General features: G+C 67.7%; 228 protein-coding genes, 1 tRNA gene, 1 rRNA gene, 1 pseudogene and 1 riboswitch (1 of these 232 cut by a window edge). Of the genes and pseudogenes, 165 read left to right on the forward strand and 66 right to left on the reverse strand.

Features of this window, described 5'->3' with window-relative positions:
- The first annotated feature begins 3 nt into the window (after positions 1-3).
- The 8 genes from rrf (at position 4) to IEV96_RS13450 (ending at position 7,122) form a co-directional block, all read left to right on the forward strand.
- Positions 4-120 (forward strand): 5S ribosomal RNA (gene rrf / locus IEV96_RS13415).
- A gap of 184 nt (positions 121-304) precedes the next feature.
- A complete protein-coding gene (locus tag IEV96_RS13420; protein WP_188511281.1) occupies positions 305-2,782 on the forward strand; it encodes an ATP-dependent Clp protease ATP-binding subunit in 2,478 nt (825 codons plus the stop codon).
- 73 nt (positions 2,783-2,855) lie between these two features.
- A complete protein-coding gene (locus IEV96_RS13425) occupies positions 2,856-3,359 on the forward strand; it encodes an amino-acid N-acetyltransferase (RefSeq protein WP_188511282.1) in 504 nt (167 codons plus the stop codon).
- Between the two features lie 63 nt (positions 3,360-3,422).
- On the forward strand, positions 3,423-4,040 hold the full coding sequence (locus IEV96_RS13430; protein ID WP_188511283.1) for a hypothetical protein: 618 nt from the start codon (positions 3,423-3,425) through the stop codon (positions 4,038-4,040).
- Positions 4,041-4,043: 3 nt separating this feature from the next.
- Positions 4,044-4,448, forward strand: a complete 405-nt coding sequence (locus tag IEV96_RS13435; protein WP_188511284.1) for an SseB family protein — start codon at positions 4,044-4,046, stop codon at positions 4,446-4,448.
- 70 nt (positions 4,449-4,518) lie between these two features.
- Positions 4,519-5,295: a glycosyltransferase family 2 protein gene (locus IEV96_RS13440; RefSeq protein WP_188511285.1), complete on the forward strand. Its 777-nt coding sequence runs from the start codon at positions 4,519-4,521 to the stop codon at positions 5,293-5,295.
- A gap of 28 nt (positions 5,296-5,323) precedes the next feature.
- A complete protein-coding gene (locus IEV96_RS13445) occupies positions 5,324-5,524 on the forward strand; it encodes a hypothetical protein (RefSeq protein ID WP_188511286.1) in 201 nt (66 codons plus the stop codon).
- A 101-nt stretch (positions 5,525-5,625) separates the two neighbouring features.
- Positions 5,626-7,122 (forward strand): MFS transporter, encoded by a 1,497-nt coding sequence (locus IEV96_RS13450; protein WP_229733410.1) that lies wholly within the window; start codon positions 5,626-5,628, stop codon positions 7,120-7,122.
- Here IEV96_RS13450 and IEV96_RS13455 read toward each other — a convergent pair whose 3' ends face one another.
- On the reverse strand, positions 7,123-7,332 hold the full coding sequence (locus IEV96_RS13455) for a hypothetical protein (protein WP_188511287.1): 210 nt from the start codon (positions 7,330-7,332) through the stop codon (positions 7,123-7,125).
- A 37-nt stretch (positions 7,333-7,369) separates the two neighbouring features.
- Here IEV96_RS13455 and IEV96_RS13460 point away from each other — a divergent pair, with 37 nt between their 5' ends.
- The 7 genes from IEV96_RS13460 to IEV96_RS13490 all read left to right on the forward strand — a co-directional run bounded on the left by IEV96_RS13460 (position 7,370) and on the right by IEV96_RS13490 (position 10,869).
- A complete protein-coding gene (locus IEV96_RS13460) occupies positions 7,370-8,260 on the forward strand; it encodes an aminodeoxychorismate lyase (RefSeq protein ID WP_188511288.1) in 891 nt (296 codons plus the stop codon).
- A gap of 141 nt (positions 8,261-8,401) precedes the next feature.
- Entirely contained in the window at positions 8,402-8,794 is a 393-nt protein-coding gene (locus IEV96_RS13465; protein ID WP_229733411.1) for a TraR/DksA family transcriptional regulator, read from the forward strand.
- Positions 8,791-9,975, forward strand: coding sequence for an alcohol dehydrogenase catalytic domain-containing protein (locus IEV96_RS13470; protein WP_188511289.1), 1,185 nt, complete (start codon positions 8,791-8,793; stop codon positions 9,973-9,975). Before IEV96_RS13465 ends, IEV96_RS13470 begins: the two co-directional genes overlap by 4 nt.
- Positions 9,975-10,160: a hypothetical protein gene (locus IEV96_RS13475; protein ID WP_188511290.1), complete on the forward strand. Its 186-nt coding sequence runs from the start codon at positions 9,975-9,977 to the stop codon at positions 10,158-10,160. The genes IEV96_RS13470 and IEV96_RS13475 overlap by 1 nt, the downstream gene beginning before the upstream one ends.
- 46 nt (positions 10,161-10,206) lie before the next feature.
- Positions 10,207-10,473, forward strand: coding sequence for a hypothetical protein (locus IEV96_RS13480; RefSeq protein WP_188511291.1), 267 nt, complete (start codon positions 10,207-10,209; stop codon positions 10,471-10,473).
- On the forward strand, positions 10,470-10,628 hold the full coding sequence (locus tag IEV96_RS13485) for a hypothetical protein (protein WP_188511292.1): 159 nt from the start codon (positions 10,470-10,472) through the stop codon (positions 10,626-10,628). Before IEV96_RS13480 ends, IEV96_RS13485 begins: the two co-directional genes overlap by 4 nt.
- On the forward strand, positions 10,621-10,869 hold the full coding sequence (locus IEV96_RS13490; RefSeq protein WP_188511293.1) for a hypothetical protein: 249 nt from the start codon (positions 10,621-10,623) through the stop codon (positions 10,867-10,869). The genes IEV96_RS13485 and IEV96_RS13490 overlap by 8 nt, the downstream gene beginning before the upstream one ends.
- A 75-nt stretch (positions 10,870-10,944) precedes the next feature.
- Here the strand turns inward: IEV96_RS13490 and radA are convergent, their stop codons facing one another.
- The 5 genes from radA to IEV96_RS13515 form a co-directional block, all read right to left on the reverse strand.
- Positions 10,945-12,303 carry a DNA repair protein RadA gene (radA, locus tag IEV96_RS13495; protein ID WP_188511294.1) on the reverse strand — a complete coding sequence of 453 codons (1,359 nt, stop codon included), beginning with the start codon at positions 12,301-12,303 and terminating at the stop codon, positions 10,945-10,947.
- Positions 12,304-12,391: 88 nt separating this feature from the next.
- On the reverse strand, positions 12,392-12,880 hold the full coding sequence (locus IEV96_RS13500) for a hypothetical protein (protein ID WP_188511295.1): 489 nt from the start codon (positions 12,878-12,880) through the stop codon (positions 12,392-12,394).
- A 31-nt stretch (positions 12,881-12,911) separates the two neighbouring features.
- Complete coding sequence (locus IEV96_RS13505) at positions 12,912-14,129, reverse strand: ABC transporter permease (protein WP_188511296.1); 1,218 nt, start codon at positions 14,127-14,129, stop codon at positions 12,912-12,914.
- The gene (locus IEV96_RS13510; RefSeq protein WP_188511297.1) at positions 14,126-14,836 is read right to left on the reverse strand and encodes an ABC transporter ATP-binding protein; all 711 of its coding nucleotides are present in this window, start codon (positions 14,834-14,836) and stop codon (positions 14,126-14,128) included. Before IEV96_RS13510 ends, IEV96_RS13505 begins: the two co-directional genes overlap by 4 nt.
- Positions 14,836-16,089, reverse strand: a complete 1,254-nt coding sequence (locus IEV96_RS13515) for an efflux RND transporter periplasmic adaptor subunit (protein WP_188511298.1) — start codon at positions 16,087-16,089, stop codon at positions 14,836-14,838. Before IEV96_RS13515 ends, IEV96_RS13510 begins: the two co-directional genes overlap by 1 nt.
- A gap of 117 nt (positions 16,090-16,206) precedes the next feature.
- Between IEV96_RS13515 and IEV96_RS13520 the strand changes: the two genes are divergently transcribed.
- Positions 16,207-16,297: transfer RNA gene (locus tag IEV96_RS13520), tRNA-Ser, on the forward strand.
- A gap of 66 nt (positions 16,298-16,363) precedes the next feature.
- Here IEV96_RS13520 and IEV96_RS13525 read toward each other — a convergent pair.
- Positions 16,364-16,717 (reverse strand): hypothetical protein, encoded by a 354-nt coding sequence (locus tag IEV96_RS13525; RefSeq protein ID WP_229733412.1) that lies wholly within the window; start codon positions 16,715-16,717, stop codon positions 16,364-16,366.
- Positions 16,718-16,815: 98 nt separating this feature from the next.
- On the opposite strand from IEV96_RS13525, the gene IEV96_RS13530 reads away from it, so the two are divergent.
- On the forward strand, positions 16,816-17,454 hold the full coding sequence (locus tag IEV96_RS13530) for a ScbR family autoregulator-binding transcription factor (protein WP_188511299.1): 639 nt from the start codon (positions 16,816-16,818) through the stop codon (positions 17,452-17,454).
- A 16-nt stretch (positions 17,455-17,470) separates the two neighbouring features.
- Here IEV96_RS13530 and IEV96_RS13535 read toward each other — a convergent pair whose 3' ends face one another.
- From IEV96_RS13535 to IEV96_RS13545, 3 genes are all read right to left on the reverse strand, one after another.
- The gene (locus tag IEV96_RS13535) at positions 17,471-18,520 is read right to left on the reverse strand and encodes an SDR family NAD(P)-dependent oxidoreductase (RefSeq protein WP_188511300.1); all 1,050 of its coding nucleotides are present in this window, start codon (positions 18,518-18,520) and stop codon (positions 17,471-17,473) included.
- 184 nt (positions 18,521-18,704) lie between these two features.
- Positions 18,705-19,733, reverse strand: a complete 1,029-nt coding sequence (locus IEV96_RS13540; RefSeq protein ID WP_188511301.1) for an ABC transporter permease — start codon at positions 19,731-19,733, stop codon at positions 18,705-18,707.
- Positions 19,730-21,250: a sugar ABC transporter ATP-binding protein gene (locus IEV96_RS13545; RefSeq protein ID WP_188511302.1), complete on the reverse strand. Its 1,521-nt coding sequence runs from the start codon at positions 21,248-21,250 to the stop codon at positions 19,730-19,732. Before IEV96_RS13545 ends, IEV96_RS13540 begins: the two co-directional genes overlap by 4 nt.
- Positions 21,251-21,480: 230 nt before the next feature.
- Here IEV96_RS13545 and IEV96_RS13550 point away from each other — a divergent pair, with 230 nt between their 5' ends.
- The 4 genes from IEV96_RS13550 (at position 21,481) to IEV96_RS13565 (ending at position 26,035) form a co-directional block, all read left to right on the forward strand.
- A complete protein-coding gene (locus IEV96_RS13550) occupies positions 21,481-22,524 on the forward strand; it encodes a substrate-binding domain-containing protein (protein ID WP_188511303.1) in 1,044 nt (347 codons plus the stop codon).
- A gap of 95 nt (positions 22,525-22,619) precedes the next feature.
- Complete coding sequence (locus IEV96_RS13555; RefSeq protein ID WP_188511819.1) at positions 22,620-23,786, forward strand: Gfo/Idh/MocA family protein; 1,167 nt, start codon at positions 22,620-22,622, stop codon at positions 23,784-23,786.
- Positions 23,783-24,784, forward strand: a complete 1,002-nt coding sequence (locus IEV96_RS13560; protein ID WP_188511304.1) for a sugar phosphate isomerase/epimerase family protein — start codon at positions 23,783-23,785, stop codon at positions 24,782-24,784. The genes IEV96_RS13555 and IEV96_RS13560 overlap by 4 nt, the downstream gene beginning before the upstream one ends.
- Before the next feature lie 66 nt (positions 24,785-24,850).
- Positions 24,851-26,035 carry an ROK family transcriptional regulator gene (locus IEV96_RS13565; RefSeq protein ID WP_188511305.1) on the forward strand — a complete coding sequence of 395 codons (1,185 nt, stop codon included), beginning with the start codon at positions 24,851-24,853 and terminating at the stop codon, positions 26,033-26,035.
- A 40-nt stretch (positions 26,036-26,075) separates the two neighbouring features.
- Here the strand turns inward: IEV96_RS13565 and IEV96_RS13570 are convergent, their stop codons facing one another.
- The 3 genes from IEV96_RS13570 to IEV96_RS13580 form a co-directional block, all read right to left on the reverse strand.
- Positions 26,076-26,339: a hypothetical protein gene (locus tag IEV96_RS13570; protein ID WP_188511306.1), complete on the reverse strand. Its 264-nt coding sequence runs from the start codon at positions 26,337-26,339 to the stop codon at positions 26,076-26,078.
- 48 nt (positions 26,340-26,387) lie between these two features.
- The gene (locus IEV96_RS13575) at positions 26,388-26,990 is read right to left on the reverse strand and encodes a DNA alkylation repair protein (RefSeq protein ID WP_188511307.1); all 603 of its coding nucleotides are present in this window, start codon (positions 26,988-26,990) and stop codon (positions 26,388-26,390) included.
- A 62-nt stretch (positions 26,991-27,052) separates the two neighbouring features.
- Complete coding sequence (locus IEV96_RS13580; RefSeq protein ID WP_188511308.1) at positions 27,053-28,069, reverse strand: EamA family transporter; 1,017 nt, start codon at positions 28,067-28,069, stop codon at positions 27,053-27,055.
- A 133-nt stretch (positions 28,070-28,202) separates the two neighbouring features.
- On the opposite strand from IEV96_RS13580, the gene IEV96_RS13585 reads away from it, so the two are divergent.
- Entirely contained in the window at positions 28,203-28,718 is a 516-nt protein-coding gene (locus IEV96_RS13585) for a CGNR zinc finger domain-containing protein (RefSeq protein ID WP_229733414.1), read from the forward strand.
- On the opposite strand, the gene IEV96_RS16720 is transcribed toward IEV96_RS13585, so the two are convergent.
- From IEV96_RS16720 to IEV96_RS13595, 3 genes and pseudogenes are all read right to left on the reverse strand, one after another.
- Positions 28,715-28,906: a hypothetical protein gene (locus IEV96_RS16720; RefSeq protein WP_229733415.1), complete on the reverse strand. Its 192-nt coding sequence runs from the start codon at positions 28,904-28,906 to the stop codon at positions 28,715-28,717. The genes IEV96_RS13585 and IEV96_RS16720 overlap by 4 nt on opposite strands.
- A gap of 70 nt (positions 28,907-28,976) precedes the next feature.
- A pseudogene (locus IEV96_RS16725) lies at positions 28,977-29,315 on the reverse strand (class I SAM-dependent methyltransferase); the annotation flags it as partial.
- Between the two features lie 47 nt (positions 29,316-29,362).
- The gene (locus tag IEV96_RS13595; protein ID WP_188511310.1) at positions 29,363-30,130 is read right to left on the reverse strand and encodes a hypothetical protein; all 768 of its coding nucleotides are present in this window, start codon (positions 30,128-30,130) and stop codon (positions 29,363-29,365) included.
- A 102-nt stretch (positions 30,131-30,232) separates the two neighbouring features.
- Here IEV96_RS13595 and IEV96_RS13600 point away from each other — a divergent pair, with 102 nt between their 5' ends.
- The 3 genes from IEV96_RS13600 to IEV96_RS13605 are packed head-to-tail and all read left to right on the forward strand — an operon-like array spanning position 30,233 to position 32,729.
- Entirely contained in the window at positions 30,233-31,741 is a 1,509-nt protein-coding gene (locus tag IEV96_RS13600) for a SulP family inorganic anion transporter (RefSeq protein WP_188511311.1), read from the forward strand.
- Complete coding sequence (locus IEV96_RS16770) at positions 31,738-31,860, forward strand: hypothetical protein (protein WP_268235601.1); 123 nt, start codon at positions 31,738-31,740, stop codon at positions 31,858-31,860. Before IEV96_RS13600 ends, IEV96_RS16770 begins: the two co-directional genes overlap by 4 nt.
- A 41-nt stretch (positions 31,861-31,901) precedes the next feature.
- Complete coding sequence (locus IEV96_RS13605; protein WP_188511312.1) at positions 31,902-32,729, forward strand: siderophore-interacting protein; 828 nt, start codon at positions 31,902-31,904, stop codon at positions 32,727-32,729.
- Positions 32,730-32,757: 28 nt separating this feature from the next.
- On the opposite strand, the gene IEV96_RS13610 is transcribed toward IEV96_RS13605, so the two are convergent.
- Positions 32,758-34,041 carry an alpha-amylase family protein gene (locus IEV96_RS13610; protein ID WP_188511313.1) on the reverse strand — a complete coding sequence of 428 codons (1,284 nt, stop codon included), beginning with the start codon at positions 34,039-34,041 and terminating at the stop codon, positions 32,758-32,760.
- Between the two features lie 66 nt (positions 34,042-34,107).
- Between IEV96_RS13610 and IEV96_RS13615 the strand changes: the two genes are divergently transcribed.
- Both IEV96_RS13615 and IEV96_RS13620 read left to right on the forward strand, forming a co-directional pair.
- The gene (locus IEV96_RS13615; RefSeq protein ID WP_188511314.1) at positions 34,108-34,830 is read left to right on the forward strand and encodes a DUF72 domain-containing protein; all 723 of its coding nucleotides are present in this window, start codon (positions 34,108-34,110) and stop codon (positions 34,828-34,830) included.
- A gap of 15 nt (positions 34,831-34,845) precedes the next feature.
- Entirely contained in the window at positions 34,846-36,057 is a 1,212-nt protein-coding gene (locus IEV96_RS13620) for an MFS transporter (protein WP_188511315.1), read from the forward strand.
- 50 nt (positions 36,058-36,107) lie between these two features.
- On the opposite strand, the gene IEV96_RS13625 is transcribed toward IEV96_RS13620, so the two are convergent.
- From IEV96_RS13625 to IEV96_RS13635, 3 genes are all read right to left on the reverse strand, one after another.
- The gene (locus tag IEV96_RS13625) at positions 36,108-36,605 is read right to left on the reverse strand and encodes a GNAT family N-acetyltransferase (RefSeq protein WP_188511316.1); all 498 of its coding nucleotides are present in this window, start codon (positions 36,603-36,605) and stop codon (positions 36,108-36,110) included.
- A gap of 99 nt (positions 36,606-36,704) precedes the next feature.
- Positions 36,705-37,277, reverse strand: a complete 573-nt coding sequence (locus IEV96_RS13630) for an NADPH-dependent FMN reductase (RefSeq protein WP_188511317.1) — start codon at positions 37,275-37,277, stop codon at positions 36,705-36,707.
- A gap of 150 nt (positions 37,278-37,427) precedes the next feature.
- Positions 37,428-38,297 (reverse strand): LysR family transcriptional regulator ArgP, encoded by an 870-nt coding sequence (locus tag IEV96_RS13635; RefSeq protein WP_188511318.1) that lies wholly within the window; start codon positions 38,295-38,297, stop codon positions 37,428-37,430.
- Between the two features lie 71 nt (positions 38,298-38,368).
- Here IEV96_RS13635 and IEV96_RS13640 point away from each other — a divergent pair, with 71 nt between their 5' ends.
- Genes IEV96_RS13640 through IEV96_RS13650 form a run of 3 tightly spaced genes read left to right on the forward strand, consistent with a single transcriptional unit; the run spans position 38,369 to position 40,458 of the window.
- Positions 38,369-38,980 (forward strand): LysE/ArgO family amino acid transporter, encoded by a 612-nt coding sequence (locus IEV96_RS13640; RefSeq protein WP_188511319.1) that lies wholly within the window; start codon positions 38,369-38,371, stop codon positions 38,978-38,980.
- A 52-nt stretch (positions 38,981-39,032) separates the two neighbouring features.
- Positions 39,033-39,911 (forward strand): EamA family transporter, encoded by an 879-nt coding sequence (locus IEV96_RS13645; RefSeq protein ID WP_188511320.1) that lies wholly within the window; start codon positions 39,033-39,035, stop codon positions 39,909-39,911.
- A 58-nt stretch (positions 39,912-39,969) separates the two neighbouring features.
- A complete protein-coding gene (locus tag IEV96_RS13650; RefSeq protein WP_188511321.1) occupies positions 39,970-40,458 on the forward strand; it encodes a hypothetical protein in 489 nt (162 codons plus the stop codon).
- Here the strand turns inward: IEV96_RS13650 and IEV96_RS13655 are convergent.
- A complete protein-coding gene (locus IEV96_RS13655; RefSeq protein ID WP_188511322.1) occupies positions 40,455-41,087 on the reverse strand; it encodes an alpha/beta hydrolase in 633 nt (210 codons plus the stop codon). The genes IEV96_RS13650 and IEV96_RS13655 overlap by 4 nt on opposite strands.
- 252 nt (positions 41,088-41,339) lie before the next feature.
- Between IEV96_RS13655 and IEV96_RS13660 the strand changes: the two genes are divergently transcribed.
- On the forward strand, positions 41,340-41,831 hold the full coding sequence (locus IEV96_RS13660) for a CarD family transcriptional regulator (protein WP_188511323.1): 492 nt from the start codon (positions 41,340-41,342) through the stop codon (positions 41,829-41,831).
- Positions 41,832-41,980: 149 nt separating this feature from the next.
- Here IEV96_RS13660 and IEV96_RS13665 read toward each other — a convergent pair whose 3' ends face one another.
- Positions 41,981-42,757, reverse strand: coding sequence for an Fpg/Nei family DNA glycosylase (locus IEV96_RS13665; protein WP_188511324.1), 777 nt, complete (start codon positions 42,755-42,757; stop codon positions 41,981-41,983).
- Positions 42,750-47,363, reverse strand: a complete 4,614-nt coding sequence (locus IEV96_RS13670; protein WP_188511325.1) for an ATP-dependent helicase — start codon at positions 47,361-47,363, stop codon at positions 42,750-42,752. Before IEV96_RS13670 ends, IEV96_RS13665 begins: the two co-directional genes overlap by 8 nt.
- Positions 47,364-47,448: 85 nt before the next feature.
- On the opposite strand from IEV96_RS13670, the gene IEV96_RS13675 reads away from it, so the two are divergent.
- The gene (locus IEV96_RS13675) at positions 47,449-47,991 is read left to right on the forward strand and encodes an NUDIX hydrolase family protein (RefSeq protein WP_188511326.1); all 543 of its coding nucleotides are present in this window, start codon (positions 47,449-47,451) and stop codon (positions 47,989-47,991) included.
- On the opposite strand, the gene IEV96_RS13680 is transcribed toward IEV96_RS13675, so the two are convergent.
- From IEV96_RS13680 to IEV96_RS13700, 5 genes are all read right to left on the reverse strand, one after another.
- A complete protein-coding gene (locus tag IEV96_RS13680) occupies positions 47,988-48,467 on the reverse strand; it encodes a GNAT family N-acetyltransferase (protein ID WP_188511327.1) in 480 nt (159 codons plus the stop codon). The genes IEV96_RS13675 and IEV96_RS13680 overlap by 4 nt on opposite strands.
- A 98-nt stretch (positions 48,468-48,565) precedes the next feature.
- Positions 48,566-50,077 carry a DEAD/DEAH box helicase gene (locus tag IEV96_RS13685; RefSeq protein WP_188511328.1) on the reverse strand — a complete coding sequence of 504 codons (1,512 nt, stop codon included), beginning with the start codon at positions 50,075-50,077 and terminating at the stop codon, positions 48,566-48,568.
- 511 nt (positions 50,078-50,588) lie between these two features.
- A complete protein-coding gene (locus IEV96_RS13690) occupies positions 50,589-51,197 on the reverse strand; it encodes a DUF1684 domain-containing protein (protein ID WP_188511329.1) in 609 nt (202 codons plus the stop codon).
- A 9-nt stretch (positions 51,198-51,206) separates the two neighbouring features.
- Positions 51,207-52,046, reverse strand: coding sequence for an SDR family NAD(P)-dependent oxidoreductase (locus IEV96_RS13695; RefSeq protein ID WP_188511330.1), 840 nt, complete (start codon positions 52,044-52,046; stop codon positions 51,207-51,209).
- Positions 52,047-52,097: 51 nt separating this feature from the next.
- Positions 52,098-52,592 (reverse strand): hypothetical protein, encoded by a 495-nt coding sequence (locus IEV96_RS13700; RefSeq protein WP_188511331.1) that lies wholly within the window; start codon positions 52,590-52,592, stop codon positions 52,098-52,100.
- An 80-nt stretch (positions 52,593-52,672) separates the two neighbouring features.
- Between IEV96_RS13700 and IEV96_RS13705 the strand changes: the two genes are divergently transcribed.
- Positions 52,673-52,975, forward strand: a complete 303-nt coding sequence (locus tag IEV96_RS13705; protein WP_188511332.1) for a DUF427 domain-containing protein — start codon at positions 52,673-52,675, stop codon at positions 52,973-52,975.
- Here IEV96_RS13705 and IEV96_RS13710 read toward each other — a convergent pair.
- The gene (locus tag IEV96_RS13710) at positions 52,972-53,289 is read right to left on the reverse strand and encodes a hypothetical protein (protein ID WP_188511333.1); all 318 of its coding nucleotides are present in this window, start codon (positions 53,287-53,289) and stop codon (positions 52,972-52,974) included. The genes IEV96_RS13705 and IEV96_RS13710 overlap by 4 nt on opposite strands.
- A gap of 100 nt (positions 53,290-53,389) precedes the next feature.
- Positions 53,390-53,980, reverse strand: coding sequence for a CGNR zinc finger domain-containing protein (locus tag IEV96_RS13715; protein WP_268235602.1), 591 nt, complete (start codon positions 53,978-53,980; stop codon positions 53,390-53,392).
- Between the two features lie 21 nt (positions 53,981-54,001).
- Between IEV96_RS13715 and IEV96_RS13720 the strand changes: the two genes are divergently transcribed.
- Complete coding sequence (locus tag IEV96_RS13720) at positions 54,002-54,424, forward strand: SRPBCC family protein (protein ID WP_229733417.1); 423 nt, start codon at positions 54,002-54,004, stop codon at positions 54,422-54,424.
- On the opposite strand, the gene IEV96_RS13725 is transcribed toward IEV96_RS13720, so the two are convergent.
- The 5 genes from IEV96_RS13725 to IEV96_RS13745 form a co-directional block, all read right to left on the reverse strand.
- Positions 54,425-54,874, reverse strand: coding sequence for a SprT-like domain-containing protein (locus IEV96_RS13725; protein WP_188511335.1), 450 nt, complete (start codon positions 54,872-54,874; stop codon positions 54,425-54,427).
- 9 nt (positions 54,875-54,883) lie between these two features.
- A complete protein-coding gene (locus IEV96_RS13730) occupies positions 54,884-55,405 on the reverse strand; it encodes a YfgM family protein (RefSeq protein ID WP_188511336.1) in 522 nt (173 codons plus the stop codon).
- Positions 55,406-55,437: 32 nt separating this feature from the next.
- On the reverse strand, positions 55,438-56,568 hold the full coding sequence (locus IEV96_RS13735; protein ID WP_188511337.1) for a PQQ-dependent sugar dehydrogenase: 1,131 nt from the start codon (positions 56,566-56,568) through the stop codon (positions 55,438-55,440).
- A gap of 87 nt (positions 56,569-56,655) precedes the next feature.
- Entirely contained in the window at positions 56,656-57,513 is an 858-nt protein-coding gene (locus tag IEV96_RS13740; protein ID WP_188511338.1) for a spermidine synthase, read from the reverse strand.
- A 28-nt stretch (positions 57,514-57,541) separates the two neighbouring features.
- On the reverse strand, positions 57,542-58,210 hold the full coding sequence (locus IEV96_RS13745) for an AAA family ATPase (protein ID WP_188511339.1): 669 nt from the start codon (positions 58,208-58,210) through the stop codon (positions 57,542-57,544).
- A 252-nt stretch (positions 58,211-58,462) separates the two neighbouring features.
- On the opposite strand from IEV96_RS13745, the gene rpoB reads away from it, so the two are divergent.
- The 11 genes from rpoB (at position 58,463) to IEV96_RS13800 (ending at position 81,891) form a co-directional block, all read left to right on the forward strand.
- Complete coding sequence (rpoB, locus tag IEV96_RS13750) at positions 58,463-61,987, forward strand: DNA-directed RNA polymerase subunit beta (protein ID WP_188511340.1); 3,525 nt, start codon at positions 58,463-58,465, stop codon at positions 61,985-61,987.
- A gap of 47 nt (positions 61,988-62,034) precedes the next feature.
- A complete protein-coding gene (locus IEV96_RS13755) occupies positions 62,035-65,916 on the forward strand; it encodes a DNA-directed RNA polymerase subunit beta' (protein ID WP_188511341.1) in 3,882 nt (1,293 codons plus the stop codon).
- Positions 65,917-66,010: 94 nt separating this feature from the next.
- Positions 66,011-66,997 carry an FHA domain-containing protein gene (locus IEV96_RS13760; protein WP_188511342.1) on the forward strand — a complete coding sequence of 329 codons (987 nt, stop codon included), beginning with the start codon at positions 66,011-66,013 and terminating at the stop codon, positions 66,995-66,997.
- Between the two features lie 139 nt (positions 66,998-67,136).
- Positions 67,137-68,264, forward strand: coding sequence for a serine/threonine-protein kinase (locus tag IEV96_RS13765; protein ID WP_188511343.1), 1,128 nt, complete (start codon positions 67,137-67,139; stop codon positions 68,262-68,264).
- Position 68,265: 1 nt separating this feature from the next.
- Positions 68,266-74,337, forward strand: a complete 6,072-nt coding sequence (locus IEV96_RS13770; RefSeq protein ID WP_188511344.1) for an Ig-like domain-containing protein — start codon at positions 68,266-68,268, stop codon at positions 74,335-74,337.
- Positions 74,338-74,367: 30 nt separating this feature from the next.
- Entirely contained in the window at positions 74,368-75,333 is a 966-nt protein-coding gene (locus IEV96_RS13775) for an AAA family ATPase (protein WP_188511345.1), read from the forward strand.
- Entirely contained in the window at positions 75,330-76,694 is a 1,365-nt protein-coding gene (locus IEV96_RS13780; RefSeq protein WP_188511346.1) for a DUF58 domain-containing protein, read from the forward strand. Before IEV96_RS13775 ends, IEV96_RS13780 begins: the two co-directional genes overlap by 4 nt.
- Positions 76,691-79,180: a transglutaminase-like domain-containing protein gene (locus IEV96_RS13785; protein WP_188511347.1), complete on the forward strand. Its 2,490-nt coding sequence runs from the start codon at positions 76,691-76,693 to the stop codon at positions 79,178-79,180. The genes IEV96_RS13780 and IEV96_RS13785 overlap by 4 nt, the downstream gene beginning before the upstream one ends.
- Positions 79,177-80,439, forward strand: a complete 1,263-nt coding sequence (locus IEV96_RS13790; protein WP_188511348.1) for a DUF5684 domain-containing protein — start codon at positions 79,177-79,179, stop codon at positions 80,437-80,439. The genes IEV96_RS13785 and IEV96_RS13790 overlap by 4 nt, the downstream gene beginning before the upstream one ends.
- Positions 80,436-81,290: a PP2C family protein-serine/threonine phosphatase gene (locus IEV96_RS13795; protein WP_229733418.1), complete on the forward strand. Its 855-nt coding sequence runs from the start codon at positions 80,436-80,438 to the stop codon at positions 81,288-81,290. Before IEV96_RS13790 ends, IEV96_RS13795 begins: the two co-directional genes overlap by 4 nt.
- Positions 81,283-81,891: a hypothetical protein gene (locus tag IEV96_RS13800; RefSeq protein ID WP_188511349.1), complete on the forward strand. Its 609-nt coding sequence runs from the start codon at positions 81,283-81,285 to the stop codon at positions 81,889-81,891. The genes IEV96_RS13795 and IEV96_RS13800 overlap by 8 nt, the downstream gene beginning before the upstream one ends.
- 42 nt (positions 81,892-81,933) lie before the next feature.
- Here IEV96_RS13800 and IEV96_RS13805 read toward each other — a convergent pair whose 3' ends face one another.
- The 3 genes from IEV96_RS13805 to eccD are packed head-to-tail and all read right to left on the reverse strand — an operon-like array spanning position 81,934 to position 85,916.
- Positions 81,934-83,226, reverse strand: coding sequence for a S8 family serine peptidase (locus IEV96_RS13805; protein WP_229733419.1), 1,293 nt, complete (start codon positions 83,224-83,226; stop codon positions 81,934-81,936).
- Positions 83,226-84,572, reverse strand: coding sequence for a type VII secretion protein EccB (gene eccB / locus IEV96_RS13810; RefSeq protein ID WP_188511351.1), 1,347 nt, complete (start codon positions 84,570-84,572; stop codon positions 83,226-83,228). The genes IEV96_RS13805 and eccB overlap by 1 nt, the downstream gene beginning before the upstream one ends.
- 6 nt (positions 84,573-84,578) lie before the next feature.
- Positions 84,579-85,916, reverse strand: a complete 1,338-nt coding sequence (eccD, locus tag IEV96_RS13815) for a type VII secretion integral membrane protein EccD (RefSeq protein WP_188511352.1) — start codon at positions 85,914-85,916, stop codon at positions 84,579-84,581.
- A 527-nt stretch (positions 85,917-86,443) separates the two neighbouring features.
- Here eccD and IEV96_RS13820 point away from each other — a divergent pair.
- From IEV96_RS13820 to IEV96_RS13945, 26 genes are all read left to right on the forward strand, one after another.
- The gene (locus tag IEV96_RS13820) at positions 86,444-86,761 is read left to right on the forward strand and encodes a WXG100 family type VII secretion target (RefSeq protein ID WP_188511353.1); all 318 of its coding nucleotides are present in this window, start codon (positions 86,444-86,446) and stop codon (positions 86,759-86,761) included.
- Positions 86,762-86,798: 37 nt separating this feature from the next.
- Entirely contained in the window at positions 86,799-87,080 is a 282-nt protein-coding gene (locus tag IEV96_RS13825; protein WP_229733420.1) for a WXG100 family type VII secretion target, read from the forward strand.
- An 80-nt stretch (positions 87,081-87,160) separates the two neighbouring features.
- Positions 87,161-87,685: a hypothetical protein gene (locus IEV96_RS13830; RefSeq protein WP_188511355.1), complete on the forward strand. Its 525-nt coding sequence runs from the start codon at positions 87,161-87,163 to the stop codon at positions 87,683-87,685.
- A 50-nt stretch (positions 87,686-87,735) separates the two neighbouring features.
- On the forward strand, positions 87,736-88,062 hold the full coding sequence (locus tag IEV96_RS13835; protein WP_188511356.1) for a hypothetical protein: 327 nt from the start codon (positions 87,736-87,738) through the stop codon (positions 88,060-88,062).
- A complete protein-coding gene (locus IEV96_RS13840; protein WP_188511357.1) occupies positions 88,059-88,853 on the forward strand; it encodes a hypothetical protein in 795 nt (264 codons plus the stop codon). Before IEV96_RS13835 ends, IEV96_RS13840 begins: the two co-directional genes overlap by 4 nt.
- 14 nt (positions 88,854-88,867) lie before the next feature.
- Positions 88,868-89,584 (forward strand): hypothetical protein, encoded by a 717-nt coding sequence (locus IEV96_RS13845; RefSeq protein WP_188511358.1) that lies wholly within the window; start codon positions 88,868-88,870, stop codon positions 89,582-89,584.
- Positions 89,585-89,590: 6 nt separating this feature from the next.
- The gene (locus IEV96_RS13850; RefSeq protein WP_188511359.1) at positions 89,591-89,884 is read left to right on the forward strand and encodes a WXG100 family type VII secretion target; all 294 of its coding nucleotides are present in this window, start codon (positions 89,591-89,593) and stop codon (positions 89,882-89,884) included.
- 146 nt (positions 89,885-90,030) lie between these two features.
- Positions 90,031-90,348, forward strand: a complete 318-nt coding sequence (locus IEV96_RS13855) for a WXG100 family type VII secretion target (protein WP_188511353.1) — start codon at positions 90,031-90,033, stop codon at positions 90,346-90,348.
- Positions 90,349-90,385: 37 nt separating this feature from the next.
- Positions 90,386-90,667, forward strand: coding sequence for a WXG100 family type VII secretion target (locus IEV96_RS13860; protein WP_229733420.1), 282 nt, complete (start codon positions 90,386-90,388; stop codon positions 90,665-90,667).
- Positions 90,668-90,755: 88 nt separating this feature from the next.
- Positions 90,756-91,154, forward strand: coding sequence for a hypothetical protein (locus IEV96_RS13865; RefSeq protein WP_188511360.1), 399 nt, complete (start codon positions 90,756-90,758; stop codon positions 91,152-91,154).
- 9 nt (positions 91,155-91,163) lie between these two features.
- A complete protein-coding gene (locus tag IEV96_RS13870; RefSeq protein WP_188511361.1) occupies positions 91,164-92,471 on the forward strand; it encodes a S8 family peptidase in 1,308 nt (435 codons plus the stop codon).
- Positions 92,472-92,490: 19 nt separating this feature from the next.
- The gene (locus tag IEV96_RS13875) at positions 92,491-93,957 is read left to right on the forward strand and encodes a hypothetical protein (protein WP_188511362.1); all 1,467 of its coding nucleotides are present in this window, start codon (positions 92,491-92,493) and stop codon (positions 93,955-93,957) included.
- A gap of 56 nt (positions 93,958-94,013) precedes the next feature.
- A complete protein-coding gene (locus IEV96_RS13880; protein ID WP_188511363.1) occupies positions 94,014-95,399 on the forward strand; it encodes a hypothetical protein in 1,386 nt (461 codons plus the stop codon).
- Positions 95,396-96,628, forward strand: a complete 1,233-nt coding sequence (locus IEV96_RS13885; protein WP_188511364.1) for an RDD family protein — start codon at positions 95,396-95,398, stop codon at positions 96,626-96,628. The genes IEV96_RS13880 and IEV96_RS13885 overlap by 4 nt, the downstream gene beginning before the upstream one ends.
- Positions 96,629-96,630: 2 nt before the next feature.
- On the forward strand, positions 96,631-100,602 hold the full coding sequence (eccCa, locus tag IEV96_RS13890; protein WP_188511365.1) for a type VII secretion protein EccCa: 3,972 nt from the start codon (positions 96,631-96,633) through the stop codon (positions 100,600-100,602).
- Between the two features lie 126 nt (positions 100,603-100,728).
- Complete coding sequence (locus IEV96_RS13895) at positions 100,729-102,399, forward strand: GspE/PulE family protein (protein WP_188511366.1); 1,671 nt, start codon at positions 100,729-100,731, stop codon at positions 102,397-102,399.
- Between the two features lie 125 nt (positions 102,400-102,524).
- Positions 102,525-104,366 carry a type IV pilus twitching motility protein PilT gene (locus tag IEV96_RS16810; protein WP_308419489.1) on the forward strand — a complete coding sequence of 614 codons (1,842 nt, stop codon included), beginning with the start codon at positions 102,525-102,527 and terminating at the stop codon, positions 104,364-104,366.
- On the forward strand, positions 104,366-105,595 hold the full coding sequence (locus IEV96_RS13905; protein WP_188511367.1) for a type II secretion system F family protein: 1,230 nt from the start codon (positions 104,366-104,368) through the stop codon (positions 105,593-105,595). The genes IEV96_RS16810 and IEV96_RS13905 overlap by 1 nt, the downstream gene beginning before the upstream one ends.
- Positions 105,596-105,743: 148 nt before the next feature.
- Positions 105,744-106,169 (forward strand): type IV pilin protein, encoded by a 426-nt coding sequence (locus IEV96_RS16815; RefSeq protein ID WP_308419490.1) that lies wholly within the window; start codon positions 105,744-105,746, stop codon positions 106,167-106,169.
- 98 nt (positions 106,170-106,267) lie between these two features.
- Positions 106,268-107,593, forward strand: coding sequence for a type II secretion system protein (locus IEV96_RS13915; protein WP_188511368.1), 1,326 nt, complete (start codon positions 106,268-106,270; stop codon positions 107,591-107,593).
- A complete protein-coding gene (locus IEV96_RS13920) occupies positions 107,590-108,273 on the forward strand; it encodes a PulJ/GspJ family protein (RefSeq protein WP_229733421.1) in 684 nt (227 codons plus the stop codon). Before IEV96_RS13915 ends, IEV96_RS13920 begins: the two co-directional genes overlap by 4 nt.
- 86 nt (positions 108,274-108,359) lie before the next feature.
- Complete coding sequence (locus IEV96_RS13925; protein ID WP_229733422.1) at positions 108,360-110,060, forward strand: hypothetical protein; 1,701 nt, start codon at positions 108,360-108,362, stop codon at positions 110,058-110,060.
- 2 nt (positions 110,061-110,062) lie between these two features.
- Positions 110,063-110,902: a prepilin peptidase gene (locus IEV96_RS13930; RefSeq protein WP_188511371.1), complete on the forward strand. Its 840-nt coding sequence runs from the start codon at positions 110,063-110,065 to the stop codon at positions 110,900-110,902.
- Between the two features lie 16 nt (positions 110,903-110,918).
- The gene (gene pilM / locus IEV96_RS13935) at positions 110,919-111,968 is read left to right on the forward strand and encodes a type IV pilus assembly protein PilM (protein ID WP_188511372.1); all 1,050 of its coding nucleotides are present in this window, start codon (positions 110,919-110,921) and stop codon (positions 111,966-111,968) included.
- Positions 111,965-112,747, forward strand: coding sequence for a PilN family protein (locus IEV96_RS13940; protein WP_188511373.1), 783 nt, complete (start codon positions 111,965-111,967; stop codon positions 112,745-112,747). Before pilM ends, IEV96_RS13940 begins: the two co-directional genes overlap by 4 nt.
- Positions 112,747-113,427 (forward strand): hypothetical protein, encoded by a 681-nt coding sequence (locus tag IEV96_RS13945; RefSeq protein ID WP_188511374.1) that lies wholly within the window; start codon positions 112,747-112,749, stop codon positions 113,425-113,427. Before IEV96_RS13940 ends, IEV96_RS13945 begins: the two co-directional genes overlap by 1 nt.
- Positions 113,428-113,477: 50 nt before the next feature.
- On the opposite strand, the gene IEV96_RS13950 is transcribed toward IEV96_RS13945, so the two are convergent.
- Positions 113,478-114,452 (reverse strand): serine hydrolase domain-containing protein, encoded by a 975-nt coding sequence (locus tag IEV96_RS13950; RefSeq protein ID WP_188511375.1) that lies wholly within the window; start codon positions 114,450-114,452, stop codon positions 113,478-113,480.
- On the reverse strand, positions 114,449-114,679 hold the full coding sequence (locus tag IEV96_RS13955) for a hypothetical protein (RefSeq protein ID WP_188511376.1): 231 nt from the start codon (positions 114,677-114,679) through the stop codon (positions 114,449-114,451). Before IEV96_RS13955 ends, IEV96_RS13950 begins: the two co-directional genes overlap by 4 nt.
- Before the next feature lie 148 nt (positions 114,680-114,827).
- On the opposite strand from IEV96_RS13955, the gene IEV96_RS13960 reads away from it, so the two are divergent.
- The 40 genes from IEV96_RS13960 to glmM all read left to right on the forward strand — a co-directional run bounded on the left by IEV96_RS13960 (position 114,828) and on the right by glmM (position 142,263).
- A complete protein-coding gene (locus IEV96_RS13960; RefSeq protein WP_188511377.1) occupies positions 114,828-115,745 on the forward strand; it encodes a tripartite tricarboxylate transporter TctB family protein in 918 nt (305 codons plus the stop codon).
- A gap of 7 nt (positions 115,746-115,752) precedes the next feature.
- Positions 115,753-116,190 carry a DUF6121 family protein gene (locus IEV96_RS13965; RefSeq protein ID WP_188511378.1) on the forward strand — a complete coding sequence of 146 codons (438 nt, stop codon included), beginning with the start codon at positions 115,753-115,755 and terminating at the stop codon, positions 116,188-116,190.
- A gap of 269 nt (positions 116,191-116,459) precedes the next feature.
- The gene (rpsL, locus tag IEV96_RS13970) at positions 116,460-116,834 is read left to right on the forward strand and encodes a 30S ribosomal protein S12 (RefSeq protein WP_184232704.1); all 375 of its coding nucleotides are present in this window, start codon (positions 116,460-116,462) and stop codon (positions 116,832-116,834) included.
- The gene (gene rpsG / locus IEV96_RS13975) at positions 116,834-117,304 is read left to right on the forward strand and encodes a 30S ribosomal protein S7 (protein ID WP_130981948.1); all 471 of its coding nucleotides are present in this window, start codon (positions 116,834-116,836) and stop codon (positions 117,302-117,304) included. Before rpsL ends, rpsG begins: the two co-directional genes overlap by 1 nt.
- 87 nt (positions 117,305-117,391) lie before the next feature.
- Positions 117,392-119,509: an elongation factor G gene (gene fusA, locus IEV96_RS13980; RefSeq protein WP_188511379.1), complete on the forward strand. Its 2,118-nt coding sequence runs from the start codon at positions 117,392-117,394 to the stop codon at positions 119,507-119,509.
- Between the two features lie 153 nt (positions 119,510-119,662).
- On the forward strand, positions 119,663-120,856 hold the full coding sequence (tuf, locus tag IEV96_RS13985) for an elongation factor Tu (RefSeq protein ID WP_188511380.1): 1,194 nt from the start codon (positions 119,663-119,665) through the stop codon (positions 120,854-120,856).
- Between the two features lie 223 nt (positions 120,857-121,079).
- Positions 121,080-122,060 (forward strand): hypothetical protein, encoded by a 981-nt coding sequence (locus IEV96_RS13990; protein ID WP_188511381.1) that lies wholly within the window; start codon positions 121,080-121,082, stop codon positions 122,058-122,060.
- Positions 122,061-122,529: 469 nt separating this feature from the next.
- Positions 122,530-122,838, forward strand: coding sequence for a 30S ribosomal protein S10 (gene rpsJ, locus IEV96_RS13995; protein WP_021010896.1), 309 nt, complete (start codon positions 122,530-122,532; stop codon positions 122,836-122,838).
- 10 nt (positions 122,839-122,848) lie between these two features.
- Entirely contained in the window at positions 122,849-123,502 is a 654-nt protein-coding gene (rplC, locus tag IEV96_RS14000; protein ID WP_188511382.1) for a 50S ribosomal protein L3, read from the forward strand.
- 4 nt (positions 123,503-123,506) lie between these two features.
- Positions 123,507-124,175, forward strand: a complete 669-nt coding sequence (rplD, locus tag IEV96_RS14005) for a 50S ribosomal protein L4 (RefSeq protein ID WP_188511383.1) — start codon at positions 123,507-123,509, stop codon at positions 124,173-124,175.
- Positions 124,172-124,471, forward strand: a complete 300-nt coding sequence (gene rplW, locus IEV96_RS14010; RefSeq protein WP_184232715.1) for a 50S ribosomal protein L23 — start codon at positions 124,172-124,174, stop codon at positions 124,469-124,471. The genes rplD and rplW overlap by 4 nt, the downstream gene beginning before the upstream one ends.
- A 17-nt stretch (positions 124,472-124,488) precedes the next feature.
- Entirely contained in the window at positions 124,489-125,328 is an 840-nt protein-coding gene (gene rplB, locus IEV96_RS14015) for a 50S ribosomal protein L2 (protein ID WP_188511384.1), read from the forward strand.
- A gap of 12 nt (positions 125,329-125,340) precedes the next feature.
- Positions 125,341-125,622, forward strand: coding sequence for a 30S ribosomal protein S19 (gene rpsS / locus IEV96_RS14020; protein ID WP_188511385.1), 282 nt, complete (start codon positions 125,341-125,343; stop codon positions 125,620-125,622).
- The gene (gene rplV, locus IEV96_RS14025) at positions 125,622-125,987 is read left to right on the forward strand and encodes a 50S ribosomal protein L22 (RefSeq protein WP_188511386.1); all 366 of its coding nucleotides are present in this window, start codon (positions 125,622-125,624) and stop codon (positions 125,985-125,987) included. The genes rpsS and rplV overlap by 1 nt, the downstream gene beginning before the upstream one ends.
- Complete coding sequence (gene rpsC / locus IEV96_RS14030) at positions 125,987-126,781, forward strand: 30S ribosomal protein S3 (RefSeq protein ID WP_188511387.1); 795 nt, start codon at positions 125,987-125,989, stop codon at positions 126,779-126,781. Before rplV ends, rpsC begins: the two co-directional genes overlap by 1 nt.
- Before the next feature lie 2 nt (positions 126,782-126,783).
- Positions 126,784-127,203: a 50S ribosomal protein L16 gene (gene rplP, locus IEV96_RS14035; protein WP_188511388.1), complete on the forward strand. Its 420-nt coding sequence runs from the start codon at positions 126,784-126,786 to the stop codon at positions 127,201-127,203.
- Positions 127,203-127,535, forward strand: a complete 333-nt coding sequence (gene rpmC, locus IEV96_RS14040; RefSeq protein WP_188511389.1) for a 50S ribosomal protein L29 — start codon at positions 127,203-127,205, stop codon at positions 127,533-127,535. Before rplP ends, rpmC begins: the two co-directional genes overlap by 1 nt.
- Positions 127,536-127,537: 2 nt before the next feature.
- Positions 127,538-127,837, forward strand: coding sequence for a 30S ribosomal protein S17 (gene rpsQ, locus IEV96_RS14045; RefSeq protein WP_188511390.1), 300 nt, complete (start codon positions 127,538-127,540; stop codon positions 127,835-127,837).
- On the forward strand, positions 127,838-128,206 hold the full coding sequence (gene rplN, locus IEV96_RS14050) for a 50S ribosomal protein L14 (RefSeq protein WP_188511391.1): 369 nt from the start codon (positions 127,838-127,840) through the stop codon (positions 128,204-128,206). It begins immediately after the preceding gene.
- Between the two features lie 2 nt (positions 128,207-128,208).
- On the forward strand, positions 128,209-128,568 hold the full coding sequence (gene rplX, locus IEV96_RS14055) for a 50S ribosomal protein L24 (protein WP_188511392.1): 360 nt from the start codon (positions 128,209-128,211) through the stop codon (positions 128,566-128,568).
- A complete protein-coding gene (rplE, locus tag IEV96_RS14060; RefSeq protein ID WP_188511393.1) occupies positions 128,568-129,152 on the forward strand; it encodes a 50S ribosomal protein L5 in 585 nt (194 codons plus the stop codon). Before rplX ends, rplE begins: the two co-directional genes overlap by 1 nt.
- A gap of 156 nt (positions 129,153-129,308) precedes the next feature.
- Positions 129,309-129,707, forward strand: a complete 399-nt coding sequence (gene rpsH, locus IEV96_RS14065) for a 30S ribosomal protein S8 (protein WP_188511394.1) — start codon at positions 129,309-129,311, stop codon at positions 129,705-129,707.
- A 6-nt stretch (positions 129,708-129,713) separates the two neighbouring features.
- Positions 129,714-130,250, forward strand: a complete 537-nt coding sequence (gene rplF, locus IEV96_RS14070; RefSeq protein WP_188511395.1) for a 50S ribosomal protein L6 — start codon at positions 129,714-129,716, stop codon at positions 130,248-130,250.
- 2 nt (positions 130,251-130,252) lie between these two features.
- Positions 130,253-130,624 carry a 50S ribosomal protein L18 gene (gene rplR / locus IEV96_RS14075; RefSeq protein WP_188511396.1) on the forward strand — a complete coding sequence of 124 codons (372 nt, stop codon included), beginning with the start codon at positions 130,253-130,255 and terminating at the stop codon, positions 130,622-130,624.
- 23 nt (positions 130,625-130,647) lie between these two features.
- Positions 130,648-131,340, forward strand: a complete 693-nt coding sequence (gene rpsE, locus IEV96_RS14080; protein WP_373282444.1) for a 30S ribosomal protein S5 — start codon at positions 130,648-130,650, stop codon at positions 131,338-131,340.
- Positions 131,340-131,525, forward strand: a complete 186-nt coding sequence (rpmD, locus tag IEV96_RS14085; protein WP_188511398.1) for a 50S ribosomal protein L30 — start codon at positions 131,340-131,342, stop codon at positions 131,523-131,525. Before rpsE ends, rpmD begins: the two co-directional genes overlap by 1 nt.
- Complete coding sequence (gene rplO / locus IEV96_RS14090; RefSeq protein ID WP_188511399.1) at positions 131,525-132,292, forward strand: 50S ribosomal protein L15; 768 nt, start codon at positions 131,525-131,527, stop codon at positions 132,290-132,292. Before rpmD ends, rplO begins: the two co-directional genes overlap by 1 nt.
- A 116-nt stretch (positions 132,293-132,408) precedes the next feature.
- Positions 132,409-133,734: a preprotein translocase subunit SecY gene (secY, locus tag IEV96_RS14095; RefSeq protein ID WP_188511400.1), complete on the forward strand. Its 1,326-nt coding sequence runs from the start codon at positions 132,409-132,411 to the stop codon at positions 133,732-133,734.
- A complete protein-coding gene (locus IEV96_RS14100) occupies positions 133,731-134,336 on the forward strand; it encodes an adenylate kinase (protein ID WP_188511401.1) in 606 nt (201 codons plus the stop codon). Before secY ends, IEV96_RS14100 begins: the two co-directional genes overlap by 4 nt.
- A complete protein-coding gene (map, locus tag IEV96_RS14105; RefSeq protein WP_188511402.1) occupies positions 134,336-135,166 on the forward strand; it encodes a type I methionyl aminopeptidase in 831 nt (276 codons plus the stop codon). The genes IEV96_RS14100 and map overlap by 1 nt, the downstream gene beginning before the upstream one ends.
- 181 nt (positions 135,167-135,347) lie before the next feature.
- Positions 135,348-135,569: a translation initiation factor IF-1 gene (infA, locus tag IEV96_RS14110; protein ID WP_055811571.1), complete on the forward strand. Its 222-nt coding sequence runs from the start codon at positions 135,348-135,350 to the stop codon at positions 135,567-135,569.
- Positions 135,570-135,655: 86 nt separating this feature from the next.
- Positions 135,656-135,769 carry a 50S ribosomal protein L36 gene (gene rpmJ, locus IEV96_RS14115; RefSeq protein WP_022883251.1) on the forward strand — a complete coding sequence of 38 codons (114 nt, stop codon included), beginning with the start codon at positions 135,656-135,658 and terminating at the stop codon, positions 135,767-135,769.
- A 140-nt stretch (positions 135,770-135,909) separates the two neighbouring features.
- Positions 135,910-136,284, forward strand: a complete 375-nt coding sequence (gene rpsM / locus IEV96_RS14120; protein WP_188511403.1) for a 30S ribosomal protein S13 — start codon at positions 135,910-135,912, stop codon at positions 136,282-136,284.
- A gap of 64 nt (positions 136,285-136,348) precedes the next feature.
- Positions 136,349-136,747, forward strand: coding sequence for a 30S ribosomal protein S11 (rpsK, locus tag IEV96_RS14125; protein ID WP_188511404.1), 399 nt, complete (start codon positions 136,349-136,351; stop codon positions 136,745-136,747).
- A 172-nt stretch (positions 136,748-136,919) separates the two neighbouring features.
- Entirely contained in the window at positions 136,920-137,915 is a 996-nt protein-coding gene (locus tag IEV96_RS14130) for a DNA-directed RNA polymerase subunit alpha (protein WP_184232772.1), read from the forward strand.
- A 46-nt stretch (positions 137,916-137,961) separates the two neighbouring features.
- A complete protein-coding gene (gene rplQ, locus IEV96_RS14135; RefSeq protein ID WP_188511405.1) occupies positions 137,962-138,501 on the forward strand; it encodes a 50S ribosomal protein L17 in 540 nt (179 codons plus the stop codon).
- Between the two features lie 271 nt (positions 138,502-138,772).
- Entirely contained in the window at positions 138,773-139,783 is a 1,011-nt protein-coding gene (truA, locus tag IEV96_RS14140) for a tRNA pseudouridine(38-40) synthase TruA (protein ID WP_188511406.1), read from the forward strand.
- A gap of 144 nt (positions 139,784-139,927) precedes the next feature.
- A complete protein-coding gene (gene rplM / locus IEV96_RS14145) occupies positions 139,928-140,374 on the forward strand; it encodes a 50S ribosomal protein L13 (RefSeq protein ID WP_188511407.1) in 447 nt (148 codons plus the stop codon).
- A gap of 31 nt (positions 140,375-140,405) precedes the next feature.
- On the forward strand, positions 140,406-140,891 hold the full coding sequence (gene rpsI, locus IEV96_RS14150; protein WP_188511408.1) for a 30S ribosomal protein S9: 486 nt from the start codon (positions 140,406-140,408) through the stop codon (positions 140,889-140,891).
- Between the two features lie 10 nt (positions 140,892-140,901).
- Entirely contained in the window at positions 140,902-142,263 is a 1,362-nt protein-coding gene (gene glmM / locus IEV96_RS14155) for a phosphoglucosamine mutase (protein WP_188511409.1), read from the forward strand.
- Between the two features lie 137 nt (positions 142,264-142,400).
- Here glmM and coaA read toward each other — a convergent pair whose 3' ends face one another.
- Positions 142,401-143,348, reverse strand: a complete 948-nt coding sequence (gene coaA, locus IEV96_RS14160) for a type I pantothenate kinase (RefSeq protein WP_188511410.1) — start codon at positions 143,346-143,348, stop codon at positions 142,401-142,403.
- A gap of 142 nt (positions 143,349-143,490) precedes the next feature.
- Between coaA and glmS the strand changes: the two genes are divergently transcribed.
- The 9 genes from glmS to IEV96_RS14205 all read left to right on the forward strand — a co-directional run bounded on the left by glmS (position 143,491) and on the right by IEV96_RS14205 (position 150,407).
- Positions 143,491-145,341, forward strand: coding sequence for a glutamine--fructose-6-phosphate transaminase (isomerizing) (glmS, locus tag IEV96_RS14165; RefSeq protein WP_188511411.1), 1,851 nt, complete (start codon positions 143,491-143,493; stop codon positions 145,339-145,341).
- Between the two features lie 4 nt (positions 145,342-145,345).
- A complete protein-coding gene (locus IEV96_RS14170; RefSeq protein WP_188511412.1) occupies positions 145,346-145,714 on the forward strand; it encodes a holo-ACP synthase in 369 nt (122 codons plus the stop codon).
- Positions 145,714-146,811 (forward strand): alanine racemase, encoded by a 1,098-nt coding sequence (alr, locus tag IEV96_RS14175; protein WP_188511413.1) that lies wholly within the window; start codon positions 145,714-145,716, stop codon positions 146,809-146,811. Before IEV96_RS14170 ends, alr begins: the two co-directional genes overlap by 1 nt.
- Positions 146,811-147,290 (forward strand): tRNA (adenosine(37)-N6)-threonylcarbamoyltransferase complex ATPase subunit type 1 TsaE, encoded by a 480-nt coding sequence (gene tsaE, locus IEV96_RS14180; protein ID WP_229733423.1) that lies wholly within the window; start codon positions 146,811-146,813, stop codon positions 147,288-147,290. Before alr ends, tsaE begins: the two co-directional genes overlap by 1 nt.
- A gap of 47 nt (positions 147,291-147,337) precedes the next feature.
- Entirely contained in the window at positions 147,338-147,955 is a 618-nt protein-coding gene (tsaB, locus tag IEV96_RS14185; protein ID WP_188511414.1) for a tRNA (adenosine(37)-N6)-threonylcarbamoyltransferase complex dimerization subunit type 1 TsaB, read from the forward strand.
- Positions 147,955-148,446: a ribosomal protein S18-alanine N-acetyltransferase gene (gene rimI, locus IEV96_RS14190; RefSeq protein ID WP_188511415.1), complete on the forward strand. Its 492-nt coding sequence runs from the start codon at positions 147,955-147,957 to the stop codon at positions 148,444-148,446. The genes tsaB and rimI overlap by 1 nt, the downstream gene beginning before the upstream one ends.
- Positions 148,443-149,498, forward strand: coding sequence for a tRNA (adenosine(37)-N6)-threonylcarbamoyltransferase complex transferase subunit TsaD (gene tsaD, locus IEV96_RS14195; protein ID WP_188511416.1), 1,056 nt, complete (start codon positions 148,443-148,445; stop codon positions 149,496-149,498). The genes rimI and tsaD overlap by 4 nt, the downstream gene beginning before the upstream one ends.
- 66 nt (positions 149,499-149,564) lie before the next feature.
- The gene (locus tag IEV96_RS14200; RefSeq protein WP_188511417.1) at positions 149,565-149,906 is read left to right on the forward strand and encodes a hypothetical protein; all 342 of its coding nucleotides are present in this window, start codon (positions 149,565-149,567) and stop codon (positions 149,904-149,906) included.
- Between the two features lie 51 nt (positions 149,907-149,957).
- Complete coding sequence (locus IEV96_RS14205) at positions 149,958-150,407, forward strand: DUF4190 domain-containing protein (protein WP_188511418.1); 450 nt, start codon at positions 149,958-149,960, stop codon at positions 150,405-150,407.
- Here IEV96_RS14205 and IEV96_RS14210 read toward each other — a convergent pair.
- Positions 150,404-151,579 carry a THUMP-like domain-containing protein gene (locus IEV96_RS14210; protein WP_188511419.1) on the reverse strand — a complete coding sequence of 392 codons (1,176 nt, stop codon included), beginning with the start codon at positions 151,577-151,579 and terminating at the stop codon, positions 150,404-150,406. The genes IEV96_RS14205 and IEV96_RS14210 overlap by 4 nt on opposite strands.
- Positions 151,580-151,830: 251 nt before the next feature.
- Between IEV96_RS14210 and groES the strand changes: the two genes are divergently transcribed.
- The 3 genes from groES (at position 151,831) to IEV96_RS14225 (ending at position 154,598) form a co-directional block, all read left to right on the forward strand.
- Entirely contained in the window at positions 151,831-152,127 is a 297-nt protein-coding gene (gene groES / locus IEV96_RS14215) for a co-chaperone GroES (protein ID WP_184232811.1), read from the forward strand.
- 151 nt (positions 152,128-152,278) lie between these two features.
- On the forward strand, positions 152,279-153,175 hold the full coding sequence (gene rarD, locus IEV96_RS14220; RefSeq protein ID WP_188511824.1) for an EamA family transporter RarD: 897 nt from the start codon (positions 152,279-152,281) through the stop codon (positions 153,173-153,175).
- Between the two features lie 142 nt (positions 153,176-153,317).
- Positions 153,318-154,598, forward strand: a complete 1,281-nt coding sequence (locus IEV96_RS14225; RefSeq protein ID WP_188511420.1) for an ABC transporter substrate-binding protein — start codon at positions 153,318-153,320, stop codon at positions 154,596-154,598.
- A gap of 58 nt (positions 154,599-154,656) precedes the next feature.
- On the opposite strand, the gene IEV96_RS14230 is transcribed toward IEV96_RS14225, so the two are convergent.
- From IEV96_RS14230 to IEV96_RS14250, 5 genes are all read right to left on the reverse strand, one after another.
- Positions 154,657-155,406 (reverse strand): hypothetical protein, encoded by a 750-nt coding sequence (locus IEV96_RS14230; protein WP_188511421.1) that lies wholly within the window; start codon positions 155,404-155,406, stop codon positions 154,657-154,659.
- A 113-nt stretch (positions 155,407-155,519) separates the two neighbouring features.
- Positions 155,520-156,332: an ABC transporter ATP-binding protein gene (locus IEV96_RS14235; protein WP_188511422.1), complete on the reverse strand. Its 813-nt coding sequence runs from the start codon at positions 156,330-156,332 to the stop codon at positions 155,520-155,522.
- Positions 156,329-157,285 carry an ABC transporter ATP-binding protein gene (locus IEV96_RS14240; RefSeq protein WP_188511423.1) on the reverse strand — a complete coding sequence of 319 codons (957 nt, stop codon included), beginning with the start codon at positions 157,283-157,285 and terminating at the stop codon, positions 156,329-156,331. Before IEV96_RS14240 ends, IEV96_RS14235 begins: the two co-directional genes overlap by 4 nt.
- Positions 157,278-158,252, reverse strand: a complete 975-nt coding sequence (locus IEV96_RS14245; RefSeq protein WP_188511424.1) for a branched-chain amino acid ABC transporter permease — start codon at positions 158,250-158,252, stop codon at positions 157,278-157,280. The genes IEV96_RS14240 and IEV96_RS14245 overlap by 8 nt, the downstream gene beginning before the upstream one ends.
- Before the next feature lie 9 nt (positions 158,253-158,261).
- The gene (locus IEV96_RS14250; protein ID WP_229733424.1) at positions 158,262-159,551 is read right to left on the reverse strand and encodes a branched-chain amino acid ABC transporter permease; all 1,290 of its coding nucleotides are present in this window, start codon (positions 159,549-159,551) and stop codon (positions 158,262-158,264) included.
- A 292-nt stretch (positions 159,552-159,843) separates the two neighbouring features.
- Here IEV96_RS14250 and guaB point away from each other — a divergent pair, with 292 nt between their 5' ends.
- From guaB to guaA, 8 genes are all read left to right on the forward strand, one after another.
- Positions 159,844-161,346, forward strand: a complete 1,503-nt coding sequence (gene guaB, locus IEV96_RS14255) for an IMP dehydrogenase (RefSeq protein WP_188511425.1) — start codon at positions 159,844-159,846, stop codon at positions 161,344-161,346.
- Positions 161,347-161,554: 208 nt separating this feature from the next.
- Positions 161,555-162,676, forward strand: a complete 1,122-nt coding sequence (locus IEV96_RS14260) for a GuaB3 family IMP dehydrogenase-related protein (RefSeq protein ID WP_188511426.1) — start codon at positions 161,555-161,557, stop codon at positions 162,674-162,676.
- Positions 162,677-162,772: 96 nt separating this feature from the next.
- Positions 162,773-164,500 carry a glycerol-3-phosphate dehydrogenase/oxidase gene (locus IEV96_RS14265; RefSeq protein WP_188511427.1) on the forward strand — a complete coding sequence of 576 codons (1,728 nt, stop codon included), beginning with the start codon at positions 162,773-162,775 and terminating at the stop codon, positions 164,498-164,500.
- A gap of 89 nt (positions 164,501-164,589) precedes the next feature.
- Positions 164,590-165,117 carry a cation:proton antiporter regulatory subunit gene (locus tag IEV96_RS14270; protein WP_184232835.1) on the forward strand — a complete coding sequence of 176 codons (528 nt, stop codon included), beginning with the start codon at positions 164,590-164,592 and terminating at the stop codon, positions 165,115-165,117.
- Positions 165,118-165,119: 2 nt separating this feature from the next.
- Complete coding sequence (locus tag IEV96_RS14275) at positions 165,120-166,496, forward strand: cation:proton antiporter (protein ID WP_188511428.1); 1,377 nt, start codon at positions 165,120-165,122, stop codon at positions 166,494-166,496.
- 3 nt (positions 166,497-166,499) lie between these two features.
- A complete protein-coding gene (locus tag IEV96_RS14280) occupies positions 166,500-167,273 on the forward strand; it encodes an SURF1 family protein (protein WP_188511429.1) in 774 nt (257 codons plus the stop codon).
- Positions 167,274-167,277: 4 nt separating this feature from the next.
- The gene (locus IEV96_RS14285) at positions 167,278-167,739 is read left to right on the forward strand and encodes a DUF3817 domain-containing protein (protein ID WP_188511430.1); all 462 of its coding nucleotides are present in this window, start codon (positions 167,278-167,280) and stop codon (positions 167,737-167,739) included.
- Positions 167,727-169,325, forward strand: coding sequence for a glutamine-hydrolyzing GMP synthase (gene guaA / locus IEV96_RS14290; RefSeq protein ID WP_188511826.1), 1,599 nt, complete (start codon positions 167,727-167,729; stop codon positions 169,323-169,325). Before IEV96_RS14285 ends, guaA begins: the two co-directional genes overlap by 13 nt.
- Before the next feature lie 45 nt (positions 169,326-169,370).
- Here the strand turns inward: guaA and IEV96_RS14295 are convergent, their stop codons facing one another.
- From IEV96_RS14295 to IEV96_RS14310, 4 genes are all read right to left on the reverse strand, one after another.
- On the reverse strand, positions 169,371-169,781 hold the full coding sequence (locus tag IEV96_RS14295) for a DUF2256 and DUF3253 domain-containing protein (protein ID WP_188511431.1): 411 nt from the start codon (positions 169,779-169,781) through the stop codon (positions 169,371-169,373).
- Positions 169,782-169,842: 61 nt separating this feature from the next.
- Positions 169,843-170,073, reverse strand: a complete 231-nt coding sequence (locus tag IEV96_RS14300; protein ID WP_188511432.1) for a PLDc N-terminal domain-containing protein — start codon at positions 170,071-170,073, stop codon at positions 169,843-169,845.
- Between the two features lie 86 nt (positions 170,074-170,159).
- Positions 170,160-170,948 (reverse strand): Bax inhibitor-1/YccA family protein, encoded by a 789-nt coding sequence (locus tag IEV96_RS14305; protein ID WP_188511433.1) that lies wholly within the window; start codon positions 170,946-170,948, stop codon positions 170,160-170,162.
- Positions 170,949-171,041: 93 nt separating this feature from the next.
- Positions 171,042-171,260 (reverse strand): zinc-ribbon domain-containing protein, encoded by a 219-nt coding sequence (locus tag IEV96_RS14310; RefSeq protein WP_188511434.1) that lies wholly within the window; start codon positions 171,258-171,260, stop codon positions 171,042-171,044.
- Between the two features lie 32 nt (positions 171,261-171,292).
- On the opposite strand from IEV96_RS14310, the gene IEV96_RS14315 reads away from it, so the two are divergent.
- Positions 171,293-172,354: a glycerophosphodiester phosphodiesterase family protein gene (locus IEV96_RS14315; protein ID WP_188511435.1), complete on the forward strand. Its 1,062-nt coding sequence runs from the start codon at positions 171,293-171,295 to the stop codon at positions 172,352-172,354.
- Between the two features lie 88 nt (positions 172,355-172,442).
- On the opposite strand, the gene IEV96_RS14320 is transcribed toward IEV96_RS14315, so the two are convergent.
- Positions 172,443-173,312 carry a DUF559 domain-containing protein gene (locus tag IEV96_RS14320; RefSeq protein WP_188511436.1) on the reverse strand — a complete coding sequence of 290 codons (870 nt, stop codon included), beginning with the start codon at positions 173,310-173,312 and terminating at the stop codon, positions 172,443-172,445.
- Between the two features lie 225 nt (positions 173,313-173,537).
- Between IEV96_RS14320 and IEV96_RS14325 the strand changes: the two genes are divergently transcribed.
- On the forward strand, positions 173,538-175,964 hold the full coding sequence (locus IEV96_RS14325) for an ATP-dependent helicase (RefSeq protein WP_188511437.1): 2,427 nt from the start codon (positions 173,538-173,540) through the stop codon (positions 175,962-175,964).
- Positions 175,964-176,602: an SGNH/GDSL hydrolase family protein gene (locus tag IEV96_RS14330; protein ID WP_229733425.1), complete on the forward strand. Its 639-nt coding sequence runs from the start codon at positions 175,964-175,966 to the stop codon at positions 176,600-176,602. Before IEV96_RS14325 ends, IEV96_RS14330 begins: the two co-directional genes overlap by 1 nt.
- 4 nt (positions 176,603-176,606) lie before the next feature.
- Here IEV96_RS14330 and IEV96_RS14335 read toward each other — a convergent pair whose 3' ends face one another.
- Together IEV96_RS14335 and IEV96_RS14340 are read right to left on the reverse strand one after the other, a co-directional pair.
- Positions 176,607-177,251 (reverse strand): hypothetical protein, encoded by a 645-nt coding sequence (locus IEV96_RS14335; RefSeq protein ID WP_188511438.1) that lies wholly within the window; start codon positions 177,249-177,251, stop codon positions 176,607-176,609.
- Positions 177,248-178,042, reverse strand: a complete 795-nt coding sequence (locus tag IEV96_RS14340; protein WP_188511828.1) for an oxygenase MpaB family protein — start codon at positions 178,040-178,042, stop codon at positions 177,248-177,250. The genes IEV96_RS14335 and IEV96_RS14340 overlap by 4 nt, the downstream gene beginning before the upstream one ends.
- 190 nt (positions 178,043-178,232) lie before the next feature.
- Between IEV96_RS14340 and IEV96_RS14345 the strand changes: the two genes are divergently transcribed.
- The 3 genes from IEV96_RS14345 (at position 178,233) to sucD (ending at position 180,986) form a co-directional block, all read left to right on the forward strand.
- A complete protein-coding gene (locus IEV96_RS14345; RefSeq protein ID WP_188511439.1) occupies positions 178,233-178,808 on the forward strand; it encodes a hypothetical protein in 576 nt (191 codons plus the stop codon).
- A 109-nt stretch (positions 178,809-178,917) separates the two neighbouring features.
- On the forward strand, positions 178,918-180,081 hold the full coding sequence (gene sucC / locus IEV96_RS14350) for an ADP-forming succinate--CoA ligase subunit beta (RefSeq protein WP_188511440.1): 1,164 nt from the start codon (positions 178,918-178,920) through the stop codon (positions 180,079-180,081).
- 14 nt (positions 180,082-180,095) lie between these two features.
- Positions 180,096-180,986, forward strand: a complete 891-nt coding sequence (gene sucD / locus IEV96_RS14355) for a succinate--CoA ligase subunit alpha (protein ID WP_188511441.1) — start codon at positions 180,096-180,098, stop codon at positions 180,984-180,986.
- A 179-nt stretch (positions 180,987-181,165) separates the two neighbouring features.
- Here the strand turns inward: sucD and IEV96_RS14360 are convergent, their stop codons facing one another.
- Complete coding sequence (locus IEV96_RS14360; protein WP_229733426.1) at positions 181,166-181,771, reverse strand: DUF4166 domain-containing protein; 606 nt, start codon at positions 181,769-181,771, stop codon at positions 181,166-181,168.
- A gap of 37 nt (positions 181,772-181,808) precedes the next feature.
- Between IEV96_RS14360 and IEV96_RS14365 the strand changes: the two genes are divergently transcribed.
- The 6 genes from IEV96_RS14365 to IEV96_RS14390 all read left to right on the forward strand — a co-directional run bounded on the left by IEV96_RS14365 (position 181,809) and on the right by IEV96_RS14390 (position 191,349).
- Positions 181,809-183,344, forward strand: coding sequence for an alpha/beta hydrolase (locus IEV96_RS14365; RefSeq protein WP_188511442.1), 1,536 nt, complete (start codon positions 181,809-181,811; stop codon positions 183,342-183,344).
- A gap of 62 nt (positions 183,345-183,406) precedes the next feature.
- Entirely contained in the window at positions 183,407-184,744 is a 1,338-nt protein-coding gene (locus IEV96_RS14370; RefSeq protein ID WP_229733427.1) for a cell division protein PerM, read from the forward strand.
- Positions 184,745-184,754: 10 nt separating this feature from the next.
- A complete protein-coding gene (purN, locus tag IEV96_RS14375; protein ID WP_188511443.1) occupies positions 184,755-185,348 on the forward strand; it encodes a phosphoribosylglycinamide formyltransferase in 594 nt (197 codons plus the stop codon).
- Positions 185,345-186,970 carry a bifunctional phosphoribosylaminoimidazolecarboxamide formyltransferase/IMP cyclohydrolase gene (gene purH / locus IEV96_RS14380; protein ID WP_188511444.1) on the forward strand — a complete coding sequence of 542 codons (1,626 nt, stop codon included), beginning with the start codon at positions 185,345-185,347 and terminating at the stop codon, positions 186,968-186,970. The genes purN and purH overlap by 4 nt, the downstream gene beginning before the upstream one ends.
- 720 nt (positions 186,971-187,690) lie before the next feature.
- Positions 187,691-189,535, forward strand: a complete 1,845-nt coding sequence (locus tag IEV96_RS14385) for an ABC transporter ATP-binding protein (protein ID WP_188511445.1) — start codon at positions 187,691-187,693, stop codon at positions 189,533-189,535.
- A complete protein-coding gene (locus IEV96_RS14390; protein ID WP_188511446.1) occupies positions 189,532-191,349 on the forward strand; it encodes an ABC transporter ATP-binding protein in 1,818 nt (605 codons plus the stop codon). The genes IEV96_RS14385 and IEV96_RS14390 overlap by 4 nt, the downstream gene beginning before the upstream one ends.
- An 82-nt stretch (positions 191,350-191,431) precedes the next feature.
- On the opposite strand, the gene IEV96_RS14395 is transcribed toward IEV96_RS14390, so the two are convergent.
- Complete coding sequence (locus IEV96_RS14395) at positions 191,432-191,746, reverse strand: MGMT family protein (protein ID WP_188511447.1); 315 nt, start codon at positions 191,744-191,746, stop codon at positions 191,432-191,434.
- 16 nt (positions 191,747-191,762) lie between these two features.
- Positions 191,763-192,215 (reverse strand): GNAT family N-acetyltransferase, encoded by a 453-nt coding sequence (locus IEV96_RS14400; protein WP_188511448.1) that lies wholly within the window; start codon positions 192,213-192,215, stop codon positions 191,763-191,765.
- 56 nt (positions 192,216-192,271) lie between these two features.
- Here IEV96_RS14400 and IEV96_RS14405 point away from each other — a divergent pair, with 56 nt between their 5' ends.
- The 3 genes from IEV96_RS14405 to IEV96_RS14415 all read left to right on the forward strand — a co-directional run bounded on the left by IEV96_RS14405 (position 192,272) and on the right by IEV96_RS14415 (position 195,410).
- Positions 192,272-193,036 (forward strand): SDR family oxidoreductase, encoded by a 765-nt coding sequence (locus tag IEV96_RS14405; RefSeq protein WP_188511449.1) that lies wholly within the window; start codon positions 192,272-192,274, stop codon positions 193,034-193,036.
- 111 nt (positions 193,037-193,147) lie between these two features.
- On the forward strand, positions 193,148-194,362 hold the full coding sequence (locus tag IEV96_RS14410; protein WP_188511450.1) for an NADP-dependent isocitrate dehydrogenase: 1,215 nt from the start codon (positions 193,148-193,150) through the stop codon (positions 194,360-194,362).
- A gap of 82 nt (positions 194,363-194,444) precedes the next feature.
- A complete protein-coding gene (locus IEV96_RS14415; protein WP_188511451.1) occupies positions 194,445-195,410 on the forward strand; it encodes a malate dehydrogenase in 966 nt (321 codons plus the stop codon).
- Here IEV96_RS14415 and IEV96_RS14420 read toward each other — a convergent pair.
- Positions 195,407-196,225 (reverse strand): SDR family NAD(P)-dependent oxidoreductase, encoded by an 819-nt coding sequence (locus IEV96_RS14420; RefSeq protein WP_188511452.1) that lies wholly within the window; start codon positions 196,223-196,225, stop codon positions 195,407-195,409. The genes IEV96_RS14415 and IEV96_RS14420 overlap by 4 nt on opposite strands.
- Before the next feature lie 73 nt (positions 196,226-196,298).
- Between IEV96_RS14420 and IEV96_RS14425 the strand changes: the two genes are divergently transcribed.
- Positions 196,299-196,886, forward strand: a complete 588-nt coding sequence (locus tag IEV96_RS14425; protein ID WP_188511453.1) for a TetR/AcrR family transcriptional regulator — start codon at positions 196,299-196,301, stop codon at positions 196,884-196,886.
- On the opposite strand, the gene IEV96_RS14430 is transcribed toward IEV96_RS14425, so the two are convergent.
- Positions 196,883-197,515 carry a DUF1345 domain-containing protein gene (locus IEV96_RS14430; protein WP_188511454.1) on the reverse strand — a complete coding sequence of 211 codons (633 nt, stop codon included), beginning with the start codon at positions 197,513-197,515 and terminating at the stop codon, positions 196,883-196,885. The genes IEV96_RS14425 and IEV96_RS14430 overlap by 4 nt on opposite strands.
- A 114-nt stretch (positions 197,516-197,629) precedes the next feature.
- On the opposite strand from IEV96_RS14430, the gene IEV96_RS14435 reads away from it, so the two are divergent.
- Positions 197,630-198,322: a ribonuclease H family protein gene (locus tag IEV96_RS14435; protein WP_188511455.1), complete on the forward strand. Its 693-nt coding sequence runs from the start codon at positions 197,630-197,632 to the stop codon at positions 198,320-198,322.
- A gap of 3 nt (positions 198,323-198,325) precedes the next feature.
- On the opposite strand, the gene IEV96_RS14440 is transcribed toward IEV96_RS14435, so the two are convergent.
- The 4 genes from IEV96_RS14440 to IEV96_RS14455 all read right to left on the reverse strand — a co-directional run bounded on the left by IEV96_RS14440 (position 198,326) and on the right by IEV96_RS14455 (position 201,828).
- Positions 198,326-198,817, reverse strand: a complete 492-nt coding sequence (locus tag IEV96_RS14440; RefSeq protein WP_188511456.1) for a hypothetical protein — start codon at positions 198,815-198,817, stop codon at positions 198,326-198,328.
- A 194-nt stretch (positions 198,818-199,011) separates the two neighbouring features.
- Positions 199,012-200,478 carry an FAD-dependent oxidoreductase gene (locus IEV96_RS14445; RefSeq protein ID WP_229733486.1) on the reverse strand — a complete coding sequence of 489 codons (1,467 nt, stop codon included), beginning with the start codon at positions 200,476-200,478 and terminating at the stop codon, positions 199,012-199,014.
- A 35-nt stretch (positions 200,479-200,513) separates the two neighbouring features.
- Complete coding sequence (locus IEV96_RS14450) at positions 200,514-201,374, reverse strand: FAD:protein FMN transferase (protein WP_188511830.1); 861 nt, start codon at positions 201,372-201,374, stop codon at positions 200,514-200,516.
- A complete protein-coding gene (locus IEV96_RS14455; protein ID WP_188511458.1) occupies positions 201,364-201,828 on the reverse strand; it encodes an FMN-binding protein in 465 nt (154 codons plus the stop codon). The genes IEV96_RS14450 and IEV96_RS14455 overlap by 11 nt, the downstream gene beginning before the upstream one ends.
- Positions 201,829-202,062: 234 nt before the next feature.
- On the opposite strand from IEV96_RS14455, the gene IEV96_RS14460 reads away from it, so the two are divergent.
- The 11 genes from IEV96_RS14460 (at position 202,063) to IEV96_RS14510 (ending at position 216,547) form a co-directional block, all read left to right on the forward strand.
- Complete coding sequence (locus tag IEV96_RS14460; protein ID WP_229733428.1) at positions 202,063-205,686, forward strand: S8 family serine peptidase; 3,624 nt, start codon at positions 202,063-202,065, stop codon at positions 205,684-205,686.
- A gap of 328 nt (positions 205,687-206,014) precedes the next feature.
- A complete protein-coding gene (locus IEV96_RS14465) occupies positions 206,015-207,259 on the forward strand; it encodes an extracellular solute-binding protein (RefSeq protein WP_188511460.1) in 1,245 nt (414 codons plus the stop codon).
- Positions 207,260-207,311: 52 nt separating this feature from the next.
- Positions 207,312-208,247 carry a carbohydrate ABC transporter permease gene (locus IEV96_RS14470; RefSeq protein WP_188511461.1) on the forward strand — a complete coding sequence of 312 codons (936 nt, stop codon included), beginning with the start codon at positions 207,312-207,314 and terminating at the stop codon, positions 208,245-208,247.
- 1 nt (position 208,248) lies between these two features.
- Entirely contained in the window at positions 208,249-209,127 is an 879-nt protein-coding gene (locus IEV96_RS14475) for a carbohydrate ABC transporter permease (protein ID WP_229733429.1), read from the forward strand.
- The gene (locus tag IEV96_RS14480) at positions 209,127-210,299 is read left to right on the forward strand and encodes an ROK family transcriptional regulator (protein WP_188511462.1); all 1,173 of its coding nucleotides are present in this window, start codon (positions 209,127-209,129) and stop codon (positions 210,297-210,299) included. Before IEV96_RS14475 ends, IEV96_RS14480 begins: the two co-directional genes overlap by 1 nt.
- 52 nt (positions 210,300-210,351) lie before the next feature.
- Positions 210,352-211,641: an extracellular solute-binding protein gene (locus tag IEV96_RS14485; protein ID WP_188511463.1), complete on the forward strand. Its 1,290-nt coding sequence runs from the start codon at positions 210,352-210,354 to the stop codon at positions 211,639-211,641.
- A gap of 107 nt (positions 211,642-211,748) precedes the next feature.
- Positions 211,749-212,657, forward strand: a complete 909-nt coding sequence (locus tag IEV96_RS14490) for a carbohydrate ABC transporter permease (protein WP_188511464.1) — start codon at positions 211,749-211,751, stop codon at positions 212,655-212,657.
- Positions 212,654-213,490 carry a carbohydrate ABC transporter permease gene (locus tag IEV96_RS14495; protein WP_188511465.1) on the forward strand — a complete coding sequence of 279 codons (837 nt, stop codon included), beginning with the start codon at positions 212,654-212,656 and terminating at the stop codon, positions 213,488-213,490. Before IEV96_RS14490 ends, IEV96_RS14495 begins: the two co-directional genes overlap by 4 nt.
- A complete protein-coding gene (locus tag IEV96_RS14500) occupies positions 213,487-214,872 on the forward strand; it encodes a glycoside hydrolase family 3 protein (RefSeq protein ID WP_188511466.1) in 1,386 nt (461 codons plus the stop codon). Before IEV96_RS14495 ends, IEV96_RS14500 begins: the two co-directional genes overlap by 4 nt.
- Positions 214,869-215,783 carry an ROK family protein gene (locus tag IEV96_RS14505; RefSeq protein WP_188511467.1) on the forward strand — a complete coding sequence of 305 codons (915 nt, stop codon included), beginning with the start codon at positions 214,869-214,871 and terminating at the stop codon, positions 215,781-215,783. The genes IEV96_RS14500 and IEV96_RS14505 overlap by 4 nt, the downstream gene beginning before the upstream one ends.
- On the forward strand, positions 215,771-216,547 hold the full coding sequence (locus tag IEV96_RS14510; RefSeq protein WP_188511468.1) for a glucosamine-6-phosphate deaminase: 777 nt from the start codon (positions 215,771-215,773) through the stop codon (positions 216,545-216,547). Before IEV96_RS14505 ends, IEV96_RS14510 begins: the two co-directional genes overlap by 13 nt.
- Before the next feature lie 176 nt (positions 216,548-216,723).
- Here IEV96_RS14510 and nagA read toward each other — a convergent pair whose 3' ends face one another.
- Together nagA and purU are read right to left on the reverse strand one after the other, a co-directional pair.
- Positions 216,724-217,854, reverse strand: a complete 1,131-nt coding sequence (nagA, locus tag IEV96_RS14515; RefSeq protein ID WP_188511469.1) for an N-acetylglucosamine-6-phosphate deacetylase — start codon at positions 217,852-217,854, stop codon at positions 216,724-216,726.
- Between the two features lie 45 nt (positions 217,855-217,899).
- Entirely contained in the window at positions 217,900-218,757 is an 858-nt protein-coding gene (purU, locus tag IEV96_RS14520; RefSeq protein WP_188511470.1) for a formyltetrahydrofolate deformylase, read from the reverse strand.
- Between the two features lie 91 nt (positions 218,758-218,848).
- On the opposite strand from purU, the gene IEV96_RS14525 reads away from it, so the two are divergent.
- The gene (locus IEV96_RS14525; RefSeq protein ID WP_188511471.1) at positions 218,849-220,063 is read left to right on the forward strand and encodes an MFS transporter; all 1,215 of its coding nucleotides are present in this window, start codon (positions 218,849-218,851) and stop codon (positions 220,061-220,063) included.
- A 102-nt stretch (positions 220,064-220,165) separates the two neighbouring features.
- On the opposite strand, the gene IEV96_RS14530 is transcribed toward IEV96_RS14525, so the two are convergent.
- Complete coding sequence (locus IEV96_RS14530; RefSeq protein ID WP_188511472.1) at positions 220,166-221,617, reverse strand: MFS transporter; 1,452 nt, start codon at positions 221,615-221,617, stop codon at positions 220,166-220,168.
- A gap of 58 nt (positions 221,618-221,675) precedes the next feature.
- Between IEV96_RS14530 and IEV96_RS14535 the strand changes: the two genes are divergently transcribed.
- The 5 genes from IEV96_RS14535 to IEV96_RS14555 form a co-directional block, all read left to right on the forward strand.
- Positions 221,676-222,242, forward strand: a complete 567-nt coding sequence (locus IEV96_RS14535; RefSeq protein ID WP_188511473.1) for a TetR family transcriptional regulator — start codon at positions 221,676-221,678, stop codon at positions 222,240-222,242.
- Between the two features lie 138 nt (positions 222,243-222,380).
- Positions 222,381-223,676, forward strand: coding sequence for an LPXTG cell wall anchor domain-containing protein (locus IEV96_RS14540; protein ID WP_188511474.1), 1,296 nt, complete (start codon positions 222,381-222,383; stop codon positions 223,674-223,676).
- A gap of 67 nt (positions 223,677-223,743) precedes the next feature.
- A riboswitch (ZMP/ZTP riboswitch) is annotated at positions 223,744-223,825 on the forward strand.
- A 39-nt stretch (positions 223,826-223,864) separates the two neighbouring features.
- Positions 223,865-225,151: a serine hydroxymethyltransferase gene (gene glyA, locus IEV96_RS14545; protein WP_188511475.1), complete on the forward strand. Its 1,287-nt coding sequence runs from the start codon at positions 223,865-223,867 to the stop codon at positions 225,149-225,151.
- Between the two features lie 82 nt (positions 225,152-225,233).
- Positions 225,234-226,112, forward strand: coding sequence for a bifunctional methylenetetrahydrofolate dehydrogenase/methenyltetrahydrofolate cyclohydrolase (locus tag IEV96_RS14550; protein WP_188511476.1), 879 nt, complete (start codon positions 225,234-225,236; stop codon positions 226,110-226,112).
- Positions 226,081-226,261: the beginning of a YbaK/EbsC family protein gene (locus IEV96_RS14555; protein WP_188511477.1), read on the forward strand. The gene runs 326 nt beyond the window's last position; only the first 181 of its 507 coding nucleotides appear in the window; it begins with the start codon at positions 226,081-226,083; its stop codon lies off the right edge, out of view. The genes IEV96_RS14550 and IEV96_RS14555 overlap by 32 nt, the downstream gene beginning before the upstream one ends.

The following is a 226,261-nucleotide window of genomic DNA, read 5'->3' on the forward strand; positions in this document are numbered from 1 at the left end:
AGTTTCGGCGGCCATAGCGAGAGGGAAACGCCCGGTCACATTCCGAACCCGGAAGCTAAGACTCTCAGCGCCGATGGTACTGCAAGGGGGACCTTGTGGGAGAGTAGGACACCGCCGGACACAATTTGAAGAATAGCCAGCCCTTAGGGGCTGGCTATTCTGCTTTAACGGCCCGTTTCACGAGGCTCGCTTCTCTCTCGGCGTAGCCGTAACGCCCACGGCGAACAGACCCCTTAAACGCAGCATCCGGTGGCTAGTCTCTCTATATCGGCACCAAATCCTGCACGGTGCTTAGGGAGTAAACATGTTTGAAAGATTTACCGACCGAGCACGTCGCGTCGTCGTCCTGGCCCAAGAAGAGGCCAAGATGCTCAACCACAACTACATCGGCACGGAGCACATCCTGCTCGGCCTCATCCACGAGGGTGAAGGCGTCGCAGCGAAGGCTCTCGAGTCGCTCAACATCTCGCTCGACGCTGTGCGCGAGCAAGTCCAAGACATTATCGGCCAGGGTCAGCAGCAGCCGACCGGCCACATCCCCTTCACGCCTCGTGCGAAGAAGGTGCTCGAGCTGAGCCTGCGCGAGGCGCTGCAGCTCGGCCACAACTACATCGGTACGGAGCACATCCTGCTCGGCCTCATCCGCGAGGGTGAGGGCGTCGCAGCCCAGGTGCTCGTCAAGCTGGGTGCCGATCTCAACCGAGTTCGCCAGCAGGTGATCCAGCTTCTCTCTGGCTACCAGGGCAAGGAGGCTGTAGCTGTGGGCGCGAACGACGCCGCACCCGACAAGGGTTCGCAGGTACTCGACCAGTTCGGGCGCAACCTCACGCAGGCCGCCCGCGACGGAAAGCTCGACCCGGTCATCGGGCGCGAGAAGGAGATGGAGCGGGTCATGCAGATCCTCTCCCGCCGCTCGAAGAACAACCCCGTGCTGATCGGTGAGCCCGGCGTCGGCAAGACGGCCGTCGTGGAGGGTCTCGCCCAGGCCATCGTCAAGGGCGATGTTCCCGAGACGCTGAAGGACAAGCAGCTCTACTCGCTCGACCTCGGCTCGCTCATCGCCGGCAGCCGCTACCGCGGTGACTTCGAGGAGCGCCTCAAGAAGGTGACGAAGGAGATCCGCACCCGCGGTGACATCATCGTCTTCATCGACGAGATCCACACGCTGGTCGGTGCAGGGGCCGCGGAGGGCGCCATCGACGCCGCATCCATTCTCAAGCCGCTTCTCGCGCGCGGAGAACTGCAGACGATCGGCGCGACCACGCTCGACGAGTACCGCAAGCACTTCGAGAAGGATGCCGCGCTCGAGCGCCGTTTCCAGCCGGTGCAGGTCCACGAGCCTTCGCTGCCGCACACGATCAACATCCTCAAGGGACTGCGCGACAAGTACGAGGCGTTCCACAAGGTCTCGATCACCGACGGCGCCATCGTCGCCGCGGCGAACCTCGCCGACCGCTACGTGAGCGACCGCTTCCTGCCCGACAAGGCGATCGACCTGCTCGACGAGGCCGGCGCACGCCTGCGCCTCTCGATCCTGTCGGCGCCGCCCGAGCTGCGCGAGTTCGACGACAAGATCTCCGTCGTCCGGGGCCAGAAGGAGGGCGCGATCGAAGACCAAGACTTCGAGAAGGCCGCCTCCCTGCGCGACGAGGAGAAGAAGCTCCTCGGCGAGCGTCTGCGTCTCGAGAAGCAGTGGAAGAGCGGCGACGTCGGAGCCAGCGGAACCGTCGATGAGGGACTCATCGCCGAGGTTCTCGCCCAGGCCACGGGCATCCCGGTCTTCAAGCTGACCGAGGAAGAGTCGAGCCGGCTCATCTTCATGGAGAAGGCGCTGCACATGCGCGTCATCGGCCAGGAAGAAGCCATCTCGGTTCTGTCGAAGACTATCCGTCGCACCCGCGCCGGACTCAAGGACCCGAAGCGCCCCAGCGGCTCGTTCATCTTCGCCGGCCCCACGGGTGTCGGTAAGACCGAGCTCGCCAAGGCACTCGCCGAGTTCCTGTTCGACGACGAGAACGCACTGATCTCCCTCGACATGAGCGAGTACGGCGAGAAGCACACGGTCTCGCGACTGTTCGGTGCTCCTCCCGGATTCGTCGGCTTCGAAGAGGGCGGCCAGCTCACCGAGAAGGTGCGTCGCAAGCCGTTCTCCGTGGTGCTGTTCGACGAGATCGAGAAGGCCCACCCCGACATCTTCAACTCGCTCCTCCAGATTCTGGAAGAGGGACGTCTGACGGATGGCCAGGGTCGCGTCGTCGACTTCAAGAACACCGTGATCATCATGACCACGAACCTCGGCACGAAGGACATCACGGGAACCCCGATCGGGTTCACGTCGTCGACCGACACCGCCACCGGCTACGACCGCATGCGCGGCAAGGTCGTCGAGGAACTGAAGAAGCACTTCAAGCCCGAGTTCTTGAACCGCGTCGACGAGACGATCGTGTTCCCGCAGCTCAGCCCCGAAGAGCTGCTGCAGATCGTCGACCTCTTCCTCAAGCGTCTCAGCGAGCGTCTGCTCGACCGCGACCTCTCGGTTGAGCTGACGGTTCCCGCCAAGGAGCGCCTCATCAAGGTCGGATTCGACCCGTCGCTGGGAGCCCGGCCGCTGCGCCGCGCGGTCCAGCACGAGATCGAAGACGCCCTGAGCGAGAAGATCCTGCACGGCGAGCTCGGCGCGGGCGACCACGTCCACGTCGACTTCATCGACAACGCGTTCGTCTTCACGACCAGCCGCCAGGCCGGCCTGAACGAGGCGGAGCCGATCGCCGTCGAGGCGTAGCCAGAATGCCGAATGAGCCTGTCCCCACGGGGGCAGGCTCATTCGGCGTTTAAGGGGTCTTAGACTCGAAAGCGTGAGTTTCTCCGTGCGGCCGGCCCGAACATCCGACGTTCCCTTTATCCAGGCCCTCGTCGAACCGCTCGTGCAGCAGCGGATCCTGCTCGGCAAGGACCGCGTCGTGTTCTACGAGGCGGTGCAGGAGTTCCGCATCGCCGAGGACGAAGACGGCACACCCATCGGATGCGGCGCGCTGCATGTGATGTGGGAAGACCTGGCCGAGGTGCGCACCCTGGCGGTGGATGCAGCGTGGCTGGGCCACGGCGTCGGGCGGGCGATCCTCGAACAGCTCGAGCGCGATGCCCTCGCCCTCGGAGTGCACCGGTTGTTCTGCCTCACCTTCGAGGTGCCCTTCTTCGAGCGCAACGGATTTCAGCCGACGGGCGAGGGTGTCGTCGATCCCCACGTGTTCGCCGAACTCGCCCGATCGTCCGACGAGGGCGTGGCCGAGTTCCTCGACCTGTCGCGGGTCAAGCCGAACACGCTCGGCAACACCCGTATGCTCAAAATCCTCGCCTGACGACACGCGCACACGCCGACCAATCACCCCGGCGTAGCTCGCGACGGGGCTTACCCTTACCTCATGTCGACGTTCCGCAACCCCGTTGGACCGCAGCCCAGCACGGTCTACTGGCGTCGCCGCCTCGTGGTCGCCCTCGGGCTCGTCGCCGTCATCATCGTGATCGCGCTCATCGCGTTCCGCCCCGGCCCCGACAAGCCGGCGTCGAGCGCCGCAGAGACGAAGCCGAGCAGCTCGGCCACCGCCGACTCATCCGACGCCGCCGGACCTGACGCCGAGTGCGCCGAAGGCGTCGTCGAGGTCGTTGCAATCACCGACGCCGGCGACTACGGCCCCGAACAGCAGCCCCTTCTTTCGCTGTCGATCACCAACACCGGCACCGCCGCCTGCACCTTCAACGCCGGTTCCGACGTGCAGGAATACGTGATCACGAGCGGCGAGGAGAAGATCTGGTCGTCGAAGGACTGCCAGTCGGCGCCCGTGGCCGACCCCCGCGTGCTCGAGCCCGGCGAAGCCCTGACCACGACGCCGTTCCCTTGGGACCGCACCCGCTCGTCGGCAGACACCTGCGCTCCCGAAGCACAGCGCCCCTCGGTCACCGCGGGCGGTGCGAGCTACCACCTCGAGGTCACCATCAACGGCGTCACCTCGACCGACACGAAACAGTTCCTCCTCTCCTGATCCATGGCTAAAAAGACCACACCTCGCAATCCCGAATTCCGTTCCGAAGCACTAGAAGCCGCCCTCAAGGCACAGGATGCCGCGGCCGTCGCGTTCGCGCTGCGCAACGACAAGGTGATCGTGCCGCTGTTGCCCGTGGAGGGTCCGGCGCAGGTGCGCGTGTTCCGACGCGACGACGCCGACAAGTACATGCTGCTGCTGTTCTCCTCGGCCGAGACCTACGTGCGCATGCTGCCGAACGAGACCGACCACCGGGTGCTCGCCTACGACCGGGCGACCCTCCGCGACTTCATCGAGACCAACATAGGGGTGCTTGAAGCGATCTGGTTCGACGTCGCCGGCCCGCACGCGATGCAGGCGGCGCCCGAGGACGTGCTCGAAGCCCTCGTCCTCTCCACCGACGTCTGACCAGCAGGCCCGGCGCGGCGAGTCAAGGCTGTGCGCGCACGCGGCCGTCGCGCCTAGGGTTGGTCGAACCATGAGTGTGATCTCCGTCGTCATCCCCGTCTACAACGACTCGCAGATGCTGCGGCGCTGTCTGGCGGCCCTCGCCGCACAGTCCCGGCCGGCCGACGAGATCGTGGTGGTCGACAACGGCTCTACCGACGACTCGGCGGCCGTGGCCCGCGAGCACGGAGTCCGCATCGTCGTGGAACCGCAGCGCGGTATAGCCGCGGCATCCGCTGCCGGTTTCGACGCGGCCCTTGGCGACCTGCTCGTGCGCCTCGACGCCGACTCGGTTCCCGACCCCGGCTGGCTGCAGCACATCGAGCAACGATTCGACGCCGATGCCACTCTCGACGCCGCGACGGCCACCGCCGAGTTCAACGACACGGGCAGGTTCGCCGCCTGGGTCGGCCGGGTGGTCTACCTCGGCGGGTATTTCCGCGGCATGCAGCTGATGCTCGGCCACCCTCCGTTGTTCGGCTCGAATCTGGCGCTGCGGGCGACCGCGTGGCGGGTCATGCGCGACGGCTTCCACCGCTACAACGCGACGGTGCACGACGACCTCGACCTCAGCTTCCAGGTGCGCCCCGGCATGGTCGTGCTCTACGACGCGGGCATGCGCATGCAGATCTCCGGCCGGCCGTTCGACTCCGCGTGGCTGTTCGCCATCCGTTCGTGGCGCGGGGTCGCGACAATCGCCCTCAACTGGCCCGGGTGGATCGACCGGCGGGTCCGATTCACGCGCGTCGAGAACGCCCGCACGATCAGCGCGCCTGTGACCCGCGACTCGGCGCCATCGCTACCGTAGGCCCCACCCGACACCTCAGGAGGACACAATGACGCCACTCAGCCCGATGGGTGACGAGCCGGCCTCGGTCGACCGTGCGGAGATCGCGATCGGCCACCCGCACACCCTCGGTGTGGAATACGCCGACGACGAGACCCTCGTGCCCGACGGTACGGGAATGGACGTCGCCGATTTCGGCGAGGCACCCGACGTCGAGATGCACGACTACGAGGAGCCGCACACGCTCTGAGCACAGCGACCGTGTTCGCGACGCCTGTCGGCTATAGAGTGGAAACGCCCCCGTCCCCCGCGTGACCTTCCCCAGGCGACGGCGGCCTCGAGAGGCTTAGCGTGACCACGTCCCCACCGTCAGACAATACCGACGACCCTTCGGGTGACGGTGGCTCGCTCTCCGCGCGCGATCGCCGCCGCCTCACCCGTGTGTACAGCGACCGCACGATCGTTTCGGTTCTCGCGGGTACCGGGCTCATCGCCGCGTTTATGCAGACGCTCGTCACGCCCATCATCTCGGATCTGCCGATGCTGCTGGACAGCGTGCCGGCGGATACCTCATGGGTGCTGACGGCGACCCTGCTCGCGGCCGCCATTTCCACGCCTATCTCGGGTCGTCTCGGCGACATGTACGGCAAGCGCCGAATCGTCATCGTGTTGCTCTCGATCATGACCGCCGGCTCCGTGGTCGCGGCGCTCTCCGACGCGGTGATTCCGATGATCGTCGGCCGCTCGCTGCAGGGCATCGGCCTGGGCGTCATCGCCCTCGGTATCAGCATCCTGCGCGACGTGATCCACCCGAAGAACCTCGGCGCGGCCGTGGCGCTCGTCAGCGCGACGCTCGGCATCGGCGGCGCCGTCGGCCTGCCGGTCGCAGCGGTGATCGCGCAGAACTTCTCGTGGCACTACCTGTTCTGGCTGGCGACGGCCCTCAGCGCCGTGGCACTCGTCTTCGTCGCCCGCATCGTCCCCGTGAGCACCCTGCGCACGGCGGGGAAGTTCGACTTCGTCGGCGCGGTCGGGCTGGGGATCGGTCTCATCGGGATACTTCTCGGCGTCTCGAAGGGCACCGAATGGGGCTGGTCGAGTCCTGGCATCCTGAGTCTGCTTATCGGCGGCACCGTCGTTCTGCTGGCCTGGGGTTGGTACGAACTCCGCATCCCCCACGCGCTCATCGACCTGCGCGTGGCCGTGCGACGACCGGTGCTGCTCACCAACCTCACGTCGATCACCGTGGGCTTCTCGTTCTTCATCACCTCGGCGGCGCTGCCGGTGCTGCTGCAGGCGCCGGACACCACCGGCGTCGCGTTCGGCCTGCCGTTGCTTATCGCGAGCCTGTGTCTCATGCCGCTCGGCCTCGTGATGTTCTTCACGTCGCCGGTGGCCGCCCGGCTCTCCAACGCGCGGGGGCCGCGCACGAGCCTCATCCTCGGCGGATCGATCATCGCCGCGACCTTCAGCGCCGGCATCTTCCTCACCGACGAGATCTGGCACGTCGTGGTGATCTCGACGTTCGTGGGGCTCGGCGTCGGTTTCGCCTACGCGGCCATGCCGACCCTGATCATGAACGCGGTTCCGCCGAGCGAGACCGCGGCGGCGAACGGGCTCAACTCGGTGATGCGCACGCTCGGTTCGACCGTCGCGGCCACCATCATCGGGGTGATCCTGTCGACGCAGGTGGTGGAGTCGGGCGGCATCGCCATCCCGACGACCGCGGCGTTCCAGCTGAGTTTCGGCCTGGGTGCGGCGGTGTCGCTCGCGGGTGTCGTGGTGGCGATCTTCATTCCGAAGCGCCGGCAGAGCTACGAGCACACCGCGAGCATCCCCACCCAGTAGCTACTCGGAGACCTCGGCGAGGGTGAGGTCGAACTCGGCCGGCGAGAGCTCGATGCCCGCGTCGTGCAGGCGCTGTTCGAGCAGCACGCGGGTGTCCCCGTCGTGGTTGAGCGAGATGTCCGCCTTGACCTGGCCGATGATTCCGGCGAGGCGGTCGCTGTTGGACGCGTTGTTGCTGTCTTGCATGGGCTCGTTCTGAGTGTCGGACATGCTTTATGCTCGCACTTCTAGGGGCAGAATGGATCAAATGGCACACCACGTTCTCGCGATTCTCAACCAACCGTCAGCCGAAGCCGCGCCGCACGATGCCGATGCCGCACCGTTCGCGTTCGTCGACCCGTCGACGCCCCAGCTCAGCGTGCTCGACCTCGGCGCCACCCGTGGCGACGGTATCTTCGAAACGATCAGCGTGGGCAGCGGCCGCGCCCAGGCGCTCGAGCACCACCTGCGCAGGTTCGCGGGTTCGGCCGAGAAGCTCGAGCTGCCCGCCCCCGACCTCGATGTCTGGCGCGCTGCCATCCTCGCGGCGATCGCCGAGCTGCAGCCCGGTGCCGAGTCGTGGGTGAAGACGGTGCTGACCCGCGGCGTTGAGGGCGACGGCCGCCCGACGGGCTGGGTCTACGCAACGCACACCTCCGACTTCACCCGCGTGCGCACCGAGGGCATCCGGGTCGTGACCCTCGACCGTGGATACCGGCACGACGTCGAGTCGACCTCGCCCTGGCTCCTGGCCGGTGCGAAGACGCTGAGCTACGCCATCAACCGCGCCGTACTGCGCGAGGCGAAACGCCGCGACGCCGACGACGTGGTCTTCGTATCCAGCGACGGTTTCGTTCTCGAAGGGCCGACGTCGACGGTGATCTACCGCGTGGGCGACCGCGTGCTCACGCCCGGCACGGGCCTCGGCATCCTCGACGGGACCACCCAGGCCAACGTCTTCCGCTATGCGGAAAGCCTCGGGCTGAGCACCGGCTTCGAACTCGCCACCCCGGATCAACTGCGCGGGGCGGATGCCGCGTGGCTGGTGTCGAGCGTGCGGCTGGCCGCACCCGTGCGTCAGCTCGACGGGCAGCCGGTCGCGGTGGACGCGGAATTCACCGCTGGACTGAACGAGTATCTGTTGGGGCTGCGGGACTAAAACCCTCGGTCGCAGGCTCCCTCGGCGCTGGGGTCGCGCAAACGCTGGCGCGTTTGCCATAGCTCCACCGCGCGCGCTATCAAATTGCGCGGGGCCGCGATAGGGGTTGGTCGTGTCGGCGGTCGGGTGTGGACTGACTGCATGACTGGGATTGCAGAACAAACCTCCGTGCTCACGGCCGAACAGCAGAAGTCGATGCGCAACATGCTCGCCGCCGACCGTGACTCGACCGAATCGCTGGTAGCGCAGCTCGCGGCCGACCTCGATTCGTTCACGGGGTCGCGCACCGACAGCGCGACCGACGACGAGCACGACCCCGAGGGCCCGACGCTCGCGTTCGAGCGTTCTCAGTCCGCGGCCATCCTCGGTCAGACGCGCGAACACCTCGAGCAGATCGAGCACGCGATCGTGCGGCTCGACGAGGGCGACTTCGGTACCTGCGCCACCTGCGGCAACACGATCCCCTTCGCCAGGCTCGAGGCACGCCCCTACTCGACGCAGTGTGTCGCCTGCGCGAGCAAGGCGCGTCGATGAAGGCCGTCACCTGGCAGGGCAAGCGCAAGGTCAGCGTCGACAACGTCGCTGACCCCATCATGCTCGAACCGACCGACGCCATCATCCGGGTCACGTCCACCGCCATCTGCGGTTCCGACCTCCACCTCTACGAACTCCTCGGACCCTTCCTCGACGCCGGCGACATCCTCGGCCACGAGTCGATGGGAACGGTCGTCGAGATCGGCGACTCCGTCACCGCGTTGAAGGTGGGCGACCGCGTGGTCGTCCCGTTCAACATCGCCTGCGGCCAGTGCTTCATGTGCCAGCGCGGGCTGCAGAGCCAGTGCGAGACGACCCAGGTGCGCGAGCAGGGCTCCGGCGCCGCGCTGTTCGGCTACACCAAGCTCTACGGTCAGGTTCCCGGCGGTCAGGCCGAGTTCCTGCGCGTTCCCCTCGCCGACTACAACACCATCCCCGTCGGCACCGACCTGCCCGACGAGCGCTACCTCTTCCTCAGCGACATCCTGCCCACCGCGTGGCAGGGCGTTAAGTACGCGAACGTGCCCGAGGGCGGAACGCTCGCCGTTATGGGCCTCGGCCCCGTCGGCCAGTTCGTCTCCCGCGTCGGCCGTCACCTCGGCTACGAGGTGCTGGCCGTCGATCCCGTCCCCGAGCGCCGGGCCATGGCCGAGCGCCACGGCATCGAAACCTGGGACCTCACGGCGGATACGACGGCCGAACTGAAGGAGCGCACCATGGGCCGCGGGCCCGATGCGGTGGTCGACGCCGTGGGCATGGAGGCGCACGGCAACCCGGTGGCCGGGTTCGCGCAGGCCGCGGTGGGCTTCCTGCCCGACGCGATCGCGCGCAAGGCGATGGACGTCGCGGGCATCGACCGTCTCGCCGCGATGTATGCCTCGATCGACCTCGTGCGTCGCGGCGGCACCGTATCGCTGAGCGGCGTCTACTCGGGCGAGGCCGACGTGATGCCGATCAAGACCATGTTCGACAAGCAGGTGAGCCTGCGCATGGGCCAGTGCAACGTGAAGAACTGGATCGACGACCTGATGCCCCTGGTCGAAGACCCCGCCGACCCCCTGGGCGTGACCGACCTCGTGACGCATTCCGTGCCGATCGACCGCGCCCCCGAGATGTACGAGACGTTCCAAAAAAAGCACGACGGCTGCATCAAAGTCGTGCTCAAACCGGCAGGAGAGTAATGAGCGACACCAGCAACCCCGACCCGATCTACGAAGACGGCGGCGTACCAGCCGACGCCGACCTGAACCCTGAGGGCGGTGAGGTCACCGAGGCTCTGCCCGGCGGCTCACGCCTCAACGAGGGAGAAGACGACGGGCTCACCGAAGACGAAGTGCGGCCCGACGCCGGCTCAGCACTTCCCTGAACAGATGCTTCCCTGACGCAACTCTCCACAGAAAGGCAGAATCACAATGGCAAAAGGATGGATCATTCTCGGCTTCGCGGCCGGGTACGTAGTAGGAAGCGCCGCAGGGCGCAAACAGTTCGAGCGCATCAAGTCGACGGTGAACGACCTGTGGGAGCGCCCCGAGGTGCAGAAGACGGTCAAGAAGGTCGACGAATTCGTCGAAGACAAGGCACCCGTCGCGCATGATCTCGGCGCGGCAGCAGCCGACAGTGTCAATGCGACCTCGACCAAAGCATCATCCACCGACGAACCGACAGGATCGAACTCATGAGCGACGCAAAAGACACCGGCACCAACGACGCGGTCTACGGTGACATGGAGAATGCCACGAACACCGATCCGAACGAGACGGTAGACGTGGAAGAGACCCAATCGGACATCGTGTCCGGCGGATCTCCCGAGCCAGTAGGAGAAGACGATGAGTGACCCCGCGGACGAGCCGGCTTACGAGCAGCTCGGCGAAGACGGCAACCCGTTTGCCAAGGCCGAAAACCCCGACGCCCTGATCGAGGGCAACCGCGTGGCGACGGCCGCCGACATGGAGTCGAGCGACGAGGTCGACGCTACCGAGGGCGGCGGGTACGAGGGCGAAGCCCCCAACCTGCCCCTCGCGAGCCAGGGCCAGCGCGACGGCACCTCGGCCGAGGGTGACAACAACAACCAGTAGTACCCCGCGGGTTGAGCCTGTCGAAACCGCTCGTTCGGGTTTCGACAGGCCCAACCCGCTTAACGGCTCAACACGCTAGAACTGAGGCGCGTCGACGCGCTCGACCGTGGACCGGGTGAATGCCTGCCTCAGCGCCTCGCGGAGGTGGATCGCCTCGGAGTCGATGATCGTTGTGAAGCCAAGCCGCTTCGCTTCGGCCACCCGCTGCTTAGCCGAGGACGCCGGGCGGATCTCGCCGGCGAGGCTGATCTCGCCGATGACCGCCTGCGTGAGGGGGAACGCCTTGTCGTTGAACGCGCTCGCGATGGCTAACGCGATCGCCAGGTCGGCTCCGGGTTCGGTGACGCGGATTCCGCCCACGGTCGAGACGTAGACGTCGACCTCGGACAGCTTCAAGCCCGCCCGACGCTCGAGCACGGCGAGCAGCATCGCGACACGCGAGCCGTCGACGCCGTTGACGACGCGGCGCGGCTGCGGAGCGTTGCTCTTGACGATGAGCGCCTGCACCTCGACCGGCAGCGACCGCCGCCCCTCGACCGCGATCGTGACGCACGTGCCGCTCACCGGCTGGCGCGCGCGGGAGAGGAAGAGCCCGCTGGGATCGGCTACCTCGGCGATGCCGTCGCCCGTCATCTCGAAACAGCCGACCTCGTCGGTGGGGCCGAAACGGTTCTTGTGCGAGCGCACGAAGCGCAGCGCAGTCTGGCGGTCGCCCTCGAACTGCAGCACGACGTCGACGAGGTGTTCGAGCAGGCGGGGTCCGGCGATTGAGCCGTCTTTCGTGACATGCCCGACGAGCAGCACGGGGAGGTTGCGGTCTTTGGAGACGCGGATGAGGGTGGATGCCACCTCCCGCACCTGAGACGGACCGCCCGCTAGACCCTCCGACAGCGACGACGACACGGTCTGCACCGAGTCGACGATGACGAGTTGCGGTTCGACGGCGTCGATCTGGCCGAGGATCGTGGCGAGGTCGGTTTCGGCGGCGAGGTAGAGGGTGGGCTGCAACGCGTTCGTGCGCTGTGCGCGCAGGCGCACCTGGCTCACCGATTCTTCGGCCGAGACGTAGAGGACGCGCTGCCCGGTGGCCGCGGCGCGCGAGGCCACCTCGAGCAGCAGCGTGGACTTGCCGACGCCCGGCTCGCCGCTGAGCAGGATGGCGGCGCCCGGAACGATGCCGCCGCCCAGTACCCGGTCGAATTCGGCGATGCCGCTCGGCCAGTGCGCTACTGATTCCGCGCCGATCTCGGTGATCGGGCGGGCTCCCCGCGCATCCGAAATCTTGAGGGGCGTGACGCCACGAGGCGCGAGGCCGACGGTCTCTGCCTGGTCGACGACGGTGCCCCAGGCCTGGCACTCGCCGCAGCGGCCGACCCACTTGATGCTGGAGGCGCCGCACTCGGTGCAGCGGAAATTGGTGGTGACGCGGGCCATTCGCTCAGCCTAGGCGAGGCCACCGTCACGGGCAGACAGCGATGCGCGGGACGTCCGAAACCCGGACGCCCCGCGCATCGGGGGAGGACTAGTTCGACGAGGAGTCGGTCGGCGGGGTTCCGCCGCCCATGCCGCCGCCGAAGCCGGTGGCTCCCTCGGAGATCGACGTGGCTGCGACGCTGCCGTCGTCGTCTGCCTCGCCGACGACCGTGAGGCTGTCGCCCTCGGCGAGAGCGGAGACCGAGCTGTCCTCGGTGGTGGTGACGGTCGTGTCGTCCGTCGTCGTTACGGTGACGGTGGAGCCGTCGCTGGTTTCGATCGTGACGGTGTCGCCGTCGACCGCGATGACGGTGCCCGACGTGAAGCCGCCGCCGGCGCCGCCCGCGAAGCCGCCGGTCGGTGCCTCGCCTGTGGCGCCGTCGGGGCGCGTCATGCCGCCGGCCGCCTGCGAGCTGCTGGCGGTGTTCTGGCCGATGAGCACGCCGCCGAAGATGCCGATGCCGAGCGCGGCGACGATGACGAGGATCGGGGTGATGAAGCGGGCGGCCGACTTCTTGGCCGGGGTGGTGTTGGTCATGATGGTGTCCTTCGGTTGTGGTGGGTGGGGGTCAGACGGCCCGGAGGGCCTGGATGGGGCGCATCGCCGCGGCGCGGGCGGCGGGGTAGACGCCGAAGAACACGCCGATCGCGACCGAGACTCCGAGGGCGAGCGGGATGGAGTAGTCGAGAACGACCGGCTGGGTGCCGTAGATCTTGTAGTTCGCGCCGATGAGCGCGGCGACCACGCCCAGCAGGCCGCCGAGCAGGGTGAGCGTCGCCGCCTCGGCGAGGAACTGGCCGAGGATCGCGCCCCGGGTGGCGCCGAGCGCCTTGCGGATGCCGATCTCCTTGGTGCGCTCGGTGACGGACACGAGCATCACGTTGGTGACGCCGATGCCGCCGACGAGCAGGCTGATGGCCGCGACGACGCCGAGAAGCACGGTGAAGCTGTCGGCGCTCTCCTCCTGGGTCTCCAGAAGGGAGCTCTGGTTGCTGATCGAGTAGCTCTCGTCGTCTTCGGTCTGGCCGAGCAGTTGGTTGAGCATGATCTCGATCTCGCCCTCAGCGGCGTCTACCGAGTCGGAGTCGGTCGCCTCGACCGAGAGGGTGGAGACGGCGCCGAATCCGGTGAACGACTTCTGGATGCGCGTGATGGGCGCGATGACCACCGAGTTCGCGTCGGTCGCGCCCGTGCTGCTCTGGTTCTCGAGCACGCCCACGACGGTGAACGGGGTGCCATCGACGGTGATCGATTCGCCGAGCGCCGACCCCGAGGGGAAGAGGGTGGTGGCGAGGGTCTGGCCGATCACGGCGACCTTCGCCGAGCTGGTGACCTCCGCGTCGGTGAACGCCTCGCCGGTGCCGACGCCGGTGGTGCCCACCTCGAAGTAGTTGGTCGTGGTGCCGATGATGCTGACACTGTCGCTCGACGCGTTCGCGGACGACACCGTGAGGCTCGCGCTCACCTGGGGTGTGACGGATGACACGTGGCCGAGGTCGGCCGCGGCGAGCTGGTCTGCCACCGCCGTCGTGATCACCTTGTCGGTGCTCGCCGCGGTGGACTCCTCTCCTCCACCACCGCCCATTCCGCTCGCGCGCACCGTGATGGTGTTGGCGCCGAGGCCGGAAATAGCGTTCTTGACCTCCTGGGCCGAGCCGTTTCCCACGGCGAGCAGCAGAATGACGGAGGCCACACCGATCATGACCCCGAGGAGGGTCAGGATGGAACGCAGCTTGTTGGCCGTGACGCCGCGGAAGGCCGAGATGAGGATCTCGAAGACGCTCATGCGAGCACCGCCTTGGGGGCGTGCGCGTTGAGCCGGTCGTCGACGATGAGTCCGTCGCTGATGGTGATAACGCGGTGCGCGCGCTCGGCGACGTGGTCTTCGTGCGTGATGATCACGATGGTCTTTCCCTGGGCGGCGAGCGAGTCGAACAGGCCGAGGATGTCGTCGGTCGACTCGTTGTCGAGGTTTCCGGTCGGTTCGTCGGCGAGGATCAGCGTCGGGTTGGTGACGAGGGCGCGGGCGATCGCGACGCGTTGCTGCTGGCCGCCGGAGAGTTCCTGCGGTTCGTGGCCGGAGCGCGCCACGAGCCCGACGTTGTCGAGTGCCTCGAGCGCCCGTTGGCGGCGCTCGCCGCGGGAGACCCCGCCGTAGACGAGGGGCAGCTCCACGTTGGCGAGCGCCGACATGCGCGCGATCAGGTTGAACGACTGGAAGATGAACCCGATCTCCCTGTTGCGCACCTTGGCGAGCTCGTTCTCGGTGAGCGAGGCGACGTCGTGCCCGGCCAGGGAGTAGGTTCCGTGCGACGCGATGTCGAGACATCCGAGCAGGTTCATCAACGTGGACTTTCCCGACCCGGAGGGTCCCATGATCGCCACGTAGTCGCCCGCCTCGACGGCCAGGTCGATGCCGCGCAGGGCGTGCACGACGGCCTCGCCCGTGCCGTAGACCTGCTGCACCTCGTCGAGTTCGAGTACGAGCGTCATCAGTTGCCGCCGGGGAACGTGCCGCCGGTGGGGGGAGTGAAGCCGCCGGTTCCGCCGCCGCCCCCGCCAGGGAAGCCGCCCTGCTCGGTGGTCGTGCCGGTGTCGCTCTCGGTGGTCGCGGCCACCTCGCCGAGCACGATCGTCTGGCCCTCGGTGAGTCCCGAGGTGATCTCGGTGCCGGCGTCGCCGGCCACACCGAGCTCGACCGTGGTCGTGGTGACCTCGTCGTCGTCGCCGATCACGTCAACCGTCGACGTGCCGTCGGTCGCTGTGGTGATTGCCGCGGTGGGCACGTAGAGGGCGTCGTCGGCGGAGCTGACGGTGGTGATGGTGACCTCGGCGGTCTGCCCGAGCCGTAGTTCGGCGGGCACGGAGTCGAGGGTGATCGTCGTGGAGTAGGTGACCACGGAGTTGCTCGTGGTTCCGGTCGGGGCGATCGCGGTGACGGTCGCGGTGGCCGTGACGTCGGCGAGGGCCGGGAAGGTGACGTCGGCCGTCTGGCCGACCGCGACGAGGGCGATGTCGGCCTCGGCGATCGCGGCGGTCATGGTCATCTTCGAGGTGTCGGCGATCGTCACGAAGCCGCCGCTCGACGTGGTCGTGGTGCCCGTCTCCGCCTCGGTGGTGGAGCTGCCGGCCGCGCTCGAGCCGCTGCTGCCGCCGACCGTCCCCCCGACCGCGGTGACGATGCCGCCGAACGGTGCCACGAGCACGGCGTCGGCGCGGTTGGCATTCGCGGTGGCGAGGGCGTCCGTGGCATCCGCCACTTTGTCCTTCGCGTCGAGAACCTGCGTCTTCGCGCTCGAAAGTTCTTGAGCGGCACCCGAGGCGGTTTGCTGATCGGTGGATGACGCGTCGGCGGTAGCTGTCGCGACGGCGGCGTTCGCCGTGGCGAGGTCCGTTTTGGCCCGGGTCAGCGTGTTCGTGGCCGACGTGACCTCCTTGTCGAGGTCGGTCGGATCGAGCGAGCCGACCTGCTGCCCTTCGGACACGGCCTGGCCGAGGGCGACGTCGACCGTCGCGATCGTGCCCGAAACGGCGAAGTCGGCGGTGACCTCGCGCCACGCCGCGACCGAGCCGCTCGCGGTGATCGTGCTGCTCACGGTCCCCTGCTGCACGGTCGAGGTGAGCTGCGTCGCCTCGGTCGAGGTGGTCGCCTGGGCGGGCAGCAGGATGAGGAGACTCGCGGCTATGGCGCCAGCGATCACGATGCCTAGGGACGTGTTGATGAGCACGGGTCGGGAAATCTTCATTCCCGCAGAGTGCGGGAGCGGTCTATGCGCGTTCTAGGCCGAACCTGTGAAACGGCCGTGTGCGCTTTCCCGGCCCCGATTCTGGATGTGAGTCATCTCTGTACTAAGATCGTCCTCGGAACCGTGTCCGAGCGGCCGAAGGTGCAACTCTCGAAAAGTTGTGTGGGTGTTGAGCCCACCGTGGGTTCAAATCCCACCGGTTCCGCCAGAAACAAACCCCGTCATCCTCGTGATCACGGGGTTTTTTCTGTTTCGCGAGCTTTTCGGGGCCCAGTCAGCCGTCGGTATCCGTCCAGGACGCGATGCCTACGCCGTGGTTGTCGGGCGACGCGAGCGACCACCAGTCGGGTGCGTGCGAATCGTCGGCGAGTCTCCCTCCGGCGGCGAGGGCGGCGTCTACCCGCGCACGGGCCATGCCGATCGACTGCGCCAGCGTCGGATCGGGGGTCAGCTTCAGCTCTGCCGCTGCCTCGGACGCCTCCGCGGCGAACTCTGTGGCGGCCCTGGGGATGCCGTCGGGACTGCGGTGCGGCACGCGCACGACGACGCCCTCGGGTCGCAGGTCCTGCGGGCCCGTGCCTGTGACGCGCCAGCCGGCGCTACACAGTACTCGCAGGGCGGTGCGCACCGCGGGGGCGGGGCGCGCGCAGACGACAGCTAGGGGGTGCGCCGACCCCGGGTCATCCGTCGTTCTAAAATGAGAGTCCCTACCAGATTGGACTCGCGATGGCGCGACAGGAACGAGCGCGGATCACGCGAGACCGCCTCATCGACGCTGCCGCGAGCACCTTCTGCCGGCTCGGGTACGTGGCGACCACCACTTCGGATATCGCCAATGAGGCCGGCGCGACCCGCGGCGCGCTGTACTTCCACTTCACGTCGAAGGAGAAGATCGCGCGCGCGGTGATCGAGGAGGAGCAGCGGCGGGCAGTCGAGGCGGGCACCCACATCATGGCGCTGAATCGGTCGGCGGTCGAGACAATGCTGCTGCTGTGCACCGACCTCGCCCGGAGGCTCAGGGCGGACCCGATCGTGCAGGCGGGCATCCGGCTCGCCACCGAGAACGCGAACCTGGACCCGCCGCTGCGCTCGCCCTACCGGCAGTGGCTCGAGACCTTCTCGGCGATCGCCGCCCGGGCGGTCCGCGAGGGCGACTTCCGGGATAACGTCGACCCCGAGGCCTTCGCGCGGTTCCTGATCCCCGCCTACACCGGCGTTCAGCTGGTCTCCGACACTTTCACGGGGCGCGAAGACCTGATGCTGCGTATCCGGGAGATGTGGACGTTCCTCTTTCCCGCGGTGGTCGCGACCGATCGGGCGCAGGATATGCAGGCACTGCTCGACGAGCTCATCCCCGCCGAGTAGCGCCTGACGCGGGAGACTACGCGGCGGACCAGCCGCCGTCGGAGGGCAGCACGACGCCGTTCACATTGACGCCGTCATCGCTCAGCAGGAAGGTGATGGATGCCGCGAGCGCATCGCTCTCGGCGGCGTCGGGCATGACCGACATACCGACTCGCACGCGCTCCGCGCCGAGGGGAGACGCGAAGGTCGCCTCGATGTTGGTGATCGTGGGTCCGGGCGCGACCGCGTTGACGCGGATGCCGCTCGGCCCGTACATGAACGCGCCGCTCTTGGTGAGGCCGACGACCGCGTGCTTCGACGCCGTGTAGGCCGCGCCCGCCGCGGAGCCGCGCAGCGCCGCCTCCGACGCGGTGTTCACGATGGAACCGCTCGCCTGGGCGAGCATCGCGGGGATGACGGCGCGCATGAGCTTCATCGTGCCGTCGACGTTGATCGAGAAGACGCGCTTCCACACGGCGTCCGAGATCTCGCCGACCGGTGTCATGTCGTCCATGATGCCGGCGATGTTGGCGAGGCCGTCGATGCGGTCGCCCGCGGCAGCGACGATCGCTGCGATCGCGTCGTCGTCGGTGATGTTCGCGACGACCGCGACGATGTCGCCGCCCGGGATCGAGCCGACGAACTCGTCGAGGCGCTCCTGCGAGATGTCGACGGCGATGACGCGGCCGCCCTCGCGCGCGACGCGCGACGCGGTCGCCCGGCCGATGCCCGATCCGGCGCCGGTGACGATGATCGTCTTGCCGCTGAAACGTCCGGAGTCGATACGCTCCACCCACGGTTCGCGTTCCACCGGTGCATCCGCGGTCTCTTCGACCGCCTCGGCGGCGGCGGCGCCCTCGGGAACTTCTCCGGCCTCGACCCGCGCGACGAGCCCGTCGATCATCTCCTGGGTGAAGGCGCCCTTGCTCAGCTTGACCAGGCGCTTGATCGCGAGCATGCGCACCGGGCGCATGACCTCGGCGCTCTGGCCCGCCTGCGCGAGCATGTCGCGGATGATCGGCCCGCCGACGGGGTGGTCGAGCCAGGTGGCGATGGACGAGTCTCCGGAGAGTGTGGTGGGGGTCATGCGCGGGCTTCCTTCTTGGTAGTGGCGAACCGGACAACATTGTCCGCGCTCAGGCTACACCCCGTCGCTGACCGTCCCGCCGTGCCAAATGCAGGAGATTTCGCGTCGAGTCACACGTTCACGCGGGAGGACGGGCGTCCAGCCGAAAATCTCCTGCATTTGGTACAAAAGCGGGGTTGGCGCGCTACGACTTGCGCACGCCGCGGTTCGCGAAGCGCTGCTGGATGAGCACCGCGATCACGATGATCGCGCCCTTGGTGATCGCCTGCACCGAGGTGTTGAGGTTGTTCTGCGTGAAGATGTTCGTGAGCACGTTGAAGATCAGGATGCCGAGGACGGTTCCGACGATCGTGCCGCGACCTCCGGCGAGCAGTGTGCCGCCGACGACGACCGCGGCGATCGCGTCGAGCTCGTAGAGCGTGCCGTGCGTCGAGGTGCCCGACGTGGTGCGGCCCGTGAGCATGATGCCGGCGATGCCGGCGGTGAGACCGCTCAGTGCGTAGAGGTAGACGATGTGTCGCTTCACGTTGATGCCGGCGAGGCGCGCGGCCTCGCGGTTGCCGCCGATGGCGACGGTGCGACGGCCGAACGTCGTGCGGTTGAGCAGGATCCAGCCGGCGGCGGAGACGAGGATGAAGATCCACACGAGCGTCGGAACGCCCAGGAAGTTGCCGTCGGAGAACTCGAGGAAGCCGCGCACCTTCACGGTCTGGGTCGTGCGGTTCGAGAGGATCTCGGCGAAACCGCGCGCGGCGATGAGCATCGCGAGGGTGGCCATGAAGGCCACCACGTTTCCGTAGGCGATGATGATGCCGTTGATCACGCCCGCTGCGAGGCCGACGGCCAGGGCGACGATGATCATGAGCGGCCAGAACGACGCCGCCGAGGCCTGCACGGCGGCGAGCGTCGCCACCACCGACGACAGTCCGAGCACCGAGCCCACCGACAGGTCGATGCCGCCCGAGATGATCACGAAGGTCATGCCGATCGCGAGCACGCCGGTCACCGACGCGAGCCGCACGATCGTCAGCACGTTGCTGATGCTCGTGAATCGGTCGCCGCTCGTCACCGCCCCCACGACGATGAGCAGCAGCAACGCGATGACGAGGCCGATGTTGCGGCCGGCGGCGCTGCCGAGGAATCTGCGCAGGGTGGCGGATGCCCGATTCGAACTCGCCTGCTGTTCTTCGGGGGCTGCGGTCTGGTGGCTCATGCTGCGCTTCCTTTCATAACCAGGTCGAGAACGCCCGATTCGTCGATGTCTGTGGCCGCCACGATGTCGAGGGTCTCGCCCTCGGCGATCACGAGCACCCGGTCGGCGAGACCGAGCACCTCTTCTATCTCGCTCGAGACCACGACGATCGCGGTCTTCGCGGCGGAGAGCTGTCTGATCAGCGAGTAGATCTCGGCGCGCGCACCTACGTCGACGCCGCGCGTCGGCTCGTCGAGCAGCAGCACGGTCGTGCCGTGCACGAGCCAGCGGGCGAGCATGACCTTCTGCTGGTTGCCGCCGGAGAGCAGGCCGACAGCGCGGTCGGGGTCGGCGGGCCGCAGCTCGAGCGACTCGAGCTGGTTGCGCGCGGTCGACCGCTCGAGCTTCTCGTTGAGGAAACCGCCGCGGGCGAACCGGGCGAACGACGACAGGGTGACGTTGCGGTAGATCGGCTGCTCGAGGATGAGACCCTGGCTCTTGCGCTCCTCCGGCGACAGCCCGATGCCGTTGCCGACCGAGGCGGGCACCGAGCCGCCGCGCACGGTCTTGCCCAGCACCGATACCTCCCCGGCGGTCGGTTTGATCGCGCCGTAGATCGTTTCGAGAATCTCGGAACGGCCCGAGCCGACCAGCCCGGCGAGACCGAAGATCTCGCCGGCGCGCACGCTGAACGACACCGGTTCGAAGACGCCTTTCACCGAGAGGCCCTCGACGCGGAGTACCTCCTCCGCGTCATCCGCAATCGGAACCGCCGGAGGGAAGACGTTCTCGACGTCGCGCCCCGTCATCAGGGTGATCAGTTTCGGCGTGGGGGTGTCGGCGACGGTGAGACCGCTCGCGGTGGTGCGCCCGTCTTTGATCACGGTGATGCGGTCGCCGATCTCGCGGATCTCGGCGAGACGGTGCGAGATGTAGACGACAGCGATGCCGTCGTTCGTGAGCTCGCGCACCACTCGGAACAGGTTCTTCACCTCTTCGGAGTCGAGAACGGCGCTCGGTTCGTCCATAACGATGAGCCGGATGTCACGGGAGAGCGCCCTGGCCATGGAGACGATCTGCTTGTTGGCGGGCGAGAGGGAGCCAACCTCCCGCGACGGCGACAGGTCGCCGTGACCGAGGCGCTTCAGCAGGGCCTTCGCGCGCCGGTGGGCCTCGCGCACCTTCAGCACTCCGCCGGTCGAGAGTTCGTGGCCCAGGAAGATGTTCTCGGCGATGGTGAGGCCGTCGACGACGTCGAGCTCCTGGTACATCGTGGCGATGCCGAGATCGAGGGCGGCGGTCGGGTCGGCGATCGTCACACTCTCGCCGCGCCAGAGCAGTTCGCCCTGTTCGGGCGTGTAGACGCCGGCGAGAACCTTGATGAGGGTGGACTTTCCGGCGCCGTTCTGGCCGAGCACGCAGTGCACCTCGCCGGGGACTATCGAAAAGTCGACGCCCTTGAGCGCGGCGACCCCCGCGAAGGACTTTGTCACTCCGCGCACCTCGAGGAGGGGCGAACCATGGTCATCGTTGATCATGACCGCAGGCTAGCAGAGAACGGGTGCATCTCGGCCATAACTTGTATTGAGATTTGCAGCTTTTGTTTTTAATCGGAGAAAGCTGTTCCTTTGGCGTCAGCGCTCTGCTACGTTGCATCCATTGTCGATGTGGACAGAGTGACGCGGGTCCGGCAGAGCTGCCGACGCGGGTCGCGGGTGTTTCGCGTCGGCGCCAGAGGCATCCGCATTCACCCACACTGGAGGACCACATGCTTTCCACCCGCTCATCGCAGCGCAAAACGCTCGCGCTCGTCGGAACCACCGTCGTGATCGCCGGGCTGCTCGCCGGCTGCACGACCGGCACCACCGACACCCCCGGCTCCGCCCCCACGAACAACACCGAGAACGACGAGACCGGCGACACCATCGTCATCGGCTTCTCGGGCCCCGCCGCCGACCACGGCTGGCTCGGCGCCATCAACTCGGCGGCGATCGCCGAGGCCGCGAAGTACCCCGACATCGACCTTCGGGTCGCGGAGGGCACCAATGACGCGAGCCTGCAGATCAGCCAAGTCGAAGGTTTCATCAACGACAAGGTCGACGCGATCGTGCTGCTGCCGACCGACGGCGCGGCGCTGACCGACGTGGCCACCAAGGCGATGGAGGCCGGCATCCCGGTCATCAACGTCGACCGCGAGTTCTCGTCGACGTTCGCCGCCCGGGCCACCATCCTCGGTGACAACTACGGCATGGGCGTCAGCGCCGGAACGTACATCTGCGAGCAGGTGGGCGACAACCCCGACGCCGTGATCGCGGAGATCGCCGGCATCGACTCGCTGCCGCTCACGCAGGATCGCAGCCAGGGCTTCGCCGACGCCCTCGACGACTGCGGTCTCGAAGTGTCGAACCGGGTCGCCGCCGACTTCACCGTCGCCGGCGGCGAGGCCGTCACCTCGCAGCTGCTCTCGGCCGCTCCCCAGATCGACGCCCTCTGGAACCACGACGACGACCAGGGCCTCGGCGTGCTGGCCGCGATCGAGTCGGCCGGACGCGACGAGTTCATCATGGTCGGCGGCGCCGGCTCGAAGAACGCGATGGACCTGATCAAGTCGGGCGACAGCGTTCTCAAGGCCACGGTCATCTACCCGTCGACGCAGGCCGCCGACGGCATCCGCCTCGCCCGCCTCGTGGCACAGGGCAAGGCGCTCGGTGACCTCGTCGAGGTCGAGGTTCCCAGCCGCATCGTGCTGAACGCGCCGGTGGTCACCTCGGAGAACGTCGACAAGTACCTGCCGACCGCGTTCGAGTCCTAGAAACCACGCGTCAGGGGGGTGCGCCCGCGTCGTGAGGCGCGGGCGCACCCGTACAGAGAGGCCACGACATGTCCACATCCCCGCTGCGCGTCGCCATGGTCGGCCACGGGTTCATGGGCGCCGCCCACTCCCAAGGCTGGCGCACGGCCCCCCGGTTCTTCGACCTGCCGCTGCGCCCCGAGATGCGGGTGCTCGTCGGCCGCGACTCTACGGCGGCCCGGGCGGCGGCCGAGCGGTGGGGCTGGGCCGAATCGGCCACCGACTGGCGCGCGGTGCTCGAGCGTGACGACATCGACGTGATCGACATCGTCACCCCCGGAGACTCCCACGCCGAGATCGCGATCGCCGCGCTCGACGCAGGCAAGCACGTGCTGTGCGAAAAGCCGCTGGCCAACACCGTCGAGCAAGCGGTGTCGATGGCGGATGCCGCGGCTCGCGCCGCCCGCCGCGGGGTGTTCGCGATGGTGGGGTTCACCTACCGCAGGGTGCCGGCCGCCACCCTCGCGCGCGACCTGATCGCGGCGGGCCGCATCGGCGAGGTGCGCCAGGTGCGCGCAAGCTACCTGCAGGACTGGCTCGCCGACGCCGAGTCCCCGATGACCTGGCGGCTCGATAGTGCGCGTGCCGGCTCGGGCGCGCTCGGGGATATCGGGGCCCACGCCATCGATCTCGCACAGTTCATCACCGGCCTTCGCGTCGCATCCGTATCGGGAACGCTGCAGACCCTGGTCGGCGAACGTCCGCTGCTCGCCGAATCCGTCGGTCTCTCCGGCACCGCGTCGAGCGAGCGCGGCCGGGTCACCGTCGACGACGTGGCCCTGTTCACGGCGCGTTTCGGCGGCGGCGTGCTCGGCAGCTTCGAGGCGAGCCGCTTCGCGTCCGGGCGCAAGAACGCGCTGCGCGTGGAGGTGTCGGGCTCGACCGGCGCGATCGCGTTCGACCTCGAAGACCTCAACGCACTGCACGTCTTCGACGCGACGGCGCCGATCGAGACGCAGGGGTTCACGCGGGTGCTGGTGACCGAACCGCAGCACCCCTACGTCGCCGCCTGGTGGCCGGCCGGTCACCTGCTCGGCTACGAGCACGGCTTCTCGCACCAGGCCAAAGACTTCGTCGAGGCGATCGCCGCCGGCGAGCAGCCCACACCGTCGTTCGACGACGGGCTGCAGGTACAACGCGTGCTCGAGTCGGTGGGCGCGAGTGCGCGCTCGGGCAGCTCGTGGACCGACGTGGAACCCAACGAGAAAGAGGAACGGCCATGACCCGACCCATCACGCTCTTCACCGGCCAGTGGGCCGACCTGCCGTTCGAAGAGGTCGTCAAGCTCGCCGCCGGGTGGGGTTACGACGGGCTCGAGATCGCCTGCTGGGGCGACCACCTCGACCCGTGGCGCTGGGACGAACCCGGCTATATCGAGGGCAAGCTGGAACTGCTCGACCGCTACGGCCTGAAGGTCTGGGCGATCTCGAACCACCTCAAGGGACAGGCGGTGTGCGACGACCCGATCGACCAGCGCCACCGCGACATCCTGCCCGACATCGTCTGGGGCGACGGGGACCCGGAGGGCGTGCGCCAGCGGGCCGCCACCGAGATGCAGCACACGGCGCGGTTGGCGGCGAAGCTCGGGGTGAAGACCGTGGTGGGGTTCACGGGCTCGTCGATCTGGAAGTACGTGGCGATGTTCCCGCCCGTGTCGCAGGAGGCGATCGACGCCGGCTACCAGGACTTCGCCGACCGCTGGAACCCCATTCTCGACGTGTTCGACGAGGTGGGCGTGCGGTTCGCGCACGAGGTGCACCCGAGCGAGATCGCCTTCGACTACTGGACGACGGTGCGCACGCTCGAGGCCATCGGGCACCGCGAGGCCTTCGGGCTCAACTGGGATCCGAGCCACTTCGTCTGGCAGGACCTCGACCCGGTGAGCTTCATCTGGGATTTCAAAGACCGCATCTACCACGTCGACTGCAAAGACACGAAGAAGCGCATGGTCAACGGGCGCAACGGCCGGCTCGGTTCGCTGCTGGCCTGGGCGGATCCGCGCCGCGGCTGGGACTTCGTCTCCACCGGGCACGGCGACGTGCCGTGGGAGGACAGCTTCCGCATGCTCAACACGATCGGGTACGACGGGCCGATCTCGGTCGAGTGGGAGGACGCCGGCATGGACAGGCTGGTCGGCGCCCCCGAGGCCCTCGAGTTCGTGAAGAAGTTCGCGTTCGATGCCCCGGATGCGGCGTTCGATGCGGCTTTCAGCTCGCGCTGACTTCGGCTGAGGATCGACGAATGTCTGCGGCGAATCGTGCCAACCCCGGCGTGCCACACTTGAAACATGGTTGACATCAGTCGCGGGTCGACACTCGGGGGCTCCGGGGCGAGCGAACTGTTCCAGCTTCTGCGCGACGGTTCGCCGCGCACCCGCGCCGAACTCGCGGCGAAGACCGGGGTGGCCCGGTCCACGATCGCCCTCCGCGTCGAAGAGCTCATGAGCCTGGGGCTGGTGAGCCCGGTGGAGGACGCCCAGTCGACCGGTGGGCGACCGTCGTCGCAGTTCGCCCTCAACGCATCGGCCAAGTTCGTGCTCGCCGCCGACCTCGGCGCCACCCACGCGACCATCGCCGTCTCGAACCTCGGCGGCGCCATCGTCGGCGAGACCATGGGGTCGATCGACATCGCCGACGGTCCGCCGGTCGTGCTGAACTGGCTGATCAAGACGGCGCGCGCCCTGCTGAAGAAGCACGGGCTGCTGATGATCGATATCCTCGCGGTCGGCATCGGACTGCCCGGACCGGTTGAGCACAGCAGCGGCCGGCCGATCAACCCGCCGATCATGCCCGGCTGGGACCAGTTCGACGTCGCGGGCTTCGTGAGCGAGCAGCTCGACGTGCCGGTGCTCGTCGACAACGACGTGAACATCATGGCGCTCGGCGAGCAGGCCTTCGGATGGCCGCAGACCGAGAACCTGCTGTTCGTGAAGGTGGGGACGGGCATCGGCGCCGGCGTCATCTCGGGCGGACGTCTGTTGCGTGGGGCACAGGGCATCGCCGGCGACATCGGACACGTGCAGATCGCGCGCGGGGCCGGTGTGGCCTGCCACTGCGGCAACCGCGGCTGCCTCGAGGCGCTCGCCTCCGGCCCGGCGATCGCGCGCACCCTGAGCGCCGCCGGCCTCGACGTCGACGGCCCCGCCGCCGTGGTCGACCTCGTCAAGCACGGCAACATCGAGGCGATCCAGGCGGTGCGGCAGGCCGGACGCGACCTCGGCGAGGTGCTCACCGCGTGCGTGAGCCTGATGAACCCCTCGGTGATCGCGGTCGGCGGGTCGATGGCGGCCGTCGGCGACCACCTCATCGCCGGCGTGCGCGAGATCATCTACACGCGGTCGATGCCTCTCGCCACGAGCAAGCTCACGATCGTGCAGTCCGCCGCGGGCGTCAATGCCGCGGTTCTGGGGGCGGGCATTCTCGCGATCCATCACGCGCTGTCGCCGGAGGGCATCGACCGGATGACCGCGTAGGGCACGCCGCCCCTGGCGCAAATGAGCCGCGTAACGTCGTTCAGCGAATGCTCTGCTGCTTGCCCGCGCCGGCGCCGTGGTCGGCCTCGAAGGCGGCGAGCTTGCGGCGGGCAGGGACGAGCCGGAACACGCCGCTCACCGCGAGGACCGACCCCACGCCGCCCGCACCCAACGCACTCAGTGACTCGGACCAAATGCCGCCCGTGATCGCGAAGACGACAGACGCGACCCCGAACGCGATGAAACCGATCGCCGCATTGCGTTCACCGGCGATCTGCTGTCTCTGGCGGATAAGCGACGTCATAGTGAGCAAACCTATCGTCGGCGGCCCGCCCGTGCCACCAGCCGGCGCCTACTTCGCCAGAGCGTCGAGCACGGTGTCGATCGCCTCGCTCACGACGTCGCTTGCGTACGGTTCGGCCAGGATGGCCCGGGCCTGACGGGCGAACCGGTCGGGGTCGCCCGTTCCAGAACGCAGTGACCGCAGCGGTGCGAGGATGGCGGCGCGGCGCAACCACACGTTGTTCTCACCGATCCAACGGTCGAGCGCCACGTGCGCGCGGGTGCGGCCCGTGTCATCCAGAGCTTCGATCATCGGACCGACCACGTCCGTCGCGAGCGGATCGACGAGGGAGCGCGCGCGTCCGTCACGGATGAACCCCTCGATGCGCGTGAGGTCGGAGTTGTCGAGCAGGGACACGTTCGACTGCAGCAGCACGACCGCGGCGAGTCGGCGCTCGAAGACCGGCGCGCCCCAGAGCTCGGAGGCCAGAGCGGTGATCTCGTCGTGCGACATGCCGCGGAACTTGCGTAACGCGTCGCGCACGGTGCCGCGGACCGCACCGACGGAGGCGCCGTACGAGCGGAGGCCGGTCGAGTCGCGGTCGTCGGCGGGCGGGCTCCACGAGGTCTCGCGCTGCAACGCCGCGTCGACGAACTCCCCGGCCTCGCTCATCACCCCATTCTCGCCCAGCTTCCCCGTGCCAAATGCAGGAGAAATCGACTCGAGTCACACGCTCATGCGGATCGCGGGGGTGCCGGGCGTAAATCTCCTGCATTTGGTACCGGCGAGGCGGTGGTGGCAGCGGTGGCGGGTGGTGCCGGGGGCGCTGGCGCGACCAGCGGTGCCGGGCCGCGATCGCCGTGCACCGCCGCGATGCCGCCGAGGATGAGCGCGCCGCCCACCAGTTGCAGCGGCGAGAGCTGCTCGCCGAGCAGCACCCACGCGAACAGCGACGCGAAGACCACCTCGAGCAGGGCGACGAAGGAGGCGAGCCGAGACCCCAGGGCGGCGGCCCCGGTGATTCCGGCCACGTAGGCGAGGGCGGTGCTGATCACCGCGACGATGAGCAGGGGGACCCACCACGGCGCCGAGCTTCCGAACAACGGCAGGTCGCCGAAGGTCGCCGCGAAGGGCAGGAGACCCGTGGCGGAGACCAACGCGAGGACCAGCCCGCCCACGAGCAGCCCCGAGGCTGCGAGTGCTACCGGGGGAAGCCCGTCGCCGGGCTGGGCGGCGATCAGGAAGTACGCGGCACAGCCGATCGCCGCCGCGAAAGCGAAACCGAGGCCGACCGGGTCGACGGCCTGGATGGCGCCGGGGCCGATCACGAGCAGCAGGCCGCCGACCGCGAGGGCGCAGCCGACGAGCACCAGGGCACGGGGGGCGCGACGCGTGGTCGCCCAGGCAAAACCGACGAGCAGCAGCGGCGCGAGAAACTCGACGAGCAGCGCGGTGGAGATCGGGATGGTGCGCAGCGCGGTGAAGTAGGCGAGTTGCGTGGCGGCGACGCCGACGACGCCCATGCCGAGCACGCGCCAGCGTCCGCGCCATACGGCGTTCCACCGGCCGCGGAGGGCCACGATCGCGAGCGGGGCCAGCACGACCGACGCCGTCAGCGCGCGGGCGGCGACCGCCGCCGCCGGCGACCAGCCAGCCTCGAGGAGCGGTTTGATGAGCGCGCCCGAGGTGCCGAACGACAGGGCGGACAGGACCGCTATGCCGAGCCCGCCGAACCTCGATGAGATCGCCATGCTGTCTCCTTTTGTCGGGAAGGCCTGATTCGTCATGATCTATGCTGGCTTATGCCCCTGACATTACGACCGCCGCGCGTGAGGAGTCAACTTGCATTTTGCCCCTGACACTGAGGCCTCGCTCGAATTCGTCGTGGCACTCGCGAATACCGACGCCCGCGCGTCCCGCAGTGGCGACGACGAGCTGTCGACGCCGCAGCAGCTCACCGAGCTGGTCGACCTGCACGGCTACTCCGGTCGCGTCGACCGGGACGACGCCGAACTCGACGAGGTGCGCGGCGCGCGGGCGCTGTTGCGCACGGTGTGGACGCTTCCCCGCGACGAGGCCGTCGTCGAGGTGAACGCGATGCTGCGCAGTGCGAACGCGCTTCCCCAGCTCGTCCGCCACGACGGCTACGACTGGCACATGCACGCGACGGCCCCCGACGCGCCGCTCGCCGAGCGCATCCGCGTCGAAGCTTCGCTCGCGCTGATCGACGTCATCCGCATGAACGAGACGCCGCGTCTGCGGGTGTGTGAGGCGGACGATTGCGCGGGACTGTTCCTCGACCTGTCGCGCAACGGGTCGAAGCGCTTCTGCAGTGTGCGCTGCGGAAATCGCGTCAACATGATCGCGTTCCGCGAGCGCCGCGCGGCAGAGGCGGTCTAGACCCGGCGCGCCCGCACGACGGTGTCGATCGTGTGCGCCCCAGTCGGCGTGCGTTCGACGTCGCCCGCGACCTCGACGATCCACTCGGGAGCGGTCAGCCCCAACAGCTCGACGATCTCGTCGGCCGTCTCCATGTGCAGGTGGTCGTGGCCCGCTGCTGCTGCGGCGGCGGCCGCATGGCCGACCACGAGCAGGGTGCCCTGGTGCGACCGCGTCGGCGGCCACGCGCAGGGTATGGTTCCGCTGGGCGCGGTCGGGAAGGTGCAGGAAAAACGACGAGACCAGATCGAAGGTCTCGGTGGTGGGCGAGGCGGCGAGGTCGCGCAGCTCGAACTCGATGCTCGCGCCCGCGGCGGCGGCGTGAGTGCGCGCACGGTCGAGGGCCACATCCGAGACATCCACCCCCGTTACCGTCCATCCCTGTCCGGCCAGCCAGATCGCGTCCGCGCCCTCGCCGCAGCCCAGGTCGAGGGCGCTGCCCGGAGCCAGTCGCGCCACTTCGCGCACGAGTGCCGCGTTCGGCTTGCCGCTCCAGATCTGGTCTTTCTCGAGGTAGCGCGCGTTCCATTCGGCCTGGGTGTTGGGAGGGGTGTGCATAAATCCATCCTCGGGCGCACGCGCCCCAGGCGCCCTATTTATTGCCGTTACGGCAACGAGGTAGCGAGCGTCACCGTGCTCGACTGGAACAGCGGGCTCTCGTCGTCCGGCGCCCAGACCACGGTGAGGGCGAACGCGCCGGCGGGCACGTCGGCGACGAAGTTCGCCCCGGCGCCCGACGCGGCCTCTTTCGTCACGGGCACCTCGACGCTGTCGGCGTATCCGACGATCGTCTCTGGGGGGCCGGAGATCACGTCGGTCTCGCCGCCTTCGCCGTAGAACGTCTGGAAGAAGATCATCGGCGCGACTGTGCTGTCGTAGACGCCGTCTTTCGGGTTCTGCCAGGTGAAGGGCCGCTGGCCGGTGGGCGGGACGCCGGGATCGTCGATGCGCAGCCCGACGTCGGTGTCGCGCACGATCCACGCATCGGCGATGTCGGTCGTCTGTGCGCTGACGAGCTGGAAGCCGTTCTCCGGCCCGTCGGTCACCACGAGGGGGGCTTCGGCGAAAACTTCGGCGTCGGTCGCGGTGACCGTCTCATTGTCGAGCGAGTACTCGGCGTAGGTTTCGGCCGACGAGTCGTAGGTCGCCTGGGTCTCCGGCGAGAGCAGTTCCCACGCTCCGCCCTGGTTACCCAGCGCGATCGCGTCGAGGTACTCGGAGACGAGAGCGCTCGCCGGGTCTTGCGGGTCGGGTTCGACGGTGCCCGACTCGGTCGGAGTCGACGGTGGATAGTCGGTGCCGCACCCCGCAAGCAGGGCGATCAATGCGACCGCGGATGTCGCGGTCAGGACGTTCCTCAGCGAAGTCGTCATCCTTCCAGCCTACGTTCGCGGCCGAAGGATGGCGGTGTTTGTCAGTCAAGACTCAGCGGCATCACGGCCGCGGCCACGCCGCGCGACCGCCTACAGTAAAACGTGCCCAGAACCGCCCTCACCGCGCGCGAGCTCAACGCCCGCGGCCGCCTCCCGCTCCGCGCCGTCCTCCGCAACCCGGCGCTCATCGGCACAGAGGCGCTCGCCGGAGCCGTCACAGTGCTCGCGCTGATCCCCGAGGTGATCTCCTTCGCGATCATCGCGGGAGTCGACCCCGTGAACGCCCTCGTGGCATCCGCGGTTCTGACGATCACCATGTCGATCCTCGGCGGCCGCAGCGCGATGGTCACGGCGGCGGCCGGCTCGGTTGCCCTCGTAGTCGCGCCGCTCGTGCACTCCGAGGGCGTGGAATACCTGCTGCCGACGGTTATTCTCGCGGGCGTGATCCAGATCGTGTTCGGCGTCACGGGGCTCGCCAAGGTGATGCGCTACATCCCCCGCTCGGTCATGATCGGGTTCGTCAACGCGCTGGGCATCCTGATCTTCGTCGCCCAGGTCGCCAGCCTCATCGACGTGCCGTGGCAGGTCTACCCGCTCTTCGTGCTCACGCTGCTGATCATCTGGCTGTTCCCCAAGATCACGACGCACGTGCCGGCGCCGCTCGTGGCGATCGTCGCCGTGACAACGCTCACCGTCGCCGTGGGCATCACGGTGCCGACCGTCGGCGACGAGGGCCACGTGACCGGCGGACTGCCCGGCATCACGCCGTTCGGTGTGCCGCTCACCCTCGACACCCTGCTGCTCATCGCACCGACGGCCATCGCCGTCGCGTTCGTCGGGCTGATCGAGACGCTGCTCACCGCGAAACTGGTCGACGACATGACCGACAGCCCGTCGTCGAAGAAGCGCGAGTCGTGGGGGCTGGGCGTCGCGAATATCCTCGCCGGGTTCTGGGGCGGGGTCGCGGGCTGCGCCATGATCGGTCAGACGGTGGTCAACGTGAAGATCGGACGCGCCCGCACCCGCCTGTCGACGCTGTTCGCCGGCGTTTTCCTGCTGCTCTTCGTGGCGGTGCTGTCGAACGTGATGGCCGTCATCCCGATGGTCTCGCTCGCCGCCGTGATGATGGTGGTCGCGGTGCGCACCGTCGACTGGCGTTCGGTTCGGCCGAGCGTCGTGAGGCGGATGCCACGTTCCGAAACCATCGTGATGGTGGTCACCGTGGCGACCGTCGTTATCACGAGCAACCTCGCGATCGGCGTCGGCGTGGGCGCGGTGCTGGCCGCCCTGCTGTTGCTGCAGCGGGCGTCGCGCGCGTTCGGCGTCAGCCGCATCGTCGCGGCCGACGGCGCGAGCGTCGAGTACCTGGTGCGCGGGGCGCTGTTCTTCGCGTCGAGCAACGAGCTCGCCGACCACTTCCACTTCACCGCCGACCCGCCGCGCGTGATCATCGACTTCGCCGAGTCGCGCATTTGGGACGCCTCGAGCGTCGCCGCCCTCGACGCGATCGGGGAGAAGTACCGCGCGGAGGGCTCGACGGTCGAGGTGCGCGGCCTCGACGAACGCAGCGCGCGCCTGCACGCGAGCATGAGCGGACACCTGAACCCGTGACCACGACGATCGACTGCCGTGCCGTCCTCTTCGCGCGCGACCTGCCGCGCGTCCGCGACTACTCGCAGATCACCGCGACGGTGACGGGCGGCCGGATCACATTGACCATCGCCGGTTGAGTAGCGGAATAAACGCTCAGGTCGGGGTGATTGGCTCCAGTGTGACCACCCAGACCCCGCCGGCCCGCGCCGCCCGGCCCCAGATCGTTCTGTCCGTCGTCCGCACCGAGTGGCTCGCGCCCCGCATGGTGCGCGTCGTCGCGGGAGGACCCGGCTTCGACGACCTGTCGGCGAGCGACTTCACCGACCGGTACACGAAGCTCGTCTTCGTCAGACCCGAACTCGGGCTCGAGCCGCCGTACGACATTCCCGCGCTGCGTGACTCGCTGCCGCAAGAGCACTGGCCTGTCGTGCGCACCTACACGATCCGGTCGGTCGACTACGAGTCGCGCGAGATCGCCGTCGACTTCGTGGTGCACGGCACCGAGGGGGTCGCCGGACCGTGGGCGGCGAACGCCCGGCCCGGCGACCCGCTCGTGCTCGCGGGTGTGGGCGGCGGCTACTCGCCGAGCCCGCAGACCGGGTGGCACGTGCTCGCCGGCGACGAATCCGCGATCCCGGCGATCTCGTCGGCGATCGGCGCGCTCGCTCCAAACGCGCGCGGCATCGTGCACATCGAGGTCGAAGACGCCTCCGACGAGCACCAGCTCGAGGCGCCGGTGGGGGTGGCCGTCAACTGGATCCACCGCGGGCACGACCGCGACGCCTCGCTGCTCGCCGCCGCGATAGACGCCGCCGAGTGGCCGGATGACACGGTGCAGGTGTTCGCCCACGGGGAGCGCGAGGCGATGAAGGCCGTGCGTGCGGTGCTCGCCGAGCGGGGTGTGCCGCGCGAACGCTTCTCGCTCTCCGGCTACTGGGCCTACGGGCGCACCGAAGACCGGTTCCAGGCCGAGAAGCGCGAGCCGATCGGCAAGATCGCCGACTGACTGGCCGCGACCGGCTCGACCCGCTCGGTCAGCCGAAGACCGCCCAGCCGTGCGGAGGCACCGACGCTCCGTCGGAGTCTCCGGCCAGCAACTCCAGGTCCGCGCTCGCCTGATCGAGAGCAAGCGCCTCGTCGCCCAGGTTCAGCGCGACCACGATGCGCTCGCTGCCGTCGGTCACCTCGAACACGTAGCCGGTGTTGCTCAGGGCGATACTCGTGCTGGTCGCGGCGTGCAGCCAGGGGTGCCGCCTGCGGAGTCCGACGAGTTCCTGGTGCAGCGCGAGGACGTCGTTCCCGGTGTCGGCGAGCTCCTCGGGGGTGGCCGGATACGCGGGGCGGATCGCGTCGTCGCCGCCGACCCGCTCCTCCTTGAGGCCCTCGAGGCCGCGCTCGTCGCCGTAGTAGACCGCCGGTGTGCCGCCGAGGGTGAAGAGCAGCACAAGAGCGTGCGCCCGGTGCCGCTCGTCGGTGATCTGGGTGGCGAGGCGGGTCACGTCGTGATTGCCGACGAACGTGTACGGCACGAACGTGTCGAGGAATTCATTGTGCCGCTGCAGCGCCCAGTCGAGTTCGAAGAAGTTCGCCTCGGCGATCGAGTGCCAGACCGCCTGCCAGAGCTCGTACTGCGTCACGCTGTCGAGACCGCCGTCGCGCACGAAGCCCGCATAGTCGCCGTGCAGCACCTCGCCGAGCACGTACACGTCGGGGTGCTGCTCGCGCACCGCGGGAAGCACCGATGCCCAGAACCCGGCCGGCACCGAGTAGGCGGCGTCGAGTCGCCAGGCGTCGATGCCCCGCTCGAGCCAGTGGCGCATCACGGAGCTCACGTACTGGGCGACATCGGGGTTGCCATGGTCGAGGGCGACCAGGGCGCCGTGGCCCTCGAACACCTCCAGCTCGCCGGTGTCCGTCTGGCGGAACAGGGCCCGCTCGGGCGCGGAGGGGTCGCTCAGGGCGGCCTGCAGCGGCGCGAACTCGCGGCCGACATGGTTGAAGACGCCGTCGAGCATGACGCGGATGCCACGAGAATGGGCCGCCTCGATGAGATGTTCCAGGTCGGCGGTGGTTCCTAGGCGCGGGTCCACCTCGAAGTAGTCGATGGTGTCGTACCCGTGCGTGCTCGACCGGAACACCGGTCCGAGCGCCAGCCCGTTCGCGCCCAGCGCGAGCAGGTAGTCCAGCCACGACTCGAGCTGCAGCAGGGTGTGGGTCGGGGTGCGGTCCTGCCCGGTGGTGTCGGCGCCGACGAAGCCGAGCGGGTAGACGTGCCACCAGATGACGTGTTCGGTCCAGTCGGGTGTTGATCGTGACATGGTCTTCTTTCCAGGCGGCCGACTTCGAGCCTAACCGTGTCGACGCGAGCGCCTTACGCTGGTCGGGTGAACACCCGCATCGGCACTTCCGGCTGGAGCTACGACCACTGGGAGAACGTGCTCTACCGCCCGGGACTGGCGGCGCGGGACCGCCTTGCCGCCTATGTCGAGCGCTTCGACACCGTCGAACTCAACGCGAGTTTCTACCGCTGGCCGCGCGATACGACCTTCGCGGGGTGGCAGCGTCGGCTGCCGGCAGGTTTCCAGCTCTCGGTGAAGGCGCCGCGGGGGCTCACCCACGCGAAGAAGCTCTACGACCCCGGAGTGTGGATCGAGCGTATCGCGCGCTGCTGGCACGAACTCGGCGACAAACGCGCCGTGCTGGTCGTGCAGCTGCCGCCGAATCTGCCGCGCGACGACGCCCGACTCGACTACTTCCTGGCCGAGCTGCCCGACTGGATCCGCGTCACGGTGGAGTTCCGCCATCCGAGCTGGCACGTCGAGGAGGTCTTCGAACTGCTCGAACGCCACGGGGCCGCCTACTGCGTGATGAGCGGCGCCGGCCTGCCCTGCATCCTGCGCGCCACCGCGCCGTTCGTCTACGTGCGGTTGCACGGTCCCGACCGGGGCACCCTCTACGGGGGCTCCTACTCCGACGACGATCTGGCCTGGTGGGCCGACCGTATCCGCGAGTGGGAGAACGACGGCCGCGACGTGTTCGCGTACTTCAACAACGACGGCGGCGGCAACGCGGTGCGCAATGCCGAGACACTGCGCCGGTTGCTCTGACACCAGAATGGACGCATGAATCCTCTCCGCGTGGTGCTGGGCACCCCGAGCGCTGTCTATCTGCTGGCGAGTTCGCTGGTCGGCCGGTTGCCGAGCGCGATGGCGGCCCTCGCGATCGTGCAGCTCGTGCGCCTGCAGGGCGGCGACTACGCCCTCGCCGGAACGATGACCGCGGTCTACATCGTCGCGGGCGCGGTGGGCCAGCCGGTGCTCGGCCGCGTGGTCGACCGGACCGGGCAGACGCTCGTGCTTGTCGTGGCGGCAGTGGTCAGCTCGCTCGGATTCGTGGTGGTCGCGGCCTGTGCCGCCGAGGCTCCCGTTCTCGCCCTCCTCGGGGCCATTCTCGCCGGCCTGTTCACCCCGCCGCTCGAGCCGTCGCTGCGGTCGCTCTGGCCGCGCATCGTGCCGGAGGGGCGCCCGCTCAAGGCCGCGTTCAGCCTCGACGCCGGTGCCCAGGAACTCGTCTTCATCGTCGGGCCGCTGCTCACCGTGCTCGGCATCTCGGCCTTCGGTGCCACCGGCAACGTGCTCTTCGCGGCCGCGCTCGGCTTGGCCGGCACGGTCGCCTTCGCGCTGAATCGCGTGTCGCGCACCGCCGGAGCGTCGGAGAATCCGGATGCGCCGCGGCTGTCCCCGGTGCGGAGCGCGCGTTTCCGCCGGCTCGTCGCCTTCACCTTCGGCGTCGGCATCCCCGTCGGGGTGCTGACCATCTCGGTCACCGTGTTCGGCGAGCGTCACGGCATCGAGGGCTTCGCCGGGTGGGCTCTCGCCGCCAACGCGTTCGGGGCGCTGGTCGGAGCGACGACGCTGGCGCTGCGTCCGCTCCGGCGCGCCCCGCAGCGCCTGCTCGCCCGGTGCGGACTGCTGCTCGCCGCTTTCTACCTGCCGCTGGCGCTCGCGGAGCTGCCGCCCGCGGTCTGGCTCGCGCTCGCGGTCGTCGCCGGCTTTATGCTGCCGCCGACCCTCGCCCAGATCTTCGAGTCGGTGGCGCACGTGGCCGACCGTGGCTCGCTCACCGAAGCGAACGCCTGGGTCGTGAGTGCGATGAGCGTGGGGGTCGCGGCGGGCACACTCGGCGGCGGGCTCGTCGCCGGCCTCGAGTTCGCCGTGCCGGTCATGGTGCTCGGCGGCTCGGTCGCGACCGCGCTGCTCGCCCTGCTCGTGCTGCCGGCACGCATGACCACGCCCTCTCAGCAGCCCGCACCGGTGGGGTCGGCGGCGGGCTGAGTCCCGCGCGGGGAGCGCCCGGCACGCGGCATCCGCGGTTCGTCTGCTTCTTAGGCGGCCAGCTGCTTTTCGAAGCAGAGGGAGAACGGGATGGTCTCGATGTACGGCTCGTAGATCGGGATGGGCGTGTATCCGACCCGTTCGTAGAGCGCCACGGCGTCGGGCTGGCGGTCGCCGGTCTGCAGGATCAGGCGCCGGGCGCCGCCCGCGGTGGCGAGCCGCTCGAGGTGGGTCATCAGCGCCCGGCCGATGCCGCGGCCGCGCTGGCCGTCGACGACGATGACGCGCTTGACCTCCCAGTCGTCGCCGAGCAGCCGAAGCGCGGCGTGGGCGAGCGGCGTGCCGTCGGCGTCGATCACGAGCACCGTCGCTTTCACGAGCGTCGGGTCGACGGCGAGCGAAACGCGGCGGCGCTCGGTGATTTCCGCCGGCTCGGGTTCGGGGCGGTGGTAGCGCACCGTCATCTCGGCGTCCATCGCGTCGCGCAGTGCCACGGCGCGTGGGTCGTCCCACTCCACGGATTCGAAGGTGAAGTCGGTGTTGCTCATGCGTGCTCAATCTGCTCGGAACGGGGGAGGGCCAGATCGAGCGTAGGTGAAAAGCGCGGGTCCCGCCCGCCGTCGTCGGGCGGGCGGGGCCCTGCCGAGTCAGGCCGCGAGTACCTCGGCGCGGAGCGGCTCGAGGGCCTTCGACCACGCCACGACGCCGTCGAGGGCCTTGCCCAGGTTCTGCACCTGGTACTGCGAGGGCGTGAGCTCGGTGAAGTTCGCGAAGTCGTTCATCAGCGAGAGCGCGACCTGGTGCCGCACGGTGGCGATCTCGAGCTCGGCGGCGATGAGGCGCAGGTGCTCGACGGCACGCGAGCCGCCGACTCCGCCGTAGCCGACGAACGCGGCGGCCTTGTTGTTCCACTCCGCGAAGAGGTAGTCGATGGCGTTCTTCAGTACCGCCGACGTCGAGTGGTTGTACTCAGGCGTGACGAACACGAAGCCGTCGAGGCTCGCGATCTTCTCGCTCCACGCCGTGACCTGTTCGTTCTCCGATGGCTTCCAGGCGGGGGAGATCTCCTCGTCGAAGAAGGGCAGCGGGTAGTCGCGCAGGTCGACGAGTTCGAACTCGGCGTCGTCGCGCTGGGAGGCGGCGTCGAGAACCCACTTTGCCACGTCCTCGCTCTTGCGGCCGGGACGGGTGCTGCCGAGGATGATGCCGATGCGTGTCATTGCGGGTAGTGCTCCTTTTTCCGGGGGTGTTGTCACTACGCCCCAACAGCGCGCGGCCCCAAATAGTCCCGCCGCGTCATGGGCACTTTCGTGTTCGCTACGCACCGGACGGGAAGAAATAAACAAACTCGCGGATGCGCCAACCCGTTCTCAGCGGAGGTGTTGCGCGGCCGCGCGCCTGACCGCGTCCGCGACCTCGTCGAGCGTCGCCGACTGCAGCTGCCACTGCTGCCAGTAGAGCGGCACGTCGAATACCGCGTCGGGGTCGAAGGCGACCAGCTCGGGGGTGTCCTGCAGGTCGGGGACGTTGCCCCAGCCGAGGCCGAGTTCCACCGCCCTCACGAAGTCCGCCGACGAGGGGACGAAGTGCCGGGGCGGTGCGGGCTGGGGGAGTCCCGCGCGACGCAGGTAGGCATCCTGCAGGTCGTCTTTGCGGTCGAAGACGACGACCGGTGCCCGGTCGAGCGCGTCGCGGGTGGCGCCCCCGGCGAACCAGCTTTCGGTGAAACGGGCGCTGCAGCGCGGGCGATACCGCATTGTTCCGAGCAGGGTGGAGGTGCAGCCCTGGATCGGTTGGGCGACCGCGGTGATCGCCGCCATCGCCGCGCCAGAGCGCAGCAGCGCGGTCGTGTGCTCCTGGTCGTCGAGGTGGATGTCGAACGTCGGCGCGCTCGGCAGTGTGGCGAGGGCGGGCAGGATCCAGGTGGCGAGCGAGTCGGCGTTGACCGCGATGGGGATGTTCACCGGGCGGCCGTCGCCGGCCTCGTCACCCAGCTCGCGCTGGGCGTCGGCGGCGAGAACGTCGACCTGCCGGGCGAGGCGCAGAACCGCCTGACCGCGCTCGGTCACCCGCACCGGCTTGGTGCGCTGCAGCAGTACGGCGCCCACGGCCGACTCGAGGGCCTTGATGCGCTGGCTCACGGCGGAGGGGGTCACATGCAGCCGCCGTGCCGCCGCCTCGAGGCTGCCCTCGGCGACGGTCGCACTCAGCGCACGCAACTGGGCGAGGTCGAAGTCCATGATTAGCCATACTAATGCGGGATAAGAAACGTTAGCTGGACTGTTTCAGCGACCCGCCCTACCGTTGGCTCATGCTCCTCACCGCTCTCGCCGGCTTCGGTTTCGGCCTCTCCCTCATCGTCGCGATCGGCGCCCAGAACGCCTTCGTGCTGCGCCAGGGACTGCGCCGCGAACACGTGCTCGTCGTCGTGGTCGTCTGCGCGGTGTCGGATGCCGTGCTCATCCTCCTGGGGATCGCCGGGGCGGGCGCCGTGATCGCTGCAGCACCCGAAGTGCTCGTCATCGTGCGGTACGCCGGTGCCGCCTTCCTCCTCGGCTACGGAATCCTCGCCGCCAGGCGGGCCCTCCGCCCGGCGGCGCTCACCGCAGACGGTCCGACCGTGCGCACGAGCCTCGCCGCGACGGTCGGCACAGTGCTTGCCCTCACCTGGCTCAACCCGCACGTCTACCTCGACACGGTCGTGCTGCTGGGGTCGATCGCCAACACCCACGACGACGGCCGCTGGTGGTTCGGCGCCGGCGCGGTTCTCGGGAGCGTCGTCTGGTTCACCGCGCTCGGCTACGGCGCGAGGCTGCTGCAGCCCGTCTTCGCGAAGCCGGCGGCGTGGCGTGTGCTCGACGCGATCATCGCCGTGGTGATGGTGGCGCTCGCCGTGTCGCTGGTTGTCGGAGCGGCGCACTGACGGACCGAGGCGCCCGAACCGAGGCGTCGTCGCGAGCGCATACGGTTGCCTCATGGCAATAACGCGCTCGGCGCTCCCCCTCGGGTCGGTCGGGCTCGTCGTCGCCGGCCTCGCGCTGCAAGAGGTGGGCGCGTCGTTCGCCGTGTTGCTCTTCCCCGCCGTCGGCGCGCTGGGCGTCGTATCGCTGCGGCTGGGTTTCTCGGCGCTCATCCTGCTCGCCATAAGCCGGCCGACCGTGCGTGGCTACACCCGGGCCAGCTGGGCCACCGTCGTCGCCTTCGGCATCGCCATCGCCGCGATGAACTTTCTCTTCTACGAGGCGCTCGACCGCATCCCGCTCGGCGCGGCCGTGACGATCGAGGTGCTCGGCCCGCTCGCCGTCTCGGTCTTCACCAGCCGCAAGCGCTCCCGCTGGGTCTGGGCGGTCATCGCGCTCGCCGGAGTCGCGCTGCTCGGACAGGGCAGCTTCGGACACCTCGACCCCCTCGGCGTTGTCTTCGCCGCGGGAGCCGGTGCGACGTGGGCGGGCTACATCCTGCTCTCCGCCCGCACGGGCCAGCACTTCCCACGCTTCGACGGACTCGCCATCGCGATGAGCATCGGCGCGCTGGTCACCCTGCCGTTCGGCATCACGCTGACGGGACCGGCGCTGTTCGAGCCGCAGATCCTGCTGCTCGGTGCGGCGGTCGCGTTGCTCTCGTCGACGCTGCCGTACGCATTCGAGCTGCTCGCGCTGCGGCGGCTGCCCGCCTCGACCTTCGCGATCCTCATGTCGCTCGCGCCCGCCATCGCCACCCTCGCCGGACTCGTCATCCTCGACCAGCGCTTCACCGTGGTCGGCGCCGTGGCCATCGGGCTCGTGATCGTCGCGAGCATCGGCGCCGTGCGTTCGGCCCGCCCGCAGCCGCCCACCGAGCCATTGGCCGTCTGACGAGTCATCCGCCCGCCCTCCGGGCGATACGCTCGGAGCGAGACCCGAAGGGACGACCATGAACGCCAGATCCGACGACGACTTCGACCCCCGATTCGACCCGGCCTTCCAGCGGGGATTCGACGGGGCCAGCGCTTCGGATGCGCCCCGCGTGGTGCAGCGTGACGCCAGACGCGCGAGCCCGGTGCACCCGCCCGAGCCCAGCGCGACCCAGCCGTACGTGTCCGCTCCCGCCATCAAACTGCCGCCGACACGATCGGACGCCGCCGATTCAGAACCCGCGGATGCCGCGGCTCTCGACGACCGACCGCGCCCCAACCCGTTCCTGATCGCGCTCAGCGTGGTGAGCGTCGCGCTCGTCGCTGCGGGGGTCTGGGGCATCCAGGCGGCGCGCGCCCCGTTCCTCGCGACGGACGCGGCCTCGACCGTCGACTACGTCGGCCTGCAGATCCTGCAGTTCCTCTCGCCGGTCTCGATCGCCCTCGGCGTCGCCACCGCGATCGGAATCCTCTTCGTCTACGCGGTCGGCTGGCAGAAGCGCCGCTAGCGCCACACCGAGCGGATGAAGGCGTTCACGTCGTCGAGCTCGGGGCGCGAGATCGAGTGCGGGAGATCCTCGTAGATGCGCTCGGTCAGCGTGGAATGCTCGGGCAGCCACTGCTGCGTGTAGGCGATCAAGTCGGGCGTGATCACCTGGTCTGCGGTGCCGCGGCCCCAGAAGACCGGAGGGCTGACGCGGGCGAGCTCGGCGTCTCCGGCGTTGTCGTCGGGCACGGCGAAGCCGCTGAGGTTCACGGCGAACGCGAACCGTTCGGGCGCGTTACGCAGCAGCTGCATGGCGACGGCGGCGCCCTGCGAGAAGCCGAGCAGGCCCACCGATGTGGACTCGGTGGTGGCGAGCCATTCGAGAAGCGCGACCGCGACCTCGTCGGCCCCCTTCGCCACCGTTGCGGCATCCGCCTGCCGCGACAGCGGGGCCCAGGCGAAGCCGCCCTGTCCGGCGTCGAGCGGCGCGCGTAGTGAGGCGATCACGGGGCCGAGCGGCAGCTGGGGCGACAGGCCGAAGAGGTCGCCCTCGTGCGAGCCGAACCCGTGCAGCAGAACGAGCAGCGGTCGGCCGGCGCGTTCGCGCTCGGGGGCCGACCAGATGACGGCGGACGGGTCGATGGTAACCATGCTCACCACGCTAGCCTGTGGCTGTCGGGAGCCGGTCCGGCGCGCGAATCGGCGCCTTCGGGACCCCTTATAACGCACTCAGGTTGAGAGTGTCCCCCGAGTGGTAGAATTGTTACCCCTTCCTCAGCGAGCCAGAGGATGCGCCGCAATGTCGCCGCGCGAAAGACCCGATCTTCCAACAACGGCAACCAGCCGCCGCGCTACAGCACGGCCACGGTGACCGACAACAACAAACGATTAGAGGCAGCCCAAATGATTTTCGAAGTAGGGGAAACCGTCGTCTACCCACACCACGGAGCAGCCACCATCACCGCGGTCAAGACCCGCACAGTCAAGGGCGTCGACAAGACCTACCTCACGCTGAACGTGCACGCGAGCGACCTGATGATCGACCTTCCGCAGGAGAACGTCGAGCTGATCGGCGTGCGCGACGTCATCGACGCCGCGGGCGTCGAGGCCGTGTTCGACGTGCTGCGCAGCGAGTGGGTCGAGGAGCCGGGCAACTGGTCGCGCCGCTTCAAGGCCAACACCGAGAAGATGGGCAGCGGAAGCGTCTACAGCGTGAGCGAGGTCGTTCGCGACCTGTGGCGCCGCGACCAGGACAAGGGCGTGTCGGCCGGCGAGAAGCGCATGCTGCTCAAGGCCCGCCAGATCCTCGTGTCCGAGCTCGCGCTCGCCCGCCAGAGCACCGAAGAGGAAGCCACCGCGGCCCTCGACGAGGTGCTGGCGAGCATCCCCGCGTAACCCGTTCCACTGCGAGGGCCGTCCCGGAAGGGGCGGCCCTTTTGTGTGCGCCGCCGCCGTCCGGCCGTGTCTGCGCACTCTCGGGTCACGTGCGCGTGCGCGACGATGCGCAGACGTCCCAGGGTTGCGCAGAAGCTGGGGCCGGGCGGCTACGTCTGGCAGCGCGGGCACCAGAAGGTGTCGCGCTCGGTGAGCACGGTCGCCCCGAGTTTCCCGCGGCGGATGCGGGTGCCGCAGCGCAGGCACGGCTTGCCGCCGCGTCCGTACACCCAGGCGTTGCGGCCGGAGCGCAGGTCGCCGGTCGTGGAACGGTCTACCCGGCCTCGGTTGGCCGCCAACAGCTTGCGGGCGAGGGCGACGGTGGCCGCGACATCCGGATCTTCACCGATCGGACGCGTGGGCAGCATGCCGCGCAGGAAGCACAGCTCGTTGGCGTAGACGTTGCCGATGCCGGCCAGGTTGCGCTGGTCGAGCAGTGCGACGAACGAGGGCACCGACGGGTCGGCGCTGAGCCGGGCGATCGCCTCGGTAGCGTCGAACTCACCGAGCAGGTCGGGGCCCAGGTAGCCGACGACGCTGTCTTCGTCGGCGGTGGGCACGATCTCGGTTATGCCGAGCGAGAATCCCACGGTCACCCAGTCGGCGGTGGTGAGGATGATGCGGGCCTGGTGCGCCGGCCGACGCCACGGGGTGCCGTGCCGGTACAGGTGCCACGACCCCTCCATCTTGAGGTGCGTGTGGATCGTCATGTCGCCCACGTGGTGCAGCAGGTGCTTGCCGCGGCTCTCGACGTCGTGCACGGTCTCGCCCGTGAGATCGACGGTAGCGAACGCCGGCACGCGCACGTCGCACGCGGTGAGCACCTGGCCGCCGATCGCCTTGTTCAGGTTGTCGGCGGTGAGCCAGACGGTATCGCCCTCAGGCACGGAGCGACAATCCGCGCGGCGTCGCGCTGAAGCCGGCGTCGCCCAGCGCGATGCCGAGCGGCGTGCCGGTGATCGAGACGCCGTCGACCTGCTCGATGCGGAGCTTGCCGAGCCCGGTGCGCACGATCGAGGCGAGAGATGCGGATGCCGCGGCCAACGCCTCCTCGTCGGTGCTGAAGGTGAGCACCGTCTTGCCGCCGCGTTCCACGTAGACGGCCAGCTCGCCGTCGACGAGCACCACGAGCGAGCCGGCCTTGCGACCGGGACGGTGTCCGCGGGGCTCGTCGGCGTCGGCTGCCGGCCACGGCAGGGCGGCGCCGTAGGGCTGGGCGGGGTCGGTGGCGGCGAGCGTGATCGCGGCGGGCGGCGCAGTGGACGCGTCGTCTTTGGTGAACGCGCGCAGCCGGTCGACGGTGGCCCCGGTGGCGAACTGGGCGGCTCCGAGCCCCTCGACGAAGTAGCCGCGGCGGGCGCGGCCGATCTCCTCGAACCCGCTGAGCACCTTATACGCGAGGCTGAAGCCGCCGCGGATGCCCTCGCTCACCACGGCGCCGCGGGTGACGACACCGTGCCGCTCCAGCAGTAGCTCGGCCATCGACTTGGCGCGGATCGTGGTGTCGCCCTCGGCGAGCGGCAGCAGCGACCAGCGTCCGCCCACGTTCGGCGCGCCGGCCTGGCTCGGCAGGCTGGGCCGCGCGCGACCGCGGTAGGCCCGCGACCGCGACGGGGCCCGCTTCGGGGCGGCCTTGCCGCCGAGGTAGGAACGCAGCGGCGAGAACGTGTCGTTCGTCACGAGCCCGGCCCAGACCAGGTCCCACAGGGCGGTCGTGAGTTCTTTGTCGTCCATGCTGCCGACCGCGCCCGACAGCTGGCGGAAGAAGAACGCGCCGCCCCCGGCGAGGTTCGCGAGGATGGAACGTTGCAGCTCGGTGGTCTCGTCGCCGCTGGGCTCGGCGAGCGTGAGCGGTGCCGTCTCGGCGAGGTGCAGGCTCACCCAGCCGTCGCTGCCCGGGAGGGACCCGCGTCCCGACCAGACGACCTCGCCGGTGAGGGTCAGCTCGTCGAGCCAGGCGGGGGAGTAGTTGCGCAGACGCGCCGGCAGCACGAGGGTCTCCCACGCCGAGGCGGGCAGGGCGACGCCGGAGAGCTGGTCGATCACCTGGACGAGGCCGTCGATGCCGGTCAGGTTGCTTCCGACGTGCTGCCACGCGGGCAGGAAGCGGCCGAGGGTGGGCGCGTCGACCGGCTCGACCTCGTGCCGCAGCGCCGCGAGCGAGCGGCTGCGCAGGCGGCGCAGCACCTCGACGTCGCACCACTCGCTGCCGGTCGCGCCCGGACGGAACTCGCCCTCGATCACCCGGCGTTCGCTCGCGAGCCTGCGCAGCGTGTCGAGCACGACGGCGACGCCCAGGCCGAAGCGTGAGGCGGCGTCGGCGACGGTGAACGGGCCGTGGGTGCGGGCGAAGCGGCCGATGAGGTCGCCCAACGGGTCGGCGACGGGCTCGATGAACGCGGCCGGCACGCCGATCGGCAGGGGCACACCGAGCGAGTCGCGCAGGCGGGCGGCGTCTTCGATGCCGGCCCAGCGCTCGGTGCCGGCGATGGTCACCCGCAGCACGCGGTTGTCTCTGGCAAGTTGGTTGAGTAGCTCGCCCAGCGAGCGTATCGAAACCTCGTCCTCGGAGGGTTTCGATACGTCGCTGGCGCTCCTACTCAACCAGCTCCGCTCCCTGATCTCCTGCGTCGACAGCGGCCCGAGCAGGCGCAACACGTCGACGATGCCCTCGGCGTCTTTCGCCCGGCGGTCGGCGGCGAGGCGCTGCAACTCGAGCTCGGTCTGTTCGATGACGCCGGCGTCGAGCAGTTCGCGCAGTTCCGCACGTCCGAGCAGCTCGGCCAGCAGCGTCGAGTCCAGCGACAGCGCGGCGGCGCGTCTCTCGGCGAGGGGCGAGTCGCCCTCGTACATAAACGCGGCCACGTACCCGAACAGCAGCGACCTCGCGAACGGCGACGGAACATCCGTCTCGGTCTCGACGATTCGGATGCTGCGGCTCTCGATCTCGCCGGCGACACCCACGAGCGCCGGCAGGTCGTAGACGTCCTGCAGCACCTCGCGCACGGTCTCGAGCACGATCGGGAAACTCGGGAACTTGCGGGCCACATCGAGCAGCTGCGAGGCGCGCTGGCGCTGCTGCCAGAGCGGGCTGCGCTTGCCGGGGTTGTAGCGCGGAAGCAGCAGGGCGCGCGCCGCACACTCGCGGAAACGCGAGGCGAACAGCGCCGAGCCGCCCACCTCCTCGGTCACGATGTCTTGCAGCTCGCCGGGTTCGAAGACGAAGAGCTCGGCGCCGGGCGGCTCCGCGTCGGTGTCGGGGATGCGCACGACGACGCCGTCGTCACTCGCCATGGCCGCGCCATCCATGCCCATCCTGTCGCGCACCCGCGCACCCACAGCGAGGGCCCAGGGCGCGTGCACCTGCATGCCGAAGGGCGAGTGCAGGATGACACGCCAGTCGCCGAGCTCGTCGCGGAATCTCTCGACCACGAGCGTCTTGTCGGTGGGGACGTGCCCGGTCGACTGCTTCTGGTCGGCGACGAAGGCGATGAGGTTGTTGGCGGCGAATTCGTCGAGGCCTGCCGCCTCCATGCGCTCCTTCACGCCGTCGGTCCCCGAGGCGGTCGACACCTCCCGCGTGAACGCCCCGATGGCCCGCCCCAGTTCGGCGGGTCGACCCAGGCCGTCGCCCTTCCAGAACGGCACCTTGCCCGGCTGCCCGAACGCGGGCGAGACGAGCACGCGGTCGTGGGTGATGTCTTCGATGCGCCAACTGGTCGCGCCGAGCGCGAACACGTCGCCGACGCGCGACTCGTAGACCATCTCCTCGTCGAGCTCGCCGACGCGCGCCGCCTTCTCGCCCACCATAAAGACGCCGAACAGCCCGCGGTCGGGGATGGTGCCCCCGGATGTCACGGCCAGCCGTTGCGCGCCGGGGCGCCCGGTGATCGTGCCGCCCACGCGGTCCCAGACGATGCGGGGACGCAGCTCGGCGAACTCGTCGCTGGGGTAGAGCCCGCTCAGCAGGTCGAGCGTCGCGACGTAGGCGCTGCGGGGGAGGGTGGCGAACGGCGCGCTGCGGCGGACGGTCTCGAACCACTCCTCCACGCCGAGCGGGCCGAGCGCCACCGCGGCGACGGTCTGCTGGGCGAGGACGTCGAGCGGGTTGGCCGGAACGCTGATGGCCTCGATCTGACCCGACAGCATGCGCTTAGCGGCGACCGCGGTGTGCAGCAGGTCGGCGCGGTGCTTGGGAAAGAGGACGCCCTTCGACGTCTCGCCCACCTGGTGGCCGGCGCGGCCGATGCGCTGCAGGCCGCTCGCGACCGAGGGCGGCGATTCGACCTGCACGACCAGGTCGACGGCGCCCATGTCGATGCCGAGTTCGAGCGAACTCGTGGCGACGACGCAGCGCAGCCGACCGCTCTTGAGGTCGTCCTCGATGCCGGCGCGCTGCTCTTTGCTCACGCTGCCGTGGTGGGCGCGGGCCAGCACCGGCGCGGCTCCCGAGGTGGAGCCGGCCTGCGCCATCATCTGGGCGGGAATCGTTCGTACGGTCCCTGAGCCTGTCGAAGGGACCAGCTCCGCTTCGACAAGCTCAGCGACCGCCTCTTGAGCGACCGCTTCCCGCTCCTCGGCGATCTCGTTCAGCCGCGCCGTCAGCCGTTCTGCCAGCCGGCGGGAGTTGGCGAACACGATGGTCGACCGGTGCTCGAAGATCAGGTCGACGATCTTCTCCTCGACGTGCGGCCAGATCGAGCCCTGCGGTTGGGCGCCGGCGGCCGAGCCCTCCATCGCCGGTGCCGCCCCGAGCTCGGTCATGTCTTCGACCGGCACCACTACGGTGAGGTCGAACTTCTTGGTCGACACCGGCTGCACGATCGACACCGGGGACGTTCCGGCGAGGAACCGCGCCACCTCTTCGCGCGGGCGCACCGTCGCCGACAGCCCGATGCGTTGCGCGGGCTTCGCCAGCATGGCGTCGAGGCGCTCCAGCGAGACGGCCAGGTGGGCGCCGCGCTTGGTCGACGCGACGGCGTGGACCTCGTCGACGATGACGGTCTCGACGCCCATGAGCGTCTCCTTCGCCGCGCTCGTGAGCATGAGGTAGAGCGACTCGGGAGTGGTGATCAGGATGTCGGGGGGAGTGCGGGCGAGCACGCGGCGGTCTCCGGGGGTGGTGTCGCCCGACCGCACCCCGACGGTCACCTCGGGCGCCGCGAGGCCGAGCCGCTTGGCGGTCTGCGTCACGCCGACGAGGGGGGCGCGCAGGTTGCGTTCGACGTCGACGCCGAGCGCCTTGAGCGGCGAGATGTAGAGCACGCGGGTGCGGTGCAGCGGGTCTTCGGGCGGCGGCACGGAGGCCAGCCGGTCGATCGCCCAGAGGAACGCCGCGAGCGTCTTGCCCGATCCGGTGGGTGCCACGACGAGAGCGTGGTTTCCGCTGGAGACGGCCTCCCACGCACCGAGTTGGGCGGCCGTCGGCTCGCTGAAGGCTCCGTCGAACCACTCCCTGGTCGCCGGAGAAAATCTGCCGAGCACGTCGCTCATCCGTCCATCTTCTCCCGAGCCGCCGACATCCGCTGACTCGCACGGTTGTGAGCGACGGATGCCCCGCGATGGGTAACAATGGAGCATGAGCTCCGTAGGCACCCCAGATCCCAATTCCGGCTGGCTGTCAGAAGAGGAGCTGGCCGAGACCCGGCGCCGACTCCCGCTGCTCTACGTGGAGGCCATCCCGGTCCGCGTCGACGGACTCGGACGCGTCACCGAGGTCGGAATGCTCCTGCGCGCGTCGCTCGAAGGCGCGATCACCCGCACCCTCGTTTCCGGCCGCGTCATGTACGGCGAGACGCTGCGCGACGCGCTGTTCCGCCATCTCGAGAAGGACCTCGGACCGATGGCGTTCCCCCTGCTGCCCGCCAGCCCGGTGCCGTTCAACGTCGCCGAGTTCTTCCCCTGGCCGAGCGACAGCAAGTTCACCGACGCCCGCCAGCACGCGGTCGCCCTCGCCTACGTCGTGCCCGTGACAGGCACCTGCGAACCGCGCCAAGACGCCCTCGAGCTGACCTGGATGACCCCGGCCGAGGCCGTGTCGCCCAGCATCTCCGCCGACATGGAGGGCGGCCGGGGCGCTCTGGTGCGCGCCGCGCTCGCCTCGGTGGGCGTTCTGCCCTAGCGGCTCATCCGGATCTCGGGCAGGTCCGTGCCGAAGAGCGAACCGATGCGTCGCCGCGAGTCCGGTCCGAACTTGTTACGACGATAGAACCTGTGGGCGGCCCGGTTGCTCTCCGAGATCCAGAGATACGTGGCATCCGTCTCGGCGGCGAGCAATTCGCTCCCGATCCCCGACCTCTGGAACCCCGGCGCGACGTAGCAGAAGTACACCTCGACGACCTCGGCGTAGCCCTCGTCGCGGCCGGGGCCGAAGCCCACGAACCCGACGACGTCGCCGTCGACCTCCGCGACGTACTGGGCGTACTCCTCGCCGCGCGTCACGAACCGCTGCCACAGCTGCGCCATCACGGCCGGACTCAGCTCGGCGAGGACGTCGGGCGGCAGCACACCGGCGTACAACTCGGCCCAGCACTGCGAGTGCAGCACCCCAAGGCGGTCAGCGTCGTGGAGTGAGGCGCGGCGGACAACCGTAGTCATGAGCAAAGGTTAGTACTGCGGGCGGCGCGGGGGCACTACCAAAATGGACCCCGCTCCGACCGAAGTCGGGGCGGGGCCCATCGAGATGTCGAGAGCTATCAGCCCTGGGCGCGACGACCCTGGCGACGTGCGCCGCCGGCCTGCTCGGCGTAGCCGGAGTTGCCGCCGGTCGAGGTCGAGTAGGTGCGAGGGGCGGATGCTGCGGCTGCGGGACGTCCGCCGGTGGCGCCACCACGACGAGCGCCACCACCGGCGCGGCCGCCGGCAGCGGGTGCACCGGCTGCTGCCGGGCGTCCGTTGCGGTCACGGCGGGGAGCAGCGTCTGCGCCACCCTCGCGGTTGGTGCGCTTGCGCTGGGCGTTGGCGCCCTGGCTGCGTCCACCCTGGCTCTGTCCGCGAACGGGCTCGGCGGCGCGGGGCAGCGGCTTCACGTACTCGGCGACCTCGCCGACGAGGGCGAGGACGGCGGGCGAGTCCGCGGTCACCCGCTGCGGGGTGACGGTGATGGCCGCCTTGCGCAGCAGCTGCGCGGTGTCCTTGCGCTGCTCGGGCAGAACGAGGGTGACGACCTCGCCTTCCTTGCCGGCACGGGCGGTGCGGCCCGAGCGGTGCAGGTAGGCCTTGTGCTCGGCCGGCGGGTCGACGTGGATCACGAGTTCGATGTCGTCGACGTGCACGCCGCGGGCGGCGACGTCGGTCGCGACGAGAACGCGGCTCGTGCCGGCCGCGAAGGCCGCGAGGTTGCGGTCGCGGGCGACCTGCGAGAGGTTGCCGTGCAGGTCGACGGCCGGGATGCCGGCGTCGGTCAGCTGGCGGGCGAGCTTCTTGGCGTGGTGCTTGGTGCGCATGAACAGGATGCGACGGCCCTGGCCCGAGGCCAGCTTCTCGATGAGCAGGCGCTTGGCCTCGACCGAGTCGACCTCGAACACGTGGTGGGTCATGGCCGAGACGTGGCTGGTGGCCTCGTCGACCGAGTGCAGCACCTCGTTGTGGAGGTAGCGGCGGACCAGCTTGTCCACGCCGTTGTCGAGCGTGGCGCTGAACAGCATGCGCTGTCCGCTGGAGGGAGTCTTGTCCATGATGCGGGTCACGACGGGAAGGAAACCGAGGTCGGCCATGTGGTCGGCCTCGTCGAGGATCGAGATCTCGACCGAGTCGAGGTTGACGAAGCCCTGCTTCATGAGGTCTTCGAGGCGGCCGGGGCAGGCGACGACGATGTCGACACCGGCCTTGAGGGCCGCGACCTGGCGCTGCTGGCTGACGCCACCGAAGATGGTGGTCGACTTGAGGCCGTAGGCGTCAGCGAGCGGGGTGAGCGCGACGGTGATCTGGGTGGCGAGCTCGCGGGTCGGGGCGAGGATGAGCGCGAGTGGGCGGTTCGGGCGGCGGCTGCCACCGGCGAGCTTGCCGGCGAGACGCGCGACCATGGGGATCGAGAAGGCGAGGGTCTTGCCCGAGCCGGTCTTACCGCGGCCGAGAACGTCGCGGCCCGACAGGGTGTCGGGGAGCGTGTCGACCTGGATCGGGAACGGGGCGTCGATTCCCTGGGCGGCGAGGGCCGCGACGAGGGGAGCCGGAACGCCGAGCGCGGCGAAGGAGTTTTCTGACATGAAGGTGTTGGTGCCTTTCGGGCATCAGCCGGTTGAGTAGGGCGCTCTAGCGCCCGGATCGAAACCGGACAGAGTGGCGAAGGTGGCGATGGCCACATCCGTTCGCCGGAGAAAGTTTCTACGAGCCCTGTGCTTTTGATCGGCACGGGCGAGAAGAGGGAGCGTTCAACGACGCAGGGAGTCCGTCATGGACTCGCAAGTGCCTTAACGCTAGCACACCCCGTTTTTCGCCCGCCGGTTCCTGCCCCGCTGCCAAATGAAGGAGATTTCGATGATGAGGGCCGCGCATCCCAGCGAAGGTGTGACTCGACCCCTAGTTTTCCTTCATTTGGCAGAAGGGTGGGTCGGATGCTGCGGCTCACGTGTCGCGCCGGCCCCGTGTCATCCGCCCGCCCGTATCCCACCGCACCCCGTGCCAAATGCAGGAGATTTCTGCGAGACGGGCCGCGCATCCCCGTAAACCTGTGACTCGACGCGAAATCTCCTGCATTTGGTACGCGGGCGCGGGCGGTCAGTACGAGCCGAAGTAACGCTCGCCCACCGGGATCTCGACCGGCACGCGGTTCCCGGGTGGGGCGAGCGGGCACGCCCAGGCCGGGTCGTAGGCGCACGACGGGTTGTACGCGAAGTTGAAATCGAGCACGAGCGACGTCGTCGACGACTGCAGCAGCGCGCCCTTGATCGAGTCGACGAGGTAGCGGCCGCCGCCGTAGGTTCCGCCGTGTGTGCCCGCGAGACCGTCGCGCACGGGAACGAAGATCCCGCCGCCGTAGCTCGTCAGCCGCCAGACGTCGAGCGAGCCGACCCCCGGAACCACCGCGATGCCCAGCCGGTCGAACGGCACGACGCCGTCGGTTCCGGTCTCGAAGTCGAAGTGGGCGGGCTCGGCCTCCTCGATCTCGACCTCGAAGCGCCAGGCCGGGTCGTACGGTTCGACCGGCAGTCCGGCGAACGCGGGCAGGTCGGCCTCCATGACGGGGGTCGACGGATGCTGCGCGAAAAGCCGATCGCGCTGGGTGCGCCACAGCGTGTGGCCCTCCGCGGGATCGGGGGTGGCGCGCACCCGCTCGTAGAGGGCGAACACCTGCCGGCGCCAGTCGGCGACTTCGAGAGCGGTCATGGCGTAAGGCTAGCCCGCGACCCAGGTGCGGGTCAGCGCCTGCACCGCGGAACCGTCGAGGTCGGCGAACTTGGTGCCGACGAAGGCCCGCGCACTGTCGGAGGTCTGGGCGCGGGCGGGAGGCGCATCCGCGACCAACACCGCGACGATCGCGGCGGCGGCATCCGCCGACGACTGCGCCTTCGAGAACGACGATCCCGACGCGGCGAGGTAGCCGGCGAGGGCCGGGCCGTACGCGCCGGCCTCGGCGACCATCTTCGCCGACGACAGGCCGATGTTCGGCACGAACTCGCTCGCCACGGCGCCCGGCTCGACGACCGAGACGCGGACGCCCACGGTCGCGGCGACGGGCGCGAGCGACTCCATAAAGCCCTCCACCGCGAACTTCGCCGCGCAGTACGCCTCGCTGAACGGCTGCCCGACCGCGCCGCCGACGCTCGAGACCGTGACGACCCGGCCGCCCGACGCGCGCAGCAGCGGCATCGCGGCCTTGGTCACGGCGACGACGCCGAAGAAGTTGACCTCCATGACCTGGCGCACGTCGTCGAGCGTCTCGTTCTCGATGGTCGCGACGTGGCCCGCGCCGGCGTTGTTGACGAGGGCGTCGAGGCGACCGTGGTCGGCGATCACCGAGGCGACGCAGGCGTCGATGGAGGCGGGGTCGGTGACGTCGAGCTGGCGGATGTCGACGGTCACGCCGTTCGCGGAGGCCGCGTCACGCAGTGCGCCCGCCTTCGCGAGGTCGCGCATGGTCGCGATGACGGTGTGGCCGGCGGCAGCGGACTGCAGCGCGATTTCGAGGCCGATTCCGCTGGACGTGCCGGTGATGAGGGTGATGGGGGAGGTCATGGATTCGAGGCTACGCCCGCGCCCGGCGTCGGGTGGTGGGCGTGCGCGGCGTCACCAGTCGCGCGCGAGACGCCTGATCGCGACCGCGCGCCACTGCCAGAACCCCCAGTAGGCGAGCCAGAGCACGGGGGTGAGCGCGCCGGCGTCGAACTCGAGCTGGTCGCGGTAGAGCGTGCGGCCGTCCGATTGCGCCGACACCGCCATGCGGTGGTGCCAGTGCTTCGTCAGGGTCAGCGGCCAGCTGAGGCCGCGGCCGGTGTCGTGCACGATCCGCACCCGGGTGGGACTCTCGTGTTTGCCGTGCACGTGGTCCAGGCGCTCCTCGGTGCGGATGGCGATGATCTGCTCGCCGGCCGGCACCAGGCCGAACGCCTTGGCCGCGACCCGGTGTTCGCCCTCGCTCCACGTCTCCTGGAACCCTTCTTCGTCGAGCGAGGTGAACACCATCAACGGCGACGACACCTGTCGGAATACCGCGGGACTGCGTAGCGCCTGCCACGCCGCATCCGGCTCGCAATCCAGAACGAGCTTCAAGAGGACTCTCATGCGACCAGTCTGCCCTCGTGCCGCGGGAATTCAGGCTGCGCGCGTAGCGTTTTGATTGCTAACCCCCCTAAGGAGCACTAATGAAGGCACTACTGGGCGATCTCGTCATCGCCGAATCCCCCAAAGAAGACCTGATCTCGATCGAGGGCAACTGGTACTTCCCGCCGTCGAGCGTGAACAGCGAGTACCTCGTCGAGAGCCCCACCCCGTACCACTGCCCGTGGAAGGGCGACTGCCAGTACTTCTCGGTGAAATCGGGCGACAGCCTGCTGCAGGATCGCGCCTTCAGCTACCCGAACCCGCTGCCCGGCGCGTTCGACCGCGTCGGCAAGGACTTCTCCAACTACGTGGCCTTCTGGAAAGAGGTCAAGGTCGTCGACTAGTAGATCGACGTCGACACCTCGATGAGCCACGGGCCGTCGACGCGGCTCCAGCTCGACACGTCCTCCGACGCGTCGTAGCGGCCGCGGTCGAGTCCGAGCGCCCGCGCCCACTCGCGGCATAGCGCCACCGGCTCGCTCGAGTGCTCGGGCGGCGTGCCGAGAACGACGATTTCGCCGTTGTCGATGCGCACCCGCCACTCGAGCGCGGGAACCCCGCTGGAGTCGCCGACCGCGGCTACCGCCTCGGTGATGGAGCGCGTGAAGAGCGAGTCGAGCCATCCGGGCGAGAGCGTTTCGGCGGTGGTGGCTGACATTGTGAGGCCCCTTAGATACTCCGGCGGAAGAACCAACCGGGGTCTGGGGTTGCGTATGTCGACCAGCCTACGGCGAGTCGCGCCGGGAGTCACCCCCGGGTCAGGCTCCGTTGAGGAGGCGGTGGGTGCGCACTTTGGCGCGGTTGCCGCAGCGCTTCATCGAGCACCAGCGGCGGTTGTTCGACCGGGATTCGTCGTAGAAGACGAGGCCGCAGTCGTCTGCCGCACAGTGCCGGATGCGTTCGCGCTGCTCGGGGGTGAAGAGCTCGACCGCCTCGCGCGCCATCGCGCTCAGCGCCTGGCCCGGGCGTGCTCTGCTGCGCCCGGCCTGGCGGGATCCGCCGGCCAGCGCCGGCGGGATGTCGGGGGTGGCGGCGAACAGGTTGATGACGTCGACGTCTTCCGCCGCGGGTGCCTCGCCGCGACCGGCGGACATGGCGCTGCGGGCGATCGCCGCGCGGAGGGCGAGCGCGTCGGTCAGGTCTCGGGGCGCGGCCGGCATCAGCTGTTCGGGGAACCGGCCCTCGAGCCAGGCGGCGAGATCGTCGGCGGAGTGCAGGATCTCCCACGCCGGGTTGTCGCCCATGGCGCCGGAATAGGCGAAATCGAGGGGTAGCGCGCCCGAATCGAACCACCAGCGGTGTCCGTCACCCGAGCGAAACCACTGGCCAGTAGTTTTCGTAGACTGCACGTAACCAATATAGTGGGTTACATGAATGCCGCTCCGAACACGACTCCCGACAATACAGGCTCGAAGAAAGACGCCGGTTGGGAAGTCGGAGTGCGCGAGACGGTCGACGTTCCGCTGCCCGTCGTCTGGCAATACCTGGTCAGCGCCGGCGTCCCGGTCTGGCTCGGCAAGGGCGAGCTGCGCGGCGTCAAAGGCTTCACGTACTCGATGGCCGACGGCGTGCGGGGCGAAGTGCTGGCCTACACCGAGGGTTCGAAGATCCGCCTGTCGTGGCGCCCCGACGACTGGCCGCACGACACCGTGCTCGTCATCAGCGTGAAAGAGGTCGAGGCGGGAACGACCATCGCCATCCACCACCAGGAGCTCGCCGACCGCGACGAACGCCGCATGATGCTCGGGCATTGGAAGAACGTCGTCGGCGACCTGGCCAAGGCTCTCTCCTAGCTAGCGCTTCACCCAGTCGATCGCGTTCGCGCGGTCGAAGCTGCGCGAGCACTTGCCGCACGCCAGCAGCCGCGTCGGTTTTCGGTAGCGGTAGTGGATGTGCCCCCTCGGGCACGTGCCCACCCACGGCGCGAGTTCGTCTGCGATCGCCCCGTCGTGCAGCCGTTTGCCCTCGTAGCCCAGTTCTGCCGCCGTCGCCTTCCAGCGCGCGCCGTGCCCGGCACGCGAACCCGCCATGGCGTGGGCCACTTCGTGCAGCAGCACCTGGTGGATCTCGTCGTCTTCGTACCGGGCTGCTAGGTAGCGCGACACCGAGATGCGCTTGGTCGTGTAGTTGCACAGGCCCGCGCGCGTCTTAGCGTTGTCGAACCCGAAGCTCCACACCGCGGGGTCGAGGTGCAACGCGATGAGGGCGTCGGCCCACTGCCGTACTCGTACTAGTTCTGCCACCTGACGAAACTAGCTCCCGGCACCGTCAATGAAGGTCTCGGTGATCTGGATGGCGATCATCGCGGCGTCCACCTCGTCTGGGGAGGACTTGATGCGCACGTGCACCTTGAGCGCGTCGCTGAAGTCGCGGCGGGCGGCGTCGAAGTCTTCCAGGTCGAAGTTCACCCGGCCGCGCTGCTGCAGGGCGAACGCCTCGGTTGCCGACCAGTCGTGCGAGTGGGCTTCGTTGACGCAATCGGTGAGGTCGGCGAGGGCGGGCTCCAGCTTGCCGAGAGCCTGCTGCACCTGCGCGCGTCGGACGCGTGCCAGCGCGAGCATCTCGCGGTCGCCGCCGAATCGCGCCTGGCGGACGGCCTGGTTCGCGATGTCCCAGGCCTCGTCGAGTTTGCCGGCCAAGCGCAGCAGCCCGACCTTCTCGTCGAGGGCCGCGGCGCTGCGAAGCTGGCCGAGTTCCTCGAGACGCTCTTCGAGCGCGACGGGGTCGACCTGTTCGCGAAGGGTGGTGGGGTCGTAACCCAAAACGATTGCCACGGATGTTCCTTAGATTGACGTGCGAATCAAGGTTAACCCGCGTCGGCGGTTTCGAGGGCAACCTGCAGCAGCTTGTCGTCACCCGCCCGGGGGTCGCCGCGGCCATCGGTGTTGCTCGTGAGCATCCAGAGCGAACCGTCCGGCCCGGGCACCGCGTCACGGATGCGCCCGAAGACTCCCGCGAACCACGGTGTCGCCACCGCGCCGGTGTCGGTGGTGACCGACCACAGCCGCTCGCCCTTGAGCGCGGCCAGATAGAAGGCCCCGCGGGTGAAGGCCAGGCCGCTCGGACTCGCCTCGTCGGTCGACCACTGGTACACGGGGTTGACGAAAGCGGGGTCGGATGCCACGCCCTCGACCGTCGGCCACCCGTAGTTGCCGCCCGGGCGAATGACGTTGAGCTCGTCCCACGTGTTCTGCCCGAACTCGGCCGCCCAGAGCTGGCCGGAAGCGTCCCAGGCGATCCCCTGCGGATTGCGGTGGCCGAGCGAGTAGACGAGCGACCCGGCCGCCGGGTTGTCGGGCGGCACCTGGCCGGTGGGCGACATCCGCAGTATTTTTCCGTTCAGCGAGGCCGGATCCTGCGAGGCAGTGCGGTTGCCGGCGTCGCCCGTTGTGGCGTACAGCATGCCGTCGGGGCCGAAGCCGATGCGGCCGCCGTTGTGGTTGCCGGCCTTGGCGATGCCGGTGAGCACGTCTTCGCGGGCGCCGAGCGAGTAGGCGCCGGGCCCGCCGTCGAGCGCGAACCGCACGATGCGGTTGTCGCCGGCCGCGGTGAAGTAGGCGTAGAGCCAGGTGCCCTCCGGCGAAACCGCCAGCCCGAGCAGGCCTCCCTCGCCGCCGGGCTGCACGCCGTCGACGGTGCCGACGACGCGCACGTCTCCGGTCGCCGTCACCTCTTTGATCAGCGCGGTGTCGCGCTCGCTGACCAGACTCGAGCCGCTCGCCAGCCGCACGACCGACCACGGGGTGGTGAAGCCCTCGGCGACGACGGGCGGGTCGCCCACGGGCAGGGCGAGCGGCTCGGGCGTGGGGGAGGGCGACGGTGACGAGCTGGGCGGCGCGCTCGCCGTCGGCACCGGCTCGGGCGTGCCACCGCTCGCGCACCCCGCGAGCAAGGCGACGACGCCCGCGGTCGCGACAACGCGCATCCATCGGCTCATGCTCCCAGTCTCCCCGCCGAGGACCCGAGGGGCAACGAATCGACCCTCACGGCCGTGTTCAGCGTCGAAAGGTTGCCCCTCCGGGCGTCAGGGACGCACCTGGAAAACGCTCTTGGCGGGCGGCGGCGACTGGATGGCCGTGGCGTCGGTGACGATCGGGGCGCCCGCGATGAAGGCGCGCAGCTCTGCGCCCGCGACGACCTTGGCGGGGTGCGGCCCGCCGGCAAGGATGCGCGGCATCCACTCGAGCGGCAGCGGCGACCGGGACCCGACCAGCACGACGTTGCCGAAGCGGCGCCCCTTGAGAATCTGGGTCTCGGCGAGCAACGCCACGTCGGCGACCACCGCGGCGAGCGTCGAGGTGGCGGCCTTGGCGAAGGCGAGGCCGGGTCCGTCGGCCACGTTGACCAGCACGATACCGTCGTCGGAGAGCAGCGAGACGGCCTCGGTGTAGAACTCGAGGCTGGTCACGTGGGCCGGGGTGCGGGCCCCGCTGAAGATGTCGACCACGAGCAGGTCGACCGAGCCGCGCAGCCCCGCCGGGAACTTACCGAGCACCTCGCGGGCGTCGCCGTGCCTCACCTTGATCTGCGCGCGGGGCGACCACGGCAGCTCTTTGCGCACGAAGTCGACGAGGTCGCTCTCGAGTTCGACGACCTGCTGGCGTGAGCCGGGGCGCGTCGCCTCGATGTAGCGCGGCAGGGTGAAGGCGCCGGCACCGAGGTGCACGGCTGTGATCGGCTGGCCGGGCATGCCGATCTGGTCGATTACGTGGCCCATACGCTGGATGTACTCGAAGAACAGCTCGGCCGGGTCGTCGAGGTTCACGTGCGACTGGGGTGTGCCGTCCACGATCAGCGTGAACGAGCCGGGCACCCAGCGGTCGGTCTCGATCACCGCTCGGTAGCCGCTGTGGCTGAGCACGATCGACGGTATCTCGTTCATCTATTGACCATGCCACACCGCGGGGTCTTTAGAGCTGTGCGGCCCTCTCGGCGAGAACCTCGTCGATGAGCGTGACGCACTCGGCCAGCCGCTGCGCGCGGTTGCCGCGAACGAACTGGCCGCGCTCGCCGTGCAGTCGGAGCTCGTCGACGAACCACTGGGTCATCGTCGGCCGAAATTGCTCGCCGTCGCGGATGCCGTCCTGCGTGAACATCACGTCGCGGTGGTCGGTCAACAGGTACAGGGCGCGGGGCGGCAGCGTGGGCAGGGCATCGCGGGCGGCCGTCGACTCGTTGCCGAGGTAGCGACGCTCCCAGATCTGGGTGGCGAGGGCGTCGGTATCGCAGAACAGAACGGGCGAACCGGCGGATGCCGCCGCGTTTTCGAGGCGCTGCTGTTCGAGGGCGATCACCGCGAAGTCCTTGGAGGTCCAGTCGGCGCTGCGGAACTCGGCGTCGTCGTCGAAACTGATGCCCAGCTCGGCGATCTTGCGCACCGTGTAGTCGCGGCCGAACTCCGACACCCACAGCGTGTTCTTCCAGATGCCGCCTCGTGCGCGGTAGTGCTTCACCAGGTCCTGGGTCAGTGTGGTCTTGCCGGTCGACTCCGCGCCCACCACGACCACGCGGGCTGTGAGGTCCTCGCGGGCCGACGACGAGAGGTCGTCCCAGGCCGCGTACGGGGCGAGGTCGGTCATTGCAGCTGGGCTCCGTGGGGTCTTATAGCCGAATCCACGATTGTGGTCAAGGAATAGGTGGACACGCGGGACTGTTCTGTCCTATAGTTGTTCTTTGCGCTCCCAGACAACCATGCAGTCATATTGTGGACAGTTGGTGCGCCCCGAGTATAGCGGCGGGGTAGGCCTTTTTTAGGTCCTGGTGAGCATTTCATTACCGACAGTCGGTTTCTACCGGCATAAGGCCCGACGGGGTCCACGGAGGTTATTTCCTTGGCTGCTGCGCGCAACGCGTCCACCAAAAAGTCCACTAAGAACGGCCGCACCGCATCGCGTGTGTCGTTCGCAAAGATTACCGACACCCTGACGGTTCCCGATCTGCTCGCATTGCAGACCGAGAGCTTCGACTGGCTCGTCGGAAACGACATCTGGAAAAAGCGTGTCGAGGAAGGTCTGGCCCAGGGCCGCACCGACCTTCCGACCCGCTCTGGTCTCGATGAGATCTTCGAGGAGATTTCTCCGATCGAAGACCTCGGCGAAACCATGCAGCTGTCGTTCACCGGCCCCGAGCTCGAAGAGCCGAAGTACACGATCGACGAGTGCAAGGAGCGTGGCAAGACCTACGCTGCTCCTCTCTACGTGAACGCCGAGTTCATGAACCACCTCACGGGTGAGATCAAGACCCAGACGGTCTTCATGGGCGACTTCCCGCTCATGACCATCAAGGGAACGTTCATCATCAACGGCACCGAGCGTGTCGTCGTCTCCCAGCTGGTGCGTTCGCCCGGTGTCTACTTCGACCGCACGCCCGAGAAGCTGTCCGACAAGGACATCTACTCCGCTCGCATCATCCCGAGCCGTGGCGCATGGCTCGAGTTCGAGATCGACAAGCGTGACCAGGTCGGCGTGCGCATCGACCGCAAGCGCAAGCAGAGCGTCACCGTGTTCCTCAAGGCCCTCGGCCTCACGAGCGAGCAGATCCTCGAGGAGTTCAAGGGCTTCCCGTCGATCGAGCTCACCCTCGAGAAGGACAACATCCTCACGAAGGAAGAAGCCCTCAAGGACATCTACCGCAAGCTCCGTCCCGGCGAGCAGGTTGCCGCCGAGGCCGCGCGTGCGCTCCTCGACAACTTCTACTTCAACTCGAAGCGCTACGACCTCGCGAAGGTTGGTCGTTACAAGATCAACCGCAAGCTCGGCATCGACGCTCCGCTGTCAGACTCCGTACTGAGCCTCGAGGACATCCTCGCGACCATCAAGTACCTGGTCTCGCTGCACGACGAGTCCGCCCCCAACGTCACGGTGCACGACAACAGCCTGTCGACCGTCAAGGGTGTCCGCGATGGCAAGAAGGTCGACGTGCGTCTCGACGTCGACGACATCGACCACTTCGGCAACCGTCGCATCCGCGCGGTGGGCGAGCTCATCCAGAACCAGGTCCGCACCGGTCTCTCCCGCATGGAGCGCGTCGTCCGCGAGCGCATGACCACGCAGGACATCGAAGCGATCACCCCGCAGACCCTGATCAACGTGCGCCCCGTCGTCGCGGCGATCAAGGAGTTCTTCGGAACCAGCCAGCTCTCGCAGTTCATGGACCAGAACAACCCGCTCGCGGGTCTGACCCACAAGCGCCGCCTGTCGGCCCTTGGCCCGGGTGGTCTGTCGCGTGAGCGTGCAGGCGTCGAGGTTCGAGACGTTCACCCCTCGCACTACGGCCGCATGTGCCCGATCGAGACCCCGGAAGGCCCGAACATCGGCCTGATCGGTTCGCTCGCATCGTTCGCTCGCATCAACGCGTTCGGCTTCATCGAGACGCCGTACCGTCGAGTCGTCAATGGCAAGGTCACCACCACCATCGACTACCTGACCGCCAGCGAGGAAGACGACTACATCGTCGCCCAGGCAAACGCGCCCCTCACGGCCGACGCCCACTTCGCCGACCCTCGCGTGCTCGCACGTAAGAAGGGTGGCGAGGTAGACCTCATCCCCGTCGAGACCATCGGTTACATGGATGTCTCGCCGCGCCAGATGGTGTCCGTGGCAACGTCGCTCATCCCGTTCCTCGAGCACGACGACGCTAACCGCGCACTCATGGGTGCCAACATGCAGCGCCAGGCTGTCCCGCTGCTGCGCAGCGAGTCGCCTCTCGTGGGTACCGGTATGGAGGGCTACGCGGCTATCGACGCCGGCGACGTGCTCACCGCCGAGAAGGCCGGTGTGGTCGCCGAGGTTTCGGCCGACGTCATCACCATCCAGCTCGACGAGGGCGGCACGCAGGACTACTACCTGCGCAAGTTCGACCGCTCCAACCAGGGCACGAGCTACAACCACCGCGTCATCGTTAATGCGGGCGACCGCATCGAGGTCGGCGAGGTCCTCGCAGACGGCCCCGCCACCGAAAACGGCGAGCTGTCCCTCGGAAAGAACCTTCTCGTGGCGTTCATGCCGTGGGAGGGCTACAACTTCGAGGACGCGATGATCCTGAGCCAGAACCTGGTGAAGGACGACGTTCTCTCGTCGATCCACATCGAAGAGTACGAAGTCGATGCTCGCGACACCAAGCTGGGCAAGGAAGAGATCACTCGCGACCTGCCGAACGTCAGCCCGGAACTCCTGGCCGACCTCGACGAGCGTGGAATCATCCGCATCGGTGCCGAAGTCCGCCCCGGCGACATCCTGGTCGGAAAGGTCACGCCGAAGGGCGAGACCGAGCTTTCCGCCGAGGAACGCCTGCTGCGCGCGATCTTCAACGAGAAGAGCCGCGAAGTCCGCGACACCTCGCTGAAGGTTCCCCACGGCGAGCAGGGCACGATCATCGCCGTCAAGGAGTTCAGCGCCGACAACGACGACGAACTCGGCTCGGGCGTCAACCAGCGCGTTGTCGTCTACATCGCCCAGAAGCGCAAGATCACCGCGGGTGACAAGCTCGCTGGTCGTCACGGCAACAAGGGTGTTATCTCGCGCATTCTGCCGGTCGAGGACATGCCGTTCCTCGCCGACGGAACGCCCGTCGACATCATCCTGAACCCGCTCGGTATCCCCGGACGAATGAACTTCGGCCAGGTTCTCGAGACCCACCTCGGTTGGGTTGCGAAGCAGGGTTGGAACATCGACGGAAAGCCGAAGTGGGCCGAGGCGATTCCGGAGGAAGCACGCAGTGCCGCTCCCGGAACCAAGGTTGCCACCCCGGTATTCGACGGTGCGCTCGAAGCGGAAATCGAAGGACTGCTCGACTCGACCACGCTCACGCGTGACGGAGAGCGTCTCATCGACCACAGCGGAAAGGCGCGTCTGTTCGACGGCCGTTCCGGCGAGCCGTTCCCCCAGCCCGTCTCCGTCGGTTACATGTACATCCTCAAGCTGCACCACCTTGTCGACGACAAGATCCACGCACGCTCGACGGGTCCGTACTCGATGATCACGCAGCAGCCGCTCGGTGGAAAGGCGCAGTTCGGTGGACAGCGCTTCGGTGAGATGGAAGTGTGGGCCCTCGAGGCCTATGGAGCCGCGTACGCGCTCCAGGAACTTCTCACCATCAAGTCCGACGACATCCTCGGTCGCGTAAAGGTGTACGAGGCCATCGTCAAGGGCGAGAACATCCAGGAGCCCGGTATTCCCGAGAGCTTCAAGGTTCTTATCAAGGAGATGCAGTCGCTGTGTCTGAACGTCGAGGTTCTCTCGGCCGACGGATCCATCGTGAACCTGCGCGACACGGATGACGAAGTCTTCCGCGCCGCCGAGGAACTCGGCATCAACATCTCTACCCGGTTCGAGTCCTCGTCTATTGACGAGATCTAGACCGAACCCGACGACAACTACTTCAGTTATCTAAGAGAGAAGCTAAATTGCTCGAAGTTCACGCTTTTGACGAAATCAAGATTGGTCTCGCGACAGCAGACGACATTCGTCGCTGGTCGCACGGTGAGGTTAAGAAGCCAGAGACCATCAACTACCGCACCCTGAAGCCCGAGAAGGACGGCCTGTTCGGCGAACAGATCTTCGGACCCTCGCGCGACTGGGAGTGCTCCTGTGGCAAGTACAAGCGAGTCCGCTTCAAAGGAATCGTTTGCGAGCGTTGCGGCGTCGAGGTCACCAAGTCCTCCGTACGTCGCGAGCGCATGGGCCACATCGAGCTCGCCGCACCCGTAACCCACATCTGGTACTTCAAGGGCGTTCCGTCGCGCTTGGGCTACCTGCTCGACATGGCTCCGAAGGACCTCGAAAAGGTCATCTACTTCGCCGCCTACATGATCATCTCCGTCGACGTCGATGCACGTCACGAAGACATGCCCGGCCTTGAGAACGAGCTCCGCCTCGAGATCAAGACCCTCGAAGGCCAGCGCGATGCCCGCATCGCCGACCGCCTGGGCAAGCTCGAGGAAGACCTGGCTGCCCTCGAGGCAGAAGGCGCCAAGAGCGATCAGAAGCGTCGCGCCAAGGACGCCGCCGAGAAGGAGATGGGACAGGCCCGCAAGTCGTTCGACGAGCAGATCGCCCAGCTCGAGCGCGTCTGGGACGACTTCCGCAGCCTCAAGGTCGGCGACCTCAAGCCCGAGGATGCCGTCTTCCACGACCTGCAGGACCGTTTCGGAACCTACTTCGAGGCCTTCATGGGCGCCGAGGCAATCCAGAAGCGCCTCCAGGCCTTCGACCTCGCAACCGAGAGCGTCGACCTGCACGACCAGATCGCCAACGGCAAGGGTCAGAAGAAGATCCGCGCCATCAAGCGCCTGCGTGTGGTCAACTCGTTCCTGCAGACCGGCAACTCGCCGGCGGCCATGGTGCTCGAGGTCGTCCCGGTGATCCCGCCCGAGCTGCGCCCGATGGTTCAGCTCGACGGTGGCCGCTTCGCGACATCCGACCTCAACGACCTCTACCGTCGTGTGATCAACCGGAACAACCGTCTGCGTCGTCTGCTTGACCTCGGTGCTCCCGAGATCATCGTGAACAACGAGAAGCGCATGCTGCAGGAGGCCGTCGACGCGCTGTTCGACAACGGTCGTCGTGGACGCCCCGTCACCGGTACCGGCAACCGCGCCCTCAAGTCCCTGAGCGACATGCTCAAGGGCAAGCAGGGTCGTTTCCGCCAGAACCTGCTCGGAAAGCGCGTCGACTACTCCGGCCGTTCGGTGATCATCGTCGGACCGCAGCTCAAGCTGCACCAGTGTGGTCTGCCGAAGCAGATGGCTCTCGAGCTGTTCAAGCCGTTCGTGATCAAGCGCCTCATCGACCTGTCGCACGCTCAGAACATCAAGAGTGCCAAGCGCATGGTCGAGCGTTCGCGCCCGCAGGTCTGGGACGTGCTCGAGGAGATCATCCGCGAGCGCCCCGTGCTGCTGAACCGCGCACCTACCCTTCACCGCCTGGGCATCCAGGCCTTCGAGCCTCAGCTCGTCGAGGGTAAGGCCATCCAGCTGCACCCGCTCGTGTGTGCCGCGTTCAACGCCGACTTCGACGGTGACCAGATGGCAGTCCACCTGCCGCTGTCCGTCGAGGCGCAGGCCGAGGCGCGCGTGCTCATGCTCGCGTCGAACAACATCCTCAAGCCGTCTGACGGCCGCCCCGTGACCCTGCCCACCCAGGACATGATCATCGGTCTGCACCACATGACGACGCTCACCCCCGGTGCAACCGGCGAGGGCCGCGCGTTCTCGTCGATCGCCGAGGCTATCCTCGCGAACGACCAGAAGTCGCTCGACCTCAACGCCAAGGTGCGCATCCGTCTCGACGGCGTGCACTTCGCCGAGGGCGAGGCTCCCGAGGGCTTCGTTCAGGGCGACCGCGTTCTGCAGGAGACGACCCTCGGTCGCGCCCTGTTCAACGAGGCTCTCCCGGTCGACTACCCGTACACCGAGGCGCTTGCCGACAAGAACCAGCTGTCGGCCATCGTCAACGACCTCGCGGAGCGGTACCCGAAGGTGGAGGTCGCAGCAACACTCGACCGCATCAAGGACGCCGGATTCCACTGGGCTTCGCGCTCGGGTGTGACCGTTGCTCTCTCCGACATCCTGACGCCGCCGAACAAGCGCGACATCATCCAGGGCTACGAGAAGCAGGCCACCAAGGTCCAGGACCAGTTCGAAAAGGGTCTGACCACCGAGGCCGAGCGTCGCCAGGAGCTCATCGAGATCTGGAACAAGGCAACCGCCGAAGTCGCCAAGGCGATGGAAGACAACCTGCCGGTAGACAACAACATCTTCCGCATGGTTTCCTCCGGTGCTCGTGGTAACTGGATGCAGATCCGCCAGATCGCCGGTATGCGTGGACTGGTGTCGAACCCGAAGGGTGAGATCATCCCTCGCCCGATCGTCAACAGCTACCGTGAAGGCCTCTCCGTGGCCGAGTACTTCATCTCGACTCACGGTGCCCGTAAGGGTCTGGCTGACACCGCACTGCGCACGGCCGACTCGGGATACCTCACCCGTCGTCTCGTAGACGTTTCGCAGGATGTCATCATCCGCGAAGACGACTGCGGTACGTCGAAGGGTCTCGACATGCCGATCGCAGCACAGGACGCCAGCGGCACCTGGGTGCTCGACTCCAACGTCGAGAACTCGGTCTACGCTCGCAGCCTCGCCACGGCAGCCGTCAACGACAAGGGCGAAGTGATCGCAGAGGCCGGAGCGGACGTCGGAGACGTTCTCCTCGACACCCTGCTCGCCGCCGGCGTTCACAACATCAAGGTGCGTTCGGTGCTCACGTGTGAGTCCGCCGTCGGTGTGTGTGCCGTCTGCTACGGTCGCTCGCTCGCAACCGGCCTGCTCGTCGACATCGGAGAGGCCGTCGGCATCATCGCGGCCCAGTCGATCGGTGAGCCCGGTACCCAGCTGACCATGCGTACCTTCCACACGGGTGGTATCGCGTCTGCTGACGACATCACGCAGGGTCTGCCGCGCGTCACCGAGCTGTTCGAGGCTCGTACCCCCAAGGGTGCGTCCCCGATCGCCGAGGCCGCCGGCCGCATCACCATCGAGGACTCGGACCGCAGCCGCAAGCTGATTCTGACGCCCGACAATGGCGATGAGCCCGTTGCCTACCCGGTTCTGCGTCGCGCGACCCTCCTCGTCGAGGACGGCCAGCACGTGGAGCTCGGACAGCAGCTGCACATCGGTAACCTCGACCCGAAGGAAGTTCTCCGGGTCAAGGGTGTGCGTGCGGTTCAACTGCACCTCGTCGATGGTGTGCAGGGCGTCTACCGCTCGCAGGGTGTGCCGATTCACGACAAGCACATCGAGGTCATCGTCCGCCAGATGCTCCGCAAGGTGACCGTGGTCGACCACGGTGACACCGGACTCCTGCCCGGTGAGCTCGTCGACCGCCTCAAGTACAACGAGCTCAACCGCGCTGTACTCACCGAGGGCAAGCAGACCGCCTCGGCCCGTCAGGAAGTCCTCGGTATCACCAAGGCCTCCCTCGCGACCGAGTCGTGGCTGTCGGCCGCTTCCTTCCAGGAGACCACGCGTGTTCTCACGCAGGCCGCCATGGAGGGCAAGAGCGACCCGCTCATGGGCCTCAAGGAGAACGTCATCATCGGAAAGCTCATCCCGGCCGGCACGGGTCTCCCGCGCTATCGCGATGTGTCTGTCGAGGCGACGGAAGAAGCCAAGGCCGAGCGCTACCCGAACCGCATCTTCACGGATGACTCGGTGTTCAGCGAAGCAGACCTGAGCTTTGTCGACTTCGACACATTCTCGTCTGACGACTACACGCCCGGTACCTACAACTAAACCGAGCAGCTAGCAACTACCGGCGGGCCCCTCACTTCGGTGAGGGGCCCGCCGTGCTTTCCCCCGGCGGATTACCGCACTGTAGGGTGACGGTGTGTTCGCCTACCTGCCCGCCGTCGACGGGGCCGACTCGGGATTCGCGGTCGTCACCGACAGGTTCGTCTGCCTGCTGGGCTCGGGCACTCCGGTCGCCGCGACCCGCGAGCTCTACCGGGCGCTCGAAGCGAACCCGGCGCACATCGACGATGTGCTCGACTCGCTCGTCGCACGGCACGGGCTCGAGCACTTCGGCATCGTCGAGATGATCGACGCCGAGCAGCGCACCATCGACATCGCGGTGCGCGGTTCGGTGACGGTGAACCTCGACGGGTCGACGACGACGCGGCTGTCGGGCCCCACCGGCGCGACGTGGATCACGGGCGAGGCGCGCGGCGTCACCGCACTCACGCTCGCCCTCGAATCGGGCATTGTGGGCGAGACCAGCCTCCCGATCGGGCGCGGCGTCGTTCGCGCGCATTCGATAGTGATCGAGCAGACGGAGACCGTGGCGGTAGAGCCGGATGCCGCGGACGAAGCCACCCTGTTCACGGTGCCGGTCGACCTCGCGCGGGTCAGAGCGGCCGAGGCGACCGAGGCCCAGCCCGAGGCGCACCGTACCCCGGCGCCGAGGCAGACGCGCATCGACCTGCCCGCCGCATCCGTCGCTTCCCTGCTTTCCGCGCCTGTTCCGGCTCCCGCGCTGGCGGTGCTGCTTCCCGACGGCAATGTGATCGACGCCGCTACTCCGATCGTGGTGGGCAGACGCCCGTGGTCGGTCGGGTCGGACACGCAGTCGGCCGTGCACGTGGCTGTGCCGTCGCCGCTGCGACAGGTCTCGGCCACCCACGTCGAGGTGGCGGAGGGCGACGGCGGGCTCACCGCGCGCGACCTCGGATCGACGAACGGCACGATCGTGGTGTCGGCTGGCCGCGCCCCCCGGCTGCTCGACGCCCGGCGGAGCACCCCGCTCGTCGAGGGCGACGTGCTCGACGTCGGCGAGGGATTTTGGCTCGAGATCGTCGCCGCGCTACCGCGCCGATAAGAACGTTGCGTTATTGGTTCGACGTGCGCGTCGAAGCCGGGTTATCCTCGGGAGTGGCACTCGCGCGACGACTGTAGTCGATCGGCGTCACGGGGTAGCGGGTGTCACGTGCTCACGCACGACGGGGGAGGGGTGCGTCATGGCTAGAAGACAGTCGTCTTCGCCTCCCGTGCTGCCCGGATTCACGTACGTCCGCCCGCTCGGCTCCGGCGGTTTCGCCGACGTGTTCCTCTACGAGCAGGACATGCCCCGCCGCGTCGTGGCCATCAAGGTGCTGGTCAGCGACGCCATCAACCCCGAGGTGTTGCGCACTTTCAACGGCGAGGCCGACATCATGGCGCGCCTCAGCGCGCATCCCTCGATCGTCACGATCTACCAGGCCAGCATCTCGGCCGACGGCCGCCCGTTCCTCGCGATGGAGTACTGCCCCGACACCATGAGCGCGCGGTTCAAGAAGGCGCCGCTCAGCGTGGGCGAGGTGCTCGACGCGGGCGTGCGCATCGCGGCCGCGCTCGAGACGGCGCACCGGTCGAGCCTGCTGCACCGCGACATCAAGCCGTCGAACATCCTCATCACGTCGCTCGGCACCCCGGTGCTGGCCGACTTCGGCATCGCCGCGGCCCTCACCGCCGACGGCGAGGAGGCCGACGTGTTCGCGATGTCGGTGCCGTGGAGTGCCGCCGAAGTGCTCGCCGAGAAGACCACGGGAACGGTGGCTAGCGAGATCTGGAGCCTCGGCGCGACGCTGTACACGCTGCTCGCCGGCCGCAGCCCGTTCGAGGTCGCCGACCGCGCCAAGAACAACCGCGACCAGCTGACCGCCCGGGTGGCCAAGGCGGCCTACACGCCGATCGGCCGACACGACGTGCCCGACCAACTCGAAGAGATCCTGGCCCGAAGCATGTCGAAAGACCCGGCGAAGCGGCCCGCGTCCATGTACGCGTTCGCCGAAGACCTGCGCCGCATCCAATACGGGCTCGGCATGCCGCCGACCGCACTCGAGGTCGCCGCTGCCGAGTGGGCCGCTGCGACGCCTATCAATCTCGCCGACACGGTCGCCCGCGGACCGGTCATCACCACGGTCAACAAGGACTCCCGTCGCGCGCGCCGGGCCGGCCAGACGGCCGTGCGACGCGACGTCGACGACTCTGCCGCGCCGAAGCCGACCACGAGCGCGACGAAGGCCGGCCTGATCGGCGCGGGGGTCGCGGTCGGAGCGATCGCCGTCGTCGGCGGCATCGCGTTCGCGGTTCTGCAGGTGATCTGAGATGACCACCAGACGCGAGCGCGCCCAGAAGCAGCAGAGCGGGGCTCGTCGGCGCCTCGTGCCCGCCGTGGCGATCGGCACGACGCTGACGCTCCTCGGCGGACTCGCCGTTTTCGCCCAGGGCTACGACGCGCAAGAGGTGCTCCCGCTCGAAACGAGCGTGTGGGTCGCCCGCGATGCCGGACAGTACGCGCGCGTCAACACCGACCTCGCCGAGATCGACACGGTGCGCCAGGTCGAGGAGCCGAGCGGAGTGGCCCAGGCCGGCGCCGAGAGCGTGGTCTTCGGGCAGGGGTTCCGCCAGTTGTGGCCGGTCGACCGGGCCAACCCCGTCGACCTCGAGACGGGCAGCGCCGCTTCGGCAGAGCCCGCGGCGACGGATGACACGGCCGCCGGCGACGACGAGGCCGAGTCAGGCCCGCAGAACACGCCGCTCGGCACCCGTCAGGTCGTGTCGTCGGGCGAATACCTGGCCTACCTCACCGACACCGGTTCGGTCTTCGTGAGCGGGTTCACCGCGTCGGACGGCGGCGCCCCCGTGGCATTCCCGGTGAACCCCTTCGCCACCGTCGTGGCCGAGGAAGGCGAAGAGCCGCCGGCCTACTCGGCCTCGGCGGTCGCCGTGTCGCCGGAGGGCGTCGTCGTGAGTTACTCGCCCGACGAGTCATCCGTGCGCCGCTTCGACGCGGTTACGTCGGACTTCGTCGGCGACGCGACCGAGCTGCGCGACACCCCCGACGACGACGCCCAACTCGAGATGGCGATCGTGGGCGACACCTGGGTGCTCAGCGACGCCGCGAACGGTCTGCTCTGGGTCGAGGGAGTCGACGGGCGCATCGAGACCGGCTTGAGCGGGGATGCCCGGCTGCAGTCGAGCAGCTCAGGTGGCACGGAGGTCTACCTCGCCGACGCCGAGTCTCTCGTGTCGGTCGACCTGCGCTCGGGCGAGCCGACGGTGCGCGGCGCGGGCGGCGGTGTGCCCGCCGCACCGCTCGTCGTGGGGGACGTCGCCTACGCGGCGTGGCTCTCCACCGCCGGCGGCACACTCTGGTCGAGCGACGGCGACGAAACGGTCGACCTCGAGCTCGACGGTACGGCGCTCGACGAGGTGCAGGCTATTGCCCCCGTGCTTCAGGGCAACGGCCAGCGCGCCGTGCTCGTCGAGAGGGCGTCGGGGATGCTGTGGACGGTGCCCGACGGCCGTCTCGTTCCCCTCAGCCAATGGGACATCTCCGAGGACGACGAGAAGGCCGGTACCATCCAGGTCGACGATGTCGCCCAGCAGGAGCCGCCCGTGGCCGTCGCCGACAGTTTCGGAGTGCGCGCCGGGCAGCTCGTGTCCCTCCCGCTGTTGCTCAACGACCACGATCCCAATAAGAAAGACGTGCTGACGGCCGTGCCCGGCTCGCTCGGCGCCGGACTCGCGGACACGTCGTTCGGAGACCTCGGTCTCGTGGCCAACAATCAGGCGGCCGCCGTGCGCGTGCGCGCCACGTCCGGCTCGACCACCTTCAGCTACGCGGTGACCGACGGCTCAGCCGAGTCGTCGCCGGTAAGCGTCACCCTCACCGTGGTCGACGACGCGTCGAACAGCGCTCCCGTGTGGTGCGGTGTGGAGGCGTGCCAGCAGGACTGGCCGGCGCCGCAACTCTCGCCGGGCGGCACCGTGACGATCCCTGTGCTGTCGGCCTGGGTCGACCCCGAGGGCGACACCGTCGTGCTGTCGGATGCCCGGAAGAACGACGTCGATGCGCCGGTGTCGGTCGTGCCCACGGCGGACGGCAGGGTCGCCATCCGTCACAACGACCCGAATGCGGCCGACACGACCATCGCCATCACCGTCGTCGTCTCCGACTCACGCGGCGCGACCGCGGAGAAGGAGCTGCTCGTGACGGTGAGTTCATCACCGGTGCTCGTCGCGGCACCCGTCGCGCTCACCGCCGGACTGGGTGAGAAGGCCACGATGGCTGTCGCCGAGCACGTCACCGGCGGGTCCGGCTCGTACAAGGTGGTCGATGCCGTCGAGACCGCCTCGACGGCCGATGGACTCTCCGTTGTGCCTAATGCCGCGGCCGGCACCATCGAGCTGTCTGCCTCAGCGGTTGGCGAGTACCTCGTCAACTACACGGTGCAGGACTCGACGACCCTCGCCGAGCAGTCGGCCGTGCTCCGCCTCACCGCCGTGGCCCCAGACGCCCCGCTCGCGGTGCCGCCACTCACCGCCGTCGTGCGCGCCAACGAGGACACGACCGTCGACGTGCTCGGCGCGGTGCAGAACAGCACCGGTCGGGTACTCATGATCACCGGTGCGTCGAGCTCGACTCCCGCGCTCAGCGTCAGCGTGGTCGGGCAGTCGCGCGTGCGCGTGAGCGGTACGACCGACTCGGGTGAGCCCGGGCCGATCGGCACTGCCACGATCACCATCAGCGACGGCAACAACGTGGTCATCGAGGGTCAGGTGACGGTCTTCCTCGTGCCCGCCACGACGGCCACCAACCCGATCGCGGTCGCCGACACCGTGTCCGTTCGTGCCGGGGCGCAGGTCGACATCCCCGTGTTGGACAACGATCTCAGCCCCCGCGGCGAACGCCTGCTCATGCATCCCGAGGTCGAGGGCTCAGGCACCACCGGGGAGCTCGCGTTCGCGGGCGAGACCGACGTGCGTTACCTCGCGCCCGCCGAACCCGGCGTCTACACCCTGCGGTATACGACGTACCTCGAGGGCCAGCCCGACCGCATCGACAGCGCGCCGATAACGGTCACCGTGCTCGACGACGGCGCCAACCGCGCCCCGCAACCGCGGGTGCTCAGCGCGCGGGCCATCGCGGGGCAGACCGTCGAGATCCCTGTCGACATGTACGGCATCGATCCGGATGGCGACGGCGTCGCGCTCGCCGACGTGGAGCTGCCCGCGGCCGGATTCGGCGTGTCATCCGTCTCTGCCGACGGACAATCGGTGATGTACACGGCACCGGCCGGCGGCGTCTCCGGCGGACAGGTCAGCTTCGCTTACACGGTGCGCGACGCGAAGGGCGAGAAGGGAACCGGCGTCGTGCGTGTGGGCGTCGTCCCCGCCGAGTTCGCGGACGCCACCCCGATCACCTACAGCGACTACATCAGGGTGCAACGCGGCGCATCGACGCCCGTGAGCGTGCAGCCTATGCTCGACGACCGTGACCCGACGCAGGGCACACTCGAGCTGGTCTCGGTCGTGCCGAACGCGCCGACCGCCGGCAACACCGAATACGCGCGCCTGCTCGGGCTTGTCAACTCGTCTACCGACCTGCCGAAGGGCGTCGTGATGCTCGACGCGGGTGACGTCGTCGGCACCCAGTCGTACATCTACACCGTGCGCTCGACGAAGTCGACGAGCACGAGCCAGGGCCTGATCGTCGTGGACGTGACCGACGGCCAGGCTCCCGACGCGCCCGTTGTCGACGACACGGTGATCACGGCCAAAGACCGCTCGAGGCTCGCGAAAGGCATCGACGTCGTCTCCGGCAAGGTGCAGTGGGCCACCGGAGCGGTCGCCGACCTCGAACTCTCGGTGTGGGGCAGCGCGGCCGAGCGATTCTCCGTGTCCGGTTCGAGCATCTCGGGCGAGGCGCCCGCGGACGGCGCGCTCGTACCCTTCACCCTCACGGGAGAGGACGCGAACGGGGAGGCCGTCGAGGCCCACGGCTTCCTACGCATTCCCGCCTTCGACGACATGCGCATCCAGGTGCGCGGCTCGGTCGACGCCGTGCAGGTCGACGAGGACCAGACCGTCGAGTTCGAGGTGCGTGACCTGCTCGATCTCGATGCCGCGACGATCGTCGAAATCCGCAGCGACTCGGGGTTCGTAGTTCAGCGCGGCAACGCGAGTTGCGCGGCGGCGTCGCAGGGCAAGGCTCTGTACAAGGCCGGTCGTGAGGCGCCGTGGACCGATACGTGCACGGTGCCCGTGCGCCTCGACGGGCAGTCCACCTGGACCCTGATCTCCGTGCCGGTCGAGATCATCCCCAAGAACCCGCTGCCGATTCTCGGCTCGATCAGCCGCACCATCGCGCCCGGCACCACGGAGAGTCTCGACCTCTACGCGAACGCCACCACCTGGGAGGGTGGACGTGAGGGCGACCGCTCGAAGCTCGACTACCGAACGGCGTTCGCCGGCTCGGCCTTCATCGTCACGCAGTCCGGCGCGTCGGTGACCATCGAGGCCAGGGCGGATGCGCGCTCCGGCACCCGCGAGACCGTCGACGTCACCATCTCCAGCTTCGGAGGTCTCGCCTCGACCGTCACGCTCATCGTGGGAGCGGCGCCCCTCGATGCCCCGCGGGGTGCCACCTTCACCCAGCAGTGCGACGCCAGCCGCAGCGCGAGCTGCGCCATCACGGTCGTCGGCCTGCCCGGCGAGTACGACCCCTTCGCCGGCAAGCCCGGTGCAGGCCTCAGCCTCGCGAAGGTGGGCGGCAGCGCGACGGTCTCGTGCGCCGTAGCCACCGTCGCCATTTCCAGCGCCACCCAGGTTGTCGCGAGCTGGCCGGGTGGAGCGCGACCCGCCGGAGGGCTGTGCCCGGTTCCGTTCACCGTGCAGGACGCGCAGGGCCGCACGGGAACCGGGCTGTTGACGATCGACGTGCTGAGCGTGCCGCAGGCGCCGCTGAGCGTGACGACGGCCGCGTACACCGGCACGAGTGTCACTCTCACGGTGCCGCTCGGCGAGGCGGCCCAGGCCCATCCCGCGGTCAGCGGGGTGACACTGTTCGAGGGCGGCGCGCCCGCACCGTCGTCGAGCTGCTCGCCCGGCGGCCCGGCGAGCTACACGTGCGTCGTCTCCGGCCTGGTCAACGGCGAACGCCACCAGTACACCGCCCGCTCGGTCAACGCCGTGGGCCAGTCCACCGACACCACGCCGGTCGAGACCTGGGCGTACCGCGCACCCGTGGTTACGACCCTGACCGCGACATCCGTCTACGATCCGGCACGCACGACGTCCAACGCCGGCGTCGTGAACGTCGCGATCGGGGCGGCCAACGACACCGTACTGTTCCGGGTGCTCGCCACGGGCCAGACCTACCCCCGCACGGGTGACGTCACGGAGATCTCCTTCGTGCTCCCGCCCGGGACGCATCCCATCGACGTCATCCCGGTGAGCCAGTTCCAGCCGCCGATCGGCGCGCCGACCAGCGAGGGGGCCCTACGTTCGGTCAGCGTCACTGCGGTCGGCTCGCCCTCCTACCCGGGCAGCGGTTCCGCGTCAGGGTCGCCCAATTCGGTCACGCTCAGCGACTCGGTCTTCGAGCGCAACAGCTCACCGGTCGCCGACGAGAAGTTCGTCGCCTGGAACGTGAGGGACGGCGCGCCCTCGTGTGTCATGTCCGGCAACTCCGTCGTCGTCAACGGCGGCATCGTCTCGACCGGCCGCACCATCTCGGTGCCGAGCGAGGAGACCTACTACGTCAAGGCGTGCGGCACCAACGGTTACGGCGTCGCTGAGTCGGAGCCACGCTTCGCCGACACCTTCCCGACGCCGACCGCGCCGAACGGGGACCTCAGCTACACCGTCAGCACGACCCCCTCGGTGGCCACCGGCACCGTGCGCGAGTATGTGCTGCAGAAGGCCCCCGCGCCGGAAGCGAAGAACAAGTACGAGGTGCGCTACACGCGCGGCAACCAGACCACGACCGACTTCTGGAACAACTTCCTGACCCTCGACTCGGCTCCGACGATCTCCGCCGCCTACTGCCGCGATCGCTTCGTCATCGGCTACACCTGCGAGCTGTCGACGGCGGTGAATCCGACGACCGCGCCTACGATCGTGCGGGTGGAGTTCCCGACGTGCGTACCGTACGCGGAGGCGATCACCGGGTACGGCAGCAACGGATGGGTTAGCCCGGCCGCTCGAGGCAACTCGACCGTCACGGGAGTCATTACCGGCGAGACGATCGTCTACACGGTCACCTTCAACGGCAACTACCGCAGCCTTCAGCCGGCCGTGAGCGAACCGGTCTGCATGACGGGCATCACGCCCCCGCCCCCCGGCACGGAAACGCCGCCCGGCACGGAAACGCCGCCCGGCGGAATCGGCTAACCCCATGACCCACCCCCGAGAGGAAACAGCATGACGATCGCCCCCGAGCAGGCCGCCTGGTTCGCCGAGACGTTCAGCCTGCTCGCCGACAACATCGAGCAGGCGATCATCGGCAAGCGCCACGTGGTCGAACTCGTGCTGGCGACGGCGATCAGCGAGGGCCACGTGCTGCTCGAAGACTTTCCCGGAACGGGCAAGACCGCCCTCGCGCGCACGCTGAGCCAGACCGTCACCGGCACCAGCTCGCGCATCCAGTTCACGCCCGACCTGCTGCCTGGCGATGTGACGGGCATTACCGTCTATGACCAGAAGAAGGGCGAGTTCGAGTTTCACGCCGGGCCGATCTTCGCCAACATCGTGCTCGCCGACGAGATCAACCGCGCCAGCCCGAAGACCCAGAGCGCGCTGCTCGAGGTGATGGAGGAGGGCAACGTCACGGTCGACGGCGTCACCCGTCCGGTCGGCAACCCGTTCCTCGTCATCGCCACCCAGAACCCCGTGGAGCAGGCGGGCACGTACCGCCTGCCCGAGGCGCAGCTCGACAGGTTCATGATCAAGACGTCGATCGGGTATCCGGATGACGCGGCCACGATGCGAATCCTGCAGGGTGTGGTCTCGGCGAAAGGCCCCGTCAGCGGGATCGTCGACCCCGGCACCATCGTCACCATGACCGAGCTGGCGCGCGGAACCTATGTCAACCCGCTCGTCTTCGACTACATCATGCGAATCGTCAATGCCACGAGGCGGGCATCGGAGGTGCGTCTCGGCGTCAGCGTCCGCGGCGCCCTCGCACTCTCGCGCCTGGCCATGACCTGGGCCGCGTCGCAGGGTCGCACCTACGTCACCCCCGACGACGTGCGCAGCCTCGCGTCGGCCGCCTTCTCGCACCGCCTGATCCTGCACCCCGAGGCCGAGTTCGACGGCGTGACCGCCACCGACGTCATCGGCCAGGTGCTGCTCGACGTCGCCCCGCCCGCCGAGAACGGCGCTGCATGAAGGATGACACCGAGTCACGACTGAGTCGCACGGCGACCAGCACCCGCACCCGCAGCGAGACCGTCACCCGTTACACGAGCACACGCAGGGGCGTCGTCGGCGGCAGCGTCTTCTGGGGGCGCAGCGCCGTGCGTTCCGTCGGAGGTGCTCTGCGTCGAGCGGCGACCTGGTCGGGCGAGACGGTGCTGCCGGCGGGGTGGCTGCTCGTCGTAGTGCTCGTGTTCGGTGTTGCCACGGGTGTCGGCATGGGCTGGGTGGAGGCGTGGGTCGCGGCCGCTATCGCGGCGATCCTGTTGCTCGCCAGCATCCCCTTCCTCATGGGCGGCCACGACTACACGGTAGAGCTCGAACTCGACCGCGACCGCGTCGTGGCGGGCTCCGACGTGAGCGGGCGGCTGTCGATCCGCAACCGCTCGGCGCGCATCTCGCTGCCCGGGCTCATCGACGTGCCCGTCGGCGAGGGACTCGTGGAAGCGCACGTGCCGCTTCTGCTCGGCGGTGCTTCCCACACCGAGGAGATCACGATCGGCGCGCACAAGCGCGGCGTGATCGACGTCGGTCCCATGACGATCGCCCGCGGCGACCCGGTGGGCATCCTCCGCCGCGAGGTGGCCTGGCCGCAGGTCGAGCGCATCTACGTGCACCCCGTGACGGTGCCGATCCCGAGCACGAGCGCCGGGCTCATCAAAGACCTCGAGGGCACGCCAACGCGCGACATCGTCGACACCGACCTCTCGTTCCACGCCATCCGCGAGTATGCGGCGGGCGACTCTCAACGCCACATCCACTGGAAGTCCACCGCGAAGACGGGCGTGCTCATGGTGCGCCAGTACGAGGAGACGCGCCGCGCGAGCCTCGCCATCATCCTCGACCTCAACTCCGAGGAATACCGCTCCGACGATGAGTTCGAGATGGCCGTCAGCGCTGCCGCCTCGATCAGCGTGCAGGGCGTGCGGGATGGCCGCGAGGTGATCGTGAGCGGAAGCGGCGAGATCCCGGAACTCGCGCGCAATTCCGTGCAGTCCATCCGCACCCTGCCGACGATCACGGGCAAGGCGTTGCTCGACGCGATGGCCGAGGTGGAGGAGAGCGACCGCGCCATGCGTCTCGACGCCGTCACGACGCTGACCGTCCAGTCGTTCCCCGAGCTGTCCATAGCCTTCCTCGTCACGGGCGCGGAGATGACGCTCACCCGCATCCGCGCCGCCGCCATGGCGCTGCCGCAGAATGTCACCGCCGTCGCGGTGCGCTGCGAGCCCGGTGCCGAACCCACGCTCAAGGCGATCGGCGGCCTCAGCATCATGACTATCGGCGCCCTGCACGACCTCAAGTACATGATCGCTCGCGGAGCCCTCGCGTGAGGCTCGACCGCGACGCCCTGCTCCGGCTCGCGTGGGACCTCTCCTACATCGTGGCCGGGGTGGCCATCGCGACCGCGCTCGCCTGGCCCATCTACGAGTCACCCCGGGTGGTGCTCGTCGGCGTGGTGGCGACCGTACTCGGCATCGGGCTCGTGCTGCTCCGTGCCCGGCTGAAGCGTCCGGTCTGGACGCTCGCTCTCGCGGTTGTCGCCGGCTACCTCGTGGTGGTGGTGCCGCTCGCCATCCCCTCGGCGCTCGGCTCGCCGCTGCGCGTCCTGCGCGGGCTCGGCGACGGCGTCGTCGGAGTCGTCGTGGGTTGGAAGCAGGTGCTCACCCTTACGCTGCCCCTCGGCGAGTACCAGGCGGTGCTCGTGCCGTTCCTGGTGGTCATACTGCTCGGCACCGTTCTCGCCACGTCGTTCGTCGTGCGCGGCACCCGGCTGGCGGTCGCCGCCGTGCCGGTCGTGATGCTCATGAGCGTCTTCGGTCTCGTCTTCGGGTCGAGCGACACGGGACAGCCGTTGCGCGTCGGCGCCGCGGTTATCCCGGCTCCGCGCGAGGTGCTGCTGGCCATCCTGCTGGTCGTGGTCTCCCTCGTCTGGTTGGTGGGCCGCGCACGGATGGCGCGCGCTCGGGCCCTGCGCATCGTGCAGGCCAGCACGAGCGGCGTGCGTCAGGGCAGCCACTCGCGCTGGGTCGCCGCCCGTCGGCAGGCCCTCGGCGTCGTGCTCGTCGTCGGTGCCGTGCTCGGCGGACTCGCCATCGCGCCCGCGGCGTCGGGCTGGGTGTCGCGCGAGGCGCTGCGCGAGGCCATCGACCCGCTGCTCATCGTGCAGAAGCAGGCCAGCCCGCTCGCCGGCTATCGCGCCTGGTTCGAAGCCGACAACTACGACCGCACCCTGTTCACCGTCGAGGGTGACACGACGGGAATCGACCGGGTTCGCATCGCCACCCTGGGCGACTACGACGGTGAGGTCTTCCGGGCCGGCGGCCAGGACGCGGATCCCCTTTTCACCCGGCTCGCCGGAGGCGGCTCCGGGGAGGGCACGCCGCTCACCGTGACGATCGGCGACGGTTTCGCCGGCGTGTGGGTTCCCGTGCCGGGGACGATCGACGCTGCCCCCGTGTTCAGTGGCGAACGGGCCGAGGATCTCACCGACGCCTTCTACGTGAGCCGGGGGGATGCCGCGGCGGTGGACGTGGCGGAGCGGACCGGCGGCGGCAATGGTCTCGAGGTGGGCGACACCTACCGAGTGCTCGCCCAGCCCGACGCCGAGGTCGAGCTCGGACCGGACCGGGGCGGCGAACCGCTCGTCTCCGAGAACGACTATGCCGAGATGGCCGACTGGGTGGAGGCGCAGGAGGTGCCCCGCACCGGCGACGGCCTCGCCGAGCTCTTCAGCCGGCTCCGCGACCGCGGCTATCTCAGTCACTCGCTCAGCGAGGGGGAGACCGCGGCGCCCTGGATCGCCGATCTGCAGAGCAGCAGCGGGTACGCCTTCCAATCGTCGTACGCGGGCCATTCGGTGGCGCGTATCGAGCAGATCTTCGCCGACCTCGCCGACCAGCAGCGCATCGCAGGGGCGAGCGATGACGAGGCGCTACTCGTGGCCGCCGTCGGCGACGACGAGCAGTTCGCCACGGCCGCGGCGGTGCTGGCGCGGTACCTGGGCTTCGAGTCCCGCGTCGTCGTCGGCACCCGCCTCGCGAGCGACGACGAGGCGCCGTCCGTAGCCCCCTGTGCCGACGGGGTGTGCACGGGAGCCAACGTAACCGCCTGGGTCGAGGTGCGGGCGGCAGATGGAGCGTGGGCGACCTTCGACGTGAGCCCGCAATTCGCGGTCACGCCCATCGATGTCACCGAGGGCGAGCAGCTGCCCGAGAACCCCACGGTGCCCGAGCAGTCGCGCACCGACGTGCTCGACCCTCCGCCCGCGCAGCGCGACGACTCCGAGGGGTCGACCGTCGACGACGAGGTCGCCTCCGATTGGTTCGCCGCAATCCTGCCGGTGCTGCTCGCGGTGGGTACCGGCCTCCTCGCAGTCTTCCTCCTCCTGCTGCCCCTGCTCTTCCTCTTCGTGATCAAGGGCGCTCGTCGTCGCCGCCGCCGCGACGAGCCGGTGCCGGAGGTGCGTGTCGTCGGGGCGTGGGACGAGCTCGTCGACACCTACCTCGACCACGGGTTCAGCGTGCCCGCCGGCGCGACCCGGAAGTCCGTCGCCGAGGCGGTCGGACGCGCCCCGGCGCTCGCGCTCGCGGCGACCGTCGACGCGGCGGTCTTCGCCGAACATCCACCCACCCGCGGCGCCTCTGACGCCGCCTGGACGATCGTCGACGACGAGCGCTCGAGACTCATCGAGTCGAGCACCCTGCGCGACCGAGTCCGCGCGTCTGTCAGCCTCGCGTCGTTCCTACGCCACGTCACGCCGCGCGCCGTGCTCGAAGCCGCACGGTCACTGTTCCGCCAGAAGGAGAGCCCCCGATGACCTCAACGGATGCGGAGGCCGTCGCCGGCCTCACGATCACCATAATGCTGCTGGGCGGTCTCGTCGGAGCCGCCGTGTACATCTGGTACGGCCTCGCGCTCTCCAAGCTCTTCACCAAGCTGGGTGCGGAGTCGTGGCGCGGCTGGGTGCCGATCGTCAACGAGATGGAGATCCTCGCGCGAGGCGGGGTGCCATCGTGGTCGGTGGTCTACTACTTTATCCCCGTCGTCAACCTCTACGGGCTGTACCTGAAGGCCACCGCGGTGCACCGCATCAACGAGCAGCTCGGCCGAGGCGTCGGCTCCACGGTGCTCGGCATCCTGGTCCCCCCGGTCTGGGCGAGCATCCTGGCGTGGGGCGCGACCGCCCCGGTCGCCGGCGTCGATGCAAAGAAGGTCGAGGCGACGCGGGGTGGCGGCACCGCACCGGCGCCGTCGATCGCGACCGGCCCCCTCGGGGGAGAGCCAACGCCGTCGGCCCCGCGCGCGCCGTTCAGTCCCCTGGTATCCGACCCGTCCGGCTACGCCCTCCCGGTCGTGCAGCCGGCGGCGCCTCGGCCCGCCCCCGCCTTCGCGCCGCCCGTCGCCGCGCCGCAGGAGGCGGCCGCTGTTCGGCCGGCCCCGGAGGTCCCGGGGGCCGCGTCCGACAGCGCGTCACCCGCGGCCGTCATAGTCAACCCGTGGGCGCAGCAGTCGAGCACGCCCGCCGCGGCGCCCCGCATCTCGGCACCGCCGACGATCGCCACGCCGCCCGAGCTGGCGCCTGAGCTGGATTTTGAGCCCGACCCTGTCGTCGACCTCGGTGAGACGCGGGTCACCGCGGCCCCACCGGTGCCCGAACCCGCGCCGGATCACGCGCAGTCCACGCTCGGAAGCGGCGATGACGACGACGAGCTCGACCGCACCGTCGTGGTAGACCGTCGGCCGGTGGTGCGCTGGCGGCTGAGCACCGACGACGGATTCGAGGTGGATCTCACCGCTTCGAAGATCGTGCTGGGACGCAATCCGTCGACGGGTGAGCTCGACGTCGAAGCGGTCGCAATCCCCGATACCACCCGGACCCTCTCGAAGACACATGCCCGCCTCGACTTCCTCGACGGCGCGTGGACGGTGACCGACCTTGGCTCGACCAACGGCGTGCTCGTGGTCGACGCGGACGGCGCGGAGGAGCTCATCCCGGTCAACGAGGCGACACCGCTGCTCGCACGGTTCGTGCTCGGCAAGGTCGGTATGGCTCTGAGCTTCGAGCAGCGGTCGTGAGCGCGGCGATCGCCGTCGCCGCGGGGACCGTGCGGCTCTCTGTGGCGCACGCCACCGACACGGGACGCAGACGCGAGGTCAACGAGGACTCCGTGCTGGTCTCCTCGCCGGTTTTCCTCGTCGCCGACGGCATGGGCGGGTACGAGGCCGGTGACCGCGCGAGCGCCGCGGTCGTCGACGCCTTCCGGGCGATGGCGGGTGACGGGTTCGGCACCCTCGAGGCCATTCGCGACGCTCTGGTCGCGGCCGATTCGGCGGTCGGTGCTGTCGCAGACTCCACCAAGCGCGGCGCGGGCAGCACCGTAGCCGGCGCCGTGCTCATCGAACGCGACGGCGAGCCGCACTGGCTGGTGTTCAACGTCGGCGATTCCCGCGTCTACCGGCACTACGGCAGCGACCTCGAGCAGCTGACCATCGATCACTCCCTCGGCCAGGAACTCGTCGACAGCGGTGAGCTGCGCCGCGAAGACCTCGCCACGTACAAGGACCGGAACGTGATCACTCGCGCGATCGGCGCGGCCGACAGCACCGCGGACAGCTGGCTGGTGCCGGTGACCAACGGCGAGCGGTTGCTGATCTGTTCCGACGGCCTCAGCTCGGAACTCGACGATGAGAGCATCCGGGCGAGCCTCACGATGGGCGGGCGCCCCGAGTCGGTCGTCGATGTTCTCGTGCAGCGCGCCAACCGCAACGGTGGCCGCGATAACATCTCGGTCGTGGTCATCGACGTGATCGCCGGGGGAAGCGAACCCGACAGCGAGTACACGACCGGCGCGGGTGGTCTGCACGGCCTCAGCGACGTGGGCCTCGACGACACGACCATCCAGTTGGGAGGGCGGGACCGTGGCTGATCTCCCGATGCCACAGTCGGACGACGACGACCGCACGACGGTGGTCGACCGCTCGGTTGTGGATGACTCGGACGAGCGAACCACGGTCGTCGACCGCTCCGTTCCCGACGACCGCACGACCGTCGTCGAGAGGGCCGCACCCCCGGCTGCTGCCGCCGCGCCCGACGACGAGCACGACGGCACCGTTGTGGTCGCCCGGCCAGCGCCGGCGGAGCCCGAGGACGACGGCACCGTCGTCGTGAGACGCGCGCCGAACGCGCGGCCGGCGTCGAAGACGGCTCAGCCGACACCGCTGCCGAGCCGGCGTGGGCGTCGGCGCATCACCCTCCCGCCGGTCGAACCCGGATTCGGCGCCGATCCCGTCGAAGCCGTCGGGCCCGGCGCCGTCTCGACCTATTCGCCGCGCCGCATCCAGCCGCCACCCGCAGCAGCCGCGGAGGTGCCCCTCGGTCCGGATGCGACACGCGCCCCCGCGCCGTCGATGCCGTCGGTCGGCCGCCGGTCGAAGGCTTTCGGCATGATAGGCGTCGCCGGGTTCGGTCTGGCGACCGTCGTCTCGGTCGTCGGACTCGTGGCGATAGTCCTCTCGCTGGTCGACTGACGACCCCGGGAGGCTGCTGACGAAAGACCTCGTGGCCCCGGATCAGCTGCCGAGCAGACCGTGCCTGGCAGGCTCGCCCTCGGTCGTGGGTACCGTACCGCGGCGGCGTCGTAACACGATGATGACGGCGATCGTTCCGAACAGCGTCAGCGCGACCACGATCACGATCAACGTCATCGCCTGGGTAACGATGAAGGGCGACTCGGTGTGGTCGGGCGACACCGTGGCGACGGCCGGCACGAGAACCCCGGCGCCGGACGTGCCCGCTGGGCTCACCGGGCCCCGGGTATCGGCACCCGGCACGAGGTTGATCGCGTTGTAGGGCTGCACGACTCCCCAGCCTGACAGGTCGTCTCTCGCGTCAGGATTGCTGCGGATGCCGGTCGCCATGAGGCGGTACTGCCACTGGGCGGGCGTCTCGTCGGGATGCGCCGCCGCCACGAGCGCCGCGGCCGCACTGACGTAGGCGGTGGCGAAGCTCGACGAGGGCGCTTCCTGCGCGTAGACGCAGTCGCCGGCGCCGGTGGCCACCGTGAGGATCTGCGAACCGGGTGCGGCCACCTCGACGTGCGAACCGTGGATCGAGTCATCCGTCACCAGGCCGCGCGCGTCGGTGGCGCTCACCGCGAGAGCGCCCGCGTAGGCAGCCGGATAGCGCGGCGAATCGGAGACGTCTTCCGTGGTGCCACGGTTGCCGGCGCTCGCGACGACGAGGCTACCGAGCGATTCGGCGTAGGCGACGGCCGCTTCGAGATCGGGGGAGGCTGCGAAGTCGCTCATCGACACGTTGATCACCACGGCGTGCGAGTCGGCCGCGAAGCGGATGCCTTCCGACATGCGGGCCGTCGTGGGTCCGAATCCAGCGTCGACCGACTGGCTGTCGGTGCCGCGGAACACCCGCACCGACAGCAGGTCTACCGAGGGCGCGAGGCCGACGACGCCCGACTGCGGTATTTCGCGCGCCGCGATCTGTCCGGCGATCGCGGTTCCGTGGCCGTTCACGTCGGTCATGCCGCGCGGGTCTTCGCCGTCGAAGACGAAGTCCCTCCCGCCGACGACCGCGCCCTGCAGGTGCGGGTTGGTGGCGTCGATTCCCGAGTCGACGACGGCCACGAGCACGCCGCCGCCGGTGCCCCGGCTCCAGGCCTTCTGCGACTGCAGCACGCCGAGTGCCGACGGGGTCTCGGGGGTGAACTGCGGGTTGCCCGGCGCGCAGTCTTCGCCCGCCGCGAACGACGGCGGTGCGGCGACTGGCAGCACGCTCAACGCGCCCGCCGCGAGGAGCGCCGTCACGGCGCTGGCCAGGATTCTGGGAGCGAATGCGCGGCGGCCCACTACTGTCCCGCCGCGGCCACGGGCTGCGGCGCGGATCCCGCCGCCGCCTCGGTGAGTTCGGGTCCGGCTGCGAGGAACTGCAGCCAAGAACCGGGCAGCAGGGCGATGTCGTCGACGTCGTACCCGAGGCGTCCGACGATATCGGCGTCCGCACCCGGCACTGCGTAGGCCGTTCCCGATTCGTCGATCAGGTAGACCATTCCGGAATCGCTGGCGGTGGAACCGCCCACCCGCACGAGTGCGCCTCCACCCGCGCTTACCGAGACGCCGGCCTCGCCGAGGTCGTTCTGGTCGTCGAGGGTGGCGAACAAGGTCTGCGGCTCGCCGGTCTCGTCGTGGCCGAGCACGGCGCACGGGGCCTCGTCGCGCGCGAGAGAGGTGAGTGGCTCGGCCGGCCAGTCGAGTCCGCCGGCCGGGTTGGCGGCGTTGGGGAGGCCGCGGACGTCGGCGGGGCTCACATCCACGCCCGCGCCGAGGAAAGCGCCGGAGCCGAGCAGGTAGAGCTGGTAGGCGAGGGGACTGAGTCTCGCCAACTCGCCCGCCTCGGAGACGAGATAGCGCACGTCGTCGGCGTCGCCCTCCTGGTGGATGACACCTCCGACCACGAGTCCCGAGCCGGCGAGTGTGTCGCCGGCGTTCGACACCACGAGCGGCGCGAGCGGCGTACCCTCCTCGAACAGGTTGAGCCAGCGGGCATCGACCGGAACGGCCGACCCGGCGCTGAGGCCCACCGAGCGCAGAACCGCGTCGGAGTCGCTCGCGGCGACCTCGTAACGGATGCCTGCCGCGATGACATAGAGGATGCCGTCGAGCTCGACCACCGACGCATCATCCACGGCGCTGACCAGTCGCGACCTCGGCAGGGTGACCGCCGTCTCGGCGTCGTCGGTGACGCACGCCGCCCAGCCGTCGTTGATCAGTGAGCCGGGGGCGGGAATGTCGTCGGGCGCGCCGAGGATGCCGACGGTCGGACCGATATCGATGCCGTCGAGGGTGTCGCGGTCCGTTGTGATCACCGAGAACTTGCCTGAGGGCATCAGCATGCGGGCGCTCGCGGTGTTTATCACCGGGTAGAGCACACTGTCGATGGTGATATACCTGGCACCGCTGTCTTTCACCAGCACGAGGGTGTTGTTCTCCCACCCGGTCGGCAGGCCCGGGCGGATAAGGCCGTAGAAAACCCCGGCCAGGATGATCATCGCCGACAGCACCACGCCGGCCGCGACCGCCCGCAGGGGAGCCGCGGGCTCGAGCTCCTTACCGCCAGGCGCGCCGCTGGTGAACGCCGAGAGCAGGCGCCGACGGCTGAAGCCCTGGGCTTCGATCAGATCTTTCTTGGTTGCCACCGGCGGTCACACGAGCCCTGCCGTGGCGATGCCGAGCGGCAACAGGAAAGCGAGAATCAGCACTTCGACGGTGTCTGCCGTGCGCGCCAGCCGCAGGCGGGCCCGAGGGCTGAGCAGGGTGAGAGTCACGAGGATAGCGGTGGTCACCAGCAGGATGGTGAGCAGCAGCGCGCGCAGGTCGGGGTTGGCCGCGGAGACGCTCAGCCCGGTGAGGGCGAGGCCGGTGGCGCCCAGCACCATCACGACAAGCACGCCGAGGCGCGCGTAGGCCTGACGCGACTGGAACATCATGCCCGCGAAAGCGAGGGTGCAGAGGATGGCGCCGGTGGGCCCCGACGCGGCGACGAGCGGGGTGGCCAACAGCGACGCCAGTCCGAGGGCGATGCGGAGCGAGACCAGCACGCGCTGTCCCGCGGCGGCGCGGCGGCGGATGTCGTCGGCGTCGATCGGGACCGGTGCGGCGAACATCTCGGCGTCGCTCTGCGGCGAGATGACGGAGATGCGGGTCGACGTGAGGGCGAGCCACGGGAGGCCGTTCGACAGCGTGGCGATGATCGCGATCATGATCGCGTAGGAGGCCGCTTCGCCAGGGGCGAAGAGAGCAGCGACCGTCGACGTGATGCCGACGACGAGTCCGAACGCGATCGGGATGAGGTGCACCTCGGGCCCGTTCTTGGTGAGCGCGAGGGCGACACCGCCGACGACGACCGCGCCGAGGCCCGCGGCGGCGAGCGGCCAGCCCCAGATCGGTTCGATGTCGACGGCGAGGTAGCCGGTAATCGCACCGAACAGAGCGGCGGCGAGTCCCAGCGCGTGCCCGGCTTCCGGCTGGCCGATGCGCGTGAGTACCGCGGCCGTCGCGATCAGCAGCACGACGCCGCTGCCCGCGATGATGGCGCCGATACCCAGGCTCGAGCCCGCGGACACGAGCAGCACGGCGCAGAGCGCGAGAAAACTGAGGCTGATAGCGAGTGCGGTGCGCGCGCCGTCCTTCGGTGTCCACTCGCTGTGCTGGTCGGATGTCGCGTCGATGACGGCTTCGACGACGTCGTCGTACACCCGTGGTTCGGCGATGAGGCCGCCGCGCACCAGGGTGAGCAGCTCTCCGTCGTGGATTCCCTGGCTGCCCAGGCTGCGGCTCACGTCGAGCACGACCCCCTCGGCGCGATGCAGGGCGTAGCCGCCGTGGGACAGCGTGGGATCGAGCACACCGAGGCTGCGGGCGAACCCGGGCATGAGTTCGATGAGTGGCACCTGGGCAGGCACTCCCACGTCGAGGCGCCGTCCTTCGCTGACAATGGAGACGCGAACCAGGGATCCGGTCATGACGACGGCATCGCTCATCGCAGTTCCTCACGATCGGGCGCTGTGATGCACGCATGAGATTGACAGATATTCAGAGCATACCAAGCGTTGCTCGATCCGCGATGCCCCAAGTTCGTGGGGCGAGCTCGGGTTTCCGACCTCACACCGCCGACCGTCACGCCGCGGGCCCGACGAACGAGGCTGTCACGATCGCGGTGCTAGATAGCCCGGTCGATATGAAGCTCCCCACTCTGGCAGACGCCGACGGCTACCTGTCCAAGAGTTCGAAGCCGACGGAGAGTTCATCGACTGCCTCGATAAGCAGAGGAACGAATCTGGGCGACGGGGTGAAGAGGGCGGTCGCGTCGCAAGCGACCGACGGCCTCGGCCCGACAGCGCAACATCCGCTCACCCGCCGGCCGATTGGCGCGATCCGTTGCAAATCGAGACAACGTGCCATAACCTCAAAAAACGCGGTTCTACCGTGTGTGTTCTCACCGGGGGGTTCGGGGGCGACTTCGTCTGCTCGGGTGTGCCGGGATTGATGATTTCGAAGGAGTGAGTACATGGCAGATGTAATCTCCGCTGAAGAGGGTGCGCTCAAGCGCGGTGCCCAGGCGGTTAACGAGGCCAAGGCCAGCATTGACCAGCAGGTCAAGAAGGTGCGTGGCGAGATCGAGCAGCTTCGTGGTTTCTGGCAGGGTGGCGCCGCGACGTCGTTCACGGGTCTTATGACGTCGTGGGACGAGCAGGCCCGCAAGCTCAACGAGGTCCTCGTTGTTCTCGAGGCTGCGCTGGCTGGTACCGAGAAGGACCAGGCCGCGACCGAAGAAGAGCACACGTCGACGATCTCGGGCCTCGGTTCGATGATGTCGAGCATCTAGCAGCCCCGGCTTCAGAAAGGTTTTGAACATGCAGTCAATGTCAGTAAACCCGGCGCAGGTCACGGCTCTCGCCGGACAGATCCGCCAGGGTTCGACGGGTATCAAGTCCGCTCTCGACAACCTCGAGTCCGAGGTCGGCAAGCTCCGTGCGTCGTGGGGTGGTGAGGCGCAGGTCTCCTACGACACCGCGCAGCGCAAGTGGAGCCAGACGCTCGGCGAGATGCAGGCGCTGCTCACGCAGATCGCCGGCAAGACCGAGGAGATCTCGGGCACCTACGTGCAGAGCGACTCGTCGTCCGCACAACGGTTCTCCATCTAGTTACCTGAATCGGGCTGGCTCCTCCTGGCGGGAGGAGCCCGCCCGGCTTCGTCACGACGAGAGATCCGAAGAGGACAACCATGGACAACAGAGAGTGGCTCGCCAGCATGGAGCAACTCCAAGAGCGCGGTGAACGCCTCCAACAGCAGGCCGTGACCGCGCAGGCCGAGATCGACGCCATACTCGCCGCGAACGCGCCGGCGAACGTCGGCATCGTGGTCGAACTGGATGCGGCCGGCATTGTGGAAGCGATCGAGCTCCCGCCCGGCATCCGCACGACGCACACCGCCGAAGAGCTGGGACGGCAGGTGACCCGGGCAATATCCGTCGCTGTCGACGCGCGCCGTTCGGCCCTCGCCGGCCAAACAGAACTGCCCGTGTCGGGCGCCGACTTCGACAACCTGATGGCATCGATCTTCGGCGGCGTGGCCGTCGAACCCGAGCGCATCGTCAACGACTTCAAGACACTCACGATCGAGGTCTTCCGTGGCGAGATCGTGGGCGTGGAACCGGACGCCCGATGGGTCGCCTCGACGAAGGAATCGTCGATCGCCGAGGAGATCGTGCGAATGGCACGCATCGCCGCCGACGCGTCGAGCCGCTGAAGACTCCAAGCAAGTGACTGATATCAGCAGGGCGATGAGGAGAGCAAGGCATGAGCACTGACACAATCGTCGAGGTAGAAGTCCTCGGCACCGACGCCTCGAAGTACTGGGGGCCGTGGAGCGAGCGCCTGTCGACCATGAAAGGCAAGGTCGACACCTCGCTCTCGAGCCAGGACTTCTCGTTCATCCCGGGTGCGGGCGACGTCTACACGGCGTTCGTTGCCGCCCAGGCCCGCCTGGAGGACTACATCGGCGGTGGAGTCACCGCGTTCCAGGCTTTCCGCGATCTCCTGATGGAGACGAGCGTCGAGTACCTGGAAGAAGAAGGGGCCACGGCCGCCGAGGTCGCCGCGTTCCGAGCGAGGTACCCGCTGTGAGCGACGTCGATGTCATCCGCAACTCCATCCTGACGGCCTGCGAGCGGGCCAGCCAGGCGATCGACGAGATGGAAGCCAACGGTCCTGGCATCATCCGGCAGGGTGCTGAGTGGATCGTGAAGCGTGCGGGAATCCCGCCGATCCTCGACAAGATCGCCGAAGACCAGATCGTGCGCATATTCACCGAGCAGCTGCAGAACTTCGTCAGCTTCGCCCGTAACACGGTGATGGTCATGCGGTTTGTCGCCGACAACATGGGAAGCCCCGACGCCCTGCGCGCCGCGGCGACCACCCTCGGCGGGATCGGCACGAACGCATCAACGCTCAACGAGGAAGTATCCAAGGAGTATCTTCTGGCCGCCGACCCGTCGAACTGGTCGGAGAACTACCAGTACTCCGTGGCGATCGACAAGCAACCCGACGCGGTCGCGCGGGTGGCGACCTACACCGACGGCATGTCGGGTGCCCTCGACGCGATGGCGAATGCGATCGAAAGCTTTTACGGGGAGGCCGCGGGCATCATCCTCGGCGGTGCCGGCGCGTACATCGGACTCGTCGGCGCTGTGGTCGGTGTCGCCCTGTGCTTCACGGGAGCGGGTGCGATCGTGGGTCTTCCCATGGCGATCGTCAGCGCCCTCGGCGCTCTGGTTTCGGCAGCCGGAGCGATGGTCTCCGTGTACAACATGATCACGGGCACGATGCAGAACATCAACGAGCAGATCGGCGCCCTCGAAGGTTCGGTTATCGACGACAGCGGCGCAGACTCCTGGCACCAGCCGGTCCTCGGCTAATGGCGGATCGGCGGATGGCAAAGGGCCTCGTGATCGGGGGCGCGGCTTTCGTTGTGGTGATCGTGGTGATCATCGTCGTCGCGGTCGTGCTCGTCTCCAATGCGACATCCGCGCGCCCCTCTCCGCAACCGTTCGTCGAGCGCTATCTCACGGCTGTCTCGGAGGGCGACGCCCAGGCGGCCCGGGCGATCGACGACCGCACGCTCCCGGAAGACGGCGCAGCGGACCCGGAGACGTTCCGTTCCGATGCGGTACTGCAGGCCGCGACCGAACGCATCAGCGACGTGCAGATCGACGACGTTCAGGTCTTCGATCGCGACAGCGGGCGGGTCACAGCGAGCTACACGCTGGCCGGCGGGCGCGAAAATCTCATCGTGAATGTCGAGTGGGACGAATCCTCGGACGGCTGGGCCCTGCGCGACGGTGTCTTCCACGCGGTGGAGGTCGCGGGCGGAACGTCGTCCGTCGATGATTCCATTCCCTTCTTCCTCGCGGGCGTCCCCTCCACCGATCCGGTCGCGATCACGCCCGGTCGGGCCGCCTACCTCGCATACCCCGGCGTCTACCCGTTCGAGCTCGCACTGTCGCAGGGTGTGCTGTCCGATCCCGCCGCGGTGCCATCGCAGCTTCAGGTGACGCCCGGGCCCGACGAGGACCCGGACGTCGTCTACGTGCAACTGAACCGGGAACCGACGGTTGCCGATCTCATCACAACGCCAGAGAACGGATGATTGACCATGAGCGAGAAACTCGTCCGCAAGTTCGGACAGATGGACCAGGCCGTGGAGCTCATCCAGGGGGCAAACGCCGACATCCGGCGTTCCTTGGAGGCGCTCGACGCAACAGTAGGGTCGCTCCGGTCGCAGTGGACGGGGTCGGCCTCAGACGCTTACGATTCCGCGCATCGCGAGTGGGTGCAGACACTCGACGCGATGAACGCCATCCTGGCGGAGTCGGCGGGTGTCGTCGCCTCGGCGGCGGAGCGCGGACGCGCGACGCAGGCTTCCGTGCGCGCGAAGTGGGGCGGATGAATCGTCTGTGCCCCCATTGCGGTCGGGGGGTACGTGGCATAACCTCAATATGCGCGGTTCTACCGTGTGTGTTCTCACCGGGGGGTTCGGGGGCGACTTCGTCTGCTCGGGTGTGCCGGGATTGATGATTTCGAAGGAGTGAGTACATGGCAGATGTAATCTCCGCTGAAGAGGGTGCGCTCAAGCGCGGTGCCCAGGCGGTTAACGAGGCCAAGGCCAGCATTGACCAGCAGGTCAAGAAGGTGCGTGGCGAGATCGAGCAGCTTCGTGGTTTCTGGCAGGGTGGCGCCGCGACGTCGTTCACGGGTCTTATGACGTCGTGGGACGAGCAGGCCCGCAAGCTCAACGAGGTCCTCGTTGTTCTCGAGGCTGCGCTGGCTGGTACCGAGAAGGACCAGGCCGCGACCGAAGAAGAGCACACGTCGACGATCTCGGGCCTCGGTTCGATGATGTCGAGCATCTAGCAGCCCCGGCTTCAGAAAGGTTTTGAACATGCAGTCAATGTCAGTAAACCCGGCGCAGGTCACGGCTCTCGCCGGACAGATCCGCCAGGGTTCGACGGGTATCAAGTCCGCTCTCGACAACCTCGAGTCCGAGGTCGGCAAGCTCCGTGCGTCGTGGGGTGGTGAGGCGCAGGTCTCCTACGACACCGCGCAGCGCAAGTGGAGCCAGACGCTCGGCGAGATGCAGGCGCTGCTCACGCAGATCGCCGGCAAGACCGAGGAGATCTCGGGCACCTACGTGCAGAGCGACTCGTCGTCCGCACAACGGTTCTCCATCTAATCAGCAGTACCCCGGGTGGTCGCCCGCCGGCAGCGGTCGGCGGGCGACCACCTACCTCGGTTCGAGATACCTACTGGAGGGTTGGTCTATGGTCCAGCAGATTCTGATCGACGTGGACTCGGTGGCTAACGCCATCCGGCGCATCGTCGCTGAGCGGTCGACGGTGCCGGAGCCCGGCGCGATCGCGCAGGTCGAAGGCACCTCGGTCGGTGTGACCTCGCCGTTCCACGCCCAACTCGAGTATTCCGCCAAGCTCCTGTCGTCGATCGTCACCACGGTGCGCTCCGAACTCGAGACGACCCAGGCGGCCATCCGCAAGGCCATCGAGGACGCCGCCGAAAACGATGCCGCCCAGGCCGACGAGGCCAAGGCCATCCTCACCGCCCTCGACTCGATCGTCGCTCAGCCGGCACCATCGACGTCCACCAGCACGACGTCCACCAGCACGCCGCCGGCCTCGACGCCCGGCATCTCGAAAAGCTGGTGACCCGGGCTCGTGTCGTCGCTCCGCGCTCTCTCTAGAACTCTGGCCGTTGCCGGTGCCGTCGCGCTCCTGGCGATCACGGCGGCGCCCGCTCACGCCGTCGACGCGCCATGGTATGTCGGGGCGCTCAAGCTCGACACGGCTGCGCAGGGCCTGACCGGCGCCGGGGTAAAGATCGCCGTGCTGGACGGCCCGATCAACCCCGAGGTGCCGACGCTCGTCGGGGCCGACCTTCAGGTGCAGGAGCCGTCTCTCTGCTTTGACGACACGGGGACACCGCTTCCCGCCGCGACGACCGACCTCGGTCCTTCGAACCCCACCGATCACGGAACGAACGTCGCTTCGATCATCGTCGGGTCGGGTGCGGGCTACGCCGGCCAGCAGGGCGTCGTCGGCGTCGCGCCCGGCGCCACCATCCTCTACTACTCCGTCTACTCCGAGTCCGCCGAGGGCGAGGGCGTGCGCTGCCGTGCCGAAGACGGCAGCTTCGTGATGCTTCCTATCCATCGAGCGATCGATGCGGCCGTCGACGCGGGCGCCAACATCATCTCGGTTTCGCTAGAGCACGCGGGCAGCGATGAGTTCGACACGGCGATCGCCCGCGCCTTCCGCGAGGGCGTCGTCGTGGTCGCCTCGCTGCCGAACGACGCCTCCGCACTCAGCGTCGGGGGCATGCCCGCCGATGCGAACGGCACGGTCGGAGTGCAGGCAGCCGGCGCAGACGGCTCGATCCAGAACAAAGCCAGCGGTCAGCCGAACCGCGACACAAGCGCCGACGTCGTTGCCCCGGGACTCGACATCTCAGTGCAGGGCAACCCGGCCACCGGCCTTTGGTCCGACCAGTTTGTGGCGAACGGAACATCGTTGGCCACCCCGCTGACCGCGGGTGTGTTGGCGCTCGTCATGGAGAAATACCCCGCCGCGACCGGCAACCAGATTATCCAGTCGCTCATCCACAACACGAGCGGCGACCCTGACCACGAGCCCGCCCGTGATCCCGACGAGCTGATCGGCTACGGGTTGCTGTCTCCGACCAACCTGCTCAGCGTCGATCCGACGAAGTACGACGACGTCAACCCGCTCATCCTTAAGGAGGCGGCGGACGGCTCCGTCCTGGAGCCGACCTACGACCAGATCTTCAACACCGCTGCAACAGACGAGCCGGCGGGGGAGCCCGATGCCGAAGCGGAATCCTCGGGCACGCCGGCCTGGGTGGGCATTCTCGTGGGAGTGCTTATCGGCGGCGTCGTGCTCGTCGCGATCGTCGTCACCGTAATCATCATGGCCGTGCGCAAGCGCGCGGCCATCACCAAGCAGTAGCCACACCGAGGAGACCACCATGGGTACAGCGGAGAAGCAGCTTCAGGCGATTGCCAACGCGCCGTCGAACTGGGACATCCCGGCCCTCACCGACCTGAAAACGTCGGCCGGCCAGCTGGTCGACGCGATGACCGCCATAAATGGCAGTCTCGTCTGGGAGGGGGCGACCGCTGAGGCAGCCAAGGCCGCGTTCGTTGCAATGCGTGAGAACTTCGCAATCGTCGAGTCGGTGATCACCGAGATCGAAAGCATCGTCAAGTCGGCCAACGCCGCCCGTGAGGCCGCCGTCGCCGCCGTCGACGGACTCAGCTCCGCGACCGTCGACCCCACTATCGTCGCGGCGGCCCGCACGGCGTCGGCCATCGTCTTCCGCGGTATCACTCTCCCGGCTGACGGTGCGATCAACGTCATCGAGGGTATTCTCGGCAACCAACGCGAAGAAGAAGCCCAGGCAGCCGTCGACAAACTGTCAAACGACCTGGCCGAACAGCGAGCTCTGCTGTTGACGGCCGTCGACCCCCTGACGCGTTACCAGCCCGCGGTCGGCGACGTCACGCCCCCCAGCCTTCCCGAGCCCCCTCCCTTCGAGTACGACACCCCGGGCTACACGCCCGGAGAATACCCCGGTGCGGGCGGCGGCAACGGCGGGGGCGTGGGCGGCGGTGGCGGAGTTGTGTACGTTCCCACCGAACCCCCCACGATCAATATCCCGACCACAACGGGCCTGCCCACCTTCACGCCGCTCCCCGCAACGGTGTCGGTCGATGGAGACACCACCGGCTCGCTCCCGTCGAACCCCATCAACACCCTGCCGGGCAGCGCACCCCACTTCCCCGGTGGATCCTCCAACTTCGGCGGCGGATCGGGCGGCGGCGGCGGTGCCGGTCTCGGCGCGGGACTCATCGGTTCAGGGTCCGGCGGGCTCGGTGCCGGTCTCGTCGGCGGCGGAGCCGCTGCCGCTGCTGCTGCAGCACGACTGCGCGCGGGCGCTGCGGGCGGCGGCGGCGGCACTCGCGGTGGCATCAGCGGACTCAGCGGAACCAACGGTGCGAGTGCAAAGCTCGGTGCGGGTGGGCTCGGCGGCGCCAACGGCGTCGGCGCGGGCGGCTCGCGCGGGCTCGGCGGCGCGACACTCGGCGGCGCGAACGGGGGAGTCGGCGGCTCCGGATCCGGCGCGTCGGGATCCGCCGCAGCGGGCTCGGCCGGCGGCCGCGCAGGCGGGGGCGGAGGCCTCCTCGGCTCGCAGGGTGCTGGCGGCGGCACTGGAAACGGAACGAACGTCACCTCGACCACAACGGCTGCGGCTGGCGGCCGCGGCACCGGCACCGGCACCGGAATGATGGGCGGCGGGGCCGCATCGGAAGAGCGCGACAAGCGCGTCGGTCTGGGTGGCCTCATGGCGCCTAAGCTCGACGATGAATCGGATGCCGCACCGCGGTCGGCCGGCGCCTCAGCCGGTGGACGCGACGAGCAGCCCCAGGACTAGGAACCAGCATGTCCCCACGCGTCACCCGCACGGCGTTTCCCAGCGGAATCTAGAACGTGCTTCTGACGGCGCCCGAGCGGCGCAAAATCGTGGTGCTCAGTGGTGACCGGCGAGTCGACGCGGCCGTGCCGTTCGACGACTCGCTGCGTAGCGCCCTGCTGGCCCTGGGCTACACGCTCGAGGCCGGAAGGCATGCCGTGCTCGACCGCACCGGCGCGGAAGCAGATCTCGACGCCCCCGGCTCCGAATTGCAAGACGGCTCGATGTTCTCGATCGTCGACCTGCTCGCGCCGGCCCGGGAGCGCGCCAGCGGGGCCGCGGCGACAGATAGCGCGCGCGACGACAAGCGCGCCCTGTGGTGGCTTATCGGCACGTTCGCGATCGTACTCGCGGCGGTGGCACTGGTCGATGCTGCCGGCGACGGCACCCTGTCTTACGGTCTGGCGCGGGTCGGTACGGGCCTGGTGCTTGTTGCGGGAGCCGTGGCATCCGCGGTGTTCTGGGCCATGCGGGGTCCGCGCAATGCGACCGCCGAGTCCCTCGCCATGATCGCACCGCTGGCCCTCGCCTTCTCGGCGGGGGTTCTGCTCATCGATCCGGCGCTCGAGGCCAGCGTGCACCTCGCCGTCGTCACCGGCCTGTTCGCCGCGGGAGTCTTGGCCACGCTGCTCGCCGCGGCCGTCGAACCGTTGCGCCTGCGCAGCGCCGCGGCGACCGCCGCCGTCGTGCTGCTCGCGCTCGGAGCCGTGTGGGGCGCGACACTGCTGGCGGGTCTGGACAGCGCCGCGGCCGCCGCGATCAGTGCGGGTGCGGTGCCGCTCGCGCTGCGCTACCTGCCCAGCACGCTCGTCAACGTGCCCGAGGGGCACCACATCGACTACAAGCACTTCATGAGCAGCCGCTGGACCGTGCGCGGCGAGGTTCCCGAGTCGCCGGACGCCATCGAGCCTGCCGAGGTGCGCAATGCGGTGGATGCCTCGTCGGCGCGGCTGGTGACCGGGGTAGTTCTGCTCAGCATCATCGCGGCCGTCTCGTTGCCGATCGCCATCGCCGCACCACTGCCCGAGGGCGGATTCGTGTTCGGCGGTGCCATCGCGCTCGTCGCCGCGCTGACCATCGCGCTGCTACTTTCGCCGCGCCACTACGCCACCCCGGTTCTGCGCTGGGTGCCGCGCGCGGCCTGCGGAGTCGTCGTTCTCGTCGCCGCGATCGCCGTGAGCACGATGTTCGGCGATCTCGTGGTGCTCGTCGTCGCGGCCGGCCTGCTCGTGACCGGCATCGTCGCGGCGGTGCTGCTGGTGCCGATCGGTCGCGGCGCGCGTTCGCTGGCCTGGTCGCGCCTCGCCGACGTGCTCGAGTGGCTGGCCGTGGCGCTGTCGCTGCCGGCCGGACTGCTCGCCGCGGACGTACTGACCGCAGTCCGGGGGATGATGTCAACATGAGCGAAATCACACCGACCGCCTCGGCGGCCTGCTGGAACTGCGCTCAGACGCTGAAGCCCGGCGCGGAGCAGTGCGTTTTCTGCGGGGTCTCGCAGCGACAGCAGCCCACGGCCTATGTCGTGTCACCCGACGGGATGGATGCCGCCGCGCCTCCTGTACAGACGTGGACCCCCGCGGCCGACACCGCGGCCCCCGCGACATCCAGAACCGCCCTCGACCCGTCGATCTCCGGCACCGCCGCGGGCGTCGGCAGCCAACTGGCCGCATTTACCGTCGACGTCGTCGTCGTGGCGGCGGTCGCCGTAACGGTCTACCTGGTGTCGGGTGCCGCCGTCTTCGCCGCCTTGGCCGTCTTCGAGATGGCCGTCGGACTGTGGGTGATGGAAGCGCGAACGGGCGCCACTGTCGGCAAGCTCGTTCTGCGCATCCGCACGTCGCGCGACGACGCTCCGTTCTCGCCGGGTATCGGGCGCGCCCTCGTGCGCCGACTGCTCACCGCGGCCGGGTTCATCGTCGCCGTCGTCGGCGCTTGGGTCGTCGTCGCCTCGGGCGCCTGGGACCGCAGCGGCCGGGCACGCAGCTGGGGTGACATCGCCGCGCGCACGCAGCTCGTCTCGGTTCCGCGTCAGGACCGGGTCAAGCGCCCCGTGCCGGTCGCCGCGAGCACCGTCGACGCCATGTCGGTGGATGCCTCGATCGTGCTTGCCGCGCCGCAGGTCGTGAGCACCCTCGCCAAGCCGCGGGCGGTCGACGAAGACTCCGTGTCGCAGTCCCAGACCGGGGCGGGCGCACGTGCAGCGGTGGCTGCCGACCACGCCGGTCCGCCCGTGCCTGCGGCAACGTCCGCTGCGCCGGTCGAGCCCGCCCTGCCGGAGAGCGCCGACGGGACCGTGCTGCTCGTCTTTGACACCGGTCAGCGCGAGCGCTTCGCGGCGCCCGTCGCCGTCAACCTCGGCCGCAACCCCATCGTCACCGAACCCGGCGACAAGCTCGTGACCGTGCAAGACCCCGAAATAACCGTCTCTAAAACGCACCTGCGGCTCGAGCACTCGCGCGGCCGCACCTGGGTCACCGACGGCGGCTCGACCAACGGCACCGACCTGCTCGACGACGAGGGCGGCGTCACCACCCTCGCCGCAGGCGAGCGCGTGCTGCTCGACGAGGGCGTGCGTGTGCGCGTCGGCAACCGGGCATTTACCATCAGCCTCATCCTGGGTGGAGAAAAATAACCATGTCGTCCACTCGCCTCGCGCCCCCGCGCGTGCCCTCGGGCAAGATCCCCCTGCAGGCCCCGCCAGAACTGGTTCCCGGCGACGGAGGCAGCGGCCTGCTCAGCTCGATGCTGCCCATGCTCGGCAGTATCGGAGCCATCGTGATGGCGGTGTCGAGCGCGGGCATCACCGGCCTGATCACCGGCGGCATGTTCCTGCTATCGTCGGTCGGATTCGTCGCGGTGAACGGATGGCGCCAGCGGTCGCAGCGCATGTCGGCGACGCTCGGCGCGCGCCGGGAGTACCTGGCCTACCTCGGCGAACTACGCCAGACCGTGCGCGTCGCCGGCAAGCAGCAGCGCCGCGCCGCGAACTGGCTCAACCCGGCGCCGTCGGCGCTCACCTTTCTCGCCGAGGAGCGCACGCGGGTGTGGGAACGCTCGACCGACGACGCCGACTTCCTTTCGGTGCGGGTCGGCACGAGCGACCAGCCCCTGTGCGTGCAGCTCGAAGCGCCCGAACTGCCGCCCCTCGCGCAACTCGATCCCGTCGCGGCATCGGCGGCCCATCGTTTTATGCTCAGCCACGAGATCCAGAAGCACCTGCCGCTCGCCGCCTCGATCCGCGACTATTCGCGCATCGAGGTCACCGGCAACGAGGAAGAGGCCCGCTCGTTCGTGCGGGCGATGCTGCTGCACGCCGCGACGATGCACCACCCCGAGAGTGTGCAGGTGGCCGTGATCGCCGACGACTCCGTGCTGCCGCAATGGGAGTGGGCCAAATGGCTGCCCCACACGCATTCACGTCAGGTCAACGACGGCCTCGGCCCGGCCCGCATGATCGGGTCGAACGCGGCCGAGATCGAAGACATGCTGCCGCCCGACCTGCGGGAGCGCCCGCGCTTCGGTCGTTCGTCGGCGGCGGTGCTGCCGCACGTGATCGTCATCACCGACGGCGCGCGCATTCCCGTCTCGAGCGCCATCATCACCGACGACGGCGTGCAGGGCGTCACCGTCATCGACATGCCCGCGCGGTGGGACGACCTCGACAACCCCTCGAACCTGCGCATCGCGCTCGGCCAGACCGGCAAGAAGGGTGACGACATCCAGGCGGAGCTCATCACCCTGCAGGCCCCCGCTGTCGCGTTCGTCGCCGACCAGATCAGCATCGTCGAGTCGGAGGCCACCGCGCGCCGCCTCATGCCCTTGTTCAGCGGCACCGCGAGCGTCGCGGCCGCACGCTCGGGCAGCACGGAGCAGATGGAACTCGTCGACCTGCTCGGGCTTCCCGACGTGCGCGACATCGACTTCGCCCAGGCATGGGAGGGGCGACTCGAACGCGATCGCCTTCGGGTTCCGATCGGACAGACGACGGATGGCGCTCCGATAATCCTCGACATCAAAGAATCCGCGCAGCAGGGAATGGGCCCCCACGGTGTCATGATCGGCGCCACCGGTTCGGGAAAGTCGGAGGTGCTGCGCACCCTCGTGCTCGCGCTCGCCATGACGCACTCGCCCGAGCAGCTCAACTTCGTGCTCGTCGACTTCAAGGGCGGCGCGACCTTCGCCGGCATGGCGGGCATGCCCCACGTGTCGGCCATCATCACCAACCTCGGTGAGGAGATCGCGCTCGTCGACCGCTTCCAAGACGCGCTGCAGGGAGAAGTGGTGCGCCGCCAAGAGCTGCTGCGCTCCGCGGGCAACTTCGCTAACGTATCCGACTACGAGAAGGCCCGCCGCGGCGGCCGCACCGACCTCGCCCCGCTCCCAGCGCTGCTCATCGTCGCCGACGAGTTCTCCGAGCTGCTCTCGGCCAAGCCCGAGTTCGTCGACAGCTTCATCAACATCGGCCGCGTCGGCCGTTCGCTGCAGGTACACCTGCTGCTCGCGTCGCAACGGCTAGAAGAGGGCAAGCTACGCGGACTCGACACCTATCTTTCGTACCGGGTGGGTCTGCGCACGTTCTCGGCCGCCGAATCGCGCTCGATCCTCGGCGTGCCCGACGCGTACACGTTGCCGCAGCAGCCCGGTGTCGGTTTCCTGAAGAGCGACACCGAGACGATGGACCAGTTCCGTGCCGCGTACGTCTCCGGACCGCCGAAGCGCCGCAAGCGTGCGGCCGCCGCGAAGGCCACCGGCCACGACGCCGCCGCCGACGTCGAACTGTTCACCGCCTCACCGGTGTGGAGGGCCGCCCCGATCGAGAGCGCCGCCGAGCCGGAGATCGAGTTCCTGGGCGAGCCGGAGGAGACCCGCAGCACCTTCGAGATCGCCGTCGAACGCATGAGCGGGTTCGGCCCAGCCGCCCACCAGGTCTGGCTGCCGCCGCTGACCGTCCCGGCCTCGCTCGACGAGCTCATGCCCGACCTCGCCGTCGACCCGCAGCTCGGTCTCGTGTCGCAGGGCTGGCGCAACGCCGGCGGTCTAACGATTCCCATCGGCATCGTCGACATCCCGCTCGAGCAGCGCCGCGAGAGCCTCACGGTGTCGCTCGGCGGCGCCGCGGGCCACATGGCGATCGTCGGCGGACCGCTCAGCGGCAAGAGCACGCTGCTGCGCACCACCGTCGCCGCGCTGTCGCTCACGCACACCCCGCTCGAGGTGCAGTTCTACGTCATCGACTTCGGCGGCGGCAGCTTCGCAGGCCTCACCGACTTCCCCCACATCAGCGGTGTCGCGACCCGGTCGGAGCCCGACGTCGTACGGCGCACCGTGGCCGAGGTGACCAGCATCGTGAACGCGCGCGAGGTCTACTTCAGGCAGAACAACATCGACTCGATCCAGACCTACCGGCAGCGCCGGGCCGAGGGTCTGGTCGACGACGGCTACGGGGACATCTTCCTCGTGGTCGACGGCTGGGCGACCCTGCGCGCCGAGTTCGAGGCGCTCGAGGGTCAGATCCAGGCGATCGCCGCGCGCGGTCTCACCTACGGCGTGCACGTGATCATCACCGCCGCGCGCTGGCTCGACGTGCGCACCAACATCAAAGACCTCATCGGAACGCGCATCGAACTGCGTCTCGGCGACGCCTCCGACTCCGAGATCGACCGCAAGGCCGCGGGCAACGTCCCGGCAGGAACGCCGGGCCGCGGACTCAGCCCGCGCAAGCTGCAGATGCTCACCGCGCTGCCGCGCATCGACGACTCCGGCGATGCGTCCTCCCTCGCGAAGGGAATCGACGACCTCGTCGCCCGCGCCAAGCAGGGTTGGACCGGCGCGCCGGGACCGAAGCTGCGCCTGCTGCCCGAACTCATCACTCTCGACGAGGTGCGCGCGCTCGCGCCCGCCGACAACCGGCAGATCCTGCTCGGCGTCGACGAAGCCGACCTGGCTCCGTTCGGAATCGACCCGATGGCCGAGCCGCACCTTTTCCTGTACGGCGACTCCGACTCGGGCAAGTCGTCGATGCTGCGCGCCTATGCGCACGAGATCATGCGCCTGTGGGGGCCGAACGAGGCCAAGATCTTCGTGCTCGACTACCGTCGCGCCCTGCTCGGCGAGATCCCCAAGGACTACCTCGGCGCGTACCTCACCGCCCACGACATGGCGATGAGCGGGGTGAACGAACTGGCCACGTTCTTCCAGAGCCGCATCCCGGGCCCCGACGTGACGCCCGAGCAACTGCGCACCCGGTCGTGGTGGAAGGGCGCCGAAGGCTTCATCCTCGTCGACGACTACGACCTGGTCGCCACGTCACAGGGCAACCCGCTCGCGGCCCTTGCGCCGCTGCTCGCGCAGGCGACCGACCTCGGCCTTCACGTCGTGCTCACCCGCCGTACGGGTGGAGCCGGACGCGCGGCCTACGACCCGATCATCCAGCGCATGACCGACCTCGGTACCACGGGCATCCTGCTCAGCGGAAACCCCGAGGAAGGTCAGCTCATCGGCAAGGTCAAGGCGATGCCCGCCGTGCCCGGCCGCGCCCAGATCGTGAGCCGTGACCGCGGTCTCGTGAGCGCCCAGCTCGGCTTCGTGCCGGCGAACTACTCCTAGCGGCGAGGCGGCCACCCCCGCTAAGGGGTATGGCTATGCTTTTATGAAAAGGTTACGTTTACAGCCTTGTTATCGAAACGTGGCCACGGGCCGGCCGCGTCGCTAATGCTTTCGTGAGGAGATGCAATGGCAACCCTCACTGAAATTCTGATTCTGCGCGGTGTCGTACCCATCGAGAACCTGGACTCCAACTCCGGGGCCTGGGGGGAAGACGAAGACGCTGTCAGGGCGCTCGTCGAGAAGGGCATGGTCACCGAGATCCAGCTCGCCTCAGCGCGGGCCGCCCAAGCCGAACTCCCGTTCGTCGAGTTGCTCGACTTTCCCGTCGAACGATCGGCTGTGTCGCTCGTCAGCGCGGCCACGTGCCGTCGGTATCAGGTGCTGCCCATCAGCATTACCGACGACATTCTCACGCTCGCAATGGCCGATCCCGGTGACGTCTTCGCGATCGACGACGTGCGCGCTGCCGCTCGTATGCAGGTTCGCCCGGTCGTTGCAGCCCCGAGCGACCTTCGCCAGGCGATCGACCGTTTCCATCGCGCCGACGGCGAGCTGAGCGACCTGACGACCGCCCTCGAAGAAGAGAGCGGGAGCACCGATGTAGATGGTGCTGGTGCTGCCGACGCACTCGAAGACGACGTGCCCATCGTGCGGTTCGTGAACCTGCTCATCAGTCAGGCCATCCAAGACAAAGCGTCCGACATCCACATCGAGCCGGGCGAGCACGGGATGCAGGTGCGTTATCGCATCGACGGCGTGCTGCACCAAATGCAGTCGGCGCCGAAGGCCATCCAAAATGGCGTTATCAGCCGCCTCAAGATCATGAGCGAGATCGACATCGCGGAGCGCCGCAAGCCGCAAGACGGGCGAATGTCTGTGACGCACGGTGGGCACAAGATCGACCTTCGTGTCGCTACCCTGCCGACGGTGTGGGGCGAAAAGGTCGTTATGCGAATCCTCGACACCTCGTCGACGACGGTGTCCATGGACAATCTCGCTTTGCTCCCCCGCAACGCGGCCGCATACAAAACGTCGTACAGCAAGCCGTACGGAATGATTCTCGTGACGGGTCCGACCGGATCGGGAAAGTCGACGACGCTCTACACGACCCTCGGCACGGTCGCCCGGCCCGAAATCAACGTCATCACAGTCGAAGACCCGGTGGAGTACCGCATGCCGGGCATCAACCAGGTGCAGGTGAACACCAAGGCCGGGCTTACTTTCGCGTCGGCGCTGCGCTCGATCCTGCGTTCCGACCCCGATGTCGTTCTGATTGGCGAGATCCGCGACCACGAGACCGCGCAGATTGCCATCGAGGCATCGCTGACGGGCCACCTCGTGCTGTCTACGCTGCACACCAACGACGCCCCGAGCGCAATCACGCGTCTCACCGAAATGGACATCGAGCCGTTCTTGGTCGGCTCGGCGCTCGACTGTGTCGTCGCCCAGCGTCTGGCACGCCGCCTCTGCGAGCGCTGCAAGGTGCCGTACGCGCACGACGTCGAACAGCTGGCCGCCTTGCGCTTCGCGTTCGACCCGAACCGCCCGATACCTAATCTCTACAAGCCGGTCGGCTGCGCCAACTGCTCGAACACCGGGTACCGCGGACGTATTGCCATCCACGAGGTGATGATCGTGACCGAGGAGATCGAACGGCTCGCCGTACAACGCGCCTCGAGCGCCGAGATATCGAAAGTCGCTATCCAGCAGGGACTCATCCCTCTGCGCTGGGACGGCTGGGCCAAAGTGCAGCTGGGGCTGACATCCGTCGAAGAGATCATGAGAGTTGTTGTATGAACGCGCCTGTCTATGACCTTCCTGATGGCGAAGAGGAGTCGTTCCGGCCTGCCCGGCCCGGGTCGGTTGCGCAGACCAACGCCCTACCGGTCTTGCCGCCGGGCGGACTGATCGACCATGCCTCGGTGGTGCCAGAGTCCGACACCGCGCCTGAACCCGGGTCCCACCCTCCGGCGAACGACGAGACGATCGATTTCGATAGCACCTTCGACTCCAGAGAATTCGCCCCGCCGGCTAACGGGTCGCCATCGTACGTCTCGGCCTTCGACCCCGAAGCGTACGTCTCTCCGTTCGCGGAGGTACCGACGGAGCCCGCCGCCACGTTCCAGTTCCCCTCGGACGACGCGATTCCGATCTTCGATACGGGAGCTTTCGACGCGCCTCCGCCGTCCGTGGTTCCGGACGACGATTCGGCGCTTCCCGCGTCTTCGGGCGCCGGCCCGGAGACGCCCGCCGCCCGCGACGCAGCACCCGCTTGGTCTGCGTCGACAACGCCGCCCGCCCCCACCACGGAGGAGACGGAGACCATGGGCCGCCGCGCGCAACGCCTCCGCGAGGCGGAAGAGGCCGGCGCGCCGACGTCAGAGACGAGTCCGGTCTCTCTCACGGAGCCGATCGACGTGTTCGCACGATCCGCCGCCACTGAGGTTCTCGCCGCGATCGATCCGTCCGGCGAGACCGCTGAGCTGAAGCCATCCGTGCCCTACCTGTCCACGAAGCCGCCGGTCGAAGCGCTGCAATTCACGCTGACCCCGCTCCCATTCGGATCCGGGGGTATCGACGACGACTCGTTCGACCTGTCTGACCTCGGTCAAGGTCAGGCGGGAACAGATCCCGACCTCGTGGCGGCGCTCAACATCGTGGTGAGCCTCGGGGCATCCGACCTCCACGTGAGTGTCGGTACCGTGCCGTTGATCCGCGTCGACGGCGCGCTCCAGTCGGTTCCCGGTTTCGACACGTGGGACGCCGACAAGGTGACATCCGCCATTCACAGCATCCTGAGTCCGAAGCACCGCGACCAGTTCGAGGCCGAGCTCGAACTCGACTTCGCGTACTCGCTGTCGAAGTCGTCCCGCTTCCGGGTGAACATCTACCAGCAGCGTGACTCGATCGGGGCGGCGTTCCGCCTCATCCCGACCGGGATCAAGCAGCTCGCCGAACTCGGCATGCCGGCGCAGATCGCGGAATTCGCTCAACTGCAGCGAGGCCTCGTGCTCGTGACCGGCCCCACTGGGTCGGGTAAGTCGACGACGCTCGCGGCACTCATCGACCTGGTCAACGCGACACGCGCCGACCATATCGTGACCGTGGAAGACCCCATCGAGTTCATCCACTCCAACAAGATGGCGCTGGTCAACCAGCGCGAGGTCGGCCACGACACACACAGCTTCAACAACGCGCTCAAGCACGTGCTGCGACAAGACCCCGACGTCATTCTCATCGGCGAGCTTCGAGATCTCGAGACGATCTCGGTCGCATTGACCGCGGCGGAAACCGGTCACCTCGTCTTCGCGACGCTTCATACCCAGGATGCCCCGCAAACCATCGACCGCCTCATCGATGTGTTTCCCACCCATCAGCAGGGACAAGTGCGAACGCAACTGGCAGCGACCCTGCGCGGAGTGGTCTGCCAGACCCTCGTGAAGCATGCGAGCGGGCAAGGCCGGGTCGTGGCCACAGAGGTCATGGTGACAACGTCGGCCGTCGCGAACCTGATCCGCGAGGGAAAGACCTACCAGATCGCTACAGCAATGCAGGCCGGTGGCGCTCTGGGCATGCACACGCTCGACCAGCATCTTGCCGATCTTGTTAATTCCGGCGAAATCACCCATGGCGCAGCGCGAGAAAAAGCTAGAGATGTCGAGGCTATCGGGCGTCTCATCCACCGGGTCGACACGTCGATAGCGGCTGGCTTCGGCAACAATGACGCGCTGTACACCGAGACCAACCCGGGGGGCAAGCACTGATGGCGAGCGCGGTGCGAACCTTTGAATACAAGAGCCGCGACTCCGCGGGCAAGATGGTCAAGGGCAAATTGGATGCGGCGACAGAGGGTGCCGTAGTCAGTAAGTTGCGCGTCATGGGTCTTGCTCCCATCGACATCAAAGAAACGCTGGCAGGCACGGGTCTGCAGAGAGAAATCAATCTCGGCGGCGGCAAATCCGTGGGTCTGAAAGACCTGGCGATCATGGCGAGACAGATGTCGACCATGACCGGGGCGGGTCTTTCGCTTCTGAAGACTCTCGACATCTTGGCCGCGCAAACGGCTCACAAGAAGCTCGCGACCATCCTCGCGGCCGTCAGCCGGGACGTTGAGTCCGGCTCGTCGTTTTCCCAAGCTCTAGCCCGACACCCGGTCGACTTTCCGCCACTCATGATCAGCATGGTGCGCGCCGGTGAAGCAGGCGGATTCCTCGACTCGGCGCTCGACGCGATGGCGGAAAACTTCGAGAAGGAAGCGAACCTGCGGGCCTCGATCAAGTCGGCCCTCACGTATCCGGTGATGGTGCTCATCATGACCGTCGCGGCCGTAGCGCTGATGCTGATCTTCATCGTGCCGATCTTCAAGACCATGTTCGAGGGGCTGGGCAGCGAGCTCCCGGCGCCCACTCAATTCTTGGTGACCCTGTCAGAATCCATGATCTATATCGGGCCCGCAGCGGTCGTCATCGGAATTTTCGGCTCCATCTGGTGGCGCGCCAACAGGAACACCGAGGCTGTGCGCAAGGTCGTCGATCCGATCAAGTTGCGGATGCCCGTATTCGGCGGCCTGATGAAGAAGGTCGCTGTCGCCCGCTTCACTCGCAACTTCGCAAACATGCTGCAGGCCGGCGTGCCCATTCTGCAGGCGCTCAGCATCGTCGGTGAGACCTCGGGCAACTGGGTCATAGAAAAGGCAACACGAAACATCGCCGACGGGGTTCGCCAGGGTAAGTCGATCGCCGAACCGCTCGCCCTCGAAACCGTCTTCCCACCCATGGTCGTGCAGATGATCGCGGTCGGCGAGGACTCGGGCGCCATGGAAGTCATGTTGAACAAGGTGTCCGACTTCTACGAAGCTGAGGTCAAGACATCCACCGAGGCGCTGACCTCCCTCATCGAGCCGCTGATGATCGCATTCCTCGGAGTCGTGGTGGGTGGCATGGTGATCGCCCTCTACATGCCGATCTTCTCGATCGCGACCGTAGTGAAGTAGTTGAAGATCACTCGGGAACGGTGAAAAAGTTTCGAAAGTGACCCCTTCGAGGGCTATCGCATTCGGAGCCTTGCGACGAGAATTGGTTGCGGGGGTCAAAACTTTAGGGGGGCCCTGTTTATTTTTTCATTCCAACAGGGAGCACGACATGTTCAGCAAATTCAATAAAGCACTCAACGACCGGCGCGCAGGTATCAAGCGCGAAGAGGGCTTCACCCTCATCGAACTGCTCGTCGTCGTCATCATCATCGGCATCCTCGCCGCCATCGCGATCCCCGTCTACATCGGTGTGCAGAACAACGCGAAAGATGCGGCCGTCAAGTCCGACCTGACCAACGCCAAGCTCGCGGTCGTCGCGTACTACGCCGATAAGGGTTCTGCAGCGGCTACTCCGACGCTTAATGACACCGTGCTCGGGACCTATGGTTTCACCCGCAGCACCGACAACACCACGACCTTGGCCTTCAAGGCCACGCCGACCGCTACCGCGTTCTGCATTGACGCGACCGGCGTCACGGCGAACACCTTCTTCATCACGCAGAGCGCAGCGGTAAAAGCCGGTTCCTGCCCGTAGGCACTAGTTGAGTCACAAACGAGGCGCTGCTGCGGCAGCGCCTCGTTTGTCTATCGGCGCAAAGCCAAGCCACCTTCAGTCCGGTCGAAAGGGTCCGTATGTCCATCACGCCCACCGGCGTGCGTCCGGCGTCCGACGACTCCGGGATGGGCATCATCGAGGTGCTCGTCGCATTCATGATCTTCGCGGTGATCTTCATCGGCGTCGCCATGTCGATGGTGGCGAGCCTTCGGCTCACCTCGGATTCGGAGGCGCGCGTCGTGGCGAGCAACATCGCGTCGGGTCAGATCGACAAAGCACGCGCCTCGGGCGATCCCTTTCTGATTTTCGACGACGAGGGCACCCAAACCATCGATGGCGTCACCTACGCCTGGAAGCGGGATACGGGCTGGGTGGCGGCAGCCGGGTCAACCTCCGGATGCGGTATCGGAGGTGGAGCGTTGCAGTACAAACGGGTTAATGTGACTGTCACTTGGACGGGGAAGATCGGCGCCGCCAGTCCGGTGCGAGTCGACACGATTTTGGCGCCGACCGGCCGCATCAACGACCCGAGCTTCGGTACCATTCTCGTTCGCGTTCTCGCCGCAGACGGAACGGGCGTGAAGGGGATTCCAGTCACGGTGTCGGCGACTCTCGGGGGAGCGGCCGTACCGAGTTCGGTGACCGACGAGGATGGCTGCAGCTACGCCCTCAAAGTAACCCCCGGCACCTACTCAGTGAAGTTGTCGAAGGCTAACTACGTCACCGACGCGCAGCAGATTGATCCGGTGCAGCCCGGGATAGTCGTCACCGCGGGCAGCACATTGAACGCGCCGTTTCAATATGACAACGCCGCGACCTTCACCCTGGGCTATGCGAGCAACCAGCCGGTGAACCGCATGATTCCGATTGACCTCGACGTCACGTTCGGCAGCACCTATGGCCAGCACGTTGTCTCTGGACCCACCCCGACATCCGCGCGACTGCACCCCTTCCCGTCGGGCTATTCGTCAATTGCCGGCAAGTATTCGAAGCCCACGGTCAATGCTGCGGGAGTTACAACGGCAGCCGGGTGCCTGTCGCCCGACCCGGCATCCTGGGCCGCCGGCACGGTGCTCGGCGTATCGCGCCCCGCCGGCACGCGGCTCGACAACGTTGCTGGTGCGCCCGGCGGCCCTTCGACGCCCATGCCGATTCCGATGGGCGCGATCAGCGCTCCGTACACAGCGGCCACGACTTTCGTGGCGAAATCGGCCGCGCCGATAGCCGGCAGCGGTGACCCGGGATGCGGCGTCGCGATGACGTACACCTTCGCTGCGACTGCCGGAACCGGAACCGCTCTGCTTGCTCTTCCCTACGGAACGTGGTCGCTTTCCACAAGGTCTTCGACCGGAACTCTTACGCCGGTAGGCGGGCCTTTTACCCTGGATCCGAGGGTCCCATGATGCGCCAACGTGCCGCTGGCACACCAGCCGCCGCCCACCACGATGCGGGGCTGAGCCTCGTCGAGCTGCTCGTGTCGATAATGCTCTCGGCACTGCTTCTCGTGCTCGTCGGAACAACGTTCGTGCAGGTCGTGAGGAACACGGGCACCGTGACGGCCGCCCGGGAGGGCGCGGGAAGCGCCTCCTCCATCGTTACCGAATTGAGCAAGGTGATCCGGTCGGCCAGCACCATCCCCGCAACGAGCCTGGCTGCGGCACAGCCAGCGGTGGTCTCCGCCACTGACAACGCCCTCACGGTGTACTCGTACGTAGATACCTCGCCCACGGTGCCCAAGCCAACCAAGGTGGAATTCGCCATCGTGGCTGGGCAGATCGTAGAGAAACGGTGGGCCACCACGTCGACCAAGAGCCCGTGGGTTTTCCCCTCGACCCCCACGAGCACGGTCACCTACCCGGGCATCCACGCGCCGATCGGTTCGACCCCGCTCTTCACCTATCTCGACGCGACCGATACGCCGGTCTCGCCGGGTGCCGGGCTCAGCGAAACCCAGCGAGCTCTCGTTGCGTCCATAACCGTATCGGTGCGGATCCGACCGGCTACGCCCGCTACCGCCAAGCCGGTCGAGATCGTCAATACCGTCGGGATGCCAAATGTGGGCATCGAGAGGGCGACGCCATGACCAGAGGTATTATTCAGCGCGCTCGACTCGCGGCGAGCGGCGACGGCGGCTACGCGCTTGCCGTCGTGATCGGTATCGGTCTCGTGATGATCATCATGATCGCGGCTTCGCTCAGCATTACCACCAGCGGAGTGACCCGCGCCGACACGGATCAAGACCGTATCGGGGCGGAGGCGGCGGCTTACGCCGGGGTGGCCGAGTACCAGAGTCGACTCTCGAACGACAGCACGTACCAGAAGTTCGGCAATCCGGCTTCGGTTTTCACCGTCGCCACGGGCAGCCGCGTCAGCCTACCCACTGGTGCCCTAACCAACCCCGCCTTTGGACTATCGGCGTCCGGATCGTGGGCCGACGTTCCCACCGGGGATGCCACCGTGCCCCCCACCGCCTCGTTCCGTTACGAGGTCGACAACTCCAGCTATGACCGATCCGGCGTCGTCAAGATCCGGTCGACGGGAAGGGTAGGTAACGTGACCCGCACCGTGGTTGCCGACTTGAAACAGGAGGGCTTCATCAACTTCCTGTTTCTCACCGACTTCGAGACCGCCGATCCCGATCTTGCGGGCGGCACGAACTGCGCCCGCTACCTCTGGGCGACCCCGACTCGCGGCACGGATTGCGACACTATCAATTTCTTGGCGGTCGACACTTTCAACGGGCCGGTGCACTCGAACGACCAGATGACCGTGTGCGGTTCGACGTTTAACGGCGCGGTCACCTCCTCCAGCACGAAGAGACCGAACTACACTCGCCCGTCCGGCTGCGGCAGCGCCAGGGGGCAATTCGGCAGCGGGCCGCTGTATCACTCGGTTGTTCCCATGCCGCCGACCAACGCCGAGATGAAGAAGGAGACTCGCAACGACCTCTCCGACGACGTTCCGCGCCCCGGCTGTCTGTACACGGGGCCGACGACCATCACGCTTCTCGCGAGCGGCAAGATGAACGTCGTGTCGCCGTATACGAAGTTCACGAGAACGGCATCGACCAAGGCGGGGGCGTCAAAGCCGGCAGAGTGCGGGACCCCGGGAACCGCAAGCGGTTCGCTGGGCAGCGTCGGAGGCGCCGAAATCAACGTGCTCGACTACAACCTCATCTTCGTGCAGAACGTACCGACCGCGAGCTCCGATCCCAACTACTGGGGCACCGCCGACCCGCAGAACTTCACCTGCAATAACAGGGGTAGCTCGTCCGAAGGGTGGTCTTTCGGTTCGGGATCGACGTTCACCCGGTATCCGCTGACGAATGAGACCATCCCGAGCACTTCTGCGAGCGACGCCCCAGCCTACGGCTGCAAAGACGGCGACGCCTACGTGAAAGGGCAACTCGACGGCGCACTCACGATAGCCGCCGAGAACTATGTTTACGTGACCGGTAACATCACCTACGTCGACACCGCCGAATCGATTCTCGGGCTCGTCGGCAATAACGCCGTGTGGGTGTGGAATCCGATGAACGGTTCAACGTCGCTGATCGGAGACCGTGGGCGCACCATAAACGCCGCGCTGCTCTCCGTCGCCCACACCTTCATGGTGCAGAATCACGATAAGGGCTCGTCGAACCGAGGAACGCTGACAATAAACGGTGCCATAGCCCAAAAATATCGCGGAACCGTTTCAACGTCCGCCTCCGGGGCTACTTCCCCGTCGACCGGCTACGCCAAGAACTACAACTACGACAAGCGCCTGCTCGTGACTGCCCCGCCCAAGTTCCTCTCGCCGGTATCCACGACCTATGGCGTCACCCAGTTCGCCAACGTTCCCGCTGCATTCAAGCCGGACGGCAGTTGACCATGCCATACGCATCTCTCGGCGTCCCTGTGCTCGTTCTGAGCGGCGTGCTTGGAGCGGTAGTCGGCTCCTTTCTGAACGTCGTGATCTATCGCGTGCCTAGAAGTCTCTCCGTCGTGTCGCCGCCGTCAGCCTGTCCCGCGTGCGGTGCGCCGATACGCCGCCGTGACAACGTGCCGGTGCTCTCCTGGCTGCTGCTCCGCGGCAGATGCCGCGATTGCGCGGCACCCATCTCCCCGCGTTACCCGATTGTTGAAGCGCTGACCACCGCGTTCTTCGTGGTGGTGGCGGTCGCATTCAACCCGTTCGTCAGCGGCACTCCGGCGACCGCGCTTGTTTCCGGTGTTCTGGTGCTCGTAGCGTTCCTGTATCTCGCGGGCATAAGCATCGCCCTCGCCGCGATAGATCTCGACACGCATCGACTGCCGAACGCGATAGTTCTGCCGGCCTACGCGGTGGGAATCGTTCTGCTCGGGGCGGCGGCCTGGGCGTCTGGAGATCTGGAACCCCTATTGCGCGCCGTGGCTGGCGCGGCCATCCTCTTCGCCTTCTACTTCCTCCTTGCCTTCGCTTATCCCGGCGGCATGGGGTTCGGCGACGTCAAGCTGGCCGGTGTTCTCGGGCTGTTTCTGGGGTTTCTCGGCTGGCAGCAGTTGATCGTGGGAGTGGCGGCGGCATTCATCCTCGGGGGAGTGCTCGGGGTTCTGCTTATCGCAATAGGCAAGGCCACGCGCAAAAGCGGCATCCCCTTTGGCCCGTGGATGCTCGCCGGCGCATGGGTCGGTGTGTATGCCGGAGCTCCGATCGTCGATGGCTACTTGTCGCTCGTCGGCCTGAACTAGAAGAAGGATCAGAGACATGGCAAAATCAGTCGTCGGAATCGACATCGGCGCGCGCGTTATTCGCGCAGCCGAAGTCGTCGAGCGCGCGAAGCAGCGACCCGTGCTCGTGAGATACCACGAGATCGCGCTTCCCCCCGAGGCGGCTGTAAGGGGTGAAGTCCTCGAGATCGACACCGTCGCGTCGGCGCTTAAGCAACTCTGGTCTGCCGGTGGTTTCAAATCGAAGCAAGTGGTACTCGGGGTCGGTAGCCAGCGCGTACTCGCTCGCGACTTGACGGTGCCCAAGATGCCCATCGTGCAAATTCGAGAGTCCTTGCCATTCCAGGTGCAAGACATGTTGCCGGTTCCGGTGGCCGATGCGCTGTTGGATTTCTATCCGGTATCGGAGGAAGTCGGTGAGGGCGGGGTGATGATCAACGGGCTGCTCATAGCCGCGGTGAAAGACTCGGTAATGGCTAATGTGCGCGCCGCTCAGGCGGCCGGCCTCAACCCCTTAGAGGTCGACCTCATCCCGTTCGCGTTGTCGCGCGCGCTGCTCGCCCGGGGCGACGCGCCAGAGACCGTCGCGATGGTGCACGTCGGCGCGGTCACCACGAGCATCGTCGTCGCTAAGAGCGGGATCCCGCAGTTTGTGCGCATAGTTCCCAGCGGAGGAGACGATGTCACCAAAACCCTGGTGTCACGATTGAAGCTGGAAGTGTCCAATGCCAATCAGGTCAAGCTAGCTTTCGGACTCACCGGCGAGAATGCTTCGCTGGAGTGGCGTCCAGCGGTGGAGATCATCCGTGAGGTCGCCTCCGAGTTGCTGAACACCGTTCGCAACACGATCAACTTCTTCGCGCACACCCGTCCACGCGACCCGATCAGCCGCATCGTCGTCAGCGGCGGTGGGACGCAACTTGCGGGATTGCAGACGGCGCTTTCGGAAATCACGCGCCTCCCGGTCTCGGAGAGCGATCCGTTCGAACGGTTCACCGTCGACAAGACCGTCGACCGTGAGGCGCTAGAAGCATCTCGAGCAAGTGTGGCCACCGTGTTGGGTCTCACACTGATGGGTAAGAAATGAGCGACATGGCAATCGTCGGCAAGGAAGCACCGTCGACCCCTCAGCCTGGGAAAAAAGGCAGTTTCCTGACACGGCCTATCGGCGGTTCCAAACCCCGGGCCGCAAAACCGCCGAGTGTGAAGAACTCGGCGCGTGCGACGGTCCTCGGCGCGGCGCCACGCGCCGATCTCCTTCCCCCCGAGATCACTGCGGAGCACAAGCAACGTGCCCGTCAGCGATCCCTGTGGCTGGGGGTAGTCGGTGCTCTGCTTATTGCCGTCGTCGGCACCGGTGCCGCCTTCGTCCACAACGTTTCCGCCGCCGCCGGCCTAGCCGCGGCGCAAGACGAGACGATCCGGCTGCAATCGGAGCTCGCCGCCCACTCGCAGGTGCGCGACATTAAAGAAAATGTCGCGACCTCGGAGGAAGCACAGAGGGTGGGTGGGTCAACCGACGTCGACTGGAAGACCTACCTGACCAACCTCCAGGCGACCCTTCCCGGCGGCGTCGCCATCACCTCTGTCCTTATCGAAACCGGCTCACCAATCGCCGACTACGCTCAGTCGGCGGTTCCGCTCGAGGGGGCCCGCATCGGAACGCTCACGTTTGAAGCAACCAGCCCGACGCTGCCGTCGATTCCCACGTGGCTCAACGGTCTCGCGACTCTCGACGGCTTCGTCGACGCGGTGCCGAACAGCGTCGCGATCGTCGAGGACGGTAGCTACACGGTTTCGATCACAATGCACATAAACGCGGAAGCGTACTCGGGAAGATTCACCCCGGAAGAAGAGGCCGAGTAATGCGAAACAGACTCTGGAACATCGTCGCCGTCGGAATAATGGTCGCAATCCTCGCCGGCGGATGGTTCCTCGGTGTAGACCCGCAGCTGTCCGCTGCGCGTGCGTCCAACGAGCAGAGCGCGGCGGTAGAAGCGCAGAACGACTTGACGAGCGCGACAGCCGATCAACTCGCTCGTGCAGAAGAAGACCTGCCCGCGTTGCAAGACGAGCTTGCCACTCTGCAACGCTCCATCCCCGCGACCGCGCAGACGTCGGCCTTCATCGACGACCTAAACGTTCTCGCTAATGCGGCGGGGGTCACGGTCAGTGCCATTGCGGTATCTGATGCCCAGCCTTACGTCGCACCGGTTGCCGCCGACGTTCCTGCGGCTGCTACCGCCGAGACCCCCGCCGAGGGCGAAACGGCGGAGGCCGCTCCCGACGTCGACCCCCTCGCTCCGCCCGCTGTGACCAGTCCGCTCGTCGGGTCAGACAACTTCGTGCTCGTGCCGATCTCCGTCGAGGTGAAGGGAAGCGCGCAAGCGGTTCTCGACTTCGTCAGCGGGCTGCAGAGCGGCAAGCGCCTTTTCCTCGTGACGTCTTACTCAAGCAGTTTGGGGACAGAGGAGGAGGGCGCCGGCATAGTGACCGCGACCACAACGGGCTACATTTACGCTTTGCTTGGCCAGTACAGCGAGTAAGTATCAGCTCGGGCTCGCCGCTATGTCCGCCGACGCCGGGAGGCGCGCCGTCAGCTCTTCGAGTCCGCGAGCAGCGCGAAGCCGGCCCGGTCTACCGAGGCGGTCGTCGCCGACAGCACGACGGCGCCGGTCCCTGCCGCGCGGTCGAGGCCGATCCAGGAACGGAAGCCGCCGGTGCCACCGTTGTGCCAGGTGATGGGCCGGCCCTTCCACATCTCGACCGTTATCCAGGCGGCGCCGATGTCCACCCGCGGACCGTAGTGCGACGTGGGTGTGAGCGCGTCGATGCCCGGCGCGGATCCGTCCAGGAGGGCCGCCGTCAGCCGCGCCATATCGGCGATGGACGACCGGATGCCGCCGGCCGGGCCGAGCGCTTCGCCCGTCCAGGGCTGCCGGAGGTGTCCGGTGCTGCTGCTGCCCGCGACCGCGTCGGGACCCACCTGGCTCGGATCTGCGGGCACATAGGTGTTGCGCAGGTCCAGGGGCGCGACGATGCGATCGCGGACCAGGTCGGCGTAACTCGTTCCGGCCGCCGACGCGACCGCGTGCCCGAGCAGCTCGAACCCCAGGTTCGAGTATCGGGCGCGCGGGGGACCGGGCTCTACCTCGCGGGCCTGCGCCAGCAGCGCCTCGAGGTCTTCGCCATACGGATTTGTGCCCCGTCGCCACACCTCGACGGTGCCCCGGATCGCGTGCGCCGATCGCGGCAATCGCGGCAGCCCCGACCGGTGGACGCTCAGGGAGGCGAGTGTCACGTGCGCGGCGGCGCAATCGCCCAGCGGGAGAAGGTCACCCAGCGTGGAGTTGGACGTGACTTCTCCGCGGCTCAGTGCGTCGCAGTAGAGCAGTCCCGTGACGCCTTTCGAGATCGACCCGATCTCGAAGTCCGAGGTCAGCCCGGCCCCGCGCGACGCCAGCGTCGACCCGGCGGGGGTGACGAGGGCGGCCGCGGCGGGCGCGGAGTGTCTGACGAGCTCGTCGAGTCGCGCGGAGAGGCCGGTGTCGCCCGAGGTGACGTCGCTCACGATGCGCCGTCGAATCGTCGCCCGCCGTGCTTCTTGTGCACGGCCTGTTTGCTGACCCCCAAGGCCTCGGCGATCTGCACGCCGGTCAGGCCGCTCGTTCGCGCCCGGTGGACCAGTACCACCTCGGCGCGGGCCAATTCGAGTCGCAGCTGATGCAGCGCGCGCAATGCTTCCAGCGGATCGTCTCCGCGCGTCCCGATCAGTCGGGCGAGGTCAACCATGTCCATGGCGGTCAACCGTAGTTGACCGGCGCGGATGGCGTCAAGCGCTATTTCCGCCTCCCACCGGCTAGCCTCTGCCTCGCCGCAAATATCCGTTGGTAGAGTGACACGACCAATTTGGATGGCCGATCGGGCCTGTTAGAGGAGTACTTCGATGGCCGACAAGACCGACGAGCCGAACACCCCCACCGGTGAAAACACCGCCGATAACGCCACCGGCGAGACGCCTTCGGCCCGCACCGGCGAGACGCCCGTGGGCGACACCGCCTCGTACGACAGCCCCGTGTACGACAGCCTCGTCGACACCGGAGAGCCCGTCGTCGCGACCGTCGACGAAGACCCGAAGACCACCGAGTACTCCACGCCCCCGGCCGAGCAGGACGAGATCGTCGTAGAGGAAGCCGAGTACGCGCCCGAAGAGCCCTTGGCCCAGCGCGACACCGCCGTCGTCGACGAGGCCCCGCGCGAAGCGCCCTACGTCGCACCCGTGACCCCCGCGGCGGCAGCAGCAGCCGCCCCGGCGCCCTCGCAGCCCAACGTCGTCTACGTCAACAAGCCCCAGGAGCCCGTCGAGAAGAACAACCGCGGCTTCGGAGTGCTCATCTCTCTCGCCGCGACCATCGTGTTCCTCGTCGTGCTGGCCATCGTTATGGTCATCATCTACAGCTCCCGCTCGAACGCGCTGTTCATCGACTTCCTCGGCCAGACCGCGTTCTACGTGCCTGCGCTGTTCTTCCTCGTCGGGTCGGTGGTGCTCGCGCTGCTGCTGAACCGCGCCGGCTGGTGGGCGCACGTGATCGGCAGCCTCCTCGTCGCGCTGTTCGTCTACTTCGGTACCATCGCCACAGTGCTGGTCGTCAACGGCGTCGTGCTGCTCACGCCGTCCGAGGCCGCCGAGCAGTTCCGCCTCGGCACGGTGAGCCCGTTCACGATCGCCGCCGCGCTGGTCGCGCGCGAGGTCGCGATCTGGGCCGGCGCCATCATCGCCAGCCGCGGACGCAAGCTCAAGGCGCGCAACGCCGAAGCGCTCGAGACGTTCCAGCGCGAGCAGGCACAGACCCGCGGGTACTGAGCACCCGATGGGTGACGCGCCGCAGCTTCCGCCCCCGCCCGACCCTCGCATGCTGCCGGTGCTCGCGACGGTGACCTATGCCGCGGCCGTCATCGCACTGTGGGGATTCCTGAGCCTCGGGCTCGACGCCGACGCGATCGCCCAACGCGACGCGGGTCCGCTGCTCGGCCCGGCGATGGTACTCGGTGCCTGCGTCGTCACGTTGCTCGCGCTCCTGAAGGTGCGCGGGCGGTCGGCGCCCACCGTCGCCGGGCTCGCTGCCGCGGCATCCGTCTATGTCGTTATGTTGATCATCGGGGCCGTCGGGTATTCGCTCATCAGGGCGGATGTCTCGTGGCTCGTGCTCTTCATCGGGGCCTATGCGCCCAGCCCGTTCGTGCTCGGAGCGGCGCTGCTCAGCGGCATCGCCGTTGTGGCCGTCTGGGCTGCCACCCGGAGGGCCTGAACCCTTGCGCTGCAGGCGAAACTCATTTGACCGGCAGGCCTACCGGGGATAGTATTTTGCAGGTGTGCGCTTTGTCGTGCGCTCCCGTATGCCCTCGTGGTTGTCGGAAGCCACTCGCCTCGCATATTCAGGGTGTGATTTCGTAATCGCCCCCCACGGCATACCCGGCATCTGCCGGGTCCAGATGAACTCGAGATGAACCGCAAGGTTCGGTCGAATGCTAACCATCATGCAACTGTCACCGTGCAGTTATTACAAGGAGTTACTTAGTGCCCACTATTCAGCAGCTGGTCCGTAAGGGACGCAGCCCGAAGGTCGTCAAGACCAAGGCGCCCGCCCTCAAGGGCAACCCGCAGCAGCGCGGTGTTTGCACCCGCGTCTACACGACGACCCCCAAGAAGCCGAACTCTGCCCTGCGCAAGGTCGCTCGCGTCAAGCTGAGCAACGGCACCGAGGTCACCGCCTACATCCCCGGTGAAGGCCACAACCTCCAGGAGCACTCGATGGTCCTGGTCCGCGGCGGTCGCGTGAAGGACCTCCCCGGTGTTCGCTACAAGATCGTTCGCGGCGCACTGGACACCCAGGCCGTCAAGAACCGCAAGCAGGCTCGCAGCCGTTACGGCGCGAAGATGGAGAAGAAGTAATGCCTCGCAAGGGTCCAGCTCCCAAGCGCCCCGTAGTAGCCGATCCGGTCTACGGCGCCCCCATCGTCAGCCAGCTCGTCAACAAGATCCTTCTTGATGGCAAGAAGGGCCTCGCCGAGCGCATCGTCTACGGTGCACTCGAAGGCGTGTCGGCCAAGAACGGCCAAGACGCCGTCGTCACCTTGAAGAAGGCACTCGACAACGTCCGCCCCACCCTCGAGGTCCGCAGCCGCCGCGTCGGTGGCTCGACCTACCAGGTGCCGGTCGAGGTCAAGCCTCACCGCGCCAACACGCTCGCCCTGCGTTGGCTCACGAGCTACGCCAAGGGACGTCGTGAGAAGACCATGACCGAGCGCCTCACCAACGAGATCCTCGACGCATCGAACGGCCTCGGCGCCGCGGTGAAGCGTCGTGAAGACACTCACAAGATGGCCGAGTCGAACAAGGCCTTCGCGCACTACCGCTGGTAAACAGCGTCATATGAAGTGGCGGATGCCGCGGCATCCGCCACTTCATACGCACCACCCCATCATCCAAACTTCTTTCGGAGGAACTCCGTGGCACAAGACGTGCTCACCGACCTGAACAAGGTCCGCAACATCGGCATCATGGCTCACATCGATGCTGGCAAGACGACCACCACCGAGCGCATCCTGTTCTACACCGGCGTCAACCACAAGATCGGCGAGACCCACGACGGCGCCTCGACGATGGACTGGATGGCGCAGGAGCAGGAACGTGGCATCACGATCACGTCCGCTGCCACGACGTGCTTCTGGAACAACAACCAGATCAACATCATCGACACCCCCGGCCACGTCGACTTCACCGTGGAGGTGGAGCGCTCGCTCCGCGTTCTCGACGGTGCTGTCGCGGTGTTCGACGGCAAGGAGGGCGTTGAGCCCCAGTCCGAGACCGTCTGGCGCCAGGCCGACAAGTACGACGTTCCCCGCATCTGCTTCGTCAACAAGATGGACAAGCTGGGCGCCGACTTCTACTACACCGTCGACACCATCGTGAACCGCCTCGGCGCCAAGCCGCTGGTCATCCAGATCCCGATCGGATTCGAGTCCGGCTTCGAGGGCGTCGTCGACATCGTCGAGATGCGCGCGCTGACCTGGCGCGGAGACTCCAAGGGTGACGTCGAGATGGGCGCCAAGTACGCCATCGAGGAGATCCCCGCCGACCTCGTCGAGAAGGCGAACGAGTACCGTGCGACCCTGCTCGAGGTCGTCGCTGAGACCGACGATGCGCTCCTCGAGCGCTTCATGGAGGGCGACACTGACTTCTCGGTCGCCGAGATCAAGAAGGCCATCCGTGGCCTCACGATCAGCAGCCAGATCTACCCGGTGCTCTGCGGTTCCGCGTTCAAGAACCGTGGCGTCCAGCCGATGCTCGACGCTGTTGTGGACTACCTCCCCAGCCCGCTCGACGTGCCGGCCACCGAGGGTCACGACGTGCGCGACGAAGAGAAGATCATCGTCCGCCACCCCGACGCTTCGGAGCCGTTCGCTGCTCTCGCGTTCAAGGTCGCGGTTCACCCGTTCTTCGGTCGCCTCACCTACATCCGCGTGTACTCCGGTCACGTCGACTCGGGTGCGCAGCTGATGAATGCGACCAAGGGCAAGAAGGAGCGCATCGGAAAGATCTTCCAGATGCACGCCAACAAGGAAATGCCGATCGACTCGATCACCGCCGGCCACATCTACGCGGTCATCGGCCTCAAGGACACGACCACGGGTGACACCCTCACCGACCCCGCGAACCAGATCGTTCTCGAGTCGATGACGTTCCCGGAGCCTGTTATCGAGGTGGCCATCGAGCCGAAGACGAAGCAGGACCAGGAAAAGCTGGGCGTCGCAATCCAGAAGCTCGCCGAGGAAGACCCGACGTTCCGCACCGAGCAGAACGTGGACACCGGCCAGACGGTCATCAAGGGAATGGGCGAGCTTCACCTCGACATCCTGGTAGACCGCATGAAGCGCGAGTTCAACGTCGAGGCGAACGTGGGCAAGCCCCAGGTCGCCTACCGCGAGACGATTCGTCGCGTGGTCGACAAGCACGACTACACCCACAAGAAGCAGACCGGTGGATCCGGCCAGTTCGCTAAGGTGCAGATCTCGCTTGAGCCGATGGAGGTCACTCCCGACAAGATCTACGAGTTCGAGAACAAGGTCTCCGGTGGACGTATCCCCCGCGAGTACATTGGCTCGATCGACGCTGGTTTCCAGGCTTCCATGGCTGTCGGCGTTCTCGCCGGCTACCCCATGGTCGGCGTTCGAGGAATCATCCTCGACGGTGCCGCCCACGATGTTGACTCGTCCGAAATGGCGTTCAAGATCGCAGGCTCGATGGCTTTCAAGGAAGCCGCGCGCAAGGCACAGCCCGTTCTGCTCGAGCCGCTCATGGCCGTCGAGGTTCGCACGCCCGAGGAGTACATGGGCGACGTAATCGGCGACCTGAACTCGCGCCGCGGGCAGATCCAGTCCATGGAGGACGCCACCGGCGTCAAGGTGATTCGTGCAAACGTGCCACTGTCGGAGATGTTCGGGTACGTTGGTGACCTTCGGTCGAAGACTTCCGGACGTGCTGTTTACTCCATGACGTTCGACAGCTACTCAGAGGTGCCCCGCGCGGTCGCCGACGAGATCATCCAGAAGAACAAGGGCGAGTAGCAACACCACTCACCACAAGCGGCCGCGGCAATCTGCGGCCCTGTGCTTTGGCGTCACTCGCCCGAGTAACATAAGTACACACCAAGTCGCGAAGCATCCGATTTCAATCTTTGATTTTCGGATGCCTAGCACCCGAGTCCTGAGGAGGACCCAGTGGCTAAGGCCAAGTTCGAGCGGAGCAAGCCGCACGTAAACATCGGAACCATCGGTCACGTTGACCACGGAAAGACCACGCTCACCGCAGCGATTTCCAAGGTTCTCGCCGACAAGTTCCCTTCCGCAACGAACGTTCAGCGCGACTTCGCGTCGATCGACTCGGCTCCGGAAGAGCGCCAGCGCGGTATCACGATCAACATCTCGCACGTCGAGTACGAGACCGAGAAGCGTCACTACGCTCACGTTGACGCCCCGGGTCACGCTGACTACATCAAGAACATGATCACCGGTGCCGCTCAGATGGACGGTGCGATCCTCGTGGTTGCAGCGACCGACGGCCCGATGGCTCAGACCCGTGAGCACGTTCTGCTCGCCAAGCAGGTCGGCGTGCCGTACCTCATGGTCGCGCTGAACAAGTCCGACATGGTCGACGACGAAGAGATCCTTGAGCTCGTCGAGCTCGAGGTTCGCGAGCTGCTCTCCAGCCAGGGCTTCGACGGCGACAACGCTCCCGTCGTTCGCGTCTCGGGCCTCAAGGCTCTCGAGGGCGACGCCAAGTGGGAAGACTCCATCCTGGAGCTCATGCAGGCCGCGGATGACAACATCCCCGACCCCGTGCGCGACAAGGACAAGCCGTTCCTCATGCCGATCGAGGACGTCTTCACGATCACCGGTCGTGGAACCGTCGTCACGGGCCGCGCCGAGCGTGGCACGCTCGCCATCAACTCCGATGTCGAGATCGTTGGAATCCGCCCGATCCAGAAGACCACGGTCACTGGTATCGAGATGTTCCACAAGCAGCTCGACGAGGCTTGGGCCGGCGAGAACTGTGGTCTGCTGCTCCGCGGCACGAAGCGTGAAGACGTTGAGCGTGGCCAGGTTGTCGTCAAGCCCGGCTCGGTCACCCCTCACACGAACTTCACCGGTACCGCGTACATCCTTTCCAAGGAAGAGGGCGGCCGTCACAACCCGTTCTACGCGAACTACCGTCCGCAGTTCTACTTCCGTACCACCGACGTCACCGGCGTCATCACGCTGCCCGAGGGCACCGAGATGGTAATGCCCGGCGACACCACCGACATGACCGTTGAGCTGATTCAGCCCATCGCCATGGAAGAGGGCCTGCGTTTCGCCATCCGCGAGGGTGGCCGCACGGTTGGTGCTGGAACGGTTACGACCATCATCAAGTAGTACCCCGCTTTACTAGAGGGCCCGCAGCGTTCGCGCTGCGGGCCTTTTTGCGTGCCCGCGTGACTGCGCGCACTCACGGGACGACCGCGCACTGGCGCCGGTGCGCGCACGTCCCGTCACTACGCGCCGATGAAGCGCACTCCACACGGGCGCACCGGTTCGGATTGTGCGCAGGTCGCCGTCGGCCCCGTCGTCGACGCGGCTGCTTCGCAATCGTTGGAGAATGGATGAATCGGACGCCCATCTCTTTTACGTGCGCGATCTACCGAGCGAGAGCTACGACGGACGCAGAGGGCACGCGCGGGCTGCAGTGGCCGGAAGCGAGATGCGGGTTGCGCGTGGTGTCTACGCCGATGCGACGTGGTGGGGGAGCCTCGATCAACGCGCTCGGTACGTCGCACGCGTCAAAGCAGTCGAGCGGACGCGACTTCGGCAGCCGGTGATCTCCCACTGGTCGGCCGCGGTGCTGCATGGTCTGCCCGTTGTCGCGCAATCGCTGGCAACCGTGCACGTCACGGCACCTCGCGCAACCGGCGGTCGCTCGTACCCGGGCGTGACAATCCACTGTGTGCCGCTCGACGACGACGTTGTCGAGCTCGACGGGGTGATGGTCACGTCGCTTCCTCGAACGCTGGTGGACATTGCAGCATCGGCCAAGACGATCTCGAGCGTGCCCGCCCTGGACTTCGCGCTTCATGAGGGGCGCAGGGGAGAGAAGCCACCCCTGCTCGCGCGAACAGAACTCTGGGATGCGCACTCTCGGCGGATGCCGTTCGCCGGCCACGCGCGGGCTCGAGCCGCGATCGACTTCGCCGTGACGGATGCCGACTCCCCGCTCGAGTCGGTGAGCCGGGTGAACTTCATGGAGATCGGTTTTCCTGTCCCAGAGCTGCAACATCGCTTCGATGACCACCGGGGGCTCATCGGCTTCAGTGAGTTCTACTGGCCGGAGCATCGGCTGGCAGGGGAGGCCGACGGAAAGTCGAAGTACACCGATCCCCGATACCGGCGGGGGCGCACTCTCGAGCAGCTGCTGCTCGACGAGAAACACCGCGCGGACCGTATCCGTGCGCTCGGTGTGAGCGTTTCACGGTGGGGCTGGAGGACCGCGATCGACCCGCGCGCCCTGCGGGCTCACCTTCTAGCGGCGGGCCTGCCACTGCCGTCACGCCCACGTGCGCGCAACCGCGGGACGGGCGCGTAGCGGCGCCGGTGCGCGATCGTCCCCGTAGTGCGCGCAGGTGCCAAAGTCGCGGCCGCGGGGTACCGTGGAGGCGGCTCGCGCGAGGCGCATCCGGAGCCGGCGACCGGCGCAACTCCCGCGGAATCCCGCGGCAGAAGCCGACACGCCGATCGCGACACGCCCGGGTTGCACGAGGGTGAAGAGTGTGGCAAACTCGTCTAGTTCAACATTTCGCCGTCTACGGACGCGTGGATCACTCCCAGGCAGTGCATAGTCCGGCTCGTTACGAGCAAGGTGACTAGGCCGCGGGGAGAAGAACTCAGCGTAAATCGACCTCCCGTCACCTAGGAGACGTTTGTGCCCGCGAGGGTCCGACGTGACCGGCCGGGAGCGATGAAAGCACCAGCACGACCGCATCCAATAGTTGCGCACGTACCAACCCGGTACTACAAGGCGCAGGCCACGATGCGATACAGAGAGAGAGTCAGACATGGCGGGACAAAAGATCCGCATTCGACTTAAGTCGTACGACCACGAGGTCATCGACTCTTCGGCGCGCAAGATCGTCGACACCGTAACCCGCGCCGGCGCGACCGTCGTCGGACCGGTGCCGCTGCCCACCGAGAAGAACGTGGTTGTTGTAATCCGTTCGCCTCACAAGTACAAGGACAGCCGCGAGCACTTCGAGAAGCGCACGCACAAGCGCCTCATCGACATCATTGACCCGACGCCCAAGGCCGTCGACTCGCTCATGCGTCTCGACCTGCCGGCAGACGTCAACATCGAGATCAAGCTGTAAGGGGGATCCAATGGCTGACAACAACAAGAGCACCAAGGGCCTCCTCGGCACCAAGCTCGGCATGACCCAGGTCTGGGACGAGAACAACAAGCTCGTTCCCGTCACCGTCGTGGAGATCTCTCCCAACGTCGTGACGCAGCTGCGCACGCAGGAGATCGACGGCTACGCCGCCGTTCAGATCGCCTACGGCCAGATCGACCCCCGCAAGTCGAACAAGCCGGCCACCGGTCACTTCGACAAGGCAGGCGTCACGCCTCGCCGTCACCTCACCGAGGTCCGCACCGCGGACGCAGCTGACTACAGCCTCGGCCAGGAGATCGCGGTAGACATCTTCTCCGCTGGCCAGCTCGTCGACGTCGTCGGCACGAGCAAGGGCAAGGGATTCGCCGGTGTTATGAAGCGTCACAACTTCAAGGGTGTTTCCAGCTCGCACGGTTCGCACCGCAACCACCGCAAGCCCGGTTCCATCGGTGCCTCGTCCACGCCTTCGCGCGTGTTCAAGGGCATGCGCATGGCCGGCCGTATGGGTGGCGAGCGCGTCACCGTCCTGAACCTCAAGGTCCACGCAGTTGACCTCGAGAAGGGCCTCATCCTGGTCAAGGGTGCCGTTCCCGGCGCCAAGGGCCGTCTCGTATTCGTCCGCAACGCAGTGAAGGGAGCGTAGTTCCATGGCAGAAACAGCTGGCGTAGCCACGCTCGACGTCATCGACACCAGCGGCAAGAAGGTCGGCTCCGTCGACCTCCCCGCCGAAACGTTCGACGTCCAGACCAACGTTCCGCTCATCCACCAGGTCGTCGTCGCGCAGCGCGCAGCGGCTCGCCAGGGCACGCACAACACGCTCCGTCGTGGTGAAGTCTCCGGTGCTGGTCGCAAGCCCTTCAAGCAGAAGGGAACCGGTCGCGCTCGTCAGGGCTCGATCCGCGCCCCCCAGATGAAGGGTGGTGGCATCGTTCACGGACCCCACCCCCGCGACTACTCGCAGCGCACCCCGAAGAAGATGATCGCGGCAGCACTGCGCGGTGCACTTTCCGACCGCGCACGCGGCGAGCGTATCCACGTCATCGACTCGCTGTCGGTCGGCCAGGTCCCCTCGACCAAGGCGATCGTCAACCTGCTCGCGACCATCGCGCCGGCCAAGCACGTTCTGATCGTTCTCGAGCGTGACGACGAGCTGAGCTACAAGAGCGTCCGCAACATTCCGGCCGTTCACGTGCTCCCCTACGACCAGCTCAACGCGTACGACGTCGTCGTTTCCGACGACATCATCTTCACCGAAGGTGCGTTCAACGCGTTCGTCGCTTTCAACAACAAGTCCAAGGAAGAGGTCAGCGCATGACCGCCACGCAAAAGGATCCTCGCGACATCGTGATCTCGCCTGTTGTCTCTGAGAAGAGCTACAGCCTGATCGATGACGGCAAGTACACCTTCGTCGTTGACCCCCGCGCGAACAAGACCGAGATCAAGCTCGCTATCGAGAAGATCTTCAACGTCAAGGTCGCTTCGGTCAACACCCTGAACCGCACGGGCAAGACCCGCCGCACCAAGTTCGGACTCGGAAAGCGCAAGGACACCAAGCGTGCCATTGTCACCCTGAAGTCCGGTTCCATCGACATCTTCACGGCTGTCGGCTAGGGAACGAGGAGAAACTCATGGCTATTCGCAAGTACAAGCCCACTACCCCGGGTCGTCGCGGTTCGTCCGTCGCCGACTTTGCCGAGATCACCCGATCGACGCCGGAGAAGTCGCTGCTTCGTCCCCTGCCCAAGACCGGTGGCCGTAACAACGCCGGTCGCATCACGACCCGTCACATCGGTGGTGGCCACAAGCGCCAGTACCGCGTCATTGACTTCAAGCGCAATGACAAAGACGGCGTGAACGCCAAGGTCGCTCACATCGAGTACGACCCCAACCGCACGGCTCGCATCGCGCTGCTGCACTACGTCGACGGTACGAAGCGCTACATCATCGCTCCGAACAAGCTCAACCAGGGCGACATCATCGAGTCGGGCCCCTCGGCTGACATCAAGCCGGGTAACAACCTTCCGCTGAAGAACATCCCGGTCGGTACCGTTATCCACGCGATCGAGCTCCGCCCGGGCGGCGGCGCCAAGATGGCACGTTCCGCCGGTGCATCCGTTCGTCTCGTCGCCAAGGACGGCCCCTACGCGCAGCTCCGTCTGCCGTCGGGCGAAATCCGCAACGTCGACGTGCGCAACCGCGCCACGATCGGCGAGGTCGGCAACGCCGAGCAGTCGAACATCAACTGGGGTAAGGCCGGCCGCATGCGCTGGAAAGGCGTACGCCCGACCGTTCGAGGTGTTGCCATGAACCCGGTTGACCACCCGCACGGTGGTGGTGAGGGTAAGACGTCCGGTGGACGTCACCCCGTTACCCCCTGGGGCCAGAAGGAAGGTCGTACGCGTAAGCGCAACCTCCCGTCCGACAAGCTCATCGTTCGTCGCCGCAATGTCGGCAAGAAGCGCAAGTAGGAGTTGTAGAAGATGCCACGCAGTCTGAAGAAGGGCCCCTTCGTCGATGACCACCTGCTTCGCAAGGTAGTTGTCGCCAACGAGGCCAAGAGCAAGAACGTAATCAAGACCTGGTCGCGCCGTTCCATGATCATCCCGATCATGCTCGGTCACACCATTGCGGTGCACGACGGCCGTAAGCACATTCCGGTGTTCGTCACCGAATCCATGGTGGGCCACAAGCTCGGCGAGTTCTCGCCCACCCGCACCTTCCGTGGACACGTGAAGGACGACAAGAAGGGGCGCCGCCGCTAATGGTTCAGTCCATCGCTCGCGTGAAGCACATTCGCGTAACCCCCACGAAGGCTCGTCGTGTCGTCAACCTCATCCGTGGCAAGCAGGCGGCCGAAGCTCTGGCCATCCTGAAGTTCGCACCCCAGGGTGCGAGCGAGCCCGTGTACAAGCTCGTTGCCTCGGCAATGGCCAACGCACGTGTCAAGGCTGACGCAGCCAACACCTTCCTCGACGACCAGGACCTGTTCGTCTCCGAAGCTTTCGTTGACGAGGGAACGACCCTGAAGCGGTTCCAGCCGCGTGCACAGGGCCGCGCCTTCCAGATCCTGAAGCGCACGAGCCACATCACGATCGTCCTGACCACTCCGGATGAAGGAAAGAAGTAATGGGCCAGAAAGTAAATCCTTACGGCTTCCGTCTAGGAATCACCACCGACCACGTGTCGCGTTGGTTCTCTGACAGCACCAAGGTCGGACAGCGTTACAGCGACTACGTCGCCGAGGACATCAAGATCCGCAACCTGCTCAAGACGAGCCTCGACCGTGCGGGCGTAGCCCGTATCGAGATCGAGCGCACCCGTGACCGCGTTCGCGTCGACATTCACACCGCCCGTCCGGGCATCGTGATCGGTCGCCGTGGCGCCGAGGCCGAGCGCATCCGCACCGACCTCGAGAAGCTCTCGGGCAAGCAGATCCAGCTCAACATCCTCGAGGTGAAGAACCCGGAGGCAGAAGCCCAGCTTGTTGCCCAGGGAATCGCCGAGCAGCTCACCGCTCGTGTGGCCTTCCGCCGCGCGATGCGTAAGGGCATGCAGGGTGCTCAGCGCACGTCGACCGTCAAGGGTGTCCGCATCCAGGTCAGCGGTCGTCTGGGTGGCGCCGAGATGAGCCGTTCCGAGTTCTACCGCGAAGGCCGCGTGCCGCTGCACACGCTTCGCGCGAACATCGACTACGGCTTCTACGAGGCAAAGACCACCTTCGGCCGCATCGGCGTGAAGGTCTGGATCTACAAGGGTGACATCACCAACAAGGAGCTTGCTCGCGAGCAGGCCAACCAGAAGTCGACCCGCCCCGAGCGTCGCGACGACCGTGGCGGAGACCGCCGCGACAGCCGCGCCCCCCGTAACTCTGCTCCCAAGGCAGAGGCTCCGGCGGCGGCACCAGCAGGAGTTGAGGCGTAACCATGTTGATTCCACGCAAGGTCAAGCACCGCAAGCAGCACCACCCCGGCCGTAGTGGCCACGCGACCGGTGGTACGAAGGTTTCGTTCGGCGAGTACGGCATCCAGGCTCTCACGCCCGCGTATGTCACCAACCGCCAGATCGAGTCCGCTCGTATCGCCATGACGCGTCACATCAAGCGCGGCGGAAAGGTGTGGATCAACATCTACCCCGACCGTCCGCTCACGAAGAAGCCGGCCGAAACCCGCATGGGTTCCGGTAAGGGTTCGCCCGAGTGGTGGGTTGCCAACGTCAAGCCGGGTCGCGTGCTCTTCGAGCTCAGCGGCGTCAGCGAGGAAGTTGCTCGTGAAGCGATGACTCGCGCCATTCACAAGCTGCCTCTCAAGGCACGCATCATCAAGCGCGAGGAGGGCGACGCATAATGGCGATCGGATCCAAGGAGCTCGCACCAACCGAGCTCGACACTTTTGAAGACACGCAACTCGTAGACGAGCTGAAGAAGGCCAAGGAAGAGCTGTTCAACCTGCGCTTCCAGTCGGCCACCGGCCAGCTCGAGAGCCACGGCCGCCTGCGCGCCGTGAAGCGCGACATTGCCCGCATCTACACGGTTCTCCGTGAGCGCGAGCTCGGCATTCGGGCAACCCCCGTCGCCGTAGAGGCTCCTGCCAAGGAGACCAAGGCGAAGAAGACCAAGAAGACGGATGACTCGGCTGCTGCCGAGACGCCCGCCACCGATGAGACGAAGGAGGCATAGTCATGGCTAAAGCCGAAGAGAAGACCCCCGTGGTCGAGACTGCCGAGCTCGCTCGCGGTTACCGTAAGACCCGCCGCGGCGTCGTCACCAGCGACAAGATGGAAAAGACCATTGTCGTTGAGGTCGAGGACCGCGTAAAGCACCCGTTGTACGGCAAGGTCATCCGCCGTACCTCGAAGGTCAAGGCTCACGATGAGCTGAACGCTGCCGCCGTAGGCGACTCCGTTCTCATCAGCGAGACCCGCCCCCTCAGCGCCACGAAGCGCTGGCGCCTCGTCGAAATCGTAGAGAAGGCCAAGTAAATGCTTCAGCAGGAATCCAGAGTTAAGGTCGCCGACAACACCGGCGCCAAGGTTCTGCTCACCATCCGCGTTCTCGGTGGCTCCGGCCGTCGTTACGCCGGCCTGGGCGACGTCATCGTTGCGACCGTCAAGGACGCAATCCCCGGTGGCAACGTCAAGAAGGGTGACGTCGTCAAGGCCGTCATCGTTCGCGTGAACAAGCAGACCCGCCGTCCCGACGGCTCCTACATCAAGTTTGACGAGAACGCCGCAGTGATCCTGAAGGCTGACGGAGACCCCCGCGGTACCCGCATCTTCGGCCCGGTCGGTCGTGAGCTTCGCGAGAAGAAGTTCATGAAGATCATCTCGCTGGCACCGGAGGTCATTTAATCATGGCGAACATCAAGAAGGGTGACCTGGTTCAGGTCATCACCGGCAAGACCCAGGCCCGTGGCGGAAGCCGCGGCAAGCAGGGTCGCGTCATCGAGGTACTCACTGAGCGCAACCGCGTCGTCGTGGAGGGTGTGAACTTCATCACCAAGCACGTGCGTGTCGGCCAGACCCAGCGCGGTACCAAGACCGGCGGCATCGAGACCATGGAAGCGCCCATTCACGTTTCCAACGTCGCTCTCGTTGACCCCGAGACCAAGAAGCCCACTCGCGTCGGCTTCCGCACTGAGGTAGTGGAGAAGAACGGCGTCAAGCGCACCGTTCGCGTCCGCTACGCGAAGAAGAGCGGTAAGGACCTCTAATGACTGACACTGCAACCACGGCTGAGAAGACCCAGCCCGCTCTCAAGGTCAAGTACCGCAACGAGATCTCCGAGCAGCTGAAGAAGGACTTCGGTTTCACCAACGTTCACCAGATCCCCGGACTGGTCAAGGTTGTTGTGAACACCGGTGTCGGTGAAGCAGCTCGCGACGGCAAGATCATCGACGGTGCCATCAAGGACCTCGTCGCGATCACCGGCCAGAAGCCCCAGGTCACGCTGGCCCGCAAGTCGATCGCTCAGTTCAAGCTGCGCGAAGGCCAGGCCATCGGCGCACACGTCACCCTTCGTGGCGACCGTGCGTGGGAGTTCCTCGACCGCCTGATCAACCTCGCCCTGCCCCGCATCCGCGACTTCCGCGGACTGAGCGACAAGCAGTTCGACGGAAACGGCAACTACACCTTCGGTCTGACCGAGCAGTCGATGTTCCACGAAATCGACCAGGACAAGATCGACCGCGTTCGTGGCTTCGACATCACCATCGTCACCACCGCCAAGAACAACGAGGAAGGCCGCGCGCTGCTCAAGGCGCTGGGCTTCCCGTTCAAGACGGCAGAGCAGAACTAAGAGTCTCTTACGCGGCGGGGTAATTCCTGCCGCTAAGATGGAACGTTGCCCGAAAGGGCAACGTTCCGCTTTTGCACAATCCAAGCAACACCGATCGCACAGGTCGGCCTTCGTGTAACGGATGCCGAAACCAGACGAGATATGGAATAACAACACATGACAATGACAGATCCGGTCGCAGATCTGCTGACCAGACTGCGCAACGCTAACTCGGCGTACCACGAGACCGTGTCGCTCCCGAGTAGCAAGCTCAAGTCCCACATTGCCGAGATCCTGAAGGCCGAGGGCTTCATCGCCGGCTGGAAGATCGAGGAAGCCCGCGTCGGACAGACGCTGACGATCGACCTGAAGTACGGCCCGAACCGTGAGCGCTCCATCGTGGGCATCAAGCGCGTTTCGAAGCCCGGACTTCGCGTATACGCAAAGAGCACGGAGATCCCCAAGGTTCTCGGTGGGCTCGGCGTCGCCATCCTGTCAACCTCCTCGGGGCTCCTCACGGACCGCCAGGCTTCCAAGAAGGGCGTGGGTGGGGAAGTCCTCGCCTACGTGTGGTAATCAGTCATGTCACGTATTGGAAGACTTCCCATCGTCATCCCTGCCGGGGTAGACGTGAAGATCGACGGCTCAGCCGTCTCCGTCAAGGGCCCGAAGGGCGAGCTCGCTCTCGTCATCGCCAGCCCCATTGAGGCCAAGATCGAGGACGGCCAGATCCTGGTCACGCGTCCCGACGACGAGCGCGAGTCGCGTTCGCTCCACGGCCTCACCCGCACGCTGATCTCCAACCAGATCGTCGGCGTCACCGAGGGTTACACCAAGGGACTCGAGATCGTCGGTACGGGTTTCCGCGTCGCTGCCAAGGGCGCTTCGCTCGAGTTCGCACTCGGCTTCTCCCACTCGATCACGGTTGACCCGCCCGCGGGCATCAGCTTCACGGTCGAGGGCAACACCAAGATCACCGTTGTCGGTATCGACAAGCAGGCCGTCGGCGAAGTCGCGGCCAACATTCGTAAGTTGCGTAAGCCGGAGCCCTACAAGGGCAAGGGCGTGCGTTACGCAGGCGAAGTAGTCCGCCGCAAGGCCGGAAAGAGTGGTAAGTAGAAATGGGTCTCGGAACTAGAGGCAAGAGCAAGTCGGCCGCCAAGGCGCGCCGTCACACGCGTCTTCGCAAGAAGGTCGTCGGCACCGAGCTGCGTCCGCGCCTGGTCGTCACGCGTTCGGCCCGTCACGTATTCGTGCAGGTCGTCGACGACAGCAAGGGTTTCACCCTGGCATCGGCATCGACGCTCGAGGCTGACATGCGCACTTTCGACGGCGACAAGACCGCCAAGGCACGCAAGGTCGGCGAACTCGTCGCCGAGCGCGCCAAGGCTGCCGGCGTCGAAGCCGTTGTATTTGACCGTGGTGGTAGCAAGTACGCGGGTCGCGTCGCCGCTATCGCCGATGGAGCTCGAGAGGGTGGACTCAACCTGTGAGCGATGTATCTAAGGAGCCAGTTGTGGCTGCAGAAGTAACAGAGGCACCGGCAGCAGTTACGGCCGAGGCCATTGCGGCCGAGGTCGTCGTCGACGCCCCCGCCACCGACACCACGAACGAGCCTCGCGAGGCCCGCCGTGGCGGTCGCGAGCGCAGCCCGAACCGCGACCGTGGCAACAGCCGCGACGCGGAGAAGAGCCAGTTCCTCGAGCGTGTTGTCACCATCAACCGCGTGTCCAAGGTCGTCAAGGGTGGTCGTCGCTTCAGCTTCACCGCTCTGGTCGTCGTCGGAGACGGTAACGGCCTGGTCGGCATCGGCTACGGCAAGGCGCGCGAAGTGCCTACCGCCATCTCCAAGGGTGTCGAAGAGGCGAAGAAGAACTTCTTCCGCGTTCCTCGCGTCGGCGTCACCATCCCGCACTCGGTGCAGGGTGAGGCCGCTGCCGGAGTCGTCCTGCTGCGTCCGGCGTCCGCCGGTACCGGTGTTATCGCTGGTGGACCGGTTCGCGCCGTCCTCGAGTGCGCCGGCATCCATGATGTCCTGAGCAAGTCGCTCGGCTCGTCGAACACGATCAACATCGTGCACGCCACGGTCGCTGCCCTCAAGCAGCTCGAGGAGCCTCGTGCGGTTGCCGCACGTCGTGGCCTCCCCGTCGAGCACGTTGTTCCGGCCCGCCTCCTGCGCGCCGAAGCAGAAGCTAAGGCAGGTGTCTGATGGCCGCTCGCCTGAAGGTAACCCAGATCAAGTCCAAAATTAGTGAGAAGCAGAACCAGCGCGACACCCTGCGGAGCCTCGGGCTTCACCGCATCGGTGACGTTGTGGTTCGCGAGGACAACAAGCAGAACCGTGGCTACGTGAACACGGTTGCTCACCTCGTCAAGGTCGAGGAGATTGACTAATGGCTGAAGAAGAAACGGTAGCCCCCAAAAAGGCACCCGCGAAGAAGGCCGCTGCTCCCAAGGCCGCTGCTGAGAAGGCTGCTCCGGCAGCCGAGAAGAAGGCGCCCGCCGCCAAGAAGGCCGCAGCTCCCAAGGCTGCCGCCGACAAGGCTGCTGCTGCCCCCAAGGCAGAGAAGGCTCCGGCCAAGGCCAAGGCGAAGGCAGAGGCTAAGGCCCCCGCCGCAGCCAAGGCAGACGCCTCGTCCGAGGTCGTCGCCGCTCCCGCCGAGAAGGGACCTCGCGCTGCGAAGTCCGTCTCGACGAAGCCGGCAGCCGAAGCGGATGTCCGTCCGCAGGTTCTCAAGGTCCACCACCTCCGCCCGGCAGTCGGCGCGAAGAAGGACAAGACCCGCGTCGGACGCGGTGAAGGTTCCAAGGGTAAGACTGCGGGCCGCGGTACCAAGGGCACCAAGGCGCGCTACAACGTGCGCCCGGGCTTCGAAGCCGGAAACATCGGCTTCGTCATGCGTTCGCCGAAGCTGCGCGGATTCAAGAACCCGTTCCGTGTCGAGTACCAGGTCGTCAACCTCGAGAAGCTGGCCGACCTCTACCCCAAGGGTGGAGACGTCACGATCGCTGACCTCGTCGCCAAGGGTGCCGTTCGCAAGAACGAGAAGGTCAAGGTTCTCGGCGATGGCGACATTGCGGTTAAGCTGAACGTTGCAGTCGACAAGGTCTCCGGCTCTGCTGAGCAGAAGATCGTCGCAGCAGGCGGTTCGGTCAAGTAGTACAACGCTCACGCGTTGAGACGGCCACCCTAGCGGCTGTCGACATTGGTCAGGACGGGCCGCCGAAAACTCGGCGGCCCGCTCCGGCCTCTGCTCTTAGATAACCTGGAGGACTTGTGTTTAGAGCCGTCGCGCGGATCTTCCGTACGCCAGACCTGCGCAGGAAGATCGGGTTCACGCTCGGTATTGTTGCCCTGTTCCGGCTGGGATCGTTCATCCCCGCACCGTTCGTCGATTTCGGCAACGTACAACTGTGTCTTGCCGGCAACGCGGGCACCGATGGTCTCTACGACCTCGTCAACCTCTTCAGCGGTGGAGCCCTGCTCCAGCTGTCCATCTTCGCGCTCGGCATCATGCCCTACATCACGGCATCGATCATCGTGCAGCTGCTCCGCGTGGTCATCCCGCACTTCGACACCCTCTACAAGGAGGGCCAGACCGGCCAGGCGAAGCTCACGCAGTACACGCGTTACCTGACGATCGCCCTCGGCATCCTGCAGTCCACGACGCTCATCACCGTGGCAAGGAGCGGCGCGCTCTTCCCGTCGAACTCCGGCATCGCCGAGTGCAACAACCTCATCACCAACGACGCCTGGTACGCCATCATGCTCATGGTCATCACCATGACCGCCGGCACCGGCCTCATCATGTGGATGGGCGAGCTCATCACCGAGCGCGGCATCGGCAACGGCATGTCCCTGCTGATCTTCACCTCCATCTCCGCCACCTTCCCTGCCGCACTCTGGAGCATCCAGCAGTCCAAGGGCTGGGAGATCTTCATCCTCACGATCGTCGTCGGCATCGTGATCATGGCCGCGGTGGTGTTCGTCGAACAATCGCAGCGGCGCATCCCTGTGCAGTACGCCAAGCGCATGGTCGGGCGTCGCACCTACGGCGGCAACAACACGTACATCCCGATCAAGGTGAACATGGCCGGCGTCGTGCCCGTCATCTTCGCGTCATCCTTGCTCTACCTGCCGGCCCTCATCGCGCAGTTCAACCAGCCCGCGGCTGGCGAAGCTCCCGCAGAGTGGGTCACCTGGATCCAGAACAACCTGACCTCGGGCGACAACCCGCTGTACATGGCCGTCTACTTCCTGCTCATCATCGGCTTCACCTACTTCTACGTCGCGATCACCTTCAACCCCGAAGAGGTCGCCGACAACATGAAGAAGTACGGCGGATTCATCCCCGGCATCCGTGCCGGCCGCCCGACCGCCGAATACCTCGACTACGTGCTGACGCGGGTGACCCTTCCCGGTTCGCTCTACCTCGGACTGATCGCGCTCATCCCGCTCATCGCCCTCGCGACGGTCGGTGCCAACCAGAACTTCCCGTTCGGTGGCGCGAGCATCCTGATCATCGTCGGTGTCGGACTCGAGACGGTCAAGCAGATCGACTCGCAGCTCCAGCAGCGTCACTACGAGGGTCTGCTCCGTTGACCCGCCTCCTGATCGTCGGCCCTCCCGGCGCCGGCAAGGGAACACAGGCCGCGCGCATCACCTCCGGCTACGGCGTCCCCGACATCTCGACCGGCGACATCTTCCGCGCGAACATCAAGAACGAGACGCCGCTCGGCGTGCAGGTCAAGGCGATCATCGACTCGGGCGACTACGTGTCCGACGAGCTGACGAACGCCCTGGTGAAGAGCCGCCTCGAGGAAGACGACGCCCTCGACGGCTTCCTCCTCGACGGCTACCCGCGCACGCTCGAGCAGGTGCAGTACCTCGACGAGCTGCTCGCCGGCAAAGGGCAGGCCCTCGACGCCGTCATCCAGTTGGTCGCCGACCAGGACGAGGTCGTGGCCCGACTGCGCAAGCGCGCGATCGAGCAGGGTCGAACGGATGACACGGAAGACGCCATCCGTCACCGTCAAGAGGTCTACGCCCGCGAGACCTCCCCGCTCATCGCCGTCTACCGCGACCGTGGCCTGCTCATCGAGGTCGACGGCCTCGGCGAGATCGATGACGTCGCTGGCCGCATCGCCGACGCCCTCGCCGAGCGCGGGATCGCCGCGAACGAGTCCTCCGTCGAATCGGCGTAGTGGCTTTTCGCTCGAACATCTACAAGTCGGCCGCCGAGCTCACGCTCATGGCCGAACCGGGCCTGATCACGGCTGCCGCGCTCGATGCCGTGCGCGCCGCGATCGCCCCGGGCATCACCACCCTCGAGCTCGACGCGATCGCCGAGAAGGTCATCCGCGACGCGGGGGCCGAGCCGAACTTCATGCTCGTGCCCGGCTACCGCCACACGATCTGCGCCTCCGTGAACGAGGAGGTCGTGCACGGCATCCCCGGCCCGCGCATCATCCAGGCCGGCGACCTCGTGTCGATCGACTGCGGCGCCCAGCTCGACGGCTGGAACGGCGACTCCGCGTTCAGCGTCGTGGTGCCCGACCCGTCGCGCCCCGAGCTGGTCGCCGAACGGCAGAGGCTTTCGGATGTCACGGAGCAATCGCTCTGGCGCGGAATCGCCGCCCTCGCCAGCGTCAAGCGCCTGAACCAGGTCGGCGCCGCGATCGAGGAATACATCGAATCGCAGGGTGACTTCGGCATCATCGAGGACTACACCGGCCACGGCATCGGCCGATCGATGCACGAGGACCCGCCCGTCTTCAACTACCGCGTGCGCGAGAAGGGTCCGGAGGTGAAGGTCGGACTGGCCGTCGCCATCGAGCCGATGCTCACCGGCGGCACGATCGACACCGTGACCCTCGCCGACGACTGGACCGTAGCGACGGTCGATGGCACGATGGCCGCGCACTGGGAGCATTCCGTAGCGGTGCACGCCGGCGGCATCTGGGTGCTCACCGCGGCCGACGGGGGTGCGGCCGCACTGGCGCCGCTCGGCGTCGTCCCCGTTCCTCTTCGCTGAGCCGCGACATCCGACATCGCGGAGTATAGGCCGGACTTGGCGAAACGCGCGGTAATGACCTAAGCTTGATCTTTGGTGTTTCATGCCGACTTTTGTCGTGCCGCCGTTGCCCTTTCCGGGGCCGGGAAGCGCCACTATCCACGCACGACCATCAAACAATACTTTTAGCGACGAAGAGGCTATGGCCAAAAAAGACGGTGTCATCGAAATCGAAGGCGCAGTAGTCGAAGCTCTGCCCAACGCAATGTTCCGCGTTGAGCTGACCAACGGCCACCGTGTTCTTGCTCACATCTCGGGCAAGATGCGCCAGCACTACATCCGCATCCTCCCCGAGGACCGCGTGATCGTGGAGTTGAGCCCTTACGACCTGACCCGCGGTCGGATCGTTTACAGGTACAAGTAAACCGCCGCTACAAGTAACCGTTTGCTGGAAAGTAACGGCCCCCGGCATCCCGGGAGCACGACGACAGCGACACACAAGGAATCACAATGAAGGTCAACCCCAGCGTCAAGAAGATCTGTGACAAGTGCAAGGTCATCCGCCGTAACGGCAACGTGATGGTCATCTGCGAAAACCCTCGTCACAAGCAGCGCCAGGGCTAAGTAGACCCGCGGGTCTACTAGCGCAACACAGTACAACTACATAGCAACTCCAGATCCCGGTTCGCCGGGGGACACCATCGGTTGGAGGCCGGTGCACAGGAGCTGCTACAGACCTCCAATAGGTAACAGGAGAAGCCACCATGGCACGTCTAGCCGGCGTCGACATCCCGCGCGACAAGCGCGTAGAGGTCGCACTGACTTACATCTACGGTGTTGGCCGCACGAGCGCTCTCAAAACGCTCGCCGACACCCAGGTCAGCGGCGAGATCCGCGTAAAGGATCTCACCGACGATCAGCTCATCGCACTTCGTGACTACATCGAAGTCAACTTCAAGGTAGAAGGTGACCTCCGACGCGAGGTAGCCGCCGACATCCGCCGCAAGGTCGAGATCGGCTCCTACCAGGGCATCCGCCACCGTCGTGGACTTCCGGTCCACGGCCAGCGCACCAAGACCAACGCTCGTACCCGCAAGGGCCCGAAGCGCACCGTAGCCGGCAAGAAGAAGGCGCGCTAGTCCCTGGCCTCGCCAGTGACTACGCCTTCAACGCCCGTACGTACATAAGACTTCGGAGAAAATAATGGCAGCACCAAAAGCCGCGGCTCGTAAGCCTCGCAAGAAGGAAAAGAAGAACATCGCCGTGGGCCAGGCCCACATCAAGTCGACGTTCAACAACACGATCGTGACGATCACCGACCCCACCGGAGCTGTTATCAGCTGGGCGTCGTCGGGAACCGTCGGCTTCAAGGGTTCGCGTAAGTCGACCCCGTTCGCCGCACAGCTTTCGGCGGAGTCCGCCGCTCGCCAGGCGCAGGAGCACGGCATGAAGAAGGTCGACGTTTTCGTCAAGGGACCGGGTTCAGGCCGCGAGACCGCCATCCGTTCGCTTCAGGCCGCTGGCCTCGAGGTCGGACAGATCAGCGACGTCACCCCGCAGGCGCACAACGGTTGCCGCCCGCCCAAGCGTCGCCGCGTCTAATCAGCTTCGCTGGTTGAGTAGGCCGCCGGCGGCCGTATCGAGACTCAGGTTTCGATGCGCCGCAGGCGGCTGCTCAACCATCTAGTTCTTTCACAACTCAACAAACGACCGGCCCGCCACCCGTCGCACCCCAAGTGTCATATAGCGGACACTTTGCCGAAAGGAATCACCAGTGCTGATTGCACAGCGTCCCACTCTTGCCGAAGAGAACATTTCCGAGTTCCGTTCGCGGTTCGTCATCGAGCCGCTCGAACCCGGCTTCGGTTACACCCTCGGCAACTCGCTTCGCCGTACCCTTCTCTCGTCGATCCCCGGCGCTGCTGTCACGAGCATCCGCATCGACGGCGTCCTCCACGAGTTCAGCACCGTTCCCGGTGTCAAGGAAGACGTCACCGAGGTCATCCTCAACATCAAGGGCCTCGTCGTCTCGAGCGAGCACGACGAGCCCATCACGGCGTACCTGCGCAAGCAGGGTGCCGGCCAGGTCACGGCCGCCGACATCTCGGCTCCGGCCGGTGTCGAGATCCACAACCCCGAGCTTCTCATCGCGACGCTGAACGAGAAGGCGAAGTTCGAACTCGAACTCACCATCGAGCGCGGCCGCGGCTACGTCTCCGCTACGCAGAACCGCAGCGAGTTCAGCGAAGCCGGCCAGATCCCGGTCGACTCGATCTACTCGCCCGTTCTCAAGGTCACCTACCGCGTCGAGGCTACTCGTGCCGGTGAGCGCACCGACTTCGACCGCCTGGTCGTCGACGTCGAGACGAAGCCGGCGATCACCCCGCGCGACGCCATCGCTTCGGCCGGTCGCACGCTGACCGAGCTGTTCGGCCTGGCCCGCGAGCTCAACACCGCCGCCGAGGGCATCGAGATCGGCCCCGCGCCGGTCGACGCCGTCCTCTCCAGCGAGCTGAGCATGCCCATTGAAGACCTCGACCTGTCTGTGCGCAGCTACAACTGCCTCAAGCGTGAGGGAATCAACACCGTGAGCGAACTCGTCGCACTGTCGGAGACGCAGCTCATGAACATCCGCAACTTCGGTCAGAAGTCGGTCGACGAGGTCAAGGACAAGCTCGTCGAGATGGGACTGTCCCTCAAGGACTCGGTTCCCGGCTTCGATGGCGCCCACTTCTACGGCGGCTACGACGACGAAGAGCCCACCGCCTAATTCGGCGTTCTCGATTTCGACTTCCTCACCTACTGGAGATTAACTAATGGCAGCACCAACCAAGGGACCCCGCCTCGGCGGCGGACCGGCGCACGAGCGCCTGATGCTCGCGAACCTCGCGGCATCGCTCATCACCCACAAGAGCATCAAGACCACCGAGACGAAGGCCAAGCGCATGCGCCCCCTCGTCGAGCGCATGGTCACCTTCGCCAAGCGCGGAGACCTGCACGCCCGTCGTCGCGTTCTTGCCACCATCGGTGACAAGACCGTCGTGCACGAGCTGTTCACCGAGGTCGCTCCCCTCGTAGCCGACCGCGAGGGTGGCTACACGCGCATCACCAAGCTCGGCTTCCGCAAGGGCGACAACGCTTCGATGGTGCAGATTGAGCTCGTTCTCGAGCCCGTCACCCCGAAGCCGAAGTCGGCCAAGAAGACGGCGAAGGCCAACGCTTCCGACGCTCCCGTCGTGAACGAGACCGTCGTCGACGAGCCCGTACTCGAAGAGGACGCGACCGACGAGAACCTCGTCGACGAGACCGCGACCGACGAGACGACCGAGGCTCCCGCAGCCGAGGACGCCAAGTAGTCCCTCTCTTCATCTGGAACGGCCCCGCTCGTCGAGCGGGGCCGTTCTGTTTAACCCGCGCGGAGCAGCACGAACCCGAGCGGCCAGAGCAGGTAAAGCTGCGATCGACAGCCAGTTGTAGCTGAACGTGGAAGCGCCGAGCAGCTGGCGGCCGATGCCCACGAGCACGTCGCCGCCGATGACGAACGCCGCCGCCGACGAGACCGGCAGTGGGGGTCATGAAGAGAGGGGCGCATTCGATCTGCGCACCCCACAAGCCTAGACTCGCTGAGTGGAAAACCAAGCGACCCGACGAGTGCGACTGGACATTTCCTACGACGGAACGAACTTCTCCGGCTGGGGCAGCCAGCCGAATCTGCGCACCGTCCAGGGCGAACTCGAGCACGCCCTCGCAGTGATCCTGCGCAAGTACGGCGAGCCCCCGGTGCTCACCGTCGCCGGCCGCACGGACGCGGGCGTGCACGCGCGCGGGCAGGTCGCCCACGTCGACCTCAACCCGGCGCAGATCGCGAAACTGCAGAAACACCGCGGCGGCCCCGGCGCGCCGCAGAACCAGGCACCCGCCGCGCTCGCGCGACGCCTCAACGGCCTGGCCGGCCTCGACAGCGACGTCTGGGTCACCGACGCGAGCTGGGCGCCCGAGGGATTCGACGCCCGCTTCTCCGCGATCTGGCGTCGCTACGAATACAGGGTCGCGGATGCCGCGGCTCCCCGAAATCCGCTGGTGCGCAACCACACCGTCTGGCACCACGCCAAGCTCGACCTCGCCGCCATGCAGCTCGCGGCGTTCTCGCTCGTCGGCCTCCACGACTGGGCCTCCTACTGCAAACCGCGCCCGGGATCGACCACCATCCGCGAACTGCAGGAGTTCAGCTGGCAACGCCTCGACGACGGCGTTCTCGTCGCGCACATCAAGGCCGACGCGTTCTGCCACAGCATGGTGCGCGCGCTCGTCGGCGCGTGCGTCGCCGTGGGAGAGGGCAAGCTCGGCATCGAGAGCCTCGCCGTACTGCGCGACCAGCTCGAGCGCACGAGCGACTTCAAGGTGATGCCCGCGAAGGGTCTCATTTTCGCCGAGGTGGGCTATCCCGAGGACCACGAGATGGAGGACCGCGCCGAGCTCACCCGCCGTCGCCGTGGCGTCGTGGTGTGGGACGACCGGATCACCGCGATGCGGCATGCCGAGGGGCAGGCGATACTCGCCGCCCGCGAGAAAGAGGCGGAGGAGTTCGCGCGAGGCGCATCCGAGGGCCTTTTGACTGAACACCCACCCGTGGACTAGTGTTGACCCTTGGTGTCTACGCCCCTGTGCGCGACATCCGATCATGAGCCCTCCACCGGCGTCGTTCCCTCGCATTGCGACGAGAAACGGTCCATCGGAGCGGGATTCACGAACAACTCACTCGATCAAGAAGGCAGCACTACTGTGACTCGTACTTTTTCCCCCACGCCGGAGGATGTCCAGCGCGACTGGCTCATCATCGACGCAGAGAACATCGTTCTCGGCCGTCTCGCCAGCCACGTTGCAGCGCTCCTGCGCGGCAAGCACAAGGCGACGTTCGCTCCCCACATGGACATGGGCGACTTCGTCATCATCATCAACGCGGAGAAGGTCGCCCTCACCGGCTCCAAGCTCCTGCAGAAGAAGGCCTACCGCCACTCGGGTTACCCGGGCGGCCTGACGGCTACCACGTACTCGGAGCTGCTCGAGAAGCACCCGACCCGCGCGGTGGAGAAGGCTGTTCGCGGCATGCTCCCCAAGAACTCGATTGGTCGCGCACAGCTGACCAAGCTCAAGGTCTACACCGGCACCGAGCACCCTCACGCTGCACAGCAGCCGAAGATCTACACCCTTTCCCAGGTCGCTCAGTAGCGCCGGCTTAGAAACTAAGGACGTAACTACCGTGGCCCAGATTTCAGACATCATCGAAGAAGCTCCTCAGAGCTACTCGACCGAGACTCCCGCCGAGGCGGCTGTCAAGGTTCCCCGTGCAGTACTCAACGTTCCCGGCGCAGCCGTCGGCCGTCGCAAGCAGGCCATCGCCCGCGTGCGCATCACGCCCGGCACCGGAACCGCGACCGTCAACGGTCGCGAGCTCGCCGAGTACTTCCCGAACAAGCTGCACCAGCAGCTGATCAACGACCCGTTCAAGGTCCTCGATCTTCTCGGCTCCTACGACGTCGTCGCCAAGATCACCGGCGGCGGCCCCTCGGGCCAGGCGGGCGCACTGCGTCTCGCCATCGCGCGTTCGCTCAACGGCATCGACCGTGAGAACAACCGTGCGGCCCTGAAGAAGGCTGGCTTCCTCACTCGTGACGCTCGCGTCATCGAGCGCAAGAAGGCCGGTCTCAAGAAGGCTCGCAAGGCTTCGCAGTTCTCGAAGCGCTAAAACGCGTTCTATGCCAAGGCTCTTCGGCACAGACGGTGTTCGCGGTCTAGCGAACGAAGACCTGACGGTGGAGCTGGCGCTTGGGCTTGCCCAGGCGGCAGCCGTCGTACTTGGTAAAGGACAACACGCTGACGGTCGGCGCGCTTCGGGGCGCCGGCCGATCGCGGTTGTCGCGAGGGATCCCCGCGTGTCGGGCGAGTTCCTCTCGGCCGCAGTCGCCGCGGGACTCGCGAGCTCGGGAGTCGACGTCTACGACGCCGGCGTCATCCCGACCCCCGCCGCGGCGTTCCTCACCGCGGATTTCAAAGCCGATTTCGGCGTCATGATCTCCGCGTCGCACAACCCGGCGCCCGACAACGGCATCAAGTTCTTCGCCGTCGGTGGCACGAAGCTTCCCGACGTCGTGGAAGACCGCATCGAGCTCGCGCTCGGGGCGAAGAAACTCTCCCCGACCGGCGTCGAGGTCGGGTTCATCCGTCGCTTCGCCGACGCGGAAGACCGCTACGTCGTGCACCTGCTGTCGACGCTTCCGCACCGCCTCGACGGCATCCACGTCGTGCTCGACTGCGCCAACGGTGCAGCGGCCGGCGTCTCGCCCCAGGTCTTCACCGACGCCGGCGCCACGGTCACCGTCATCGGCGCCGAGCCGGACGGCTACAACATCAACGACGGCGTGGGGTCGACCCACCTCGACAACCTGGCACGTGCCGTGCTCGAGCACGGCGCAGACGTCGGAATCGCGCACGACGGCGATGCCGACCGCTGCCTCGCGGTCGACCACCTCGGCAATGTCGTCGACGGCGACCAGATCATGGCCATCATCGCGCTGTCGATGAAAGAGCGCGGGCTGCTGAAGGACGACACCCTCGTCGCGACGGTGATGAGCAATCTCGGCCTGCGGGTCGCCATGGAGGAGAACGGCATCACGGTTCTCCAGACCTCCGTGGGCGACCGCTACGTGCTCGAGGCGCTCAACGAGAAGAGCCTCTCCCTCGGTGGCGAGCAGAGTGGTCACGTGATCATGAGCGAGTACGCCACCACCGGCGACGGAATCCTCACCGGCATGCACCTGCTCGCCGAGATGGCGCGCACGGGCAAGTCGCTCGCCGAGCTCGCCTCGGTGATGACGGTGTACCCGCAGATCATGGTGAACGTGCGCGGCGTCGACCACCACTCGCTGAAGTCGAGCGAAGCCATCGCCCTCGCGGTGAAGGAGGCCGAGGCAGAACTCGGCGACACCGGCCGCGTGCTGCTGCGTCCCTCGGGAACCGAGCCGATGGTGCGCGTGATGGTGGAGGCCGCCGACCAGGCGACCGCCGACCGCATCGCGCACGAGCTCGCCGACATCGTGCTCATGGAGCTGAAGCTCTAACTTCACCGTCGCGTCATCCGGCCCCGCCCGCTTCTTCAACAGGACGCGACGGGCCGACGCTCCGAATCCTTCCTGTTGACGGGCCGTCGCCGCCGATACGTCCTGTCGGGGCGCGCCCCGCTGCCTCCCGGCGACCGTCAGATCTTGCGCAGCAACACGCTGTCGACCGCGTGGTCGGCGTTTTTGCGCAGCACGAGCGACGCTCGGGCCTTCGTGGGGAGGATGTTCTTCTCCAGGTTCGGTTCGTTGATGCTCGTCCAGATGCCCCTGGCACGAGCGCGCGCCTCGTCTTCGCTTAACGACGCGAAGCGGTGGAAGAAGCTGCGCGGGTTCGCGAACGCGCCACGCTGCAGGCTGAGGAAACGCTCCTCGTACCAGGTGGCGATGTCGCTGGTGCGGGCGTCGACGTAGATCGTGAAGTCGAACAGGTCGCTCACGGCCAGGCGGTGGCCGGGAGCGGCGGGCTGCAGCACGTTGAGACCCTCGACGATCAACACGTCCGGCTGGCGCACGACGATCTCGGCGTCGGGCACGATGTCATAGTGCAGGTGCGAATAGAACGGCGACCGCACCTCTGCCACCCCGCTCTTGACCTGGGTGACGAATCGCAGCAGCGCCCGGCGGTCGTACGACTCCGGGAAACCCTTGCGGTCCATGATGCCGCGGCGCTCGAGCTCGGCGTTCGGGTAGAGGAAGCCGTCGGTGGTAACCAGCTCGACCCGGGGAGTGTCGTCCCAGCGGGCCAGCAGTTCGCGCAGCAGGCGGGCCACGGTCGACTTGCCCACGGCGACCGAGCCCGCGACACCGATCACGAACGGGGTGCTGCTGGTGCTCGCGCCCAGGAATTCGGTGGTCTGGTGGTGCAGGTTGCGGGCACCGGAGACGTACAGGTTGAGCAGCCGGCTGAGCGGAACGAAAACCTCGCTGACCTCCTGCATGTCGAGCACCTCGCCCAGGCCACGCAGCTGAACGATCTCGGTCTGGGTGAGCGGCAACCGGGTGTGCGGAGCCAGCGCCGCCCAGTCGTGGCGGTTGATCTCCAGGAACGGGGAGAGGTGGCCGTTGGTGCCAGCGCGGTCAGTCATCCTGTTCAGCCTATCGGGGGTGCGGATGCGGCCCTCGATCACGGCCATACCCACGGTCCGTCACCCCCGGGCATGTCCGCCGACAACCCCGACGCTGCATCGGGTCCACCGGGCACGCGTAGATACCGTAAAATCTTTGCTCATGTGCGGAATCGTGGGTTATGTCGGTGACAACAAGTCTCTTGAAGTGCTCCTGGGCGGGCTGAAGCGACTCGAATATCGGGGCTACGACTCCGCCGGGGTGGCGATCATCGACCCGAGCGGTCACATCGACTCGCGCAAGAAGAGCGGCAAGCTGCAGATGCTCGTCGACGAGCTCGAGCAGCACCCGATCGGAAACGGCGCCACCGGAATCGGCCACACCCGTTGGGCCACCCACGGCGGCCCGACCGACCGCAACGCCCACCCCCAGCTCGGCGACAACGGCAAGCTGGCGCTGATCCACAACGGGATCATCGAGAACTTCTACGACCTCAAGCAGGACCTGCTCGCCAAGGGCGAGACCTTCACGAGCGACACCGACTCCGAGGTCGCGGCCATCCTCGTCGGCCACGCCTACCAGGAGACCGGCAACCTGACCGAGGCCATGCGCGTCGTCGTCGACAAGCTGCACGGCGCCTTCACCCTGCTCGTGATGCACGAGGACGAGCCCGGCGTCGTCGTCGGCGCCCGCCGCAACTCGCCCCTCGTCATCGGACTCGGCGACGGCGAGAACTTCCTCGGATCCGACGTCGCGGCCTTCGTCGAGTTCACGCGACGCGCCGTGGCGATCGGTCAGGACCAAATCGTTACACTCCGTACCGACTCGGTCGAGGTGACCGACTTCTTCGGCAACCCGGTCGAGACCGAGGAGTTCGAAATCGCTTGGGACGCCGCCGCCGCCGAGAAGGGCGGATGGTCGAGCTTCATGGCCAAGGAGATCAGCGAAGAGCCCGAGGCCGTCGCCAAGACGCTGCTCGGCCGCGTCGTCGACCACAAGGTCCGCCTGCCCGAGCTCGAGCCGCTCGGTGACGACGTTCTCGCGAACATCGACCGCATCGTCATCATCGCCTGCGGCACCGCCGCCTACGCCGGAATGCTCGGCAAGTACGCGATCGAGAAGTGGTCGCGAATCCCCGTCGACGTCGAGCTCTCGCACGAGTTCCGCTACCGCGACCCGATCCTGACCGAGCGCACGCTCGTCGTCTCGATCAGCCAGAGCGGCGAGACCATGGACACCCTGATGGCCGTCAAGTACGCAACCGCCGCCGGCGCCCGCGTGCTCTCGGTCTGCAACACGCAGGGCGCCACCATCCCGCGCGAATCGCACGCCGTCATCTACACGCACGCCGGCCCCGAGGTCGCGGTCGCCTCGACCAAGGCGTTCGTCGCCCAGGTCACCGCGCTCTACCTCCTCGGCCTGCACCTCGGCGAGGTGCGCGGCACGCTCACCGAAGAGCAGATCGCCGAGTACTCCGACGAGCTCGTCGCGATCCCCGAGAAGATCGAAGAGGTGCTCGTCGCCTCGCAGTCGATCGGCCAGCTCGCGCACTGGATGACCGACACCCAGTCGGTGCTGTTCCTCGGCCGCAACGTCGGCTTCCCGGTGGCCCTCGAGGGCGCCCTCAAGCTCAAGGAGCTCGCCTACATCCACGCGGAAGGCTTCGCCGCCGGCGAGCTCAAGCACGGCCCGATCGCGCTCATCGAGCCCGGCCAGGTCGTCTTCGTGGTCGTGCCGAGCCCGCGCGACCCCGACTCGTTGCACCCCAAGGTCGTCTCCAACATCCAGGAGATCCGCGCCCGCGGTGCCCGCGTCATCGCGATCGCCGAGAAGGGCGACGCCGCCGTGCTGCCCTTCGCCGACGAGGTCATCCCGATCCCGCTCGCCGGTTCGCTGTTCGAGCCCCTGCTCGCCGTCGTGCCGCTGCACATCTTCGGCATGGAGCTCGCGGCCGCCAAGGGCCTCGACGTCGACCAGCCGCGCAACCTCGCGAAGTCCGTCACGGTGGAGTAACGAAGTGATCGTCGGCATCGGCGTCGACGTGGTCGACCTCGCCAGGTTCGAGCGCGCCCTCAGCCGCACGCCGGCGCTCAAGGCGCGGCTCTTCGCCGACGTCGAGCTGGTCAGTGGCGAGCGCGTGCTCGCCCTGCGCTCGCTCGCCGGCCGTTTCGCCGCGAAGGAGGCGCTCATCAAGGCGCTCGGTGAATCCACCGGCATCAGGTGGCATCACATGCGCGTGGTCTCCGACGCACACGGCAATCCGTCGTTCGAGCTTTCGGATGCCGCGGCTACCGTCGCGCGCAACCGCGGTGTCACCTCGGTGCACCTGTCGATGAGCCACGACGCGGGAGTCGCCGTCGCCTACGTGATCGCCGAGGGGGAGTAGTGGCCGCCCTGCGCGAGGCCCGCATCGACCTCGGGGCGATCAGCCGCAACGTCGAGACCGTCCGCCGTGCGGTCGACGGCGCCGACGTGATGGTCGTGGTGAAGGCCAACGGCTACGGCCACGGCGCCGTCGAGAGCGCGCGTGCCGCGGTCGAGGGCGGTGCCGCCGCGCTCGGCGTCGTCGAGATCGACGAGGCCCTCGCCCTGCGCGCCGCCGGAATCGACGCCCCCCTGCTCGCCTGGCTGCACGGCAGCGACGCCGACTTCGCCTCCGCGACCGCCGCCGGGGTCGAGATCGGGGTCAACCACCTCGAGCAATTGGAGCGTGTCGCCGCGTCATCTGGAACCGCGGTCGTGCACCTCAAGGTCGATTCGGGCCTCGGGCGCAACGGCGCGAGCGAGGCCGACTGCGCTGCCCTCTTCCAGGCGGCGGCCCGCCACGAGGGGGCGGGGCGCATCCGGGTGCGCGGATTCTTCAGCCACCTCGCGAACGCGGGCGAGAGTGCGGATGCCGCGCAGGTGCGGCGATTCACGGCGATGCTCGAACAGGCGGTCGCCGCCGGTCTCGACCCCGAGGTCGTGCACCTCGCCGCGAGCGCCGGTGCCCTGCGACTGCCGGGCGCACGGTTCGGGCTCGTCCGGGTCGGCGTCGCCGCCTACGGGCTGTCGCCGTTCGACGACGCGTCGAGCGCCGACCTGGGCCTCACCCCTGCGATGGAGCTCAGCGCCGAGATCGTGTCGGTCAAGCGGGTCGCGGCGGGCAGCGGCGTCTCGTACGGGCACGACTACGTCACGGCGGGCGAGTCCACCCTCGCGCTCGTGCCCATCGGCTACGCCGACGGGGTGCCGAGGCACGCCTCGGGCGCCGGACCCGTGTCGATCAAAGGGCGACGGTTCACGATCAGCGGCCGTGTGGCCATGGACCAGTTCGTGGTCGACGTCGGCGACCACCCCGTGCGCGTGGGCGACCGCGCCGTGCTGTTCGGCGATCCAGCCACCGGTGTGCCGAGCGCGAGCGACTGGGCGGAAGCCGCGTCCACCATCAACTATGAGATCGTGACCCGCATCGGCGGCCGGGTGAGCCGCAGGTACGTCTGATGCTGCTCACGATCGCCACCCCCGAGGAGATGGGCGCGCTCGGTGCGCTGCTCGCCGCCCAGGTGCGCGCCGGCGACCTCGTCACGCTGAACGGCGAACTCGGCGCGGGCAAGACCACGCTCACGCGCGGGCTCGGGGCGGCGCTCGGCGTGCGCGGCGCGGTGACGAGCCCCACCTTCGTTCTCGCCCGCACGCATCCGCGCGCCGACGGGGCGCCGCTCGTGCACGTCGACGCCTACCGGCTCTCGAGCGCCATCGAACTCGATGACCTCGACATCGACTTCCCGGCGTCGATCGTGGTGGTCGAGTGGGGTGAAGGCCTGCTCGACGGCATCACCGACGAGTGGCTGCAGCTCGACATCGTGCGGCCCGTCGGCGGAGTCGTGAGCGACGACGGGGTCGAGGCACGCACCGTCACCGTCACCGGGCACGGGTCGCGGTGGGCCGACCTCGGCTGGCTCGACGGCTTCGGCGCCTAGCGGGCAGACGGGCGGCACGCCTCGGCAACCCCGCCTAGGCTTGTGGGGTGCTGCTCGCGATCGATACCTCCGCCGGAACCAGCGTCGCCGTCGTCGACCGTGACGCCGGTGTGCTCGCCGAACGCTCGTCGCCCGACACCCGCGGCCACGCCGAGGTCGTCGGCCGGTTCATCCGCGAATGCCTCGACTCCTCGGGCGTCGCCGTAACCGCCCTGTCCGGTGTCGCGGTCGGCATGGGGCCAGGGCCGTTCACCGGACTGCGCGTCGGTATCGCGGCCGCGCGCGCCTTCGCCTTCGGGGCGGGCAAGCCCGTCGTGCCGGTCGTCAGCCACGACGCCATCGCCTTCGGGCTGGTCGAACCCACGCTGATAGTGACGGATGCGCGCCGCCGCGAAATCTACTGGAGCGCCTACGCGGGCAGCGACGAGGTCGGCCTGCCGATCCGCGCCCACGGTCCGGCCCTGTGCAAGCCCGCCGACCTGGCCGACGTCGTGCCGGGGTTCGCCGGGTACAGCCGCCTCGACGCCGTCACCGTCTCCGCAGCATCCGTGGGCCTTCTCGCCGAGAGCCTGTACCTGCACAAGCGCCCGTTCGCCGGCGACGAGGCCCTCTATCTGCGCTCGCCCGACGTCACTATGAGCGCCGGCCCGAAGCGGGTGAGCTGATGGCCTGGCAGCTGCGCTCCGCCACCCCCGACGACCTCGACGCGATCATGGCCATCGAGCACGCGGTCTTCCCGAGCGACGCGTGGTCGCGCGAGTCGATGCTCGCCGAGCTCTCCAACAGGCACACCCACTACCTCGTGGCGTTCGACCTGGCGACGCCCGACGAGTTCGTCGCCTACGCCGGACTGCTCGCCCCGCGCGGGGCGACCCAGGCCGACATCCAGTCGGTCGCCGTCGTCGAGACCGCCCGGCGTCGCGGACTCGCCCGCACCCTCGTGCAGACGCTCATCGCCGAGGCGCGCGACCGCGGAGCCCGTGAGGTCTTCCTCGAGGTGCGCGTCGACAACCCCAACGCCCAGAGTCTCTACGACTCGCTCGGCTTCGAAAGGATCGCGGTGCGCAAGGGCTACTACCAGCCGGACAACGTCGACGGGGCAGTGATGCGCCTCGAGATCCCCGAACCCAAGACCCGGCCGGCGGTGGGACAGTGAGCGCCCGCGAGCCCCTGGTGCTCGGCATCGAGACCAGCTGCGACGAGACCGGCATCGGTATCGTGCGCGGAACCACCCTGCTCGCCAACGTCATCTCGTCGTCGATGGACGAGCACGCCCGCTACGGCGGCGTGGTGCCCGAGGTCGCGGCACGCGCCCACCTCGAGGCGCTCGTGCCCGCGCTGAAGCAGGCGCTCGCCGAATCCGGTGTGACCCTCGACGAGCTCGACGCGATCGCCGTCACCAGCGGGCCCGGCCTCTCCGGCGCGCTCATGGTCGGCGTCGGTGCCGCGAAGGCGCTCGCCGTCTCGCTCGACAAGCCGCTCTACGCCGTCAACCACCTCGTCGGGCACGTCGGCGCCGATGTGCTTCGCGAGGACGACAGCGAGATCGAACTGCCCACCATCGCCCTGCTCGTCTCCGGCGGCCACACCTCGCTGTTGCTCGTGCGCGACCTCGTCTCCGACGTCGAGCTGCTCGGCGAGACGATCGACGACGCCGCGGGCGAGGCCTTCGACAAGGTCGCCCGCCTGCTCGGACTGCCCTACCCCGGCGGCCCCGAGATCGACCGGGTGGCGATCGGCGGCGACCCCAAGGCCATCCGCTTCCCGCGCGGCCTGAGCCAGCAGAAAGACATGGCCGAGCACCGCTACGACTTCTCCTTCTCGGGACTCAAGACCGCTGTGGCCCGCTGGGTCGAGCAGACCCGCGATTCGGGAGCCGAAGTGCCGATGGCGGATGTCGCGGCCAGCTTCCGTGAATCCGTCGCGGACATCCTGCTCACCAAGGCCGTCGCCGCGTGTATCGACCACGGCATCCCGCGGCTGCTGCTCGGCGGCGGCGTCGTCGCGAACGCCCGGGTGCGCGAGCTCGCAGCCGAACGCTGCGCGGCCGCGGGCATCGAGCTGCGCATCCCGCCGCTGAAGCTCTGCACCGACAACGGCGCGATGATCGCGGCTCTCGGTGCACAGCTGATCATGGCGGGCCACGAGCCATCCACCCTCGACTTCGGCGCGGACTCTACGCTCCCCGCAACCGTCATCCAGGCCTGATTGACGCGTGAATGCCGCGGTGGGAGCATGGCTGCCACCGGCACACGCAGGTAGAGGAGAAGCACCATGACCGATCCGACCGTTCCGGAGCCCGCGCCGTACTCGCAGCCGATCCCGCCGCTCGGCGGCACCGACGCCCCGACGCCCACTCTGTCGATCATCTCGATGATCCTCGGCATCCTCGGGCTGCTGATCGGCATCGTCGGCGGCGGCCTGCTGTTCTCGGTCGGCGGCGTCGTGCTCGGTCACCTGGGCCAGCGCAAAGAACCCGCCGCGAAGGGCTTCTGGCTCACCGGCCTCATCACCGGCTACGTGGGCATCCTGCTCAACGTCGTCGTGATCGTCGTGTGGATCATCTTCTTCATCACCGTCGCCGCGACCGGAGACAACTTCTACTACGGCGGCTGACGCGATAGGGGCTCTGGGTAGACTGGGGCCTCACCTGTGAGGAGCAATCAAATGACCAATGCAGACGACCAGACCACCCCGCCGGTCCCCCCGGTCCCGCCCGCGTCGACGACACCGCCCGCCGCGAGCCCCTACGCTCCGTCGGCAGACGCCGCACCGGCCTATTCGGCCGCGCCGCCCACCTACACCCCGGGCGCCCCGCAGAACCCGTACGCCCCCGGCGTCGTCGGCCCGCCGCGCGGTCTCTCGGTCACCTCGATGGTGCTCGGCATCGTCGGCATCCTGTTCGGCGGATTCGGCCTGCTCATCTCGATCGCCGCCGTCATCACGGGCCACATGGGCCAGCGCCGCCAGCCCTACGCGAAGCCGTTCTGGCTCACCGGCCTCATCACCGGCTACATCGGAATCCTGCTCGGCCTCATCGTGTCGGCGTTCATCATCTTCGCCATCATCCTCGCCGCGACGAGCGGCGACAGCGGCGGCTACTACTACGACAGCTAGACCCGCTGGGCCAACAGCGCCACCCGCTTCCCCGCCACCCGCGTGAGGAAGAGGGTGGCTTTGTCGTTTCCCTTGAGCGACAGCTTGGCGCGGAACTGCGCCGGATCGATGTCGACACCGCGCTTCTTGATCTCGAGCGTGCCGATGCCGAGCGTCTGCAGGCGCTTCTTGATCGCCCGTTCGTCGAGGGGAAGCGTCTCGGTGATGCGGAATCCGACGGCGAACGGCGTCTCCACCGCCGCGTCGGTGCTCAGGTAGGCGATCTGATCGCTGATCATTCGGGCGTCGATGCCTCGCGCGAGGTCGCCGATGAGGCGCGCCCTGATCACCGCCCCGTCGGGCTCGTAGAGGTATTCGCCCAGTTCGCCGAGCTCGACGTCGGGGCTGTCGGCCGGGGCGGTGAGTTCGGCGGTGCCGTGGTCGCCGATCACCAGGGCCGAGCGGCCGACGCCGGGACGCGCGGCGGCGCCGAACCACACGCCGAGCTCCACCACGTCGCGGTCCACCGACACCCACTGCGCCTCGACCCCCGCGGGAATCAGGTCGCGGTCGATGCCGGGCCCGAGCTTGACACCCGTAGGCAGTCGCTCGCCGATCGCAAAAGCGAAATCGAGCGAGGGCGACCAGTCGGCGGGATCCGCGAGGCGCCGGGCGTCGTTGCGCCGGGCGGGATCGAGGTAGACGCCCTCGAACCCGTCGAGATCGACAGCCGTGGCATCCGCGTGTTCGATCGTCGCGTTGCCGAACGGTGCCAGGTTGTAGGCGGCGATCGCCGCGGTGACCTCGTCGCGTTCGACGCCGGTCACCCGGATGTCGATCGCCGCGAGGGCGAGGGCGTCAGCGCCGATTCCGCAGCCCAGGTCGGCGACGCGCGTCACGCCGGCGTCGCGGAACCGGCCGGCGTGCAGCGCGGCGACCTTCAGCCGGGTGGCCTGCTCGAGACCCGCCTCGGTGAACAGCATCCGCTCGGCGAACGGCCCGAACTTGGCGACCGCGCGCGCCCGCAGCTTCGACTGGCTGAGCACGGCCGCGACGAGACCGGGGGAGTGCCCCGCCTTGCGCAGTGTCGCGACGGTGCGCACCACATCGGCCTGGGAGTCGAACGGCGGCAGCGAGTCGAGCAGCCCGAGCCCCTCGGTCGACATCAGCTCGCGAAACTCGGTGGCGTCCATGGCCCCATTCTCCCAGCCCCTCGCGCGTGCCCAGACCTGCCAAATGAAGGAGAAACCGGTGTCGAGTCACACATCGGCGCGGATGCGCGGCCCTACGGTGCGAAATCTCCTTCATTTGGCAGGCGGGAGAGGGGCGGATGTTTCGGCGATTGGCACTCGGATTGATCGAGTGCCAGCATCCGACGTATAGTTGCTTTGGCACTCTCACATCGAAAGTGCCAACCCAAGAATTTAGAAAGAAGAGGTCAACTGTGTCGGTCTCCATCAAGCCGCTCGAGGATCGCATCGTGATCAAGCAGGTCGAAGCAGAAACGACGACCGCCTCCGGGCTCGTCATTCCTGACACCGCCAAGGAAAAGCCCCAGGAGGGCGAAGTTGTCGCCGTCGGCCCCGGCCGCATCGACGACAACGGCAACCGCATCCCCCTCGACATCGCCGTCGGCGACAAGGTCATCTACTCCAAGTACGGCGGAACCGAGGTGAAGTACGGCGGAGAAGACCTCCTCGTGCTCTCCGCTCGCGACGTGCTCGCGGTCGTCGTCCGCTAGTCAGCGAACACAGGCAACACCAGTACTACCCGGAACGCCCGGTGGCCCAGCCACCGGGCGTTCCGTCGTTCCACGCGCCGATAGGGTGGACGACGTGCCACCAGCCGTCACCGTCCCCACGTCCACAGCCTCGCCGAGCGACGGCCTGCCCATGGGCCGCGGCCTGCTCTTCGGTATCGCCGCCTACGCGCTCTGGGGCGTGCTTCCCCTCTTCTTCCTGCTGCTCCGCCCGGCGACGGCGTTCGAGATCGTCGCCTGGCGCATCGTGCTCTCCCTCATCTTCTGCGTCTTGCTGCTCACGGTCACCCGCGGCTGGCCGGCGCTCATGGTCATCGTCCGCGACCGCCGCACCACGCTCATCCTCGGCGGGGCCGGCCTGCTCATCCTGGTCAACTGGCTCGTCTACGTGTACGCGACCCTCAGCGGCCACGTCGTCGAGGCCGCCCTCGGCTACTTCACCAACCCGATCGTGACCGTGCTGCTCGGGGTCATCGTCCTGCGCGAACGGCTGCGGCCGCTGCAGTGGGTGGCGATCGGCGTGACCGTGGTCGCCGTGCTCATCCTGGCCCTCAACTACGGGCAGTTCCCCTTCATCGCGCTCGCCCTGGCGTTCTCGTTCGGCTTCTACGGCCTCGTGAAGAAGCAGGTCGGCGGGCGGGTGGACGCGGTGAGCGGGCTCACGATCGAGACCGCTTGGCTCACGATCCCCGCCACCGTGATGCTCGTCGTCCTCGGCGCCAGCGGACTGCTCACGATCGGAACCGAGAGCGTGCTGCAGACCGTGGCGCTCCTGTTCGCGGGTGTCGTCACCGCCGTGCCGCTGTTGTTCTTCGCGGCCGCGGCTCGCCGTCTGCCGCTCACCTACCTCGGGCTCACCCAGTACCTCGCGCCCATCCTGCAGTTCCTCATCGGGGTCTTCGTTTTGCAGGAAGCGATGCCGGCCGCGCGCTGGTGGGGTTTCGGTCTCGTCTGGATCGCACTGATTATTCTCACGATCGACATGTTTCGTTCCCAGCGCGCAACGCAATCCGCAGTTTCCAAGAGGTAACGGAATATAACGATCGACTCGCGTTACATGGTTGTAACACCCATGTATTGTGCCGGTGCGGTTCGCCCAATAGCTTTACACCACGCACACAGCACCGCTGTGTCAGCAATCACAATCACACTTCACTTCATCAAGGAGCAACATGGGTGCATTCTCCCGGGCCAACTCGGCCACTCGCTCGAAGACGGTTAAGGCTGCGCTCAGCGGCATTACCCTTCTCGGCGTGAGCGCGCTGGTTCTCAGCGGCTGTGCCTCGTCGACGGACGCCGATTCCGGTTCCTCCGAAGAACTCGACCTGAAGATCGGCACGATCCTCCCGCAGACCGGAACCCTCGCGGTTCTCGGCCCGCCCGAGTTCGCCGGTGTCGACCTCGCCGTTCAGGACATCAACGACGCCAAAGCCGGCATCACGATCTCCGTAGAGCACAAGGACTCGGGCGACACGACGACCGACCTCGCGACGCAGTCGGCCACCGCCCTTCTCGCGGACGGCGTCAGCGCCATCATCGGTGCGGCATCGTCGGGCGTCTCGAAGACGTTCATCGACCAGGTCACCCAGGCAGGCGTGGTCCAGATCTCGCCCGCCAACACCTCGCCCGACTTCACGGACTACCCGGACGACGGTTTCTACTTCCGTACCGCTCCCTCCGACGTTCTGCAGGGCCGCATCCTCGGCAACAAGATCGTCAACGACGGCAAGACCGACGTTGCGATCCTGTACATGAACGACGCCTACGGCACCGGTCTGTACGACAACCTGAAGACGAGCCTCGAAGACGGCGGAGCATCGGTTGTGGGCGAAGAGATCTTCGAGCCCGCGTCGACCGACTTCACCAGCGCCATCCAGGCTCTGCTGGCCACGAACCCCGACGCGCTCGTCGTGATCTCGTTCGACGAGATCAAGACGATCGCCGAGCAGCTCGCCGGCCAGGGCTTCGACTTCACGAAGCTCTACGGCGTTGACGGCAACTACGGAGTCATCGGAGAGGCCGACACCAACGTCGACATCGCCGGCGCGCAGTTCACCAACCCCGGTGTGCTCGCCCCCGAGGACTTCCAGGCCCGCCTCCAGGAAATGGTCGCCGAGCAGGGTGGCGACGAACTGACCGTCTTCAGCTACGCGGCCGAGTCCTACGACGCCACGACGCTCACCGCTCTCGCGGCTCTCCAGGGCGGCTCCACCGACCCGGCGACCATCAAGGACAACCTCCAGCAGGTTTCCGCCGAGGGCACCGAGTGCGAGACGTTCGCGGACTGCGCCAAGCTGATCGCCGACGGCGAGGACATCGACTACAACGGTGTCTCCGGCCCCATCGAGTGGGACGAGAACGGCGACGAGACCGAGGCCTTCGTCTCGATCTTCGCCTACTCGGCCGGTAACGCTGCCGAGGGCATCGACCAGGTTTCTGGTTCGCTCAAGTAGTCACGAATAACACGAAGGGCCCGGTCGCGAGACCGGGCCCTTTCGCGTGCGTGGAGCGTCACCAGCCGCAGTACGTCCCGACGTAGGCGTAGAGCTGCTCCCGCACCGCGTCGGTCACCCCGACGTACACGGTGCCGGCCTCACCGTCGTCGAGGGTGACGTCGAGCGGGAAGTACGTGCCGCGTTTGTCTTCCGCCACGATGTGCGGGTTGCAGTTGCTCGGGACGATGGCGAGCGACGTGGTCAGGGTCCCGGATGCGGCCGAGGCCGCCCAGCCGAGGTCCCACCCGGTGGAGCGGTCGGCGGGGCCGAGCAGCGTCGTGCGCGCAGCCGTGGCGACGTGCGCGACGCCCTGGGTGCCCGTGGGGCGCGCCGTGAGGTCGAGCAGCGCCACGAGTTCGCCCGCGCGCTGTTCGGTGCGCAGAGCGTCACCGGCGGTGATCTCGGCGATCTGCGACGTGTGCTCGGCGATGCAGTCTTGGGCCGTGACCTTCGCCACGGTATCGAACTGGTCGGCGGGTTCTGCCGACCCGCTGCCGGCCGTGCCATCCGCGGTCTCGAATTCGATCCCGACCACGGGCGCTCTCACCGCCCCGGGCGGATCGCACACCGGCGTGCCGAGCATGACCCGCAGGTCGCGGGTGGCGCCGGCCGGAACCTCGGTGCGGCGCGTCCACGCGGAGGTGCCGTCGAACAGCGGCGAGTCGAACGACGCCCGTGTCACGAAGATCGGCTCGGGCGACTCGTTGCTGACCGATACCTCGAGCGCACGCGGGGCGTAGTCGAGCCGGTACTGCTTGACGCTCACCGTCACGCCCTCGGGCAGGGAGGTGAGCGGGGGAGCCGCGCAAGCAGAAAGGCCTGCCGTGGCACCGATGACGATGCCCAGGCAGGCCCTGCTGATGACGCGGCTGTTCGTGGCTACTCCGCGACCGGCCCCGGCAGCGTGGGAGCGCTCGTGGGCTGGACACCGGCAGACTGCGCCTTCGCGTCGGCGGTGGCCTTCTCCTGACCGGCGGCGAGGGTGCCGAGGTAGAGCTCGATCACCTTCGGGTCGTTCATGAGTTCGCGGCCGGAGCCCGAGTACGCGTCGCGGCCCTGGTCGAGCACGTAGCCGCGGTCGCAGATCTGCAGCGCGCGCCGGGCGTTCTGCTCGACGATCAGCACCGAGACGCCGGCCTTGTTGATGATCGAGATGTTGATGAACGTCTCGTCCTGGCGTACGGGCGACAGGCCCGCGCTCGGCTCGTCGAGCAGCAGGACGCTGGGGTCCATCATGAGGGCCCGCGACATGGCGACCATTTGGCGCTCGCCACCCGAGAGGGCACCGGCACGCTGCTTGAGGCGCTTGCCGAGCTCGGGGAACAGGTCGGTGACGAAGCCGAGGCGCTCCTTGAACATCTTCGGCTTCTGGTACGAGCCCATCTCGAGGTTCTCCTCGATGGTGAGGCTCGGGAAGACGTTGTTGTTCTGCGGAACCATGCCGACGCCGCGGGACACGAGCTTGTCGGCCTTGAGGCCGGTGATGTCGCCGCCGTTCAGGTCGATGTTGCCGCTGCGGATGTTGACCTGGCCGAAGATCGCCTTGAGCAGCGTCGACTTGCCGGCACCGTTCGGGCCGATGATGCCCACGAGCTCGCCCTTGTCGACGTGGATGCTGCACCCGTTGAGGATGTCCACCCCTGGGATGTAGCCGGCGACGAGGTCGGTCGTGCGAAGAACTGTCTCGGTCACTGTGCTGCCTTCTTCGTCGTCGGCTGCGCGATCGCAGCCTCTTCCTCGATCTCGTGCCGCACGAGCTCGGAGTCCATCGTCTCGGCGATCTCCTGCTGGCCCGTGAGCGTGCCGAGGTCGACGTCGTGGTGGGCTCCTAGGTAGGCGTCGATCACGGCGGGGTCGCTCATCACGGTGGAGGGCGGGCCCTCGGCGACGATGCGGCCCTCGGCCATCACGACCACCCAGTCGGCGATCTCGTTGACCATGTGCATGTCGTGCTCGACGAACAGCACGGTCATACCCTGGGTCTTCAGGTCGAGGATGTGGTGCAGCAGCGACTGAGTGAGGGCCGGGTTGACGCCGGCCATCGGCTCGTCGAGCATCACGAGCTCGGGCTCGCTCATCAGGGCGCGCGCCATCTCGAGCAGCTTGCGCTGGCCGCCGGAGAGCGACGACGCGTAGTCGTCGGCCTTCGTGTCGAGCTTGAAGCGCGCGAGCAGGTCCATCGCCTTGACGGTGATCTCGTCTTCGCGCGATCGCCACAGCGGGCGGAAGATCGCGGTGAAGATGTTCTCGCCGCTCTGGCGTCCGGCACCGAGACGCATGTTCTCGAGCACCGTCATGCCGCCGAGGGCCTTCGTGAGCTGGAACGTGCGGATCATGCCGAGGCGGGCCACGCGGAACGCGGGCATCCCGGCGAGGTTCTTTCCGCCGAAGTTCCACGTGCCCGTGTTGGGCTTGTCGAAACCGGTGAGCAGGTTGAAGAACGTCGTCTTGCCGGCTCCGTTGGGGCCGATCAGCGCCGTGATCGATCCGCGCGGGATCTCGAGGTGTTCGACGTCGACCGCGGTGAGTCCGCCGAACTGGCGGCTCACCTTGTCGGCGACGACGATGGGGTCTTTTTTCGCGACTCCGGGAACGATGTTGTTGACATCGGTAACCAGGTCTGCGACGGGAGTCTTATCAGACACTGAAGAACGCCTCCTTCTTCTTGCCGAAGATTCCTTGTGGCCGGAATATGACGAGCAGCATCAGGGTGATGCCGATGATGATGAAGCGGATCGGACCCTGCTGGATGCTCGTGATCGGAAGCAGGTCGTTCGAGACGAGCAGCGACAGGATGCCGTCCGACAGCGACAGGGTGACCCAGAAGATGATCGAGCCGGCGATCGGTCCGAAGACGGTCGCGGCGCCGCCCAGCAGCAGGATCGTGTAGAGGAAGAACGTGAGCTGCGTGCCGTAGTTGTCGGGTTGCAGCGACCGCGGCAGGATGAAGAGCGCACCCGCCACACCGCCCAGGATTCCTCCGAGGATGAGGGCCTGCATCTTGTAGGCGAACACGTTCTTGCCCAGGCTGCGCACGGCATCCTGGTCTTCGCGGATGCCCTTGATGATGCGTCCCCACGGGCTTCGCACGAGCAGGTAGACGAGCAGGCAAGCCAGGCCGACGAGGCCCCAGCCGACGATGCGCACCCACCACTGGTCGGCGGAGTAGGTGAGCACCCCGAACCCGAAGCGGCCCTCGGGCAGCGGGTTGAGTTCGTTGAACGTGCGCGCCGCACCGTTGATGCCCTCCGAGCCGCCGGTGACGCTGGAGAACTCCGGCGTCTTGACCGAGAGCCTGATGATCTCGGCCGCGGCGATCGTCACGATGCTCAGATAGTCGGCGCGCAGACGCAGCGTCGGAATGCCGAGGATGAGGGCGAAGATCGTCGAGGCGATGATCGTGGCGAGGAACGAACCCCACAGCGGCCATTCGAACTTGACCGCGGTGATGGCGAAGGCGTATCCGCCAACCGCCATGAAGCCGGCTTGGCCGAAGTTCAGCAGGCCCGTGAAGCCGAAGTGCACGGCGAGGCCGAGCGCGGCGAGAGCGTACGCCGCGGTGGTCGGAGAGAACAGCTCTCCGAAAGCGAGGGGGATGAAGTTGAATTCCATGTGCTTTCCCTAGCCGATTCTCTCGCGGCGACCCAGGATGCCCTGAGGTCTGAAGAGCAGGATGATGATCATCACGACGAGCGCCGCGACGTACTTCAGGTTCTCGGGCAGCCAAAGCGTCGACACGTTGATGAACACGCCGATGACGAGCGAGCCGACGAGAGCGCCGAACGCGGTGCCGAGGCCGCCGAGGGTGACCGCGGCGAAGACGAGCAGCAGGATCGAGGCTCCCGTGTCCCAGCGCAGCGACTGGTAGTAGCCGATGAAGACGCCGGAGAGGGCCGCGAGGGCCGCGCCGCCGATCCAGACGGTGCGGATGACGCCTTCGACGTCGATACCGGATGCTGCCGCGAGCGATCGGTTATCGGCAACCGCGCGGGTGGCCTTTCCGATCTTCGTGCGGACCAGGATGAACGCGACGGCGAGCAACAGCACGATCGCGACCACTGCCCCCGCGACATCCGTGAACCGCAGGCTCACCGATCCGATGGTGAGGAAGGGCTTCGGGTCGCTCGGCAGCGAGAGGCGGTCGGCGCCCCAGAAGAACGCGAACACGTAGCGCAGCACCAGCGACAGGCCGATCGTGACGATCATGAGCGGGATGAGCCCGAGGCCGCGCTTGCGCAGCGGCTTCCACAGTCCCTTGTTCTGCACGTAGCCGAACACACCACCGAGGATCACCGCGGCGACGATGGCGATGGGCGCCGGCCAGCCGAAGATGCCGCTGAACGTGTAGGCCATCAGCGCGCCGAAGGTCACCAGCTCGCCGTGGGCGAAGTTGTTGAGGCCGGTGGTGCCGTAGATCAGCGAGAGGCCGATCGCGGCGAGGGCCAGCAGCAGGCCGAAGATGAGACCGGTGACGACCTTGGGCCAGAACAGGGTCCAGAACCCGGGACCGGCGGACTGACCGTTGCCCGCGTCGGGTGCCGGTGCGGCGCCCATCTCGGGGTTCTCGGGCGACACGAGGAAGATGCCGGGAGCGCCCTGTTGGCCCGACGACACCGTGATGTCGCGCGGGTTCTTGTTCGGGAACCCCGCCTCGGGGGGAAGGGTCGACTCGTCGATTGTGATCGTGTAGTCGCCGGGCTCTTCGAGGCCGATGATGACCTTGCCGTCTTCGCCGGTCACGACGTCTTCGTCGACGCCCTCGCCCGACACGTTCACGCCGACGTTCGGCATGTTCGACTTGTCGGAGTCGAGGCGGATCCAGACCTGAATGGTCTGGTCGGCGTCTTCGGGAGCTATGACATCGGTCGTGGACGCGTGAGCGGCCACCGGCATCATGGCCAGAAGAGTCACCGCCAGTCCGAATGCTCCAAGCGCGAGTTTTCGGGCTCGGCTTTTCTGCGCGGGCTCTGCCACGGAATGAACCTCCAGGAGTCGGGCACTTCTTGCTGTGTGTGTGTCGAACAACGCCTGTCAGGCGACAACCCCAAAGTACCTTTGGTTTGTGTCGGTCGTGTTTCGACGCTGAAACGCGTAGACGCAATACTTACTGGGGAACAAGACAAGGTCAAGTCGCGTTAACATTGCATACCGGCATCCACAGCTGCATCCGGGCCCAATCTCATACATCTCTACTAGGGGACTCATGGACCAGCCTGATCCTTTCGGTTTTATCGGACTCACCTACGACGACGTCATGCTCCTTCCCGGGCACACCGACGTCATCCCGAGCGAGGCGAACACCGCCACCCGCCTGACGCGCCGCATCTCCGTCGCCTCGCCGCTGCTTTCCGCCGCCATGGACACCGTCACCGAGTCGCGCATGGCCATCGCCATGGCCCGCAACGGCGGCATCGGCGTCCTGCACCGCAACCTCTCGATCGACGACCAGGCCGCCCAGGTCGACAAGGTCAAGCGCAGCGAGAGCGGCATGATCACCAACCCCGTCACGACGACCCCCGACGCCACCGTCGCAGAGGTCGACGCGCTGTGCCGCGAGTTCCGTGTCTCCGGCCTCCCGGTCGTCGAGGCCGACGGCCGTCTCGCCGGCATCATCACGAACCGCGACATGCGCTTCGTCTCCGACTTCGAGATGCAGACGACGCTCGTGCGCGACGTCATGACGACCACGGGGCTCATCACCGCGCCGGTCGGTGTCGGCTCCGACGCCGCCATCGCCCTCTTCGCCCAGCACAAGATCGAGAAGCTGCCCCTCGTCGACGCCGACGGCAAACTGCGCGGCCTCATCACGGTGAAGGACTTCGACAAGAGCGAGAAGTACCCCAACGCCACGAAGGACGACGAGGGCCGCCTGCGCGTGGCCGCGGCGATCGGCTTCTTCGGCGACGCGTGGGACCGCGCGGTCGCACTCAACGAGGCCGGCGTCGACGTCATCGTCGTCGACACCGCCAACGGCGACTCGTCGGGCGTGCTCGACATGATCTCCCGCATGAAGAGCGACGCCGCGTTCGCCCACATCGACGTGATCGGCGGAAACGTCGCCACCCGCTCCGGCGCCCAGTCGCTCATCGACGCGGGTGCCGACGCCATCAAGGTCGGTGTCGGCCCCGGCTCGATCTGCACCACGCGCGTCGTCGCGGGTGTCGGCGTGCCCCAAGTTACCGCCGTCTACGAGGCGTCGCTCGCCGCGCGCGAGGTCGGCATCCCCGTGATCGCCGACGGCGGCCTGCAGTACTCGGGCGACATCGCGAAGGCGCTCGTCGCCGGCGCGGACACCGTCATGCTCGGCTCCCTGCTCGCCGGCTGCGACGAGAGCCCCGGCGACCTCGTCTTCGTCAACGGCAAGCAGTTCAAGAACTACCGCGGCATGGGCTCGCTCGGCGCGCTGCAGACCCGCGGCAAGAAGACCTCGTACTCGCGCGACCGCTACTTCCAGGCCGACGTGCCCAGCGACGAGCAGCTCATCGCCGAGGGCGTCGAGGGCCAGGTGCCCTACCGCGGCCCGCTCTCCGCCGTGGCGTACCAGCTGCTCGGCGGACTTCGCCAGTCGATGTTCTACACCGGCGCACGCACGATCACCGAGCTGAAGCAGAAGGGCAAGTTCGTGCGCATCACGGCTGCCGGGCTCAAGGAGTCGCACCCGCACGACCTGCAGATGGTCGTCGCGGCGCCGAACTACTCGCGCTAACCGCTCTCACCACCCCCGGTTCGCCGCCCCTTTTCACACCCGCGCCCGAATGGTCGTCGGCGCCCGTGAAAAAACGCGGCGAACCCTGAGGGCGCGCTGTCGTTTGGACCGAGCGCGTCCGTGCGCACGGCCGCGCCCGTGCCGAACGGGCGCAGCGCGAACCCGGGGTGCCAACCAGCGGGCCCGCGCACGCCGGTAAGCTTGCCGGGTGAGTGATATCGAGATCGGCCGTTCCAAGCGAGCCCGCCGCGTGTACGCCTTCGACGACATTGCGATCGTGCCCTCCCGGCGCACCCGCGACCCCCGGGACGTGTCGATCTCGTGGACGATCGACGCGTACACCTTCGAGATCCCCGTACTCGCCGCCCCGATGGACTCCGTCGTGAGCCCGGCCACCGCGATCGCGATGGGCCAGCTCGGCGGACTCGGCGTGCTCGACCTCGAGGGCCTCTGGACCCGGTACGACGACCCCACCAACCTGCTCGCCGAGATCGCCACCCTCGCGCCCGAAGACGCCACCGCGCGCATGCAGCAGATCTACTCCGAGCCGATCAAGCCCGAGCTCATGCGCGACCGCCTCGCCGAGATCCGCGCGGCCGGCGTGCCCGTGGCCGGCGCCCTCAGCCCGCAGCGCACCCAGGAGTTCTACGAGACCGTCGTCGCCGCCGGCGTCGACATGTTCGTCATCCGCGGCACGACGGTGAGCGCCGAGCACGTCTCGAAGAGCACCGAGCCCCTCAACCTCAAGAAGTTCATCTACGAACTCGACGTGCCCGTCATCGTGGGCGGCGCGGCGACCTACACGGCGGCGTTGCACCTCATGCGCACGGGAGCCGCGGGCGTACTCGTCGGCTTCGGCGGCGGCGCAGCATCCACGACCCGCGCCAGCCTCGGAATCCACGCTCCCATGGCAACGGCGCTCGCGGATGTCGCGGGCGCACGCCGCGACTACATGGACGAGTCGGGCGGTCGCTACGTACACGTCATCGCCGACGGCGGTCTCGGAACCAGCGGCGACATCGTCAAGGCCATCTCGGTCGGAGCGGACGCCGTCATGCTGGGCAGCACCCTCGCCCGCGCGTCCGACGCCCCCGGCGGCGGCTACCACTGGGGTCCCGAGGCGCACCACTCCGAGCTGCCGCGCGGCAACCGCGTGCACGTCGGCACCCTCGCGCCGCTCGCCGAGATCCTCAACGGGCCGTCCGCTGTGGCCGACGGCCGCGTCAACCTGATGGGCGCGCTGCGTCGCTCGATGGCGACGACGGGTTACTCCGACCTCAAGGAGTTCCAGCGCGTCGAGGTTGTTGTCGCCCCGTACCTGCACAGTTAGCATAAAAGCGGCGCTCGTTATCGCCCCCTGAGCCTGTCGAAGGGCCGGTTCGTCGAAGGGCACCCCTGTACAAGGGCGCCCGACGAGGAGACGAAGATGTCCGCACCGAAGTCAGTCAGCCGCTCATCGAAGCTGGGCCCCGAAGAACGCGACGCCGCGATCGAGGCGCTCAAGACGCGTGAGCTCGACATCCTCGTGGTGGGCGGCGGCATCGTCGGAACCGGCGCCGCGCTCGACGCCGTGACACGTGGACTCAGTGTCGGCATGGTCGAGGCCCGCGACTGGGCGTCCGGAACGAGCAGCCGGTCGTCGAAACTCGTGCACGGTGGCATCCGGTATCTCGAACAGCTCGACTTCCGCCTCGTGCGCGAGGCCCTCATCGAACGCGGCCTGCTTCTGCAGCGCATCGCCCCGCACCTGGTGAAGCCGGTGCGGTTCCTCTACCCGCTCACCAAGCCCGTGTACGAGCGCATCTACGTCGGCGCCGGCATGCTGCTCTACGACATCTTCAGCTACAGCGGCGGACGCCCGCCCGGGGTGCCGCACCACCGACACCTGAGCAAGCGGCAGATGCTGCGGGCCGCGCCGAGCCTCGACAAAGACGCCTTCGTCGGCGGGCTGAGCTACTACGACGCGCAGGTCGACGACGCCCGCTATGTGTCGTCGCTGGCACGCACCGCCTCGTTCTACGGAGCCCATGTGGCATCCAGAGTGCGCGTCGAAGGCTTTCTCAAGGTGGGCCAGCGCGTCGTCGGGGTGAAGGCCCACGACCTCGAGACGGGGGAGCGGTTCGAGATCAAGGCACGCCAGGTGGTCAACGCGACGGGCGTGTGGACGGATGACACGCAGTCGATGGTCGGCGAACGTGGCGGGTTCAAGGTCCGCGCCTCCAAGGGCGTGCACCTCGTCGTGCCGCGCGACAGGTTCCAGTCGAAGATCGGGCTGCTGCTGCGCACCGAGAAGAGCGTGCTGTTCGTGATCCCCTGGGGACGCCACTGGCTCATCGGTACGACCGACACCGACTGGCACCTCGACAAGTCGCACCCCGCGGCGACGGCGGCCGACATCGACTACATCCTCGAGCACGTGAACTCCGTGCTGGCGGTGAAGCTCACCCGCGACGACGTCGAGGGCGTGTTCGCGGGGCTGCGTCCGCTGCTCGCCGGCGAGAGCGAGCAGACGTCGAAGCTGTCGCGCGAGCACATCGTCGCCCACTCGGTGCCGGGGCTCGTCGTGGTGGCCGGCGGCAAATGGACGACCTACCGCATCATGGCCAAGGACGCGATCGACGCGGCGGCCTCGGCGCTCGACGGCAGGGTGCCGCCGTCGACGACCCAGGACATCGCGCTGCTGGGCGCCGAGGGCTATCAGGCCGCGTGGAACAAGCGCTCGAAGATCGCGCACGTGTTCGGGGTGCACAAGGTGCGCATCGAGCACCTGCTCAACCGGTACGGCGTGCTCACCGACGAGCTGCTCGACCTCATCCGCGAGCGCCCCGAACTGCTCGAGCCGCTGCCCGGCGCCGACGACTACATCGGGGCGGAAGTGGTCTACGCGGCCACCCACGAGGGCGCGCTGCACCTCGAAGACGTGCTCGCGCGGCGAACCCGCATCTCGATCGAGGCGTGGGACCGCGGGGTGTCGGCCGCGCCCGTCGCGGCCGCCCTCATGGGCGAGGCCCTCGGCTGGGACCAGGCACGCATCGACAACGAGGTGGGCAACTACCTCAAGCGCGTCGCGGCCGAGATCGACAGCCAGAAACAGCCCGACGACGAGTCCGCCGACCGCGTACGGCTGGAGGCCCCCGACATCGTGGCGAAGTAGGGGGTCGGGCGGCGGCACGCGCCTCACCCGCCGAGGTGGTCTCGCGTAGACTGACGTAACTGCCCGAAACCCCCTGAAGGAGTTCACTCATGGTCGACGTTCGGCGGGTCAAGCTCCCCGGTGTTGGTGTTCTCCACACCTTCGTCACCGACGACGGAGGCAAGGTCGGCGTCATCACCCACCGCTCCGGCCACAGCGACCTCATCTCGTTCGCGGACTCCGACGACGGCGACTCGAGCAAGGTTTCGCTGCGTCTCGACGAGGACGAAGCGCACACGCTCGCCGAGCTGCTCGGCGGCACCCGCATCACCGAATCGCTGTCGAGCCTCGACCAGATTCCCGGACTCTCGATCGACTGGTTCACGGTCGACTACGAAGACCACATAGCCGGGCAGGAGCTCGGCAACCTGGCCAGCCGGGGCGTCGTGGGCCTCACCGTCGTCGCCGTCGTGCGCGGCGAGAGCGCGAACCCCGCGCCCGCCGACGACTTCAAGGTCTTCCCCGGCGACACCCTCGTGGTGGCCGGTTCACCCGAAAAGGTGGCCAAAGCGTTCGCGTTCTATCGCACCGGTGAGTTCAAGGCGAAGACGCCGGTCGATTCCCCGCCAGGAGGCTAGCCGTGCACCTCGGTGAAGAACTCCTGACTCTGGGCCTTCTGTTCATCATCTCGTACGTGTTCGGTCGCCTGGGCAAGCTCATCGGCCTGCCCGCCATCCCGATCTACATGCTGGTCGGTCTCATCGCCAGCCCGTACTTCCACCTGTTCCCGCTGAGCTTCGAGTCGGCCGACGTCGAGCTCATCGCCGTGTTCGGCCTGATCTTCCTGCTGTTCAGCCTCGGGCTGGAGTTCGATCAGGACGAGTTCTACGGCAACGCCGGAAAGCTGCTGATCTCGGGCGGAACCCGCATCGCGATCAACATGGCGGCCGGGTTCGCGCTGGGCATGTGGATCGGCTGGGGAACACGCGAGGCGCTCATCATTGCCGGTATGACGGCGGCGTCGTCGAGCGCCATCATCACGAAACTCTTCATCGAGCTGCGCCGCCTCGCCAACCGTGAGACCCCGATCATCCTGGGCATCATGGTGCTCGAAGACGTCTTCATCGCGATCTACCTCGCGATCGTCGCGGTCGTGATCGGCGGCGAGGCCGACGTCTGGGCCGTCACCGTGCAGCTCGCCATCTCGTTCACCTTCCTCATCGTGATGTTCGTGGTGGCGCGGTACGGCGGCAAGGTCGTCTCCCGGCTCGTGCGCACGAAAGACGACGAGTTGTTCACGATCCTGTTCTTCGGCCTCGCGGTCGCCTTCGGCGGCATCGGCGAGCTGCTCGGGGTCTCCGACGCGATCGGCGCCTTCCTCATCGGCCTCGTGCTCGGCGCCACCCGGTTCCGTGGCCGCATCGAACAGCTCGCGCTGCCGCTGCGCGACGTGTTCGGCGCGTTCTTCTTCCTCAACTTCGGCCTCGCGCTCGACCCGTCCACCTTCGGAGCAGTGCTCATCCCTGTCGGTCTCGCCGTGCTGATGACCCTCGTGATCAACACCGCCGGTGGGCAGCTCATCGCCTGGCAGAACAAGCTCACGCCCGCCCAGGGCCTCAACGCGAGCGCGATGCTGCAGAACCGCGGCGAGTTCGCGCTCATCCTGGCGACGCTCGCGGTCTCGGCCGGGCTCGACGACCGTCTCACGCCGTTCGCGGGACTCTACGTGCTGTCGATGGCGATCATCGGGCCGATCCTCGCCGTCAACTCTGAGAAGATCGGGGCGCGGATCTTCCGGTCGCGCAAGACGGTCGCAAAGTCGGAGCACGACCGGATGGCGGAAGAGAACATCGCCCTGGTCGAGGCCGCGATGGCGGGCAACCAGCTTCCCGCGAGCGACGACGACCTGTTCGACGACGTGGACGGCGACCGCGCGCAGAACGACCCGATAGTGGAGCAGGCAATGCAGCAGTCCGACGCCGAGAAGCCCGGTCGCCAGCGCGACCCGGAGTACTAGACCGTGTGGGAGCTCGCGCGCAGGCCGCGCTGGATCGCCGCACTCGTGCTGTGCCTCGCCATCGCGTTCGGATTCGCCGCGCTCGGCCAGTGGCAGCTCTCGCGCAGCGTCGACGCCGGGGTTCCGGTCGACGAGACGACGGAGACGCCGGTGCCGCTCGCCGAGCTCGCCGTCGCGCAGCAGCCCCTCACCGCCGAGGCGGCCGGGCGACGCGTCACGATCGAGGGCACCCTCGTGCCGGGCGACTTCACCGTGCTGAGCGGGCGGCTCAACGACCGCACCCCCGGCTACTGGGTGGTCGGACACCTGGTCGCGACCGACGACGCCACGAACGAGGCGAGCGCCGGGGCGTCGCTGGCCGTGGCACTGGGCTGGGCCGCGACCGAAGCGGACGCGACATCCGCGATCTCCGACCTGCACGACGAGGCGCCCACGGAATTCGGCGGCCGCTACCTGCCCAGCGAAGCGCCGCAGGAAGACGACTTCGAGAACGGCGAGCAGAACTCGCTGTCGACGGCGGCCCTCGTGAACCAGTGGGCCGAGGCGCCCACGACCGTCTATGCCGGTTACCTGGTGACCGACGCGGCGACGCCGGGACTCGACCTCATCGACGCGCCGGCGCCGAGCACCGAGATCTCGATCAACTGGCTGAACATCTTCTACGCCGTCGAGTGGGCGGTGTTCGCGGGCTTCGCGGTGTTCCTGTGGTTCCGCCTCGTGAAGGACGCGTGGGAGCGCGAACAGGAAGAAGCCGAAGAACAGCGGCTTGTAAACTAGAGCAATGGCCCTCAAACCGAAGCTCTCCAACCTGCCGCGAATCCGGAGCGCGCTTCGCCTCTACCGCGTGACCTCGGTTGTCACCGGAGTGTTCCTGCTGCTGCTCGTGCTGATGATGGTGACGCGCTACGGGTTCGGCGTCGACATCGAGCTGAACGGTCCAGAGGGCTTCCTCGCGCTCACGCCGAAAGACCTGATCATCGGCGTGAACCTGTCGACGATCATCCTGATCCTGCACGGCTGGTTCTACGTCGTGTACCTGTACAGCGACTTCCGGCTGTGGAGCTTCATGCGCTGGACCTTCCCGAAGTTCATCCTCATCGCCCTCGGCGGCGTGATCCCCTTCCTCTCCTTCATCGTCGAGCGCCGAGTACACGCGCAGACGGTGGCGGAGCTCGATGCCCTGCAGTCCGCACAGCCTCTGCATTCAGAACAGAACGAGGAGACGACCCCATTAGCGAAGTAACCCCGACACAGGCGAACAGCACCGCCGCACAGCCGGTACTCGTCGTCGACTTCGGCGCGCAGTACGCGCAGCTGATCGCGCGCCGTGTGCGCGAGGCCAATGTCTACTCCGAGATCGTGCCGCACACCATCACCGCGGCCGAGGTCGCGGCCAAGAACCCGATCGGCATCGTGCTGAGCGGCGGACCCTCGAGCGTCTACGACGCCGGCTCGCCCTCGCTCGACCCGGGCATCCTCGAACTGGGCGTTCCGACGCTCGGCATTTGCTACGGCTTCCAGGTGATGGCGCAGCAGCTCGGCGGCGAGGTCGCGAACACCGGCCTGCGCGAGTACGGCTCGACCGCCGTCACCCTGGCGCCCGGCACGTCGACCCTGCTCGGCGACCAGCCGGCCGACCAGACCACGTGGATGAGCCACGGCGACTCCGTCTCGAAGGCGCCCGAGGGCTTCACCGTTCTCGCGTCGAGCGCCTCGACCCCCGTCGCCGCCTTCGCGAGCGACGAGAAGAAGATGTACGGCGTGCAGTGGCACCCCGAGGTGAAGCATTCCGAGTACGGCCAGCGCGTGCTCGAGAACTTCCTGCACGACGCCGCCGGCATTCCGGCCGACTGGAACAGCTCGAACGTCATCGACGAGCAGGTCGCCCGCATCCGCGAGCAGGTCGGCACCGGCAAGGTCATCGTCGGCCTCTCCGGCGGAGTCGACTCGGCCGTGGCCGCCGCGATCGTGCACAAGGCCGTCGGCGACCAGCTCACCGCGATCTTCGTCGACCACGGCCTGCTGCGCCAGGACGAGCGCCGCCAGGTCGAAGAGGACTACGTCGCCTCGACCGGCGTGCGGCTCATCACCGTCGACGCCGTCGACCAGTTCCTCGACGCCCTCGCCGGAGTCACCGACCCCGAGCAGAAGCGCAAGATCATCGGCCGCGAATTCATCCGCAGCTTCGAGGGAGCCGCCGAGGCGCTCGTTCTCGAGGCGCAGGGCGACGGCGCCACCATCGACTTCCTAGTGCAGGGCACCCTGTACCCCGACGTCGTCGAGTCGGGTGGCGGAAGCGGCACGGCCAACATCAAGAGCCACCACAACGTGGGCGGCCTGCCCGAAGACCTGCAGTTCAAGCTCGTCGAACCGCTGCGCACCCTGTTCAAGGACGAGGTGCGTGCCATCGGCCGTGAGCTCGGGCTGCCCGAGGTCATCGTGAGTCGCCAGCCGTTTCCGGGGCCTGGCCTGGGGATCCGCATCGTGGGCGAGGTTACCCGTGAGCGTCTCGAGCTGCTCCGCAAGGCGGATGCGATCGCCCGCGAGGAGCTGACGGCCGCCGGACTCGACAACGAGATCTGGCAGTGCCCGGTCGTGCTGTTGGCCGACGTGCGGTCGGTCGGCGTGCAGGGAGACGGTCGCACCTACGGTCATCCGATCGTCTTGCGTCCCGTCTCTTCGGAAGACGCGATGACCGCCGACTGGACCCGCCTGCCCTACGACGTGCTCGCCCGCATCTCCAACCGCATCACCAACGAGGTGTCCGGAGTGAACCGCGTGGTGCTCGATGTCACGTCGAAGCCGCCGGGAACCATCGAGTGGGAGTGATCCCCTGAACGACGGCCGCGCCCCTCGGGGTGCGGCCGCCGTCGTTTAAGGGCGCTTGCGCAGCCGGATCGGGCCGCGCGCGGTGGACGGGTCGACCACGCTGCCGCCCTGCGTGATGTCGATCTCGCCGCTCGCGACGAGGCGGCGCGCGGCCCGGCGGGCGGGCTCCATGAGGTCACGCCAAGACTCACCGCCGACCGCACGGGCGGCCTCGGACGGGCACGCCGTCGCGGTCACGGCGCGGGTCGCGAGCAGGCCGAGGATGCTGGCCTCGAGCTCGCGATCGGTGGCGCTCACCTTGCGCGCCCGGCAGGCATCGGAGCAGTAGCGTACGTCGTCCCAGTCCTTCGCCCAGGCGGCCCGCCATTCGATGCGCCGGCCGCACGACGCGCACGTCTTCTCGGCGGCGGCGGCATCGGCCTCGTCGAGATCGGAGGCGCGCTGGCGATGGGGCATATCACCACGGTAGCCGGGCGCGATCGGCGCGGCAGGGCCTTGCCTTCGCCGACCGCGGCGCCTAGTCGGCCGTCTTGGGTAGCGAGCGCTTCACCAGCAGCCAGCCGATCGGGCCGAAGACGGGCACGAAGAGCACGATGGCGAGCCAGACGAACAATTCGGTGAGCGAGCGGTGTGCGGTGCGGCTGATACTGACGAGTGCGACGACCGTGAGCGCCAGCGCGAGCACGGGCCCGACGACCCAGAAAACGTCGTACACCGGTGGAATCAGAGGATCCTTCGATACATCCATGGGCCCACCATAGTGCCAGGACCGGCCACGTCCGAGGGCACGAAAAAGCCCCCGGCCGCTCGGCCGGGGGCTTTCTCAGCTTGCGACTAGTCGCGGAAGATCGCGAGGAAGCGCAGGATCTCGGTGTACAGCCACACGACGGTGACCATGATGCCGAACGCGGCCTGCCATCCGTAGATGCGGGGCGCGCCCTGCTCGACGCCGCGCTTGATCGACGTGAAGTCCATCACGAGCGAGTACGAGGCGAGCAGCACCACGAAGATGCCGATGGCGATGTTGATCAGCGGGTTCATGCCCTGCAGGCCGAACTGGGGGAGGACGCCGGTCCAGACCAGCACGAGGTTGACGAGCTGGAACGCCATGTAGCCGAAGATCGCGACGGTGAAGATCTGCGTAGCGCGCTTCGACTCGCGGATCTTGCCGGTAGCGAAGAGGGCGAGCGTGACGCCGACGACGCCGAGGGTGCCGAAGACCGCCTGCGGAACGATGCCACCCCACTGCGACTCGAAGATCGCCGAGATGCCACCGACGAACAGACCCTCGAACGCCGCGTAGGCGAGCACGAGGCCGCGCGACGGCTTCTTCTTGAAGATGTTGACGAGCGCCAGCACCAGACCGATGATCGCGCCGGGGATGGCGAGTGCCGGAATCATCCAGCCGACGACCGCGCCGACGAGCAGCACGGCGAAGGCGATCACGATCTTGACGATCGTGTCTTCGTAGGTCATGCGGTCGGTGTCGGTGGGCGTAGCGGAGGGGCGGCCGTACAGCTCGTCGAGCTGGGCGGGGGTCATCTCCCTGCCGTTGACGGTGGTCGAGTTCACGACGGCCTTGGTTGTGAACACGGGCGAGTTATTAAACGCGGGGTTCGACATTGTTTCTTCCTTGAGTATGTGCGGGAGATTTTCTCCCGTGCCCGATTTTAGCTCAGCACGCCTGAGTATTGGGGGTGATCGCCCAGAGCGTAGCTACAGGTTGAGCACCACGACCGCGACGACGGTGATCGCGGCGAGGAGGCCGCCGAGTCCCCAGCCGAAGAGGGCGAGTGCGGTGACGTGCCCGCGGGGTGCATCCTCCGTGACATCCGGTCTGATCGCGGCGGGAACTGCCTCGACCTTCTGACCGCAGTAGATGCAGAATTTCCACGCCGGTTGAAGTTCTGCTGAACAACTGATGCACCGGGCCATGCTGAAAATCCTATGCGGGTAGCGTTGGGCGGGTGACCATCATCTCGCCCCTCGTCATCGCTCACCGGGGGGCCAGCGGGTACCGCCCCGAGCACACCCGCTCGGCCTACGAACTCGCCTTCGCGCTCGGCGCCGACGCGGTGGAGCCCGATATCGTGGCCACGAAAGACGGCGTGCTCGTCTTGCGTCACGAAAACGAGATTTCAGGAACCACGGATGTCGCGGCTCACGCCGAGTTCGCGTCCCGTAAGACCACCAAGGTGATCGACGGCGTCTCGCTCACCGGATGGTTCACCGAAGACTTCACGTGGGATGAGCTGTCGACCTTGCGTGCGGTGGAGCGGATCCCGCTGCTGCGCCAGTCGAGCTCGAGCTTCGACCGCAGCGAGGGTATCCTGCGGCTGGTCGACCTGCTCGCGATCATCGACACGGCCGCGGTCACCACCGGACGGCACCTCGTGCTGGTCGCGGAGATCAAGCACGCGACCTACTTCGAGTCGATCGGGCTGCCGTTGGACCAGCTGTTCGCCGAGGTCGTGCGCGACTGGGCGACCCCCGCCAACCTGATCGTCGAGAGCTTCGAGCAGTCGGTGCTGATGAAGATCCGCGACCGCGGCATCCCGGGCAAGCTGGTGTTCCTCGCCGAGCACAAGGGTGTGCCCGCCGACCTCGCGGCCGCGTCGGGCAACAAGGCGCGCAGCTACGCCGACCACCTCGGGCAGGCCGGGCTGACCCGGCTGCGCACGGAGGTCGACGGGGTGAGCGTCAGCCGCAAGCTGATGCTGCGCCTCGACCTCGGCAAGAACGCGATCGGCGTGACGGACATCGTGGCGCGGTCGCACGCGGCCGGGCTCCTGGTTTTCTGCTGGACGCTTCGGGCCGAGAACAAGTTCCTCGCCAAGAACAACCGGGTGCGTGGCGAGGCTCGGGACTTCGGCAACTGGCGCCGCGAATTCGAGCTGGTCATGTCGAGCGGCATCGACGGCGTCTTCGCCGACCAGCCCGACCTGGCGGTGGCGGTGCGCGCCGGCCTGCCTGCGCGTTCGGCTCCTGCTGCCGTGCCCGTACCAAATGCAGGAGATCCTTCGTTCTAGGCCGCGCGATCCGCGCGAACGTGTGACTCGGCGCGATTTTTCCTGCATTCGGTACGCGCGGTCTGCCGTGGTCTAGGGCGCCGCGCGGTCAGAGGTGATCGCCTCGCAGGAGGGCACCGACGAGCGCGGCTTCCACCTCATCCCACGCGAACAGCACCTGGAAGTAGCTGAACCGGAGGACGCGATAGCCGAGCCGGCTCAGAACCGCGTCCCGGCGACGATCGGCCTCGAACTTCGCGGGATCGGTGTGATACTCGGCGCCATCGACCTCGATGATGAGCTTCTCGCCAATGCGGAAGTCGACACGACCGACACCGGGTATCGACACCTGGCGTCGGATGGGCAGCCCGAGCGGCGATATTCGGAACATAAAGATCGACTCCGTGCCCGACTCGCACACGCCGTCGATCGACGCCAGGAACGATCGGTGACAACCCGCAGAGCGACTGACCAGGTCGGTCCACTGTGGATAGAGCTGTGGGCTCTTGTGCAGCACCGACCCGGCAACCGCCGCGACCACTTCGTCGGGTTGACACGCGATCAGGTCGGAAAGGCAGGCTACGGGGGAGAGGATGAAACGCCCACCGCCCTCACGGTCGTCACGCCAGTGCACCCTCGTTCGCGCATCGTCGACCGTGGACAGTCGTGTCACCTTGCTGCGCCGTGTGCGCAGTCGGCAGGAACGTGGATCGACCGCGACGTGCAGATCCATCGTCGGGTAGCTCCAGTAGCCGTGAAAGTCGAGCGCCGAGAGGCAGGTGAGCCGGCCGCCGACGCGGGCGGCTTCGAGGAACACGGGATGGATGTCGGGGGTCGCGTACCAGCCCTGACGCACACGGATGATGGTGCCGCTCGCTGCTGCGGCCGAGAGTCGGGCCCGCGTGTGCCCGTCGGCGTAGAGCTCGAAGGTGGCGGCGAGGCCGCCGCGACGTCGGATAGAGCGGGAGAGTGAGTCCATGCGCACAGACTGACGATTTTCGGATGACGCGCGGACGCCGCATCCGCAATCTGTGTACTCCCGCCCCACTTCTGCCAAATGAAGGAGAAGTTGCTGTCTAACCACACGTTTATGCGGCTCGACCGGCCTCGCCGCGTAAATCTCCTTCATTTGGCAGCAGGAGCGGCAGGAGCGGCGGCGGCCGCACGGGGCGGCGTCGGCGGCGGCGCGTAGAATTGCGGGCAAATGTCTTTCGTCCCCAACATCATCGAGCCCGAGCCCGCCGTCGACGGTTCCTTCGACGACGCCCTGCTGCGCGGGCTCAACCCGCAGCAGCGCGAGGCCGTCGAATACCGCGGGCAGTCGCTGCTCATCGTGGCCGGCGCCGGGTCGGGCAAGACCAGCGTGCTCACCCGCCGCATCGCCGGGCTGCTGCAGAGCCGCGAGGCGTTCCCGAGCCAGATCCTCGCGATCACCTTCACCAACAAGGCCGCGGCCGAGATGCGCGAACGCGTGCACCAGATCGTCGGCAACGAGGCCGAGGGCATGTGGATCTCGACCTTCCACTCCGCGTGCGTGCGCATCCTGCGGCGCGAGGCCGAGCACTTCGGCTTCACCAAGAGCTTCACCATCTACGACTCCGCCGACAGCCGCGCCCTGCTGAAGCGCATCCTGAAGGAGCTCGACGCCGACCAGTACGGCTTCACCGTCTCGAGCGCGTCGGGCAAGATCTCGAAACTCAAGAACGAGCTTCAGGATGTCGAGAGCTACGCGCGCGGTGCGAATTTCTCCGACCCCGCCGAGGTCATGTTCCTCGAGATCTTCCGCCGGTACACGCAGGCGCTCAGCCAGGCGAACGCGTTCGACTTCGACGACCTCATCGGACAGACGGTCTACCTCTTCCGCGCCTTCCCCGTCGTGGCAGCGCACTACCGGCGCCGGTTCCGCCACATCCTGGTCGACGAGTACCAGGACACGAACCACGCCCAGTACTCGCTCATCCACGAGCTCACCCGCTCGGTGCGCCCTGACATCGCCGACGAGGTCGAGGCGGCGGGCGGCCTGGTCAAGACCAAGCGCGACGCGGTCGGGGCCATCCCCGGCGCCTCGCTCACCGTGGTCGGCGACAGCGACCAGTCGATCTACGCCTTCCGCGGCGCCGACATCCGCAACATCGTCGAGTTCGAACGCGACTTCCCGAACTCCAAGGTGATCCTGCTCGAGCAGAACTACCGCTCGACCCAGAACATCCTCGACGCGGCGAACGCCGTGATCTCGAACAACTTCGACCGCAAAGACAAGAAGCTGTTCACCGACATCGGCGAGGGCCACAAGATCGTCGGCTTCACGGGCTATTCGGGACACGACGAGGCCCAGTTCATCGCCGACGAGATCACGAAGATGCACGACGAGGGCATCGCCTACAAAGACATCGCCGTCTTCTACCGCACCAACGCGCAGACACGCGCGCTCGAAGAGATCTTCATCCGGTCGGCCCTGCCCTATCGCGTGCTCGGCGGCACCAAGTTCTACGAGCGCGCCGAGATCAAGGATGCCATGGCGTATCTGATCGCCGTGGCCAACCCCGCCGACCCGCTCGCGCTGCGGCGCATCATGAACGTGCCGAAGCGCGGCATCGGGCCGGCCACCGAGACCGCGCTGCAGTCGTGGGCCGACGCGCACGAGACCAGCCTGCGCGACGCCGTGCGCAACGCCGGCGAGCTCGGCCTCGGACCGAAGGTCACCGGCGAGATCCTCGAGTTCGGCAGCGTGCTCGACGAGGTCATGGCCAAGGTGTACCCGCCCGAGGGGTCCGAGGCCCGCCCGGCCCCGGTCGCCGACGTGCTCGTCGAACTCCTCGAGAGGACGAAGTTCGTCGAGACCCTGCGCGCCAGCCGCGACGCCCAAGACGAGGCGCGCGCCGAGAACGTCGAAGAGCTCGTCGCCGTGACCAAGGAGTTCCAGAAGAACAATCCGGATGGCACGCTTCTCGACTTCCTCACCGAGGTCTCGCTCGTCGCCGCCGCAGACGACCTCGACGACCTCAGTGGCACCGTCTCGCTCATGACCCTGCACACGGCGAAGGGGCTCGAGTACGAGGCAGTGTTCCTCACCGGCGTCGAAGAAGACCTGCTGCCGCACCGCATGTCGGCCGGCGAGCCCGGCGGCCCCGCCGAGGAGCGCCGCCTGTTCTACGTCGGCATCACGCGCGCGCGCAAGCGCCTGTTCATCTCGCTCGCGATGACGCGCGCCGCCTACGGCAACGTGAACGTGGCGATGCCCAGCCGGTACCTGCAGGAGATCCCCGCCGACCTGATCGACTGGCGCCAGTCGCCCGGCATGGCCAACTCCCGCAACGGCACCGAGCCGCGCGCCCTCAACGCGCGCCGCGACGGCTCGTCGTGGGGCTCGTCGCTGCGCGAGGCCGCGGCCCTGCCCCCGGGCAAGCCGAAAGAAAAGACGCAGTGGGCCAACATGGTCACAAACGTCGTGCGCGACAACAGCACGCTCGAGCTTTCCGCCGGCGACCGCATCAAGCACAACGACTTCGGCGAGGGCCGTGTCACGGCCGTCACCGGCGAGGGCAAGAAGCGCGTCGCCGAAGTGCAGTTCGACACCGCGGGCCGTAAGCGCCTGCTCATCCAGATTGCTCCCATCGAGAAGGTCGAGTAGTGCCAGTGCAAGCAGAAGCGCCCGACGAAGACACCGCCACCGTCCTGTTCATCGGTGACAGCGTCACCGACTGCGGACGTCGCGACGACGCCGACCGCAACCTCGGCCACGGCTACGTGCGCCTGATCGACGAGGCCTTCGCCGCCGGCGGCACCCCGGTGAACATCGTCAACCGCGGCATCAGCGGCAACCGCGTGCGCGACCTCGAGGCGCGGTGGCAGACAGACGCCGTCGATGTCGCCCCGATCCTGGTCTCGGTGCTGATCGGCATCAACGACACCTGGCGTCGCTACAGCGAGAACGACCCGACGAGCGTCGATGACTTCGAAGCCGACTACCGCGCCATCCTCTCGGCCCTTCCTCCCCGTGACGAGACGGCGCTCGTGCTGATCGAGCCGTTCCTGCTGCCGGTCACCGCCGAGAAAGCGAAATGGCGCGCGGACCTCGAGCCGAAGATCGCCGTCGTGCACGCGCTCGCCGCCGAGTTCGGCGCGGTGCTCGTGCCCGCCGACAGCTACCTCAACGGCCTCGACGACGAGCCGGCCGAGATCGCGGCCGACGGAATCCACCCCACCGAGTACGGGCACGAACTGCTCGCGAAGCTGTGGCTCGACACCATCGAGGCCGCGTCGAGCTAGCCGGTCACCAGGTGCCGTCGGGCGACTTCACCACGGGCACCTCGCGCGACGACCAGTGGGCGCCGTTCGCGTAGTGGCTGGTCGCCCACGGGGACGCCCAGATGGCCTGTTCGATCTGGGCGGTGGGGGCGGATGATTCGAACCCGGCGACGATCGCGGCGTAGCCGGGGTTTCCGTGCAGGGCTTTGGCCGCGTTCTGGGCCGCGATGTCGAGGTTGGCGTAGCTGCCGAGTCCCGATCCCCCGCCGGAACCCCAGCCGTTGTTGAGCGGGTTGTTGCGGTTCCACCAGTTGTCGGTGCCGTTCTCCTGGCGCATCCAGCGGGTGAAGACGGTGACGTTGCTCTCGCTCAGCGGGAACTTCGCGTAGAGCAGCACGAGCTTCGCCCAGTCGTGGTTGGTGCCGCCGGCCGAGAGCGACTTGTATCCCGCCGTCGCCGAGAACGCGTCGCGCGACACCACCGAGCCGGCAAGACCCTCCGGCACCGCGACCGACTGCGCGTTCTTGAGCAGGAACGCGTCCGCCTGTTCGCCGCGCGTGGGCGGAGCCGGGGGAGCGACCACCGTGAGCGCCACGAGCGAGACGGCGGCGACGCCGGCGCCGACCGCGAGCACGGTGCGGTGGCGCGAGTAGATCTGCCGCCGGCTCACGCGGGCACCGCGGAGGGCCGGGACGCCGACGCCCGGAACGCCGCGAGGTAGTGGCGGGCCGGCCAGTGCCGCAGCCAGCCGGGCAGGCGCGGGTAGACCGTGCCGAGTACGCGAACGGTGCGGTCGAACAGGCGCTGCCGCCGGGCGTTCCACGGCAGGTCGAAGGATGCGCGGATGGACGGGTCGAGGAACCCCGCCGTCAGGAATCGGACGGTCGGCATCAGCGCTCGGATCCACAGCGGCGCCACCGCGGGGTGCAGGAGGGCCCGGCCCACCCGTTTCACCTCGGCGTCGACGCGCAGCTCGCGGAGGCTCTGCGCCCAGTAGCGGGAGAACGCCGCGCGGTCCTCCGGCCACAGTTCGGCCGGCATCTGCAGCGCGGTGCCGAGAACCGCGTATTGCCGGTACAGCGACTCCGCGTCATCCGGAGCCAAGTCTCCGAAGACGGCCGTGTAGACGGTGAGCGCCGAGTCGTAGAGCGTCGCCGCGACCCAGAGCTGCTGCCGCGGGTCGAACGCGTCGTAGGCGGGAGCGGTCGCCCCGGGCGCCGAGTGCACGGGAGTGTGGGCGCGGTTGACGTGGCCGGTGATGCGGGTGATCTCGTCGTCGGTCCCGTAGACGAGCACGTAGAGATAGGTGAGGGTGTGCCGCAGGCGGCGCAGCGGATCGGAGGCGAAGTCGCTGTGGTTCGCCACGCCGCGACCGACGGCGGGCATGGCCAGCTGCAAGAGGATGGCGCGCGCGCCGCCGCCCAGCAGGATCGCCTCGTTCGAGATGTCGCTCAATCGCATCGGCACAACTCCACTCTCGCAAAACGGAGCCTACTCGCGAGTACTGTGCCCCCAGCGAAGTGACCAACGTCGAGACGACCAGCGAGTAGCGGACTTTTCTCGGCAGTGTGCACGCCACCTCGCGTTAACTATGCGTCTGTATCTTCCTGAACGATCGGCACTGCCGGTCGAATACTAAAGGGGATATGTCATGGTCGGTGGGGGCCGGTTTGTAGTGTCGACGGTCGCGGCGTTGGCCGTCGTGCTGTCCCTGGGGGCGTGTGCCGGCGAGGTGGAGGCGCCGACGTCGGTCGCCGAGCGGCAGGTCACGCTCGCGCAGTCGAAGTCGTACGCGCAGCTGCTTCGCAACGAGGCGTCGTCGCGCCTTCCCGAGATCGTGCTCAAACAGGTGGCCGAGTCGACCGATGTGTCGATCGCGTGCGACGCCGACCCCGCCGGACTGCTCAGGTCGTGGACCTCGACGATGAAGATTCTCGTCACCAACTCGACGGCCGCGCGGGTGCAACAGGTCGCAGACGATCTGGCTGCCACCTTCGTCGAGCAGGGCTGGAAGGCCGACCTGGCGGAGGAGTCCACGGACACCCTCGTGGTGACCCGCCTGCGCAGCGCCACCTCGTTGGCCGACATGGCCATCACGGCGACCTCCAAGGCGACCGACCAGGTGCCGTCGATCCAGGTGACCGCGACCGGTGTCTGTGCGCTGACCGGCGGGCCGGAATCCGACGAGGTCACCAAGCTCGAACAGGACGCGGCAAACGCCGGCTGACCCTGCTGGTAGAGTTCGTGATGGTCAAAGTCTCTTGACATCGAACTATCTCACAGTCGAGATGACCCGGCCTTCCAGCTCACTTTCGACGCGCGATTGGATAAGCCCCGTGGATCTTTTCGAGTATCAGGCAAGGGACCTTTTTGAGTCCTACGGAGTGCCTGTACTTGCCGGCATCATTGCCGACAGCCCAGCAGAAGCCCAAGCAGCAGCCGAGAAGATCGGCGGCACGGTCGTCGTCAAGGCCCAGGTAAAGGCCGGTGGTCGCGGCAAGGCCGGCGGCGTGAAGGTCGTGCACACCCCCGAAGACGCGTTCGCCGCGGCATCCGCGATTCTCGGCCTCGATATCAAGGGACACACCGTCAAGCGCGTGATGGTGGCCGCCGGTGCCCGCATCGCCCAGGAGTTCTACTTCTCGGTGCTGCTCGACCGCGCCAACCGCAGCTACCTCTCGCTCTGCAGCGTCGAGGGCGGCATGGAGATCGAGGAGCTCGCGGTCGAGCGTCCCGACGCCCTCGCCCGCATCGAGATCGACCCCGGCGCCGGCGTCGACCTGGCCAAGGCCACCGAGATCGCGATCGCCGGCGGATTCCCCGCCGAGCTGGTCGACAAGGTCGCGCCGGTTCTCGTAAAGCTCTACGAGGTCTATAAGGGTGAGGATGCCACGCTGGTCGAGGTCAACCCGCTCGTGCTCACCGAGGACGGCGACATCGTGGCCCTCGACGGCAAGGTCTCGCTCGACGAGAACGCCGGATTTCGTCACCCCGCGCACGCCGAGCTGGAAGACGCCGAAGCGGCCGACCCGCTCGAGGCCAAGGCCAAGCTGCACGACCTCAACTACGTGAAGCTCGACGGCGAGGTCGGCATCATCGGCAACGGCGCGGGCCTTGTCATGTCGACCCTCGACGTCGTCGCCTACGCGGGAGAGCGTCACGGCGGTGTGAAACCGGCCAACTTCCTCGACATCGGCGGCGGAGCATCGGCCGAGGTCATGGCGGCCGGGCTGGACGTCATCCTCGGTGACGAGCAGGTGAAGAGCGTCTTCGTCAACGTCTTCGGCGGCATCACCGCGTGCGACGCGGTGGCCAACGGCATCGTCGGCGCGCTGGAGGTCCTCGGCGACGCCGCGAGCAAGCCGCTCGTCGTCCGACTCGACGGCAACAAGGTCGAGGAGGGCCGCGCGATCCTGGTCGCCGCCGCCCACCCGCTGGTCACACTCGCGACCACCATGGACGAGGGCGCCGACAAGGCCGCCGAACTGGCTTCTAAGTAAGGGCACCGAAGAACATGTCGATTTACCTCAACAAAGACTCCAAGGTCATCGTGCAGGGCATCACCGGCGGCGAGGGCACCAAGCACACGGCGCTGATGCTCAAGGCCGGCACCCAGGTCGTCGGCGGTGTCAACGCGCGCAAGGCCGGCACCACCGTCACCCACGACGGCGGCATCGAGCTGCCCGTGTTCGGCTCCGTCGCCGAGGCGATGACCGAGACCGGCGCCGACGTGTCGATCGTCTTCGTGCCGCCGGTGTTCGCGAAGGACGCCGTCGTCGAAGCCATCGAGGCGGGCATCCCGCTCGTCGTCGTGATCACCGAGGGCATCCCGGTTCAGGACTCGGCCGAGTTCTGGGCGCTCGCGAAGGCAAAGGGCGGTACGACCCGCATCATCGGCCCGAACTGCCCCGGCATCATCACCCCGGGCGAGGCGCTCGTGGGCATCACCCCCGCGAACATCACCGGCAAGGGCCCGATCGGCCTCGTCTCGAAGTCGGGCACGCTCACGTACCAGATGATGTACGAACTGCGCGATCTGGGCTTCTCGACCGCGATCGGCATCGGCGGCGACCCCATCATCGGCACGACGCACATCGACACGCTCGAGGCGTTCGAGGCCGACCCCGAGACCAAGGCGATCGTGATGATCGGCGAGATCGGCGGAGACGCCGAAGAACGCGCCGCCGACTACATCAAGGCGAACGTCACCAAGCCGGTCGTCGCCTACGTCGCCGGATTCACGGCGCCCGAGGGTAAGACTATGGGCCACGCTGGGGCGATCGTCTCCGCCGGTGCTGGCACCGCGCAGGGCAAGAAGGAGGCCCTCGAGGCCGCCGGAGTCAAGGTCGGCAAGACGCCGAGCGAGACCGCCGCTCTGATGCGCGAGGTAATGGCGTCGCTGTAGCCGTTCCCCCCTGATGGCCCGTCTCCCGGAGGCGGGCCATCCGCGGTTAACGCGCCCCGTGGCATCCGACGTCTGCCAAATGAAGGAGAAACCGGGTGCGAGTCACACGTTCACGGCGATGCGCGCCCCTTCGCCGCGAATTCTCCTTCATTTGGCAGACGCATCGGCAGACGCGGCGGTCAGGGCAGGGGCTCGTAGGCGTAGCTGAAGGTGCCGGCGTAGCGGAAGATCTCGCCGAAGAGCGGATGTCGCATCCGCACGTCGACCCGCTGCCGCCCGTCCGCCCGGCTCTCGTGGAGGAACACGCGCGCGGAGAGCAGTGCGGGCAGCGGCAGGCGCAGCCCGCGCAGGTGCAGCCAGGCCGCATCGGACGCCATGCGAAGGGCGCCGTCGGTGCCGACGGTCACCGCGAGGCGCACCTCGAGTCCGCCGCGCCTGCCGAGGAAGTCGTGCAGCCGGCCGTCGATCACGTGCATCGTGTCGTGCATCACCCGGTCGCGTCCGGGGAAGTGGAACTCCCGTCGCGAGCTCAGCCCGTCGCCCGGCCCCGGGATGTTGGTGACGGTGAACGGCACGTCGGTGGCGTACTCGGGGAAGAGGATCCGCCGCCGGGCGAGCAGCGTGAAAACCGGGGCCAACCAGCGCGTCCGCGAACCCGCGGTCTCGAACACGCCGTGGCCGCGACCGACCGATCCGGCGGGCGGGGCGGAGAAGTAGTCGCGCAGCTCCGGCGCGAGCCGGGCGAAGTCGTCGCCGAGCAGGCGTTGGTAGACGGATTGTGGCACGCGCCAGTCTAGAGCGGGCGCAGTAGGCTCCATTGCAATGAGAAACGTACAGCGCAGGGTCCTGGCCGTCGTCGCGAGCGCGGCCACCGCGGCCCTGCTCGCCGGTTGCACGGTGACCGCGCCGCCGAAGACGCCCGTCGAGTCACCCGCCGGGCTGGAGGAGTTCTACCAGCAGCAACTCGACTGGAACGACTGCGAGCCCCGGGGCATGGAGTGCACCACCGTCACGGCCCCGGTCGACTGGGAGAACCCCGACGGCGGCGACATCGACCTGGCGGTGGTGCGGCTCGTGACCGACGGCGGCGACCGGGTGGGGTCGCTGCTGATGAACCCGGGCGGTCCGGGCGGTTCGGGGGTGGAGCTGGTGCAACAGGCCGCCGAGTTCGTGACATCCGATGCTCTTCGCGACAGCTTCGACATCGTCGGCTGGGACCCGCGGGGCGTCGGCCAATCCACCGGCGTCGCCTGCTACGACGATGCCGAGATGGACGCGTTCCTGTACGGCGTGCCCGCGAACCCGACCGGCTCCGACGCCTGGTTCGCGCAGCAGGTCGAGGTCGAGAAGGCGTTCGCCGCCGCGTGTGCCGAGAACACCGGGGCGCTGCTCGGCTCCATCGACGTCGAGAGCAACGCGCGCGACATGGACCTGCTGCGCGCCGTGCTGGGCGACGAGAAGCTCAACTACCTCGGATTCTCCTACGGGACCTCGTTCGGCGCCCACTATGCCGAGCTCTTCCCGCGGAACGTCGGCCGGCTCGTGCTCGACGGCGCGATCGACCCGTCGCTCGGCTCGGCCGAGACCTTCACGGTGCAGATGGGCGGTTTCGAGAACGCCTTCCGCGCCTATGTCACCGACTGCCTGGCCGGCTCGGCGTGCCCGTTCACCGGCACGCTCGACGAGGCGCTCGCCCAGGCGAGCGCGCTGTTCGCCGGGGTAGAGGGACGCGCGCTCACGGGCGACGACGGCCGCCAGCTCACCGCCTCCACCCTCGGTACGGCGCTCAGCTATCCGCTCTACGACGAGGCGTCGTGGCCCGCGCTCAGCCAGATGCTCACCGAGCTCGGCGCGAGCGACGGTGACGCGACCATGGCGCTGCAGTTCGCCGACTCCTACAACAGCCGCACCCCCGACGGCGGCTACGCCGACCAGTCGATGGCCGTGTACACCGCGGCGACCTGTCTCGACAGCCAGTTCGTCGGAGGGCTCGATTCGACGAAGGCCACCCTGGCCGCCATCGAGGCCGCCGCGCCGACGATCGGCAGGTACGTCGCCTACGCCGACTGGGTGCACATCGACATCGCCTGCCAGAACTGGGCCTACCCCTCGGCGATCACCCCGCACGCGATCACCGCAGACGGCGCCGACCCGATCCTCGTACTCGGCACCACCAACGACCCGGCCACGCCGTACGCGTGGGCGCAGGCGATGGCCGACCAGCTGGCCAGCGGCGTGCTCGTCACCCGCGCGGGCGAGGGCCACACGGCCTACGGGCAGGGCAACACCTGCATCGACGCGACGGTCGACGACTACCTGATCGACGGAACCGTGCCGGCCACCGACCCGCTCTGCTGAAAGCGCGAAGTGGGGCGCGGCAGCCCGGCAGAGTCGGCGACCCCGGGTACGCTCGCACCGGTATGAATCGCTCGCTCACCGCCCTCTTCGCCGCCTTCGAGGCGGCCCTCGTCGTGGCGATCGGCGTCGGCATCTCGCTCGCCCCGCTCACCATCCTCTGGGGGGTGCAGTTCGGGTTCCAGGTCGACTGGATCGTGTTCTGGCGCGCGTCCGCCGACATCTGGCTGGTCGGCCACGGCGTCGACATGATCTTCGCACTCGACCCGGCGACCGCCGCGACCCTCGGACTCGCCGGGGCGGATGCCGCGTTCCCCGTGCGCATCGCCGCCCTCGGCTTCGCCATGCTCACGGTTCTCCTCGGCGTGCGCGCCGGACGCCGCGTGGCCGAGACCAACTTCCTCCTGCTCGGCGAACTGGTGGCGGTCGGCACGTTCGGCCTGCTATCCCTCGCGGTGACGCTCAGCGCGTTGCATCCGCTTGCCCGCCCCTCGATCGTTCAGGGTGCCATCGTGCCCACCCTCATTTTCGGGGCAGCCGTTTTCGTCGGATCGTTGCGTTCCCATCGTCCGTCGACGGATGCCACGATCCAGCCGATCCGCGCGGCGATCACGAAACAGCTGCTGAGGATGCCGCGCGGCCTGCGGGTGTCCGCCGCGACAGCGCTGCGCGGCGGGCTGGCCTCGGCCACCGCGGTCATCGCCGTCGCCGCCGTGCTGCTCGCCGTGCTCGTCGCCGTGAATTACGCGCAGATCGTGGGACTGTACGAGGGCCTGCACACCGAGGTGCTCGGCGGCGCCGCTCTCACCCTCGCGCAGCTCGCGTTCATCCCCACCTTCGTGATCTGGGCCGCCTCGTGGCTCGTCGGCCCCGGCTTCGCCATCGGCGTGGGCTCGTCGGTGTCGCCGCTCGGCACGTCGCTCGGCCCGATCCCTGCCATCCCCGTGTTCGGCGCGCTGCCGACCGGCGACCTGTCGTTCGGGTTCGTCGGGCTGCTGGTGCCGGTCGTCGCCGCCTTCCTCGCGGCCGCCCTGCTGCGCCCGAAATTCTCGGCGGCGATCGGCGACTCCTCGCGCATCGGTTGGACCGTCGCGACCGGGCTCGGCATGGGCCTCGTCGGGGGAGTGGCCCTCGGACTGCTCGCCTCGTTCGCGTCGGGTGCCGCCGGACCCGGCAGGCTCTCGCAGGTCGGGCCAGACCCGCTGAGTGTCGGCCTGTGGGCCGGGGTCGAGATCGGGCTCGCCGCGCTGCTCGGGCTGCTGGCCGCCCCGCGTCGGTCGGCGTCGGACGACAAGGCCGCGCCCGCCTCCTCCTCGAGCGCCGCGTCCTCCTCGACGTCCGCGTCCTCCTCCGGCACCGCGTCCTCCTCTGGCGAGACCGAGGTCCTGACCGCCCCGCGCTAGGCTGTCTCTCGTGCTCTCGCTGGTTGTTCTCATCTCTGGCGGAGGCTCGAACCTGCGCGTGTTGCTCGAAGCCGCCCAGGACGCCGAGTTTCCCGCCCGCGTCGTCGCGGTCGGCGCCGACCGCGACGCTGAAGGGCTCGAGCACGCCGAGGAGTTCGGCATTCCTACCTTCTCCGTCGCCCTGTCGAACTTCGACAGCCGCGAGGCGTGGGGCAAGTCGCTGCTCGACCAGATCCAGGTCTGGCAGCCCGACCTCGTGGTACTCAGCGGCTTTATGAAGCTGCTGCCGCCCAGTGTCGTGAGCGCGCTCAGCCCCAACATCATCAACACCCACCCGGCGTACCTGCCCGAGTTTCCCGGGGCGCACGGCGTGCGCGACGCGATCGCGGCCGGCGTCGACCAGTCGGGTGCATCCGTCATCGTCGTCGACACCGGCGTCGATTCGGGGCCGATCATCGCGCAGGAGCGCGTTCCCGTGCTGCCCGGCGACACCGAGCACACGCTGCACGACCGGATCAAGATCGTCGAGAGGCAACTGCTCGTGCAGGCCGTTCTCGACATCGCCAATGGACACATCGACCTGAAGGAGCTGTCACTCGCATGAGCGGCCCCACGCACGACCCAGCCCTGTACCGTGAGCGCGACCTCGTCGCGATCAAGCGCGCCCTCGTCTCGGTGAGCGACAAGACCGGTCTCGTCGAGCTCGCGACCGCGCTCGCCGCGGCCGGCGTCGAGATCGTGTCGACCGGAGGTTCTGCCGCCGCCATCGCGGCTGCCGGCATCCGGGTCACCCAGGTCGGCGACGTCACCGGCTATCCCGAGTCGCTCGACGGCCGCGTGCGCACCCTGCACCCCGTCATCCACTCCGGCCTGCTGGCCGACCTGCGCCTCGAGTCGCACGAGCGCGAGCTGGCGAGCCAGGGCATCGCGCCGTTCGAGCTCGTCGTCTCCAACCTGTACCCCTTCGTCGCGACCATCGCCGCGGGCATCACCGGCGACGCCGCGATCGAGCAGATCGACATCGGGGGCCCCGCCATGGTGCGCGCCTCGGCGAAGAACCACGCCAACGTCGCCATCGTCACCTCGCCCGCCTCGTACCCGGCGATCGTCGCCGCGCTCGCCGCGGGCGGCACCACTCTCGCGCAGCGTCGCGACCTCGCGGCCGAGGCCTTCGCGCACACCGCCGCGTACGACGCGGCCGTGTCGACGTGGTTCGCGTCGAACGTCGCGACCGCTTCGACAGGCTCAGCGACCGAGGGAGGGGAGGCGTCGGAGGTCGCCGACACCTTCACGGTCAGCGCCTCGCTCAAAAACGTGCTGCGCTACGGCGAGAACTCGCACCAGACCGCGGCCCTCTACGTGAGCGAGAACGGCACGGGCATCGCCCAGGCCGAGCAGCTGCACGGAAAAGAGATGTCCTACAACAACTTCGTCGACGCGGATGCGGCCGTCCGCGCGGCGTGGGACTTCGACGAGCCCGCCGTCGCGATCATCAAGCACGCGAACCCTTGCGGCATCGCCGTCGCGCGCGGATCGGGCGACCCGATCGCCTCCGCCCACCTGCGCGCCCACGAGTGCGACCCGCTCTCGGCCTTCGGCGGCGTCATCGCCGCCAACCGCACACTCACCCTCGCCGCGGCCGAGTCGATCGTCGGAATCTTCACCGAGGTCGTCGTCGCTCCCGACTTCGAGCCGGCCGCCCTCGAGCTGCTGTCGACCAAGAAGAACCTGCGCCTGCTCAAGCTGCCCGCCGACTTCACCCGGCCGACGACCGAGTTCAAGCAGATCTCGGGCGGACTGCTCGTGCAGTCCGTCGACAACTACGACGACTTCGACTCGAGCACCTGGACGCTCGTCGCGGGCGACGAGGCCGACGACGCCACCCGCTCCGACCTCGAGTTCGCGTGGCGCTCGGTGCGCTCGGTCAAGTCGAACGCCATCCTGCTCGCCGACGACGGGGCCTCGGTCGGCGTCGGCATGGGCCAGGTAAACCGGGTCGACTCCTGCGAGCTCGCCGTCAGCCGCGCGGGCGACCGCGCCGTCGGGTCGGTCGCCGCGAGCGACGCGTTCTTCCCGTTCGCCGACGGTCTCGAGGTGCTGCTCAGCGCCGGAGTGCGCGCGGTCGTGCAGCCCGGCGGATCGATCCGCGACGAAGACGTGATCGCCGCCGCGAAGAAGGCCGGCGTCACCATGTACTTCACCGGAGAGCGCCACTTCTTCCACTGACCCGTCGCCGGGTTGGCGCAAGTCCGGACGCCGTGTTCGTGATTCAGGATGATTCGACGCCGGCACTCCGCCCGGCCGAGTGTTGGCGGGCCGCGGTACGGCGGCGGCCGCGTCGGTCCTGAATGACGAACGCCCCCCGACCTCGTCGCGCAACTCAGGCAGTTGCGCGACGTGAGCCGTGGTCGCCCCGCCGTCGGGCGGCTGCAGCCGTGGCATCCGCGGTTCTGCCTGAGTTGCGAGAGGGTGCCGTATTCGTGATTCAGGATGATTCGACGCCGGCACTCCGCCCGGCCGCGTGTTGGCGGGCCCCGGTGCGGCGGCGGCCGCGTCGGTCCTGAATGACGAACGCGGCCCGACCTCGTCGCGCAACTCAGGCAGTTGCGCGGCGGGAGCCGTGGTCGCCCCGCCATCGCGCGGCTGCAGCCGTGGCATCCGCGGTTCTGCCTGAGTTGCGCGAACAGTAGGGGCGCGCGGCGAGAAAAACCTTGCCTCCCAGCGAGTTCACTGTCTATTCTGGAGGGCTGTGCAGGTAGCGCGGCCGCTGAGATCCGGGAGGACGACATGCTAGAGACACCCATCCCGACACCGTGGCTCGTCGCGCCGGAATCCGCCGCGACCGCTTAGCGTTCCACCCAGGGCGGGCTGCTTCTCCCCGCCATCCACACCGCACATTCTTCGACCGTCTTTGCACGGTCGCGCTCTAACCCGGGGACCACACCAATGCCCGCAACACCGACCGGAACTGGTCACACCACCACGCGCGGGGGTACCTTCGCCTCGATCAGGCGGCTCTACCCCTACGCGAAGCCCGCGCTGCCGCGCATCTACCTGGGCATGGCGTCGGCGCTCGTCGCCGGCATCGTCGCCCTGCTGATCCCGCAGGTGCTGCGCCAGCTCGTCGACGGCCCGCTCTCGACCGGCGACTCCGAGCAGATCTGGCCCGCCTTCGCCGTCGTGCTCGCGCTCGGCGTGCTCGAGGCGGTGCTCATCGCGCTGCGCCGCTGGTTCGTGCTCACCCCCGGAACGCACATCGAGGCGCGCATGCGCAACGCCCTCTACGCGAAGCTGCAGGATCTGCCGGTGAGCTTCCACGACCGCTGGCCGAGCGGGCAGCTGCTGTCGCGCGCCGTGAGCGACCTCGGACTCATCCGTCGCTGGATCTCGTTCGGCCTGGTGCTGCTCGTCGTCAACATCGTCACGATCCTCATCGGCTTCGTCTTCCTCGTGAACATCTCCTGGGTGCTCGGCGTGACCTTCATGGTCTGCTCGATCCCGATGTGGATCTACGGCTACCTGTTCGAGAACAAGTACTCGCGGGTCACCCGCCGCAGCCAGGACCAGTCGGGCGACCTCGCCACGACGGTCGAGGAGTCGGTGCACGGCATCCGCGTGCTCAAGGCGTTCGGCCGCGGCAAGTACGCGCTGAAGAACTTCGCCGCCCAGGCCGAAGACCTGCGCGGCACCGAGATCGAGAAGGCCCGCGCGATCGCCGGCATCTGGCTCTGGCTGCTGCTGGTTCCCGACGTGACCTTCGCGCTCTGCCTGCTCGGCGGCGTCTGGCTCGCGGCCGACGGCCAGATCAGCGTCGGCGAGCTGGTGGCGTTCTTCGCCACGGCGACCGTGCTGCGCTTCCCGGTCGAGTCGATCGGCTTCCTGCTCTCGATGACTTTCGACACGCGCACGGCCACCGACCGCTTCTTCGAGGTGCTCGACAGCGAGAACAGCATCACCGACCCGGAGAACCCGAAGACGGTCACCGACCCCAAGGGGCGACTCGTCTTCGACGACGTCCACTTCAGATATCAGGATGCACCGCTCGACCGCGCCGACATCCTCGACGGCATCCGGCTCGAGCTCGAGCCCGGCGAGACGATGGCCGTCGTCGGCATCACGGGCAGCGGCAAGTCGACGCTGACCGCGCTCACCACCCGGCTGTACGACGTGACGGGCGGGGCGATCACGATCGACGGCGTCGACGTGCGCGACCTCACCCGCACCGAGCTGCGCACCCACATCGCCATGGCGTTCGAAGACGCCACCCTGTTCTCGGCGTCGGTGCGCGACAACGTGCTGCTCGGCCGGCCCGAGTCGACCGAGCAGGAGCTCGCCGAGGCGCTGCAGATCGCGCAGGCCGGTTTCGTCTACGACCTTCCGCTCGGCCTCGACACGATGGTCGGCGAGGAGGGTCTCAGCCTGTCCGGCGGCCAGCGGCAACGGCTCGCGCTCGCCCGTGCGGTGGCCGCGAAGCCCGCGGTGTTGGTTCTGGATGATCCGCTGTCGGCCCTCGACGTCGACACCGAGGCCCTCGTGGAGCAGGCGCTGCGCAAGGTGCTGGTGAGCACGACAGCGCTCATCGTGGCGCACCGGCCGTCGACCGTGACGCTCGCCGACCGGGTGGCGCTGCTCGAGAACGGGCGGGTGACGGCCGTCGGCACGCACTCGCACCTGCTCGCGACGAACGACCACTACCGGTTCGTGATCTCGAGCCTCGAAGACGAAGAGCGGCGAGAACGGGCCGAAGAACAGTTCGACAAGGACCAGCAGGACGAGGAGGTGGGCGCATGAGCATCGTCGGCGTAGAGGGTGTCGAGGGCGAAGAGCGCAACGACTTCACCAAGGCGGAGAGCAAGCAGATCAGGGAGCGTTCGCTGCGGCTGCTCGGTTCGCTGCTGCGACCCGAGCGCGCCCGCGTCATCCTGACCATGATCGTCGTGATCATCTCGACTGCCGCCCAGGTGGCCGGCCCCGCGCTCGTCGCCTACGGGATCGACACGGGACTGCCCGCCCTGCTGAACGACCGCGACTGGATGCCGATCGGGTTCATCGTGGGCGCCTACCTCGTGGCGGGTGTCGTCGGGGCGGTGTTGATCGCCTGGTACACGGTGCTCACCGCGAAGATCAGCCAGGCGATCCTGTTCGACCTGCGCACGCGGGTGTTCCTGCACACCCAGCAGCTCAGCCTCGAGTTCCACGAGAGCTACACGTCGGGCCGCATCATCGCGCGCCAGACGAGCGACCTCGACTCGATCAAGGAGCTGCTCGACTCGGGCATCAACCAGCTGATCCAGGGCGCGCTGTACATGGTGTTCATCGCCGGGGCGATGTTTTTCGTCGACGGTGTGAGCGGACTCATCCTGCTCGGCGCCCTCGTGCCGCTCGCCTTCCTCACGCGCTGGTTCCAGAAGCGGTCGCAACAGCTGTTCCGGCGCACCCGCGTGGCATCCGCGCGGCTCATCGTGCAGTTCGTCGAGACGATGACCGGCATCCGCGCGGTCAAGGCGTTCCGCAAGGAGAAGCGCAACGAGGCCGAGTTCGGCGAGCTCGTCGAGGACTACCGCGACGTCAACTCGAAGGTCATTCAGCTGTTCGGCATCTTCGACCCCGGCCTCGTGCTGATCGGAAACGTGGCCCTGGCCGTCGTGCTGGTCGCCGGCGGACTGCGTGTCGCGGGCGGCAGCCTGGCGATCGGCGCGCTGCTCGCGGCGCTGCTCTACACCCGGCAGTTCTTCGGGCCGGCGCAGGAAATGGCGATGTTCTACAACTCCTACCAGTCGGCCGCCGCCGCCCTGGAGAAGATTTCGGGCGTGCTCGAGGAGAAGCCAGGCGTCGCCGACCCGACCACCCCCATCGACCTCTGGAGCGCCGACGGTGCCGTGAACTTCGAGGGTGTCGAGTTCGCCTACAAGAAGGACCGGGTGATCCTGCCCGACTTCGACCTGCAGATCCCCGCGGGGCAGACCATCGCCCTCGTGGGGTCGACCGGCGCCGGAAAGTCGACGCTCGCCAAACTCATGGCGCGGTTCTACGACCCGACGAAGGGCGTCGTGACGCTCGACGGCATCGATCTGCGCGACCTGCACCCGAAAGACCTGCGCCGCGCCATCGTGATGGTGACGCAGGAGGCGTACCTGTTCTCCGGTTCTGTGGCCGAGAACATCGCGCTGGGCAAGCCGGACGCGACCCGCGACGAGATCGTGCACGCGGCCAAGGCGGTCGGGGCGCACGAGTTCATCGAGTCGCTGCCCGGCGGCTACGACACCGACGTGAACAAGCGCGGCGGCCGCGTCTCGGCCGGCCAGCGGCAGCTGCTGTCGTTCGCCCGCGCGTTCCTCGCCGACCCCGTCGTGCTCATCCTCGACGAGGCGACCGCGAGCCTCGACATCCCGAGCGAGCGGCTCGTGCAGGAGGGTCTCACCACCCTGCTCGCCGACCGCACGGCCATCATCATCGCCCACCGCCTGTCGACGGTCGCCATCGCCGACCGGGTGCTGGTGATGGAGCACGGGCGCATCGTCGAAGACGGCACGCCGCGCGACCTCATCGCCGGCACGGGCCGCTTCGCCCAGCTGCACGCGGCCTGGCGGGATTCGCTGGTGTGACGCGCTAGCTGGTTGAGTAGGTCGCTCAGCGACCGTATCGAAACCATCGGGGGGTTTCGATACAGGCCGTAGACGGCCCTACTCAACCGGCGTGATGGCGGGCCTTCGCAAGGTCGACGCGGAACACCCCGTTGCTCCACTTAACGGGGGTGCTCTCGGCGCGGTAGTACTCGAGCGCCCGCGACTCGTGGTCGACCGGGGGATGCCCGCTCGCGCGGATGACCCGCCACCACGCGACATCCGAACCGTAATGCGACATGACCGTTCCGACGGCGCGGGCCGCGCGCGAACCGATCGCGGCGGCGACGTCGCCGTAGGTCATCACGCGACCCTCGGGGATCGACTCGACCACCTCGAGCACGCGCGACACGAAGTCGTCGCCGAGAGTCTGGGCCACCCGGGTTCTCGGCGGCTCAGAGGTCGAGCGCGCCGATGTGTTCGCCGTACTGGGTCTCGCCGATGATGCGGAAGCCCACGGCCTTGAAGAACTCTTCGGGGCCCTCTTCGCCGGGTTCCCAGATCACGGTGAGCTGGGGGAAACCGCGGTTGCGGGCCTCGTCGGCGAGTCCCTCGACGGCGAACTTGCCCACACCGAGGCCCTGGGCGTCGGCCGCGACGTTGATGCGCCAGAGGCAGCTGCGGAACTCCTCCTGAGGGTTGTCGGGGTCGAAATTGCCCCGGATGAACCCGACCACCGTGTCGCCGTCGAGCACGACGCGCGGCCACGAGGTCAGCGGATCGATGTAGGCGTCGGCGATCGCGTACGACGTGGGGGTGACGAACTGCTCCTGCCCGGGACGCAGAGTGAGCCCGTTAGCGGCCACGATCGTCTTGGCCGACAACTCTTCAAGTCTCAACTCAGGCATGCGAACAGGCTAACCCGCCCGCCCTCAAGTGCGCACCACTTTGTTACCCTGATCGCGTGAGCGACGACGCCGAGACCAGAACCGCCATAGTGACCGGGGCCGCGAGGGGCATCGGGGCCGCGATCGCCCTGCGGCTCGCGCGATCCGGACACCGCGTCGCCGTGGTCGATCTGCACGCGCACGAGACCGTCGGCACGGTCGACGAGATCGTCGCCGCGGGCGGGCAGGCGATCGGCATCGGGGCGGATGTCGCGAGTACGGATGACGCGGAGAACGCCGTATCCCGTGTCGTGGAGGAGCTCGGCGCCCCCACCATCCTGATCAACAATGCCGGCATCCTGCGCGACAACCTGCTGTTCAGGATGAGCGACGCCGACTGGGACGCGGTCATCGGGGTGCACCTGCGCGGAGCGTTCGTGATGAGCCGGGCGGTCCAGTCGCACCAGGTGTCGGCCGGCTGGGGTCGCACCGTCAACCTGTCGAGCACCTCGGCGCTCGGCAACCGCGGCCAGGCCAACTACGCCGCGGCCAAGGCCGGAGTGCAGGGCTTCACCAAGACGCTCGCGATCGAGCTCGGCCCGTTCGGCGTGACGGTGAACGCGATCGCCCCCGGGTTCATCGCGACCGACATGCTGCGCGAGACGGCGGAGCGCATCGGGGTTACCTTCGAGGACTTCCTCGCGGGCGCCGCCAAAGACATCCCCGTCGGGCGCACCGGCCTCCCGGCCGACATCGCCGCGGCCGCCGCGTTCTTCGTGAGTGAGGAGGCGTCGTTCGTGTCGGGGCAGGTGTTGTACGTCGCGGGCGGTCCCAAGGCGTGAGCCGCGACATCCGGCGCCCGCTCGTCGGTATCTATCTCGATGTCGAGATACTTTACCGAGCGAGTAGGCTTGTCCACGTTTCCAGCTCGGCTCATCAATGAGGAGAATCGTTTGTCCAAGATCAAGGTAGAAGGCACCGTCGTAGAACTCGACGGTGACGAAATGACTCGCATCATCTGGCAGGCGATCAAGGACACATTGATCCACCCCTACCTCGACATCAACCTCGAGTACTACGACCTCGGCATCGAGCACCGCGACGCGACCGACGACCAGGTCACCATCGACGCGGCGCACGCCATCCAGAAGCACGGCGTCGGCGTCAAGTGCGCGACGATCACCCCCGACGAGGCCCGCGTCGAAGAGTTCGGCCTCAAGAAGATGTGGAAGAGCCCGAACGGCACCATCCGCAACATCCTCGGCGGCGTCATCTTCCGCGAGCCGATCATCATCTCGAACATCCCGCGTCTCGTGCCCGGCTGGAACAAGCCGATCATCATCGGCCGCCACGCGTTCGGCGACCAGTACCGCGCCACCGACTTCGTCTTCAAGGGCAAGGGCAAGCTCACCGTAGAGTTCACGCCGGAAGACGGCTCGGAGCCGATGAAGTTCGAGGTCTACGACGCTCCCGACGACGGCATCGCGCAGGTGCAGTACAACCAGGACGCCTCGATCCGCGACTTCGCGCGCAGCTCGCTCAACTACGGCCTGACCCGCAACTACCCCGTGTACCTGTCGACCAAGAACACGATCCTCAAGGCCTACGACGGCCGGTTCAAGGACATCTTCGAGGAGATCTTCGAGAGCGAGTTCAAGGAGAAGTTCGAGGCGGCGGGACTCACCTACGAGCACCGTCTCATCGACGACATGGTCGCGTCGGCCATGAAGTGGGAGGGCGGCTACGTCTGGGCCTGCAAGAACTACGACGGCGACGTGCAGTCGGACACCGTGGCGCAGGGCTTCGGCTCGCTCGGCCTGATGACCTCCGTGCTGTCCGTGCCCGACGGCTCGGTCGTCGAGGCGGAGGCCGCCCACGGCACCGTGACCCGCCACTACCGCCAGCACCAGGCCGGCAAGCCCACGTCGACCAACCCGATCGCCTCGATCTACGCGTGGACCCGCGGACTCTCGCACCGCGCCAAGCTCGACGACAACCCGGCGCTCGCCGAGTTCGCCGCCACCCTCGAAGACGTCGTGATCAAGAGCGTCGAGGCCGGACACATGACGAAGGACCTCGCGTTGCTCGTCGGACCCGACCAGAAGTGGGAGACCACCGAGGAGTTCCTGGCGACGCTCGACAAGAACCTCGCGGCACGCCTGGCGTAGTCGCCCACGCGGATTGAGCCTGTCGAAATCCCTTTGTGGTTCCGACAGGCTCTTTCCGTTTAACGCGGCGTACGCTCGAACCATGATCATCACCGTCACGGGCGCCGCCGGCCAGATCGGGTACGCCCTGCTTTTCCGCATCGCGTCCGGCGCCATGTTCGGCCCCGACATCCCGGTGAGCCTGCGCCTGCTCGAACTGCCGCAGGCTCTCGACGCGGCCGAGGGTGTCGCCATGGAGCTCGACGACTGCGCCTTCCCGCTGCTCGGCGACATCGAGATCACCGACGACGCCGACGTGGCCTTCGAGGGCGCCAACGTCGCCCTCCTGGTCGGCTCGCGTCCGCGCACGGCCGGCATGGAACGCGGCGACCTGCTGGCGGCGAACGGCGCGATCTTCGCGCCGCAGGGCCGGGCCATCAACGACAACGCGGCCGACGACGTGCGCGTGCTCGTGGTCGGCAACCCCGCGAACACCAACGCCCTCATCGCGAGCGCGAATGCCCCGGATGTCCCGTCCGCGCGTTTCTCCGCCATGACCCGCCTCGACCACAACCGCGCGCTCGCCCAGCTCTCGGGTGCGACGGGAGCCCCCGTCTCGGCGATCTCCCGCGTGACGATCTGGGGCAACCACTCGGCGACCCAGTACCCCGACCTGTCGAACGCGCGCATCGAGGGCGAACGCTTCGAGATCGACCGCACGTGGGTCGAGCAGGACTTCATCCCCACGGTCGCGGGCCGCGGCGCCGCGATCATCGCCGCCCGCGGGGTGTCGTCCGCGGCATCCGCGGCCAGCGCCGCCGTCGACCACCTGCGCGACTGGGTGCTCGGCACCCCGGTCGGCGACTGGACCTCGGCCGCGATCGTGTCCGACGGATCGTACGGTGTCGCGGCCGGGCTGGTGAGCTCGTTCCCCGTTACGAGCGACGGGGGCGACTGGCAGATCGTCGAGGGGCTCGAGATCGACGAGTTCTCGCGCGGCCGCATCGACGCGTCGGTCGCCGAACTCGCCGAGGAGCGCGCCGCCGTCGAGGCGCTCGGGCTGCTCTAGCCCACCTTCGCCGACTCGCGGCCGGCGGCGCGGGCGCTGATCACTCCGCTGAGCAGCACGGCCCGTCTGCGGGTGGTGAACCTGGTGACCCCGGCGGTGAGCGAGTTCAGCCGACCCGACAGCACGCTTGGTCGACGCCCGCCGCGGTCGAGCACGCGCATCGCGGTCTGCACGACCTGCTCGGGAGTCTGGTAGCTGCCGTTGTAGCTGCCGCCCGCCAGTTCGTCGAAGAACTCGGTCCGCGTGAGTCCCGGCGCGAGGCTGAGCACGCGCAGGCCCGTGCCCCTGGCCTCGAACCAGAGCGCCTCGGTGAAGCTGAGCACGAACGCCTTGCAGGCCGCGTAGACCGCCATGCCGGGGCTCGGCGCGTAGGCGGCGAGGCTCGCGACGTTGACGAGGATGCCCGTCCCCGCCGCGCGCAGCGGCTCGATGAACGCCCGCGTGATGTCGACGAGGTTCGCGACATCCACATTGATCTCCTCGGTCAGGCGCTCGGGATCTTCGTCGTGGAACGGGCCGTCGGTTCCGAAGCCCGCGTTGTTCACGAGACCCGTGATCGAGAGGCCGCGGTCCGCGATCTGGGCGGCAAGCGCTCGGCCGGCCCGGGGAGCGCTGAGGTCGAGCGCGATGGCGGTGACCCGGATGCCATGGGCCGATTCGAGTTCGGACGCGAGAGCCTGCAGGCGGTCGAGCCGCCGGGCGACGAGCACGAGGTCGGAGCCGCGGCCCGCGAGCTCGCGGGCGAAGGCGGCGCCGATGCCGGAGCTGGCGCCAGTGACGATGGTGGTCTGGTGGGAGAAGTCGATGGGAGTCATGCCTGCACTATACGCAATTGCTTGCACACGGTGCAAGATGCTGCGTAATGGGCAGAAACGGTACGCTGTGACGATGACCGTTCCCCCCACCCTGCGCGAGCGCACGCGGCGAGCCGTGCACGCGGAGATCACGGCGACCGCCATGCGGCTCTTCGCGGAGAACGGGTTCGACGCGACGACCGTCGACCAGATCGCGCGCGAGGCGGGAATCTCGCGGCGCTCGTTCTTCCACTACTTCGGCAGCAAGGAAGACCTGGTTCTCGGCGATACCGTCGCGCTCGGCGAACGCGTGCGCGTCGCCCTCGAGGCGCGTCCCGCGGGGGAGTCCGCGTGGACGGCCCTGCGTGAGGCGTTCCTGGTACTGCAGACCGACGGGCTGCCGAACGCCGACGAGCTCGCGCTCGCCCGGCTCTATCACGACGCTCCGTCACTGCGGGCGCGGCACCTCGAGAAGCACCTCCGCTGGCAGGAGCTGCTGGCGCCCGACGTGCAGCGCCGGCTCGGCCTGCCCGACACCCCGCACCCCGACCCGCGCGCGCGGGCCGTCGTTGCCGCGGCTCTCGCCTGCCTCGACGCCGCCGTCGACGCCTGGTATGAGTCCGGCGGCACCCTCGACCCCGTGCGGCTGTTCGACGAGGCGATCGCGACGATCCGCGCCTAGCCCGACAGCCCGGCGATCAGGTTGATCGTGGTGGCCAGCACGAACGATCCGAACAGGAACGACAGCAGCGCGTGCCCCAGCGCCGCGCGACGGATGTCGGACCGGCCGATGTTCGTGTCCGACACCTGGTAGGTCATGCCGAGGGTGAAGGCGAGATAGGCGAAGTCGGTGTACCGCGGCGGCTCGTCCTGGTTGAACGAGATGCCGCCCGAATGCGCGTAGTACAGCCGCGCATACCGCAGCGAGTACAGGGTGTGCAGCAGGATCCACGACAGCGCGACGCTCGCCACCGCGAGGCCGGCGAGCGCGACCTGCTCGCCGCCGTGGGCCATCGACGCCTGGACGAGCACGAAGCCGACCGCGAACAGGCTCGCCACGCTGATCATCAGGATGAGCACGTCGGTGACGGCACGCTCCGGGTCCTCGCGACTGGCATGCTCGCGGGTGGCCGTGGCATCGAATCGCCCGATGTGCAGCCACACGCGCAGCGAGTAGGCGAGGGCTGCGACCGCCCAACCGACTGTCGGCGCGTACTCCCACCAGCCCGCCGCGCCGGTGGCCAGAGCAGCGACCGTACCGACGGCGAGCATCTCGACGAAGCGGGCGGCGGTCACGTGACGACGGATCATGCTCTGATTACACCACTGGCTGCGGCCCGCCTAGTGTTGAGGGGCAAAGATCCGACATTCCCGGCACGGCCGAAGGTCGAAAGCTTGCCCCACCGCTCTTCGAGAGGCACCACCATGACTATCCGCGCCGCTGCAGACGGTTCCGCGCTCGGCAACCCCGGCCCGGCCGGCTGGGCCTGGTACGTCGACGACTCGAGCTGGGCCGCCGGGGGCTGGAAGCACGCCACCAACAACCAGGGCGAGCTCATGGCCGTGCTGCAGTTCTTCCGCGCGACGGCGCACCTGGACGACGATCTGCTCATCCTCTGCGACAGCCAGTACGTGATCAACTGCGTCACCAAGTGGATGCCGGGTTGGAAGAAGAAGGGCTGGCGCAAGGCCGACGGCAAGCCGGTCATGAACGTAGAACTGCTCAAGGAGATCGACGAGGCCCTCGTGGGCCGCACCTACCGCTTCGAATGGGTGAAGGGGCACGCCAACCACCCGCTCAACGAGGCGGCCGACGCCCGCGCGAGGGCCGCATCCGAGGCATTTATGCGCGGACGTCCCGTTCCCTCGGGCCCCGGCTTCACGCGCGAAGGCGATGCGGATGCCGCGGCTCCCGTCATCTCCTGGACCCCCGACGCCGATGCGGCGCCCGCCCCCGCCCCGTCGCTGTTCGATTTCGACGACACCGCCGAAGAGCCGGCGACGGCGGTCGTCGAGGTGACCGCGCGGCTCACCCCCGCACAGCACGAACGCCTGCTCGCCGCCGCTTCCCGCAGGGGAGTCAGCGTCGAACAGGCGCTCGCAGATCTCGTCGGCTAGGGCCTACGGGCAGGTGGTGCCGAGCTTCGTCATCGCCGTCTGCACGGCTCCCGCGGAGTCGGTGACCGCGGTCTGATCGGCCGCTTCGGGGTTCGCCGCGTAGGCGGTGATCTGCTCGCTGAAGTTGTTCAGCGCCGTGGTCGCATCGTCGGTGACGGTGCGCACGTCTTCGTTCGTGACGTCGCTGGCGGTGTCCTCGAACGCGGCGGCGAGCGTCTCGACGGCCTCGGCGGCCTTGCCGGGGTCGGTCGAGAGTTCGCTCAATCCGGCCTGCAGGTCGGTGAGGGTGTCTTCGACGCCGGCCTTGAGCACGGTGCAGGCCTCTTCGGTCGTCTGGCTGGACCCGGCCGAGCCGGAGTTGCCGCCCTCGGAAATGCCGGAGCCCGAGCCGGAGCCGCCCGCGTCGGATCCACCCGCGGCGCATCCGGTGAGAAGCAGTCCCGCGAACGCGAGACCGGTGAGCGTGCTGGCGATGGTGCGGCGTGAAGTGCGCAAGATTCTCCCCTGATTGGTTGTCCGACCAACCTATCGTCCGGGCGCGGCTCCCCCAAACGGGTCACAAAAAAGCTCGGGCCGTCAGTGCGTGCTGTCGATGAGGCGTTTGCGGCCGAATGAGCCAGCCGCGGACACCTCATTCAGCCGGAAAAGGCTCATTCCCGGATTCGGCAGCCCGGATCCGGCATGCGGGATCAGTACCCGCTGAAGTAGTCGGCCGAGACCCGCTTGACGCCGATTCCCTTGAGCGCCGCGCGAAGGTCGGCCACCATTCCCGGAGGGCCTGAAACGAAGGCCCGCCGGTCGGTCAGGTCGGGAACGGCCGATCGCAGCAGGTCGGGTGTGATGCGCCCGGCACCCGCCCACACCCAGTTCGGCGGCAGCTCGTCGGGCCGGGCCGGGCTCACCAGCACCACGGGCACCCGCGATTTCTCGAGCAGGTCGGCGTAGCCGAGTTCGGCGTTGTCTCGCACGGCGTAGACGACCACGACGTCGCGATCGTGGCCGAGCTCGTGGTCGTGCGCGAGCTGACTGGCGAACGGGGTGATGCCGATTCCGCCGGCGAGCAGCACCACGGGCGTCGCGGTGTCCCTCGGCAGCATGAAGTCGCCGCCGATACCGGTCGCCATGACCTTCGCCCCCGGTTCGAGCGCGAGGAACGCCCGCTTGAAACTCGACGGCCTCTCGGGAACGCTCAGCGCGACCGTCAGCGGGCCATCCGTCGTCGGGGCGGAGGAGATGCTGAAGATCCGGCGGCTGCCGCGGAAGTCGGCGCGGTGCGGAACGGACAGTTCCAGATACTGACCGGGCCGGAAGCGCACGGAACCGGCGGGCTGGAACGAGAGTTCCCACGAACTCGGGGTGAGCCTGCGCTTGCCGAGATAGGTGAGACGGATGCCGCGGCGCTGGCCGAAGGCGAAGGCGACGAGGTTGCCCACCAGCAGTGCCAGCTCCGGGGTGTTGGTGATCGGCCCGAAGCCGAAGACCGTCGAGAACACGACGGCGGCGATCGCGGCCACGGTGAGCTGCTGCCAGCGGCGCGGCGGGAGGGTCAAGGGCTCGCTGAGCATAAAGCCGGCGAGGAACACGATGGGGAACTGGGTGAACGCCGACACGAGAGCCTCGCCCACGTCCTGACCGGACGAGACGAGTCGCACGGTCACCAGCAGGGCCGCGATGGCGACGAACGTCAGACCGACCGGCAGCCGCCGCGAACGGTAGAGCACGAGGAACGCGCCGACCGCCGTGAGCGGGAGCAGGAGCCCCGTGGCCACCCACCACACGGCGAAGTTCAGCCCCAGCAGCGAGACCACGAACGCGCCGATAGCGGCCGGGTTGAAGATGTGCCTGGCGCGAATGGCGAGCAGGTATTTCGAGGCGCTCGCGATGACGGCCGCCAGGGCGACGCTCGACAGATCGGCGAGTGCCGTGCTCGGGTAGAACAGGAAGAACAGCAGGAAGCCGGTGATGAGCGACGATTCCGGATGCGCTTTCGTGCGGAAGAGCAGGGCGAAGATCCAACTCGACGCGAAGCTGGCGCCCACCGCTACGGCGCCGGTCGCGAGCAGGTCGGTGACCGGGAACGCGAGCTGGCCGACGAGCGAGAGCAGCACCGCGGCAGCGCCGATGACCATCAGGGCGATCAGCACGAGTCGGTACATGGTCACGCGGCCCGTGACCCTATCCAGCCAGCGTCTCATACGAAAAGTTCTCCATTCAGGTGGGGGGAACGCTCGACGCGACCCGTGGCGAACATACGCACGAAGTCGAAGTCGAAGGTGTGCGCGAGCCGCGCCGGCTCGGCGAGGAAGAGAGCCGTGGCGAGGCCGTCGGCCTCGAGGCCGGTCTTCGCCATGGCCCAGGTCGCGATGACGCGGTCGGCGGGGAGCCCGGTGGTCGCGTCGATGATGTGGTGCAGGCCGTCGCCCCAGGCCCGCCGGTTCGACGCCGAGGCGCAGAGCGAACCGTTGGCGAGCTCGACCACCCCGACGGCCTTTGTGCCGTCGAGCGGGTGCTCGAGCGCCACCCGGATCGGCGCGGGGCCGGCGTGCACGATGTCGCCGCTCGCGTCGACCACGAACTCGTGGAGGCCCGCCGCCACGAGCAGCCGCCCCACGATGTCGACGAGGTAGCCCTTGCCGGCGGCACCGACGTCGAGCACGAGGGGGCGAAGCGTGGTCAGCGCGCCGTCGTGCCAGGCGATCGAGTCCTCCCAGCGGGGAACCGGCGCGCGCTGCTCGAGCGCTCGCAGGCTGTAGCCGCGGTCGTAGCCCATGGTCTCCAGCGTGCGGCCGACGAGCGGGCTGACGGCGGCGTCCGTCGCCTCGTACAGACGGCGGTAGAGCTCGAACAGCTCGCCCGCGTCGTCGGGGAACGGGTAGCTGCCGGGCGTTCTCGCGATAGCCGACACGAGCGAGTCGTCGCGGAAGCGCGAGTAGGTGCGGTCGAAGGCCTCGACGCGGGCGGCGATCTGTTCGACGAGACCGGCGGGAAGCGGGTCGACGGTGTCGACCTGCCAACGCGTGCCGATCGCGTCGAAGCGGTGGCTAGCTGGCAGCGTCGGCCTTGATCTCTTCGATGGCGGCGTTGAAACCGTCGCTCGTCAGCGACGAGCCGGCGACCTTGTCGACCGAGATGTCGTCGATGTTCTTGCCGACCACGACGTCGCCGATGCCGTCGGCGAACTCGGTCTGGTAGCGCTTCGAGTTGGGGTTGTCGCCGTCGCCCACCGCTTCGACGGCCGTGATGACGCCGTCGGCGAGAGTGACCGTTACGGTGACCTCCTCGGTGCCGTTCGGCGACTCGTACTCGGCGCTCTCGGTGTATTCGCCGTCGGTGTAGCTGCCCGTGGTCGGTGTCGAGTCGCTCGCCTCCGGCGCTGTCGTCGAGGTGTCGGTGCCCGAATCGGAGGTGGTGTCGCCGTCGGCGGCGGTGCTGCAACCGGCCAGGGCTCCGACGAGCGTCAGTCCGGTGAGGATGGCGAACGGGTACTTTGCGCGTTGTGTATTCATGATTCTGCTTTCTGCGTGGCGTTCGTCGACAGATAAGTTGTCGCTTCAAGCATGTCTGTGGGGCTGATGAATTCGCTATGCGTGAGCACAAAAGCCAGCGCATGCTCAGGAACACGAAATATGAAATTCTCATTTCGCCCCTGTTCGGGGGTGGTTTTGCGGGTTAGGGTGAGCGAGTGCGCAGGCCCGACTGCCTCATACGTGTCCACTTCGTGTAAAAGAAGGATTTCACCTGTGAGCAATCCGCCCCGCGGCCGTCAGGCCACCCCGTCCATCCGCCAATTGCTGTCCACCATCGCGACGGCGGGGCTTCTGGCCTCGGCGCTCGCCGTGGGCAGCGCGACCGGGGCGTCCGCGGCCCCCGTCGCGCCGGGCGGAGCGGGCCAGACGTCGTTCGAACCCGGCAGGTACATCGTGACCCTCGCCGAGAACGCGGTCGCGACCTACGAGGGCGGCATCTCCGGATTCGAGGCAACGGCACCCGACACGGGCGACCAGCTCAACGCCCGCAAGGCGCCGGCGCAGAGCTACAGCGACTACCTCGAGACCAAGCAAAAGGATGTCGCCTCCGAAGTGGGCGCCGACATCGACTATTCCTACACGATGGCGCTCAACGCGTTCAGCGCCGACCTGACCGCCGAGCAGGCCGCGAAGCTCGCCGCGAACAAGAACGTGGTCGCGGTCACCCCCGACGAGCTGAAGCACATCACCGCGACCCCGTCGACGGAGTTCCTCGGTCTCGAGGGAGACGACGGCGTGTGGGCCGCCGTCGGCGGCGCGGACGAGGCGGGCAAGGGTGTCGTGGTCGGCGTGCTCGACACCGGCATCGCTCCCGAGAACCCCGCGTTCGCGGGCGAGCCTCTCGGCACGACGGCCGGCGCCGAGCCCTACCTGTCGGGCGACAACGCGATCAGCTTCGTCAAGGGCGACGGCGACACGTTCACCGGTACCTGCCAGACCGGCGAGCAGTTCGGCGTCGACGACTGCAGCACCAAGATCGTGGGCGCGCGCTACTTCCTCACCGGCTTCGGCGAGGCCAATCTCGGCGACGCCACCACCGGCACCGGCGAGTTCGTCTCCCCGCGCGACGGCGACGGCCACGGTTCACACACCGGCTCGACCGCCGTCGGCAACTTCGGCACCGAGGCCGACGTTCTCGGCCGCGATTTCGGCACCATCTCCGGGGTGGCGCCGGCCGCCAAGATCGCCGCCTACAAGGTGTGCTGGTCGGGACCGGACGACGGTGCGACCACCGACGACGGCTGCACGACGACCGACATGCTGGCCGCGATCAACCAGGCGGTGCTCGACGGAGTCGACGTTCTCAACTTCTCGATCGGCGGCGGAGCGGCCGAGACCACCTACTCGGCGACGGATGACGCGTTCCTCGGCGCTGCCGCAGCGGGCATCTTCGTGGCGGCCTCCGCGGGTAACTCCGGCCCGGGTGCCTCGACGCTCGACAACGCCTCCCCGTGGATCACGACCGTGGCCGCGAGCACGATCCCGAGCTACTACGGCACCGTAACCCTCGGTGACGGACAGTCGTTCGTCGGCGCGAGCATCACGGTGACCGACCCGGTCACCGGCGGTCTCGTCAACTCCACCGCCGTGGCCGCTGCCGGGGCCGCGGGCGCCCAAGCAGGACTGTGCGCCCCTGGCAGCCTCGATCCCGCGCTCGTTCCCGCGCAGTCGGTCGTCGTCTGCGACCGCGGCGTGGTCGACCGCACCGCGAAATCGGCCGAAGTCGCCCGCGTGGGTGGAATCGGCATGGTACTGACGAACCCGACGCCGAGCTCGATCGACCCGGACGCCCACACCATCCCGACCGTGCACGTCGACGCGCGCTTCCGCGAGCCGATCGTGGCCTACGCCGCCACACCCGGCGCGACCGTCACGCTGACCAACGGAAACTCGACGACCTACGAGCCGCCGACGCCGGCGCTCGCCGGGTTCTCGTCGCGCGGTCCGGTGTTGGCCGACGGCAGCGACATCCTGAAGCCCGACATCACGGCTCCGGGAGTCGCCATCCTCGCGGCCGGTCCGAACCAGGAGGGCGGCGCACCGACCTTCGAGTTCCTCAGCGGCACGTCGATGTCGAGCCCGCACATCGCGGGCGCAGCGGCGCTGTACCTCGGCGAGCGTCCCACCGCGACCCCGGCCGAGATCAAGTCGGCGATGATGACGACCGCCTACAACACGGTCGACGGCGAGGGAGTCGCGATCACCGACCCGTTCGCGCAGGGTGCCGGGCACGTCGACCCGACCCGGTTCTTCGAGCCGGGCCTGCTCTACCTCAACGGTCCGAGCGACTGGGCGGCATACCTGCAGGGCATCGGCTACGACTTCGGGGTCGAACCCGTCGACGCGAGCAACCTCAACCTGGCGTCGATCGCGATCGGCACGCTCACCGCACCGGAGACGATCACGCGCACCGTGACATCCACCCAGGCCGGCGACTTCACGGCGTCGATCGAGGGCCTGACCGGCATCACCGCCGTCGTCGAACCCTCGGTACTCAGCTTCGCGGCGGCGGCGGAGAAGAAATCGTTCACGGTGACGCTGTCGAGAACGGATGCACCGCTGGACGAGTTCACCTCGGGTGCGCTCACCTGGACCTCGGGTGACACGACGGTGCGCAGTCCCATCGCCGTGCGGCCCGCGACGATCGTGGCTCCCGCGGACGTCGAAGGCACCGGGGTCACCGGTTCGGTCGACGTGACCGTCACGCCGGGTGGCACCGGCGATATCCCGCTCGCCACGAGCGGACTCAGCCGGGGTGCGCTGCTCGCCGACCCGACGGGAACCGCTCCCGGCCACTCGGGCTCGGGCGTCAAGAACGACGAGGTCGTCTACGAGGTCGCGGTGCCCGAGGGCGCCGAACTGGCACGGTTCGACCTCGACGCCGTCGACGACCTCTCCGACCTCGACCTCGTGGTCTACCGGCTGAACGCGGCCGGAGAACCCGTGGCCGGCTGGCAGTCGGCCACCGGTTCGGCGGACGAACGTGTCGACCTCGTCGCCCCCGAGGCGGGGAACTACCGAGTCATCGCCAGCGTCTTCTCGGCGAACCCGTCGACCGCGTGGGACCTCACGGTCACCTCGGTCGTGCCGGGCGGTTCCGCGCTGACGCTCGACCCGCCGGTGATTTCCGGCCAGCAGGGCGTCCCGTCTACCTACACCGCGTCTTGGGCGGGCCTCGAGCCGACGTCCACCTACGTCGGAGTCGTGACCTACGGCGACACGGGCGCGGCCACGGTCGTGCAGGTGGCGACCGGCGACGCCGAGGTGCCCGACCCGGAGGCGCCGGTCAACACGGCACCGCCGACCATCTCGGGCACGCCCGCCGTGGGTAAGTCGCTCACCGCCACCCCCGGCGAGTGGGACACCGAGGGGCTGACCTTCGCCTACCAGTGGCAGTCCGACGGTGCCGACATCGCCGGCGCGACCGGTTCGACGTACCGGGTGCGTTCCGCCGACCAGGGCAGGGCGATCACGGTCGTCGTGACCGCCACCGCCGAGGGGCTGCCCCCGGCGACGGCGACATCGGCAGCCGTCACGGTGCCCTTCGCCTCGACGACGACGCTGTCGCTCAACCGGCACGTCGGATTCTCGTGGCAGAAGACGACCGCGACAGTGCGGGTGGCGACCGGATCATCCGCTCCCCCCACCGGAACCGTGACGGTGACCGTGAACGGCAAGCCCGTCGACGTGGCGCTCGCCGCGTCGGACAACGGCCGCATCAGCTACACGCTGCCGAAGCTCAAGGCGGGCTTCTACACCGTGAAGGCGAGCTACAGCGGCAGCGATACGGTCAGCGGTTCGAAGAGTTCGAGCACCGTCGTCTGGATCCTCTTCTAGGCGGCCCTGCGAGACAAGATCCCCGCTCTGGCGGGCGGCGCCTTCCCAGTACGCGCCGCCCGCCGGAGCGGGCCTTTTTGTGCGCTCGCGCGGAGGCATAATTCGGGCCGGTTACCGGATGTAACGGATTTGTAAACAGTCCTAACGAATTTCGCGAAAGTCTTGCGGCCGATCGGGTTCGTAAGGTTCACTAACAAACAGATCTTCACCGGATGTTCGGCCGAGATCCCTTGTGTCAGCGTCGACCCGGCGCTCGACAGCACCTAGAAACGACATTCTCGGCCGCTGCATCCGGCAACCGGGATCCCCGCCACGACAAGAGGACACCATGACAAAGTCGATCCGGATGGGCGTGGTCATTGCCACCGCGGCCGTCGCCACCTTGGCTCTCAGCTCCTGCGGTTTCAGCGACAGTTCGGGCGGGGGAGGCGACAGCAAGTCGATCGACCTGCTCGTGCCCTCGTACTCCGACGGCACGCAGGCGCTGTGGGAAGACGTCATCGCCGGCTTCGAGGAGGAGAACCCCGACATCAGCGTCAACCTCGAGGTGCAGTCGTGGGACAACCTCAACGACGTGGTCACCACCAAGGTGCAGGGCGGCAAGGCCCCCGACATCATGAACGGCGGACCGTTCGCGGGCTTCGCCGCCGACGACCTGCTGTATCCCGTCTCGGAGGTCACCTCCGACGAGACACGCGCCGACTTCCAGGAGTCCTTCGTCGAGAGTGCCTCCGTGGGCGACACCCAGTACGGGCTTCCGCTCATCGCCTCCTCGCGCACGCTGTTCGTCAACAACGACCTGCTCGAGCAGGCGGGTGTCGAGGCGCCGACGACGTGGGACGAGCTGCTCGCGGCGGGCAAGGCGATCAACGCGCTCGGCCTGCCGTCCACCTACGGCTATGGGTTGCCGCTCGGCTCGGAAGAGGCGCAGGCCGAGTCCGCGATCTGGTTCCTCGGCGGCGGCGGCACGTTCGGCGACGCGGAGAAGATCGCGATCGATACTCCCGAGAACCTCGAGGCCGCCACCTTCATGCAGAAGATGGTCGACGAGAACGCCACGCAGCCCGACGCGGGAGCGACCGACCGCACCCCGCTGATCGACGTGTTCATCCAGGGCAACATCGGCATGATCGAGGGACTGCCGCCCACGGTCGGCCAGATCGAAGAGAAGAACCCCGACCTCGACTACTCGATGGTGCCGATCCCCACCAAGGACGGTCAACCGTTCACGCTCGGCGTAGCCGACCACCTGATGGCGTTCACGAACGACGGCGACAAGCAGGATTCGATCACCAAGTTCTTCGACTACTTCTACACGCCGGAGGTCTACGTGAACTGGGTCACCACCGAGGGCTTCCTGCCCACGACGGTGTCCGGGGGAGAACAGCTCGCCGACGACCCGAAGCTCAAGGTCTTCCTCGACGCCCTGCCGAGCGCCCAGTTCTACCCGAACACCAACCCGAACTGGTCGGCCACGGATGCCGCGTTCAAGAGCCTCGTCGGACAGCTCGCCCAGGGCAAAGACCCGCAGGCGGTTCTGACCGAGATCCAGGCGAAGTCCGACGAAGGCTAGCTCGACGCTGAACGGCGGCCCGCGACATCCGAACGACACCGAAATGAGCACGATGACCAACGCACCACTAGCGCCGGGGACGACCACGGGTCGGCCCCGGCGGGCCGCGGGCCGGTCGTCGAAAGACCTGGTCCACGCCCTGCCGTGGATCGCCCCGGCCCTCGTGCTCATCTTCGGTGTCGTGCTGTTCCCCGCCGTGGTGATGTTCTACAACTCCACGCGGGACATCAGCCAGTCGGGAGTGGACCGCGGTCCCGCCGGCTTCGAGAACTACCAGGCGCTGCTCGACTTCGATCCGATCTGGGGCGTGCTCGCGCGCACCCTCGTCTGGGTCGTAGCCGTCGTCGTGCTCACCGTGCTCATTTCGCTGGCCCTGGCCCAACTGCTCAACAAGGCCTTCCCCGGGCGCCAGCTGGTGCGCATGGCGGTCATCGTCCCGTGGGCGGCGAGCGTCGTGATGACGACGCTCGTCGTCTACTACGGGCTCGACCCGTTCTACGGCCTCATCAACGAGGCGCTCGTGCAGACCGGCATCCTCGACAAGCCCTACGGTTTCACCAAGAACCCCGTGTCGGCGTTCACCTGGTCGATCGGCATCGCGGTGTTCGTGTCGCTGCCGTTCACGACGTATACGATCCTCGCCGGGCTGCAGACGATCGCCGCCGACGTCTTCGAGGCGGCGAAGATCGACGGTGCGGGGCGCAGGCACACCTACTTCGCGATCGTGCTGCCGCAGCTGCGCAGTGCGCTCGCCGTCGCCATCCTCATCAACATCATCAACGTCTTCAACTCGCTGCCGATCCTCAAGGTGATGACCGGCTCGATACCCGGCTACGACGCCGACACCGTGATGACGCTCATCTTCAAATACATCCAGACCGACCACAAGATCGACGTCGCCAGCGCGCTCAGCGTCGTCGGATTCGTGATCGTGCTCGTGATCGTGGCGATCTACGTCAAGGTCGTCAAGCCGATGAAGGAGGTGTGAGATGACCGCGACTCTGAATGCCCCGCGCCGCCGCCGGTTCACCGCCGACCAGGTCAGCGCCGCTTCCGTCGCCTGGCGCATGGTCGCCGGTCTGGTCGTGCTGCTCGTCTTCGTCGCCCCCTACGTGCTGATGTTCGTCAGCTCGCTCAAGTCGAAGAGCGAGATCCTGCAGGTGCCGCCCACCTTCCTGCCGACCGAGTGGCACCCCGAGAACTACCTGACGATGTGGTCGACTCCCGAGACCCCGCTCGTGCAGAACCTCGTCTCCACGATCGTCATCGCCGTGTTCGCGACACTGCTCGTGCTCGCGGTGGCGCTCCCGGCCGCGTACTACACGGCGCGGTTCCGATTCCCCGGTCGGCTCGTGTTCCTTTTCCTCGTCATCATCACGCAGATGCTGCAGCCCGCGGTGCTCACGTCGGGACTCTTCCGCGAGTTCCAGTTTCTCGGCATCAGCGACACCTGGCTCGCGATGATCCTGATCAACGCCGCGTTCAACCTCTCGTTCGCGGTCTGGATCATGCACAGCTTCTTCGCCGGCGTGCCGAAGGAGATCGACGAGGCGGCGCAGCTCGACGGCGCGGGCCGCTGGGCGGTGCTGTTCAGGATCAACCTGCCGCTCGTCTGGCCCGGCATCGTCACCGCGATCGTGTTCACCTTCGTCTCCTGCTGGAACGAATTCGCCGCCTCGCTCGTGATCCTCTCCACCGCCGGCAACCAGCCGCTCTCGGTCGCGCTCACCAAGTTCGTCGGCCAGTACGCCACGAGCTGGCAGTACGTCTTCGGGGTCTCGATCGTGGCGATCGTGCCGGTCGTCATCCTGTTTATGCTCATCGAGAAGCGCCTCGTCGGCGGTCTCACGGCCGGGAGCGTGAAGTAATGACCACCCAGAAATCACCGCAGGCGGGCCAGCGGAGCCACGGTCTCGCGAGCAGCCGAGCGTTGCGCCCGAGCGGGAAGGTCCTGCCGGAGCACGCCCGCGGCCACAACCGCTCGCTCGTGCTGCAGGCGCTCTACCTCGGCGGCCAGAAGAGCCGCGCCGACATCGCGCGCGAGACCGGGCTCACCCGCGTCACCATCTCCGACCTCGTCGCCGAACTGCTCGTCGAGGGGCTCGTGCTCGAGATGGGCCAGCGCGAAGACGCCCGCCCTGGCAAGCCGGCGACGCTGCTCGAGCTGAACGGCCGGGCCTTCCAGATCATCGGGATCGACCTGAGCGAGGCGGCCATCTTCCGCGGCGCCGTGCTCGATCTGCGCGGACGGGTGATCTCGCGTGCCGAGGTGTCCCTCGATTCCAGCACGGGGGCGGATGCCACGGCGAAGGTCGTGGCGCTGGTGGGGTCGCTCGTCGACGCGGCCACGCTGCCGGTGCTGGGCATCGGCGTCGGGTCGCCCGGTGTCGTCGACCTCGCCGGGGTAGTGCTCAGCGCGCCCAACCTCGGCTGGGTCGGCGAACCGCTGCACGACGGGCTGGCCGAGCGCTACGGCCTGCCCGTCGTTGTGATCAACGACGCCAATGCCGCCGCGCTCGCCGAGCACAGCTTCGGTGGCGCGGAGAGCGACATGATGGTCGTCAAGGTCGGGCACGGTGTGGGCGCCGGCCTGCTGCTCGGCGGCAGCCCGCTCTTCGGCAGCCGGTTTGCGGCCGGCGAGATCGGTCACGTCGTGGTCGGCACGGACGGCGGTGCGGAGTGCGCCTGCGGCAAACACGGCTGCCTCGAGACCTGGCTGGCGACGCCGAGGCTCGACGCCGCCCTGGCGTTGGCCGCGACATCCGAAGACAAAATCGCCGTGCTGCGCGCCGCGGGGCAACGCCTCGGGATCGCCCTGGCACCCGTAGTCGGAGCCCTGAACCTCAGCGAGGTCGTGCTGAGCGGACCGACCGACCTGCTCGACGGACCGCTCGCCGAGGCGGTCATCGAGACCCTCCGCGCGCGCACGATGGCCGAATTCCACGGCGATCTGACGCTGCGGATGACAACACTCGGGGAGGACATCGTCATGCGCGGCGCCGCCGTCATGGTGCTCTCCGGCCAACTCGGGGTCTCCTAGAGCCACCGGGATTTCACACAGCACCATCCATGCAGACACAAGGGAGTACGAGATGAAGAAAAGGATCGCAGCGGTCGCAGCAGCCACCGCTGCAGCTCTCATCCTGGCGGGGTGTTCGTCGAACGACGCACCCGCCGAGTCGGGCGGCACGGACATCACGCTCTGGCTGAACGGCGGTGACACCCCGGACGAGCTGCGCGACTTCCTTAAGACAGAGTACGCAGACGCGACCGGGGGCACTCTTACCATCGAAGAGCAGTCGTGGAGCGATGCTCTCGCAAAGCTGACCACGGCACTGCCCGATGCCGAGAATACCCCGGATGTCGTGGAGATCGGCAACACGTGGGCGCCGACGTTCACCAACGCGGGCGCGTTCACCGACCTCAGCAACATGTACGACGAGCTGGGCGGCGACAAGCTGCTTCCCTCGTTCGTCGAGGTGGGCTCGGTCGACGGTGCCCAGTTCGCGCTGCCCTACTACTTCGGGTCGCGCTACATGTTCTACCGCAAGGACGTGTGGGAGAAGGCCGGGATCACGGTGCCGGCGACGCTCGCGGAATTCAACGAGGCCGCGGCCGCGCTGAAGACCGACGGCCAGAGCGGCTTCTACATCGGCGGCGAAGACTGGCGCAACGGCGTCTCCTGGGTGTTCGCCAACGGCGGCGAGCTCGCGGTGAAGGACGGCGACGAGTGGGCGTCGAGCCTCTCCGACCCGAAGACGGTCGAGGGACTGACGCAGCTGCAGACGCTGTTCGCCGACGCCTCGCTCGCGCCCGTCACCGAGGCCGACAGCACCCCGTGGGTCAACATCAACAACAACGAGACCACGGGAGCGCCCGAGGCCGCGACGATCATCGCGCCCGGCTGGGCGCACTGGTCGATCGGCGACCTGGCACCCGACCCCGAGGACGCCACCAAGACGGTGGCGACCTGGAACGACGCCGTGTTCGGCACCTTCGTGCTGCCCGGTATCGACGGCGGGGTCGCCCCGGTGTTCGCCGGCGGCTCGAATATCGCCATCTCGGCGGCGAGCCAGAACCAGGACGCCTCGAAGGAGCTGATGAAGATCATCTTCTCGGAGGACTACCAGAAGATGCTCGGCGAGAACGGCCTCGGTCCGGCGAACCTCGACTACGCGTCGTCGCTCGGTGACGACCAGTTCGCGACCGCGCTCATCGACTCGGCCGCCGAGTCGAAGCTCACCCCCGCGGCGCCCGGCTGGGCGGCCGTCGAGGGATCGGGCCTGCTCGAGGAGTTCTTCGGCAAAGTCAACGGCGGAGGCGACGTCGAAGCGTTGGCCGAGGAGTACGACGAGAAGATCAACGAGCTGATCAACGGGTAGAACCGCTCATCGCGGGTCGGTCCCTGAGCCTGTCGAAGGGGCCGACCCGTTTCCGCCCTGCCCTTCGACAAGCTCAGGGACCGTTCCAAAAGAAAGGAGGAAGCCCCATGACCGCCACCGTCGACCGACGACGCACGAACCGCGCGCCGTACCTTCTTCTCATCCCCGCCGTCGGCATCCTCCTCGTCGGCATGGGCTACCCGCTGATCTGGCAGGTCGTCACCTCGCTGCAGGAGTACGGCCTCAAGCAGCAGTTCGGCCAGCCGGCGCCGTTCGTGCTCTTCGACAACTACGTCGAACTGGCGACCGACGCGCAGTTCTGGACGGTCGTCGCGAAGTCGATCGCCTTCTGCCTCGTGACCGCCGTCATCACCCTCGCGGTCGGCGTGCTCTTTGCGCTCCTTATGAACGCCGTGGGCAGGGCGCCGCGCATCATCCTGCAGATCGCACTGCTGCTCGCCTGGTCGATGCCGGTCGTCGCCGCGATGACCGTGTGGATCTGGCTCTTCGACCGCCGCCGCGGCGCGGTCAACTACCTGCTCGACATGATTCCCGGCGTCGACATCAACCGCTTCAACTGGCTCGAGACGCCGACCACGTTCTTCATCGTGGCGAGCGTCATCGTGATCTGGATGTCGGTGCCGTTCGTGGCGTTCTCGTCGTTCGCCGGACTCACCCAGGTCTCCGACGAGGTGCTCGAGGCCGCCGCGCTCGACGGCGCGAACGGTCGGCAGCGTTTCTTCGGCATCATCCTGCCGATGATCAAGCCGGTCATCGCGATCGTCTTCCTGCTGCAGATCATCTGGGACCTGCGGGTGTTCACCCAGATCACAATGCTGCAGGACGCCGGATCGAAGTCGAGCGAGTTCGACCTGCTCGGCACCTACATCTACAAGCTCGGCACCAAGTCGCAAGACTTCGGCATGGCCTCGGCGGTCTCGATCCTCGTGCTCGCGATCACCATCCTGCTCAGCTGGTTCTACATCCGCAGTCTGCTCAAGGAGGACGAGTCATGAGAGCCCGCACCGCCCGCACCCTGCTCGGCGCGCTCGCGATCGTCATTGCGCTCGTCTGGGTCTTCCCCGTCTACTGGATGGTCAACTCGTCGCTGCTGCCCAACGTGACGCTGCAATCGTTCGTGCCCACCTTCGTTCCGCTCGGCGGCTCGTTCGAGAACTTCGCCTCCGCGCTCGCCGACGGCGAGTTCTTCGCGGCGCTCGGCATGAGCGTCTCGATCACGCTCATCGCCGTGTTCTTCTGCATCATCTTCGCCTTCCTCGGCGCCGTGGCGATCAGCCGGTTCCGCTTCCGCGGCCGCACGAGCTTCATCATCGCGGTGCTCGTGGTGCAGATGCTTCCGGCCGAGGGCCTGTTCATCGCCCAGTACAAGATGGTCGCGGGCGCCCACCTGCTCGACTCCGTCATCGGGGTCAGCATCATCTACATCGCGGCCGTCGTGCCGTTCACGATCTGGATGCTGCGGGGGTTCGTGGCGGGCGTGCCGGCCGACCTCGAGGAGGCCGCCATGGTCGACGGCCTCAGCCGGTTCGGCGCGTTTATGCGCATAACGTTCCCGTTGCTGGCACCCGGGCTCGTGGCATCCGGTGTCTACGCGTTCCTTCAGGCCTGGAACGAGTTCACCGTGGCCCTCGTGCTGCTGCCCTCCGAGTCGGTGCAGACGCTGCCGCTCTGGCTGCGCGGATTCGTCCAGGCGAGCGCCACCCGGGCGACCGACTGGGGCCAGGTGATGGCCGCATCGACGCTCGTCGCCGTGCCGGTGATCGTGTTCTTCCTCATCGTGCAGGGCCGGCTCACGTCGGGTCTCGTGAGCGGGGCGGTGAAGGGATGACCGCCGCACGCGTGCTGTTGCCGGGCTTCGTCGGCACCACCCTGCCGCTGTGGCTCGAGACGCGCCTGCGCAACGGGTTGGGCGGCGTCTGCCTCTTCGGCGACAACGTCGAGTCGGGCGAGCAGGTGCGCGCGCTGACCGCCGCGATCATCGCCGCCAACCCGAACGCCCTCATCGCCATCGACGAGGAGGGCGGCGACGTCACCCGCCTGTACCAGTCGACGGGGGCGCCCTTTCCCGGCAACGCGCTGCTCGGGCGCATCAACGACCTCGACTACACGGCGAGCGTCGCGACCGCGGTCGGACTGGAGTTGCGCGCCATGGGGGTGAACCTCAATTTTGCTCCGGATGTCGACATCAATTCGAACGCGGACAATCCGGTGATCGGGGTGCGCAGCTTCGGCAGCGACCCCGAGCTCGTGGCCCTGCACAGTGGTGCCTGGGTCGCCGCGCACGAGGCGACGGGAGTCGCGGTGAGCGCGAAACACTTTCCCGGCCACGGCGACACCGCGCAGGACTCGCACCTCGCGCTGCCCGTCGTCGACCTGCCGCTCGACGCGCTGCGGGCGCGCGAGCTGCTGCCGTTCGAGGCGGCGGTCGCGGCGGGGGCGAGCACAGTGATGAGTTCGCACATCCTGATGCCCCGGATCGATGCCGAGAACCCCGCCACTTTCTCGCGGGCGGTGCTGCACGACCTGCTGCGCGGCGACCTCGGTTTCCGCGGGGTGATCGTGAGCGACGCGCTCGACATGGTGGGTGCGAGCGGCGACATCGGGATCGCGGAGGCGGCCGTGCGGGCGATCACGGCCGGCTGCGACCTGCTCTGCATCGGCACGGAGAACACCGACGAGCAGCTCGGGCAGATCGAAGACGCGCTCGACGCGGCCGTCGCGTCCGGGCGGCTCGACGCCGAACGGTTGCGCGAGGCGGGCGACCGCAACGTGGCACTCGCCACCAGGCTGGCCCGCGCCGGGTCGTTTCCCGCCGCCGACACCGGGTTCTCGCCACGTAGGGCGATCGGCGGGTTCGCCGTGAAGCCCGGCGTGGTGGTCTCGGCGGAGCGCACGGTCGTCGCGATCGAGACCGAGGCGAACATCGCCGTCGGCGTCTCGCCGTGGGGTCCGCCGGTCTCGGCGCGACTCGCCGAGGGCGACCCGTTGCCGGAAGTGAGCGGCCAGCTCGTTCTGGTCGGCAAGAATAACCACAGGCACCCGTGGGTGCGCGAGCTCGTCGACTCGGCGCGCGTCGCCCACCCTGGCGTGATCGTGATCGACATGGGGTGGCCTGACCAGAGTCAGAACTACTCGGACGTCGCGACGTTCGGGGCATCACGGCACGTCGGCGAGGCGCTCGCCGCCTGGCTCGAGGGGGAACAACCATGAGGATGGGCGTCGATATCGGCGGCACGAAGACCGAGGCCGTCGCCGTCGCCGACGACGGCAGCGTCGTCGAGAGCGTGCGGCTCGCGACCGGTTTCGGCCCGCGCGCCGTGGTGGCCTCGACCGTCGACGCGGCCGCGTCCCTCGCCGCGGCGACCGGCCTGCGCCTCTCCGACTTCGCGACGATTGGCGTGGGCATCCCCGGAGCGGTAGACGCCGCGACCGGCCGGGTGTCCCACGCGATCAACCTCGGCCTCGACCACCTCCCGCTCGGCGCCGAACTGGCCGAGCGACTCGGCGCACCCGTGCGCGTGGAGAACGACGTGAATGCCGCGGCTCTCGGGGCGTTCCACCTCTTCGAACAGCCGGCCACGGCATCCATGGGCTATCTCAACCTCGGAACCGGCCTCGCCGCCGGCCTCGTGCTGCGCGGCGAACTGTGGCGCGGCGCGCGCGGGGGAGCAGGCGAGATCGGCCACATCCTCGTCGACCCCGCCGGGCCGCTCGATCTCGACGGCCAGCACGGCGGACTCGAGGTGGTCGCGTCGGGGTCGGGAATCGCCCGCCAGTGGGGCCGCGGAAACGGCAACGCGGTGAGCGCGGTTCTGGATGCCGCGGACTCCGGCGACGCCGAAGCGCTCGAGATCAGGCGGCGACTGTACGAGGGCGTGGCCGCGGCCGTGCGCATCCTCGTGCTCACCGTCGACGTCGACCTGGTCGTGATCGGCGGCGGCATCAGCAGTCTCGGCGACCGGGTCATGGGCGGCGTGGGCGAGATCTTCGCCGCCTGGGGCGCGCAGTCGCCCTTCATCTTCTCGCTCGGCATCGCCGACCGCGTGCGGCTGCTGCCCGAGGGCGCGCCCGTCGCGGCGCTCGGCGCCGCACACCTGGGAGGCATCTCGTGGCCGAAGTAGTCATCGTCCCGTCGGCGGACGAGGCCGGTTCGATAGCGGCCGCCGCGATCGCCGCCCTCGTCGCGTCGCGGCCGGACGCGGTGCTCGGCCTCGCCACCGGTTCGACCCCGCTCACCACCTGGGCCGCGCTCGCGACCCGCGGACCCGACCTGTCACGCGTGCGCGGGTTCGCCCTCGACGAATACGTCGGGCTGCCGGCCGCACACCCCGAAAGCTACCGGGCCGTGATCACGCGCGAGGTCGTCGAACCGCTCGGGCTCACACCCGAGCTCGTGCGGGTGCCCGGCGACGACGGCGGGCCGCTGGCGGGGGCCGGCGAGCGGTACGAGCGCGACATCCGCGCGGCGGGCGGCGTCGACCTGCAGGTGCTCGGCATCGGCCGCACGGGACACATCGGATTCAACGAACCCGGCTCGTCGCTCGCCTCGCTCACCCGTGTGAAGACGCTCGCCGAGCAGACCCGCGCCGACAACGCCCGCTTCTTCGCCTCCGTCGACGACGTGCCCACCCACTGCATCACGCAGGGACTCGGCACGATCCTGCGGGCGCGTCACCTCGTGCTGCTCGCCTTCGGGTCGGCGAAGGCCGCGGCGGTAGCGGCGGCGCTCGAGGGCCCGGTCTCGGCGTCGACTCCGGGATCGGTGGTGCAGTTGCATCCGAAAGTCACGGTCATCGTCGACGAGCCGGCGGCCGTGCACCTCGCGCACGCCGACTACTACCGCCACGCCTGGGCGAACCGCTTCGACTGGGAGAGATTCGAGTAGCGCCGCCCGTCTGCCCTCGAGTTGTCACAAAACGGGGTACCGCGGCGGTAGCTCCGCCGCTTTGTGACAACTCGGGTGCCCCGTACCAAATGCAGGAGATTTCCGGCTCGAGGTCCGTGCATCGGCGTCAACGTGTGACTCGACGCGAAATCTCCTGCATTTGGTACGCGCGGCGACTAGATGCGCCGCCCGTCAGCCCAGACCTCGGTGACCTTCCAGTCGTGGTCGAGCAGCACGGCGTCGGCGGCGAACCCGGCGGCGAGCAGTCCGTGTCTGTGCTGCAGGTTGAGCGCGCGGGCGGGCGTGAGCGTCAACGCCTCGACGGCGCGCGCCGGCGTGATGCCCGAGCGCTGGATCGCGACGCGCAGCGCCTGATCCAGCGTCAGGGTCGAGCCGGCGATCGTGGGGGTGCCGCGCAGGCGGGCGATTCCCTTGTGCACCGTGACGGTGAGCGAGCCGAGCGAGTAGTCGCCGTCGTGCGAGCCGGCTGCCGCCATCGCGTCGGTGACGAGAGCGACCCGACCCGGGGCGGACGCGAAGACCATGGCCGCGACATCCGGATGCACGTGCTCGCCATCCAGAATCAGTTCGAGACAGACGCGCTCGTCTTCGAATGCCGCGACCACCGGTCCCGGTGCGCGGTGATGGATGCCGGGCATCGCGTTGAACACGTGGGTGATGATGCGGGCACCGCGATCGAAGGCCTCGCGCGCCAGTTCGAAGGTCGCCTCGGTGTGGCCGATCGCCACGGTCACGCCGGCCTCGACGAGGACGTCGATGGCCTCCATGGCGTTCGGCAGCTCGGGCGCGATCGTGATCTGGCGTAGCGTGCCCCGCGCGGCGCCGAGCAGCTCTTCCACCTCGTAGGGCGCGGGGTCGCGCAGAAACTCGCCGTTATGGGCACCCCGACGGTTCTGCGCGAGGAACGGCCCCTCGAGGTGCGCGCCCAACACGAGCGGGTCGGCGTCGGCGATGTCGGCGATCTCGTTGAGGCTCGTGCGCAGGCTCGCGAGCGGGTTGGCGACGAGGCTGATCACCGAACGGGTCGTGCCGTGCGCGCGGTGGGTCGCGAGCGCGGCCTCCATCTCGCCGGGGCCGTCGTCGAACGAGTGGCCGCCGCCGCCGTGGCCGTGCAGGTCCATGAACCCCGGCACGAGCCAGTGCCCACCGACATCGACGCGAGTCGTGGCATCCGGACCCGCACCATGCCCCGTCGACAGGATGGTGTCGCCCTCGACGAGCATCCAGAAATCGTCGACCTGCCCGTGGGCGTCGAGCTTGCGGGCGTGTTCAAAAAGCGTGCTCATGCGCTCAGCTTAGGGAGCGATCACCCCGGCGGGCAGTAGGGCGGACTACTTGAAGATGATGGTGCGCGCCCGGTCGAGCAGCACCCGGTGCTCGGCAAACCACTTCACGGCCTGCGTGAGCGTGCGGCTCTCCTCGTCCTGTCCGATCGAGACGAGTTCGGCGGCCGTGCGCGAGTGGTCGACGCGCACGACGTTCTGTTCGACGATCGGACCCTCGTCGAGGTCGCTCGTCACAAAGTGCGCCGTCGCGCCGATGAGCTTCACACCGCGGGCGTGCGCCTGCTTGTAGGGGTTCGCGCCCTTGAAACCGGGGAGGAAGGAGTGGTGGATGTTTATGGCCCGGCCGGCGAGGGAGGCGCACAGTTCGGGGGAGAGGATCTGCATGTACCGCGCCAGTACGACGAGTTCGATGTCGTGCTGCTCGACGACCTCGAGCACGCGGTCCTCGAAGGCGAGCTTCTGGCCCGGGCTCGTCACGGGGTGCTGTTCGAACGGCACACCGTAGAACGACGCGAGGTTTTCGAGGTCGGAGTGGTTGCTCATGACCAGCGGCATCTCGATCGGCAGCTGCCCGGCGCGCTGGCGGTAGAGCAGGTCGTTGAGGCAGTGGCCGGCCTTCGACACGAGCACGAGGGTGCGCAGCGGGCGACCGACCACGTCGAGCTGCCAGGTCATCGCGTACCGGCTCGTGACCGGGGCGAGCGCCGCCTCGAACTCGTCGCGCGACGCCGCCGACTCGACCTGCAGTCGCATGAAGAACGTGCCGGTGTCGTCGCTCGAGAACTGCTGGGACTCGGTGATGTTGCCGCCCGCCGTCACGATCGCGCCGCTGATCGCGTGCACGATCCCCGGGCGGTCTTCGCAGACGAGGGTGAGGATCCAGTGCGTCGAGGTGTCAGTCACCGGTCAAGAGTATTCTGGAATCGAAGTCGCGCTCGTACGCGGCTTCCCGCGGCTCGCTTCGCGCCATCATCTTCCGAACGGAATCCTGCCGTTGTCTTCCAACAGCACCACCACCGCGCCCGCTTTCCCCTGGGTCGGCCTGCTCGTTCTCGCCGGGGCGATCTTCGTCTCCGTCACCAGCGAGTTCCTCCCCACCGGCCTCCTGCCCGACATGGCGAGCGAACTCGAGGTCTCCGAGTCGCGCATCGGCCTGCTCGTCACCATCTTCGCCGGCACGGTCGTCGTCTCGACCACCCCGCTCGCCGCCCTCACCCGGCGCTACTCGCGCAAATACCTCGTGGTCATCGTGCTGCTCGTGGTGGCGACCGGCAACGTGCTCGCCGCCCTCGCGCCGACCTACGAGATCCTCGTCGGCGCGCGCATCATCGGCGGCCTCGCGCACGGACTGTTCTGGGCTGTCGTCGGCGCCTACGCCGCGCACCTCGTGCCGAAGCATCAGATCGGCCGGGCCGTCGCGATCACGAGCGGCGGCGGCACCGCCGCGTTCGTGCTCGGTGTGCCGCTCGGCACAGCCCTCGGCCACGCGCTCGGCTGGCGGCTCGCCTTCGCCACGATAGGCGTGATCGTGATCGTGCTCGCGATCCTGGTGCTGCGCTTCCTGCCGGCCGTCGACCACCGGGTCCCCCTCGCCACCGGCGAGATCCCGATGCCGCTGCGCAAAGACCGCAGCATCCCGGGCGTGATCGTGCTCTGCTTCGTGATCATCGTGGTGATGACCGGCCACAACCTCTTCTACACCTACATCGCGCCGTGGCTCATCTCGGTCGGCGGGTTCGGCGAAGATTCGATCGCGATCCTGCTCTTCCTCTTCGGCGGCGCCGGCGCGGTCGGCCTCGTGCTGGCCGGTCTGGTGAGCGACCGCTTCCCGCGTGGCGGCATGATCGTGGCCACCACGGTCGTCGCCGTGTCGGTACTCGTGATGGCCCTGTGGTCCGGCTCTCAGGTGGTCATCGTCGCGTCGCTCGTGGTGTGGGGCATCGCGTTCGGCGGTCTGCCGGCCATGCTGCAGACGCGCATGCTGCACACGGCATCCGCCCGCATGCGCGACCTCGCGGCCGCGCTGTTCACGACGTCGTTCAACTTCGCGATCGGCTTCGGCGCCCTCGTCGGCGGTCTGCTGCTCGACCAGGCCGGCATCATCACGCTGCCGTTCGTCGACGTCGTGATCATCGCCGTCGGTGTGGTCTTTATGGTCGTGAGCAACCTGTGGTTGTCGGCGCGCGCCAAGCGTGCCCGCATCGCCTAGGTCGCGAAAACAGGATGACCCGGGCGACACCGCCGAATTCGTCCTGTTCGGCGGGCACCCGGGCCAGTGCGTCCTGTCGACGCGCGCGGTGAAGCGGGGCGACTAGCCCATGTGCACCGCGGCCGCGTTCTTCAGCAGGTCTTCTCGCGAGGGCCGGATGAGGAAGAACGAGATGGGCGCGGCGACGAGCATCAGCGCGCCGGCACAGATGAACGCCACCGAGTAGCCGTCGACGAACGCCTCGAGCTGCGCCGTGGGCGACGGTGGGTTGTTAGCGAGGTAGGTCGCGATGGCCGAGGTGTAGAGCGCGGTGAACAGGGCGGTTCCGATCGAGCCGCCGATCTGCTGGGTCGCCGAGACCGCGGCGCTGGCCACGCCGGCGTCGTGCTCTTCGACTCCGGCGAGGGCCACATTCTGCAGTGGCACGAAGACCGAGGCGAGGCCGACGCCGAGCAGGATGAGGCCGGGAAGCACCTGCACGACGTAGTCACCCTCGACCGTGATGAACGACAGGTAGAACAGTCCGGCGGCGGCGAGGATCGGGCCGACGGTCATGGGGAGTCGTACGCCGACCCGCGGGAGAATCTGCGAGAGCAGCGTCGCGCAGATCATGATGACAGCGGTCATCGGCAGCGACGCGAGGCCGGACTGCAGGGGCGAGTAGCCGAGCACGATCTGGAAGTAGAACGTGAGGAAGAGCAGGCCGCCCAGGAGCGCGGCCCCGGTGAGGGTGGACACGAGGAACGCGCCGCCGCGCACCTTGTTCACGATCACGCGCAGCGGCAGCAGCGGGTTGGAGACGCGCGACTCGACAACCACGAAGACGGCGAGCAGGATCACGCCGGCCACGAGGAAGCCGATCGTGTCGACCCGGCCCCAGCCCTCCTCGGCGCGTGAGAAGCCGAGCACGAGCGCCGCGAGTCCGGCGACGACGAGCAGCGTTCCGGGGATGTCGTAGCGGGTGTTGCCGTGCGCCCGGCTCTCCTTCATAAAGAGCACCGCGCCGACGATCGCGAGGGCGGCGATCGGCACGTTGACGAGCAGGCACCACTGCCAGCTGGCGAACTCGGTGAGCACACCGCCGAGCAGCAGTCCGACGGCCGCGCCGCCGCCACCGATAGCGCCGTAGACGGCGAACGCCTTGATGCGCTCCTTGCCGCTGGGGAACGTGATGGTGAGGATGGCGAGCGAGGCGGGGGCGAGCAGGGCCGCGAAGGCGCCCTGCAGTGCGCGCGCGGCGAGCAGCATCTCGGTATTGACGGCGAGACCGCCGATGGCCGAGGCGATGGCGAAGCCGATCATGCCGACCATGAAGGACCGCTTGCGGCCCCAGTAGTCGGCGATGCGGCCGCCGAGCAGCAGCAGCGAGCCGAAGGCGAGCGCGTAGATCGTGACGACCCAGGTGCGGTCGCCGTCGCTCATCTCGAGGTCGATCTGCGCGTCGGGGAGCGCGATGTTGACGATGGTGCCGTCGAGGATGACCATCAGCTGGGCGAGTGCCAAAACGGCGAGAAGCCACCAGCGGTGGTTCGGGGAGGTGGAGGGTGAAGACATTGAGAGAGCGGGATCCTGTCAAACGAACTAGTTGGTTGGGTTATGTAAGATCATACCCATGAGAATCGACGGCGAAGCGACCAAGGAACGAATTCTTGTGGCGGCGGGCAGCGAATTCGCGGAGTTCGGCCTGGCCGGCGCCCGAGTCGACCGCATCGCGGCGGCCGCGAACGCGAGCAAGGAGCGGCTCTACGCCTACTTCGGCGACAAGCGCGCCCTGTTCGTCGCCGTGTTGAACCACCACATGGACGAGGTGATGGCGTCGATCCCCGTCGACTCGGGCGACCTCCCCGGATTCGTCGGCACCATCTTCGACTTCGCCCACGCGCACCCCGAGCACTTCCGCATGATGGACTGGGCCCGGCTGGGCGGCGACTTCGACCTCGTCCCCGCGGTGCCGGCATCCGTCATCGAACGCGACTCGGCGGCCATCGTCGAGGCGCAGGCGCGGGGCCTCGTCGACCCCGAGTGGGACGCCCACGAACTCTTCACCCTGCTCTTCACCATCGCCACCTCCTCTATGCGGCTCGAGGGCGTCAGCCAGATTGCGGATGACGCGGACGAAGCCGTCGCGCGGCGTCGCGCCTCGGCCGTGCGCGCGGCGACCAAACTGATCGCCCCCTGACCCCCCCGAACGGGGCTCGGCGCGAGACGTGACGAAAGTTACTATCCGTATCGGTTCTCTAGTACTGTGCTGATAGACCGTCACGCGAGACTTTGTAACGTGTGCTCGGAGCCATCCCACGACTCTTGAGGAGCACACATGCGCGCCCTTTCCCCTGTCCGCACGGCAACCCGATCGGCGGCGATCTCCCGCCGCGTCGGTGTCGTCGTCCTCGCAACCGCACTCGTCGCAGCGCCGCTCGTCGCGGCCGTCCCGGCTTCGGCCGCCGTCGCCGACACGATCACCTCGGTCGCCTTCCCGACCGCCACCCTCTCCGGCGGCCAGCAGACCTTCGGCTACTTCAACGGCGACCCCGCGTTGACCGAGGTCGCCGGCGACGGAATCTGCAGTGCAACGTACCTCGACGGCGCGGTTCTCGACAGCACCTACATCTCGCCGCTGAGCGCCTCGCTGACCTACGACTTCCTCGTGAGCGAGTACCAGGCCGCCCCCGGACAGACCGTGTCCGTCGGCTTCTACGACCAGGACAGCAGCCGCGAAGACGGACTCGATTCGTGCACCGCTCCCGCCCTCGCCTCGACCATCAGCGCGAGCGTCGTGCTCGGGCAGCCCACGCCGGCTCCTGTCGAGACCCCCTACGTCGAGGTGCCCCTCACCGCCCCCGACCTCAAGCTCACGCGCGGCGTTGCCGTCGACCAGGACATCCCCTTCACCACCGCGGGCCTCGACTTCACCGCGACCGGCGGCTCCATCGGCTACGGCCAGCAGTCCGGCGACGAGCCGGCGCCCGGCTACGTCAACCCGCAGGAAGGTCTCACCGTGACCATCCTCGACGAGCAGATCCCGGGCAAGGCGCCCCGTCTCCACATCTCCGGCACGCCCAAGTACAGCAACGTCATCGACACCGGCTTCTTCGTCACCGATGGCACCAACACCGGTATCGCGGCACTGAAGATCATCATCGCCGACAAGGACGGTTCGGTCACGCCCATCACGATCGACGCCGCCAAGGGAGCTGCCGTCGCCGGTGCGAAGGTCGCACTCATCGCGTCGGGCCTGCAGCCGGGCTCCGGCTGGAACGCCACCGTGCGGTCGACCCCGATCGTCGTCGGTTCCGGCGTGATCGACCCCAGCACCATGCTGTCGACCACCGTCGCACTCCCGTCCGGCCTCGAGCCCGGACTGCACTCCATAACCCTGGCGAGCACCAACGTCGACGGCACGCCGTTCAGCGCGGTGCTGTACTTCGCCGTCAGCCCCACGGGCACCCTGCTCGCGGTGTCGGCCGTGCGTGCCACCGCGCTCGCCGCCCTGCCACAGCTCGCCGCGACCGGCCAGGACATCGCGCCGAGCCTCTTCGTCGCGGGCGGCCTGCTGCTCGCCGGAGCGGCCTTCGCCGGCGTCACGGTGATCCGTCGCCGTCGCAGCGTCTAGTCACACCGTCGAGGCCCCCGCGCGCGAGCGCGGGGGCCTTTTCGTTTGCCCGCTTCCTTCGCTACACTGAGCGGGTCGCAACTGGCGTTGAGATGGGTAACCATCAGGGAGCGAGATACACGATTCGGCCGTACGCCTGGGCTGAACGGATACCTTAGTTACATCCGTTCGCTTTCAAGGAGTCGCTCGTGTCCTCTACCTTCAATTCGCCGCTGTCCGAAGTCGATCCCGAGATCGCGGCCGTCCTCGAACAGGAACTCGGCCGCCAGCGCGGCACGCTGGAGATGATCGCGAGCGAGAACTTCGTTCCGCGCGCCGTTCTCGAGGCCCAGGGTTCCGTGCTCACCAACAAGTACGCCGAGGGCTACCCCGGACGCCGCTACTACGGCGGCTGCGAATTTGTGGATGTCGCGGAGACCCTCGCCATCTCGCGCGCGAAGAGCCTCTTCGGCGCGGCCTACGCCAACGTGCAGCCTCACTCCGGTGCATCCGCCAACGCGGCCGTGCTCGCGGCGATCGCGAGCCCCGGCGACCGCATCCTCGGACTCGAGCTCGCGCACGGCGGGCACCTCACCCACGGCATGAAGCTCAACTTCTCGGGCAAGCTCTACGAGGCCCACGCCTACGGTGTCGACCCCGACACCTTCCTCGTCGACATGGACGTCGTGCGCGAGAAGGCGCTCGAGACCCGCCCCCAGGTGCTCATCGCCGGGTGGAGCGCCTACCCGCGCCAGCTCGACTTCGAGGCGTTCCGCGCGATCGCCGACGAGGTGGGCGCGAAGCTCTGGGTCGACATGGCGCATTTCGCCGGCCTCGTCGCCGCCGGACTGCACCCCAACCCGGTGCCCTTCGCCGACGTCACCTCGTCGACCGTGCACAAGACCATCGGCGGACCGCGCTCGGGCTTCATCCTGAACAACGACCTCGAGATCCAGAAGAAGATCAACTCCAACGTCTTCCCCGGCCAGCAGGGCGGGCCGCTCATGCACGTCATCGCGGCGAAGGCCACGGCGTTCAAGCTCGCCGCCGAGCCCGAGTTCAAGGACCGCCAGGAGCGCACCATCCGTGGCGCACAGATCCTCGCCGAGCGTCTGATGGCGGCCGACACGGTCGCCGCCGGCATCGACGTGCTTACCGGCGGAACCGACGTGCACCTCGTGCTGGTCGACCTGCGGGGCGCCGCCATCCACGGCCAGGACGCCGAAGACATCCTGCACTCGGTCGGCATCACGGTGAACCGCAACGCCGTGCCGTTCGACCCCCGCCCGCCGATGACCCCGTCGGGCGTGCGCATCGGAACGCCCGCGCTCGCCACGCGCGGCTTCGGAGACGCCGAGTTCACCGAGGTCGCGGACATCATCGCGACGGCCCTCAAGCCGACCCCGGATGTCGCGGCTCTCCGCGCCCGTGTGCTGAAGCTGACCGACGGCTTCCCGCTGTACGAGGGCCTCACGAGCCCGGGCAGCTGGGCGTAACAACTTTCCGCCCTTCGACAGGCTCAGGGACTGCACGGTCGCTGAGCCTATCGAAGCGTCCCGACGACATAAGGACCCGCTAATGACCGCAATCACCCTCGACGGCGTCGCCACCGCGTCCGCCGTCAAGAACGAACTGAAGGCGCGCATCGACGCGCTCAAGGCCAAGGGCATCACCCCCGGCCTGGGAACCCTGCTGGTCGGCAGCGACCCGGGCTCGCTCTCCTACGTCGCGGGCAAGCACCGCGACTGCGCCGAGGTGGGCATCGAGTCGATCCGCGTCGACCTGCCCGAGACGGCGACCGCCGACGAGGTGCGGGCCGCGATCGTCGGGCTGAACGAGAACCCGGCCGTCACCGGCTACATCATCCAGCTCCCGCTCCCGGCCGGCCTCGACGAGAACGCCATGCTCGAGCTGATGGACCCCGACAAGGACGCCGACGGCCTGCACCCGACCAACCTCGGGCGACTGGTGCTGGGAGTGAGCGGCCCGCTCGACTCCCCGCTGCCCTGCACTCCGGCCGGCATCGTCGAGATGCTGGAGCGCTACGACGTTCCCATCTCGGGCAAACACGTCGTCGTGATCGGTCGCGGCCTCACGGTCGGCCGCCCGCTCGGACTCCTGCTCACCCGCAAGGGCCTCGACGCCACCGTCACCCTCACGCACTCGCGTACCGTCGACCTCGCCAGCTACGTGCGCCAGGCCGACATCGTGGTCGCGGCGGTCGGCGTCGCCGGCCTCGTGCAGCCAGACTGGCTGAAGCCGGGCGCGGCCGTGCTCGACGTCGGCATCACCCGCGTGGTCAACCCCGAGACCGGCAAAGCGAAGTTGGTCGGCGACGTCGACCCGGCATCCGCGGACGTCGCAGGCTACCTGTCCCCGGTCCCCGGCGGAGTCGGCCCGATGACGCGCGCGATGCTGCTCGTGAATGTCGTCGACGCGGCGGAACGCCTTGCCTGAGCATCCCGCGGTCGTTCGTGTCGAGGCAGCGCTGGCCGAGGCCGGCGTCGTGACGCAGGTCGTCTGGCTCGACGGCGCCGCCAAGACCGCGGCCGAGGCCGCCGCCGCTCTGGGAATCGAGGTGGGCGCGATCGCCAACTCGCTCGTCT

Source organism: Conyzicola nivalis, assembly GCF_014639655.1.
Classification (GTDB): Bacteria; Actinomycetota; Actinomycetes; order Actinomycetales; family Microbacteriaceae; genus Conyzicola; species Conyzicola nivalis.

Bases quoted from the DNA above. Each gene is read 5' to 3' on its own strand.
- IEV96_RS13740 (WP_188511338.1), bottom strand. From the start codon at position 57,513: ATGAACGAGATACCGTCGATCGTGCTCAGCCACAGCGGCTACCGAGCG.
- IEV96_RS14390 (WP_188511446.1), top strand. From the start codon at position 189,532: ATGAGCATCGTCGGCGTAGAGGGTGTCGAGGGCGAAGAGCGCAACGAC.
- IEV96_RS14310 (WP_188511434.1), bottom strand. From the start codon at position 171,260: ATGGCCCGGTGCATCAGTTGTTCAGCAGAACTTCAACCGGCGTGGAAA.
- rimI (WP_188511415.1), top strand. From the start codon at position 147,955: ATGGCCTGGCAGCTGCGCTCCGCCACCCCCGACGACCTCGACGCGATC.
- IEV96_RS14470 (WP_188511461.1), top strand. From the start codon at position 207,312: ATGACCAACGCACCACTAGCGCCGGGGACGACCACGGGTCGGCCCCGG.
- IEV96_RS13430 (WP_188511283.1), top strand. From the start codon at position 3,423: ATGTCGACGTTCCGCAACCCCGTTGGACCGCAGCCCAGCACGGTCTAC.
- IEV96_RS14300 (WP_188511432.1), bottom strand. From the start codon at position 170,073: ATGGATGTATCGAAGGATCCTCTGATTCCACCGGTGTACGACGTTTTC.
- IEV96_RS13500 (WP_188511295.1), bottom strand. From the start codon at position 12,880: ATGACCAACACCACCCCGGCCAAGAAGTCGGCCGCCCGCTTCATCACC.
- IEV96_RS14270 (WP_184232835.1), top strand. From the start codon at position 164,590: ATGGTCGACGTTCGGCGGGTCAAGCTCCCCGGTGTTGGTGTTCTCCAC.
- IEV96_RS13670 (WP_188511325.1), bottom strand. From the start codon at position 47,363: ATGAGCGACGTGCTCGGCAGATTTTCTCCGGCGACCAGGGAGTGGTTC.
- IEV96_RS14465 (WP_188511460.1), top strand. From the start codon at position 206,015: ATGACAAAGTCGATCCGGATGGGCGTGGTCATTGCCACCGCGGCCGTC.
- IEV96_RS13945 (WP_188511374.1), top strand. From the start codon at position 112,747: ATGCGAAACAGACTCTGGAACATCGTCGCCGTCGGAATAATGGTCGCA.
- IEV96_RS13550 (WP_188511303.1), top strand. From the start codon at position 21,481: ATGCTTTCCACCCGCTCATCGCAGCGCAAAACGCTCGCGCTCGTCGGA.
- rpsJ (WP_021010896.1), top strand. From the start codon at position 122,530: ATGGCGGGACAAAAGATCCGCATTCGACTTAAGTCGTACGACCACGAG.
- IEV96_RS13695 (WP_188511330.1), bottom strand. From the start codon at position 52,046: ATGACCTCCCCCATCACCCTCATCACCGGCACGTCCAGCGGAATCGGC.
- IEV96_RS14430 (WP_188511454.1), bottom strand. From the start codon at position 197,515: ATGATCCGTCGTCACGTGACCGCCGCCCGCTTCGTCGAGATGCTCGCC.
- purH (WP_188511444.1), top strand. From the start codon at position 185,345: ATGAGCGGCCCCACGCACGACCCAGCCCTGTACCGTGAGCGCGACCTC.
- IEV96_RS13965 (WP_188511378.1), top strand. From the start codon at position 115,753: ATGGGTGACGCGCCGCAGCTTCCGCCCCCGCCCGACCCTCGCATGCTG.
- IEV96_RS14420 (WP_188511452.1), bottom strand. From the start codon at position 196,225: ATGACTCCCATCGACTTCTCCCACCAGACCACCATCGTCACTGGCGCC.
- IEV96_RS13710 (WP_188511333.1), bottom strand. From the start codon at position 53,289: ATGTCAGCCACCACCGCCGAAACGCTCTCGCCCGGATGGCTCGACTCG.
- IEV96_RS13485 (WP_188511292.1), top strand. From the start codon at position 10,470: ATGAGCGACGCAAAAGACACCGGCACCAACGACGCGGTCTACGGTGAC.
- IEV96_RS13865 (WP_188511360.1), top strand. From the start codon at position 90,756: ATGGTCCAGCAGATTCTGATCGACGTGGACTCGGTGGCTAACGCCATC.
- rplW (WP_184232715.1), top strand. From the start codon at position 124,172: ATGACCGCCACGCAAAAGGATCCTCGCGACATCGTGATCTCGCCTGTT.
- IEV96_RS13540 (WP_188511301.1), bottom strand. From the start codon at position 19,733: ATGAGCCACCAGACCGCAGCCCCCGAAGAACAGCAGGCGAGTTCGAAT.
- IEV96_RS13940 (WP_188511373.1), top strand. From the start codon at position 111,965: ATGAGCGACATGGCAATCGTCGGCAAGGAAGCACCGTCGACCCCTCAG.
- nagA (WP_188511469.1), bottom strand. From the start codon at position 217,854: ATGAGCACGCTTTTTGAACACGCCCGCAAGCTCGACGCCCACGGGCAG.
- IEV96_RS13560 (WP_188511304.1), top strand. From the start codon at position 23,783: ATGACCCGACCCATCACGCTCTTCACCGGCCAGTGGGCCGACCTGCCG.
- IEV96_RS14505 (WP_188511467.1), top strand. From the start codon at position 214,869: ATGAGGATGGGCGTCGATATCGGCGGCACGAAGACCGAGGCCGTCGCC.
- IEV96_RS14325 (WP_188511437.1), top strand. From the start codon at position 173,538: ATGTCTTTCGTCCCCAACATCATCGAGCCCGAGCCCGCCGTCGACGGT.
- IEV96_RS13700 (WP_188511331.1), bottom strand. From the start codon at position 52,592: ATGAGAGTCCTCTTGAAGCTCGTTCTGGATTGCGAGCCGGATGCGGCG.
- IEV96_RS13885 (WP_188511364.1), top strand. From the start codon at position 95,396: ATGAGCGAAATCACACCGACCGCCTCGGCGGCCTGCTGGAACTGCGCT.
- IEV96_RS13905 (WP_188511367.1), top strand. From the start codon at position 104,366: ATGGCGAGCGCGGTGCGAACCTTTGAATACAAGAGCCGCGACTCCGCG.
- eccD (WP_188511352.1), bottom strand. From the start codon at position 85,916: ATGAGCGATGCCGTCGTCATGACCGGATCCCTGGTTCGCGTCTCCATT.
- IEV96_RS13620 (WP_188511315.1), top strand. From the start codon at position 34,846: ATGAATCCTCTCCGCGTGGTGCTGGGCACCCCGAGCGCTGTCTATCTG.
- IEV96_RS14540 (WP_188511474.1), top strand. From the start codon at position 222,381: ATGCGCGCCCTTTCCCCTGTCCGCACGGCAACCCGATCGGCGGCGATC.
- IEV96_RS13920 (WP_229733421.1), top strand. From the start codon at position 107,590: ATGATGCGCCAACGTGCCGCTGGCACACCAGCCGCCGCCCACCACGAT.
- rpsM (WP_188511403.1), top strand. From the start codon at position 135,910: ATGGCACGTCTAGCCGGCGTCGACATCCCGCGCGACAAGCGCGTAGAG.
- IEV96_RS13565 (WP_188511305.1), top strand. From the start codon at position 24,851: ATGGTTGACATCAGTCGCGGGTCGACACTCGGGGGCTCCGGGGCGAGC.
- IEV96_RS14445 (WP_229733486.1), bottom strand. From the start codon at position 200,478: ATGTACCGACTCGTGCTGATCGCCCTGATGGTCATCGGCGCTGCCGCG.
- rpmJ (WP_022883251.1), top strand. From the start codon at position 135,656: ATGAAGGTCAACCCCAGCGTCAAGAAGATCTGTGACAAGTGCAAGGTC.
- IEV96_RS13435 (WP_188511284.1), top strand. From the start codon at position 4,044: ATGGCTAAAAAGACCACACCTCGCAATCCCGAATTCCGTTCCGAAGCA.
- IEV96_RS14475 (WP_229733429.1), top strand. From the start codon at position 208,249: ATGACCGCGACTCTGAATGCCCCGCGCCGCCGCCGGTTCACCGCCGAC.
- IEV96_RS14340 (WP_188511828.1), bottom strand. From the start codon at position 178,042: ATGCGATTGAGCGACATCTCGAACGAGGCGATCCTGCTGGGCGGCGGC.
- rplP (WP_188511388.1), top strand. From the start codon at position 126,784: ATGTTGATTCCACGCAAGGTCAAGCACCGCAAGCAGCACCACCCCGGC.
- IEV96_RS13790 (WP_188511348.1), top strand. From the start codon at position 79,177: ATGACCTCAACGGATGCGGAGGCCGTCGCCGGCCTCACGATCACCATA.
- IEV96_RS14295 (WP_188511431.1), bottom strand. From the start codon at position 169,781: ATGCCCCATCGCCAGCGCGCCTCCGATCTCGACGAGGCCGATGCCGCC.
- IEV96_RS13835 (WP_188511356.1), top strand. From the start codon at position 87,736: ATGAGCACTGACACAATCGTCGAGGTAGAAGTCCTCGGCACCGACGCC.
- eccCa (WP_188511365.1), top strand. From the start codon at position 96,631: ATGTCGTCCACTCGCCTCGCGCCCCCGCGCGTGCCCTCGGGCAAGATC.
- IEV96_RS13570 (WP_188511306.1), bottom strand. From the start codon at position 26,339: ATGACGTCGCTTATCCGCCAGAGACAGCAGATCGCCGGTGAACGCAAT.
- IEV96_RS13705 (WP_188511332.1), top strand. From the start codon at position 52,673: ATGAAGGCACTACTGGGCGATCTCGTCATCGCCGAATCCCCCAAAGAA.
- radA (WP_188511294.1), bottom strand. From the start codon at position 12,303: ATGGCCCGCGTCACCACCAATTTCCGCTGCACCGAGTGCGGCGCCTCC.
- IEV96_RS13455 (WP_188511287.1), bottom strand. From the start codon at position 7,332: ATGTCCGACACTCAGAACGAGCCCATGCAAGACAGCAACAACGCGTCC.
- IEV96_RS13960 (WP_188511377.1), top strand. From the start codon at position 114,828: ATGGCCGACAAGACCGACGAGCCGAACACCCCCACCGGTGAAAACACC.
- IEV96_RS14490 (WP_188511464.1), top strand. From the start codon at position 211,749: ATGACCGCCACCGTCGACCGACGACGCACGAACCGCGCGCCGTACCTT.
- IEV96_RS14345 (WP_188511439.1), top strand. From the start codon at position 178,233: ATGGTCGGTGGGGGCCGGTTTGTAGTGTCGACGGTCGCGGCGTTGGCC.
- IEV96_RS14480 (WP_188511462.1), top strand. From the start codon at position 209,127: ATGACCACCCAGAAATCACCGCAGGCGGGCCAGCGGAGCCACGGTCTC.
- IEV96_RS14425 (WP_188511453.1), top strand. From the start codon at position 196,299: ATGACCGTTCCCCCCACCCTGCGCGAGCGCACGCGGCGAGCCGTGCAC.
- IEV96_RS14435 (WP_188511455.1), top strand. From the start codon at position 197,630: ATGACTATCCGCGCCGCTGCAGACGGTTCCGCGCTCGGCAACCCCGGC.
- IEV96_RS13515 (WP_188511298.1), bottom strand. From the start codon at position 16,089: ATGAAGATTTCCCGACCCGTGCTCATCAACACGTCCCTAGGCATCGTG.
- IEV96_RS14365 (WP_188511442.1), top strand. From the start codon at position 181,809: ATGAGAAACGTACAGCGCAGGGTCCTGGCCGTCGTCGCGAGCGCGGCC.
- IEV96_RS13680 (WP_188511327.1), bottom strand. From the start codon at position 48,467: ATGACTACGGTTGTCCGCCGCGCCTCACTCCACGACGCTGACCGCCTT.
- rplO (WP_188511399.1), top strand. From the start codon at position 131,525: ATGGCTGAAGAAGAAACGGTAGCCCCCAAAAAGGCACCCGCGAAGAAG.
- IEV96_RS13595 (WP_188511310.1), bottom strand. From the start codon at position 30,130: ATGACGACTTCGCTGAGGAACGTCCTGACCGCGACATCCGCGGTCGCA.
- IEV96_RS14225 (WP_188511420.1), top strand. From the start codon at position 153,318: ATGGGTGCATTCTCCCGGGCCAACTCGGCCACTCGCTCGAAGACGGTT.
- IEV96_RS14285 (WP_188511430.1), top strand. From the start codon at position 167,278: ATGGCCCTCAAACCGAAGCTCTCCAACCTGCCGCGAATCCGGAGCGCG.
- rpsS (WP_188511385.1), top strand. From the start codon at position 125,341: ATGCCACGCAGTCTGAAGAAGGGCCCCTTCGTCGATGACCACCTGCTT.
- IEV96_RS13765 (WP_188511343.1), top strand. From the start codon at position 67,137: ATGGCTAGAAGACAGTCGTCTTCGCCTCCCGTGCTGCCCGGATTCACG.
- IEV96_RS13745 (WP_188511339.1), bottom strand. From the start codon at position 58,210: ATGACCGACCTCGCCCCGTACGCGGCCTGGGACGACCTCTCGTCGTCG.
- IEV96_RS13645 (WP_188511320.1), top strand. From the start codon at position 39,033: ATGGCAATAACGCGCTCGGCGCTCCCCCTCGGGTCGGTCGGGCTCGTC.
- IEV96_RS13555 (WP_188511819.1), top strand. From the start codon at position 22,620: ATGGTCGGCCACGGGTTCATGGGCGCCGCCCACTCCCAAGGCTGGCGC.
- IEV96_RS14485 (WP_188511463.1), top strand. From the start codon at position 210,352: ATGAAGAAAAGGATCGCAGCGGTCGCAGCAGCCACCGCTGCAGCTCTC.
- IEV96_RS14200 (WP_188511417.1), top strand. From the start codon at position 149,565: ATGACCGATCCGACCGTTCCGGAGCCCGCGCCGTACTCGCAGCCGATC.
- IEV96_RS13465 (WP_229733411.1), top strand. From the start codon at position 8,402: ATGACTGGGATTGCAGAACAAACCTCCGTGCTCACGGCCGAACAGCAG.
- tsaE (WP_229733423.1), top strand. From the start codon at position 146,811: ATGCTGCTCACGATCGCCACCCCCGAGGAGATGGGCGCGCTCGGTGCG.
- rplR (WP_188511396.1), top strand. From the start codon at position 130,253: ATGGGTCTCGGAACTAGAGGCAAGAGCAAGTCGGCCGCCAAGGCGCGC.
- IEV96_RS13490 (WP_188511293.1), top strand. From the start codon at position 10,621: ATGAGTGACCCCGCGGACGAGCCGGCTTACGAGCAGCTCGGCGAAGAC.
- IEV96_RS13775 (WP_188511345.1), top strand. From the start codon at position 74,368: ATGACGATCGCCCCCGAGCAGGCCGCCTGGTTCGCCGAGACGTTCAGC.
- IEV96_RS13860 (WP_229733420.1), top strand. From the start codon at position 90,386: ATGTCAGTAAACCCGGCGCAGGTCACGGCTCTCGCCGGACAGATCCGC.
- rplV (WP_188511386.1), top strand. From the start codon at position 125,622: ATGGTTCAGTCCATCGCTCGCGTGAAGCACATTCGCGTAACCCCCACG.
- IEV96_RS14265 (WP_188511427.1), top strand. From the start codon at position 162,773: ATGTCCGCACCGAAGTCAGTCAGCCGCTCATCGAAGCTGGGCCCCGAA.
- IEV96_RS14210 (WP_188511419.1), bottom strand. From the start codon at position 151,579: ATGGACGCCACCGAGTTTCGCGAGCTGATGTCGACCGAGGGGCTCGGG.
- IEV96_RS13640 (WP_188511319.1), top strand. From the start codon at position 38,369: ATGCTCCTCACCGCTCTCGCCGGCTTCGGTTTCGGCCTCTCCCTCATC.
- IEV96_RS14305 (WP_188511433.1), bottom strand. From the start codon at position 170,948: ATGTCGAACCCCGCGTTTAATAACTCGCCCGTGTTCACAACCAAGGCC.
- IEV96_RS14205 (WP_188511418.1), top strand. From the start codon at position 149,958: ATGACCAATGCAGACGACCAGACCACCCCGCCGGTCCCCCCGGTCCCG.
- IEV96_RS13855 (WP_188511353.1), top strand. From the start codon at position 90,031: ATGGCAGATGTAATCTCCGCTGAAGAGGGTGCGCTCAAGCGCGGTGCC.
- IEV96_RS13505 (WP_188511296.1), bottom strand. From the start codon at position 14,129: ATGAGCGTCTTCGAGATCCTCATCTCGGCCTTCCGCGGCGTCACGGCC.
- IEV96_RS13650 (WP_188511321.1), top strand. From the start codon at position 39,970: ATGAACGCCAGATCCGACGACGACTTCGACCCCCGATTCGACCCGGCC.
- glmM (WP_188511409.1), top strand. From the start codon at position 140,902: ATGCCAAGGCTCTTCGGCACAGACGGTGTTCGCGGTCTAGCGAACGAA.
- rplD (WP_188511383.1), top strand. From the start codon at position 123,507: ATGGCAGAAACAGCTGGCGTAGCCACGCTCGACGTCATCGACACCAGC.
- infA (WP_055811571.1), top strand. From the start codon at position 135,348: ATGGCCAAAAAAGACGGTGTCATCGAAATCGAAGGCGCAGTAGTCGAA.
- rplQ (WP_188511405.1), top strand. From the start codon at position 137,962: ATGGCAGCACCAACCAAGGGACCCCGCCTCGGCGGCGGACCGGCGCAC.
- rplC (WP_188511382.1), top strand. From the start codon at position 122,849: ATGGCTGACAACAACAAGAGCACCAAGGGCCTCCTCGGCACCAAGCTC.
- IEV96_RS13770 (WP_188511344.1), top strand. From the start codon at position 68,266: ATGACCACCAGACGCGAGCGCGCCCAGAAGCAGCAGAGCGGGGCTCGT.
- IEV96_RS13445 (WP_188511286.1), top strand. From the start codon at position 5,324: ATGACGCCACTCAGCCCGATGGGTGACGAGCCGGCCTCGGTCGACCGT.
- IEV96_RS14400 (WP_188511448.1), bottom strand. From the start codon at position 192,215: ATGCCTGAGTTGAGACTTGAAGAGTTGTCGGCCAAGACGATCGTGGCC.
- glmS (WP_188511411.1), top strand. From the start codon at position 143,491: ATGTGCGGAATCGTGGGTTATGTCGGTGACAACAAGTCTCTTGAAGTG.
- IEV96_RS13675 (WP_188511326.1), top strand. From the start codon at position 47,449: ATGAGCTCCGTAGGCACCCCAGATCCCAATTCCGGCTGGCTGTCAGAA.
- IEV96_RS13825 (WP_229733420.1), top strand. From the start codon at position 86,799: ATGTCAGTAAACCCGGCGCAGGTCACGGCTCTCGCCGGACAGATCCGC.
- rpmD (WP_188511398.1), top strand. From the start codon at position 131,340: ATGGCCGCTCGCCTGAAGGTAACCCAGATCAAGTCCAAAATTAGTGAG.
- IEV96_RS14245 (WP_188511424.1), bottom strand. From the start codon at position 158,252: ATGGAATTCAACTTCATCCCCCTCGCTTTCGGAGAGCTGTTCTCTCCG.
- IEV96_RS14415 (WP_188511451.1), top strand. From the start codon at position 194,445: ATGATCATCACCGTCACGGGCGCCGCCGGCCAGATCGGGTACGCCCTG.
- IEV96_RS13470 (WP_188511289.1), top strand. From the start codon at position 8,791: ATGAAGGCCGTCACCTGGCAGGGCAAGCGCAAGGTCAGCGTCGACAAC.
- IEV96_RS14535 (WP_188511473.1), top strand. From the start codon at position 221,676: ATGAGAATCGACGGCGAAGCGACCAAGGAACGAATTCTTGTGGCGGCG.
- IEV96_RS13930 (WP_188511371.1), top strand. From the start codon at position 110,063: ATGCCATACGCATCTCTCGGCGTCCCTGTGCTCGTTCTGAGCGGCGTG.
- IEV96_RS14500 (WP_188511466.1), top strand. From the start codon at position 213,487: ATGACCGCCGCACGCGTGCTGTTGCCGGGCTTCGTCGGCACCACCCTG.
- IEV96_RS13850 (WP_188511359.1), top strand. From the start codon at position 89,591: ATGAGCGAGAAACTCGTCCGCAAGTTCGGACAGATGGACCAGGCCGTG.
- IEV96_RS13655 (WP_188511322.1), bottom strand. From the start codon at position 41,087: ATGGTTACCATCGACCCGTCCGCCGTCATCTGGTCGGCCCCCGAGCGC.
- IEV96_RS13925 (WP_229733422.1), top strand. From the start codon at position 108,360: ATGATCATCATGATCGCGGCTTCGCTCAGCATTACCACCAGCGGAGTG.
- IEV96_RS13780 (WP_188511346.1), top strand. From the start codon at position 75,330: ATGAAGGATGACACCGAGTCACGACTGAGTCGCACGGCGACCAGCACC.
- IEV96_RS14385 (WP_188511445.1), top strand. From the start codon at position 187,691: ATGCCCGCAACACCGACCGGAACTGGTCACACCACCACGCGCGGGGGT.
- rplE (WP_188511393.1), top strand. From the start codon at position 128,568: ATGACTGACACTGCAACCACGGCTGAGAAGACCCAGCCCGCTCTCAAG.
- coaA (WP_188511410.1), bottom strand. From the start codon at position 143,348: ATGACTGACCGCGCTGGCACCAACGGCCACCTCTCCCCGTTCCTGGAG.
- rpsG (WP_130981948.1), top strand. From the start codon at position 116,834: ATGCCTCGCAAGGGTCCAGCTCCCAAGCGCCCCGTAGTAGCCGATCCG.
- IEV96_RS13660 (WP_188511323.1), top strand. From the start codon at position 41,340: ATGATTTTCGAAGTAGGGGAAACCGTCGTCTACCCACACCACGGAGCA.
- IEV96_RS13915 (WP_188511368.1), top strand. From the start codon at position 106,268: ATGTCCATCACGCCCACCGGCGTGCGTCCGGCGTCCGACGACTCCGGG.
- rpsC (WP_188511387.1), top strand. From the start codon at position 125,987: ATGGGCCAGAAAGTAAATCCTTACGGCTTCCGTCTAGGAATCACCACC.
- rplB (WP_188511384.1), top strand. From the start codon at position 124,489: ATGGCTATTCGCAAGTACAAGCCCACTACCCCGGGTCGTCGCGGTTCG.
- IEV96_RS14550 (WP_188511476.1), top strand. From the start codon at position 225,234: ATGACCGCAATCACCCTCGACGGCGTCGCCACCGCGTCCGCCGTCAAG.
- sucD (WP_188511441.1), top strand. From the start codon at position 180,096: ATGTCGATTTACCTCAACAAAGACTCCAAGGTCATCGTGCAGGGCATC.
- IEV96_RS13685 (WP_188511328.1), bottom strand. From the start codon at position 50,077: ATGTCAGAAAACTCCTTCGCCGCGCTCGGCGTTCCGGCTCCCCTCGTC.
- IEV96_RS14455 (WP_188511458.1), bottom strand. From the start codon at position 201,828: ATGAATACACAACGCGCAAAGTACCCGTTCGCCATCCTCACCGGACTG.
- guaB (WP_188511425.1), top strand. From the start codon at position 159,844: ATGGACCAGCCTGATCCTTTCGGTTTTATCGGACTCACCTACGACGAC.
- rplX (WP_188511392.1), top strand. From the start codon at position 128,209: ATGGCGAACATCAAGAAGGGTGACCTGGTTCAGGTCATCACCGGCAAG.
- IEV96_RS13735 (WP_188511337.1), bottom strand. From the start codon at position 56,568: ATGAGCCGATGGATGCGCGTTGTCGCGACCGCGGGCGTCGTCGCCTTG.
- IEV96_RS13610 (WP_188511313.1), bottom strand. From the start codon at position 34,041: ATGTCACGATCAACACCCGACTGGACCGAACACGTCATCTGGTGGCAC.
- IEV96_RS13955 (WP_188511376.1), bottom strand. From the start codon at position 114,679: ATGGACATGGTTGACCTCGCCCGACTGATCGGGACGCGCGGAGACGAT.
- rpsK (WP_188511404.1), top strand. From the start codon at position 136,349: ATGGCAGCACCAAAAGCCGCGGCTCGTAAGCCTCGCAAGAAGGAAAAG.
- IEV96_RS13440 (WP_188511285.1), top strand. From the start codon at position 4,519: ATGAGTGTGATCTCCGTCGTCATCCCCGTCTACAACGACTCGCAGATG.
- IEV96_RS13875 (WP_188511362.1), top strand. From the start codon at position 92,491: ATGGGTACAGCGGAGAAGCAGCTTCAGGCGATTGCCAACGCGCCGTCG.
- IEV96_RS13510 (WP_188511297.1), bottom strand. From the start codon at position 14,836: ATGACGCTCGTACTCGAACTCGACGAGGTGCAGCAGGTCTACGGCACG.
- IEV96_RS13630 (WP_188511317.1), bottom strand. From the start codon at position 37,277: ATGACACGCATCGGCATCATCCTCGGCAGCACCCGTCCCGGCCGCAAG.
- pilM (WP_188511372.1), top strand. From the start codon at position 110,919: ATGGCAAAATCAGTCGTCGGAATCGACATCGGCGCGCGCGTTATTCGC.
- rplF (WP_188511395.1), top strand. From the start codon at position 129,714: ATGTCACGTATTGGAAGACTTCCCATCGTCATCCCTGCCGGGGTAGAC.
- rpsH (WP_188511394.1), top strand. From the start codon at position 129,309: ATGACAATGACAGATCCGGTCGCAGATCTGCTGACCAGACTGCGCAAC.
- IEV96_RS13545 (WP_188511302.1), bottom strand. From the start codon at position 21,250: ATGATCAACGATGACCATGGTTCGCCCCTCCTCGAGGTGCGCGGAGTG.
- rplN (WP_188511391.1), top strand. From the start codon at position 127,838: ATGCTTCAGCAGGAATCCAGAGTTAAGGTCGCCGACAACACCGGCGCC.
- IEV96_RS14320 (WP_188511436.1), bottom strand. From the start codon at position 173,312: ATGGACTCACTCTCCCGCTCTATCCGACGTCGCGGCGGCCTCGCCGCC.
- IEV96_RS13845 (WP_188511358.1), top strand. From the start codon at position 88,868: ATGGCAAAGGGCCTCGTGATCGGGGGCGCGGCTTTCGTTGTGGTGATC.
- IEV96_RS13580 (WP_188511308.1), bottom strand. From the start codon at position 28,069: ATGGCGATCTCATCGAGGTTCGGCGGGCTCGGCATAGCGGTCCTGTCC.
- IEV96_RS13820 (WP_188511353.1), top strand. From the start codon at position 86,444: ATGGCAGATGTAATCTCCGCTGAAGAGGGTGCGCTCAAGCGCGGTGCC.
- IEV96_RS13535 (WP_188511300.1), bottom strand. From the start codon at position 18,520: ATGACCCCCACCACACTCTCCGGAGACTCGTCCATCGCCACCTGGCTC.
- IEV96_RS13625 (WP_188511316.1), bottom strand. From the start codon at position 36,605: ATGAGCAACACCGACTTCACCTTCGAATCCGTGGAGTGGGACGACCCA.
- IEV96_RS13690 (WP_188511329.1), bottom strand. From the start codon at position 51,197: ATGACCGCTCTCGAAGTCGCCGACTGGCGCCGGCAGGTGTTCGCCCTC.
- IEV96_RS13895 (WP_188511366.1), top strand. From the start codon at position 100,729: ATGGCAACCCTCACTGAAATTCTGATTCTGCGCGGTGTCGTACCCATC.
- IEV96_RS16815 (WP_308419490.1), top strand. From the start codon at position 105,744: ATGTTCAGCAAATTCAATAAAGCACTCAACGACCGGCGCGCAGGTATC.
- IEV96_RS13460 (WP_188511288.1), top strand. From the start codon at position 7,370: ATGGCACACCACGTTCTCGCGATTCTCAACCAACCGTCAGCCGAAGCC.
- IEV96_RS13475 (WP_188511290.1), top strand. From the start codon at position 9,975: ATGAGCGACACCAGCAACCCCGACCCGATCTACGAAGACGGCGGCGTA.
- IEV96_RS13990 (WP_188511381.1), top strand. From the start codon at position 121,080: ATGGATGAATCGGACGCCCATCTCTTTTACGTGCGCGATCTACCGAGC.
- IEV96_RS13720 (WP_229733417.1), top strand. From the start codon at position 54,002: ATGAATGCCGCTCCGAACACGACTCCCGACAATACAGGCTCGAAGAAA.
- IEV96_RS13480 (WP_188511291.1), top strand. From the start codon at position 10,207: ATGGCAAAAGGATGGATCATTCTCGGCTTCGCGGCCGGGTACGTAGTA.
- IEV96_RS14530 (WP_188511472.1), bottom strand. From the start codon at position 221,617: ATGTCTTCACCCTCCACCTCCCCGAACCACCGCTGGTGGCTTCTCGCC.
- rpmC (WP_188511389.1), top strand. From the start codon at position 127,203: ATGGCGATCGGATCCAAGGAGCTCGCACCAACCGAGCTCGACACTTTT.
- IEV96_RS14370 (WP_229733427.1), top strand. From the start codon at position 183,407: ATGAATCGCTCGCTCACCGCCCTCTTCGCCGCCTTCGAGGCGGCCCTC.
- IEV96_RS13635 (WP_188511318.1), bottom strand. From the start codon at position 38,297: ATGGACTTCGACCTCGCCCAGTTGCGTGCGCTGAGTGCGACCGTCGCC.
- IEV96_RS14495 (WP_188511465.1), top strand. From the start codon at position 212,654: ATGAGAGCCCGCACCGCCCGCACCCTGCTCGGCGCGCTCGCGATCGTC.
- IEV96_RS13420 (WP_188511281.1), top strand. From the start codon at position 305: ATGTTTGAAAGATTTACCGACCGAGCACGTCGCGTCGTCGTCCTGGCC.
- rpsQ (WP_188511390.1), top strand. From the start codon at position 127,538: ATGGCTAAAGCCGAAGAGAAGACCCCCGTGGTCGAGACTGCCGAGCTC.
- IEV96_RS13830 (WP_188511355.1), top strand. From the start codon at position 87,161: ATGGACAACAGAGAGTGGCTCGCCAGCATGGAGCAACTCCAAGAGCGC.
- IEV96_RS13530 (WP_188511299.1), top strand. From the start codon at position 16,816: ATGGCGCGACAGGAACGAGCGCGGATCACGCGAGACCGCCTCATCGAC.
- rarD (WP_188511824.1), top strand. From the start codon at position 152,279: ATGGGCCGCGGCCTGCTCTTCGGTATCGCCGCCTACGCGCTCTGGGGC.
- IEV96_RS13575 (WP_188511307.1), bottom strand. From the start codon at position 26,990: ATGAGCGAGGCCGGGGAGTTCGTCGACGCGGCGTTGCAGCGCGAGACC.